This is a genomic window from Rossellomorea vietnamensis (genome assembly GCF_001305855.1).
GTDB classification, from domain to species: Bacteria; Bacillota; Bacilli; order Bacillales; family Bacillaceae_B; genus Rossellomorea; species Rossellomorea vietnamensis_A.
In genome coordinates this window covers 115,343-322,900 of the sequence record NZ_LIXZ01000003.1, presented here as the reverse complement: position 1 = coordinate 322,900, position 207,558 = coordinate 115,343, and the positions used below count along the sequence as shown (strand labels likewise).

193 protein-coding genes, 1 rRNA gene, 2 riboswitches and 1 other annotated feature (1 of these 197 running past the window's edge) are annotated in these 207,558 nt (G+C 45.9%); of the genes, 156 read left to right on the top strand and 38 right to left on the bottom strand.

The genetic code is table 11. The features are described 5' to 3' along the window. The first annotated feature begins 278 nt into the window (after positions 1–278). From rrf to purD, 15 genes are all read left to right on the top strand, one after another. Positions 279–395, top strand: a 5S ribosomal RNA gene (gene rrf / locus AM506_RS06215). Positions 396–1,111: 716 nt separating this feature from the next. Then, complete coding sequence (locus AM506_RS06210; protein ID WP_060671612.1) at positions 1,112–1,663, top strand: DUF2179 domain-containing protein; 552 nt, start codon at positions 1,112–1,114, stop codon at positions 1,661–1,663. Beyond that, positions 1,660–1,860, top strand: a complete 201-nt coding sequence (locus AM506_RS06205; RefSeq protein ID WP_060671611.1) for an NETI motif-containing protein — start codon at positions 1,660–1,662, stop codon at positions 1,858–1,860. Before AM506_RS06210 ends, AM506_RS06205 begins: the two co-directional genes overlap by 4 nt. 86 nt (positions 1,861–1,946) lie before the next feature. Next, positions 1,947–2,048: riboswitch (purine riboswitch) on the top strand. A 159-nt stretch (positions 2,049–2,207) separates the two neighbouring features. Continuing rightward, positions 2,208–2,687, top strand: a complete 480-nt coding sequence (gene purE, locus AM506_RS06200; protein WP_060671610.1) for a 5-(carboxyamino)imidazole ribonucleotide mutase — start codon at positions 2,208–2,210, stop codon at positions 2,685–2,687. Beyond that, positions 2,674–3,834: a 5-(carboxyamino)imidazole ribonucleotide synthase gene (purK, locus tag AM506_RS06195; protein ID WP_200908418.1), complete on the top strand. Its 1,161-nt coding sequence runs from the start codon at positions 2,674–2,676 to the stop codon at positions 3,832–3,834. Before purE ends, purK begins: the two co-directional genes overlap by 14 nt. Continuing rightward, positions 3,831–5,129: an adenylosuccinate lyase gene (purB, locus tag AM506_RS06190; protein WP_060671609.1), complete on the top strand. Its 1,299-nt coding sequence runs from the start codon at positions 3,831–3,833 to the stop codon at positions 5,127–5,129. The genes purK and purB overlap by 4 nt, the downstream gene beginning before the upstream one ends. Positions 5,130–5,237: 108 nt before the next feature. Further along, positions 5,238–5,963, top strand: coding sequence for a phosphoribosylaminoimidazolesuccinocarboxamide synthase (purC, locus tag AM506_RS06185; protein WP_060671608.1), 726 nt, complete (start codon positions 5,238–5,240; stop codon positions 5,961–5,963). Further along, positions 5,951–6,205, top strand: coding sequence for a phosphoribosylformylglycinamidine synthase subunit PurS (gene purS / locus AM506_RS06180; RefSeq protein WP_034760827.1), 255 nt, complete (start codon positions 5,951–5,953; stop codon positions 6,203–6,205). Before purC ends, purS begins: the two co-directional genes overlap by 13 nt. Beyond that, on the top strand, positions 6,202–6,888 hold the full coding sequence (gene purQ / locus AM506_RS06175) for a phosphoribosylformylglycinamidine synthase subunit PurQ (protein ID WP_060671607.1): 687 nt from the start codon (positions 6,202–6,204) through the stop codon (positions 6,886–6,888). The genes purS and purQ overlap by 4 nt, the downstream gene beginning before the upstream one ends. Further along, complete coding sequence (gene purL / locus AM506_RS06170; protein ID WP_060671606.1) at positions 6,872–9,106, top strand: phosphoribosylformylglycinamidine synthase subunit PurL; 2,235 nt, start codon at positions 6,872–6,874, stop codon at positions 9,104–9,106. Before purQ ends, purL begins: the two co-directional genes overlap by 17 nt. After that, positions 9,082–10,503: an amidophosphoribosyltransferase gene (gene purF, locus AM506_RS06165; protein WP_060671605.1), complete on the top strand. Its 1,422-nt coding sequence runs from the start codon at positions 9,082–9,084 to the stop codon at positions 10,501–10,503. The genes purL and purF overlap by 25 nt, the downstream gene beginning before the upstream one ends. 11 nt (positions 10,504–10,514) lie before the next feature. Then, on the top strand, positions 10,515–11,543 hold the full coding sequence (gene purM, locus AM506_RS06160) for a phosphoribosylformylglycinamidine cyclo-ligase (protein ID WP_060671604.1): 1,029 nt from the start codon (positions 10,515–10,517) through the stop codon (positions 11,541–11,543). Positions 11,544–11,579: 36 nt separating this feature from the next. Beyond that, positions 11,580–12,155 carry a phosphoribosylglycinamide formyltransferase gene (purN, locus tag AM506_RS06155; protein ID WP_060671603.1) on the top strand — a complete coding sequence of 192 codons (576 nt, stop codon included), beginning with the start codon at positions 11,580–11,582 and terminating at the stop codon, positions 12,153–12,155. A gap of 120 nt (positions 12,156–12,275) precedes the next feature. Next, positions 12,276–13,811: a bifunctional phosphoribosylaminoimidazolecarboxamide formyltransferase/IMP cyclohydrolase gene (gene purH, locus AM506_RS06150; protein ID WP_060671602.1), complete on the top strand. Its 1,536-nt coding sequence runs from the start codon at positions 12,276–12,278 to the stop codon at positions 13,809–13,811. Positions 13,812–14,034: 223 nt separating this feature from the next. Beyond that, positions 14,035–15,309 carry a phosphoribosylamine--glycine ligase gene (purD, locus tag AM506_RS06145; protein WP_060671601.1) on the top strand — a complete coding sequence of 425 codons (1,275 nt, stop codon included), beginning with the start codon at positions 14,035–14,037 and terminating at the stop codon, positions 15,307–15,309. Here purD and AM506_RS23380 read toward each other — a convergent pair. Together AM506_RS23380 and AM506_RS23375 are read right to left on the bottom strand one after the other, a co-directional pair. Next, positions 15,287–15,400: an EYxxD motif small membrane protein gene (locus AM506_RS23380; protein WP_324295670.1), complete on the bottom strand. Its 114-nt coding sequence runs from the start codon at positions 15,398–15,400 to the stop codon at positions 15,287–15,289. The genes purD and AM506_RS23380 overlap by 23 nt on opposite strands. A gap of 139 nt (positions 15,401–15,539) precedes the next feature. Further along, positions 15,540–15,986 (bottom strand): YgaP family membrane protein, encoded by a 447-nt coding sequence (locus AM506_RS23375; protein ID WP_082386254.1) that lies wholly within the window; start codon positions 15,984–15,986, stop codon positions 15,540–15,542. A gap of 125 nt (positions 15,987–16,111) precedes the next feature. Between AM506_RS23375 and AM506_RS06135 the strand changes: the two genes are divergently transcribed. The 17 genes from AM506_RS06135 to AM506_RS06055 all read left to right on the top strand — a co-directional run bounded on the left by AM506_RS06135 (position 16,112) and on the right by AM506_RS06055 (position 39,318). Next, positions 16,112–17,851 carry an adenine deaminase C-terminal domain-containing protein gene (locus tag AM506_RS06135; RefSeq protein ID WP_060671600.1) on the top strand — a complete coding sequence of 580 codons (1,740 nt, stop codon included), beginning with the start codon at positions 16,112–16,114 and terminating at the stop codon, positions 17,849–17,851. A 29-nt stretch (positions 17,852–17,880) separates the two neighbouring features. After that, the gene (locus tag AM506_RS06130) at positions 17,881–18,918 is read left to right on the top strand and encodes a DUF3048 domain-containing protein (RefSeq protein WP_060671599.1); all 1,038 of its coding nucleotides are present in this window, start codon (positions 17,881–17,883) and stop codon (positions 18,916–18,918) included. 22 nt (positions 18,919–18,940) lie between these two features. Next, positions 18,941–19,240, top strand: coding sequence for a YerC/YecD family TrpR-related protein (locus AM506_RS06125; protein WP_060671598.1), 300 nt, complete (start codon positions 18,941–18,943; stop codon positions 19,238–19,240). 135 nt (positions 19,241–19,375) lie between these two features. Next, positions 19,376–20,062 (top strand): heptaprenylglyceryl phosphate synthase, encoded by a 687-nt coding sequence (locus tag AM506_RS06120; protein WP_060671597.1) that lies wholly within the window; start codon positions 19,376–19,378, stop codon positions 20,060–20,062. An 85-nt stretch (positions 20,063–20,147) separates the two neighbouring features. Then, positions 20,148–22,373: a DNA helicase PcrA gene (gene pcrA / locus AM506_RS06115; RefSeq protein WP_060671596.1), complete on the top strand. Its 2,226-nt coding sequence runs from the start codon at positions 20,148–20,150 to the stop codon at positions 22,371–22,373. A gap of 60 nt (positions 22,374–22,433) precedes the next feature. Next, positions 22,434–24,440: an NAD-dependent DNA ligase LigA gene (gene ligA, locus AM506_RS06110; RefSeq protein WP_060671595.1), complete on the top strand. Its 2,007-nt coding sequence runs from the start codon at positions 22,434–22,436 to the stop codon at positions 24,438–24,440. A gap of 15 nt (positions 24,441–24,455) precedes the next feature. Then, a complete protein-coding gene (locus AM506_RS06105) occupies positions 24,456–25,607 on the top strand; it encodes a CamS family sex pheromone protein (RefSeq protein ID WP_060671594.1) in 1,152 nt (383 codons plus the stop codon). 514 nt (positions 25,608–26,121) lie between these two features. Next, positions 26,122–27,711: a malate synthase A gene (gene aceB / locus AM506_RS06100; protein ID WP_060671593.1), complete on the top strand. Its 1,590-nt coding sequence runs from the start codon at positions 26,122–26,124 to the stop codon at positions 27,709–27,711. A gap of 170 nt (positions 27,712–27,881) precedes the next feature. Then, positions 27,882–29,162, top strand: coding sequence for an isocitrate lyase (gene aceA / locus AM506_RS06095; protein WP_060671592.1), 1,281 nt, complete (start codon positions 27,882–27,884; stop codon positions 29,160–29,162). Positions 29,163–29,356: 194 nt separating this feature from the next. Beyond that, complete coding sequence (gene argC, locus AM506_RS06090) at positions 29,357–30,391, top strand: N-acetyl-gamma-glutamyl-phosphate reductase (protein ID WP_060671591.1); 1,035 nt, start codon at positions 29,357–29,359, stop codon at positions 30,389–30,391. Between the two features lie 14 nt (positions 30,392–30,405). Beyond that, the gene (argJ, locus tag AM506_RS06085) at positions 30,406–31,635 is read left to right on the top strand and encodes a bifunctional ornithine acetyltransferase/N-acetylglutamate synthase (protein ID WP_060671590.1); all 1,230 of its coding nucleotides are present in this window, start codon (positions 30,406–30,408) and stop codon (positions 31,633–31,635) included. Then, positions 31,598–32,407 (top strand): acetylglutamate kinase, encoded by an 810-nt coding sequence (argB, locus tag AM506_RS06080; RefSeq protein WP_235576049.1) that lies wholly within the window; start codon positions 31,598–31,600, stop codon positions 32,405–32,407. Before argJ ends, argB begins: the two co-directional genes overlap by 38 nt. Continuing rightward, positions 32,404–33,564: an acetylornithine transaminase gene (locus tag AM506_RS06075; protein ID WP_060671588.1), complete on the top strand. Its 1,161-nt coding sequence runs from the start codon at positions 32,404–32,406 to the stop codon at positions 33,562–33,564. Before argB ends, AM506_RS06075 begins: the two co-directional genes overlap by 4 nt. A gap of 69 nt (positions 33,565–33,633) precedes the next feature. After that, on the top strand, positions 33,634–34,698 hold the full coding sequence (locus AM506_RS06070) for a carbamoyl phosphate synthase small subunit (protein WP_060671587.1): 1,065 nt from the start codon (positions 33,634–33,636) through the stop codon (positions 34,696–34,698). Further along, on the top strand, positions 34,691–37,768 hold the full coding sequence (locus AM506_RS06065; protein WP_060671586.1) for a carbamoyl phosphate synthase large subunit: 3,078 nt from the start codon (positions 34,691–34,693) through the stop codon (positions 37,766–37,768). Before AM506_RS06070 ends, AM506_RS06065 begins: the two co-directional genes overlap by 8 nt. Next, positions 37,765–38,718, top strand: coding sequence for an ornithine carbamoyltransferase (gene argF / locus AM506_RS06060; protein WP_060671585.1), 954 nt, complete (start codon positions 37,765–37,767; stop codon positions 38,716–38,718). Before AM506_RS06065 ends, argF begins: the two co-directional genes overlap by 4 nt. 144 nt (positions 38,719–38,862) lie before the next feature. Further along, the gene (locus tag AM506_RS06055) at positions 38,863–39,318 is read left to right on the top strand and encodes a YueI family protein (RefSeq protein WP_327205521.1); all 456 of its coding nucleotides are present in this window, start codon (positions 38,863–38,865) and stop codon (positions 39,316–39,318) included. On the opposite strand, the gene AM506_RS06050 is transcribed toward AM506_RS06055, so the two are convergent. Together AM506_RS06050 and AM506_RS06045 are read right to left on the bottom strand one after the other, a co-directional pair. Continuing rightward, on the bottom strand, positions 39,315–40,379 hold the full coding sequence (locus AM506_RS06050) for an AbrB family transcriptional regulator (protein ID WP_060671583.1): 1,065 nt from the start codon (positions 40,377–40,379) through the stop codon (positions 39,315–39,317). The genes AM506_RS06055 and AM506_RS06050 overlap by 4 nt on opposite strands. A gap of 73 nt (positions 40,380–40,452) precedes the next feature. Next, positions 40,453–40,809, bottom strand: coding sequence for a cupin domain-containing protein (locus tag AM506_RS06045; RefSeq protein ID WP_060671582.1), 357 nt, complete (start codon positions 40,807–40,809; stop codon positions 40,453–40,455). Positions 40,810–41,282: 473 nt separating this feature from the next. Between AM506_RS06045 and gatC the strand changes: the two genes are divergently transcribed. From gatC to AM506_RS06025, 4 genes are all read left to right on the top strand, one after another. Further along, complete coding sequence (gene gatC / locus AM506_RS06040) at positions 41,283–41,573, top strand: Asp-tRNA(Asn)/Glu-tRNA(Gln) amidotransferase subunit GatC (protein WP_034760864.1); 291 nt, start codon at positions 41,283–41,285, stop codon at positions 41,571–41,573. A 12-nt stretch (positions 41,574–41,585) separates the two neighbouring features. Next, on the top strand, positions 41,586–43,046 hold the full coding sequence (gene gatA, locus AM506_RS06035; RefSeq protein WP_060671581.1) for an Asp-tRNA(Asn)/Glu-tRNA(Gln) amidotransferase subunit GatA: 1,461 nt from the start codon (positions 41,586–41,588) through the stop codon (positions 43,044–43,046). 12 nt (positions 43,047–43,058) lie between these two features. Beyond that, a complete protein-coding gene (gatB, locus tag AM506_RS06030; RefSeq protein WP_060671580.1) occupies positions 43,059–44,489 on the top strand; it encodes an Asp-tRNA(Asn)/Glu-tRNA(Gln) amidotransferase subunit GatB in 1,431 nt (476 codons plus the stop codon). Between the two features lie 323 nt (positions 44,490–44,812). Next, positions 44,813–46,441, top strand: a complete 1,629-nt coding sequence (locus AM506_RS06025; protein WP_060671634.1) for a M4 family metallopeptidase — start codon at positions 44,813–44,815, stop codon at positions 46,439–46,441. A 75-nt stretch (positions 46,442–46,516) separates the two neighbouring features. On the opposite strand, the gene AM506_RS22680 is transcribed toward AM506_RS06025, so the two are convergent. Next, entirely contained in the window at positions 46,517–46,672 is a 156-nt protein-coding gene (locus AM506_RS22680) for a hypothetical protein (protein WP_156030059.1), read from the bottom strand. 101 nt (positions 46,673–46,773) lie between these two features. On the opposite strand from AM506_RS22680, the gene AM506_RS06020 reads away from it, so the two are divergent. The 7 genes from AM506_RS06020 (at position 46,774) to AM506_RS05995 (ending at position 52,031) form a co-directional block, all read left to right on the top strand. Further along, the gene (locus tag AM506_RS06020) at positions 46,774–47,190 is read left to right on the top strand and encodes a DUF4257 domain-containing protein (RefSeq protein ID WP_060671579.1); all 417 of its coding nucleotides are present in this window, start codon (positions 46,774–46,776) and stop codon (positions 47,188–47,190) included. Further along, positions 47,168–47,332, top strand: coding sequence for a hypothetical protein (locus tag AM506_RS22675; RefSeq protein WP_160316850.1), 165 nt, complete (start codon positions 47,168–47,170; stop codon positions 47,330–47,332). Before AM506_RS06020 ends, AM506_RS22675 begins: the two co-directional genes overlap by 23 nt. 419 nt (positions 47,333–47,751) lie before the next feature. Continuing rightward, positions 47,752–48,318 (top strand): thioredoxin family protein, encoded by a 567-nt coding sequence (locus tag AM506_RS06015; RefSeq protein WP_060671578.1) that lies wholly within the window; start codon positions 47,752–47,754, stop codon positions 48,316–48,318. Positions 48,319–48,502: 184 nt separating this feature from the next. Continuing rightward, entirely contained in the window at positions 48,503–48,883 is a 381-nt protein-coding gene (locus tag AM506_RS06010; protein ID WP_060671577.1) for a helix-turn-helix domain-containing protein, read from the top strand. 342 nt (positions 48,884–49,225) lie between these two features. Further along, on the top strand, positions 49,226–50,002 hold the full coding sequence (locus tag AM506_RS06005; protein ID WP_060671576.1) for a class I SAM-dependent methyltransferase: 777 nt from the start codon (positions 49,226–49,228) through the stop codon (positions 50,000–50,002). A 23-nt stretch (positions 50,003–50,025) separates the two neighbouring features. Further along, the gene (locus AM506_RS06000) at positions 50,026–50,814 is read left to right on the top strand and encodes an arylamine N-acetyltransferase (RefSeq protein ID WP_235576052.1); all 789 of its coding nucleotides are present in this window, start codon (positions 50,026–50,028) and stop codon (positions 50,812–50,814) included. Positions 50,815–51,116: 302 nt separating this feature from the next. Continuing rightward, on the top strand, positions 51,117–52,031 hold the full coding sequence (locus AM506_RS05995; RefSeq protein WP_034760879.1) for a diacylglycerol kinase: 915 nt from the start codon (positions 51,117–51,119) through the stop codon (positions 52,029–52,031). 51 nt (positions 52,032–52,082) lie between these two features. Here the strand turns inward: AM506_RS05995 and AM506_RS05990 are convergent, their stop codons facing one another. Beyond that, the gene (locus AM506_RS05990; protein ID WP_060671575.1) at positions 52,083–52,433 is read right to left on the bottom strand and encodes a hypothetical protein; all 351 of its coding nucleotides are present in this window, start codon (positions 52,431–52,433) and stop codon (positions 52,083–52,085) included. 215 nt (positions 52,434–52,648) lie between these two features. Here AM506_RS05990 and AM506_RS05985 point away from each other — a divergent pair, with 215 nt between their 5' ends. From AM506_RS05985 to AM506_RS05965, 5 genes are all read left to right on the top strand, one after another. Beyond that, positions 52,649–52,954 (top strand): antibiotic biosynthesis monooxygenase family protein, encoded by a 306-nt coding sequence (locus AM506_RS05985; RefSeq protein WP_060671574.1) that lies wholly within the window; start codon positions 52,649–52,651, stop codon positions 52,952–52,954. Next, on the top strand, positions 52,954–53,325 hold the full coding sequence (locus tag AM506_RS05980) for a hypothetical protein (protein ID WP_060671573.1): 372 nt from the start codon (positions 52,954–52,956) through the stop codon (positions 53,323–53,325). The genes AM506_RS05985 and AM506_RS05980 overlap by 1 nt, the downstream gene beginning before the upstream one ends. Before the next feature lie 132 nt (positions 53,326–53,457). Continuing rightward, the gene (gene rlmD / locus AM506_RS05975; protein ID WP_060671572.1) at positions 53,458–54,834 is read left to right on the top strand and encodes a 23S rRNA (uracil(1939)-C(5))-methyltransferase RlmD; all 1,377 of its coding nucleotides are present in this window, start codon (positions 53,458–53,460) and stop codon (positions 54,832–54,834) included. Between the two features lie 20 nt (positions 54,835–54,854). Further along, the gene (locus AM506_RS05970) at positions 54,855–55,085 is read left to right on the top strand and encodes an excisionase family DNA-binding protein (protein WP_060671571.1); all 231 of its coding nucleotides are present in this window, start codon (positions 54,855–54,857) and stop codon (positions 55,083–55,085) included. A gap of 43 nt (positions 55,086–55,128) precedes the next feature. Next, positions 55,129–55,326: a YwbE family protein gene (locus AM506_RS05965; protein WP_060671570.1), complete on the top strand. Its 198-nt coding sequence runs from the start codon at positions 55,129–55,131 to the stop codon at positions 55,324–55,326. A gap of 145 nt (positions 55,327–55,471) precedes the next feature. Here the strand turns inward: AM506_RS05965 and AM506_RS05960 are convergent, their stop codons facing one another. The 3 genes from AM506_RS05960 to pxpB all read right to left on the bottom strand — a co-directional run bounded on the left by AM506_RS05960 (position 55,472) and on the right by pxpB (position 58,411). Next, positions 55,472–56,614: an NRAMP family divalent metal transporter gene (locus AM506_RS05960; protein WP_440480343.1), complete on the bottom strand. Its 1,143-nt coding sequence runs from the start codon at positions 56,612–56,614 to the stop codon at positions 55,472–55,474. A gap of 76 nt (positions 56,615–56,690) precedes the next feature. Next, positions 56,691–57,695 carry a biotin-dependent carboxyltransferase family protein gene (locus AM506_RS05955; protein ID WP_060671568.1) on the bottom strand — a complete coding sequence of 335 codons (1,005 nt, stop codon included), beginning with the start codon at positions 57,693–57,695 and terminating at the stop codon, positions 56,691–56,693. Then, entirely contained in the window at positions 57,692–58,411 is a 720-nt protein-coding gene (gene pxpB / locus AM506_RS05950) for a 5-oxoprolinase subunit PxpB (protein ID WP_327205520.1), read from the bottom strand. The genes AM506_RS05955 and pxpB overlap by 4 nt, the downstream gene beginning before the upstream one ends. 531 nt (positions 58,412–58,942) lie before the next feature. On the opposite strand from pxpB, the gene AM506_RS05945 reads away from it, so the two are divergent. Further along, positions 58,943–60,133, top strand: coding sequence for an MFS transporter (locus AM506_RS05945; RefSeq protein ID WP_060671566.1), 1,191 nt, complete (start codon positions 58,943–58,945; stop codon positions 60,131–60,133). 247 nt (positions 60,134–60,380) lie between these two features. Then, positions 60,381–63,125 carry a hypothetical protein gene (locus AM506_RS05940; protein ID WP_060671565.1) on the top strand — a complete coding sequence of 915 codons (2,745 nt, stop codon included), beginning with the start codon at positions 60,381–60,383 and terminating at the stop codon, positions 63,123–63,125. Positions 63,126–63,193: 68 nt separating this feature from the next. On the opposite strand, the gene AM506_RS23370 is transcribed toward AM506_RS05940, so the two are convergent. The 5 genes from AM506_RS23370 to AM506_RS05915 form a co-directional block, all read right to left on the bottom strand. Continuing rightward, complete coding sequence (locus AM506_RS23370; protein WP_060671564.1) at positions 63,194–64,057, bottom strand: STAS domain-containing protein; 864 nt, start codon at positions 64,055–64,057, stop codon at positions 63,194–63,196. Positions 64,058–64,225: 168 nt separating this feature from the next. Further along, a complete protein-coding gene (locus AM506_RS05930; protein ID WP_152968536.1) occupies positions 64,226–64,759 on the bottom strand; it encodes an RNA polymerase sigma factor in 534 nt (177 codons plus the stop codon). 23 nt (positions 64,760–64,782) lie between these two features. Further along, the gene (locus AM506_RS05925; protein ID WP_060671562.1) at positions 64,783–66,747 is read right to left on the bottom strand and encodes a DUF6449 domain-containing protein; all 1,965 of its coding nucleotides are present in this window, start codon (positions 66,745–66,747) and stop codon (positions 64,783–64,785) included. Next, positions 66,719–67,621 (bottom strand): ABC transporter ATP-binding protein, encoded by a 903-nt coding sequence (locus tag AM506_RS05920; RefSeq protein ID WP_060671561.1) that lies wholly within the window; start codon positions 67,619–67,621, stop codon positions 66,719–66,721. Before AM506_RS05920 ends, AM506_RS05925 begins: the two co-directional genes overlap by 29 nt. After that, positions 67,608–68,003, bottom strand: a complete 396-nt coding sequence (locus tag AM506_RS05915) for a GntR family transcriptional regulator (protein WP_060671560.1) — start codon at positions 68,001–68,003, stop codon at positions 67,608–67,610. Before AM506_RS05915 ends, AM506_RS05920 begins: the two co-directional genes overlap by 14 nt. 197 nt (positions 68,004–68,200) lie before the next feature. Here AM506_RS05915 and AM506_RS05910 point away from each other — a divergent pair, with 197 nt between their 5' ends. The 11 genes from AM506_RS05910 (at position 68,201) to AM506_RS05860 (ending at position 79,160) form a co-directional block, all read left to right on the top strand. After that, entirely contained in the window at positions 68,201–68,986 is a 786-nt protein-coding gene (locus AM506_RS05910; protein ID WP_060671559.1) for an ABC transporter ATP-binding protein, read from the top strand. 2 nt (positions 68,987–68,988) lie between these two features. Then, positions 68,989–70,611, top strand: coding sequence for a hypothetical protein (locus AM506_RS05905; RefSeq protein WP_060671558.1), 1,623 nt, complete (start codon positions 68,989–68,991; stop codon positions 70,609–70,611). Positions 70,612–70,833: 222 nt separating this feature from the next. Beyond that, a complete protein-coding gene (locus tag AM506_RS05900) occupies positions 70,834–71,649 on the top strand; it encodes a ZIP family metal transporter (RefSeq protein WP_060671557.1) in 816 nt (271 codons plus the stop codon). A gap of 79 nt (positions 71,650–71,728) precedes the next feature. Then, positions 71,729–72,271 (top strand): histidine phosphatase family protein, encoded by a 543-nt coding sequence (locus tag AM506_RS05895; RefSeq protein ID WP_060671556.1) that lies wholly within the window; start codon positions 71,729–71,731, stop codon positions 72,269–72,271. 44 nt (positions 72,272–72,315) lie between these two features. After that, on the top strand, positions 72,316–72,642 hold the full coding sequence (locus AM506_RS05890; RefSeq protein WP_060671555.1) for a thioredoxin family protein: 327 nt from the start codon (positions 72,316–72,318) through the stop codon (positions 72,640–72,642). Positions 72,643–72,914: 272 nt separating this feature from the next. After that, positions 72,915–73,214 carry a hypothetical protein gene (locus tag AM506_RS05885; RefSeq protein WP_060671554.1) on the top strand — a complete coding sequence of 100 codons (300 nt, stop codon included), beginning with the start codon at positions 72,915–72,917 and terminating at the stop codon, positions 73,212–73,214. Positions 73,215–73,282: 68 nt separating this feature from the next. Continuing rightward, positions 73,283–73,381: riboswitch (TPP riboswitch) on the top strand. A 71-nt stretch (positions 73,382–73,452) separates the two neighbouring features. After that, the gene (thiT, locus tag AM506_RS05880; RefSeq protein ID WP_060671553.1) at positions 73,453–74,049 is read left to right on the top strand and encodes an energy-coupled thiamine transporter ThiT; all 597 of its coding nucleotides are present in this window, start codon (positions 73,453–73,455) and stop codon (positions 74,047–74,049) included. 156 nt (positions 74,050–74,205) lie between these two features. Then, positions 74,206–74,967 (top strand): threonine/serine exporter family protein, encoded by a 762-nt coding sequence (locus AM506_RS05875; RefSeq protein WP_060671552.1) that lies wholly within the window; start codon positions 74,206–74,208, stop codon positions 74,965–74,967. Positions 74,968–74,991: 24 nt separating this feature from the next. Next, the gene (locus AM506_RS05870) at positions 74,992–75,447 is read left to right on the top strand and encodes a threonine/serine exporter family protein (protein ID WP_034760918.1); all 456 of its coding nucleotides are present in this window, start codon (positions 74,992–74,994) and stop codon (positions 75,445–75,447) included. Between the two features lie 250 nt (positions 75,448–75,697). After that, entirely contained in the window at positions 75,698–77,386 is a 1,689-nt protein-coding gene (locus tag AM506_RS05865; RefSeq protein ID WP_060671632.1) for an ABC transporter ATP-binding protein, read from the top strand. Then, positions 77,379–79,160, top strand: coding sequence for an ABC transporter ATP-binding protein (locus AM506_RS05860; protein WP_060671551.1), 1,782 nt, complete (start codon positions 77,379–77,381; stop codon positions 79,158–79,160). Before AM506_RS05865 ends, AM506_RS05860 begins: the two co-directional genes overlap by 8 nt. Before the next feature lie 562 nt (positions 79,161–79,722). On the opposite strand, the gene AM506_RS05855 is transcribed toward AM506_RS05860, so the two are convergent. Continuing rightward, on the bottom strand, positions 79,723–80,145 hold the full coding sequence (locus tag AM506_RS05855; protein ID WP_060671550.1) for a pyridoxamine 5'-phosphate oxidase family protein: 423 nt from the start codon (positions 80,143–80,145) through the stop codon (positions 79,723–79,725). A gap of 170 nt (positions 80,146–80,315) precedes the next feature. Between AM506_RS05855 and AM506_RS05850 the strand changes: the two genes are divergently transcribed. Further along, on the top strand, positions 80,316–80,921 hold the full coding sequence (locus AM506_RS05850; protein WP_440480342.1) for a uracil-DNA glycosylase: 606 nt from the start codon (positions 80,316–80,318) through the stop codon (positions 80,919–80,921). Between the two features lie 29 nt (positions 80,922–80,950). Here AM506_RS05850 and AM506_RS05845 read toward each other — a convergent pair whose 3' ends face one another. Next, positions 80,951–81,199: an alpha/beta-type small acid-soluble spore protein gene (locus AM506_RS05845; RefSeq protein WP_060671548.1), complete on the bottom strand. Its 249-nt coding sequence runs from the start codon at positions 81,197–81,199 to the stop codon at positions 80,951–80,953. Positions 81,200–81,379: 180 nt separating this feature from the next. On the opposite strand from AM506_RS05845, the gene AM506_RS05840 reads away from it, so the two are divergent. Next, complete coding sequence (locus AM506_RS05840; RefSeq protein WP_060671547.1) at positions 81,380–82,837, top strand: alanine/glycine:cation symporter family protein; 1,458 nt, start codon at positions 81,380–81,382, stop codon at positions 82,835–82,837. Positions 82,838–83,050: 213 nt separating this feature from the next. After that, positions 83,051–84,211: an acyl-CoA dehydrogenase family protein gene (locus AM506_RS05835; RefSeq protein WP_060671546.1), complete on the top strand. Its 1,161-nt coding sequence runs from the start codon at positions 83,051–83,053 to the stop codon at positions 84,209–84,211. Positions 84,212–84,273: 62 nt separating this feature from the next. Here AM506_RS05835 and AM506_RS05830 read toward each other — a convergent pair whose 3' ends face one another. The 3 genes from AM506_RS05830 to AM506_RS05820 all read right to left on the bottom strand — a co-directional run bounded on the left by AM506_RS05830 (position 84,274) and on the right by AM506_RS05820 (position 86,870). Beyond that, the gene (locus AM506_RS05830) at positions 84,274–85,347 is read right to left on the bottom strand and encodes an aromatic acid exporter family protein (protein WP_060671545.1); all 1,074 of its coding nucleotides are present in this window, start codon (positions 85,345–85,347) and stop codon (positions 84,274–84,276) included. Between the two features lie 116 nt (positions 85,348–85,463). Continuing rightward, positions 85,464–85,790 (bottom strand): cyclic-phosphate processing receiver domain-containing protein, encoded by a 327-nt coding sequence (locus AM506_RS05825; protein ID WP_060671544.1) that lies wholly within the window; start codon positions 85,788–85,790, stop codon positions 85,464–85,466. A 144-nt stretch (positions 85,791–85,934) separates the two neighbouring features. Beyond that, positions 85,935–86,870 (bottom strand): glycerophosphodiester phosphodiesterase, encoded by a 936-nt coding sequence (locus tag AM506_RS05820; RefSeq protein ID WP_060671543.1) that lies wholly within the window; start codon positions 86,868–86,870, stop codon positions 85,935–85,937. 222 nt (positions 86,871–87,092) lie between these two features. Between AM506_RS05820 and AM506_RS05815 the strand changes: the two genes are divergently transcribed. Both AM506_RS05815 and AM506_RS05810 read left to right on the top strand, forming a co-directional pair. Then, the gene (locus AM506_RS05815) at positions 87,093–88,142 is read left to right on the top strand and encodes an ATP synthase beta subunit C-terminal domain-containing protein (RefSeq protein ID WP_060671542.1); all 1,050 of its coding nucleotides are present in this window, start codon (positions 87,093–87,095) and stop codon (positions 88,140–88,142) included. A 203-nt stretch (positions 88,143–88,345) separates the two neighbouring features. Beyond that, positions 88,346–89,602: an ATP-binding protein gene (locus AM506_RS05810; RefSeq protein WP_440480341.1), complete on the top strand. Its 1,257-nt coding sequence runs from the start codon at positions 88,346–88,348 to the stop codon at positions 89,600–89,602. A 41-nt stretch (positions 89,603–89,643) separates the two neighbouring features. On the opposite strand, the gene AM506_RS05805 is transcribed toward AM506_RS05810, so the two are convergent. Then, a complete protein-coding gene (locus AM506_RS05805) occupies positions 89,644–90,243 on the bottom strand; it encodes a YczE/YyaS/YitT family protein (protein WP_060671540.1) in 600 nt (199 codons plus the stop codon). A 101-nt stretch (positions 90,244–90,344) separates the two neighbouring features. Between AM506_RS05805 and AM506_RS05800 the strand changes: the two genes are divergently transcribed. Beyond that, positions 90,345–92,615, top strand: a complete 2,271-nt coding sequence (locus AM506_RS05800) for an ATP-dependent DNA helicase (RefSeq protein WP_152968535.1) — start codon at positions 90,345–90,347, stop codon at positions 92,613–92,615. A 33-nt stretch (positions 92,616–92,648) separates the two neighbouring features. Here AM506_RS05800 and AM506_RS05795 read toward each other — a convergent pair whose 3' ends face one another. Continuing rightward, a complete protein-coding gene (locus AM506_RS05795) occupies positions 92,649–93,086 on the bottom strand; it encodes a ferritin-like domain-containing protein (protein ID WP_060671539.1) in 438 nt (145 codons plus the stop codon). Positions 93,087–93,235: 149 nt separating this feature from the next. Here AM506_RS05795 and AM506_RS22955 point away from each other — a divergent pair, with 149 nt between their 5' ends. After that, positions 93,236–93,391: a hypothetical protein gene (locus tag AM506_RS22955; RefSeq protein WP_200908417.1), complete on the top strand. Its 156-nt coding sequence runs from the start codon at positions 93,236–93,238 to the stop codon at positions 93,389–93,391. A gap of 61 nt (positions 93,392–93,452) precedes the next feature. Then, complete coding sequence (locus AM506_RS05790; protein ID WP_060671538.1) at positions 93,453–93,692, top strand: YkuS family protein; 240 nt, start codon at positions 93,453–93,455, stop codon at positions 93,690–93,692. A gap of 64 nt (positions 93,693–93,756) precedes the next feature. On the opposite strand, the gene AM506_RS05785 is transcribed toward AM506_RS05790, so the two are convergent. Continuing rightward, positions 93,757–94,719: a S8 family peptidase gene (locus AM506_RS05785; protein ID WP_060671537.1), complete on the bottom strand. Its 963-nt coding sequence runs from the start codon at positions 94,717–94,719 to the stop codon at positions 93,757–93,759. Between the two features lie 326 nt (positions 94,720–95,045). Between AM506_RS05785 and AM506_RS05780 the strand changes: the two genes are divergently transcribed. Next, on the top strand, positions 95,046–95,567 hold the full coding sequence (locus tag AM506_RS05780; protein WP_060671536.1) for a superoxide dismutase family protein: 522 nt from the start codon (positions 95,046–95,048) through the stop codon (positions 95,565–95,567). A 53-nt stretch (positions 95,568–95,620) separates the two neighbouring features. On the opposite strand, the gene AM506_RS05775 is transcribed toward AM506_RS05780, so the two are convergent. Then, on the bottom strand, positions 95,621–96,964 hold the full coding sequence (locus AM506_RS05775; protein WP_060671535.1) for a sodium-dependent transporter: 1,344 nt from the start codon (positions 96,962–96,964) through the stop codon (positions 95,621–95,623). A gap of 73 nt (positions 96,965–97,037) precedes the next feature. Beyond that, positions 97,038–97,247 (bottom strand) — a binding site (T-box leader). Positions 97,248–97,630: 383 nt separating this feature from the next. On the opposite strand from AM506_RS05775, the gene AM506_RS05770 reads away from it, so the two are divergent. After that, positions 97,631–98,746 carry an NAD(P)/FAD-dependent oxidoreductase gene (locus AM506_RS05770; RefSeq protein WP_060671534.1) on the top strand — a complete coding sequence of 372 codons (1,116 nt, stop codon included), beginning with the start codon at positions 97,631–97,633 and terminating at the stop codon, positions 98,744–98,746. 103 nt (positions 98,747–98,849) lie between these two features. Continuing rightward, positions 98,850–100,406 carry an ABC-F family ATP-binding cassette domain-containing protein gene (locus AM506_RS05765; RefSeq protein WP_060671533.1) on the top strand — a complete coding sequence of 519 codons (1,557 nt, stop codon included), beginning with the start codon at positions 98,850–98,852 and terminating at the stop codon, positions 100,404–100,406. A gap of 55 nt (positions 100,407–100,461) precedes the next feature. Here the strand turns inward: AM506_RS05765 and AM506_RS05760 are convergent, their stop codons facing one another. Both AM506_RS05760 and AM506_RS05755 read right to left on the bottom strand, forming a co-directional pair. Next, a complete protein-coding gene (locus AM506_RS05760) occupies positions 100,462–101,145 on the bottom strand; it encodes a GntR family transcriptional regulator (RefSeq protein ID WP_160316849.1) in 684 nt (227 codons plus the stop codon). Positions 101,146–101,255: 110 nt separating this feature from the next. Next, complete coding sequence (locus tag AM506_RS05755; protein ID WP_060671531.1) at positions 101,256–102,101, bottom strand: YitT family protein; 846 nt, start codon at positions 102,099–102,101, stop codon at positions 101,256–101,258. A 246-nt stretch (positions 102,102–102,347) separates the two neighbouring features. Between AM506_RS05755 and AM506_RS05750 the strand changes: the two genes are divergently transcribed. The 43 genes from AM506_RS05750 (at position 102,348) to thrB (ending at position 147,790) form a co-directional block, all read left to right on the top strand. Then, the gene (locus AM506_RS05750; protein WP_060671530.1) at positions 102,348–102,803 is read left to right on the top strand and encodes a MarR family winged helix-turn-helix transcriptional regulator; all 456 of its coding nucleotides are present in this window, start codon (positions 102,348–102,350) and stop codon (positions 102,801–102,803) included. 12 nt (positions 102,804–102,815) lie between these two features. Beyond that, a complete protein-coding gene (locus AM506_RS05745; protein WP_060671529.1) occupies positions 102,816–104,414 on the top strand; it encodes an MDR family MFS transporter in 1,599 nt (532 codons plus the stop codon). Positions 104,415–104,727: 313 nt separating this feature from the next. Further along, entirely contained in the window at positions 104,728–106,053 is a 1,326-nt protein-coding gene (locus tag AM506_RS05740; RefSeq protein ID WP_060671528.1) for a phenylacetate--CoA ligase family protein, read from the top strand. 73 nt (positions 106,054–106,126) lie between these two features. After that, positions 106,127–107,095: a 1,2-phenylacetyl-CoA epoxidase subunit PaaA gene (gene paaA, locus AM506_RS05735; RefSeq protein WP_060671527.1), complete on the top strand. Its 969-nt coding sequence runs from the start codon at positions 106,127–106,129 to the stop codon at positions 107,093–107,095. Between the two features lie 16 nt (positions 107,096–107,111). Further along, entirely contained in the window at positions 107,112–107,468 is a 357-nt protein-coding gene (paaB, locus tag AM506_RS05730) for a 1,2-phenylacetyl-CoA epoxidase subunit PaaB (protein ID WP_060671526.1), read from the top strand. Beyond that, positions 107,465–108,283, top strand: coding sequence for a 1,2-phenylacetyl-CoA epoxidase subunit PaaC (paaC, locus tag AM506_RS05725; protein ID WP_060671525.1), 819 nt, complete (start codon positions 107,465–107,467; stop codon positions 108,281–108,283). The genes paaB and paaC overlap by 4 nt, the downstream gene beginning before the upstream one ends. A gap of 13 nt (positions 108,284–108,296) precedes the next feature. Next, positions 108,297–108,776, top strand: a complete 480-nt coding sequence (gene paaD, locus AM506_RS05720; protein ID WP_060671524.1) for a 1,2-phenylacetyl-CoA epoxidase subunit PaaD — start codon at positions 108,297–108,299, stop codon at positions 108,774–108,776. 42 nt (positions 108,777–108,818) lie between these two features. Next, positions 108,819–109,127: an EthD family reductase gene (locus AM506_RS05715; RefSeq protein WP_060671523.1), complete on the top strand. Its 309-nt coding sequence runs from the start codon at positions 108,819–108,821 to the stop codon at positions 109,125–109,127. Next, positions 109,120–109,899: an enoyl-CoA hydratase/isomerase family protein gene (locus AM506_RS05710; protein ID WP_060671522.1), complete on the top strand. Its 780-nt coding sequence runs from the start codon at positions 109,120–109,122 to the stop codon at positions 109,897–109,899. The genes AM506_RS05715 and AM506_RS05710 overlap by 8 nt, the downstream gene beginning before the upstream one ends. Before the next feature lie 12 nt (positions 109,900–109,911). Continuing rightward, positions 109,912–110,685 (top strand): enoyl-CoA hydratase-related protein, encoded by a 774-nt coding sequence (locus tag AM506_RS05705; RefSeq protein ID WP_060671521.1) that lies wholly within the window; start codon positions 109,912–109,914, stop codon positions 110,683–110,685. A gap of 24 nt (positions 110,686–110,709) precedes the next feature. Beyond that, positions 110,710–112,227 (top strand): aldehyde dehydrogenase family protein, encoded by a 1,518-nt coding sequence (locus tag AM506_RS05700; protein WP_060671520.1) that lies wholly within the window; start codon positions 110,710–110,712, stop codon positions 112,225–112,227. A 70-nt stretch (positions 112,228–112,297) separates the two neighbouring features. After that, positions 112,298–113,173, top strand: a complete 876-nt coding sequence (locus AM506_RS05695) for a 3-hydroxyacyl-CoA dehydrogenase (protein ID WP_060671519.1) — start codon at positions 112,298–112,300, stop codon at positions 113,171–113,173. Then, positions 113,170–114,375 (top strand): thiolase family protein, encoded by a 1,206-nt coding sequence (locus tag AM506_RS05690; protein ID WP_060671518.1) that lies wholly within the window; start codon positions 113,170–113,172, stop codon positions 114,373–114,375. The genes AM506_RS05695 and AM506_RS05690 overlap by 4 nt, the downstream gene beginning before the upstream one ends. 74 nt (positions 114,376–114,449) lie before the next feature. Then, entirely contained in the window at positions 114,450–114,671 is a 222-nt protein-coding gene (locus tag AM506_RS05685; RefSeq protein WP_060671517.1) for a hypothetical protein, read from the top strand. A gap of 139 nt (positions 114,672–114,810) precedes the next feature. Beyond that, entirely contained in the window at positions 114,811–115,686 is an 876-nt protein-coding gene (paaX, locus tag AM506_RS05680) for a phenylacetic acid degradation operon negative regulatory protein PaaX (RefSeq protein ID WP_060671516.1), read from the top strand. 125 nt (positions 115,687–115,811) lie between these two features. Next, positions 115,812–116,768 (top strand): NAD(P)H-dependent flavin oxidoreductase, encoded by a 957-nt coding sequence (locus AM506_RS05675; RefSeq protein ID WP_060671515.1) that lies wholly within the window; start codon positions 115,812–115,814, stop codon positions 116,766–116,768. Between the two features lie 316 nt (positions 116,769–117,084). Beyond that, positions 117,085–118,056, top strand: coding sequence for an ABC transporter substrate-binding protein (locus AM506_RS05670; RefSeq protein ID WP_060671629.1), 972 nt, complete (start codon positions 117,085–117,087; stop codon positions 118,054–118,056). A gap of 16 nt (positions 118,057–118,072) precedes the next feature. Next, positions 118,073–119,101, top strand: coding sequence for an ABC transporter permease (locus tag AM506_RS05665; protein WP_060671514.1), 1,029 nt, complete (start codon positions 118,073–118,075; stop codon positions 119,099–119,101). Next, positions 119,076–119,870 (top strand): ABC transporter ATP-binding protein, encoded by a 795-nt coding sequence (locus AM506_RS05660; RefSeq protein ID WP_060671630.1) that lies wholly within the window; start codon positions 119,076–119,078, stop codon positions 119,868–119,870. The genes AM506_RS05665 and AM506_RS05660 overlap by 26 nt, the downstream gene beginning before the upstream one ends. Positions 119,871–120,118: 248 nt before the next feature. Next, positions 120,119–120,514 carry a thioesterase family protein gene (locus AM506_RS05655; RefSeq protein WP_060671513.1) on the top strand — a complete coding sequence of 132 codons (396 nt, stop codon included), beginning with the start codon at positions 120,119–120,121 and terminating at the stop codon, positions 120,512–120,514. Between the two features lie 101 nt (positions 120,515–120,615). Beyond that, the gene (locus AM506_RS05650; protein WP_060671628.1) at positions 120,616–121,722 is read left to right on the top strand and encodes a Leu/Phe/Val dehydrogenase; all 1,107 of its coding nucleotides are present in this window, start codon (positions 120,616–120,618) and stop codon (positions 121,720–121,722) included. A gap of 72 nt (positions 121,723–121,794) precedes the next feature. Beyond that, positions 121,795–122,859: a pyruvate dehydrogenase (acetyl-transferring) E1 component subunit alpha gene (gene pdhA, locus AM506_RS05645; protein ID WP_060671512.1), complete on the top strand. Its 1,065-nt coding sequence runs from the start codon at positions 121,795–121,797 to the stop codon at positions 122,857–122,859. 1 nt (position 122,860) lies between these two features. Beyond that, positions 122,861–123,856 carry an alpha-ketoacid dehydrogenase subunit beta gene (locus AM506_RS05640; RefSeq protein WP_060671511.1) on the top strand — a complete coding sequence of 332 codons (996 nt, stop codon included), beginning with the start codon at positions 122,861–122,863 and terminating at the stop codon, positions 123,854–123,856. A 15-nt stretch (positions 123,857–123,871) separates the two neighbouring features. Further along, on the top strand, positions 123,872–125,050 hold the full coding sequence (locus tag AM506_RS05635; protein WP_060671510.1) for a dihydrolipoamide acetyltransferase family protein: 1,179 nt from the start codon (positions 123,872–123,874) through the stop codon (positions 125,048–125,050). After that, positions 125,051–126,478 (top strand): dihydrolipoyl dehydrogenase family protein, encoded by a 1,428-nt coding sequence (locus tag AM506_RS05630; protein WP_060671509.1) that lies wholly within the window; start codon positions 125,051–125,053, stop codon positions 126,476–126,478. It begins immediately after the preceding gene. Between the two features lie 120 nt (positions 126,479–126,598). Beyond that, complete coding sequence (gene hppD / locus AM506_RS05625) at positions 126,599–127,714, top strand: 4-hydroxyphenylpyruvate dioxygenase (RefSeq protein ID WP_060671508.1); 1,116 nt, start codon at positions 126,599–126,601, stop codon at positions 127,712–127,714. Positions 127,715–127,900: 186 nt separating this feature from the next. Beyond that, positions 127,901–129,010: a histidinol-phosphate transaminase gene (gene hisC / locus AM506_RS05620; RefSeq protein WP_060671507.1), complete on the top strand. Its 1,110-nt coding sequence runs from the start codon at positions 127,901–127,903 to the stop codon at positions 129,008–129,010. Further along, on the top strand, positions 129,011–129,622 hold the full coding sequence (locus AM506_RS05615) for a flavin reductase family protein (RefSeq protein ID WP_060671506.1): 612 nt from the start codon (positions 129,011–129,013) through the stop codon (positions 129,620–129,622). A 6-nt stretch (positions 129,623–129,628) separates the two neighbouring features. After that, positions 129,629–130,612: a fumarylacetoacetate hydrolase family protein gene (locus AM506_RS05610; RefSeq protein ID WP_060671505.1), complete on the top strand. Its 984-nt coding sequence runs from the start codon at positions 129,629–129,631 to the stop codon at positions 130,610–130,612. Beyond that, positions 130,560–131,705 carry a homogentisate 1,2-dioxygenase gene (locus tag AM506_RS05605; protein ID WP_060671504.1) on the top strand — a complete coding sequence of 382 codons (1,146 nt, stop codon included), beginning with the start codon at positions 130,560–130,562 and terminating at the stop codon, positions 131,703–131,705. Before AM506_RS05610 ends, AM506_RS05605 begins: the two co-directional genes overlap by 53 nt. A gap of 503 nt (positions 131,706–132,208) precedes the next feature. Then, the gene (gene ilvE, locus AM506_RS05600) at positions 132,209–133,108 is read left to right on the top strand and encodes a branched-chain-amino-acid transaminase (protein WP_060671503.1); all 900 of its coding nucleotides are present in this window, start codon (positions 132,209–132,211) and stop codon (positions 133,106–133,108) included. Positions 133,109–133,123: 15 nt separating this feature from the next. Continuing rightward, positions 133,124–134,791: a dihydroxy-acid dehydratase gene (gene ilvD / locus AM506_RS05595; protein ID WP_060671502.1), complete on the top strand. Its 1,668-nt coding sequence runs from the start codon at positions 133,124–133,126 to the stop codon at positions 134,789–134,791. A gap of 334 nt (positions 134,792–135,125) precedes the next feature. Then, positions 135,126–136,847 (top strand): acetolactate synthase large subunit, encoded by a 1,722-nt coding sequence (gene ilvB, locus AM506_RS05590; protein ID WP_060671501.1) that lies wholly within the window; start codon positions 135,126–135,128, stop codon positions 136,845–136,847. Further along, positions 136,844–137,368 (top strand): acetolactate synthase small subunit, encoded by a 525-nt coding sequence (gene ilvN / locus AM506_RS05585; RefSeq protein WP_034761039.1) that lies wholly within the window; start codon positions 136,844–136,846, stop codon positions 137,366–137,368. The genes ilvB and ilvN overlap by 4 nt, the downstream gene beginning before the upstream one ends. Before the next feature lie 53 nt (positions 137,369–137,421). Next, complete coding sequence (gene ilvC, locus AM506_RS05580; protein ID WP_060671500.1) at positions 137,422–138,453, top strand: ketol-acid reductoisomerase; 1,032 nt, start codon at positions 137,422–137,424, stop codon at positions 138,451–138,453. Beyond that, the gene (locus tag AM506_RS05575) at positions 138,440–139,990 is read left to right on the top strand and encodes a 2-isopropylmalate synthase (protein WP_060671499.1); all 1,551 of its coding nucleotides are present in this window, start codon (positions 138,440–138,442) and stop codon (positions 139,988–139,990) included. Before ilvC ends, AM506_RS05575 begins: the two co-directional genes overlap by 14 nt. Before the next feature lie 61 nt (positions 139,991–140,051). Further along, positions 140,052–141,164, top strand: coding sequence for a 3-isopropylmalate dehydrogenase (gene leuB / locus AM506_RS05570; protein WP_060671498.1), 1,113 nt, complete (start codon positions 140,052–140,054; stop codon positions 141,162–141,164). A 100-nt stretch (positions 141,165–141,264) separates the two neighbouring features. Next, complete coding sequence (gene leuC / locus AM506_RS05565; protein WP_060671497.1) at positions 141,265–142,680, top strand: 3-isopropylmalate dehydratase large subunit; 1,416 nt, start codon at positions 141,265–141,267, stop codon at positions 142,678–142,680. 12 nt (positions 142,681–142,692) lie between these two features. After that, positions 142,693–143,298 carry a 3-isopropylmalate dehydratase small subunit gene (gene leuD, locus AM506_RS05560; RefSeq protein WP_060671496.1) on the top strand — a complete coding sequence of 202 codons (606 nt, stop codon included), beginning with the start codon at positions 142,693–142,695 and terminating at the stop codon, positions 143,296–143,298. Beyond that, a complete protein-coding gene (gene ilvA, locus AM506_RS05555; RefSeq protein ID WP_235576048.1) occupies positions 143,298–144,281 on the top strand; it encodes a threonine ammonia-lyase in 984 nt (327 codons plus the stop codon). Before leuD ends, ilvA begins: the two co-directional genes overlap by 1 nt. Before the next feature lie 220 nt (positions 144,282–144,501). After that, positions 144,502–145,800 carry a homoserine dehydrogenase gene (locus AM506_RS05550; RefSeq protein WP_060671495.1) on the top strand — a complete coding sequence of 433 codons (1,299 nt, stop codon included), beginning with the start codon at positions 144,502–144,504 and terminating at the stop codon, positions 145,798–145,800. Beyond that, positions 145,797–146,858, top strand: a complete 1,062-nt coding sequence (gene thrC, locus AM506_RS05545) for a threonine synthase (RefSeq protein ID WP_060671494.1) — start codon at positions 145,797–145,799, stop codon at positions 146,856–146,858. The genes AM506_RS05550 and thrC overlap by 4 nt, the downstream gene beginning before the upstream one ends. Further along, a complete protein-coding gene (gene thrB / locus AM506_RS05540; protein WP_060671493.1) occupies positions 146,855–147,790 on the top strand; it encodes a homoserine kinase in 936 nt (311 codons plus the stop codon). The genes thrC and thrB overlap by 4 nt, the downstream gene beginning before the upstream one ends. A gap of 102 nt (positions 147,791–147,892) precedes the next feature. Here thrB and AM506_RS05535 read toward each other — a convergent pair whose 3' ends face one another. Beyond that, complete coding sequence (locus tag AM506_RS05535) at positions 147,893–148,198, bottom strand: AbrB/MazE/SpoVT family DNA-binding domain-containing protein (protein WP_152968534.1); 306 nt, start codon at positions 148,196–148,198, stop codon at positions 147,893–147,895. A gap of 180 nt (positions 148,199–148,378) precedes the next feature. Here AM506_RS05535 and AM506_RS05530 point away from each other — a divergent pair, with 180 nt between their 5' ends. From AM506_RS05530 to AM506_RS05520, 3 genes are all read left to right on the top strand, one after another. Further along, positions 148,379–149,551, top strand: a complete 1,173-nt coding sequence (locus tag AM506_RS05530; RefSeq protein ID WP_060671625.1) for a cation:proton antiporter — start codon at positions 148,379–148,381, stop codon at positions 149,549–149,551. A 64-nt stretch (positions 149,552–149,615) separates the two neighbouring features. Next, positions 149,616–150,938: an ATP-binding protein gene (locus AM506_RS05525; RefSeq protein ID WP_200908416.1), complete on the top strand. Its 1,323-nt coding sequence runs from the start codon at positions 149,616–149,618 to the stop codon at positions 150,936–150,938. A gap of 14 nt (positions 150,939–150,952) precedes the next feature. Further along, complete coding sequence (locus tag AM506_RS05520; protein ID WP_060671491.1) at positions 150,953–152,086, top strand: DEAD/DEAH box helicase; 1,134 nt, start codon at positions 150,953–150,955, stop codon at positions 152,084–152,086. Positions 152,087–152,144: 58 nt separating this feature from the next. On the opposite strand, the gene AM506_RS05515 is transcribed toward AM506_RS05520, so the two are convergent. Next, the gene (locus tag AM506_RS05515; protein WP_060671490.1) at positions 152,145–153,764 is read right to left on the bottom strand and encodes an amidohydrolase; all 1,620 of its coding nucleotides are present in this window, start codon (positions 153,762–153,764) and stop codon (positions 152,145–152,147) included. Positions 153,765–153,907: 143 nt separating this feature from the next. On the opposite strand from AM506_RS05515, the gene AM506_RS05510 reads away from it, so the two are divergent. Continuing rightward, entirely contained in the window at positions 153,908–154,453 is a 546-nt protein-coding gene (locus AM506_RS05510) for a GNAT family N-acetyltransferase (RefSeq protein ID WP_060671489.1), read from the top strand. Between the two features lie 843 nt (positions 154,454–155,296). On the opposite strand, the gene AM506_RS05505 is transcribed toward AM506_RS05510, so the two are convergent. Continuing rightward, positions 155,297–155,530, bottom strand: a complete 234-nt coding sequence (locus AM506_RS05505; RefSeq protein WP_060671488.1) for a hypothetical protein — start codon at positions 155,528–155,530, stop codon at positions 155,297–155,299. 258 nt (positions 155,531–155,788) lie between these two features. Here AM506_RS05505 and AM506_RS05500 point away from each other — a divergent pair, with 258 nt between their 5' ends. Continuing rightward, on the top strand, positions 155,789–158,038 hold the full coding sequence (locus tag AM506_RS05500; protein ID WP_060671487.1) for a UvrD-helicase domain-containing protein: 2,250 nt from the start codon (positions 155,789–155,791) through the stop codon (positions 158,036–158,038). A 75-nt stretch (positions 158,039–158,113) separates the two neighbouring features. Here AM506_RS05500 and AM506_RS22950 read toward each other — a convergent pair whose 3' ends face one another. From AM506_RS22950 to kynU, 3 genes are all read right to left on the bottom strand, one after another. Further along, positions 158,114–158,251, bottom strand: a complete 138-nt coding sequence (locus AM506_RS22950; RefSeq protein ID WP_200908415.1) for a hypothetical protein — start codon at positions 158,249–158,251, stop codon at positions 158,114–158,116. Between the two features lie 114 nt (positions 158,252–158,365). Beyond that, positions 158,366–158,989 carry an arylformamidase gene (gene kynB / locus AM506_RS05495; RefSeq protein ID WP_060671486.1) on the bottom strand — a complete coding sequence of 208 codons (624 nt, stop codon included), beginning with the start codon at positions 158,987–158,989 and terminating at the stop codon, positions 158,366–158,368. A gap of 21 nt (positions 158,990–159,010) precedes the next feature. Beyond that, positions 159,011–160,288, bottom strand: a complete 1,278-nt coding sequence (gene kynU, locus AM506_RS05490) for a kynureninase (RefSeq protein ID WP_060671485.1) — start codon at positions 160,286–160,288, stop codon at positions 159,011–159,013. Positions 160,289–160,511: 223 nt separating this feature from the next. On the opposite strand from kynU, the gene AM506_RS05485 reads away from it, so the two are divergent. The 3 genes from AM506_RS05485 to AM506_RS05475 all read left to right on the top strand — a co-directional run bounded on the left by AM506_RS05485 (position 160,512) and on the right by AM506_RS05475 (position 164,715). Then, positions 160,512–161,891, top strand: a complete 1,380-nt coding sequence (locus AM506_RS05485; protein WP_060671484.1) for a sigma-54 interaction domain-containing protein — start codon at positions 160,512–160,514, stop codon at positions 161,889–161,891. A gap of 74 nt (positions 161,892–161,965) precedes the next feature. Next, entirely contained in the window at positions 161,966–163,351 is a 1,386-nt protein-coding gene (locus tag AM506_RS05480) for a YjiH family protein (RefSeq protein ID WP_060671483.1), read from the top strand. A gap of 41 nt (positions 163,352–163,392) precedes the next feature. Then, positions 163,393–164,715, top strand: coding sequence for an aspartate aminotransferase family protein (locus AM506_RS05475; protein WP_060671482.1), 1,323 nt, complete (start codon positions 163,393–163,395; stop codon positions 164,713–164,715). Between the two features lie 42 nt (positions 164,716–164,757). Here AM506_RS05475 and AM506_RS05470 read toward each other — a convergent pair whose 3' ends face one another. Continuing rightward, on the bottom strand, positions 164,758–165,609 hold the full coding sequence (locus AM506_RS05470) for a MurR/RpiR family transcriptional regulator (protein ID WP_060671481.1): 852 nt from the start codon (positions 165,607–165,609) through the stop codon (positions 164,758–164,760). 303 nt (positions 165,610–165,912) lie between these two features. On the opposite strand from AM506_RS05470, the gene AM506_RS05465 reads away from it, so the two are divergent. From AM506_RS05465 to AM506_RS05430, 9 genes are all read left to right on the top strand, one after another. Continuing rightward, positions 165,913–167,256 (top strand): GntP family permease, encoded by a 1,344-nt coding sequence (locus tag AM506_RS05465; RefSeq protein WP_060671480.1) that lies wholly within the window; start codon positions 165,913–165,915, stop codon positions 167,254–167,256. A gap of 90 nt (positions 167,257–167,346) precedes the next feature. Then, positions 167,347–168,858, top strand: a complete 1,512-nt coding sequence (gene gntK, locus AM506_RS05460) for a gluconokinase (RefSeq protein WP_060671624.1) — start codon at positions 167,347–167,349, stop codon at positions 168,856–168,858. 142 nt (positions 168,859–169,000) lie between these two features. Next, positions 169,001–169,720 carry a YebC/PmpR family DNA-binding transcriptional regulator gene (locus AM506_RS05455; protein ID WP_060671479.1) on the top strand — a complete coding sequence of 240 codons (720 nt, stop codon included), beginning with the start codon at positions 169,001–169,003 and terminating at the stop codon, positions 169,718–169,720. A 181-nt stretch (positions 169,721–169,901) separates the two neighbouring features. Beyond that, positions 169,902–171,167: an ATP-grasp domain-containing protein gene (locus AM506_RS05450; protein ID WP_060671478.1), complete on the top strand. Its 1,266-nt coding sequence runs from the start codon at positions 169,902–169,904 to the stop codon at positions 171,165–171,167. A gap of 59 nt (positions 171,168–171,226) precedes the next feature. Continuing rightward, positions 171,227–173,191, top strand: coding sequence for a hypothetical protein (locus tag AM506_RS05445; protein WP_060671477.1), 1,965 nt, complete (start codon positions 171,227–171,229; stop codon positions 173,189–173,191). Between the two features lie 100 nt (positions 173,192–173,291). Next, on the top strand, positions 173,292–173,486 hold the full coding sequence (locus tag AM506_RS05440) for a hypothetical protein (protein ID WP_060671476.1): 195 nt from the start codon (positions 173,292–173,294) through the stop codon (positions 173,484–173,486). Positions 173,487–173,498: 12 nt separating this feature from the next. Beyond that, complete coding sequence (locus AM506_RS22670) at positions 173,499–173,651, top strand: hypothetical protein (RefSeq protein WP_160316848.1); 153 nt, start codon at positions 173,499–173,501, stop codon at positions 173,649–173,651. 1 nt (position 173,652) lies between these two features. Beyond that, entirely contained in the window at positions 173,653–173,853 is a 201-nt protein-coding gene (locus tag AM506_RS05435) for a hypothetical protein (RefSeq protein WP_060671475.1), read from the top strand. Positions 173,854–174,005: 152 nt separating this feature from the next. After that, entirely contained in the window at positions 174,006–174,659 is a 654-nt protein-coding gene (locus tag AM506_RS05430; protein ID WP_235576047.1) for an NAD-dependent epimerase/dehydratase family protein, read from the top strand. A 128-nt stretch (positions 174,660–174,787) separates the two neighbouring features. Here AM506_RS05430 and AM506_RS05425 read toward each other — a convergent pair whose 3' ends face one another. Beyond that, the gene (locus tag AM506_RS05425; RefSeq protein ID WP_060671474.1) at positions 174,788–175,645 is read right to left on the bottom strand and encodes a TetR/AcrR family transcriptional regulator; all 858 of its coding nucleotides are present in this window, start codon (positions 175,643–175,645) and stop codon (positions 174,788–174,790) included. Positions 175,646–175,808: 163 nt separating this feature from the next. Here AM506_RS05425 and AM506_RS05420 point away from each other — a divergent pair, with 163 nt between their 5' ends. The 9 genes from AM506_RS05420 to AM506_RS05380 all read left to right on the top strand — a co-directional run bounded on the left by AM506_RS05420 (position 175,809) and on the right by AM506_RS05380 (position 189,668). Further along, on the top strand, positions 175,809–178,940 hold the full coding sequence (locus tag AM506_RS05420) for an efflux RND transporter permease subunit (protein ID WP_060671473.1): 3,132 nt from the start codon (positions 175,809–175,811) through the stop codon (positions 178,938–178,940). 180 nt (positions 178,941–179,120) lie between these two features. Continuing rightward, positions 179,121–180,146: a LacI family DNA-binding transcriptional regulator gene (locus tag AM506_RS05415; RefSeq protein ID WP_060671472.1), complete on the top strand. Its 1,026-nt coding sequence runs from the start codon at positions 179,121–179,123 to the stop codon at positions 180,144–180,146. A 104-nt stretch (positions 180,147–180,250) separates the two neighbouring features. Further along, positions 180,251–181,564, top strand: coding sequence for an ABC transporter substrate-binding protein (locus tag AM506_RS05410; RefSeq protein ID WP_060671471.1), 1,314 nt, complete (start codon positions 180,251–180,253; stop codon positions 181,562–181,564). 77 nt (positions 181,565–181,641) lie between these two features. Further along, on the top strand, positions 181,642–182,541 hold the full coding sequence (locus AM506_RS05405; RefSeq protein ID WP_060671470.1) for a carbohydrate ABC transporter permease: 900 nt from the start codon (positions 181,642–181,644) through the stop codon (positions 182,539–182,541). Positions 182,542–182,684: 143 nt separating this feature from the next. Beyond that, entirely contained in the window at positions 182,685–183,461 is a 777-nt protein-coding gene (locus AM506_RS05400; protein WP_060671622.1) for a carbohydrate ABC transporter permease, read from the top strand. A 15-nt stretch (positions 183,462–183,476) separates the two neighbouring features. Continuing rightward, positions 183,477–184,844 carry a GH1 family beta-glucosidase gene (locus AM506_RS05395; protein WP_060671469.1) on the top strand — a complete coding sequence of 456 codons (1,368 nt, stop codon included), beginning with the start codon at positions 183,477–183,479 and terminating at the stop codon, positions 184,842–184,844. Further along, positions 184,841–186,169 (top strand): glycoside hydrolase family 30 protein, encoded by a 1,329-nt coding sequence (locus tag AM506_RS05390; protein WP_060671468.1) that lies wholly within the window; start codon positions 184,841–184,843, stop codon positions 186,167–186,169. The genes AM506_RS05395 and AM506_RS05390 overlap by 4 nt, the downstream gene beginning before the upstream one ends. A 146-nt stretch (positions 186,170–186,315) precedes the next feature. Further along, on the top strand, positions 186,316–187,632 hold the full coding sequence (locus AM506_RS05385) for an oligosaccharide flippase family protein (RefSeq protein ID WP_060671467.1): 1,317 nt from the start codon (positions 186,316–186,318) through the stop codon (positions 187,630–187,632). 143 nt (positions 187,633–187,775) lie between these two features. After that, positions 187,776–189,668, top strand: coding sequence for a cation:proton antiporter (locus tag AM506_RS05380; RefSeq protein ID WP_200908414.1), 1,893 nt, complete (start codon positions 187,776–187,778; stop codon positions 189,666–189,668). A 14-nt stretch (positions 189,669–189,682) separates the two neighbouring features. Here the strand turns inward: AM506_RS05380 and AM506_RS23275 are convergent, their stop codons facing one another. Together AM506_RS23275 and AM506_RS05370 are read right to left on the bottom strand one after the other, a co-directional pair. Beyond that, positions 189,683–189,817, bottom strand: coding sequence for a hypothetical protein (locus tag AM506_RS23275; protein WP_060671466.1), 135 nt, complete (start codon positions 189,815–189,817; stop codon positions 189,683–189,685). A gap of 92 nt (positions 189,818–189,909) precedes the next feature. After that, positions 189,910–190,629: a TspO/MBR family protein gene (locus tag AM506_RS05370; protein ID WP_327205518.1), complete on the bottom strand. Its 720-nt coding sequence runs from the start codon at positions 190,627–190,629 to the stop codon at positions 189,910–189,912. 214 nt (positions 190,630–190,843) lie between these two features. On the opposite strand from AM506_RS05370, the gene AM506_RS05365 reads away from it, so the two are divergent. The 11 genes from AM506_RS05365 (at position 190,844) to AM506_RS05315 (ending at position 201,623) form a co-directional block, all read left to right on the top strand. Next, positions 190,844–192,631: a M3 family oligoendopeptidase gene (locus tag AM506_RS05365; RefSeq protein WP_060671464.1), complete on the top strand. Its 1,788-nt coding sequence runs from the start codon at positions 190,844–190,846 to the stop codon at positions 192,629–192,631. A 168-nt stretch (positions 192,632–192,799) separates the two neighbouring features. Further along, on the top strand, positions 192,800–193,144 hold the full coding sequence (locus AM506_RS05360; RefSeq protein ID WP_060671463.1) for a lmo0954 family membrane protein: 345 nt from the start codon (positions 192,800–192,802) through the stop codon (positions 193,142–193,144). Between the two features lie 15 nt (positions 193,145–193,159). Next, entirely contained in the window at positions 193,160–193,813 is a 654-nt protein-coding gene (locus AM506_RS05355) for a PspA/IM30 family protein (protein ID WP_060671462.1), read from the top strand. Positions 193,814–193,870: 57 nt separating this feature from the next. After that, a complete protein-coding gene (liaF, locus tag AM506_RS05350; protein WP_235576046.1) occupies positions 193,871–194,704 on the top strand; it encodes a cell wall-active antibiotics response protein LiaF in 834 nt (277 codons plus the stop codon). Beyond that, a complete protein-coding gene (locus tag AM506_RS05345; RefSeq protein WP_060671461.1) occupies positions 194,701–195,750 on the top strand; it encodes a sensor histidine kinase in 1,050 nt (349 codons plus the stop codon). The genes liaF and AM506_RS05345 overlap by 4 nt, the downstream gene beginning before the upstream one ends. Further along, on the top strand, positions 195,743–196,375 hold the full coding sequence (locus AM506_RS05340) for a response regulator transcription factor (protein ID WP_060671619.1): 633 nt from the start codon (positions 195,743–195,745) through the stop codon (positions 196,373–196,375). Before AM506_RS05345 ends, AM506_RS05340 begins: the two co-directional genes overlap by 8 nt. Positions 196,376–196,601: 226 nt before the next feature. After that, complete coding sequence (locus AM506_RS05335; protein WP_060671460.1) at positions 196,602–197,528, top strand: hypothetical protein; 927 nt, start codon at positions 196,602–196,604, stop codon at positions 197,526–197,528. A 63-nt stretch (positions 197,529–197,591) separates the two neighbouring features. Continuing rightward, positions 197,592–198,221, top strand: a complete 630-nt coding sequence (locus AM506_RS05330) for a DUF4129 domain-containing protein (RefSeq protein WP_060671459.1) — start codon at positions 197,592–197,594, stop codon at positions 198,219–198,221. Positions 198,222–198,257: 36 nt separating this feature from the next. Then, positions 198,258–199,388, top strand: a complete 1,131-nt coding sequence (locus AM506_RS05325) for a DUF4350 domain-containing protein (RefSeq protein WP_060671458.1) — start codon at positions 198,258–198,260, stop codon at positions 199,386–199,388. Then, the gene (locus tag AM506_RS05320; protein WP_060671457.1) at positions 199,385–200,314 is read left to right on the top strand and encodes an AAA family ATPase; all 930 of its coding nucleotides are present in this window, start codon (positions 199,385–199,387) and stop codon (positions 200,312–200,314) included. The genes AM506_RS05325 and AM506_RS05320 overlap by 4 nt, the downstream gene beginning before the upstream one ends. After that, positions 200,265–201,623, top strand: coding sequence for a DUF58 domain-containing protein (locus AM506_RS05315; protein WP_235576045.1), 1,359 nt, complete (start codon positions 200,265–200,267; stop codon positions 201,621–201,623). The genes AM506_RS05320 and AM506_RS05315 overlap by 50 nt, the downstream gene beginning before the upstream one ends. Here AM506_RS05315 and AM506_RS05310 read toward each other — a convergent pair. Beyond that, positions 201,615–202,571 (bottom strand): stage II sporulation protein M, encoded by a 957-nt coding sequence (locus AM506_RS05310; protein WP_060671456.1) that lies wholly within the window; start codon positions 202,569–202,571, stop codon positions 201,615–201,617. The two genes, AM506_RS05315 and AM506_RS05310, sit on opposite strands and share 9 nt — an antisense overlap. A gap of 104 nt (positions 202,572–202,675) precedes the next feature. Here AM506_RS05310 and AM506_RS05305 point away from each other — a divergent pair, with 104 nt between their 5' ends. After that, positions 202,676–203,479: an RDD family protein gene (locus AM506_RS05305; protein WP_060671455.1), complete on the top strand. Its 804-nt coding sequence runs from the start codon at positions 202,676–202,678 to the stop codon at positions 203,477–203,479. Positions 203,480–203,759: 280 nt separating this feature from the next. Next, a complete protein-coding gene (locus AM506_RS05300) occupies positions 203,760–205,718 on the top strand; it encodes a phospholipase D-like domain-containing protein (protein ID WP_060671454.1) in 1,959 nt (652 codons plus the stop codon). 50 nt (positions 205,719–205,768) lie between these two features. Here the strand turns inward: AM506_RS05300 and AM506_RS05295 are convergent, their stop codons facing one another. Both AM506_RS05295 and AM506_RS05290 read right to left on the bottom strand, forming a co-directional pair. Continuing rightward, positions 205,769–206,056 (bottom strand): hypothetical protein, encoded by a 288-nt coding sequence (locus AM506_RS05295; protein ID WP_060671453.1) that lies wholly within the window; start codon positions 206,054–206,056, stop codon positions 205,769–205,771. A gap of 171 nt (positions 206,057–206,227) precedes the next feature. Further along, positions 206,228–207,028 (bottom strand): VLRF1 family aeRF1-type release factor, encoded by an 801-nt coding sequence (locus tag AM506_RS05290; RefSeq protein WP_060671452.1) that lies wholly within the window; start codon positions 207,026–207,028, stop codon positions 206,228–206,230. Positions 207,029–207,245: 217 nt separating this feature from the next. Between AM506_RS05290 and AM506_RS22665 the strand changes: the two genes are divergently transcribed. After that, positions 207,246–207,479 (top strand): hypothetical protein, encoded by a 234-nt coding sequence (locus tag AM506_RS22665; protein ID WP_060671451.1) that lies wholly within the window; start codon positions 207,246–207,248, stop codon positions 207,477–207,479. Further along, on the top strand, positions 207,473–207,558 hold the 5' portion of the coding sequence (locus AM506_RS23270) for a hypothetical protein (RefSeq protein WP_268788377.1). It continues 37 nt past the right edge of the window; only the first 86 of its 123 coding nucleotides appear in the window; the start codon lies at positions 207,473–207,475; its stop codon lies off the right edge, out of view. Before AM506_RS22665 ends, AM506_RS23270 begins: the two co-directional genes overlap by 7 nt.

The following is a 207,558-nucleotide window of genomic DNA, read 5'->3' as shown; positions in this document are numbered from 1 at the left end:
GGCGACATGTGGAGTTGACTGATACTAATCGATCGAGGACTTAACCACATTATAAAGCGGAGGCGGCTTGAACAGAGACGACAAGCATTTCTGGGCAATCAGAAGAGGGTGCCTTTTACCCTCAGCTGATTGAACTGAAATGACCTCGAGTCTCTAGCCGCCGGAGCTGGATTGCTGTCTACTTGTAATAGTAGATACAACATTGGTCGATATTCGGCTTTCTTGACATCAATTCTTTATCTAGTTTTGAAGGAACAATTCCTTCAATTGAATATTCGTCTGGTGATAATGGCGAAGAGGTCACACCCGTTCCCATGCCGAACACGGAAGTTAAGCTCTTCAGCGCCGATGGTAGTTGGGGGATCTCCCCCTGTGAGAGTAGGACGTCGCCAGGCAAATAGGGAAAGAGTAGCTCTTAGGAGTTACTCTTTTTTTRGTTTTGATTGTACAAATAGGTGCGCAGAGAATCTATTAAAGGGATTATTTGGTAAAATACGCAATAAACAAAAAAATGACGCAATTATCCCCGGAAATGACGCAATAAATAAAAAAACGACGCAATATGGCTTGAAAATGACGCAATTATTCCAACTGCCCTTTACTATTCTATAAATACAGCTAACTTTTCTTCTAATATCATAACCCCATAAAAGTATTTCAACCAAAGTGTCCCCTGTAGGAGCAGAAACTAACGAAAAGTAGACTCATTTTTTTAAAATAGAATAGTAATCTATCTTTTATTCATATAATTCCTAGTGAAAATTAATTTGATGAATGATTCACGGCAATAAAAGTCACGGAACGATCGAATATCAGTATACGAATGCCGATTACAAAGATTGTGCAGAGTGTTCTGATGTAATCGAGAAATTAAAAACGCTTTTATATATAAGAAGGCTTAATGGCTGCTTTTACATTCGGCCATTAAGCTTTTTTTGTTTTAACCCCTTCTAAATAGGAAAAACAAGGAGTAAGGTATTGGTTTTCTAGAAATTGTCATTTAATTTTACTCATAATTATTCATGAAGTGGTTCATATTCTCGATTTTTTCTAGTAAAATAGGAACTTAATTTGAGCATACTACAGTAGTAGTGGAGAGAGGAGCATCTTGGTGTTAGACAATAGCTTTGTGATGGTAGCGATCATCTTAATCATCAATGTTGTATATGTGTCCTTTTTTACGATCAGGATGATACTGACGTTAAAGGGTTATCGATATATAGCTGCGTTTGTGAGTACGTTTGAGGTTGTCATATATGTAGTGGGCCTTGGGCTTGTATTGGACAATTTGAATGAGATCCAGAATTTGATTGCATATGCGGTCGGGTATGGTCTTGGTGTGATTGTCGGGATGAAGATCGAGGAGAAGCTGGCTCTTGGGTATATTACGGTGAATGTGATCACGAAGGAGTATGATAAGGCACTTCCGAATGAGCTTCGTGCCCGTGGATACGGGGTGACGAACTGGGAGGCGAATGGTCTTGAGGGGAACCGGATGGCCCTGCAGATCCTGACTCCGAGAAAGTATGAGATGAAGCTGTATGATACAATTAAGGAGCTTGATCCGAAAGCATTCATCATAGCTTATGAACCGAAGGCAATTCACGGAGGATTCTGGGTGAAGACGGTACGAAATATACGTAAAGGAAAATTAAAAGAATGAGTAAAAAGAAATTATTATTCGAAGTGCAGGAGAACGAGAGTATTGCAGACTGTTTGGATCGTATGAAGGAAATGGGTTATATGCCCGTGAGACGGATGGAAAAGCCCGTGTTTGAAGAGCAGAAAGAAGGTAACAAAACAGAATATGTCCCTATTAGACAGACAATTGTCTTTGAAGGGAAGAAGATGGAGGAGTAAACGCTTCAAATCCGAACATTAATTTTCAGACTTTTATTATCGTTCGATTATTCGTTGACAGGTTCTCGATATCACGTTATGATTGAGACAAATAAACCGAATGCCCTCATATAATAATGGGAATATGGCCCATGAGTCTCTACCTGACTACCGTAAATGGTCGGACTATGAGGGAAAGTAGCTGTCTGGATACGAGTGCGTTTGTGGGCCCTATCGGATAAAACGGGACCATTCTCTTTAAAATACCCAGATCAATTGCTTTCTCTCCGAGTGTAGAGAACAATTGATCTGGGTATTTTTCTGTGAAAAGGGACTAAGGTAAACTACGGGAGGTGCCTGTCACCATTATGATTTCAGTGATCATGGGAAGTACATCGGACTGGGAAACAATGAAGCATGCGTGTGAGGTATTGGAGGAGCTGGAGATTCCATTTGAGAAACAGGTTGTATCGGCTCACAGGACACCTGATTTTATGTTTGAATTTGCAGAATGTGCAAGAAACCGTGGAGTGAAGGTCATTATTGCAGGTGCAGGCGGAGCAGCCCACCTGCCGGGAATGGTGGCTGCGAAGACCACATTGCCTGTGATCGGTGTACCGGTTCAGTCTAAGGCACTGAACGGAATGGATTCACTGTTGTCGATCGTGCAGATGCCGGGCGGCGTTCCGGTTGCGACGGTGGCGATCGGGAAGGCGGGGGCCACCAATGCCGGACTCCTTGCCGCACAGATCCTTTCGATTGAAAATGCAGAGTTGGCGGAAACGTTGGAAAATAGAAGAAGTGCACTACGGGAAAGAGTGATGGAAAGTAGTGATGACCTTGAATAAGAAGACGATTTTACCAGGACAGACGATTGGGATCATCGGCGGAGGACAGCTTGGCCGGATGATGGCACTTGATGCGAAAGCTAGAGGCTTCCGGGTGGCGGTATTAGATCCATCCCCTGACTCACCATGTGCACAGGTGGCGGATCGTGTGATCACGGCAGGCTTTGACCAGTATGATGCTCTGTACAGACTGGCTGAAGAGTGCGATGTGATTACATATGAATTTGAAAACATCGATTATGAAGCGCTGAAATGGTTGTCAGAGCGTGCCTATTTACCTCAAGGGGCGGAATTGATCCGTATTACTCAGGATCGCATCATGGAGAAGGAAGCCCTTACGTTTGCAGGGGTGGAAGTGGCTCCGTATGCTGTGATTAAACAACAGAAGGACATATATGATAATATAGAAAAGCTTGGCTATCCAGTGGTTTTAAAAACGACGAGGGGCGGTTACGACGGGAAAGGACAGTATGTGATCCGGGAAGCAGGCGAGATTGATGAAGCCGCTGCTTTATTGGAGAACGGTCCGTGTGTGCTAGAGAAGTGGATACCTTTTGAAAAAGAGTTGTCCGTGATTGTGACACGTAATCCTGATGGACAACAAACGAACTTTCCGGTAGTGGAAAATATTCATGTGGATAACATCTTGCATGAAACGATCGCGCCGGCAAGGGTGAGTGAAGAAACAGCAGATAAAGCAATCGGGATGGCGAAGAGAATCAGTGAGACACTTGATCTTGTAGGGACGCTGGCGATTGAGATGTTCCTGACCGCAGATGGGGACATCTATATCAATGAGCTGGCTCCAAGACCTCATAATTCGGGTCACTATTCGATTGAAGCATGTGATTTCTCTCAATTTGCCCAGCACGTCAAAGCTGTTTGCAACTGGCCGCTTGTTCAACCGACCTTATTAAAGAACGCTGTGATGGTTAATCTATTAGGAGAGCATATCGAGCCTATTATGAAGGCTGTTCCAAAGCACCCTGACTGGTTTATCCATCTTTACGGCAAGGATGTACCGAAGCCGAAGCGGAAGATGGGGCATGTCACTCTATTGACGAACGATATAGAAGGGACATTGTCGAAGATAAGCGAAGCAGGGATTTGGAAGGTGCAAGAAAAGATCGGAGGACGACTGGTATGATAGAACGTTATACACGCCCTGAAATGGGAGCAATCTGGACAGAGGAAAATCGTTTTCAAGCATGGCTTGAAGTGGAAATTTTGGCTTGTGAAGCATGGGCTGAAATCGGAGATATTCCGAAAGAGGATGTTAGGAAGATCCGTGAGAATGCGGGTTTCAATGTTGATCGCATTAAAGAGATCGAAGAAGAAACGCGTCACGATGTAGTAGCCTTCACAAGAGCCGTTTCTGAAACGCTTGGAGAAGAAAGAAAATGGGTTCATTACGGACTGACTTCAACGGACGTCGTGGATACGGCCCTTTCGTATCAACTTAAGCAGGCGAACGACATCATCCTGAAAGACTTGGAACGATTTGTTGAAATTTTAAAGAACAAGGCGATCGAGCATAAGCATACGGTCATGATGGGACGTACGCACGGTGTTCACGCTGAGCCGACTACGTTCGGTCTGAAGCTTGCCCTTTGGTATGAAGAGATGAAGCGTAATGTTGAACGATTCAAAGCGGCTGCAGATGGAGTGGAATTCGGTAAGATTTCCGGTGCCGTTGGAACGTATGCGAATATCGATCCTTTCGTTGAGTCTTATGTGTGTGAAAAGCTTGGCATTACGCCGGCACCGGTTTCCACACAAACATTACAACGTGACCGTCACGCTCATTATATGGGGACACTTGCATTGATTGCGACGTCCATCGAGAAGTTTTCCGTGGAGGTCCGCGGCCTGCAGAAGAGTGAGACGCGTGAAGTGGAAGAATTCTTCGCAAAAGGTCAAAAAGGGTCTTCAGCAATGCCTCATAAGCGTAATCCAATCGGTTCTGAGAACATGACGGGTATGGCCCGCGTAATCAGAGGATACATGCTGACAGCGTATGAGAACGTGCCACTATGGCATGAACGTGATATCTCTCACTCATCAGCAGAGCGTGTGATCCTGCCGGATGCGACGATCGCCCTCAATTACATGCTGAACCGTTTCGGAAATATCATCAAGAACTTGACGGTCTTCCCGGAGAATATGCAGCGCAATATGGATCGTACACTAGGCTTGATCTACTCTCAACGTGTCCTTTTAGCCCTTATCGATAAAGGGATGACTCGTGAAGAAGCCTATGATACGGTTCAGCCGAAAGCAATGGAGGCATGGGAGAAGCAAGTGGCCTTCCGTTCTCTTATCGAGGAAGATGCGACCATCACATCCAAGCTTTCACCTTCTGACATTGATGACTGCTTCGATTACAACTATCACTTAAAACATGTGGATACAATCTTTGAACGATGCGGCTTAGTCGAGTAAGTCCTTCTGACAAAAGAATAAGGCAGGGGTTTTTCGCGGAATCCCTCCCTTTTTTTATGGAAATATAGACTGAAGATTGGCAATTTTCAATGAACAGGGGGATTTCACTTGGAAAAAGGAATGCTTTTATACGAAGGAAAAGCGAAGCAGATTTTCGCCACACAAGATGAAGACGTCGTTTGGATTCAATATAAGAATTCTGCCACTGCTTTTAACGGGGAGAAGAAAGCGGATATCGACGGCAAAGGGGTTTTAAATAATAAGATTTCGAGCCTGCTATTTTCAAAGCTTGCTGAAAAAGGGATTCAGAGTCATTTTATTAAACAGATTTCAGAGGATGAGCAGCTGGTCAAACGTGTAAACATCATTCCACTTGAAGTCGTGGTCCGGAACGTCATTGCAGGAAGTTTGTCAAAACGGCTTGGAAAAGAAGAGGGGACACCTCTACAAAAGCCGATCATCGAATTTTACTATAAAGACGATGCTCTGGGAGATCCACTGATCACCGATGATCACATTGATTTCCTTGAGATTGCTGCCCGGGAAGAACGTGCCGAGATCAGAACGATGGCACTCCGTGTGAATGAAGTCCTTCAAGGGATTTTCAAAGAAGCGGGAGTCACTCTCGTCGATTTCAAATTGGAGTTTGGGAAAGACCGTGATGGAGCGATTCTATTAGGGGATGAAATCTCACCGGACACTTGCCGTCTGTGGGACGCCGAAACGAACCAAAAGCTTGATAAGGATGTTTTCAGAAGAGATATTGGCAGTTTAACAGAAGTATACTCAATCATTTTAGAACGCTTAGGAGGAAACGAACTATGTACAAAGTAAAGGTGTATATCACATTAAGAGAAAGTGTATTAGATCCTCAAGGAAGTGTTGTGAAACAGGCGCTGCATTCAATGGAATTCAAAAGTGTTGAAGATGTGCGCGTCGGGAAGTATATGGAGTTGACTCTTCCATCATCTGTTGAAAACGTGGAAGCGACGGTTGAAGAAATGTGTCATCGTTTGCTTGCAAACCCCGTGATCGAGGATTACCGATATGAAATCGAGGAGAGTGTCGCTCAATGAAATTTGCAGTGATTGTATTCCCAGGCTCTAACTGTGACATCGATATGTACCATGCGATCAAGGATGAGATCGGTGAAGAAGTGGATTACGTTTGGCACGATGCTGATAATCTAGAAGACTATGATGCGATTCTATTACCAGGGGGATTCTCGTACGGTGATTATCTTCGTTCAGGAGCGATTGCCCGCTTCTCGAATGTGATGAAAGAGGTCGTGAAAGCTGCGGAGCAAGGGAAGCCGGTTCTTGGTGTATGCAACGGATTTCAGGTTCTACTCGAAACAGGATTACTGCCAGGGGCCATGCGCCGGAATGACAGCTTAAAGTTCATCTGCAGAACAGTGCCGTTAACCGTTGAGAACAATGAAACGATGTTTACGAACGGGTACGAAAAGAATGACGTGATCCAAATTCCAATCGCTCACGGTGAAGGAAACTACTTCTGTGACGAAGATACGATGAACACTTTACGTGAAAACAATCAAATTGTATTCACCTATAGTGATGAAAATCCGAACGGCAGCGTTGAAAACATTGCAGGGATCACAAATAGAGCAGGAAATGTGCTTGGGATGATGCCTCATCCGGAGCGCGCCATGGATACTTTACTAGGTAGTGAAGACGGGAAGAAACTATTTCAATCGATTGTGAAACACTGGAGGGAAAAACATGTCGTTAATGCTTGAACCAACTTCAACAAAAGTGAAAGAAGAACAGCTTTATCGTGAGATGGGTTTAACAGACGAAGAATTTTCAATGGTGGAAAACATCCTCGGAAGAACACCTAACTACACAGAGACCGGTCTCTTCTCTGTTATGTGGTCAGAGCATTGCAGCTATAAAAATTCAAAGCCTGTATTGATGAAATTCCCAACGACAGGTGAACGGGTTCTTCAAGGACCTGGAGAAGGAGCTGGAATTGTTGATATTGGCGATGATCAAGCAGTGGTGTTCAAAATCGAGAGTCACAATCATCCATCGGCCATCGAGCCTTATCAAGGAGCGGCAACGGGTGTCGGGGGTATTATACGAGACGTATTCTCGATGGGGGCAAGACCTGTCGCACTCCTCAACTCTTTACGCTTTGGAGAGTTGGATTCTCCTCGTGTTCAGTATCTATTTAAAGAAGTCGTAGCGGGTATCGCCGGATACGGGAACTGTATCGGGATCCCGACGGTGGGAGGGGAAGTTCAATTCGACGCTTCGTACGAAGGGAATCCCCTTGTAAACGCAATGTGTGTCGGATTGATCGATCATAAAGATATTAAAAAAGGTCAGGCGCACGGTGTCGACAATACCGTCATGTATGTCGGGGCGAAAACAGGCCGCGACGGCATTCACGGAGCCACCTTCGCCTCCGAGGAATTAAATGAAGGATCAGAAGAGAAGCGCCCGGCGGTTCAAGTGGGAGATCCGTTTATGGAAAAATTACTTCTGGAAGCGTGTCTCGAACTTGTTCAAAACGATGCCCTTGTCGGCATTCAGGATATGGGAGCGGCCGGTCTTACAAGTTCATCCGCTGAAATGGCAAGTAAAGCGGGATCCGGTATCGAAATGGACCTTGATCTTGTCCCGCAGCGTGAAAGAGGCATGACCGCATATGAAATGATGCTGTCAGAATCACAGGAACGTATGCTGATCGTTGTGGAAAAAGGCCGTGAACAAGAAATCGTTGATCTTTTTTCAAAATATGACTTAGAAGCGGTTTCCATCGGTAAGGTAACAGATGATAAACGTCTTCGCCTTCTTCACAAAGGTGAGGTGGTGGCAGATGTACCCGTCGATGCACTTGCTGAGGAAGCACCTGTTTATAACAAACCTTCTCAAGAAGCTGCGTACTATAAGGAGTTTCAAGCAATGGAAACGTCTGCTCCAAAGGTTGAAGATTATAAAGAGACGCTTAAAGCATTGTTACAGCAGCCGACGATTGCAAGTAAGGAATGGGTATACGATCAATATGACCACCAGGTAAGGACGAGTACGGTGGTGAGCCCGGGTTCTGATGCAGCGGTCGTACGTGTGCGCGGCACGAGAAAAGCCCTTGCCATGACAACGGATTGTAATTCCCGTTACCTTTACCTGGATCCAGAGGTAGGAGGAAAGATTGCTGTTGCGGAAGCGGCACGTAATATTGTCTGTTCTGGAGCGATTCCACTTGCGATCACCGACTGCTTGAACTTCGGAAATCCGGAGAAGCCGGAAATTTTCTGGCAGATTGAAAAATCCGTTGACGGGATGAGCGAGGCGTGCCGTGAGCTGTCGACTCCGGTTATCGGTGGAAATGTTTCGTTATACAATGAATCTATGGGGACGGCCGTTTATCCAACACCTGTTGTCGGGATGGTCGGACTGATTGAGGATGTTGATCATATTACGACTCAAAGCTTCAAGGAAGCCGGGGATACTATTTACGTGATCGGTGAAACACGTGAAGAGTTCGGTGGAAGTGAGCTTCAAAAGCTGACGGAAGGAAAGATCTTCGGTCAGGCACCTACGATCGATTTGAAAACGGAGCTTCGCCGGCAAATGCAGCTGTTAGAAGCGATTCAGAAAGGTCTTGTGGCATCTGCCCATGACATCTCTGAAGGTGGTTTCGCCGTTGCTCTTGCAGAATCGACTTTTGGAACAAGTGGATTGGGAGCAAACGTCCAGCTTTCTGGCGAAAACAATGTGGCGGATCTGTTCAGTGAAACACAGTCCCGTTTCATCGTTTCAGTCAAACCTGAAAACAAAGAAGGGTTTGAAAAGCTTGTTCCAGATGCGAAGGCGGTTGGACAAGTAGGAGATAACGGAGCCATCAAGGTGTTATCAGAAAATGGAGACGTCATTTTACAAGCATCTGTAAAAGAATTGGAGTCAGCTTGGAAAGGAGCGATCCCATGCCTGCTGAAATCAAAGGTTTAAACGAAGAGTGTGGCGTATTCGGGATATGGGGACATCCCAATGCAGCGCAAATTACGTATTACGGACTTCATAGTCTGCAGCACAGAGGACAAGAGGGGACAGGGATCGTCGTTTCCGACGGTGACACGTTACGCTGCTTAAAAGGGGAAGGCCTCGTAACGGAAGTGTTCCAGGAAGGCACCATCGAGAAGCTTGAAGGGGATTCAGCCATCGGTCATGTGCGATACGCGACAGCCGGCGGCGGAGGTTATGAAAATGTTCAGCCTCTCCTTTTCAACTCGCAAAATGGCAGCCTTGCTCTTGCTCATAATGGCAACCTCGTCAATGCGAACGCCTTAAAGCATCAGCTTGAAGGGCAGGGGAGTATTTTTCAAACAAGCTCGGATACAGAAGTGCTGGCACATTTGATCAAAAGAAGCGGGTACCGCAACCTGAAAGACCGTGTGAAAAACGCACTGACGATGTTGAAGGGTGCTTATGCCTTTGCAGTCATGACAGAAACGGAGATGATGGTGGCCCTTGATCCACACGGCCTTCGTCCATTATCTCTCGGTAAGCTTGGGGATGCTTACTGCGTGGCATCGGAAACATGTGCCTTCGATATCGTAGGAGCTGAATTCGTACGTGATATCGAACCGGGGGAACTTGTGATCATCAATGATGAGGGATTGACCTCAGAACGGTTTAGTTTTTCAGGCGGAAATGCGATGTGTACGATGGAATATGTATACTTCTCACGACCGGACAGCAATATCCAGGGCATCAACGTCCATTCTGCAAGGAAACGGATGGGGATGGAACTGGCGAGTGAAGCACCGATTGAAGCGGATGTTGTAACAGGGGTGCCGGATTCCAGCATTTCAAGTGCCATCGGTTACGCAGAAGCATCAGGCATCCCATATGAAATGGGACTGATTAAGAATCGTTATGTAGGGCGTACGTTCATTCAGCCTTCTCAATCCCTTCGTGAGCAGGGTGTGAAGATGAAGCTTTCACCTGTAAGAGGAGTGGTTGAAGGCAAGCGTGTCGTCATGGTCGACGATTCCATCGTACGGGGAACGACATCGAAACGGATCGTGACCATGCTGAAGGAAGCGGGAGCGAAGGAAGTGCATGTGTGCATCAGTTCACCGCCGATCAAGAATCCTTGCTTCTACGGCATCGATACTTCTACTCATGAAGAACTGATCGCCTCTTCCAACTCAGTAGAGGAAATGCGCCAGATCATCGGAGCGGACTCACTTACATTCTTGAGCCCGGAAGGTGTGATCAAAGCCATTGGACGTGATGATTCATCAGAGAACCGCGGTCAATGCATGGCTTGCTTTACAGGGAAGTATCCAACGGAAATCTACCCGGATACACTTCATCCACATGAAAAAGAGTTAGTGAAATAGGGGGAATCATGATGGCAAATGCGTATCGTCAGGCCGGAGTGGATATCGAAGCGGGATACGAATCCGTCGACCGGATCAAAAAGCATGTGAAACGGACAGCACGTAAAGGAGTTCTCGGTCAATTGGGCAGCTTTGGAGGGATGTTCGATTTATCTTCCTTGAATTTGAAGGAACCCGTTCTCGTCTCGGGCACAGATGGAGTCGGAACGAAGCTGAAGCTTGCCTTCATGGCAGACAAACACGATACGATCGGGATCGATTGTGTGGCCATGTGTGTGAATGACATCGTCGTTCAAGGAGCGGAACCACTATATTTCTTAGATTATATAGCGACTGGGAAAGCACTCCCGGAGAAGATAGAAGGTATTGTAAAAGGAATCGCGGACGGATGTGAAACAGCTGGCTGCGCGCTGATCGGTGGAGAGACCGCCGAGATGCCCGGTATGTATTCAGAGGAAGAATATGATATCGCCGGCTTTGCTGTAGGAGCCTGTGAAAAAAAAGAGATCATCACAGGCGAAGAAATTTCTGAAGGAAATGTGTTAGTCGGACTGGGGTCCAGTGGTATACACAGTAATGGGTACTCTTTGGTGAGGAAAATATTCTTTGAAGATCAGTCGTTTTCTCTCGAAGAATCACTCCCTGAAATCGGGACCACACTAAAGGAAGCATTGCTTACACCGACTAAGATTTACGTGAAACCGGTACTTGCGGCACTTAAACAATTTTCCATCAAGGGGATGTCACATATCACCGGCGGAGGTTTTATTGAAAATATTCCACGGATGCTGCCGGATCACCTGCAAGCGGACATAACCGAAGGCAGCTGGGATATTCCAGCCATTTTCACCGCCCTTGAGCACTATGGAGACATTCCACGCAGTGAAATGTACAACATTTTCAACATGGGTATCGGATTTGTACTAGCAGTTGAAGAAAGTGAAGCAGAAGAAATTCTTCAATTTTTTAACGAACAGGGTGAAGACGCCTTTATCATCGGACGTGTCACGAAAGGAACAGGGGTGCGCTTCGTTCGTTGAATTGAAGGATGAGCATGTCAATAACGGGGGCGAGTCATGAGACAGATTGCCATTTTTGCATCAGGAAGCGGAAGTAATTTTCAAGCACTAGTAGACGCTGTACAAAGCGGAACTCTGAAAGCGAATATCAGACTTCTTGTATGTGACCAGCCGGGCGCGTTTGTCATTCACCGGGCCCAAACTGCAGGAATCCCGACCTTCGTCTTTCGGGCGAAGGACTATGAGAACAAGCAGGCATTCGAACAGGAAATCCTGAATGAGCTGGCTTATTTTGGTGTTGATTTTATCGTATTAGCAGGGTATATGAGATTGATCGGTCCAACGCTTCTCGAAAGCTTCGGAGGCCGGATCGTGAATATCCATCCGTCACTCCTTCCTTCTTTTCCAGGGAAAGACGCCATCGGACAAGCCATCGACGGCGGGGTGAAAATAACCGGGGTCACGGTTCATTTCGTGGACGCAGGCATGGATACAGGCGAAATCATCGCACAGGAAATCGTCCGTGTCACAACAGGAGAAACCAGGCAGTCACTCCAGGACAAAATCCAGCACGTCGAGCACCACCTATACCCGAACACCCTGAACCACCTCTTCCTCACCACCGGACACTAAAGACGGGGAAGAGATCGGTTGCTTTATTATGGTAGTGTGGTAAAGTGATGAGGGACGGACCTTAGGTTTGAAAATAATGAATGAATATCAGCATTACAGCAGGCAGAGGAGGATCAGACATTGAAAAAGAGAGCATTGATCAGTGTTTCAGATAAAAGCGGTGTCATCGAATTCGCAAAGGAATTGAAGACACTCGGATATGATATCATTTCAACTGGTGGAACGAAGAAGCTTCTTTTAGAAAATGACGTAGACGTCATGGGAGTGGAAGAAGTAACAGGTTTTCCTGAAATTTTAGAAGGACGTGTAAAAACCCTTCACCCCAATATCCATGGTGGACTTCTTGCGAAACGCGGGGAAGAAAGTCACCTCAAACAGATGCAGGAACAGGGAATCGAAGGAATCGACCTCGTATGTGTCAACCTTTATCCGTTCCAGCAAACCATCGCAAAGCCGAATGTCGGTGTAGAAGAAGCGATTGAGAACATCGATATCGGTGGGCCGACGATGCTGCGTGCGGCTGCAAAAAATCATCAATATGTGACGGTCGTAGTCGACGCGTTGGATTATGATGAAGTGATCGCTGAGTTAAAGCTTCATGGTGAACCTTCACTGGAAAAACGTCGTAAGTTGGCCGCCAAGGTATTCCGTCACACGGCAGCTTATGATGCCTTCATCGCTGAATACATGACAGACATTTCAGGTGAAGAGAACCCTGAGCGTTTTACAAGAACGTATGAACTAAAGCAGACGCTGCGTTATGGAGAAAACCCTCATCAACAAGCTTCTTTCTACCGCGCACCACTCGGCTCTGAATTCTCTGTAGCGATGGCAAGACAGCTGCACGGGAAAGAGCTTTCCTATAATAATATCAATGATGCGAATGCTGCCCTTCAAATTGTAAAAGAGTTCACGGAACCGGCGGCTGTTGCGGTGAAGCACATGAATCCGTGTGGAGTCGGGGTCGGTCAGACGATCCACGAAGCTTTTTCGAAAGCATATGAAGCGGATTCTACATCCATCTTCGGAGGGATTGTCGCGTTGAATCGTATCGTCGATGAAGAAACTGCCAAGCAACTTCATGAAATCTTCCTGGAGATCGTCATCGCTCCGGCTTTCAGTGACGAAGCGTTTGAAATCCTCTCAGGCAAGAAGAATATCCGTTTATTGACGGTTCCATTTGAGTCCACAAACCAAATTGAGCATAAGTTGACGACGGTCGAAGGTGGTTTACTGGTTCAAGCGGATGACACGTTCACCCTTGACGATGCAGACCTCCGAGTCGTTACAAAGCGTGAACCGACGGAAGCGGAATGGGAAGCTATGAAGCTCGGATGGAAAGTCGTGAAGCATGTGAAATCAAATGCAATTGTTGTGACAGATGCTCATATGACAGTTGGGGTCGGTGCGGGACAGATGAACCGAGTCGGAGCTGCAAACATTGCACTCGAGCAAGCCGGAGCGAAAGCCAAAGGAGCCGCCATGGCATCTGACGCATTCTTCCCTATGGACGATACCGTAGAAGCTGCCGCAAAAGCAGGCATCACAGCCATCATCCAGCCCGGAGGATCCATCCGTGACGAAGACTCCATCAAAAAAGCAGACCAATACGGCATCACCATGGTCATGACAGGAATCCGCCACTTCAAACATTAATGTGAGGGACGGACCTCACGTTTGACTGACACCCAATGTGATAGACAGTTCCAACTTTTTAGGTAAAGGGTCCTGCATGGAGGGCAGCTTGAGGGACGGACCTCTCGTCTCCCCTTCCAGAGCCCGGACTGAAAAAGAGATCATACAGCTATTCCACATACGAACCTCTCCTCATCTACACCATCGCAGGAGGGGTTTTCTTAAAAAAGGGGGCTTTTTCAAGATGAAAGTATTAGTGATCGGACGTGGCGGCCGCGAGCATGCCATATGCAAGAAGTTAGCGGAAAGTGAAAGTGTGACTGAAGTGTTCTGTGCACCAGGTAATGCAGGGATTGAAAGCGTCGCAACAAATCTCCCGTACAGTGAATCCGACGTGAATGCACTGATTGATTTTGCCAAGAAGGAGGGTATAGCGTATACGTTTGTTGGCCCTGAGAATCCGCTGCTTGATGGAATCGTCAACCGTTTTCAGGAAGAGGGTCTGAACATATTCGGACCGACGAAAGAAGCGGCGATTATCGAAGGAAGCAAATCGTTCTCGAAAGAGTTAATGAAAAAGTACAATATCCCAACGGCAGCGTATGAAGTGTACACAAGTGTGGAGAAAGCGATTGAGTATGTGAAGGAAGTCGGCGCGCCGATTGTGGTGAAGGCAGATGGATTGGCGGCAGGTAAGGGTGTTGTCGTTGCGGAAACAGAGGAAGAGGCTATTAGTGCATTGGAGGAAATGCTTCTGGATGAAAAGTTCGGGGAAGCCTCCTCGAAAGTGGTTGTGGAAGAATGCTTGTTTGGAGAAGAATTTTCACTCATGGCTTTTGTAAATGGTGAATCGGTATATCCCATGGTAATCGCACAGGATCATAAACGTGCGAATGATGGTGATCAAGGTCCGAATACAGGCGGTATGGGTGCATATTCCCCGGTGCCTCATATTTCGGAAGAAGTTGTGCAGGAAGCGATTGCAACTGTCCTTCACCCGACTGCTCAAGCGATGGTGAAAGAGGATCGTTCCTTTACTGGAATTTTATATGCAGGGCTGATGCTGACAAGTGAGGGCCCGAAAGTGATCGAATTCAACGCGCGATTTGGAGATCCGGAAACGCAGGTAGTACTGCCGCGTTTGGCTTCTGATTTCGGACTTGTAGTGAAAAACATCATCGAAGGCAAGCCTGTCGATTTGGAATGGTCGGATGAGGCGGTCCTTGGGGTGGTGCTGGCAGCAGAAGGTTATCCAGGTGCCTATGAGAAAGGGATCCCACTGCCTGATCTTGAAAAGTCGATGGACGATAAGACTCTGGTTTATCATGCAGGAACCGAATTCAATGACCAAAATACCCTTGTTTCAAATGGCGGAAGAGTGTTACTGATCGCTGCCTCTGCTCCCACTGTAGAAAAAGCGCAAACCGCTGTTTACGAAGAATTATCCAAAGCAGACTTCAAAGGCTTGTTCTACAGAAGAGATATCGGCCGGAAAGCTATCGAACACGTCTCTTCCTAGATTTACGAACATACACATAAGCAATGGCGACGATGCCGCCGATCAACGAAAACAAGACATACGACATATCCGTTAAATATTCCCAAAACAATACAAACAACTCCTTTATTTAAAGATGGATGCAGGATTGCCGAGGGACGGACCTCGGCAATCCTGCCATTTATGAGGGACCCGATCAACAGAATCCCCGTTGTTACGGGATTTCACAGCACGACATGTCCTTAAAGACCCTAAGAATGAAGGTCCGTCCCTTTAGAACCATTCAGCGCTTCCTGGACTTCCTGGTTGGTGAGTTCTTCTGGGTTGAAGTTGGATTCTTTTTTGGTGTGTCTCAGCGGGTCTTGGTTGTGTTCGTGAGTTTGTTGGTGCCCGCTATCTGTGTGATCCTTACTGTCGGATTTCAGCATGTCTTTAAAGTTCATCATATCCTTTGCTTTAAATCCTCCAAAACCGCCGTTTTTGCCTTCTCCATCTCCGCCTTTTTCAAACAGGGCAGTGACAGGGCAATAACGCAGGATCCCTTCTCCGACTTTCATGGCGCCGATTACTGCCATGACAAGATAAGAGTCTCTCCATGGACGTCTTGCAAGCTTTGATGTACTCCAGGCCAAAATGGTAAATCCAACTGTGATGCGGATCAGGGCATTGATGATCCCGATGTTTGATGATACTTTCATTTGTAAATTCCTCCTTAATCGAAAATTCACATAATTGTTGTAAACCTTTAATGCGTTAAATAGTAAAATATGTTAACATAAATTGAAACTTAAACTAATACCATTCCACTAGAGGAGTGTTCACATTGGAACAGCGCTACAGATGGAAAAACAAACAACTGCGAGAACATGTGCAAGTACTGAACGGAGAATTGTCTCCCAGTCTTCTTTTAAAGAATGCAACATACCTTCACTCGACGTTAAAGAAATGGGTGCAGGGACATATTTGGATTTACGGGGACAGGATTGTCTATACTGGTGATCAACTCCCGGAAAACCTTGAGCAATGCGAAGTAATGGACTGTCACTCACAGTACCTCGTTCCCGGATATATCGAACCGCATGTACACCCGTTTCAGCTTTATAATCCCCAATCTTTTTCCAAGTATGCATCCCAAACCGGAACAACGACATTCGTAAATGATAACCTGATGATGTTTTTACAATTGGAAAAAAAGAAAGCGTTTACTTTATTGAGGGAGTTCAGCAAAATGCCGGTCACGATGTACTGGTGGACGCGTTTTGACTCTCAAACCGAGATGGTGGATGAAGAGGTTACGTTTTCAAATGGGGAAGTGAAATCGTGGCTCGAACATGATTCGGTGCTGCAGGGCGGAGAACTGACCGCGTGGCCGCGGCTCCTTGAAGGAGATGACCTGATTCTTCACTGGATGCAGGAAACCAAACGGATGGGGAAAATCGTGGAAGGGCATCTTCCGGGCGCTTCCGACAAGACGATCGCCAAGCTTCGCTTATTAGGAATTGATGGTGATCATGAGGCCATGACGGGTGAGGATGTATACAAGCGCCTGATTCAAGGGTTGACGGTTACACTGCGTCATTCATCGATCCGACCGGATTTACCGGCTCTTTTAGACGGGCTGAGAGAAAAAGGCATTGATTCATACGATTCCCTTCTATTTACCACAGATGGATCGACACCGGGATTCTATGAACAAGGTGTGCTGGATTTCATGATCAAAAAGGCCATCGACAAAGGCATACCGCCGATCGAAGCCTATAACATGGCGAGTTACAATGTTGCCAATTATTACAATATCACTCACCTGCACGGGATGATCGCTACAGGCAGAGTCGCTAATATTAACTTTCTTTCTGCAAAGGATGATCCGACTCCCGTTTCTGTGCTTTCCAAAGGCACATGGGTCCGTAAAGACGGCGAACAGATGGAAGACCTCACCGAAATCAATTGGGGACAAAACGGCTTCACGCTGTTATCCCTTGATTGGGAAGTGGGATATGACGACCTCCAATTCTCCATGCCGTTCGGGATTGAAATGGTGAACGATGTCATCACCAAGCCTTACTCCATCTCCATCAATCCATCAGAGGAATTGCTTGACTCGGACCATGATCAATCATTCCTCATGTTATTGGACCGGAATGGAGAGTGGAGGATCAGCACCATGATTAAAGGATTTTCTAATGGTGTGATGGGATTTGCGTCGTCTTACTCCAATACAGGGGACATTATCCTGATTGGAAAAAGCAAGTCCGACATGATTGCAGCCTTCAACAGGATGAAAGAAATCGGAGGCGGGATCGTTCTTGCGGAGAACGGTGAAATCCTGCACGAGATTCCCCTGCCATTAAGCGGACTTCTGTCAGTGAAGGAAATGCCCGAACTGATAGAGGAAGAAAAAACACTTAAAGGCTTGTTGAAAGAGAGGGGTTACCGCTTCACAGATCCGATTTATACATTGCTGTTCCTTCAGTCCACTCATCTGCCCTATATAAGGATGACACAAAAGGGAATCTATGATGTAATGAAGAAAACGGTACTCTTTCCAACAATAATGCGTTAAAATAGTAAAGTAAATAGGGGTGTCAAAACATGCTGAAAAGAGCTTTGATTATTGCGTTAAGCTCGTTCGCACTTGTCGCATGTAGTTCAGATAAAGAGATAAAGAAAGAATCTGATAAAGAAGCCGCAACTCCAGCGGTGAAAGAAGAGACAGGCGTAGAAACTGAAGGAATGAATCAGTACCCTTTAACAGGGATGGCTGAAAAGGAAGAATCCATGAACCGGGCGATCGCCGTGATGGTGAATAACCATCCGAAGGCCCGCCCGCAATCAGGACTGTCAAAAGCGGATATTGTGTATGAAGTGTTGGCCGAGGGGGATATCACCCGTTTCTTAGCCATTTTTCAAAGCAGGATGCCGAAAGAAATCGGCCCTGTCCGAAGTGCCAGAGATTACTATATAGACCTCGCAAAAGGATATGATAGCTTGTATGTCGCTCACGGATACAGTCCTGAGGCGAAAGAAATGCTGACCAATGGTTATATCGATGACCTAAACGGAATCCAATATGACGGGACGCTATTTAAGCGTGCAAGCTTTCGGAAAGCCCCTCATAATTCCTACATCACATGTGAACATATCAAAGAGGGAGCGGAAAAGAACGGCTTTGATATGGAACGGCCGCCTGATGCACTGAAGTTCAGTGATAAGGGGGCAATTAACGGGGAAACCGCCAATTCCGTAATGATTTCATACAATCATAATCCCCTGTTTAATGCTGTGTATGATTTTAACGAAAAAGAAGGCCGATACGAGCGCTTTTCAAATGGAGAGCAGACCATCGAATATGAGTCGAAAGATCCCGTCCTGATCGAAAATCTTTTCATCGTGGAAGCTCCACATAAGATTGTAGATGACAAAGGAAGACGGGATATTGACCTCAAATCGGGTGGAAATGCTTACTTGATACAGGAAGGGAAGCTCCGGAAGCTTCAGTGGAAGAATGTGAATGGCCGGATCCTTCCGTATGAAAAGAATAAACCGGTGAGCCTGCGAAAGGGCTCGACGTGGATCAATGTCATTCCAAGCTCTCCCGGGTTGACGGGTTCAGTATCCTATCAAGAATAGAAGGAAAAAAGGAGTCTTTTTAATGCAAATAAATAAACTAAGAGGCAAGGAGCTGGATCAGTTATTCAACGCTGTTCTTTCCCTGCAAAACCTAGAAGAATGTTATCGTTTCTTTGATGATCTGTGTACGATCAACGAAATTCAATCTCTTGCCCAGCGCCTTGAAGTCGCACGTATGCTGCAGGACGGGAAGACGTATCACAAGATTGAAACCGAAACGGGTGCAAGTACGGCAACGATTTCACGTGTGAAGCGCTGCTTGAATTACGGTAATGATGCTTATCAATTGGTGTTGGATCGTGTACACGAGGAAGAAAAATAAAACAAAGGCCGCTGTCTATGACGAGCGGTCTTTGTTTTTGTGTGAATGTAATTCTTAACATCGGGCGAGTTAGTGCGACACCCATCCACTAATGATATAATACGTTAGATGGATGTATGAATGGAGGAACAGAGCATGTATGATGTCCAAGAGTGGCGCCATGTGTTTAAACTAGATCCGAATAAGACAATAAATGATGACGATTTAGAAGCAGTATGTGAATCGGGAACAGACGCGATTATCGTAGGGGGAACGGACGGTGTAACCCTTGAAAAGGTTCTTGATTTGATGGCACGTGTGAGACGATATACGGTTCCTTGTATTCAGGAGGTATCAAATTTGGAGTCGATTACTCCTGGCTTCGATTTGTATTTCATTCCGATGGTGATGAACAGTCAGAATATGAACTGGGTGACGGGTTTGCATCACCAGGCTGTGAAGGAATATGGAGAAATCATGAATTGGGACGAAATCCTTGTAGAAGGATATTGTATATTGAACCGTGACTGCAAAGCGGCAAAGGTGACGGAAGCGAACACAGACATTTCAAGTGAAGACGCTGCGGCTTATGCTATGATGGCAGAAAGAATGTTCAACCTGCCGATCTTTTATCTTGAGTACAGTGGTACATATGGAGATGTTGAAACGGTAAAAGAGGTAAGGGATTCACTGGAAAACACGACATTATTCTACGGCGGGGGAATTAAAACCCGGGAGCAGGCGAAGGAAATGGCTGCTGTATCGGATGTTGTCGTCGTTGGAAATGCTGTATATGACAATCTGAAAGAAGCTATAAAGACGGTAAAAGCAGTTAAAGGATAAGGGTCGAACTGGAGATCCTTCCCTGATTAATATATAATAGAAATACAAATATAGAACATACGTTCGTTATGGTGGTGTTTAGACTATGCAATTTTTGACTGATCGACTGTTGAATGGAATGAATCCCGAACAGGCAGAAGCTGTGAAAGCTACGGAAGGGCCGTTACTGATCATGGCAGGGGCAGGCTCGGGGAAGACAAGGGTATTGACGCATCGGATTGCGTATCTGATGGTAGAAAAAGGCGTCAATCCTTACAATATCTTAGCGATTACTTTTACCAATAAAGCGTCGAGAGAGATGAGGGATCGTATTGAAAACATCCTGGGCGGGGCCTCTGAGAATATTTGGATCTCGACCTTTCACAGTATGTGTGTGCGAATCCTGAGACGCGATATTGATCGAATCGGGATGAACCGTAATTTTACGATCCTTGACTCTACTGATCAGCAGTCGGTGATCAAATCGATTTTAAAAGAAAAAAATATCGATCCGAAGAAATTTGATCCCCGTTCGCTTTTGGGATCCATCAGCTCTGCAAAAAATGAGCTGACGACTCCGGAAGAATTGTCCAAGCAGATAGGCGGCTATTATGATCAAGTGGTCTCTGATGTGTATACAGAATATCAGAAGCGGTTACGCAAGAATCAGGCTCTCGATTTTGATGATTTGATCATGACGACGATCCAATTATTCCAGCGTGTACCGGAAGTATTGGAATATTATCAGCGGAAGTTCCAATACATCCACGTGGATGAGTATCAGGATACGAACAGGGCACAGTATATGCTCGTGAAGCTGCTTGCCTCCCGTTTTCAAAACCTGTGTGTCGTCGGGGATTCGGACCAATCGATTTATCGCTGGCGCGGCGCGGACATTGCCAATATCCTTTCTTTTGAAAAGGATTATCCGAGGGCGACCGTCATTTTCCTGGAACAGAACTATCGTTCAACGAAACGGATCCTTCAGGCTGCGAATGAAGTCATCCAGAAGAATTCAAATCGTAAACCGAAGAATCTCTGGACAGAAAATCATGACGGTGAAAAGATCTCCTACTTCAGGGCGGATACCGAGCAAACCGAAGCTCAATTCGTCACAGGTAAAATCAAAGAAATGATGGAAACCGGCAAGCGGAAGTATTCTGATTTTGCCATCCTGTACCGTACGAACGCACAGTCCCGTGTCATGGAGGAAGTACTTTTAAAATCAAATATCGAATACTCCATCGTCGGCGGCATCAAGTTCTACGATCGTAAGGAGATCAAGGATATCTTAGCGTACCTCAGGCTCATTTCGAATCCGGATGATGATATCAGCCTTCAGCGTGTCATTAACGTTCCGAAAAGGGGAGTAGGGGCAACGTCGATCGATAAGATTGCCCGTTATGCACAGGATCATGATATTTCCATGTTCAGGGCTCTCGCAGAAGCCGACTTCATCGGACTCAGCCCCAAGATAACCAAAGCCGTGATTGAATTCATGGAAATGGTGAAAGGCTACACAAGTATGCAGGAGTATCTGTCTGTAACCGAACTGGTAGAAGAGATTCTTGAAAAGTCAGGCTACACCGATATGCTGAAAGCGGAAAAGTCCATTGAGTCTCAATCAAGGCTCGAGAACTTGGACGAGTTCCTGTCTGTAACGAAAAGCTTTGAACAATCCAATGACGATAAGAGCCTCGTTGCATTTTTAACGGACCTTGCATTAGTCGCCGACATCGATAAGCTTGATGAGGATGATCAGCCGAAAGACTCCGTGATCCTGATGACCCTGCACGCAGCTAAGGGTCTTGAATTTCCTGTCGTATTCCTAATGGGAATGGAGGAAGGGGTCTTCCCTCACAGCCGTTCCCTTATGGAAGAGGACGAAATGGAAGAAGAACGCCGTTTGGCTTACGTGGGGATCACCCGTGCCGAAGAACAGCTCTTCCTGACCAATGCCCAGATGAGGACGCTCTTCGGACAGACGAAGATGAACCCGGTTTCCCGTTTCATCAATGAAATTCCTGCAGACTTACTGGATGATGTGATGGCAGAGAAGAAAAGTGCCTTCACTCCTTTCGGGAAATCAGCGGCTAAATCACCTTCCCGCCCTGCTCCTCGGAAGCCTGTTGCACGTCCGGTTCAAACCACTACGGGTGGAGAATCCGTTGCATGGCAGGTCGGGGATAAGGCACAGCATAAAAAATGGGGAACAGGAACGGTTGTCAGTGTGAAGGGATCAGGAGACAGTGTCGAGCTCGATATCGCTTTCCCGAGTCCGATGGGAATCAAGCGTCTCCTGGCCAAATTTGCTCCAATTGAAAAAGCATAACATGTCTGAAGGGATTCCCTTCCGGCTATAACCGAATATAAGCAAGAAAGGGTTGTGGAAATGGATCGACAATCAGCCGAAAAGCGTATCAATGAACTCCACGAACGATTGAATCAATATAATTACGAATATCATGTGCTGGACAAACCATCTGTCCCGGATTCAGAGTATGATCAACTCCTCAGGGAACTCATTGAACTCGAGGACCAATTTCCTGAATTGAAATCAGCCGATTCCCCGTCACAGCGTGTTGGTGGAACGATTCTAGACTCTTTCGAAAAAGTCGAACACAGAACGCCGATGCTGAGCCTTGGAAATGCCTTCAATGAAGAAGATCTTCGTGACTTTGACCGCCGGGTCCGCCAAGCGGTCGGGGAGGACTTCTCCTACGTTTGCGAGCTGAAGATCGATGGTTTGGCCGTTTCTCTCCGGTATGAAGACGGGGCGTTCGTCCAAGGGGCTACACGAGGGGATGGATCCATAGGTGAGGACATCACATCGAATCTGAAAACCATTCGTTCCATCCCGTTAAAAATCTCGGAGAATATGTCCTTCGAAGTCCGAGGGGAGGCATTCATGCCGAAAGGATCCTTCGAAGCACTGAATAAGATCAAAGATGAAAAAGGGGAAGAACCCTTTGCCAATCCACGTAATGCGGCGGCAGGTTCACTCCGCCAGCTCGATCCGAAAATCGCGGCATCCCGGAATCTCGACATTTTCCTATATGCCCTGGCCGATATCGGGGATACAGGAATCGACTCACATAGCGAGGGACTGGATACGCTTGATAAGCTGGGGTTTAAAACAAACCCAGAACGCAAACGGTGTGCGACCATTGAAGAAGTTCTTGAATTTGTCGGCAAGTGGACGGAAGAACGTCCGAATCTGTCCTATGACATTGACGGGATCGTCATCAAAGTCGACTCCCTTGATCAGCAGCAGGAACTTGGAACGACAGCGAAAAGCCCCAGATGGGCCATTGCGTTCAAGTTTCCTGCCGAAGAAGTCGTCACGGTGCTGAAGGAGATTGAATTAAGTGTAGGACGTACAGGCGTCGTCACGCCAACGGCAATCCTGGAGCCGGTCCGTGTAGCCGGAACGACCGTCCAGCGTGCATCGCTCCATAATGAAGATCTGATCCGAGAGAAAGATATCAAAATCGGTGACCACGTCGTCATTAAAAAGGCGGGGGACATCATTCCCGAAGTCGTCAATGTACTCGAAGACAAGAGAACCGGTGATGAACAGGAATTCCTGATGCCGACTCACTGTCCGGAATGTGAAAGTGAACTTGTGCGACTGGAAGGGGAGGTGGCCCTCCGCTGCATCAATCCGAAATGTCCTGCACAAATCCGTGAAGGGCTCATTCACTTTGTATCCCGAAATGCCATGAACATCGATGGACTGGGTGAAAAAGTGATCAGTCAGCTGTTCAGGGAAAAATTGATTGAAGACGTAGCCGATTTATACAGACTGGAGCGCGATCAACTTCTTCAGCTGGAACGGATGGGCGAGAAATCCGTTGATAATCTATTAGAAGCCATTCAAACGTCGAAAGGGAATTCCTTAGAGAAGCTGTTATTCGGCCTTGGGATCCGCCATGTCGGAGCCAAAGCGGCGAAGACGCTCGCTCAGGAATTCGGCACAATGGACAGACTGATGGACGCCCGTAAAGAAGAGCTGACGAATGTGAATGAAATCGGGGATAAAATGGCCGACGCCATCGTCGCTTACTTTGAAAACGATGAAGTGAAAGAACTCATTCAGGAGCTGAAAGATGCCGGCGTGAACCTTGAATACAAAGGGCCGAAGCCTGTAGCAGCAAGCGACGTCGACTCGTACTTTGCAGGCAAGACCGTAGTCCTTACAGGGAAAATCGAACGATTGAGCCGGAATGAAGCAAAAGAAAAAATTGAAATGCTCGGTGGGAAAGTAACCGCCAGTGTCAGTAAGAAAACCGATCTTGTCATCGCTGGGGAAGAAGCGGGATCGAAGCTTACGAAAGCAAATGATTTAAATATAGAAGTCTGGGATGAGGATAAGCTGATGGAAGAACTTAACCGATAAGAGGTGTGACGAGGAATGAAAAAAGGGATTTCGGTCGCTCTCTCCGCATTAGTGTTGCTGGGAGGTTGTGCTCCGACATTTGAGAAACAGGATCAGGTCGTTCAGGAAAATCATGATAGCGAAGCCAAGAAGGCGATTATACCAAGCTTCCAAATTTCGAAAGAATATTACAAGACGATGCTTCCGTATGAAACGAGTAATACCCGGGGCGTAGTCGTAAATGATCTGGGATCAAGATACGATATCAATGAAATCGAGACGGGCCTGTTGAGGGTTGCTCAAAATCGATTTTCGACAGATGAATACTTTTTCAAAGAAGGTCAATTTCTGGACAAGAAAACGGTGGATAGCTGGCTGCAAAGGAAGTACACAAGTGATCAGCTGAAGGAAAAGGGTCTGAAGGAGTCTGAAAACGTGGGGCTTAATCCCGTGCAGGCAAAAGGGGACAATGCCCCCATCTATTTGGCCCATGTCGTTGAACATAATTACTTAATGAAAAAAGAAGATAACAAGGTACGTCTTGGTGGAGTGGCCATTGCCCTGTCCCTTAATTCTGTTCAATATGAGACCAATATGTCAAATGGTACAAGAACAGTAAAAAATATTTCCAATGAGGTTTTGAAAGAGCAGGGAGCGAAAATCGCGGGTGAAGTACTCAACCGCCTTCGTCAGAAAAAAGAACTCAAAAATGTGCCGATTATGATCTCCCTTTATAAGCAGGCTCCGAAAGATCAAGTCGTACCTGGTCACTTCTTTGCCTACACAACGGTGGAATCGGGCCAAAACGGCATTCAGGACTGGAAAGGGATCAATGAAGATTATTATTTATTCCCTTCCCCGGAAGCCCAGGAGAACCACCCGAACGATTACAAAGTCTTTAACGAACTGAAAACGGACATTGAAAAGTATTTTCCCGTCTACACAGGACTGACAGGACAAGCGCTCTATCAAGATCAGAAGCTGTCCAAGATGGAATTCGAGGTGGCCCTATCCTTCCAAGGGAAAGCTGAAACCATCGGATTCGCCCAGCATCTGACCAACATGATCGGCAAACAGACCCCGGACAGCTGGGACGTAGAACTCCTCGTCTCCTCTTCCTACGGACCGGAAGCCCTCATCGTGAAGAAGCCGGGCAGTAAAGAAACCTATTTACACATTTACGAATAAGCAGAGAGAGAACTAATCCAGAAAAGGGTTAGTTCTTTTTTTTGAGGGAAGGACCTATTGTATTTCCAAAAAAATGAAACTATCAGGTCGATTCGTGCGTATAAAGATTAGTGAATAAATCGAGTGGAACCGAAGGAAAGACTTTTATATACAAAATTGAAGAATCAGGAGGTAGCGGAGATGATGAGTTTTATCGCTCTTATAGTGGCTGGAACGTCCCTGACATTTGCATCGCTTGTCTATGAACAGAATAAAAAAATGGAAAAAAGAATGAAGGACTTGGAGAACAAACTATAAATATTGAGATGGTTACTGAAGGTCCGTCCCTCACCGCTTTCGTGCGATGAGGGACGGACCTTTTTGTTATTTCAAAACTAATGCGAAAATTGTCGAATGAAAATTTTGAAAAAATGGTTCCAAATTCAATCCATCTGTTATACAATACAAACATGTTAATTAATCTGTATTATAACAATGAAGTTTGTTTAATACCCTTAAGGAGTGAATACGTTCTATGTCGACTCAAATGGTTGGTATCAAGGTAACCGGGGAACTAAAACCGGGCTTTGATGAAATGTTATCCCCGGACGCACTGCAGTTTCTAGAACAACTGGAGCGCCGGTTCGGAGAGAAGCGCAAGGAGCTGTTACACAACAGAGAGAAGAAGCAGGAACGGATCAATGATGGAGAGATCCCTCGCTTTTTACCTGAAACAGAATCGATTCGCCAGAGAAAGTGGAAGGTAGCTCCTATTCCGGAAGCACTGCAGGATCGAAGGGTGGAGATCACGGGACCGGTTGATCGCAAGATGGTCATCAATGCTCTGAACTCCGGAGCGAAATGTTTCATGGCTTGCTTTGAAGATGCCACCTCACCTACATGGACGAACCTCATAGAAGGACAAATCAACCTCCGAGACGCTGTACACCATACAATAGACTTCGAGACAAACGGGAAGCGTTATGAATTAAACAAAGAGCAAGCGGTTTTAATCGTTAGACCGAGAGGACTTCACTTGGAAGAGAAACACATCGAACTGGATGGGAAGTCACTTTCAGGATGCCTTGTCGACTTTGGGTTATTCTTTTTCCATAATGCGACTCATTTAACTTCACTGAATAAAGGCCCTTATTTTTACTTACCTAAATTAGAAAGCCACGAAGAAGCCCGTTTCTGGAATGAAGTATTTGTCTTTGCTCAGGATTATGTGGGGATTCCCCAAGGGACGGTTAAAGCGACGGTGCTGATTGAAACCATTACAGCGGCGTTTGAAATGGATGAAATCCTTTATGAGCTAAAGGAACATTCAGCAGGATTGAATTGTGGAAGATGGGATTATATCTTCAGTTATATCAAAAAGCTTCGGGAGCAGGAGAATGTGATTCTCCCCGATCGTTCATCGGTCACGATGACGGCGCCATTTATGAGAGCATATTCCCTGCTTACGATTAAGACCTGTCACAGAAGGGGAGCACCGGCAATAGGCGGGATGGCGGCACAGATCCCAGTCAAGAATGATCCGGTTAAGAATGAAGAAGCGTTCAATAAGGTGAAAACAGATAAAGAAAGGGAAGCGCGTGATGGTCATGATGGAACGTGGGTCGCGCATCCTGGTCTTGTACCGGTTGCCATGGAGGCATTCAATCAGGAAATGAAAAAAGCGAACCAGATCGAAGAGAAAACATTACTGGAACTGGAAGTATCGGAACAGGAGCTTCTCGAAGTTCCTCACGGAGCGATAACTGAAGAGGGGGTCCGCATGAATATTAATGTTGGCATTCAATACATTTCATCCTGGCTGAGCGGCCAAGGAGCGGCACCGATTCACAATCTGATGGAAGATGTGGCCACGGCTGAAATCTCACGGGCCCAGCTATGGCAATGGATCCGTCATCCGAAAGGGATACTCGATGATGGCCGGAACATCACAAAGGAACTCTACGAACAGCTGAAGCAGGAAGAACTGACCAAACTCAAAAGCCAACTGGGAGAAGATCGATACAAGGAACGCCGGTTCTCCGAAGCTGTCGACCTGTTCGACCAGCTCATCCGGAATGACCAGTTCACAGACTTCCTCACCATCCCAGGCTATCAAATTTTGTAAAGAAATTTGTAAAGGGACGGACCTAATCATATAAACGCTCGTAAACCAGGGATAATCACTTTATTAAGTTACCACTTCACCTGGATGAGGGACGGACCTCATCCAATGACGCAAGTCCATTCATCAAACTTACACCGGTATGTATAAAAACAAATAAGGGGAGATTTAATATGGTAAAAGCAAATAACGAACGTGTAACGGCACTGCAGGAAAATTGGGAAATGGATCAACGATGGAAAGGGATCACCCGTCCTTACTCAGCAGAAGATGTTATTCGACTAAGGGGATCGATTGATATCGAACACACTCTTGCACGCCATGGTTCTGAGAAATTGTGGAATCTTCTTCATGAAGAAGATTATATCAATGCTCTTGGCGCTTTGACAGGAAACCAGGCGGTCCAACAGGTGAGAGCCGGACTCAAAGCCATTTATCTAAGCGGGTGGCAAGTTGCAGCTGATGCTAACCTTTCAGGACATATGTATCCCGATCAAAGTCTGTACCCGGCAAACTCCGTCCCATCCGTTGTAAAGAGGATCAACCAGGCCCTTCAGCGCGCCGATCAGGTCCATTATGTAGAAGGGGATGAATCGATTGATTGGTTCGTGCCGATTGTTGCCGATGCAGAAGCGGGATTCGGTGGACAGTTGAATGTATTCGAATTAATGAAAGGGATGATTGAAGCAGGAGCGTCTGCGGTCCACTTTGAAGACCAGCTTTCCTCGGAGAAAAAGTGCGGTCATCTGGGAGGAAAGGTGCTTCTTCCTACTCAAACTTCTGTAAAGAATCTTATTTCTGCCCGTCTTGCTGCGGACGTAATGGGCGTACCGACTTTAATCGTTGCCCGTACAGACGCCAATGCCGCGGATTTGATCACAAGCGATGTCGATCCGTATGATGCACAGTTCATCACTGGTGAACGTACGCCGGAAGGCTTCTTCCGTACAAATGCCGGACTTGATCAGGCGATTGCGAGAGGTCTTGCGTATGCACCTTATGCAGATCTTGTGTGGTGTGAAACGTCAGAGCCGAGTCTTGAAGAGGCTCGCCGGTTTGCAGAAGCGATCCATGCTGAACATCCAGGAAAATTACTGGCTTATAACTGTTCCCCGTCCTTTAACTGGAAGAAGAAATTGGACGATGAAACAATCGCCAAATTCCAAGTGGAGCTCGGGAAGATGGGCTATAAATTCCAGTTCGTCACACTTGCAGGCTTCCACGCACTGAACCACAGTATGTTCGAACTTGCGAGGGGCTACAAAGATCGCGGTATGGCTGCCTATTCACAGCTTCAGGAAGCAGAATTTGCCAGCGAAAAGCATGGATATTCCGCTACAAGACATCAGCGTGAAGTCGGAACAGGCTATTTTGACGAAGTCTCCATGGTGATTTCAGGTGGAACATCCTCCACAACCGCCCTGAAAGGATCTACGGAAGCGGCACAATTCTAAATTATTATTAATATACTCATAAAGGTCCGTCCCTCAACAGTGAGGGACGGACCTTTATATGTTTCTAGTACTATGGGAGTGAATATGTGAATAAAGTAACTTTATATAAAAATTCATAAATATACTATTGATTTTATTAATATACAATCATATAATTAGACCTAATTTAAATTTATTGTTTGGGGTGAGAGGTATTGGATGTTGGTATTGTTGGTAGTACTGGGTATAGTGGTGTGGAGTTGTATCGTCTGTTGTCGAATCATCCGAATGTGAATGAGTGTATTTTGTATTCATCTTCTCTGGAAGGGAGCTCATATTCGGAACAGTATCCGCATTTATCGGGTCTTTCCCATGAAAGAGTGAAGCCGATCATGATCGAAGAGATGCAACAGCTTGATTTCGTCTTCCTGGCAGTGCCTTCCGGCGTTTCAAAGGAGCTTGCTCAGAAGCTCATAGGAAAAAAGGCGAAAGTGATCGATCTTTCAGGAGACCTGCGTTTAAAGGATCCGGGTGAATATGAAGAATGGTATAAAGAAGAATCTGCTCCGCAGGATGTTCTCGAGAAAGCCGTCTATGGACTGACTGAAATCAATCGATTCGCTATCCGGGAAGCAGAGCTGATTGCGAATCCCGGCTGCTTCCCGACGGCGACCCTGCTGGGGCTGGCTCCTCTCTATCAACAGGATCTAATAGGTCCCCGCTCCTTGATCATCGATGCCAAAACCGGGTTATCCGGGGCGGGAAGAAAAGCGACTCAATCCAGTCACTTCTCCGAGACCCAGGAAAATCTACGAATCTATAAGGTCCATCAGCATCAGCACACTCCAGAAATTGAACAGCAATTGAAGGAGTGGAACAGTGAAGCGGGCCCGATCACACTCACAACCCATCTCATTCCCATGACCAGAGGGATCATGGTGACGATGTACGCCGACTTAAAGGACACCTGCACCACTGAGCAGTTACATACCCGCTATCAAAGCTTTTATGAAAAGCATCCATTCGTCAGGCTTCGTCCGGTCGGAGAGTTCCCGAGCACCAAGGAAGTATTCGGCACGAACTTCTGTGACCTATCCATCAAAGCAGATCCACGGACGAACCGGGTGACGATTGTATCCGTGATCGATAATTTGGTAAAGGGAGCGGCGGGGCAGGCGGTTCAAAATATGAACGTGATGCTGGGGTTGGACGAAGTGACCGGTCTCCATCACTATCCAATTTATCCATAAGAGGGGGAGAATCAATGAAACTGGTAAAAGAAGAAACAGTGAAACCTATCAAGGGAGGAACGATCCTGTCACCTCTTGGATACAAGGCAGGGGGACTCCACACCGGCCTTCGATATGCAAAGAAAGATTTCGGAATCATTTACAGTGAGAAACCTGCACAATGCGGAGCGGTTTATACGCAAAGTCATTTTCAAGCGGCTCCTCTCAAAGTCACCCAGGAAAGCATCTCACAATCTCAGACACTACAAGCAATCGTCGTCAATAGTGCCATCGCTAATGCGTGTACAGGTGAACAGGGGTTGAGGGATGCGTATCAAACGAGGGAATGGACCGCCGAACGGTTCCAGATTCCCGAAGAGTACGTCGCCGTTGCATCCACAGGTGTCATCGGGGAATGGCTTCCAATGGATAAGATGAAAAAAGGCTGCAGTGAAATCCAGGTCGATGCGGGCCCGGAAAGTGCCCAGTCTTTCCAACAGGCCATCCTCACGACGGATACAATCGAGAAATCGTCGTGCTATCAGGTAATGATCGACGGGAAAACCGTCACCCTCGGAGGCTGTGCGAAAGGCTCGGGGATGATTCATCCCAATATGGCGACGATGCTCGGCTTTATTACAACCGACGCCACCATTTCATCGGACGTACTGCAGACTGCCCTTAAAACAGCCATCGATCAATCCTTTAATCAAATCACCGTGGACGGGGAAACATCCACCAACGATATGGTCATCAGTCTGGCAAATGGCATGGTGGAACATGTTGCCCTTCACGAGGATCATCCTGACTGGACTCACTTTCAAAAAGGATTGACGCTTTTATGTGAGGATCTGGCGAAACAAATTGCAAGAGATGGGGAAGGCGCAACGAAACTGGTGGAAGTGAATGTGACGGGAGCCCGCTCCAAGCAGGAGGCCAATGTTTTGGCAAAAAAAATCGTCGGTTCCAATCTGGTGAAGACGGCCCTCTTCGGTGGGGATCCGAACTGGGGAAGGATCGTCGGGGCGATGGGGCACAGTGGGGTCGACATTAGCCCCCATCAATGTGTGATCCACATCGGGGACACCCTCGTTTTTTCAAATGGGACTCCTCAACCGTTCAACGAACAGGAAGTCAGCGGGTACATGCAAGCTGAACTTGTGAGCATCTCAGTATCACTGCAGAGTGGAAAAGAATTCGGAAAAGCCTGGGGGTGCGATCTTACGTATGATTACGTCAAAATCAATGCAAGTTACCGAACATAAGCCTGTCATTGTAGTGAAGCTTGGTGGGAGTATTCTTCCTGAGTTATCAGCCCATTTCTATAAAAGTATGAAAGATCTTCAGCATCACTACCATGTGATCCTTGTTCACGGCGGAGGTCCTGACATTACGGCAACACTCAAGGATCTTGGAATACAGTGCACGTTCATTAACGGTCAGAGAAAGACTACGAAAGATGTTTTCGATATTGCTGAACAGATGTTAAAGGGCAAGGTGAACAGCACATTGGTTCATCAACTCAACCTTGAAGAAATAAGAGCCATTGGGTTAAGCGGGTACGATGCTCATTTACTCAAGGCGAGTTTCATAGATAAAGAGACTCTTGGGTTTGTCGGGAAAATTGAAGAGGTCAATCTCACGCTGCTTCATAATCTACTATCTCTAAATTACTTGCCGGTGATCGCCCCTCTTGCAACGACAGGCGAAGGAGAACGGGTAAATGTGAATGCAGACCTTGTTGCAGCATCCGTCGCCAAGGCAATGAAGGCAGAGAAACTTGTGTTTGTCACCGATGTACCTGGAATCTTGAAGGACGGTGAACTTGTTTCACGTGTAACAATCGAAGTCATTCAGCGTTATATAGAAGTCGGAGTAATCCACGGTGGAATGATTCCTAAGGTGCAGGCGGCCATTTCCGTTTTGAACAAACATATTAATGAAGTGATGATTGTCGGGTGCCGGGACTCCATCATCCAGGATGGGGAAATGATCGGTACACGAATTACAGAAGGAAAAGAGGTTCAGGCGATATGAGTCATGTATTCCCAACGTATAAACGGTTAGACATTGAATTGGTTTCGGGGAAAGGTACGGAGGTACAGGATCATAATGGTACATCCTATTTGGATTTCATTTCAGGAATCGCCGTCTGTAACTTAGGGCATTCCCCATCTGTAGTAAAAGAAGCAGTGGAGAGACAAATGGATACACTTTGGCATGTATCGAACCTGTTCACGATTACCAAACAGGAAGAGGCAGCCACATTCCTTGCTTCTGCAAGCGGCCTTGATGCCGTCTTCTTTTGCAATAGCGGAGCGGAAGCGAATGAAGCGGCGATAAAGCTTGCGAAGAAACACACAGGGAAAACGAAGATCCTGACCTTTGATCAATCCTTTCACGGCCGTACATTCGCAACGATGAGTGCGACAGGGCAGGAAAAGATCCACAGCGGATTCGGTCCCTTGCTTCCGACCTTTGAATACCTACCATATAACGATGAGGAGGCCCTTTCAGAAGTGGAGGATGAGGATGTAGCGGCCATCATGCTTGAAGTGATCCAGGGGGAAGGGGGAGTCAACCCGGGGACCCATTCCTTTTTGCAGGCAGTTGAAGAGAAGTGCCGTGAACTAGATGCACTGCTCATTATCGATGAAGTCCAGACAGGAGTGGGACGGACGGGACTGCCGTTTGCTTACCAGCACTATTCACTGGATCCGGATATCGTCACCGCTGCAAAAGGACTCGGGAGTGGATTCCCGGTGGGGGCCATGATGGGAAAGAAAGAACTCATCCCATCCTTTTCACCAGGCACACACGGATCGACGTTCGGAGGGAATCCGTTAGCGATGGCGGCAGCGAAGGCAACCATGGAAACCATTTTCGAAGAGGGGTTCCTGAAAGATGTTCAACATAAATCGGAGTATTTTATCCAAGAACTGGCCCTTCAGCTCCAGGAATATCACATGGTCCAAGAAGTAAAAGGGATCGGTTTTATGATCGGTATCTCCTTCAATAAGGAAGTGAGTGATATCATTGCCGAGCTCCGCCAGAATGGATTATTGACCCTTCCGGCAGGGCCCCATGTGATCAGGTTATTACCACCATTGACCGTCACCAAAGCGGAACTCGATCAGGCTCTTCGAATTATAATCCGTACAATCAAGGAACATCAATTAGCCGAAGTGTACTAAAATTTTTTAATGGTAAATGTATAAAAATACTTAAATATAATTATTTATTCAAAAATAGGAGGTCATCTCATGACAGGTTACTTATGTTTGGAAAACGGCAGCATCTTTAAAGGGGAAGTCATGATGGATGAAGAGGATCCCGTTCAGGGTGAGATCGTATTTTTCACCGGTATGACAGGGTATCAGGAAGTACTGACGGATCCTTCTTATAAAGATCAGATCGTCGTTTTCACCTACCCCCTCATCGGTCAATACGGTGTAAACGAAGACGATTTCGAAAGCGGGCAGCCCCAGGTGAAAGGGGTCATCATGCTCGGATCTGCGGATTTGTTTTCCCATTATCAAGCCGCTTCGTCCCTTAAGGACTATCTTCAGAAGTGGAAGATTCCTTTCATGACCGGGGTGGACACGAGACAGGTTGTGAAAGAGATCCGTCATGAAGGTAGTCAAAATGCATGCATTTCATATACAGACGTGTTGCCTGAGAAAGAAACACTTACCGGTCAAATCGAAAAAGTCGCTGCTTCGGGGCTTCGTCAGTTGGGAAGCGGCAGCAAACATATAGCAGTCATTGATTTCGGTGTGAAGAAATCGATTGTATCCTGTCTGTTGGAAATGGACTGCCTCGTGACCGTCATTCCATATCATCAACTGGCGCAGTTGAATCAGATGAATGTCGATGGACTGGTATTATCCAACGGCCCTGGGGACCCGAAGGAAATGATGAGGTTCTTGCCACAGCTGAAAGAGAAAATCCTGCAAATGCCGACGCTTGGAATCTGCCTGGGTCACCAATTGATCGCCCTGGCACTGGGAGGGGAAACGAATCGATTATTATTCGGGCACAGAGGGGCGAATCACCCGGTCATGGACAACGAGACGGGTGAGGTGTTCATCACCTCGCAAAACCATAATTATGTCGTGAATGGAGCCAGTTTAATCGGCACAGGACTTGAACCACGATTTATGAACGTCAATGATGGTTCCATTGAAGGCCTTCAGCATAATAGTAAGCCGATCCTTTCCGTTCAATTCCATCCTGAAGCACGTCCTGGACCGGAAGATGCATCGTGGATATTCCAGCAATTCTATCAATCGATTAAACAACCGGGGAGAGAGAAAATGTATGCCTAAAGATTCCACTATTCAAAAAATCCTGATCATTGGATCGGGACCGATCATCATCGGGCAGGCGGCTGAATTTGATTATTCCGGCACGCAAGGGTGTCTAGCCCTGAAAGAAGAGGGTTATGAAGTGGTCCTTGTGAATCACAATCCTGCCACGATCATGACGGATACCGCTTATGCCGACAGAGTGTATTGTGAACCGCTGACCGTGAAGACCCTGACCGCCATCATCGAAAAAGAACGCCCCGATGGACTCGTCGCCAGTCTAGGCGGACAGACCGCCTTGAATCTCGCCGTCGGACTGGATGAGAAAGGGGTCCTCGAGAAGTATGGTGTGAAACTGCTCGGTACGTCCGTCGATTCGATCCAAAAGGGTGAAGATCGAGAAAAGTTCCGTTCCTTAATGGAGACATTGGGTCACCCGACGGCCGAAAGCAGCATCGTCCATGACCTGGAAGCAGCATTGCTTTTTTCTGAAAAGATTGCCCTTCCGATCATTGTCCGCCCTGCTTATACGTTAGGCGGAAGAGGCGGCGGGATTGCTTCTACTAAGGAAGAATATAAGAAACTCGTTCTATCAGGATTGAAAGCAAGTCCGATCCATCAAGTCCTTGTGGAAAAAAGCATCGCCGGTTTCAAAGAAATCGAGTATGAAGTGATGAGAGATTCGAAAGGAAATTGTATATCGGTCTGCAATATGGAGAATTTCGATCCGGTAGGTGTCCATACGGGGGACTCCATCGTCGTTGCCCCGTCCCAGACGTTGACAGACCGGGAGTTTCATATGCTCCGTACGGCCGCCTTTGATATCGTCAGCGCATTAGAAGTGGTGGGAGGATGCAATATACAATTTGCTTTAGACCCTAACAGCAACCAGTACTATGTAATTGAAGTGAACCCGCGTGTGAGCAGATCATCTGCCCTGGCATCCAAGGCAACGGGTTATCCCATCGCCAAAGTCGCGGTGAAGATTGCGGTCGGCTACACATTGGATGAAATCATCAATCCGTTGACAAGGACCACCTACGCAAGCTTTGAACCTGCCCTTGATTACGTGGTGGTGAAATTCCCGAGATGGCCGTTCGATAAATTCCCTGAAGCGAACCGGGTGCTTGGCACGAAAATGAAAGCAACGGGAGAAGTGATGGCAATCGAGCGCTCATTAGAGGCTGCATTTCAAAAGGCGCTTCAATCCCTGGATCTTTCCATTGAGAGTATATACGGTGGAATGTCTGATCTATCCATGGAAGACTTGGAGAAAAAGATTGGGACGCCGACTGATTCCAGGTTTTTTGAACTCATGGAATTATTGAGACGGGGGGATTCGATCGACTCTCTTCATGACGTGACAGGGATCGATAAGCTGTTCCTGTCGGTAATGAATAACCTGATTTTCATGGAAAAAAAGCTCCAGAACAATGCATTCAATGCAAAGCTATTGAAAGAAGCGAAGGAGTTACGGTTTGAGGACAAAACCATTGCCGGACTAACGGGAATGACTGAAGCGTCGATCACCGATATAAGAATGAAAGAAGGAATCGTCCCGGTATTCAAAATGGTCGATACGTGCGCCGGGGAATTTGAAGCCATCACCAATTACGCCTATTCAACTTATTATGGTGTGAATGAAATCCTGCCTTTGCCAGGGAAGAAGAAAGTTCTGATCATCGGGGCGGGACCGATCCGGATCGGTCAGGGAGTCGAATTCGACTACAGCGCGGTCAAGGCGATCCAGCGCTTGAAAGAGCACGGGTACACCACGATCATGGTGAACAATAATCCTGAAACCGTAAGTACTGATTATGAAACCGCAGACAGACTATACTTTGAACCGATTACGAAAGAAGCGGTCCTCGCAATCATCAAGCATGAGAAGGTTGACGAGGTACTGATTCAATTCGGAGGACAAACGGCATTGAATCTTGCCGGTATGTTGGAAGGAGAGGGGGTCACACTGCTCGGGACGTCATCCGATATCATTGATAAGGTTGAAGATCGGGACCGTTTTTATCAACTGCTTGATGGATGTGGAATCCCCCGTGTGAAAGGGGATATCTGCCACAGTAAAGATGAAGCGATGCATGTCGCCGGAAATCTGCCCTTTCCTCTACTATGCCGCCCTTCCTATGTCATCGGCGGCAAAGGGATGGTGAAAGTGAAGAGCCTGGAGGAAATGCAACGCTTCATCCGAACTGCAGATGAAGAATATTTTCCTATTTTAGTAGATGAATTTAAAGAAGGACGGGAAGTGGAAGTTGATCTTGTAGGAGACGGGGAAGACGCCTATGTACCCGGTGTGATGGAGCATATTGAAAGGGCGGGTGTCCACTCAGGGGACAGTATGTCCATCTTCCCGTCCGAATCCCTGTCGGGGGAAATCAAGGAGACGATTGAAGAATATGCCCGTAAAATCGTATCCTCACTCAAATATAAAGGAATCATGAATATTCAATTCCTGTTGCAGGGTCGAAAAGTGTATGTATTAGAAGTCAATCCCCGGGCCAGCCGCACCGTACCGATAGTCAGTAAGGTCCTTGGTTTTCCGTTGATCGATATGGCCACGGATCTGATATGCGGGGACAGTTTGACCATCGATGCTTTTGATCTACCTACCGAGGTGAAGGGAGTCGGAGTGAAGTATCCTGTATTTTCATCCCACGCCCTGCCGGAGATCGATCAGATCCTCGGTGCGAATATGAAGTCGACGGGAGAAGGACTTTGTCTTGGTAGAACCGTTGAAGAAGCTCTATACAAAGTATTTGAAGAGTTGCATGGGGGAATTGAAGGAGGAGGAACCGTTTACGTCGATTGTGAGCGTACAGGGGTTAAGCAATATCAAACTGCAGAAGAAGCATCATTCAGTGATTGGATTGAAACCGATCATGCATGTGTCTACTTCAATGATGAGGAAACGGACTCCATGAAGAAGAGAAGAATCGCTGCATTGGAAGCGGGTGTCACCGTGATAACCGAAGCGGAAACGCTGCATGCCTTCATGCGAAGCAAGAACGCAGAACATGTCCGACCAAAGCCTTTAGTCCATTCAAAATCCATTCAGGGAGTGAGCCGAGTATGAACCATTCAACCGTTGCACCGTCTCCGGAGAAAATGTCGTTAAAAGGAAGAGACCTCGTCACGTGGCTCGATTATACGGCGGAAGAGGTCCATGAACTTTTGTCATTGGCGCAGTACTTGAAGAAAAATCCTTATTCAAAGAGCCTCGAAGGGAAGACTCTTGGAATGATTTTTGAAAAGTCATCCACGAGAACACGGGTGTCATTTGAAGCGGGAATGCTCCAATTGGGGGGGCACGCCATCTATTTGAATTCCCGCGATATCCAGCTTGGGAGAGGAGAATCGATTGCGGATACGGCACGCGTCCTGTCATCTTACGTAGACGGGATCATGATCCGCACGTTCGAGACGGAGAAGGTGACACAGTTGGCAGAGTACGCCAGTGTCCCTGTCATCAACGGTCTATGTGATACGTATCATCCATGCCAGGCGTTGGCCGATGTCCTCACGATCCTGGAAACCAAGGGAACGTTAATAGGGGCGAAGGTAGTGTATATCGGGGATGGCAACAATGTGGCGCACTCCTTCATGATCCTCTGTGCCATGCTTGGGATGGAGGTCGTCGTTTCTTGTCCTGAAGGGTACGAACCGAAGGAAGATATCATAGGGAAAACGGTGGATCTTGCCGTGAAAAGCGGAGGGAGTTTTACGCTGACGCATGACCCGAATAAAGCGGTGCAAGGTGCTGATGTCGTCTATACAGATGTATGGGCCAGTATGGGGCAGGAAGAAGAAGCGTTCAAGCGTCTTCAGGATTTCAAAGGATATCAAGTGAATGAAGAGCTGTTGAGTCATGCTTCACCAGATGTGACATTCCTCCATTGTCTGCCGGCACATCGGGAAGAAGAAGTCACTGCAGCCGTCATTGACGGTCCATGTTCCGCCGTATTTCAACAGGCGGAGAATCGATTGCATGTTCAAAAGGCGATTTTACAATCGTTGTTTATATAAATGGCAAAGGGTTCGCTCTCGTTTCAGAGCGGACCCTTTTAGTTGCCTGAAAGCATTCCCATAAGAGAAAATGGGACAGAACCAAATGAACACATGTAAACATATAGTGTAGGAGAAACTGTAATAAGACGTTTTGGAGGTGCAGTGTTTTTGAGTAAGCCAACCATAGATGATTACTTGGAAAATGGAATATATGGGCAAAAACAAACCAAGCCTGATGAAAGAAGGAAGTTTCTGGGGACCCTGAGAGAGCGGATCGTCATTGCCCTTACCCAAAGTCAGGTGAGGGAAAAGGGGATCTACAAGGAAGTCCAGGATCATTTGAAAAAGCATCCTGATGCAAAACTTTTACTGAATGGTAACATGAGCTACACGTTTTTATCTAAATACATCAAGCTTGCCGATACGTATCATGTGTCGTTTTCCATGGTTACCAATAAGGAGATCGAAACGGATATCGGACTCGTTCTCGCTTATGATCATGCCATTGATCAGGAAGAGATCTATGTGCAGAAAAAAAGTGAGAAAGTGATGGAAGCAAAATCGAAGCCAAAGCAAAAGAAAAGCCTATTCTCATCCATTAAGAATAAGCTTTTCTAATAGTGATTGCCTTTTTGGAAAATAGATAGTTTAAAAAGCCCTCTCAAAATCGCTGGGATGATGAACAGAATAAATAAGATCCGGAATAGATGGTATCCGGTAATGATGGAAAGATCCGCGTTGACGGCTTGTCCGACCAGTGCCATCTCTGCCATTCCACCGGGAGCCATGCTGATGAACGCAGTCAAAAAAGACACATCATGCCAGCGGCTTAATATAAAGCTAAGTCCCACACAACCTAAAAGCAGGCACAGGGAAGTAAACAGCGACCATAGGATAAATTTTCCCATCGATTTGGATGACGAGAAATTCATCATGAAACTAAAATAAATCCCGAGAGATAATTGAGCCAGAATAATGAACAGTCCGGGCATATGCGGGACCGGCAATTCAGCCACCATGAATCCGCCGATCACTAAGATCGGACCAAGTAAGGTCGGGGTTGGCAAATGGATTCTTCTAGCCAGGAAGCCTGCTCCAATGGCAATCAAGAAAAAAACGACAAACCCCAAGTGGAAAGAAGGAATCTCAATTTGACGCGCGGCAGGACCTGAACCCGTTCCTCCTCCAGCTAAAAGGGGACTGAACACCAGGAACGGTACCACAAAGATGACCGACAGCAGCCTTATTACCTGTAAAATCGTCACGACGGTCAAGTCGACATTCTTCATTTCCTCCCCGAGAGCCACCATTTGTGAAAGTCCCCCGGGTATACTGCCTGTAATGGTCGAAGACAGACCGATTCCTGTCATTTTAGACGTGATGTAAGCAAGAACCATACTGAAAGCAATAATCGCAACCGTCATCGTCAGCATGGAAGGAAGCTGAGTGAAGATTTCGATCATCGTTTTCTGACTGAAAGACTGCCCGATGGCATAGCCGACGATGATCAATCCGAGATCACGGAGATAGGATGGCCAGGCTAGCTCAATCTTTGTCCATTTGTTGATTAGGAAGACAGAAACCATGGAACCGAGCAGCCAGGACAGGGGAAGATGCAGGAGCGTGAACACCCCTCCGCCTATAACCCCGGCTATGAAGGCTAATAGAATTGGATGCATGTTGAAAACCCTCTCCATTTAAGTACTCTATTTAAAGGTAATCAAATGGAGGAGAGGAAGCAAATGGAAAGCTTTAATTGGTATGGAGATACTGGTCGGGGTCGAGTCTGCTTCCTTCGGCTACAATGGCAGTCATACCATCATCGGATCCGGATTCGTGCATTTCCCCTTCCTGCCAAAAGACCGCCATGCCCGGTTCCACTACGATCTTTTCTCCTCCCTCGACCCTCACCCATCCACGTCCAGACGTGATCATCAGAAGTTGATCGCACATGGCGGGATGCATGCCCAGCACGCTATTTTCTTCTAAATAAAAATACCCGATTTGGAATGGCTCATCAGGCTTCAGTAAAGGATGAATCGTCACGTTTTTACTAATAAATTGGTGAATGGATTTTCCGGTATTCTGCTTGAAACTGTATATTTTCATAAACTCACCTCCTTTAATAGTTTCGGTTTTGGGGTCGGGGAATCCTTTATTTTTGAAGAGTGAAAAGAGCGGTTTAATCCAATATGTGGTAATTGACGCAAATAAAAGAAAAATGACGCAAGATTAATTACGTAAATGACGCAATTAATAAAAAAACGACGCAATTATCTGGAAAATGACGCAATCAACGGCCAAAACGACGCAATCTACTCCCCCCTTACTTCTTCCCCAGCTAAAACAGACAATCTACCCTTTCAATCCCTGACATTTTTTACAGGGACGGACAACCACAATCAGTGTTCCTCACAAAATCACACCCACCCCTCATTTCGTGATAGAATAGACGGAGGTATGGACAAGAATCAGCCATGCCCATAACAATGGTTATCTCTTATCATAGTTGCTTTAATGAAGCGAATTTTGGTATTATCAATAGTATTGTGAGTGTTCGAACATATACGGAGGTGAAGAAGATGTCTAGAATTTCTGAAGAGCAGGTAAAGCATGTTGCACACCTTGCACGACTAGCCATCACAGAGGATGAAGCGAAGAAGTTTACGACTCAGCTGGATGCGATTATCGGGTTTGCAGAGCAGCTGAATGAATTGGATACTTCAAATGTGGAAGCAACGAGTCATGTACTGGATATGAAGAACGTGATGCGTGAAGATAAGCCTGTTGAAGGATTGCCGCGTGAAGAAGTATTGAAGAACGCACCAGACAAACAAGATGGACAAGTTCGCGTTCCATCGATCTTGGACTAAGGAGGGGACCTCATGTCATTATTTGACCATAAATTATCAGAGCTTCATGAACTTTTACATAAGAAAGAAGTATCTGTCACAGACCTGGTAGACGAGTCGTACAAACGAATCGATGCCGTGGAAGATAAAGTAAAGGCGTTTTTAACATTGGATGAAGAAAATGCCCGCAGTAAAGCGAAGGAAAGGGATTCCAAGCTTGGTACGGATGAAAGTAAAGGCCTTCTTTTCGGAATGCCGATCGGAATCAAGGACAATATCGTTACAAAGGGTCTTCGTACAACCTGTGCGAGTAAAATCCTTGAAAACTTCAATCCGATTTATGATGCGACGGTCATCAATAAATTACATAGTGCCGATACGATCACGATCGGTAAATTGAATATGGATGAGTTTGCGATGGGTTCATCTACTGAGAACTCCGGTTTCCAGAAAACGAGCAACCCATGGAATCTTGAAACGGTTCCAGGCGGATCTTCAGGTGGATCAGCAGCATCCGTTGCAGCTGGTGAAGTTCCTTTCTCACTTGGTTCAGATACAGGTGGATCCATTCGTCAGCCGGCGGCATTCACGGGTACAGTCGGATTAAAACCTACTTATGGACGTGTTTCCCGTTTCGGTCTGGTAGCATTCGCATCTTCACTTGATCAAATCGGACCAATCACTCGTAACGTAGAAGACAACGCGTACTTGCTGCAAGCAATCGCTGGTCTTGATCCGAATGACTCGACTTCCGCGAATGTAGAGGTTCCGAATTATGCAGAAGCCCTTACAGGTGATGTAAAAGGTTTGAAAATTGCTGTACCGAAAGAATATTTAGGAGAAGGTGTCGGGGAAGAAGCCCGTCAAGCCGTTCTTGCTTCACTGAAAGTGTTGGAAGGCATGGGTGCTACATGGGAAGAGGTTTCCCTTCCTCATTCTAAATTCGGTGTTTCAACGTATTACTTATTGGCATCTTCTGAAGCGTCTGCCAATCTTGCACGCTTCGATGGTGTTCGTTACGGATACCGTACACCGAACGCAGAGAACCTTCTTGATCTTTATAAGAAGACACGTGCAGAAGGCTTCGGGGATGAAGTGAAGCGTCGTATCATGCTTGGAACGTTTGCACTCAGCTCTGGTTACTATGAAGCTTATTACAAAAAAGCACAGCAGGCCCGTACGCTGATCAAGAAAGACTTCGAGGATGTATTTGCGAAATATGACGTCATCATCGGACCGACAACACCGACTCCGGCGTTTAAAATCGGGGAAAAAATCGATGATCCATTAACGATGTATGCGAACGATATTTTAACGATTCCAGTAAACCTTGCAGGCGTGCCGGGAATCTCAGTCCCTTGTGGATTCTCTTCAACAGGACTGCCGCTTGGACTGCAGATCATCGGGAAGCATTTTGACGAAAGTACGATTTATCGCGTAGCTCATGCATTCGAGCAGGCTACAGATTTCCATACAAAAAGACCACAACTGTAAGGGGTGAAATCAATGAACTTTGAACCAGTAATCGGACTAGAAGTCCACGTAGAATTAAAAACGGACAGTAAGATGTTTTCTCCTGCACCGAACCATTTCGGAGCAGAGCCGAATACGAATACGAACGTGATCGACCTTGGATACCCTGGTGTTCTTCCAGTCGTTAACAAACGTGCCATTGAGTTCGGTATGAAAGCGGCAATCGCATTGAACTGTGAGATCGCCACGGATACAAAGTTTGACCGTAAAAACTATTTCTATCCTGATAATCCGAAAGCGTACCAAATCTCTCAATTTGATAAGCCGATCGGTGAGAACGGCTGGATTGAAATTGAAGTGAACGGTGAGAAGAAACGCATCGGGATCACTCGTCTTCACCTTGAAGAAGATGCAGGGAAACTGACGCACTCAGGCGACGGGTATTCCCTTGTCGACTATAACCGTCAAGGAACACCTCTGATTGAGATTGTATCCGAGCCGGATATCCGTACTCCTGAAGAAGCGTATGCATATCTTGAGAAGTTGAAATCCATCATTCAATATACAGGGGTTTCCGATTGTAAGATGGAAGAAGGGTCGCTTCGTTGTGACGCCAACATTTCCCTGCGTCCAATCGGTCAGGAAAAGTTTGGAACGAAAGCTGAACTTAAAAACCTGAACTCCTTTAACTTTGTTAAAAAAGGATTGGAATACGAAATCGTCCGTCAGGAGAAAGTGCTTTTATCTGGAGGATTGATTCAGCAGGAAACGCTTCGGTTCGATGAATCAACAGGTAAAACGATCCTCATGCGTGTCAAAGAAGGGTCCGATGATTACCGTTACTTCCCTGAACCGGATTTACTACACCTGCATATCGACCAAGAGTGGATGGACCGCATCCGTGCAGAGATCCCTGAGCTTCCGGATGAGCGTAAAAAGCGCTACGTAGAGGAACTTGGCTTACCTGCATATGATGCCATGGTTCTGACTTTGACGAAGGAAATGTCTGATTTCTTCCAGGATACCGTTGAAGCAGGTGCGGATGCGAAGCTTGCCTCTAACTGGCTGATGGGTGAAGTTTCGGCATACCTGAATGCCCAACAGAAGGAACTGGAGGATGTTAAGCTGACTCCTAAAGGACTCGCAGGCATGATCGAGTTGATCGAAAAAGGAACGATTTCTTCCAAGATTGCGAAGAAAGTGTTCAAGGAATTAGTAGAAAACGGTGGAGATCCTGAGCAAATCGTGAAAGACAAAGGCCTTGTTCAAATTTCTGACGAAGGTGCCTTACTCAAGATCGTGACGGAAACACTGGATGCGAATCCACAATCCATCGAAGATTACAAGAACGGAAAAGACCGTGCCATCGGCTTCCTTGTCGGTCAAATCATGAAAGCGACAAAAGGTCAGGCAAATCCGCCGCTTGTAAACAAATTATTGCTTCAAGAAATTCAAAAACGTTAATCATTATTTTTAATCATATTGCCCCCTCGAAACCAATTGGTTTCGAGGGGGCTTTTCTTTGGAAAGAGGGACGGACCTTGAAATTTTTCAAGGTCCGTCCCTCTTTTTGTTCAAGTTTTCCTGATTGAAGTGGTTTTCGGCCGTTTTGTGTAGGTCATTTAACCCGGGGTTGGAAAATATGAATGTTAGGTCTTTTGGCTCGTTCGTAATGTTGGAGGCTTGTATTATAGTGTATTTAATGTTTTAAATAGTTTGAAAATTCTATCAAAGAGGTGTTGTAATTGAAGAAAAAAGTCGTTGCATTAGGATTGACAGCAGGGTTAATGATGAGTCCGGTCCTGGCCTCGGAGGCATTTGGAGCTTCGAATGTGAGTGAAAAGGTGAATTTTAATTCACAGATGGGAACTCCTCAATTCATTTCGGGTCAATTGACCAAGGCATCTTCAAAAGCTCCTGAAACAGTTGTATTTGATTATTTAACAGAGAAACAAAAGACGTTCAAGTTTAAAGGAGATTCAAAACTATCGTTCAAAGTAGTAGAAAAGCAGAAGGATGACCTGGGATTTACATATCTTCGCGTCCAGCAAGTATATAAGGGAACTCCGGTTTATGGGGCAGTTCTGACAGCACATGTAAACAAAGAAGGCGTTCTGACCGCATTATCAGGAGCGCCCGCAGCAAGCCTTGATGAGAAACAAAACTTGAAACAAACGAAGAAACTATCTAAAAAAGAAGCAGTTTCAACAGCTGAAAAGGATCTGGTTAAGGCGGTGGGCAGTCAGCCTGATTACGAATACGCCCCTAAATCCGAATCAGTGATTTATGTAAAAGATGGAGAAGCGCATTATGCATATCTCGTAAACTATAATTTCCTGGCACCGGAGCCTGGGAACTGGAACTATTTCGTGGATGCTGTCTCAGGTGATATCCTTGCCAAGGTGAACGAAATTCATGAAGCAGGTAAAGGTGCAGGTAAACCTGGCGGCGGTGGAGGAGCTGCTGGAGGGACGGACACTGTCGGATCCGGTAAGGGAGTATTGGGTGACACTAAATCTTTGAATACGTACCTTTCTTCTTCCACTTATTATTTACAAGATCGCACGAGAGGAAATGGTATTTTCACCTATGATGGATCGAACCGTACCCGTCTTCCAGGCTCACTGTGGGCTGATAGCGATAATCTATTTAACGCAAGCTATGACGCAGCAGCGGTAGATGCACACTATTATGCAGGAACGACGTATGATTATTATAAGAATACTCATAACAGAAATAGCTATGACGGAAATGGTGCTGCATTGAAGTCGACTGTCCACTATGGCAGGAACTATAATAACGCATTCTGGAACGGGCAGCAGATGGTATACGGTGATGGGGATGGATCGACGTTCGTCTCTTTATCTGGCGGTCTTGATGTCATTGCCCATGAGCTGACCCACGCCGTGACGGATACAACTGCCGATCTCATCTATCAGAATGAGTCAGGGGCCATCAATGAATCCATGTCCGATATTTTTGGGACATTGGTAGAATACGATGCCAATAATAATCCGGATTGGGAGATCGGGGAAGACATCTATACACCTAATAAGAGTGGGGACGCACTCCGTTCCATGTCTGATCCGGCGAAATACGGTGATCCCGATCACTATTCAGTAAGATACACAGGGACTCAGGATAACGGCGGGGTTCATATCAACAGCGGAATCGGAAATAAGGCGGCTTACTTGTTAAGTCAAGGCGGTACACATTATGGTGTGAAAGTGACGGGAATCGGAACGGATAAGACCGGGAAGATTTATTATCGTACTTTGACTCAATACTTGACGCCATCATCCAATTACAGCCAGCTGCGTTCGGCTGCGGTTCAGGCAGCTACGGATTTATATGGTGCAGGAAGTGCTGAGGTGGCAAGTGTGAAAGCTGCGTATAGTGCGGTAGGAGTCAACTAAACAGGCAGAGAGGAGAGAAGGGCTGTAATGGCTCTTCTTTTTTTGTGTTTTTACAAGGAGTCCAGTGAGGAATCATCACATTTGCTTCCTTTTCGCCTTCTCCAGGATCTGTTTGGCTAAGCGGTAATACGTATCTGCTTCTACTTTTGATTCAGCCCTTTTTAGCTGCATCATATAGTTTTGGAATCGAAGTTTGTCGATTGACGAGACTTTCATCACAATTTTTCTCATAATGGCGCTCCTTTAAAGGACAAAATTGCGTCCAATTATCTATTCTGAATTTTCTGTAAATAATATATAATAATAGTAAATGATTCCAGAGGGTGGATAGAATGTCCTTATTCGAAGTGATCTTGTTGCCAATGTTAATGGGTGGTATTGGGGGCTTAGGACATATTCTGGTTTTCAAAAATGGTCATTTCACTTTTCCAAGAAAATTCATCGATGACCAGGGTGAGAAACATTATCTTTTTGGCTCAACTAAGGATATTATCATAGGCGTTCTTGCAGGGTATCTGTCCGTGTTACCGGTTGTGGACACCGTCCCGATGTGGTATGTCATCTACATCAGTTTATTATCAGGAATCGGTGGAAGTTCCGTCATCACACGAAAAATCGAACAAAATTTAGCAGCGACCAAAGCATCCTATATTCAAGAGCTATCTCATTATCAGCTCGAACCGACCTCTAAGGGAGGATCTTCAAACCATAATGAGGTGAAACCTGTTGGCGAAGTGGAAGAAAAATAGAATCAAGGTTGAACTGCCACCAGAAGACTATGAAAAAGCGAGTCACTACCTAAAGCGGCTGAAGGAGGCAGATAGCCTAGTCGAGCTGAACTACTACTACAATAAAGTGGCAAAAATAATTGAAAAATCACAGGATGTCTAAGATGGTTCAATGGAAAGAGTCGTCCTATATCCATTTAATGTAACCAAAAAATGAGAGGATGAAACTGACAATTGAGTCAGCTTTTTTTCTGTCAAGGAAAGATGTATGAAAGATATATCTCTTTCCATACTTACCTGTTTCCATCCCCCTCTGGAAAAATAGTTGAGGAGTAGCGTTTTCGCTATTCCTTTTTTTGGGTGGAAGAGTTTCACCGGGGAGCAGTTCATTCGAACCTGTTCACGAAGGTGCTTTTCTTATATTATATTCCTACAGACATAATCGTACAATTAAAATTTTGGTTTGATTCTAAATGGATTTCACTTGTGGATTAGGAGAAACATGCATATGCTAGAGAGAGAATTTCAGAGAAAAGAGTGCAGTGATTCCCGATTGGGTGGAACGCTGGAGGAGGAAGAAGAATGAACTTGGAACAATGGTTTGATAAAGGAATGACATCTGAAGATTACATAGAAAATATGAGTGTTCATAAAGAAAATACGGAGACCATCTTGAAGAACTTTAGAGTTCCGGAAGAAGATATAGAGGTGCTGAAACAACTTGGAGAACGTTCTTTACGGGTGATTGCGATCACGGAGGATTGGTGCGGGGACGCCATGTTGAATATTCCGATCCTTCTTAAAGTGGCAGAGGCAGCCAACCTGGACGTACGGATGATTTTGCGGGACGAAAACCTTGAATTGATGGATCAATATTTGAGCAATGGAACGTCGAGAGCGATCCCGATCTTTATTTTTATCGATCAGGAGGGGAATGAAAAGCTTGTATGGGGTCCACGGGCACCCATGGTTAAGAAGATCGTGGATGATGAGAATGCGAAACTTCCTCCGAAAGACCACGAACTTTTCCATGAGAAGCAGAAGGAAATGATCCAGCGTTTGACTTCTCAGTATAGTAAGGACAAAGAGGTTTGGCAGGAAGTGTACGAAAGCTTGAAAACAAGCCTGGTCCAAAGCGTATTGATGTAAGACGATAGATAGGATGGGAGACTCCCGGAAATCTGATTTCGGGGTCTTCTTTTTTGTGATTCAAGATACCTCATCGATGCTCAAAATGAAATGGTCATAAGTACCCGATGTGATGGTATTTATTGCCGGTTCACGAATGCGTTTATTCAAGTTAATATGATATAGGATGAGGAGTTGAAGCATCATGATTCACCAAAAGACAAATACAATTGTAATAGAAGCGCTAAATAAATTTCCCCATAAAATTCACATTAAATTGGGAGAAATCCTGCGTGAACGAGGATTGACTCAAGGCGATCTTCACCGCTTAACGGGATTAAGAGTGGCTACGATCAATGAGCTAGTGAATTTCAAGAAGAAATCTTTAACTGTGGCTCACCTTGTATCCATTATGATCGCCCTCAGAATTACAGACATTCGTGATCTTATTGAAATAGAATTCGACCAGGAAGTCCAAGACTACTTCAACGAAGAGAACAAGCGAATGAAAAACGGTTTCACTCCAGACCTCACCAAAACCGCCGAACAAAACGTAAAGCGGATCGCAGCTGGAGCCAACAACTAAAAAACACCACACAGCAAACGGTCATCTCAGATGACCGTTTTTTTTAGGGACGGACCTCTATTTCTTATTGAAATCCTCCGTTGAAATGTTAGAAATATAATTTCCTATAAGGTTTACCACGAGGTGAAATAGGATAATTTCTTATAGTAACCGAGCAATTAAAAGATTAGAAATTATGACGATATAAAGGTAAGCGAGGTCCGTCCCTCGGCAGGAGTTTCCGCTTGGCATACAGAATGTAGTATGTAGGAAGGCTCTTTGTGCAGGCGGCTGTGATGGAGTTGACATGAAATCGTAACGTTCAGCAGAGTGAAAATCAATTATGATAGGGGAAGAGAGTAAATGGAAGTGAATTTTGGTAATGTGACCTCCCGTTACGCTGCGTCTTGTGATGATATTCCGCATCAATTTTTTGATACGTTGAAGGTAAGGGGAATTGTGTGGGAAGGAAGGAAAGTGGCTGAGATTGGTTCAGGTACCGGAGCCTTGACAAGAAAGCTTCATAAGCGTGGAGCCGAAGTAATCGGTGTCGAACCTTCCATTGACCTGAGGAAAACAGCCAAGGCATTGGAAAGCAGGCAATACCTTGAGATCCCTTATCTGACCGGCTCTGCAGAATCAACGAACCTGCCGGATCACTACTACGATATCACGATGAGTCATAGAAGCTGGCATTTATTCGATCGCCCGAAAGCGATACATGAAATGAAGCGGATACTGAAGGATAAAGGAACGTTCATTGTAAGCGATTCAAACTTCCTTCCGACTCAGGAAGTCGTCAAGGATACGATGACGTTTTTACATGAATATATCGGTGAAACCCCGGAAGCAAAAGCTGATCCCGGCAAACAAGTAAATGGCATTCCCGTGGAATGGTTGTTAGAATGGCAGCAAGCCGACTTTATAATCAAAGACTTTTATACATTTTACTATATGGTCGAATTCACCATACAGTCCTGGTGCGAGCGCGTGGGATCCCTTTCCTTGCTCTCTCATTTAGAGGATACGGAGAAAGAAGGATTACTGCAATCATTACATACTTTCTTGTCCAGACGTCACGATTCTCTCCATGAGTTTACTCTTCAGCACCAGTTTACAGTCTGCCTGATGAAAAAGTAGAAAGAGTGATTGGATTGGAAGCAGTGAAAAAATATGTGTACTATTTAAATATGGACATGGAGCCTCCCACGTTGAACTATTTACAGCGGCTGATACAGCAGCATCTGATACGGATTCCCTATGAGACGTTCAGTAAATTTTATTATTTCTCCCAGGGTGGATCCTTTGTCCCCTCATTAGAGACATTTGCAGAAAATCTCCATCTGAAGGGGTGGGGAGGAACCTGCTTTACATTGAACATCAATTTTGGAAGACTGTTGAAAGAATTAGGTTTCCACTGTCAATTTGTCAGAGTGAACCCGGGTCACCTTGGATTGATGATCTCGATTGATAACCGTAAGCTCTATGTTGATGTGGGATATGGTTCTCCCATCATGAAGCCTGTGGAGCTTGAGGCGAGGCATAAGCATCTTCTTCACGGGTTTGGGGAGGAGATCACCTTTACCCAGAAGGACATCCGGGAGTTCGAAGTCGATCGCCGTTCAAACGGGAAGACGTTTGTGAAAAAGACCATCGAGTGGGTGCCGCTTGAAGAAGAAGATTTGGAGACGGATATACAGGCATCCTACCTGGACTCTGATGACAACATCACCATGAGAAGGATCACGGCCGTCCGTTTCCAGGGCAACCAGTGCTATTTCCTACGTAACCGGACATTGAAGGTCATGACCTACCGGAATATCCGTGAATATCAAATGAAAGATCAAGATAAATGGAAAGACATCATTGGAGAAGTCTATCATTTTGATATGAAGTCCCTGGAAGAATCCATCCGATTTTTGCAAAAGCGGAACATCTATCTATTTCCATAACCGTTCAGAGTATCAGGTTGATATTCTGAACGGTTTTTTGTATTGAATCACTTCTAGTCAAAGTCCCCATTTATGTATTCTTTCTGACAATGCTCAAACAAGCTTACTTAGTGCATGGGAAATTTCATATTTCATTAGATTTTTCTAAAGAAAAGAGTTATGATATTGACCGGTGGACGATTTGAAAAATCCTGCCTTTTGAACATATTTTGCATGAATAATTTAAATTGGTATATGATGTTAAAAGATGGTTTATACATGGACGAGTTGTTTTTGAATTAATACAGATTAGGATGATGGGTATGAAACGAGCACGAATTATATACAATCCGACTTCGGGGCGGGAGCTTTTTAAAAAGCATCTGGCTGAAGTATTAATCAAATTGGAGCAGGCAGGATATGAAACATCTGTTCACGCAACCATTTGTGAAGGAGATGCGACCGAAGCGGCACGAATTGCTGTCGAACGCAAATATGATATCGTCGTGGCTGCAGGTGGGGACGGTACGTTAAATGAAGTCGTCAACGGATTAGCCGAACAGGACTACCGTCCGAAGCTGGGGATCGTTCCGATGGGGACAACGAATGACTTCGCCCGGGCCTTGCACATCCCTAAGGATATCAGCTCCGCCATTGATGTGATTACGAAGGGTGAGACCATTCCAGTCGATATCGGACGCATGAATGAGCGCTATTTCATCAATATCGCTGGTGGGGGAAGAATCACGGAATTGACCTATGAAGTACCGAGTAAGCTTAAAACCATGATGGGACAGCTTGCTTATTATTTGAAGGGCATTGAAATGCTTCCTTCCATTAAACCGACCGATGTATCGATCGAATATGATGGAAAGTTGTTTGAAGGACAAGCGATGCTCTTCCTCATCGGATTGACGAACTCGGTCGGAGGCTTCGAGAAACTGGCTCCCGATGCCTCGATCAATGACGGTTTGTTTTCATTACTGATTCTGAAGAAGACGAACCTGGCAGAATTTATCCGGATTGCATCCCTGGCAGTACGGGGAGAGCACGTGAACGATCCGAACGTCATTTACACGCAAGCCAATCGAATCAAGATCAAGGCGAAAGAAAAAGTGCAGCTGAATGTTGACGGCGAGCTTGGAGGGGTCCTTCCAGCAGAATTCGAGAACCTGTACCGTCATCTGCAAGTATTCGTCCCACTTGATAAGATCCGGCCGGAAGATAAAGCGGAATAATGAAAAAAAGGAATGCGCATTACGGCATTCCTTTTTTGTATGTTTGTTTCTCTAGTTAACGAACAAAAAAACTGAAAACGTCAATGGAAATCCGATCAAAAAGCCCCATCCGATCTGCTGTTTATGGCGAAAAGGAACCTTCCGGACGATCCAGGACAATAAATGGGCGACGATCACAAAGGCAAACACCCATATCAATTGCCCGACGACGAACACAAATAAATAGGCAAGGATCGATTCTTTATTCAGCAAAAGGGATATCCCGAATCCAAAGGTCAAGGTTAAAAAGGTGAGTCCGATCAGTATATAGGGTAGCCACCACCTTCTTGACTTGAGAGCGAATAACACTCCAAGAAAAACATTCCCTACGAGGATAAGGTTTACTAAGAAGTCTGGGTTCATGTATATCTACCTTCTCTTTCTAGAATTGTTGCACATACCATTGTACCCTTTGTAGATCGGATAAAACGCGGTAAGTTTTTACATCCTGACAAGAAAATGTACATTGTGCCCCTTTCCTTTAAACCTGTTAATTTTTGTATTCCCCCTTGCTCATTGACTATGTTACAGTGAATAAAAAGCATGTCTCGCAATGTGCCACTAAGAAGGGTGATTAAATGTATATCGTACATTCAACATTTGCAGTGCCTGACGAGAAGGCAGAGGAAGTCATATCAATCTATCATTCCCGTTCAGGTCTGGTAGACGAAGCAAAAGGATTTCAGAGGTTTCTCCTGCTGCAAAATGAGAAAAAACCGGGAGAGATCACGGTCCATATGGAGTGGGATACAAAAGAATACTTCATGAAATGGGTACAAAGTGAAGACTATAAGCGAATTCATGATTTGGAAAAGAAATACCCGGATCAGGAACTGGCATCCATCATTCCTTCCATTGACAGGTACAAAGTGGTGGCGTACTGATGGAAAATAAGTATAAAAGTGTAATAGATGAAGCCGTTGTGAAATTGTACGATCGTTACCCGGAATTGGATGAAAAGTACGGAGAAGCTGGACGGAAGAAATGCTATGAAGATAACATTCATCATTTCAACTATCTGGAGTCTGCCGCCGATGTAGGCGAATCGAAGGTGTTTTCCGATTATGCCCTCTGGCTGAACAGCGTGCTAGTGAGCAGGGGCATGAAATCTGATCATCTCATCGATAATTTCAACTGTATCATGGAATCCCTCGAAGAAACCGGTGTTGAAAAAGGGGAAGCCTTCAAGCTTTATCTAAAACAGGCCATCGAGGCAATCCAGTCCGCAGACAGGGAAGAACCCACCTCATCCTGAACGTAAAAAGCATCGGCTAAGTCGATGCTTTTTTTCATAGAGAAGGACGGACCTCCAACCATTTCATTCTCCTTATCCATTTATGGTACAATCAGTAGAGTCTTAAAAAGGAATTCGCAAAGGAAGATATACGTGAGTAAAAAAGCACCTGTTCAGAAAAATGATTATATAGATGAAGCCGTATTTGAAGATTTGACCCATGACGGAAATGGGGTCACCAAGGTCGACGGATATCCATTATTCGTCCCCAATGCCCTGCCCGGGGAAGAAGGCAGGGTCAAAGTCGTGAAAACAAGTAAAGGCTACGGGTTCGGCCGATTGTCGGAACGTACGAAAGAAAGCCCGTTTCGTCAGGAACCCCCATGCCCGATCTACAGGGAATGCGGAGGCTGCCAGATCCAGCATATGACGTATGAAGGCCAGCTGGCAGCTAAAGAGAAGAACGTAAGGGACGTGATGCAGCGGATCGGAAAGCTTCATGACGTAAGCGTGCACCCGGTCCTCGGAATGGAAGAACCGTGGCGCTACCGCAATAAAGCCCAGGTTCCCGTTGGGGAGAAGGATGGACGGTTTGTAGCAGGATTCTATCAAAAGCGCAGTCATGAAATCATCGATATGGACAAATGCATCATTCAATACGAAAAAAATGATGAAGTGATCCAGCATGTGAAGGATATATGTGAAAAGTTGGAGGTCCGTCCCTATGATGAGAAGAATCATAAAGGGACTCTCCGCCATATTATGACCCGGACGGCGTATACGACGGGTGAGGTGATGGTGGTATTGGTTACGCGTACGCCTGAGCTGCCACACAAGAAGGCGATAGTCGAAGCGCTTATTCAAAATATTGAAGGGTTGAAGTCAATCGTTCATAACGTGAACCCTAAAAAAACAAACGTGATCATGGGCGATACGACCCGCATTTTATGGGGAGAAGAAGTGATCCATGATTATATCGGCGACGTGAAGTTCGCGATATCAGCAAGATCCTTCTATCAGGTGAACCCAGAGCAGACGAAGGTACTCTATGACAAAGCGTTGGAGTATGCCGATTTGCAGGGAGAAGAAACGGTCATTGATGCGTACTGCGGGATCGGGACGATTTCTCTATTCCTTGCCCAGAAAGCCAAGAAGGTGTACGGAGTTGAAATTGTTCCTCAGGCGATTGAAGACGCAAAGCAGAATGCCCAGTTGAACGGTATGACGAATGTGGAATTCAAAGCGGGACCTGCGGAAGTCGTCATCCCCGATTGGTATAAAGAAGGAATCAAAGCAGATGTCCTTGTCGTGGATCCACCGAGAAAGGGCTGCGATGAAGCACTTCTGAATACAATCCTTTCCATGAAGCCGAAGCGGGTAGTCTATGTATCCTGCAACCCGGCAACCCTTGCCCGTGACCTTAGAATATTGGAAGACGGCGGGTATAAAACAACGGAAGTGCAGCCGGTCGATATGTTTCCACAGACGATGCACTGTGAAGCCGTTGCGAAGATCGAGTTAGTTGAATAAAAAGTGAGGGATGATGGCCAATGTATCTTACCATCAAAGAAACAGCCGAGTATCTGTCCCTGCCTGAATCGTATATTAAAAACCTCGTGCAGCAAAAGAAGATACGGGCAGTCCATGACGGAGAACAATATTTATTATTCAGGGATCAATTCAATCAGCATATCGAGCAAATGGAAAAAATGAAGCGACAGCTCGCAGAATATCTAAGTGAACCGATTCCTGAAGATATCGATGTGAAGGATGAAGACTAGTCCTGGACGAATCCAGAAATTTTCTTAAGAAATGGAGAATACAATGAACGGACAACAGCGTTCCAATATTAAACCGGGTCTTGAAGTGGACATCGTCCTGAAAAAAGACCAGCGAACAGATAAACTGACTCGGGGAATTGTAAAAGACATTTTAACGAATTCCCCGAATCACCCCCACGGCATCAAAGTCCGATTGGCAGATGGACAGGTCGGCCGGGTGAAGAATATTATCCAGAAATAAGAGGCCTGAGCGGTCTCTTTTTTCTATGTCTTGAAAAGTGATGTACCAGGTACAATTTAAAGGGAATGTACCAGGTACAAGATAATCAGCTGACACAAAAAGACCTCAGATCCATGCAAGGGACCTGAGGTCTTTCCATTTTTGCTTAACTAAACAACTGAGGAATGCCTTGGACCAATGAGTATATTCCCATATAAGACATGGCCACGACGATCAGCACACCGAATACGGTCATCCAGATCGGGTGCTTGTAGTCACCGACGATTTTTGCTTTATGTGCGGCAATCAGCATGACACCGAGGGCGATCGGCAGGATCAATCCATTGAGGGACCCGACCAGGATCAAGATGGCAACCGGTTTACCGACAATCACGAAAACAAGTGTTGAAATCGCAATGAAACCGACGATCAGCCACTTATGATATTTCTCGAGGAGCGGACTGAACGTACGGATGAAGGAGACCGACGTATAGGCTGCACCGACAACGGAGGAAACAGCGGCAGACCACATGACGATTCCGAACATTTTGTACCCGATATCACCTGCAGCCAGCTGGAATACGGACGCAGGGGGATTCTTGGGATCTAATGAAAACCCTTGTGCCACGATCCCCAACGCGGCAAGGAATAGAAAGATCCGCATGATGGATGCAATACCGATGGCTGATACGGAGCTTTTCGTGATCTCAGGAAGTGCTTTTTTTCCTGTTATCCCGGCTTCTAACAAGCGATGCCCCCCTGCAAAGGTGATGTATCCACCGACGGTCCCGCCAACCAGGGTGATAATGGCGAGAAAATCAATGGTGTCGGGAGCGAATGTTTTCGTTACGGCTTCGCCGACAGGCGGATTCGCAGTAAACATGACATATACTGTAAGGATGATCATTAATAATCCCAGGATTTGAGCGAATTTGTCCATTAATCTGCCCGCTTCCTTTACCAGGAAGATCCCGACAGCGACAATTCCGCTGAATAAGGCACCCATTTCAGGGGAAATGCCAAACAGGACATTCGTACCGAGTCCCGCACCGGCAATATTTCCGATGTTAAAGGCAAGGCCACCTGCCACGATGAGGATGGCAAGGAAATACCCTAATCCAGGAAGGACATCATTTGCGATGTCCTGAGCCCTTTTTTCAGAAATGGCGATAATGCGCCAAATATTAAGCTGGGCACCAATATCGATAAGGATGGAAATTAAAATGACGAATCCAAAGCTTGCGGCAAGCTTTTCAGTAAAGACTGTTGTTTGAGTCAGGAAGCCCGGTCCGATGGCGGAGGTCGCCATCAGGAACGCTGCTCCCAGTAATAAGCTGAAATTCGATTTTTTCTTCAAGGGGTTCTCTCCTTTGTCGTCGTTTGGATTAAGAGTTGAATTTCAAGGCGATTCCTTGCTTTAAATGGTTTAATTGACGCTCGCGATCTATGTATAGCTCCTGAGCCTTTTCATGGGAGATCCTGGTGAATGTAATGTCTTCTCCCGGTTTCGCTTGAGCAATAAGGGGAAGATCCACGGATGCAATGTACCCCATTCTCGGATAGCCTCCCGTCGTCTGCCGGTCAGCCAACAGAACGATCGGCTGACCATTCGACGGAACCTGAATCGTTCCAAACGCCACCGCTTCTGATATCATATCGAACTCCTCATCCAGCTGGAGGGACGGACCTTCAAGGCGGTATCCCATCCGGTCTGACTGGGAGGATACTTTAAATGGCCGGTTGAAAAATTGCTCACGACTCTCTTCGGAAAATAATTCATACTCCGTTCCAGGGATCACTCGAATGGCTTTCTTTTGATGATAGGACGAAATGAATTCAGATGAAATCGACCAATCAATTTCCGTGAAGTCACTCTTCTCCACATAGGGAAGTAAATAATCGATCATATTGGCAGATTCTTTGTTGAGCTTTCCTGCTTCAAGGGTGTCGCCCGCCTGAAGGGGGCGACCTTCGAATCCTCCGATTCCCGCCCTCACATATGTGGATCTGCTGTTCATGACTTTTTCGACGTTAAAGCCTCCGGCAATCGCCAGGTAACTGCGGCAGCCATTCGTGCATGCCCCGAACTTCAGGACGCTTCCTGCTTTGATCAAAAGGGATCTTCTTAAAGGAACGGGTTTCCCCTCAATGGTTGGAGAAAGGTCTCCCCCGCAAATCGAGATAAGGGTTGTTTCCTTGAATTCAAGGACAGGTCCCATCAGGGTGATTTCAAGGGCTGCCTCGTCCACATCGTTGCCGACGAGCAGGTTCGCGATTTTGTGGGCGAGGGGATCCATGCTCCCGCTCACGATGACGCCATATTTTTGGTAACCGTACCTTCCTAAGTCCTGAATGGTCGTCAGGAGGCCCGGTTTGATTATATTAATCATTGTTCCTCCTCCAATGCTTTATATTCTTCAAGTGAAATCGATGTGAAGCGGATTCGGTCCCCGGCTTTCAGTAAGCTTGGTGACTCGGCGTTATCAGGTTGGAACAGTTTTAAGGGTGTACGGCCGATCAGCTGCCATCCACCTGGTGTTTCGATGGGGTATACCCCTGTTTGTTCCCCGGCTATCCCAACTGAGCCTGCCGGTATTTTCAGGCGAGGGGACTCTCTTCTCGGCGTCGCGATTTCCGGAGACATGCCGCCAATATAAGGGAAGCCGGGTGCGAAGCCGATCATGTATACGAGATAGTCACCGTTCATGTGTTTCGTGATGACTTCTTCAGTGGATAGTTGATGGTGGTTTGCTACTTCTTCAAGGTCAGGTCCGAATTCTCCTCCGTAGCATACGGGGATGTCGATGATTCTTGCTTTTCCTTTTTCTTCAGTTTTCAGTTGGGAGAGCATGTGTTCAATTTCAGAACAGACGACCGTGTAGGGAAGTGTGTTTTGAAAGGGTTTGTGAGATTCGATGATTTTGATTGGATCGTAATAGAGTGTGACGGTTGTAAAGGCCGGGATGAATTCTATCAGCCAGTCGAATGATTGGTTTTCGATTATGTTTGTTACCGCTTTCACCAGGTCGTGCGTTTCTTGCTGGATTGAGCTGCCTAATTGGATGACGACGGCGTGGTCGCCTAATGGGCGTAACGTATAATTCAAGGAATGACCTCCATTCATGGTTGTATGTTTATAGAAAATAAAAAGTAAATATGTATGAGTGGCCGCGCAAATAAGATTATTCAGAAAGTTTGGCCATGTTGTTATTATAGTATAATTCTTTGTGTTTTCAATAAAAGCTTGGGAATTAGGTGTGTGAATAAGGAAGATTAAGACTTTGCGCCTAATGGTACTGGAGTAGTTTATTGGCTTATTCGAGTGAAACGTTCGTTTCACTCGCCTTTCAGCTTATGCTGAAAGGGCGGGTAGAGAAGGGCACCCGATAGGAGCAAATGAATTTGTTCTTTCGGTTGCCCTTCTCTACCCGGAATAAGCCAAAAAACAGTTAAGATTTATTTTCCCTATAATAATGAATGTGGTCCATTTGTTACTATTTGCATTCTGTTAAAAACTTACACATTTCCGTTGTTTTATTTCGTATCGCAATTGTGGTTTATGTGCTATTATTTAGTAATCCGAAATAATATCCTCATCTGCTGGTGGGGTTTGATAGATGGGAAGGGAGGTTTTTTTATGAAGGTGAAGGATCCTTTATGGACGAGGTCTTTTATTATGTTGATGGTGGGGAATTTGTTTGTGTTTATGTCGTTTCAGATGTTGATTCCGACGCTTCCTCCTTATATTAAGTCGATTGGGGCTTCAGGGCTTGAGATTGGACTGGTGACGACGCTGTTTTCAATCGGGGCCGTGTTAAGCCGGCCGTTCATTGGGTTTATGTTGGAATACAGGGACAGGAAGCCCCTTGTCTTGGTAGGGGTGATCTCGTTACTCGCCATAACGGTGATTTATCCATTGTCGAGTGTCGTATTCATCTTTCTTTTATTCCGTTTCGTACATGGACTCGCATGGGGATGGTCCACAACGGTTAATGGGACGGCAGCCGTCGATGTGGTGCCTAAATCCCGTTTAGGAGAAGGGATGGGGTATTACGGATTGTCGATTACGATCGGAATGATCATCGCTCCGAGTCTCGGAATCTATTTATTCCAGGTGACGACCTTCACGAATCTTATCATCACCTCAAGTGTACTGGGTGTCATCGCGATCTTCCTATTGGGAATCGTTCATTATCAGACGCCTAAAGTGGTGAAAGAAACGAAGAAAGAAGACTTGAAGTTTTCCTATCTTGGTTCATTAGTCGAGAAATCCAGCTGGTTCCCTGCTTTCATTACGATCATGGTGACCTTTGGGTATGGATCGATCGTTACATTCATCGTCATTTTTGGGGAAGAACGCGGAATACAGCATATCTTCCTGTTCTACTTATGTAATGCGATCATGGCGTCCCTTTCAAGACCGATTGCAGGAAAGTGGTTTGATGAACGGGGACCAAAGGGACTTGTGCTATTCTGTATCGTCGTGACGTTTATCGGCATGTGGGCACTGTCTTTCGCTCATTCTGATTTGCTGATCGTCGTATCCGGTCTTCTTTTCGGAGTTGGATTCGGCTCCCTGATTCCGACTCTTCAATCCTGGACATTATCCATGACGCCGGATCACAGGCGTGGAGTGGCGAACGGTATGTTCTTCTCTTCCATCGACCTTGGAATCGGGTTGAGCGGCTTAGTATTCGGGGTACTCGCTCAGTATGTCGAGACGGGTGTACTATTCCAAATTTCCAGCCTGTTCTTACTCATTGCCCTTGTAGTGGCGATTCTTGAAGGCAGAAAACAAAAAAAGCTTGTCCATCAGACTTCCGCATAGTTTGATGGGAGAATAATAGTGGTAAGTATAAAGGACTATCTGTTTTGAAAGTGCATCAAAGCCTTTCGTAATGGATAGTCCTTTCTTCTGTAATGGAAGTGATTCCATTGAATCACGGCAGAAAGTATCAATCGGAAATTGAAAAGGAAATGAAATTTTATCCCACTGAAATTCTGTTAGAATGATAGAAATAGACAAGTCTGTGAGGTTTCCGGCGAAGGAAGGCCCACATATAACGGAGGACATTATGACAGAAGAAAAATTACTAATGGAGAAGTCATTTTATCGAACTTTTTTAGTAGATCAGGACACGAACCGTCATCCAATAGAAGTACTTGGAGGAGCATTTGTCGAAGAACAGCAAAATGAACCATATGATTTAACCTACATCCGCTATGCCCAAGGAGAGGTTTATTTTCATAGCAGGGACTATGAAGCGGCCATCTTCAAATGGGAAAGTATCCTGAACGAACTGGAACCATGGGCTAAGAAGAACATTGCGGATTCTTACTACGAGCTTGGGATGCTGTCATCAGCCGAGGATGTATACACTGCCATCCAAACCGAAAGTACGATATTGACCATGGAGGTGTCCCTGCAGCTATTTTCCCTTTACATCGAGAGGAACAAGATCCAATCGGCCTATCAGACAATTGAGAAAGCTTTGTCGATCGAACCGGATTATCCAAATGTGACTGAACTTGCAAGGGCTTTTTATGAGGAGCAGGGGGACTGGAATAAAGCCGTGGAACTGGCGGTGAAGGAATCGATTCGAACGAGGGAACCTGCATGGTTCATGGTTTTGAGAGAGTATGCTGATGAAGGTTACACAAGGTCATTTGCTCCGGATTATTACTATGATCTGTTAATCACCGTGTACGAAAAAGACCGTAAACAATTCAAGAATCTCGTATCTGCACTCTGGACGAGTTACAGAAGCCACTCGGCTGCCCATATCGAATGGATGCTGACAGTGAATACGATCTTTGAATACGTGGAGATCCTTCCGAACGAATCATGGCAGGAAATCCTTTCCCACTTTAAAGAGGCATATATCGGGTTCCTTGAAGGTGACTACCTTGTGAAAGACCTTGAAGGCTTCATGCCGAGTATGCTGACAAATTGGTTGAAGGTGAGCAGGGATCAGCAGCCATTATTTCCGGCAGCAGCCGTTTTGGCATGGAACGATGTCTTTTCCTACAGCATCGAACCAATGGTGACGGAAGAAGCGGAAATGATTCTGTTAGAGGAGAATTCCTATCAGGCGAGATTTGATGACATCATCCTCTTCTTGAATAAAATCATCGAGTGGTCTGAACGGAATGAGGCCCCTGTAGGTTACAAAACTCAGTGGATCGCAGAGCAGTTGATGGACCTGAGTGAACATCATCTATTGATTGCAGGAAGTGCATCAAGCGGTAAGTCTTCCTTCGTTCAATCCGTCTTGGGTGAAAGCGTGGGAGAAGCTGAAGATTCAACGATCATCTACAGCTATCATGATCAGCAGGTGGAAGTGAAGGAGATTCACGATCAAGGCGTTCACGAGGTGGAAAGCATCGCAGACTTCGAAGAGTTGATGCAGCGGGAAGCCTTTGTTGAGTATAAGCTTCCATCAGAGTTCCTTAAGAAAAATGGAACGGCCCTCATCGATGTTCAAACAGGTAAGAGGAAGCTTGATGATCTGACTGCCTTTTATCCTGCAGCCGACGGGTTATTGTACGTCCTGAATGCCGATGCCCCGTTCAATGCAGAAGACCGTCAGACCTTACGGAAATTAGCGGAAATCGGACAGCCTGTGAACGTACATTTCTTATTAAATAAGATGGATAAAGTATCCCACACAGAGAGAACGGAAGAAATCATTGAATCTGCACGGAACAAAGCCCGTGAATGGTTTCCAGATGCAGAAGTGCTGCCTTACTCATCCCTCGAAGCCGTTCATCTTCAGCGTAAAGATGTGGAAACGTTCCTCGGGGATCATTATCAGATGAAGAGCGGTACCCTTAAGGGAGAGCGAGGAAGCAAACTATTTTATTTAGTGAGAAAAACGTTAAGGGACCTCTACTCCAAACGTAAGAATCATGAAAAAGAGTTGAAAGAAAGTATTGAGAAAAATGAAGACATTCTCACACGTCTGAATGGATTTGAGAACTACTTGGGAGACATGCAAAGCGATAAGGTTTCCGTCATCAAGGATTCCTTCCATCAAAAGAAGGAAGCCATGAAGAAGGAAATCTCTGAGAAAATCCCTTCGATACTCAGCGGCTGCTCGGAATTGATCAGCGAAGAAAGTGATTTCAAACAAATCCACACAGAATTAAATGATGCAATGAACACAAGGATCCAGGAGTACATCCAGGACGATCTTATGCCTCGTTACGTCACGTCCCTTGAGGAATGGCTGGCCTTTTCAAAACAGGAACTGCAGGACAGTCAGGACTACTTGAATGAAATGAGTGAAACGTTTAACGGATTATTCGGGAAAGATAAAGTCGTTCTACAATGCGATTTCCAAGTGGTTGATGATTGGCGCAGGGACGTCAGCAGAATGGGAACCCGGGCGCAGATCGACAAAGAGAATATCCTTTTGCGGTTTAAACCTGCTCAGTTCCTCCTGAAAAGCGCAGGAAAGCTACTTGGCGTACTGCCGCAGAATAAGTCTTTATTATATAACCAGTACAAGCGTTATCTGGAGAATGAAGACTATCAGGATATTACGGAATCCGTTGTCCAGAAGTTCTTCCTTCAGTTTGATCTGTTTGAGAAATCCCTGCAGCAGGATGTTCATTCCTTCTTTGCGGAGCCTTTCAGGCAACTGAAGGTAACAATCAAGGATACGGAAGCGGAGATCGCATCCGACCAGGAATCATTGAAGAAAATGAAAGCAAATCCGGAACTATATTTTGATCCGATCACCCTGTTTGAAGTGAAACTTCTTCAGCATGAGTACATGGTGAAGGCCAGTTACAAGGCTTCACATCATTTTTCATAAAAGAAAAAGACTGATGCATTCCATGGGCCTTACCCTGGATTGCATCAGTCTTTTCTTTTGTTCAAAAATTACATGTGCAAAAAGCTGCTGTTTTCCTGAATGACATCGGCAATGATCCGTTCCAGGGAGTTTTCTGTATGGATGGTAGAGAAATCGAGTCCGAGGTGGATCGCTGTCTGGGCGACTTCAGGTCGGATACCCGTGATGACGGATCTCACTCCCAATAGATTCAAGGCATCGATGAGGTGGAAGATTTGCTGGGCCACCATGGTGTCCATCAACACGACACCGGACAAGTCGATGATCAGCATGGACAGATGGGCATCGGCACTCTGCTGAAGGGTTGATTCCATGATCATCCGTGCACGACTTGTATCAATATCCCCAATGATCGGTAGCAGCCCTACTTCCGAGGTTAAAGAAATGACAGGTGTGCTTAGTTCCTGAATCAATGTGGACTGAGCCTGCAGCCTGTTCATTAAGATCGCAAGGAATGTTGACGTGAACGTTTCCAGGACATAATCCAAAGCGAAATTAATCTTACGTTCCCACTCAAATACTTCCTTTAGCTGGATGTTGTATTCTGTTTCTTCCACGAACTTCTCAACATACGTCCAATATACCCTTCTGAAAACACCCGAATTCCGCACGACTTCATCAAGGGTGGTGCTTGATTTGCTGCGATCTCTTGCCGTTTCCTTCGTCCAGTTAGAAATCAATTCTTTTGATTCCTCATTTGAAAGTAATAGGCATCTTGCAATGACCTTTACATAATTGGAGTTTTGTTCTTTGACTTTATTCAGAACTTCAGGTGGAGAATCCAGAGAATAGTGCGATCCGGTTCTAATATTCTGAAATCTCAGCCAGTCTTCTGTGAAATCTAAGGCGTGGTCGGTTAAGTATTCATATAAATAAGACGAATGAGTATCCATAAACTCTCCCTTTGAAATTGGCTTCTTCTTCTATTTTGGAACCTATTGGGAAGGCTGTCAATGATTAAGGGTAAATCCATAATAAAAACTAGTAAATAATATACATCTTTTAGTCTTTGGAATAATCTTAAGCACCAAAAAGGAGCCTTGATGAGAAGGCTCCTTTTCTTAAGCAGATATTTTCGTTTGAACCATCGAATATAAATGCTTCCTTGCACGGTGAGAGCGGGTTTTCACTGTGGAAGGGGACAGGTTCAGCTTTGTGGCGATTTCGCTGTCACTGAGGTCTTCGGTGACTTTCAGTGTCATGACTTCCTGCTGAGTGAGCGGAAGATGCGTAATATGCTCCTGGATGCTGCTTCTGAGGAAGCGGGCATTGATTTCATCTTCGAGTGAGTGGTGATCCTCTATGGGATGCCATTCTTCCTGTTCTTCTATGCAGATTTCATTGCGCTTAGACCGTTGGCGGATGAGGTCGATGGCTGTACATTTTGCAATCGCAGTTAGCCATGTTTTAATTTTTGTCGGATCTTTAAGAGTATCGATTTTGATATAAGCTTTCATGAACGTTTCCTGGACGGCATCTTCTGATAAATGAACGTCCTTCGTTACGTTATAAGCGATGTGATAGATCAACCGATGAAATCGTTCATACATCTCCTCAAAGTTTAGAGGAGATGAGGATGTATTTAGTGTGTCCATAAGGTCACCTCGACTTTCTATAATCAATCTTTCAGTTCTCTTTTGATAAAGGAAGGGGCATCTTCCTTTTGTAACCCCAGAGATTGGATGGATCCGTGTTTTTTGTACTTGATGGTGACGGTATACGCACTATTCATATGATCGTATACGAGCCCATCCATAATGGATTCGATCTGTTCTGCATCTTTCACTTCAATTCCCTTGTTTTCTTTCTTTAACTGGAGGACCGCCTCTTCCACGGGTTGAGAGAAAGGATCGATGTAATCGACCGGCTGCGTCACATACATCCATTCAATATCAGATGCCGTCATCTTAAGGTCTTTTAAGTATCCTTTATCCTGAAGCCATGCAATAAACTTCTTATCGTTCTTCTTAACGCCGGTGTTTGCCCAATGATCCTTGGATAATAGGAATTCCACATTATAAAGATTGATTTTGTCACGGTTCTCAAAGGAATCATCGTACGTTTCTTCTTTTAGGATATCGATGGCTTCCTTGATATCTTCGGGGTCTGCTATGGTGATGGCAGGTTTATTCCCCATCTCGTTATAAATGGTGAGTTTGTCGACTACATCTGAGTCAACACTATAAAGTTGATCGGTTTTCTCCTTATAATTCTTCATTTCATAAAGAGAAGCATATTGAGATCTTACATCTTCTATATTAATCTGGTAGTTCCTGACGACCTTGCTTCCGTCTTTCATCTTGTAATAGAGAAATATCTGCTCATTTTTCTCATCTGCTCTATTCTTAGAATCCTGATGATCCACAATCGCTTCATGAAGATTCCGGACGGCTTCAATCGCTTCCGGGTCTGTCATAAAAGGGTCTTTTATCAGGTTTTCAGGATTGTCCGTCAGGGAGTAATAGCTCTGACTGACATGAACCTTTTCTATATCTGCCAATTCGGGTACCTTCTCTTCATATTGAAACAGATCGAAGTGAATGATAAATCCCAGGATAACAATGAGGGTTGCAAATCCTGCATACCCCTTCCATTGACGGAATACTCGCCAATGCTTCTGTAAGACCATCTCACCGATGTAGTAACCAATCAGGGAACCAAAGAAATAGCCGAATATGGTCCAGCCTGGGGACTGGTAAATTCCATTGAAGTACATTCCACCGAGCAGCATGAAGCAGAATGAGACGCCGTATTTAAATAACGGCCTCAAGAACGGGTACACAATCGCCTGAGAGGCAGCCTCCACTTTTCTCATTTTGTATAACACGTATGAGAAACCATAGAATACGAGAGTGATCAGGATGAATAACAAGACATCTGTACCGGACAGGAGATCGTTCTCAAGGTACACCGTTTTGATAAGCGGGGAGTATTTCTCGATTTGAACATTGAAGAAATAGTCCTCAGGAAATCCGAATAAAAGATTTTTCAAACTGTAGCATACGAGCATAAACATTCCTGCGGGCAATAGGAGCAGGATATACGTCAGTGCACCTTGAACAGCGGTCAGCCCCGTTATCATGGCAACGAAGGTAGAGGCTGTGAACAGGAGAACGCTCATGAGGATCGTAATGCCGCACCAGACAAAAATATCCTGAACCCCTATATATTGCTGAAGATCCGTGAATGAATTAAGGGAAAGTAATATCACGGTATTCAGTACAACCGGAATGATGAGAATCCCAAACCCCGTTCCGGTAAAATGGAAAAATAACTTACGGCGGGTGATCGGGAGGCTGTGCATGAAGTCTCCAGCTTGTTTCACATGTAAATAACGAAATAGGAACAAGGAAAGAATGACCGGAATGATCAGCAACAATCCCATTTGGATCGGGTATTGCATTTTAAATAGATTTTCATAAATCGCAATCGGGTAGGTTTGATTATCCTTGGATAATTGCCCGATGATGTCGACGGGTAAAGAAAAGAGAAGGCCGATAAAGTAGACAATGCCGACCCATCCAACATTCCGCAGGCTTTGAACAATGATTTCTTTATTGATCCATGATGTTTTGGATGGCATATCCGACGTCCTCCATTTCATAAACGAAAATTTCTTCCAGTGTCAGGGGCAATAAGTCAAATATGACCGGATGGTAGGACTGAATCAAGCTCCTCACCCGTTCCTCATCACCGCGGACGATACAGAGGGACACACTTCCCCTCATTTCTTTGTGCAGAATTTCGAGATCACTGAAAAGCTGCCCGGGAACGTTCCCCTTGAATGCCAGCTGTACTTTGTGAATGCCGGACTTTAAATCATCAAGTTCCTTCTCAAGCAAAAATCTCCCTTGATGCAGAATCCCGATATGATCACAAATGTCCTCCACTTCCCGGAGATTGTGAGACGAGATGATGAAGGTCATGTCCCGATTGGCAACTTCTGAAATCAGTACGCTTTTGGCTTTTTTCCTGACAACGGGATCAAGGCCATCCATCGGTTCATCCAGGATCAGCACATCGGGTTGAGTGGCCAGTGCCAGGATGAAAGCCGCCTGCCGCTGAACACCTTTAGAAAATTTATGAAGATTCTTATGAGGGTCGATCCCGAATGATTTGCTCAATGATTGAAACCGATCCTCATCCCAACGGTTATAAGTGTTCTGATAAAAACGGGCCATTTGAGTCAATGAATAATGAGCAAAGAAAAATGGTTGATCAGGGATGAAAAACAACGTTTCTTTCGTTGGGATATTTTCATAGACGGGCTCGGCGTTTACTGACACCTCTCCGCTATCAGGCTTCAATACGCCTGCAATGATCTTTAACAAAGTGGTCTTTCCTGCACCATTCGATCCGAGCAGACCATAGATCGACCCCTTTTGAACAGAGAAAGAGATATCATGTATGATTTCTGTGCCTTCAAATGCTTTGTTAATGGATTTAATCTCTATCATCAGTTTGATTACCCCCAACCGTTGCCTCGATTTCTGCAATCATCTGCTTTAAGTCTTCCGTGGTAATCCCTAAATAAAGGGCCTCAGACAAAAGTTTAGACAACTCTTCTTTTACTTTCATGATTTTCTCCGCGTTTTGAATGTGACTTGAAGGATTAACAAAGCTACCCCGTCCTTTCACAGAATAAATGAACCTTTGAGATTCCAGTTCCCTGTAGGCTTTTTGGATTGTGTTTGGATTTATGGTGAGCTGCTGTGCCAGGGCACGAACGGAAGGCAATTGTTCGTCCGGCTTCAGCACTTCATTGATCATCAACTCTTTTAACTTTTCGACTAATTGTTCATAGATGGGCTTACGACTTCTTAAATCAAGCTCAAACATATCCACCCTCCCGACTGTGTGTAGTGTACTATGTGTCTTAATACAGTTAAAGTATATAACAAGTTCTGCCAGTTTGGGAAGAGGGGAAATGAAATATTTTTTAAAGGACCAAGTTTACTGATATTCCGTATGCATCTGACCATAAAATGGAATTTATGTTAGCATATAGGCATATCTAAAGAAAAAAGGGGATTGTTATGGACGGACGCGAACCAATTTTATCGATAAGGGGTTTGAAGAAGAGGTTTGGCAGTAAGGAAGTGTTGAAAGGTGTACAACTGGATGTATATGAAGGGCAGATCATCGGCTATATCGGTCCGAATGGTGCCGGGAAAAGTACGACGGTCAAGATCATCCTGGGCCTTGAAGAAGGGTATTCGGGGCAGGTGACACTCTTCGGTGAAGATATATCTGATAGTTCCGTAGAATATAAGAAACGGATCGGCTATGTACCTGAGGTGGCGGATCTTTATGATAACCTGACGGCGGAAGAGTACCTCACATTCATGGGGGAACTATACGGAATGGAACCAAAAAAGGCGGAGGAGAAAGCGGAGAGGCTCATCGGATTGTTTGGACTTTCCGACGTGTATGAATCAAGGATCGCATCTTATTCAAAAGGGATGAAGCAGAAGATCCTGATCATCTCGAGTTTATTACATAATCCCGATGTTTTATTTTTGGATGAGCCCATCAATGGCCTGGATGCCAATTCAGTGATGATTTTTAAAGAATTGCTCGCACAACTTGCTGCACAGGGAAAGACAATATTCTATTCGTCTCACATCATGGATGTGGTTGAAAAAATCAGTAACCGCATCGTCCTTTTACATAACGGACAAATCGTGGCGGATGGCAGTTTTGAAGAATTGAAGAATCAGAATATGGAAGGATCCCTGGAGGAAATCTTCAACCAATTAACCGGGTTCAATGAGCATAAAGAAACGGCAGCGGAAATTGTTTCTGTTGTGCAAGAGGTGTAAGAATGAAGGAATTTCGTACACTTTTGTTTCTGGATTGGTTTCAAGGGTTGTTTACAAGACTAGGATTTGACTACCGGTTGTTGAGAAGAATACTTCAAGTCAAGCTGACGATGGATCAAAGACGTGTGCCTACGATATTCCAACAGCAAGGAAGGAAGAAAGGGAAGGATGAAAATCGTTTTATTAAATCCCTCTGGGTGTATGCACTGTTTGGATTATTCGTCATTCCTTTCATTGTGATGGGAGATCAATATATCTTTCAGATGAGCATCACCTTTACTGTGCTCATTTTTATCGTCATGACGTCGATGATTTCTGATTTCTCCGTCGTCATTCTGGACATCCGGGATCATACCATTCTCTTTACCAAGCCTGTTGAAAGGAAGACCATCAGCTTGGCTAAGTCGCTTCACGTGTTTATTTATCTGTTCTTCCTGACGGGTTCACTGACCGCCATTCCATTGGTCGTAGGGTTGATCAACCAAGGTCTTGTCTTCTTCTTTATTTTCCTGGCAGGGATCACCCTGATGAACATCTTCATCGTCGTATTTACGGCTATGCTTTATTATTTTATCCTCCAATATTTTGATGGGGAGAAGTTGAAGGACATCATCAACTACGTGCAGATCGGATTATCCATCGGACTTGCAGTGGGATACCAGGTTGTGGCGCGTTCCTTTGAATTTGTGGATTTGACGGTTTCTTTTACACCGGATTGGTGGAATATCTTTCTGCCTCCCATCTGGTTCGGAGCTCCATTTGAATGGTTCCTGAACGGTAATCATCAGTCAATCATCCTGATTCTTTCATGTACCGCGGTACTGATTCCATTCCTTGCTCTTATTGTTTACGTGAAAGCATTGCCGACCTTTGAGAAGAATCTTCAGAAATTATCTTCCCATGGCGGTAAGAAGAAGAAAGCCCATTTCCACTTCGGGGATGGTCTCATGAAGGTATTGTCCAAGTCGAACGAAGAGCGGGCATTTTACCGGTTCGCCCATTACATGATGAAAAATGAAAGGGAATTTAAGTTGAAGGTGTATCCCGCTCTCGGGTTTGCCATCATCATGCCGTTCATTTTCATCTTCAATGGATTGATGGATGGGACAAGGGAAGATCTCCTGACTTCAAGCATGTACCTATCGATCTATTCGAGCTTCATCGTCATACCGACAGTCGTGATGATGCTCAGTTATTCAGGAAAATACAAGGGATCCTGGGTGTACAGAGTGGCACCCGTCTCGAGCCGGGCGTCCATCTACAAAGGGACATTGAAGGCATTTCTTATGAAATTGTTCCTTCCCCTATATGCCATCATAAGCATTGTCTTTATCTTCCTGTTTGGTTTCCGGGTGATTCCTGAGATCATCATCGTTTTTATCAGCGCCTGTATCTTTACCGTGATCTGTCTGGGATTAATGAGGGGAACGCTGCCTTTTTCCGAAAGCTTTGAAGGTGTTCAGCAAAGTGACAGCTGGAAGGTGTTGCCGTTCTACCTCATTGTAGGTGTGTTCTTTGGCCTGCATTTCCTGGCCCTTCAGATTCCGTTCGGTATACCGGGCTATCTTATCGTTTTATTCCTCCTCAACCTGATTTTATGGAAAACAGCCATTAGGGATGAATAGGAATGACGTCTCTGTCTTATAAGGCAGGGGCGTTTTTTGTATATCCTACAGGTAAGGATGGAAAGTATAAACAATACAAACACCATTTGAAGCGAATGACATATATATAGAAAAATGATGGGCTCTGGTAAATAGGTAGTATGACATTTCCTTTGACAAAGAAAGTTTCCTTGATGCAAGATGGTAGTATTCAAAATGTTTGATCGGAGGAGAGTGGTTCGTATGTTCATAGACTGGTTAAGTGGATTTAATCCAACGATGCAGGCACTGTTCGGCGGTCTGGTGACATGGGGGCTGACGGCCCTTGGAGCAGCCACCGTTTTTTTCTTTACGAAAATTGAAAAACATACGCTGAACATGATGCTCGGGTTTGCTGCAGGAGTCATGATTGCAGCATCGTTCTGGTCGCTGCTTGCCCCTTCAATAGAGTTCAGTGAGCAAAACGGTCAGATTCCCTGGCTTGCCCCTGCGATTGGATTTTTACTTGGCGGCATATTTATTAGACTTTTAGATTTTGTCGTACCGCATTTACACTTGGGGAATGAATCGGAGAAAGCGGAAGGACCCCCAACCAAATTCAAAAAATCGACCTTGTTGTTCCTGGCGATTACCCTCCATAATATTCCTGAAGGCCTCGCCATCGGTGTTGCCTTTGGTGCTGCGTCACTTGGTCTTGGGGATGCAACGTTAGTGGGAGCCATAGGCCTTGCCATCGGAATCGGGATTCAGAATATGCCTGAAGGGGCCGCTCTTTCCATTCCGTTAAGGGGAGATGGGATGTCCCGTTTGAAGTCTTTCCATTACGGTCAGCTATCGGCCATCGTAGAGCCGATAGCCGCTGTGATTGGTGCCGCTGCCGTACTGATGGTGCAGCCTCTTCTGCCATACGCCCTTGCTTTCGCAGCAGGAGCGATGATATTCGTCGTCGTCGAAGAACTGATCCCTGAATCACAATCTTCTGGCAGTACGGACTTGGCTACATTGGGACTGATGCTCGGTTTCGTCGTAATGATGATTCTGGACGTTTCCCTGGGATGATTGAAAAAAGGCATGCGTCCAAAGCGCATGCCTTTTCTCTTCCAAAAAACTAGTATAATGAAATGGGGAGGGGATGTGTATGAGAATCGGCCTCATAAGGCATTTTAAAGTAACAAGGGGTTACCCGGCTTCATATGTAACAAGTAACGAGCTGATGAAGTGGGTGGAAGAGTATGATGCCTCAGATGTAGAAGGAAATGAAGTTGACCTTAAAGATATTGACTGGAAAGGCTGCTATTCCAGTGACTTATCAAGGGCACGGATAACAGCCGAAACGGTTTATGAAGGAGAAATCACATTTTTAAAGGAACTGAGGGAAATCAGGTTATCTCCTATATTCCGTTCGGAGAGGAAGCTTCCGCTCATTCTTCATTTGACATTTATCAGGATGGCCTGGTGGCTCAACCATCGCTCCCAGCCTGAAAGTAAGCGTGAAATTGAAGAGAGGATCCGGGTGGTGGTCGATAGGGTCGTGCAGGAAGGGAAAGATGTCCTCATCGTAGGCCATGGGGGAATCATGATATTTATGAGAAAAGAACTGCGGAAGCGGGGATTTACCGGACCGTCGTTCAGGAGACCCTCCAACGGAAAGGTGTATGTATATCAAGATCGGACAGGGTGATCACTTACCCAAATAATCCGTTAATCCAGAAGGGAGACCGTAAAATGGAAGAAGTCCATTCATTACATGCCATCCATGAAATGCTGGAAGCTGAGAAGGTAGTACTGCTATACATATCAAGGCCCGGTTGTTCTGTTTGTCACGCACTCCTGCCACAGGTGGAAGGGGTGTTGACAGAATTCAAAACTGTAAAATCCATCCATGCTGATGCAGAAGAAATCCCGGAGATAGCCGGTGAATATTCCATCTTCACCGTGCCCGTCATCATCGTATTTGTAGATGGTAAAGAAATGTTCAGAAAAGCACGCTTCGTACCAATCGACGAACTCCATAGCCAAATCTCCCGCCTTACGGAGATGTTAGACAACTAAACAAACGTTTGATTAGTAAGTGGAAACGTTGGTGTGACTGGGCTGGATGGATTAAACAGTTGTTTAGGATGTTAAATATCAGAGCTCAAATAAATGTAAATGGCAGGCTGGATTTTAATTCCATATAACTCTTGAAACTTAGAAAGAGCTGCTAAAATGGGTATTTTGACTCACCTCATTGAAGTAGCTCTTTTGTCATGGTTCAGAGAATAGGTATATAATAGAGAGTATAAGAGTATAGTAGTTATGAGAAATTAAAGGGGGCTTGGTGAATGATCAGATTGTCCAGGACAAAGAAAGTCATGTTACTCTGTTTCGCAATCATCCTCATAATAGTAGCCAACCGGATTTCCTCTGTGCAACATTTAACGGCAAGAGTCGCCACCAACCTGTATGTGAGCCTGAAATATCAGGATCTTGACCTTGAATACCAAAACGTCGAATTCTCACCACAGTTCGGAGATTATTCTGTAGCATATAAGGACAAAGATGGAAAAGTATATGGATTCATGGTCACCCCTAAGTCAATGCCCGTCATCATCCTTCATGATCCTCTGAGTGAGACACCTTAAGAAAAAGTCCCTATGATGCTTTTCAAATATCATTCTTCATGTATAATAATCCTTAACAACTTTATAAACGGTACCACAAGGGGAGCGAAAGCTGAGAGTGAACAATCTGTTCTGACCCTCTGAACCTGTTAGTTAGGACTAGCGTAGGGATGTGGAAAATAGGCATCATCGTGCTTATTTCGATTATTTCATTCTCCCTCCCTATGGTTTCGTTTTATTACATAAGGAGGATTTTTTTATGAAAAACACCCGACTTGTCGTATTGCTCGAGGCTTCATTGATGGCGGCTTTTGCGGTCATCCTTGATATGCTGCCTTCTATTAAGCTATCACCTAGTATTTCAATTTCGATAGCAATGGTTCCAATCTTTCTCTTATCCTATCGAAGGGGCTGGAAAGCAGGGTCTTTAGGGGGCTTTTTGTGGGGAATCCTGCAGATTGCCCTCGGTGACGCCTGGATTGCGACGCCGGTCCAAATGGTGATTGAGTATTTCATCGCCTTTGCCTTTATTGGTTTTGCAGGGGTTTTTGCCGGGAAGATACAGGCTGCGTTGGGAAGCGGACTGCGATCCAAAGCAATCGTGTGGGTCGTAATAGCGACATTCGCAGGAAGCCTGGCCCGCTATTTCTGGCATTTCATCGCCGGTTTCGTGTTTTTTGCCGAGTATGCACCGGATGAAATGTCCCCGCTGCTATTCTCATTCATCATGAACGGGATCACCATGCTGGGTTCGGCACTTTTATGCTCCATAGTACTGGTGTTCATAGCAAATATGGCGCCAAGATTGATCAAAGTGAAGTCCCATCAACAGGAAATAAGCCGAAAGGCCTCTTAAAATCTATCAACCGGTCCTTTAATGGGGTCGGTTTTTTCTATCCAGTAGGGGAGCGAAAATGAAATCATCCTAAAATCACCCCGTTCTTCATTGCTTACACCACTGCTTTCCTATAAACTAGACCTATTCAAAAAATAGTACGTGTGGAGAGATCGTATGGAAGCAAAAATGATAAGAAGATATGACATTATGGAGGTCAGCCTGCTGGCGGGGAAGATCATGCTGCAAAGCGGGGCGGAGACGTATCGCGTCGAGGACACGATGATGCGCATCGCCGCTTCTTATGGGATATCGGAATCGCATAGCTATGTGACCCCCACTGGGATCATCTTCTCGATTGAAACTTCAGAACCGACCAAAACGAAGCTGATCCGAATTAATGAGAGGTCTACGGATCTTGAGAAAGTGACCCTCGTGAACAGTATCTCAAGGCAGATCAGTAAAGGGCATCTGACCCTGGAAGAAGCATACAATGCCCTTGAGAAGCTGGATCAATCCGACTTATCTTATTCCTTCCTGATTCAAGTGGCAGGGGCTTCGATTGCCAGTGGTTGTTTTCTCATCATGTTCCAGGGGATGTGGAGGGACTTCCTTCCTGCCCTGATCACGGGAGGCGTCGGGTTCACGAGTTTGATTTATTTACACCGTCTCGTTCCGATAAAGTTCTTCGCAGAGTTTCTTGCTTCCTTCATCATCGGGATGGTGTCCTACGGATTTGTGCAGTTCGGTATCGGTCAGGAATTGGATAAGATCATCATTGGATCCGTGATGCCCCTTGTTCCCGGGCTCCTGATCACCAATGCGGTCCGGGACTTGATGGCGGGTCATCTGGTGTCCGGTCTGTCAAAGGGAGCGGAAGCCTTTTTAACGGCATTTGCCATTGGGACGGGCATTGCCGTCGTGTTTACATTAACGTAAAGTGAGAGTGGGGGTGAAAAGGGAATGCACATCATCGAACAATTAGTGACCAGTTTCATTTCCGCCGCTGCATTCGGGATAATCTTCAATGCTCCAAAGCAGTCCCTTTTCAAATGCGGCATTGTCGGAATGCTGGGCTGGATCATTTACATACTTATGAGCTTAAATGAAGCCGACACCGTCCTTGCCACGTTACTTGCTTCCTTTGTGGTGGCAGTGGTCAGTCAGGTGTTTGCAAAAATGTATAAAACCCCGGTCATCATCTTCTCTGTTGCCGGGATCATCCCCCTCGTACCCGGGGGACTGGCGTACGATGCCATGAGAAATTTCGTTCAAAACGATTACAATGCCGCCATCAACCTGGCAGCCAAAGCCTTTATGATCTCCGGTTCCATTGCCATCGGCCTCATATTTTCGGAAGTCATCAACCAGGTCATCCGAAATGCGCGCCTGAACGCAAGTGCCCGGCGGATGAGATAGAGGGACGGACCTTACTTCAAAGGTCTTTTGACGATATGAAAATAATGAGATTCATTGAGGTGAGACCGCGAACTTTCGTGGTCTCTTTTTGGTTTCATGAAAAGAAGCGCCCCCATTAGAAACCACCGGTACTTCCAACTACCACCCAGCATGAAAAAACGATATGATGATACATATAATAATGGCAGATATTTGTTAGAGGGGTGTTCGTTTGAAGGTCATACGTTTCTTAAAGCCTTACCGGTCTGCCATGGCTATTGCCTGGAGTTTAATGCTGGTAGAGCTTGCTGTAGAACTATTGAATCCGCTGTTTATGGCGCGGATCATCGATGAAGGAATTCTGAATAAAGACTTGGACATCGTGTTGAAATGGGGATTCATCATGGTCGGGATGTCTCTCGTTGCCTTCATATCAGGGGTGACGAATTCATTTTTTGCTGCCCATACGAGTCAGGGATTTGGGTATGATGTGCGGGAAAGCCTTTATAGGAAAGTTCAGTCGTTTTCGTTTGCCAGTTTTAATAAGCTTCCGGCCTCTTCTCTCATCACGAGAATGACGAATGATGTCAGGCAGCTCCAGAACACAATTTTCATGAGCCTCCGGATCATGCTCAGGGCTCCATTACTTGTAGTGGGTTCCACGATCATGGCCCTGATCGTCAATGCCCGGCTTGCGCTTATTCTAATCGTTGTGATTCCTGTGTTATGGCTGTTCCTGTTCTGGGTGCTGAAACGCGGGTGGAGTCTGTTTGAAAGAGTTCAATCCAGGCTGGATAAAGTAAATGAGGTCATGAAGGAAAACCTTTCCGGGATGAGGTTGATCAAAGCATATACGAGGAGTAAGCATGAAGAAAGCCGATTTCATGAAGCGAATGAAGATTTGAAAGATCGAACGGTACGTGCCCTCAGGTTCATGGAAATCATTATGCCTCTCTTGATGCTTGTCATGAACCTTGCCCTTCTTTCCGTTCTATGGTTCGGAAGTATAGATGTTGCCTCAGGCGGTACCAAGGTGGGGGAAGTAGTGGCGATTGTCACGTATGTCACGAGAATCTCTTCTGTTTTTTCCATATTCTCTTTTATCATTACCAGTTTTTCAAGAGCCAGGGCTTCTGCTGAGAGGGTTGATGAAGTACTTGAAACGGAGATCGACTTGAAGGATGGAGCGGAAGTGGACTTTCACAACAAAGTGGTACGAGGAGAAATATCGTTTAAAGATGTATCATTTCAATATCCATCCACCAGGGGAAAGGTGCTGCGGGATGTTTCCTTTAAGGTGGGAGCGGGACAAACCGTTTCCATATTAGGGGCTACGGGATCAGGTAAAAGCTCCCTGTTTCAGCTCATCCCCCGTCTGTATGATGCAACGGAGGGAACCGTTCAATTGGACGGGCGGGAGATTCGGACCATTCCTTTGGACGAAATAAGAAAAAATATCGGATATGTCCCTCAGGAAGTTATCCTCTTTTCGGGATCGGTTTCAGAAAATCTCCTATGGGGGAAGGAAGATGCCTCAAGGGAAGAAATGATCCAGGCGGCAAAAGATGCCCAAATCCATGAAACCATCCTGAATCTTTCCGACGGATATGATACGGTCCTCGGGCAAAAAGGGGTCAACCTTTCAGGGGGTCAGAAACAAAGGCTTTCCATTGCCAGGGCCCTTATCCGAAAACCGAAGATCCTTTTACTGGATGACAGCACGAGTGCGTTGGATTTAAAAACGGAGTCGAGACTCCTTCAAGCATTGAAGAAATATGAGTGTACCACGATGATCATCACTCAAAAGGTTAGTACGGCGATGGAATCCGACCGTATTCTGCTGTTGGAAGATGGTGTATTGATTGGGAGTGGTATCCACGAGTCACTGGTAGAAGATTCCATACTCTATCAACGCATTTACGAGTCTCAATTCGGAGAGGGGGAAATCCATCATGTCTAGGCATATACGAAAGAAACTGGGGGAGAACGACAAGGCGAAAGATGCAAAAGGGACACTCCGGCGCCTGTGGAACTACCTTTCCAAAATGAAGGTCATTTTGTATCTGGTCATTATAATGGTGTTCATCAGTTCGGCAGCGGCACTTCTCGGACCATTTCTTGTAGGGAAGGCGATTGATGACTATATCGTCACGAAGGAGACATCGGGGCTGGTGGGACTGATCACAGGTTTGATTGCAGTGTACATCCTCCATTCTCTGTCCGTTTGGTTCCAAAATTATTGGATGATCGGTGTTGCTCAGGATACGGTATACAGGTTGCGGAAGGACCTCTTCCATCAATTGCATCAGCTCTCCATCCCTTTCTTTGATAAACGGAAGCATGGCGAGCTGATGAGCAGGGTGACCAACGATATTGATAATGTGAGCGCCACCTTGAATAGTTCGTTCATTCAGATCATCTCCAGTGTCCTTACATTGGTGGGGACCGTCTCGATCATGCTTTGGCTCAGCCCGCTCCTCACTCTCATCACCCTGACCATTGTTCCCCTCATGGTCTTTGGCATGAAGTGGATCACAAAACGGACAGGCCGCTTATTTAAACAATATCAACACAATATCGGTGAGTTGAACGGCTATATCGAAGAAACGATCTCTGGTCACAGCATCATCAAAACGTTTTCCAGGGAAGAAACAGCCATCAAGGAATTCGGTGAAAAGAATCAGCGTTTAAAGACAGCTGCCTACTGGGCAGATACGTATTCCGGTTTCATTCCGAAACTTATGAACGTACTGAACAACCTTAGCTTTGCCGTGATTGCCGGAGTAGGAGGGATCTTTGCCCTGAACGGCATGATCACGATCGGTGTCATTGTCATATTTGCAGAGTATGCAAGGCAGTTCACACGGCCATTGAATGAGCTTGCGAATCAGTATAATACGCTCCTTTCAGCGATTGCAGGTGCTGAGCGTGTATTTCAAATTTTAGATGAAGAGGAAGAAGCGAAGGACGAAGGAGATGCCGTAGAAATCGAATCCGTTGAAGGAAAGGTCGAGTTTCAACATGTTTCATTTTCTTATGAAAAAGGGGAACCGACATTAAAGGATGTATCCTTTAGCATACGCCCTGGTGAAACCGTTGCCCTGGTCGGACCGACAGGGGCAGGTAAGACAACGATCACCAATCTCCTGTCCCGCTTTTATGAGCTGAATGAAGGAAGAATAGAGATAGACGGCCTCGACATTCAGACGGTTAAACGAAAAAGCTTACGTCAGCAGATGGGCTTCGTTCTCCAGGACAGCTTCCTGTTCCAGGGGACGATTGCCGACAATATCCGTTACGGCCGGCTCAATGCGAGGGATGAAGAGGTAAAGGATGCCGCTAAGCTCGCCAATGCCCATACCTTCATCGAAAAGATGCCAGAGGGCTACGATACGATGTTGAGGGCGGATGGAAGTGGAATCAGTCAGGGTCAGAAGCAGCTATTGTCGATTGCGAGGGCCATCCTTTCCAATCCGTCCATCCTGATTCTAGATGAGGCCACGAGCAGTATCGACACGATTACGGAGCTGAAGATCCAGGATGCGCTGAAACGGTTGATGAAGGGCAGGACGAGCGTAGTGGTCGCTCACCGTCTCAATACCATCCGTCAGGCTGATCAAATCCTGGTCCTTGATGGAGGAAAGATCATTGAACAGGGCACTCATGATGAGCTTCTCGAGGTGAAGGGATTTTATCATGGGCTGTATCATAGCCAGTTGAAGGAGAGCGGTTGAGGGGGCAGAGTGGTTTTCAGTTTTGATAATAAATCCTGGGAATTGAAAATAAAACGAGTGAAATTGAAAATAAAATACGAGATTTGAAAATAAAAGTAGTGTTTTTAAAAATAATATGGAGGATGGTCGTGAGAAATACTGAATGGAACGTGGCAAATCCTCCAGAGCATAAAAAAACACCTCAAAAGTGCTGACTTTTGAGGTGTTTTCCTGTTAAAAGGGGCTAATCATCCCGTTAGCGATCCCTTTGATACTGCCTTTAATCGGATAAAGGCAATTCTGTAACTTGCAACATCACAAGTAATATATTTATATCTTGAACGTTGTTTGCAGATAATAAACAGCCGCGGGCAATTCCTTGAGTCGTTTGATATACCTAAACGACGTAAGCCCTACCTCTCTTACATCCTAACGGCTCCGAAGCCGATCCAGTGTGAATAAGTTGTTAAATCAAAACAGAATAGAATTACGAATTATCTTCTCTATCGTTTCAATGTATGTTACAAGATTACAATAACTAAATATATCATCTTTCTTATAACATGTCAAGGAATCATTTTAATTACAATTCAAGCGACTGCGGCGAATCTTCTTCATCATTCATGAGTCGGATGGCAGTAGGTTGGATTTTCAAGACGATGTAATTTGGATCGTCCGGCCCTTCAAACCATCTCTTCATATGGTCATTCCATAGTTTTTCTTTATAGTGGGCAGAATCTTCAACGGAAGCACGTCCTTCGATTTCAACGAAGGTGTCACCGTATCCTTCCCCTTCATAGCCAAGGAGGATGTGGACATTGGGGTTATCTTCGATTTCATCGGTTTTATGCGTTTCTCTGCTCGTTGGCGTATATAAAGTCAGTTCATCATGTGAAAACGTCATATAGCGGGAATGAGGCTTATTCTTCTTCACCGTTGCGAGCGTCCCAACGTTGCTTTCGTCAAGAACCTTTAAGATTTGTTGTTTCAGTTCAGCTTGTGACAATCAATCCATCTCCTTTAATCTTTCTTTTAACCATACTATTCCTTTTCTGAGGGGGAAATAAACATATGAATGTGTAGAGCATATCCACAACGGGAATAACGAAAAATAATAAGAAGTTAAGGATGATGCGCGTGATACCGGAAACGCTGGTGAATTTGTGTAAAGAGCGGATGGAAGGTTATAACTGTGAAGGCTTTGTATATGGAAGGGGGCCGATGAACCCTACCATCATGATTGTAGGGGAGGCACCCGGGGAAACCGAAATCCATAATGGGATGCCCTTCAGCGGAAGAGCGGGAAAGGTGCTCGATGAGTTCTTTCAATACCTGGGTGTAGAAAGGGAGGATATTTACTTCACCTCCACGGTCAGGAGCAGGCCTTACAAAATCGTACATAAGAAAAACCGGGAGAATGAAATGATTGAAAGGAAGTATAACAGGGCACCGACACTTAAAGAACAGTTTGCACATGCCCTGATCTTGGATTATGAGCTCCAACATGTAAAGCCGAAACAGCTTGTGACATTGGGCAATATAGGACTGCAAAGATTGTTGGGGAGAAAATATACGATTTCGGACGTACATGGTCAACTTATCCGGTCCAAGGTCAGGCGGTTGAAAGAACTTGATTCAAATGAATGGACATGGAGCGAGGATACGTATTCCATTTTCCCCACCTTTCATCCAGCTTCGATTTTCTATAATCGATCGTTGGAAAAAGACATCTATCAGGATCTTGACCATTTGAAAGAAATACTGCATAAGAAGAAAAGCTGACATTCATCTGATGTCAGCTTTTTGAATGATCATTTTTTCGACAAATTCTCCTGAGCCATTCTTACAAGTTCCTTCACCATATTACCGCCGATCGATCCTCCGACCTTCCCGGCTTGTTCGGACGTTAATTTCCCATTATATCCTCTTTGAAGAGGGATCCCCTGTTCCTTGGCTATTTCATATTTAGCTTCTTTTGGATCCCGGGTGCCGGTCACTTTTGCTTTCAGCTGATCCATTGCGGCACGTGACTCAGGTACCAGAAGTTTTCTTTTCGACATTTTATCACCTCTTTTATAGAGTGCCCAAAATTTTTTTTGCGAGTATGAGGTATTGTCATATAAGGGTTTTTCTACGTTTGTGGAAAATCCATCACAAAAAAAGATTGTCTATATTGTGTCAAATAAAATATAATTCTTAATAGTTAGAAAATTTTTATAAAAATAAAAGGGGGAAATGCCGTGGAAGAATTCGTTGGCAAGCTCGTAGGGATCCTTTGGTCCCCGGTCATGATTTATTTTTGTTTGGGCGTAGGCTTACTTTTTTCTATTTTAACGAAGTTTTTGCAGGTCCGGTTGATTAAAGATATGGTGGTTCAAATGTTTAAGGGTGGAAGCTCAAGTGCAGGGGTGTCATCATTCCAGGCTTTGGCTCTTTCATTATCCGGACGTGTAGGAACGGGGAACATCGCTGGTACGGCAACTGCCATCGCTTTTGGTGGTCCGGGAGCCGTTTTCTGGATGTGGACGATTGCATTCATCGGTGCAAGCAGTGCCTTCATTGAATCGACATTAGCCCAGATTTACAAAGTGAAACAGGACGGGGAGTACCGCGGGGGACCGGCCTACTATATCGAGAAGGGTATTGGTTGGAAGTGGTATGCCGTACTATTCTCATTTGCAACATTACTTGCTATGAGTATCCTAATGCCGGGTATCCAGTCAAACTCCATTGCATTAGGATTGGAAAACGCATTTGGTCTTAACACGACGGTCACGGGAATCGGTCTAGTCGTGTTAATCGGGGTCATCATCTTTGGTGGAGTCAAACGGATTGCAGGAGTGGCTTCGTACGTTGTGCCATTCATGGCCGTTGCGTATATTCTACTTTCCCTTATAATCGTCGGGATGAATATTGCTGAGATCCCTGCTGTTTTTGCCCTTATTTTCAAAAGTGCATTCGGTGCCGATTCAGTATTCGGCGGAATCATCGGTATGGCTGTATCATGGGGAGTGAAACGCGGAATCTATTCAAACGAAGCAGGTCAAGGTACAGGACCCCATGCGGCTGCGGCGGCAGAGGTTTCACATCCGGCCAAACAAGGATTGGTTCAAGCATTCTCGGTGTATATCGATACCCTTCTTGTTTGTACGGCAACGGCATTCATGATCCTGTTTACAGGCTCCTTCAATACGGAAGGTCCTAACGGGACGATGCTTGCGAACAATCTGGATGGTATTGAAGCAGGACCTGGTTATACACAGGCAGCCATTGAATCAGTGCTTCCGGGATTCGGTGCATCATTCGTCGCGATAGCCTTATTCTTCTTTGCCTTTACGACGATCATGGCATACTATTATATGGCTGAAACGAATGTGGCTTACCTTTTGAGAGGCAAGAACTCAAAGGCCGCCATGGTGATCCTGAAGGTAATCCTTCTTGGTGCCACTTTCTATGGTGCGGTAAGAGAAGCGGCTCTTGCGTGGGCGTTGGGTGATATCGGACTTGGACTTATGGTCTGGCTGAACTTGATTGCGATCCTTATCCTTGCCAAACCGGCCCTCAGAGCACTTAAAGATTACGAGGAGCAGAAGAAGCAGGGACTTGATCCGGTCTTTAACTCGAAAAAACTCGGTATCAAAAATGCAGAGTTCTGGGAGCAGGAATATAAAGTCGAAGATAAAGAAAATGCATCCTAATCTATAAAAAGAAACCTGTTGCCATTGTGGCAGCAGGTTTCTTTTTACTGAAGTGGAGCTTTCATTTTAGAATAAAGCCTTTCCCCGATATATTTTTGAGGGATAATGTATCCCGATAAGATTAGTAAGCTTTATCTTTGAGTCAGGAAGCGAAATTGATTATGATAAACGAAGAAGAGAAACATCATTTTATTATTCGGAGGTGCTGTTTCATTGGATTTATATGAACCGTTTATACAGAATGAACGCCATAGGAAATTGGTTGATTTAGCCGGGGAGCTTGCTGTTGCGTTTTCTAAACGAGGGGAGACATACGATCGGGAGGATGTGTTCCCTTATGAAAATTTTAACGACCTCAAAAAAAGTGGATATGGGATACTGTCTCTTCCTAAAGAATATGGAGGAGAAGAGATCGATTTGTATGAGCTTGTGATGATCCAGGAGAGGCTCGCTACAGGGGACGGGGCAACGGCATTGTCCATTGGCTGGCATTTGGGGGGATTGATGGAGCTTACAGAAACCCGTGCCTGGGAGGAAGAGATGTTCAAGGAGCTGTGTGAGGAGATAGTGGCAAACAAAGCTCTCGTGAACCGTGCGGCCACAGAACCGGCAACTGGCAGTCCGACACGTGGGGGACTGCCTCAGACCAAGGCGATCAAAACCGAAAAAGGCTGGAGTGTAACGGGCAGAAAATCCTTCACGTCAATGGCGAGAGTCCTGGACTATTCCTTAGTATCGGCTGTAATCGGTGATACTGAAGAGAAAGGATTCTTCCTTGTGAATCATGACTTGGAAGGTGTGAGCATCGAGGAGACGTGGGATACGATTTCCATGAAGGGGACAGGGAGTGATGACCTCGTTCTTAAAGACGTCCAGTTACCCGATTCTTCCCTCGTGGAGCGGGACAGCGTCCAAGGGAAGAATGATCTTCCTAAAGCGTGGCTGCTTCATATACCTGCATGCTATATAGGTGTAGCGGTTGCAGCACGTAATTATGCCATTCGGTTTGCGAAAGAATATTCCCCGAACAGCCTACCCGGGCCGATCAAGGATGTTCCTGAAGTCCAGCGGAAAATTGGTGAGATTGAATTAGAGTTGTTTAAAGCCAGGCAGATTCTTTATTCCGTGGCGGATAAGTGGGTAAGAGAGCCTGGGAAGCGGGCAGACATGGCTGCAGAACTCTCTTCTGTCAAGCACATTGTTACAAACAGTGCTTTTCATATCGTTGACACAGCCATGAGGATCGTGGGAGCGAGGAGCCTTTTCCGTAACAATCCCATGCAGCGGTATTACCGTGATGTGAGAGCAGGACTTCATAACCCACCAATGGATGATATGGTCGTTGCGATGTTAGCGAATAATGCATTGAAATAAGTATAAAATCGTAAAAGGGTATAGACAGTGACGTCTATACCCTTTTTGGTCCCGGTGCACCCTCATTCCGGGTACAGTGCTTTTTCCAATACGTTGCGATGCTGCTCTTCCAGGATGTGAATTTCACTCAGCTCTTCAATAAGATCATGAATGGATAACAGTTCATAAAGCATGATGGTTTCGCAGGAGAAGTGATGCTTCATGGATTGGAATGGTTTCATATGAAGCCCCTCCTGATCCTCCCAGAATTCCTCCAATAAATTCTTCATAAGGATGAAATGATGGTCTGGAATTTCAAATGAAGGTTGGTGCATGATTCCTTTTAAACTTAATGTTGCATCCATAATCCGCTCTTTTTCTTCTTCACTGAAAGAATAGTGAACTGGCAGATAGATGATGTTTCCAATATGAAAAAGAATTTGTCTCAAGATGTTCAGCTTCTTATACTCATAATGGAAACAGCGCATTTCCTGACGGTTGGAACGGTGTAGCTTCCATTCTTCTTTCTGGTATTCGCAAAGAGTATCCGTCGATTCAATTTCCCTTAAAATATCATTGAATATCAATTTCGTCTCTCTGTGCAGAGAATGATTCTGAAGGACTTCAGAGCCCCTTCTTTCCAGTAGATTCCCTGTTTTGAAATAAAGATTATGAATGTTGGTTGAAATCGTATTGCTATACTTAGGTGGAAGGATCCACAGATTGACCAAAGTCGATACAATCAGTCCGATGGTAGTAGTTCCAAGACGGATGAAAAACGTCGCCACGTAGTGATCATGGATCGTGGGTATCATGGCGATTCCGGTTAATGTAGCGACCAGAATACCAGCACCCAGGTGAAGCTTATGGCAGGTGATGATCGTCAGGAGCGCGACAAGGGCATAGGTAATGGCATGGTCCCCTAACGTATGAGTGATGATCACGGCAAATAATGCACCGATAGCCGATGCCGGAAAGCGGACGTACGCTTTTTTGATTGAATTGGCAGCCGTCGGTTCAATGGTGACGATGGCGGTTATGACGGCAAAGGTCGCCGGCCAGTTCAACAGTTCACATACGAGAGCAGTAAGGAAAACGGCCAGTCCCGTTTTAGCAATCCTTCCCCCGACAAATTGGAATTTTTTCAGAAAACCCATAATGTATCCCTCTTTAATAAAATTCTCTATTTCTTATTATAAAGTAAGAAAAAACCAAATTAAATAAATTGACAAAAAAAGAACTGTTCAGGGAACAGTTCTTTATATATGATAACTCATCTTAGAGGCAAAGGCCGTAATTGGATTTGGATGGACTGAGGCATCTTCCGGTCGTTCTGTGCCTCTTTTAAATACTTGAACATTCTTTTGCCCGCACCAGAGTTTGCGGAATGAATCGTGATGCGTTCTGCAAATAACTGTTTTTCCACCATGTAGTGGACGAGCATTAAACCATTACGTGTCTTACTCTCTAAGTCGTGATCCAGTGAAAGATGAGCGATAGAATAATTAAGAAGCAGGTCAATACATTCATCGATGTCTTGCGCGAGAATGTACCCTTGGGGACAGTGTCGATAATCGTCTAAAAACACATTTACTGTCATATTTATTCTTCTTTCGTCATTTGACTTAATTTAAGCGTAACAGAGATTGACAAACACTTATATAGGTCAATAGTATGAAAATTACCATTATATTTGTAATTTTCTTGAGGGTCTTTGGTGAGGAAACTTATTGAATCATTATTCCTATTTCCTCCCCAGTATGTTCAATAATAAATCAGGTCGATCGGTAATGATGCCGTCTGCACCGAGTTTGATGAGTCTTTCCATGGTTTCCTGATCGTTGACGGTCCAGTAATGTACCTGGAGGCCGATGCGGTGGGCGCCTGAAGTCAGGATCGGTTGTGTCAGGTCCAGATTTCCTTCTTGAAGGGGAAGTTGAAAGGCATCGACATCCGATTTATAAAGATTTCTCATGAACAGTTTGTGCAGGATGACGAATTTTTTTACTTCTTGTTTACCTCCTTGGGTGGCAACCCTCCCTTCGGAAGATGACTCGACTAGATTAATGATGTTTTGATCGAATGAAGCGATGAGGACTTTATCTTCCATATCGTATTCTTCAATCAGTTTCATTAACTTCTGTACAATTTCTTCTATCCGCTCTTCAGGGTTGTCGTCTTTCACTTCAATATTGATCCTCATATCGGGAAACCGCTGAAATACTTCCTCGAGGGTCGGGACATATATATGTTTTCCCCGAAAGGAGTACTGTCCCTTCAGGTCTTGGAAATAGTATGCCGCATCAAGCCGTTGAAGCTCTTTCAACGTATAATCTTTGACAGATCCGCGTCCGTCCGTTGTGGCATCAACTGTGGGATCATGAATGGTTACCAAATGGCCGTCTTTGGTAATATGTATATCCGTTTCGATGACATCGGCTCCAAGATCCACCGCATTTTGGAACGCTTCAATGGTATTCCCTGGTGCAAGATGTTTTCCTCCTTGATGTGCAATGACAAGAGGGCGCTCATTTTCTTTTTGCAAGAAAGGGGGTGGTGTGGCCTTTTCAACAGGCAGCCAGTAAACGATGATGGAAAACAGGACAAAGAAAGCGATCATCATCTCGATGACAATGAAGTGTTGTTTATTGGACGTTTCAGGTAGCTTCGTATTTTTCATCTGCGTTCATCCTTTTAAATAAAAGATCTTATTTTTCATTATAAGTACGACCTTGTTTATTTAGGACAATAATATAAGAGAAAATAAGATTAATATAAAAGAGGAATAAGCATAATTCATTGATTTTTACTCTTTGGAGTAAAAAATTTACCTTTTAAAATAAAAATAGGTTGCTTTTGAAAGTAAAATATATTACTTTATAAAGTAAGGGGGGTATTTACCATGGAAGATCATTTAAGGTTAAATGTGTCATTACTGCGTAGGCGAGTGCCGAATCTCACGTCAGCGGCTAAAACGGTGGGATTAAGGCCAGCGACTGTGTCGAATTTATGTACAGGGAAAATATCGGTGGGCCGTGCCGAAGTAAAAACGATCGTGACCCTTGCAAACCTGGCGAATTGTACGCTAGATGAATTAATTATTCAAGGAGGGAAATTAAGTATGATTGAAACGGGAATTAAACCACTCGATTTATTTGCACCCATTGTTCAGGGGGGGACCAACGGATTCGTTGCGAGATCTCAGATTGGCCAATTTGTCGTTTTGGCTGAAATGACACAAGTATTGAAAGAGAAGGGGTACCATGCCATTTTATTGACACCGGATCAAACTTATCCTGGTTTGAGTGATCTTGAAGGATTCGTTGATGTGAAATGCCACACCCTTGAGGATGCCTTTGCGGAGGTTACATTGGTGGATGATAAGGAAAGCATTCTCCTGTATGTTGATCGTTCGTTTATCGTATCGGGGGAGCTGTATGAATTGAGGGAGAGGTTCGAAGCAGAGGGCTATCCTGACATTACGACCATTTTATTTGATCCAAGCGGAGAAGCAGTCGATGAAGACGACCCGTTTGGTCCACTTGATTCCCTGTGTTATTTCGATATAGATCTGGCTACCCGTGGTCTGTACCCTGCCATTCATCCCGTTCAGTCCACGTCCGTCCTGCTGGAAGATGAAGCGTTTGAAGCAAGCCATGCGACGACCCACAAAAAGGCAAAGAAACTGTTAAGGCGATATAAAGAAATCCGCGTCCTGATGAATACGATCGGTAAGGATAAAATCCCAGAAGCAGACCTTGAACTATTCACAATTGGAGAGAGACTCGAAGCATACTTGAGCCAGCCTTTCTATGTAGCAGAGGAATTCACTGAAATCAAAGGCCAAAGCGTACCGATCCAACAAACGATCGGGGACATACAGAAAATACTCCAAGGGAACTACAACCACCTCGACCCCAAAGAACTTACCTATAAAGGACAATTGAATTAACCATAGATGGGGGACGGACCTCGGGAAGGAATCCCGAGGTCCGTCCCTTATCTATGACTTTTTTCGTAAATTCATGGTAGAAGAAAGAGGAATTGCGAGAATTTTGTCGTATGTGTAAAGTAATACTTTTTATACTGGGAGACATATCGATGCTGATCGAGAAACTATTATTACATGTTCTGATTATATTGGCTCCTGTTCTCATTCAAACCTCGCTCCTGGAAAATCACAGGCTGGGGAAATCCCCTGTATTCATTGGTGTATTACATGGGGTTGCAGCGTTCATGTGTTTGATTTTCGCGTATGAAAGTTTTGGGTTGTATTGGGATTTCAGGTATATACCATTGGTGCTTTCCATGTTGTACGGGGGGAGGAAGGCCGGGGTCATTGTCTTTCTATTTATTCTGGCAGCACGTATCATCCATGGAGGTGATGCGATTGTCTTCGGATTCATCAGTGCTTTTCTAGCGGGAATCCTGCCATTTTTGATTTCCACTCGTTTCTGGTCATTCTCTTCACGAAAACGCGTGACGTTTGCTGTGTTACTTGGTTTCTGGCCGGCCCTGGTCATGCTCGGCATTCTGCTTTCCTTTGCCTTCGTATCCGGTGTCCCTGTATCGGGTAACCGGGAAATGGGGATCTATGTTCTCATATTCGGTGGGATCCAGGTGTTGGGGGTCGGACTTGCCGCTCAACTGAATGAATGGATGATTGAAAAGAAGTTATTGCGGGAAGAAGTCATGAAGTCGGAGAAGCTAAACACGCTCGGTGAGCTCGCAGCTTCCATCGCTCATGAAGTGCGTAATCCCCTTACCGTTGTGAAAGGGTTCCTTCAATTGATGAAAAAGCAGGTAACCGGTGATCATGATGAATATTTGAAGATTGTACTCAGTGAATTGGGGAGGGCAGAGGAAATCATCAACGATTATTTGAACTTTGCCAAACCTGAGCTCGAGAAGGTCGAGAAGATCAATGTCAAAGAAGTCCTTTCAGATGTCACCGTTCTCCTCAATGCCTACGCATTGAAGGAAGGGGTTTATCTTGAAGCAGACTTGAGGGAAGATGGGTATTTATTGACAGATCGGAATAAATTGAAACAAGCACTCGTCAATATTATCAAGAACGCCATTGAGGCAACTCCTCCCCAAGGCAGTGTCACCATTCATCTGGAAGTCACCCATACACAGGTGATCATCACTGTCACGGATACAGGCAAAGGAATGACGAAAGAACAAATCGCTCGCATCGGTACACTCTTTTTCACGACAAAGGATCAGGGTACCGGTCTTGGGACATCCGTGTCCATGCGGATCATCGGAGCAATGGGCGGGAATGTCCATTATTCAAGCATTCTGAATAAAGGAACAGTGGCAACGATAAACCTGCCGTTAAATAATGAAAAGCTTGCAAAATTTGATTCGAATCCTGCAAATGCTTATATGAATAATCAAAACGCTTAGGGGAATGGCTAAGTGTTTTTTTATTGATTTTAAAAAATTCATCAACTCCATTTTCCGTACATACGTTCCATGATAGGATAGAAGATATGAATGATAAATCCTAACGTGCAGGCGACGATGACCGTTCCGATGCCGACAGCCCCGTGGAAGACCATGGCAAGGGTGATGGCAATCGCTTCATTTAACAAGCGGGAATTGCGCAAGTTTAACCCAAAACGTTGATGGATCGCCACCATAAAAGTATCCATGGGGCTTGAAGGGAGCTTGGCTTGAAGATAGATGGAGATACCAATCCCGAGGAGCAGGATGCCGATCATGACAAAAGATACTTGTTGAACGAATCCAATGGGTTCAATTGTTTTAAGGCCCGTCGTGATCCAGTAATCAACCATCATCCCGATCACAAAGATGGAGAGGGCGGCTAACCATTGAATACCTTCTTTTAATAAAAGTGCGTTTATGAGGATGAGAATGCATCCATTCATGAATATGCATGTGCCGATCGATAGATGAAGCAGGGTGGATTCCCCGACGGCGAGTGCATCCCAGGGAGCCGCTCCCAAATTCCCTTTGATAATCAGTGACACCCCCAATGATAGAGATAGTAATCCAATGCAATAAAAGACCAATCTTGCCTTCATTCTCCCGAATCCTCCGTTCCAAACAGCTTGTCTAATGTATATGTACATCTGAAAACAGTTAGAATCATCATTTTCTTTTGAAAACTGGAGGTGAAACATCCGTGAAGAAAACCATGAAGGTATCCGTCAGGGAGTTAGTAGAATTTGTTTATAAGGAAGGAAGCATTGATCTGAGATTCCAGTCCCGGTCCTCTATGGTCACAGGCACAAGACTTCATCAGAAACTGCAGAAACAATATAAAGAAGGCGATGAGAAGGAGGTCTTCCTGAAAGGGGAGCACGTAGCCGGTGATCTGGTCTATCAACTTGAGGGTCGTTGTGATGGCATTCACTATGATGACTGGGAAGTGACCGTGGAGGAAATCAAATCTACGGTAAAAAACCTCGACTTGATTGAAGAAGGAAGCCGGGTTCACTGGGCTCAGGGTGAATGCTATGCATACCTGCTTGCAAAGGAAAAGCAGCTCACACAAGTAGGGGTTCAATTAACCTATATTGAAATTGAATCGGAAAGAACGAAGTCATTCAGGCAAACCTATTCCATTGAAGAGCTTGAGCGTATCGTGAATGAGACCCTGGTTGCCTATACACCTTTTGCCAACGTGATTCTGACAAATGAAGAAAAGAAAATGAAAAGTGTTCAGGACCTGATATTTCCGTATCCATCCTATCGTAAAGGACAGAAAAAACTCGCAGGTGCGGTATATAAAACAGTATCCGAATCGAAAGCCCTTTATGCCAATGCTCCAACAGGAACAGGGAAAACCATTTCCACCCTTTTCCCTACCATAAAAGCAATGGCAGAAGGAAATAGCAAATGGTTTTATGTGACGGCAAAAACGATCACCCGTACAGTGGCAGAAGAGGCACTTCAACTTTTGGAAAAAGAGGGTCTGTCACACAGGACGGTTACGATTACGGCAAAAGATAAAATCTGCTTTAAAGAAGAAACGATTTGTCAGAAGGAGTATTGTGAATTTGCAAACGGTTATTATGATCGCATTAACGAAGCGCTGATTGATATTTTGACCAGAGAAACCATCATCACGCGTCCGATTCTCGAATCATACGCAAGAAAGCATAAAGTGTGTCCTTTTGAATATTCCATCGACCTTTCCTACCTGGTGGACGGAGTCATCTGCGATTATAACTACATCTTCGACCCAAGGGTTTCCTTGAAAAGGATGAGCGATGAAAGCAAGAAAAAGACGACTCTCCTCATAGACGAGGCCCATAATCTCGTAGGCAGGGGAAGGGAAATGTATTCTGCCTCCCTGAAAAAGTCAGCTTTCTTACAAATTAAAAAGCTATACCCTGACCATGACGGATTGAGGCAGGGAATCACTGCGGTTAATAAACAATTTCTTCGATTGAAAAAAGAAGACGGTGCTGACACCCGGATTGATTTGGACGATCAACTCGTTGAGTCAGTTGTCAGCTTTATTGAAATTGCGGAAAAGTGCCTGGGGGAAACGGGCAGGGAGTGGTCGGAGGAATTTATGCAGTTGTATTTTGACAGCATCAGTTTTGTGAGGATTTCAAACCTCTACTCTCTTGAACATCGTTTTGTAATTGGTCGAAGCTCCCATGAATTAGAAGTGAAACTTTACTGCATCGATCCATCAAAGCTTATTAAGCAGGTTGCACGTCCGTATCAATCATCGGTATTTTTCTCTGCTACACTACACCCGTTTTCGTACTATTTTCAGCAGCTGGGCGGGAGTGAAGAAGATTATCGATTCCTGATTCCTTCCCCATTCCAGCACAACCAGTGGCAAGTAGGAATCCACCCGATCTCCACCCGATTCAGGGAAAGGGAACGGACCCTTCCCATCATTACGCGTTCCATAGAAGAAACGTTCAATGGGTACAAAGGGAATTATCTCGTCTTCTTTTCGTCTTATTCTTATATGCAGGAAGCGTATGACAGGATGAATAAAGAATCATTGGACGCAAGTGTCATCATTCAGGAGCCGAATATGAGCGAGAGAGAAAGAGAGGAATTCCTTCAGGAGTTCCGGAGTGATAGAGAACATCCTGTTATTGGTCTCGCGGTCCTCGGAGGGATATTCTCAGAAGGGATCGATTTGAAAGGAGATCGGTTAAAGGGTGTGATCGTGGTAGGGGTGGGGCTGCCCCAGCCTTCTGTGGAACAGGAGATCATCAAGGATTACTTTAATGGCATGGGAATGAACGGGTATGATTATGCATATGTATATCCCGGGTTGAATAAAGTATTTCAATCAGGAGGAAGACTCATCCGTTCGGAAGATGACCGCGGTGTCCTTAAGCTGATCGACGATCGGTATTTGACCCCTAAATACCGGGCTTTATTGCTGGAAGAATGGAAAGAGTATCGCATTATAACGTAAAAAAAGACCGCTGAAAACAGCGGTCTTTTATCATTAGTTAAAAGAAGGATCCTTTAACAGGCGATCAAATTCTTCAAGGTGATGCGTTTCATCGGCGATCATATCATCAAGCTTGATGCTGAGCTCAACAAGACCCAATTCTTCTGCTTGTTCTTTACGCTTCTTATAGCGCTCAATCGTATCTGCTTCGGCTTTACGGCCTTCTTCAAGCATTTCCTTCACATCATCCGTTTGTTTAACGGCTGCCGGCGTCGTTGTCGGCTGACCACCTAACGTTTTAATCTTTTCGGCAAGGTATAAAGCGTGACCCTGCTCATCAGGAATTTCTTCTTCAAAGAAAGGTTTTAAGATTTGACGATATAAGCCGCTCACTACAGCAGCGTAGTTAGTGTAAAGTATGACTGCCGCATATTCATTGGCTAAATCCTCATTTAATCCATCAATCAATTCATGTAATTTTGCTTCATCCATGTAAAATACCACCCTTTAAATTGTTGTTATAGAGACTATTTACCCGGGCTGATGTAAAAATAAACATTCCGGAGGGAATCGAGTGCCCTTCAAATATTTTGCCTGAAAATGGGGATTCTAATTCTATAAAAGTCAGAGGAGGGATGAGCATGTCTAAACAGGGTAGGAAGAGTATGGACCAAACTTCTGAACAGCTGGCGAAACAAAAGGCCAAAAACGATGTGGAATTTGCATCTGATACCCAAACGGGAAATGCAAAAGGACAAAGTCAGAAGAAAAGCGGCAGACAAGTAAATAAAAAATAATGGACGAATATCTTTTTCGTCCAAAGAAAATCCTATATGTAGAACCAGGAGGTGTAAAGGCATGAGAATTGGTGTTGAACAATCCTTAACAAACGTTGTAGAAGCCTTACGGGCACAGGGGCATGAAGTAGTGGAGCTTAAGCAGGAGTCAGATGCAAACGGGTGTGACTGCTGTGTCGTGACAGGAATGGATACAGATGTAATGGGTATTCAAAATGTAGCGACTCAAGGCCCTGTCATCGAAGCAAGCGGACTGAGTGCCGATCAAATCTGTCAGGAAGTCGAAAGCAGACTGCAATAACCCCGAGACAAAAAAGAACAGCCACTGATGGCTGTTCTTTTTGTGTGTATTAGATCCAAATCCATCACCCAATCTGGGCAAGGGGCTGGTTTCTCAAGTGCTCACGCAGGAGATCGGGAGCGGTTAAAAAGACCAGGCCGTTACCTTCCAGTGTTTTCGGGAAGCCAAGTGGTACTGTCCGCTTAATGAGCTGCGCATATACTTCACATTCAGAAAGTTTCCGGTCAAAGGCTGCCTGTTCAAATTCTTTAATCAGAGCTAATGCTCCAGAGGTGTGGGGAGCTGACATGGAGGTTCCGCTGAGCTTGGCGTATTTTTCTCCGGGAATGGTCGATAGGATTTGTTCGCCCGGGGCCACTAAGTCAACTTCATTGTTGGAATTGGTAAAGTAGGAAGACTTTCTTTGTAGATCGATGGCGCCGACCGAAATGACTTCATTGTAGCAGGCCGGGTAGGAAAATTCATCGGTTCCGCTATTGGAGTCGCCTTCATTCCCAGCAGCGCACACCACCAGAATATTGGCATCCACGGCTTTTTGAATGGCTTCGTGCAGAGGGTCATAATCTGTAGGTCCCCCTAAAGACATGGAAATGATATCGACCTTTTGTTCGATGGCGTAGAGAATTCCGTTCACGATCCAGTCATACTGACCGCTTCCACGGCTGCCGGCAAGAACTTTAATCACCAGTAAGTCAGCCATTGGAGCCACTCCGATGACACCTTCACCATTTTCGTTTGCCGCAATTGTGCCGGCTACATGGGTACCGTGGCCACTGTAATCCGTTACATTATCTTCTGCACCGTCATCATCGTCGGTGAAATTTCGGAATCCTTTCACCCTTCCTGAAAGATCTGGATGGTTGATATCGCATCCCGTATCAAGGATGGCGATGGTTATCCCTTTCCCTTTATACCCATTCTTCCACATGCTGGGGGCTTGAATTAAGTCAACGCCTTTAGGAATTTCATTTGCATCCACAATCATTTCATCCATGAAATAGGGAATTAACCTCATTTCACATTGCATAGCAATCCCTCCTAAAATAGTTTGGAGTATAGAATAAAAATCAGAAGTTTCTGAAAATATAACATTTTTTGGACAAAATGAAAAGGGATAATAGTAATAGGAAAATAAAACCAATCATATTTCCGCCGGCTGTTGCATAGAGGGAAGGAAATGGGACCCTTTTAGGAGTGAAAATTTAAACAAACGTTTGACTAACGGTTCGAGCCCTTGATAGGAAAGGGGGTTTCAGGGTTAAACAAACGTTTGGTTAAAATCAATATTCCGGTTTTTTCATCATGTCACCCAAGTTTCCAACATAAAATAGGGTGAAGAAAGGGGGCACACGGATGAATTATTATCAATATGGCTATCCTGCCTATTCCTATTACCGAAATGCTCCGAATATGGCCTATGCTCACATTCAGGGAGGTCCACTCGCTTCTGGCCTTAGAGGATATGTATTCTTTCGGGAGGTTCAAAATGGAGTGGAAGTATTTGCCGAGATAACAGGTTTACCATCCTATCAAGAAGGAAAGGGTGATCAAAAGCCGATCGGTCCCCACGGATTTCATCTCCATGAAAAAGGGGTTTGTGAGATAGGGAATCCCAATGAACCATTCACGTCTGCAGGAGGGCATTGGAATCCGACCAATCAGCCACATGGGAATCATGCAGGGGATTTTCCTGTTTTGTTTTCAAATGACGGTTACGCAAAGATGTCCTTTTTTACGAATAAATTTAAAGTGAATGAGGTGATAGGGAAGGGTGTCATCATCCATCAGAACCCGGACGACTTCAGGTCGCAGCCTTCAGGAGATGCAGGGAAACGATTGGCGTGCGGAGTGATCATGGGGTATGGAACAACATAAAGAAAAGGGTTGACCCGCGCTAGGGTCAACCCTTTTGTATGAAACAGATGGGATTAAAACACTCCCAGAACATCAAGCATGACGAATAGTATTAACACCGGCGCCACAAAGCGGATCAAGAAGAACCACGTTTCAAATAATCCCCGCTTCAATCCGCTTCCCTGCTTTAATTCTTCATATAAAGCGGTTTTCTTCATTTTGAGCGGTACAAACAGAGCGATAAGCAATGATCCGATCGGAAGCAATACATTACTTACAGTGAAGTCGGCTAAGTCAAATATCGTTTTGCCAAACAATGTGATATCACCAAGTACCCCGAAAGATAAAGCCGATGGGATACCGCACACGAAGATGGCGAGACCGATGATCCAAGACCATTTCGTACGCTTACCGGGGTCTCCCTTCGAAATGACCGAAACGATTATTTCGAGCATTGAAAACGCAGAAGTCAATGCTGCGAATAAGAATAGCACCAGGAATGCAATGAAGAAGAGCATCCCGAATGGAAGCTGGCTGAACACGGTAGGCAGCACATTAAATAGCAGCACCGGACCCGCTCCAGGCTCTAAATCAAACGCAAAGACTGCCGGGAAAATCGCAAGCCCTGCCAGTAATACGATGAAAATATTCATCGCCACAATCGAGATCGCCGAACGGGGCAGACTCTGAGTTTTCGGAAGGTACGAGCTGTATGTCACCATCACCGATACCCCGACACTTAACGTAAAGAATGATTGTCCCATCGCTTCTAAAATCGTCTGTGACGTCACTTTGGAAAAGTCGGGCTGGAGCAGAAATGAAACTCCTTCACCTGCCCCATCAAGGGTAACGGCGCGGATCACTAACAAAATGAAAAGAATGAATAATGCCGGCATCATAATTTTACTTGCGAATTCAATCCCTTTTTCAATCCCCTTGGCCACCACGAGGATGGTCATCAAGATGAAGAGAAGCTGAACGAATACACTTATCCCGGGGTTTGATATCGTTGCCCCGAACACTTCTGCGTATTGATCCGAAGAAAGGCCGTTTAACTGCCCTGTAACAGCTTTGAATAAATAAACGACGATCCAACCCCCGATGACACTGTAGAAGGAAAGCAGGATGAAGGATGTGATCATCCCAAGGATACCGACCCAGTGCCATTTGGTCCCGGGAGCGATCTTTCGGTACGAATCCACTGCATTGCTTCCGGCCGTACGTCCGATTGAGAATTCTGCCAGTAATAATGGAAGCCCGAGTAATAAAGTAAATAAAATAAAGATCAGGAAGAATGCTCCGCCGCCATTTTCACCGGCGATATAAGGGAATTTCCAGATGGCCCCCAATCCGATGGCAGACCCGGCTGCCGCTAAAATAAAGCCGATTTTCGATGACCATTGTTCACGCTGACTCATTCTCATTCTCCTTTCGGTATTTATTGACGTGTGCGGGCATTTTTGACCAAATAAAAAAATCGCCCCTACATATCGTAGGGACGATTTGGATATCGCGGTACCACCCTAGTTATGAGAAAATCTTTCTCATCACTCTTCACACATAACGGTCTTACCCGTCTTTTGATCTCGTCAAAAGAAGCTCCGGAATCGAAATTCGCTTCATCTTTGTACCGGTTCACACCAACCACCGGCTCTCTTAAACAGGGAAATGTTCGCTACTGGTTTCCTTCAAAGCTTATTCAATATTAGGTTATACAATTTTTATCATGAATCAAAACGACTTGTCAATCTATTTCGGGAAAAGTAGTGAGAATTGTCTGGAATTGATGGTGGTTTTTGGTTCGATACGAATGAGTGGGAAGGTGGCAGGTACGGAAAGTAGGGATAGTGCCTGGCACGGAATGCTGATTTGGTGCCAGGCACCAACCCCCACAAGTGTACCAGGCACCAACCCCCACAAGTGTACCAGGCGCCAAACCCCCACAAGTGTACCAGGCGCCAAACCCCGAAAATGTACCAGGCACCAAAAGTCCAATTTGTACCTGGTACCCATGTCCGCCGCCGTTGAGTTCGCCCTCTCACTGAAGTAAAATGAAAGAAAAATAGGATGAAAAGGTGTTTTACATGAAATCATTTATTATCGTAGGTGGCGGGATTCTTGGGGCTTCAACGGCGTATCATCTGGCGAAAGCAGGAGCAGGTGTCACGATTATCGACCGGAAAGATCCCGGACAGGCAACGGATGCAGCGGCAGGTATAGTCTGCCCGTGGCTGTCACAGCGGAGGAATAAAGTGTGGTATCGGCTGGCTAAAGGTGGGGCGAAGTACTATCCGAGCATCATAGAACAACTCGAAGCAGACGGTGAGACTGAAACAGGTTATAAACGTGTGGGGGCCATCAGTCTCCACACGGAGGTGCATAAGCTCCATAAAATGATGGAGAGGGCGGAGAAACGCAGGGAGGATGCTCCGGAAATCGGTGAGCTGACGCTTCTCACTTCAGAAGAAACACGTCAGCGCTTTCCACTCTTGTCAGAAGAGTTCCAGGCTGTGCACGTAAGCGGCGCAGCCCGGGTAGATGGCAGGGCACTTCGTAATGCGCTTTTGAACGGGGCTAAAAAGTACGGGGCATCATTTCGACATGGGGATGCCGGATTGTTACACGAACATGATCGGGTCACCGGTGTCAAAATAGGAGACAAGGTCCTTAAGGCCGATGGGGTGATCGTAACAGCCGGCTCATGGGCGAAGGAACTCTTTCAGCCTCTCGGAATAGACTTTCTTGTAACCTCCCAGAAAGCACAGATCCTCCACCTGGAAATAAGAGGGGGAGAGACGGGTGAATGGCCCGTCGTCATGCCCCCGAATGATCAATATCTGCTTGCCTTCCCCGAGGGAAAAGTCGTGGCAGGAGCCACCCATGAAAATGATGTCGGCTTTGATCACCGGGTAACAGCGGGCGGACTCTACGAAATCCTTCAGAAGGCAACGGCTGTCGCGCCTGGAATTGGTGATGGTGAGGTAGTCGAAACAAGAGTCGGATTCCGACCGTTCACTCCTGGATTCCTTCCGGTTTTCGGGGCAGTGCCGGGGCTTGATGATGTATGGGTGGCTAATGGTCTTGGGGCTTCAGGTTTGACGGTTGGTCCATATCTTGGATCGGAGCTTGCCAAACTGGTGATGGGTGAAGCGACCGATCTCGATCCAGCTGACTATGACGTAGCGGGGGCCATCGGGTAAGGGTAGAAAAAAGCACCAGCTCATTTCCCCCTATCTTCTAAGCAAAAGGACCCTTATAATAGAGAGAGCGAATTTTAGTATAGAAAGAAAAGGTGTTTACGACATGAGTTTATTAACAGTCAAAAATTTAACACACGGTTTCGGTGATCGTGCGATTTTTAATGACGTTTCCTTCCGTTTGTTGAAGGGTGAGCATATCGGCTTGATCGGTGCCAACGGAGAAGGAAAGTCTACATTTATGAATATCATTACAGGTAAGCTTGAGCCCGATGAAGGAAAAGTGGAATGGGCGAAGCGGATCCGTATCGGTTACCTGGATCAGCATGCGAAGCTTAAGCAGGGGATGACGATCCGGGACGTGTTGAAGACGGCGTTTCAATACCTGTTTGATATGGAAACGGAAATGAATGAGCTGTTTGCCAGGATGGGGGATGCCACCCCTGAAGAATTGGAAGAATTGCTTGAGGAAACAGGGACCCTTCAGGATGCCCTGACGAATAATGATTTCTATATCATTGATGCCAAGGTGGAAGAAATCGGCCGTGGTCTTGGTTTGGACGATATCGGTTTGGATAAGGATGTGCACGATTTAAGCGGTGGACAGCGGACGAAGGTATTGTTGGCTAAACTATTACTTGAAAAGCCTGACATCCTGTTACTGGATGAGCCAACCAACTATCTTGATGAACAGCATATCAACTGGTTGAGACGCTATCTTCAGGAATATGAAAATGCCTTTATCCTGATCTCTCATGATATACCATTCTTAAATAGTGTCATCAATCTGATCTATCATATGGAAAATCAGGAATTGAATCGCTATGCAGGGGACTATCACGAATTTAAACGGGTCCACGAAATGAAGAAGCAGCAGCTTGAGTCAGCTTTCAAGAGACAACAGCAGGAAATCTCGGAGTTGAAGGATTTCGTTGCCCGCAATAAGGCCCGGGTATCCACCCGCAACATGGCCATGTCCCGTCAGAAAAAGCTTGATAAGATGGATATGATCGAACTGGCTGCTGAAAAGCCGAAGCCTGAGTTTCATTTTAAACAAGCGAGAACCGCAGGCAGGGTCATCTTTGAAACGAAAGATCTTGTGATCGGGTACGGTGAACCGTTATCAAAACCGCTCAACCTGAAGATGGAGCGTGGTCAGAAGATTGCCCTGTCAGGAGCCAACGGAATCGGGAAGACGACTCTATTACGAAGTATCCTAGGCGAAATCAAACCGATATCAGGTACGGTGGAACTTGGGGACTATCTCCATATCGGTTATTTTGAACAGGAAATAAAGACAAAAAATAGTAACACATGCATTGAAGAAGTGTGGAACGAGTTCCCATCCCTTAATCAGGCGGAAGTCCGCTCGGCCCTGGCTAAATGCGGATTGACGACAAAGCATATTGAAAGCAAGGTAGAAGTGCTGAGCGGTGGGGAAAAGGCAAAGGTGCGACTATGTAAACTGATGAACAAAGAATCGAATGTCCTGGTCTTTGATGAACCGACCAACCATCTGGACGTCGAGGCAAAAGAAGAGTTAAAACGGGCCCTTAAAGAATACAAGGGGACCGTTCTCCTGATCAGTCACGAACCTGACTTCTATCTGGATGTAGCGACGGAAGTATGGAACTGTGAAGACTGGACGACGAAATTATTCTAACTCAAAAAAGGCCGATCTCTGTGCAATGAAAGGGATCGGCTTTTCTTGTTTCTGACTACTCTGCCAAAATAGATTCGAGGGACGAATATCCGTGATCCTCCATCCGCAAATCGTCAAAACTGTGTTTCATATGAAGGTCGATCAGTTCAAGGAGAGTCTGCTGGTCTTTACTTTCAATGGCCTTCACCATTTCCTCATGTTCCCTGAAACGGACGTTTTCCCCCGGCTCTACATGATAGAACACATCGAATAAAAACAGATATACATTGGATTGAGTCAGCATTTCTTCCATGTAGCGAATCAGGAATTTATTTCCGCTTATTTCTGCAAGGAACAAATGAAATTGCTTATTAAGCTCGACGTATTTTAACAGGTCCTTTTGTCTATAGGTTTCCTGTTCCTCTTCAAGAAACGAATAAAGCTTAGACATATCGGATTTTCTAACTTTAGGGAGGCCGTACTTTACAGTGAGAAATTCGATTTCTTTCCTCATTTCAAAAAAAGAAATGATCTCTTCCCTGGTGGGATGGACGACGAATGCGCCGCGGTTCGGTATGATCTGAACCAGCCCCTCTGCTTCCAGGCGCTTCAACGCATGGCGGATAGGAGTCCTGCTTACAGCCATCTTCTGAGAGATGACTTGCTCGACCAGCTGGGTACCGGGTGCGATCTTCCGAGCAAGTAAGGCGTCCTTTAGATGGCTATATACTTTTAGTTCTGTGGTCTGTCTTTTCTTCACGGTCATCATCCATTCAATCGAATATTTCCTTTTCCTATCATATATGAAAAAGAGGCCGAACCAAAATCAGGTGTCTTCTATCCGAAGCCACCTGATGACGATTCAGCCTTTTAAGCGAATGATTTAAAATTATTGCCCCAAATTTCGTTCATGCTGTGTACGGTAATGAATGCTTTCTCATCGGTCGATTGAATGTATGTTTTCAATTTAGAGAAGTCCTTGCGGCCGACAATGGTGGTGATGACTTCTTTTTGATCATCGGAAAATGCGCCTTTGGCTGAATGCACTGTAGCTCCTCTTTCAAGATCTCCAACGATAAACTCCTTGATATCATCGCTATGTTCGCTGATGATGACCACTTCTTTGTTTTCGTTGAAGAATTGAAGGGTGCGGTCAATCATCATCCCTTTCAACAGTAAGCCGAAGAATGCATATAATCCGACTTGAAGGCCAAAGAACCACGCAGATGCAAGGACAATGAGAACATCCGAAGCAAGAACGGCACGTCCCAGTTCAAGTCCGGTAAATTTGTGGATGACTTTCGCCAAGACCCCTGTCCCTCCGGCGGAAGCACCCTGATTAAATATCATGGCGACGCCTATGGCTCCGATCAGCGTCCCGATGACTATTTGAATCAGGACATCATGTCCGATTGGGTTCTGAAGAGGATGGAACACTTCTAATCCCCAAACCATTCCGCTGAGGGAAAGACTGGCGAAAACGGATTTTAGGCCGAAACTTGGACCGATCAATAGCAGGCCAAGAATGAATAATAACATGTCCAGTGTAAACATAATGACGCCTACAGGTAAGTCCATAAATTGAGAAAGCACGATACCGGCTCCGCTCGTCCCGCCTGTGCCCACCTTATTGGGTGAAAGGAAAAAATGTATATTCAATGCGATTAAAAATGCACCAAGAGATATGTTTAATAAGGATTGAACTTGTTTCAACATGGAGCACGCTCCTTTTGAGTAACGGTAGTTTGAAAAACAATCAACCCGATTATAAAGAGTGTATAACCCTATGTAAATGATAAATCCTTATGAAAGCATTTACGTATAAAAGTTTTTATAATGCATGTTTTCTGACATTTTTGCTGCCGAAAAAAGGGGAGAAAAATCTGTTGACATTTTTACATTAGGTGATTAATATTTAAACAGGTTAAATATTAAATGAATGAATAGAAATGGAGGAGGAAATTGGATATAGAACAAATCCAACACTCTTATATAGATCGTTTGTTTACAGCCTTTCACGTAACAAATCGCCATATTCAGCAGGAAATGGCGGTCGCATTGAAAGATATGAATTTAACGGGTCCTCAGTTTTTCATCCTGTATCTCTTGTCGACTTCGGAAGATATGAAATCGACGGAACTGGCTGAGAAGCTGGATGTTAAGCCCAGCGCGATTACAGTTATGATCGATCGACTGCTTAAGAACGATTTGGTCGCGAGGCAGAGAGATGAGAGGGATCGCCGGATTGTAAAGCTGGAACTTACTTCATTCGGTCGGGAGGTTTTCGGAAAGGCGAAAATGAAGAGGAGAGAAATCTTCTCACGTTACCTTGCCTATCTGGATGAGACCGATATTGATCAGCTTGTAACGATTTACGAAAAGCTCGCTGCAGCCGTTGAGAACAATACAGAAGAATAAGGAGAGAAACATATGTCAGTACAACCAGGAATAAATAAACGTTTAGTTCTGACCGGTCTGATCATCGGGATGTTCTTTAGTGCCCTTGAACAAACGGTAGTTGGGACCGCGATGCCGACAATCATCGCAGAATTGAACGGTTTTTCCATTTTTGCGTGGGTAACCACGGCTTATTTGATTACTTCTACAACCGTTACACCGATCGTCGGGAAACTATCGGATTTATATGGCAGACGATTATTATATTTAATCGGTGTCATCATCTTTATTATCGGTTCAGGTCTGTGTGCCACGGCCTCTTCCATGGAGCAGCTCGTTCTTTACCGCGGCCTTCAGGGGATCGGCGGAGGTATGATCATGCCTTTATCCCAAACCATCATCGGCGATATCTTCACCGCTGAGCAGCGTGCAAAGTGGCAGGGTGTGTTCGGGGCTTTATTCGGATTGAGCTCTGTTATCGGACCGTTCATTGGCGGGTTCATCGTCGATACGATCAGCTGGCACTGGATTTTCTTAATTAACGTACCATTCGGCTTATTATCAGCTCTTCTATTATTCATCGGATTGAAATATGAGAATGTCGGGCGTCCGACGGATAAGGTAAGCATAGATTATCTTGGAATCATCACCCTGATCCCGGCACTGGTCCTCCTTTTGCTGGGACTGAATTTCGGTGGGGATAAGTTCGAATGGCTCTCGGGAACGAGCTTCATGCTCTTTGGCGGGTCAATCGTTTTACTTCTTGTGTTTGGATTTATTGAAAACAAAGCGAAGGAACCGATCCTTGATTTGACCCTGTTTAAAAACCGGGTATTCGCCACCACAAATGCCCTTGGATTTCTCCTCGGATTAGGAATGTTCGGAGCGATCATGTTCGTTCCGATGTTCATGCAGGGTATCCTTGGGGTGACACCGACACAAGCAGGATCAACCATGACACCGATGATGATCGCCCTGATCACGGCAAGTATCATCGGAGGAAGGTTATTATTAAGGTTACGATACCGTACAGTGTTGACGGCTGGTATGCTGATCACCGTGGTAGGATTCTTCCTGATGAGTACGATGGGTCCCGCTTCAAAGGAGTATACGGCGTATATGTATATGATCGTCATGGGATTCGGAATGGGTCTGGTCATGCCGACTCTGATGATCGCAGTTCAGAATGAATTCCCTAAATCGAGACTGGGGGCTGTCACATCTTCCGCAACGTTCTTCCGTTCCATCGGTGGGACGATCGGGATCACCGTATTAAACGCTGTGATGAATCAATCTCTTCAAGATAATATGAAAGATGTAGCGGCACAGCAGGATAATCCTGCTGCCGGTCAGATCCTAAGCGGGTTAAGTGAAAAGACAGATGCACTATTCGGACTTCTGGTAACCCCGGGATTACTGGAAGTTCCGAAAGAAATCGGCAGCATCGTGATCGCTTCGATCGAAACCGCATGGTCAGATGCGTTTACAACCGTCTTCCTGACCGGCCTGATTTTCATTGCCATCGGCGTGGGAGTGGCCCTGTCGGTTGGAAACGGGAAGATTAAGCGAGATAAAGAATTACAGGAAGAAGCTGAAAAGGAAGAGACAATCCTTAAACCGGCTACTGAATAATACGTGAAGAGCCTGCTTTGGAGGAATTCGAGGCAGGCTTTTTTTATTTTCACCTGAGCATCCTGAAGTTTCGAGGTGGATAAAAACCAAATTTTTATTTTATCGGCGATATTCCAAATATATCGGCGATCGCCCCCAAATATTTACCACACCAACCCCGCCCTCGAGTAATTATTAAATTTTCTGAAAATATATTGACAACTCCCAGCAAACACGTTATCTTTTGAGTAGTTACATATAACACATATTTTTATAAACGAATTAATAACGTTATATAAATATATTTTTATATCATGACAGGGAGGCCGATACATTGATTTTGCATGAGATTGAAACTGCCGGTCGATCGCAAATGGAGCGCCTTCAACTAGAGAGACTGCAACATGTTGCTTCAGTCGTTTATGAGAAAGTTCCCTTTTACCGGGAGCAGTTTGAGAGAAGGGGCATCAAGCCGGAAGATATAAATTCTTTGTCAGACTTAAAAATGTTACCGCTTACAATTAAGAAAGACCTTCGTGATCATTATCCATTCGGACTGTTTGCCGTAGAGCGTGAGGAAATGGTAAGGGTTCATGCTTCAAGCGGTACGAGTGGAAAGCCCACAGTCGTAGGCTATACCCAGAATGATATTGAGATGTGGGGCGGAATCGTTGCGCGGGCGATCGCCATGGCAGGCGGGAAACCGGGGGATGTCCTGCATAACGCATATGGATATGGTTTATTTACCGGTGGACTTGGCCTTCATTATGGAAGTGAGAAGCTCGGGATGATCACGGTTCCGGTGTCAGGAGGGAACATGTCCAGGCAGATCACATTATTGGAAGACTTCAAGCCGTCCATCATATGCGGTACGCCTTCTTACGTTCTCAATTTAGCCGAATCAATGGAGGCGCAGGGAAAGGATCCGGCTTCCCTTTCTGTGAAGTACGGAATCTTCGGAGCCGAGCCATGGTCGGATTCAATGAGAAAGACACTGGAGCGGAAGATGGATATTAAAGCATGCGACATCTACGGTTTAAGTGAAGTCATCGGACCCGGGGTTGCCATGGAATGTCATGAAGCACGGGACGGCCTCCATATTGCAGAGGATCATTTCCTCGTTGAAGTCATTAACCCTGATACGTTTGAGACCCTTCCGGAAGGGGAAGTCGGGGAGCTTGTGTTTACGAGCTTAACGAAGGAAGCCTTTCCGATCATCCGGTACAGGACCGGCGATATTGCTTCGATTCAGTACGGAACATGCTCATGTGGACGAACAACGGTGAAGATGTCCAGGGTGAAAGGAAGAGTCGATGACATGCTCATCATCAGGGGGGTGAACGTGTTCCCATCCGAAATGGAGCATTTTCTGCTTCAGATAAATGAGCTTGCACCACATTATCAAGTCCACTTAAAGAAAAAAGGGGCATTGGATTTGGTGGAGCTGCAGGTGGAGGTTACGGAAGAATGTTTTAATGGGGTGTCAAACGACTTACATCATGACCGCCTGAATGAACTGGAAAGAAAAGTGAAGAGCCTGATGAAAGATCGTTGCTATGTTTCCATGGATATCAAAGTGAGAGCACCTAGGGAAATACCCCGCTCAGAAGGAAAAGCCATCCGGATAGTCGATCTTAGAGGGGAAGCCATGCTTCAATAAATTTTTTTGAGAAAAGTACCTATCACACAATTTCACCATAACGTTGAATTGGTGTGATAAAGGAGGGGCTGTAATGAGTGACGTTTTGACAAATCAACCATTGACGGAAGATGAGCGTATGGCTCGTTTTATGAAAAAGATCGAGAATGACGAAAAAATAGAAGCCGATGATTGGATGCCGGATGAATACCGGAATGCGCTGATCAAGCTGATATCCATGCACGGCATCAGTGAAATCATGGGGGCACTCCCTGAGAAGGAGTGGGTCCCGAAAGCACCTACCCTCAGAAGAAAACTGGGGATCATGGCAAAGGTTCAGGATGAGATGGGACACGGACAGCTATTGCTTCGTGTAGCGGAAGATTTGATGAAACCTTATGGGAAAACGAGAGAGCATATCATGAGAGATTTGTTTTCCGGAGATTTGAAGTTTCATAACGTCTTTCATATGGAGGCACCGACCTGGGGAGATGCAGGATTGATCGGCTGGCTCGTGGACGGGGCGGCGATCATCACGCAAACGAATATGCTTCATGCTTCCTACGGACCGTACGCCAGGGCGCTGAAGAGAATTTGTGCCGAGGAGGTATTCCATGCCCAGCATGGTGAGGCAATCATCATGGCTCTCGCAGAAGGTACACCGGATCAGAAGGCATTGGTACAGGATGCGGTGGACCGTTGGTGGGAATCGCTTCTGATGTTCTTCGGGCCGGGGGACGCGAAGACCACGGGCTCTTCCAAGCAGGATATTACCATCAAGTACAACATCCGCACCAAAACCAATGAACAGCTTCGTCAGGACTTTTTCACGAAATATGTTCCAAGAATGCTGTCATTGGGACTGACGCTTCCGGATGAAACGATGTACTTTGATGAAGAGCAGGATTTATGGATCTATAAGCAGCCCGACTGGAGCCGCTTTAAGGAAATCATTCGCAACAACGGGCCGAAATCGAAGGACCGCCTCCGTTTAAGGGAATTATCCTACGATAACAATGCATGGGTCCGGGAAGCGTTAAGCCCTGGTGACCGAGTAAGTTAGAAGGGAATGAGAAGATATGTCAGACAAGGGTCAGAACTTTTATCAGGAATTTGAAGTGTTCAGTAAACGGTCGGACGGGGCGCAGATGCAGCATCAGTTCAGTCTGCTGGCTCCCAACCATGAGCTTGCCATGGTGATGGCTCAAGAGAATTTCATGAGAAGGGAACCTGTTGCGGATATATGGGTCGTGAAACGGTCGGATGTACGGATGATGACGCCTGAAGAAAGAGAGAGTGTCTCCCGTCTTGATAATAAAGATTACCGCAATGCCAAGGGCTACGGCTATTTGAAAAAGAAGTGGAGACAGTACGAACAGGAAATGCTGGATGAGAAAGAAATCATGTCATGGGGAGAGTTGGTGAAGAAGAAATGAACGTGAAACGTCCACAGGACATTCCGAATGCAGATTACAAGGATGCCCTCTTGAGCCTCTTATATCAGCTGGCCGATGACGATTTCATCCTTGCTTACCGGGGATCTGAATGGCTGGGGCTCGCTCCCCATATTGAAGAAGATGTCGCGTTTTCTTCCATCAATCAGGATACGATGGGGCATGCGACCATGTATTATCAGCTTCTTGAAGAGTTGGGGGAAGGCGATCAGGATCATCTCGCCCACGGCCGGAAAGCGGCAGAAAGAAGAAATGCCATTCTCCTTGAAGAAGTGAATGGTCCCGGTAACTATATGGAAGAACCACGCTATGATTGGGCTTTTGCTGTGGTGCGCCATTATTTTTATAGTGTGGCAAAAAAAGTGCGGATCGATGCGCTAAAGAATTCTTCCTATGAACCACTTGCCGAGATGGCCGTCAAGATCAACACAGAATTGTACTATCACCTGCTTCACTGGAAAACCTGGTTCATACAGTTAATGAACGCAGGCGGGGAAGCAAGGGAGCGTATGAATAAGGCAATGGAAAGAGTACTGGAAGAATTCGGGGGAGTCCTGACCTTGGGGCCAAGGGGGAAAGAAATGTCCCTTATGGCTTTGATCGAAGGGGAAGAAAGTTTAACAAAACGTTGGGAGCTCGCGCTTGAACCCGTCTTCCAAACATGTCAACTATCCTTCCCGCCGATTGTAAACATGAAAAAGGGGAATGGGCGCTTAGGTGAACACACCCCTGAACTGGATACGGCACTTGCGACCTTAAGCGAAGTCTATCAAACAAATCCGGCAGCAAGCTGGTAAAGGATGAAGGAAAATGACTGCAACCGTTTTAGATGTTCTTCAAACTGTGAAAGATCCTGAAATCGATTCCATCAGCATTGTGGATCTCGGAATGGTCAATCGCGTCGATCATCAGGAAGGAACTCTTGTAATCGAGCTTCTTCCCACTTTTGTAGGCTGTCCTGCACTGGATATCATTAAAGGCAATGTGGAGAAAGCATGCAGGGAACAGCTTGGAATTCAATCTGTACAGGTGAAATTTGTTTACTCCCCGCCTTGGACCTCGGAGCGGTTGACCGGGAATGGCCGGGAGAGGCTGAAGGAATTCGGCATTGCGCCTCCTCCGGAACATTTCACAGGGGAAGAAGATTGGGAGATTCACTGCCCGTACTGTGATTCCCCCTATACCTCCATGGAGAACCTGTTCGGGCCGACCGCCTGTAGAAGCATCCTCTACTGTAAACAGTGCCGAAACCCGTTCGAATCCATGAAACCTATATCCACAATGATGTAAAAAATCTAGTAAACTATTGAAAATCAAAGGAGAGATTCCATTATGGTAAAACTGATCGCGTTATATAAGCACCCTGAAAACAAAGAGAAATTCGATGAGCACTACTTCAATACCCACGGTCCGATCACAGCGAAGATCCCTGGCTTGAAGAAGATGGACGTTACAAGGATCGTCGGATCTCCGATGGGCGGAGAAGGCAAATATTATTTAATGTGCGAAATGTACTATGACAGTCATGAAGCACTGAAGGCAGCCATGAAATCAGATGAAGGAAAAGCTTCAGGGAAGGACCTTATGGGCTTTGCAGCAGATCTCGTCACTCTTATGATCGGCGAAGAAGTGAATGAATAAAGAGTACGAATATATCGTAGTGAGCGAGAGGGACGGACTTGGTTTCATCGAATTGAACAGACCGAAAGTCCTGAACGCCATCAATCGTCACATGGTATCGGAATTGGTCCATGCTTTCGAAGCATTTGACCGGAACGACAATGTGAAAGTGATGGTGTTATCCGGCAGGGGGAGAGCGTTCGCTGCAGGAGCCGATATCGATGAAATGGCAGAGGACGGTGCGATTGATCTGGAGCTCTTGAATCAATTTACCGAATGGGACCGCCTGGCCTGGATCAAGAAGCCGATCATCGGAGCGGTCCAGGGGTTTGCGTTAGGAGGGGGATTTGAGCTTGCCCTTTGCTGTGACCTTTTATTCGCAGCGGAGGAAGCAAGCTTCGGTTTTCCCGAAGTGAATCTCGGGGTCATGCCGGGAGCAGGCGGGACGCAAAGGCTCACGAAGCTGATCGGGAAATCCCGCGCCATGGAATGGCTATTGTCGGGGGACATGTTTACAGCCTCCCAAGCACTCGAATGGGGAGTCATCATCCGGACGATCCCGAGAGAATTATTAATAGAAGAAACAGAGAAATTTGCGAGGAAACTGGCTGCCAAGCCTCCCCTTTCCCTTCGCTTGATCAAGGAGTCTGTACATAAAGCCGTCGATTCCTCGATTTATGAAGGAATGCAGTATGAGCGTAAGAACTTCTATCTGCTTTTTGCCTCTGAAGATCAGAAAGAAGGCATGAAAGCTTTTGTGGAAAAACGCAAACCTGATTTCAAAGGAAAATAAGGAGGCTGCAGTATGTTTGAAACGATTAACTTTGAAGTGAAAAATAACGTAGCCTGGATCACCCTGAACCGACCGGATAAACTGAATGCCTTTATCCGCCAACTAAATATGGAAATCCAGAAGGCTGTGAAGGACTCTTCGCGAAATGTAGACGTGAGGGCCATCGTCATCACGGGGAAAGGCAGGGCGTTTTGTTCCGGTCAGGATCTGAGTGAAGTCGATGAAAGCATGGATCACGGAGAAGTGCTGCGGCATAACTATGGACCGATGGTGAAGGAAATCGAGCAGTGTGAAAAACCTGTCATCGCCGCTGTCAATGGTGTGGCTGCAGGGGCGGGGTTCAGTTTGGCACTTGCATGTGATTTCAGGCTCGTGTCAGAGAAAGCGAGCTTTGTTCAAGCATTTGTCCACGTTGGATTGGTCCCTGATTCAGGGAATCTGTATTACTTATCGAAGATTGTTGGATATGCGAAAGCACTGGAACTTGCCGTGTTTGGAGAAAAGATAAAAGCGGATGAGGCAGAAAGACTCGGCCTCGTCACGAAAATCGTCCCGGTTGATGAGTGGCAGGAAGAGACGGCTGCGTTCGCAGAAAGAATCGCCTCCATGCCGACAAAGGCAATCGGCTTGATGAAGCGCTTATTAAAGGGAAGCGGAGATCTCTCCTTCAACGAATACTTAGAAAAAGAAGCCTGTGCCCAGCGGATCGCAGGACAGACAGAAGATCATCGCGAAGGTGTGACAGCCTTCATGGAAAAAAGAAGACCAGCCTTTCACGGAAAATAAACCAACCTAAAAGGAGATGGAACGATGTCTACAGTAAAAGAGCAGAGCTTTGAAGTCCTTGAAATGAAAAGAGAACATTATTCATTGGTGATTAACGGTCAGCGTATGGAAAGCACATCGGGAGAAACCTTTACGACGTACAACCCGGCAACTGGTGAAGCGATCGCTACCGTTTCATTGGCATCAACAGAAGATGCGGAAAAAGCGGTGGAGGCAGCAAGGAATGCATTTGATTTCGGTAAGTGGAAGAAGTTCCCGATCAATAAACGTTCCCGTGTCCTCAATAAAATTGCAGGCATTATGAGATCCCGTTTCAATGAACTTGTATCCCTTGAAATCATGGACAGCGGGAAATCGTTATCCGCGGCACAAGGTCAAGTGATGCAGGCAATCGAAGACTTTGAATTTTATGCAGGTGCGATCGTGGGTCACCGCGGAACGGTCAATAACGTACCAGGTCAATTCACAAACGTCGCCGAGAAAGAACCGGTCGGTGTCTGTGCCCAGATCATCCCGTGGAATTATCCATTAATGATGGCTGCATGGAAAATTGCCCCGGCCATCGCCGCAGGCTGTTCGGTCGTCGTGAAACCGGCGACGCTCACACCACTCACGGCCATCGTCCTTGGGGAAATCTGCATTGAAGCAGGAGTTCCGGAAGGGGTCGTCAACATCATCCCGGGAGCGGGTTCTTCTGTCGGGAACTACTTAGTGGAGCATGAAAAAGTAGATAAAGTGGCCTTCACCGGTTCCACTCCGATCGGTAAAAATATCATGGGAAAAGCATCCCAAACATTGAAAAGGGTCACTCTTGAATTAGGCGGGAAATCCCCTAATATCGTATTTGATGATGCCGATGTGGATGCAGCCGTCGACGGATCCCTGTTCGGAATCTTCTATAATACAGGGCAGTCCTGTGAAGCGCGTTCCAGATTATATGTCCATGAAGACATCTATGATGAGTTCATGGAGAAATTCGTTGAGAAGACGAAGAAGCTGAAACTTGCAGATCCTCATGATAAAGGAACGCATATCGGGGCAATCATCAACCAGGATCAGCTGGATACGATCGATGGTTATGTTCAGTCTGCCAAAGAAGAAGGAGCAACGATTTTAGCTGGAGGAAGTACAGCCAAGGTGGAAGGCTTCGAAAATGGCTACTGGTATGAGCCGACCATCATCACGGATGTAAACCACGAGATGAAGGTTGTAAAAGAAGAGATCTTCGGACCTGTCGTGGTTGTGATGAAGTTCAAGGATGAAAAAGAAGCGATCAAACTGGCGAATGACAGCGAATATGGGCTAGGTTCAGCGGTTTGGACCCAGAATCATGGGCGTGCGACAAGAGTATCGAAAGCGATCCAGGCAGGAATCGTCATGGTGAACTGTCCGTTCTCTGCATTCCCGGGGACTCCGTTCGGAGGCTACAAGCAGTCCGGATTCGGCCGTGAGCTCTGCGTTGAAACACTGGATCTGTATACTGAAACGAAGAGTATCATTTCTTACTTCGGAAACCGTCCGTTAAATCCATTTGGCGTATAAAAAACCAACATCAAGCAGGGGGTTGTCCTATCAGGGTCAACCCCTTATTGCAAGAAAGGGGAAATAAAGTATGTCACAGCATATCGTGGTAGTGGGTTCCGGTGTGATGGGTAGAGGGATTGCCTATGTAAGTGCAACAGGTGGATTCAGGACTACACTGGTTGATATTAAACAAGAGCAGTTGGATCATGCGAGAGAAGAGATCCAGCTCATATTCCAGAGGGGGATCGAAAGAAACAAGCTCACTCAGCAGGAGTATATAGAAGCAAAAGAACTGATGAGCTATTCAACGAATCTGTCCATTGCTGTCAGGGATGCCGATGTGGTCATCGAAGCCGTTCCGGAAAAAGCAGACATCAAGCGTGGCGTATTCGAGGTACTGGATGCCCATGCACCGGAATATTGCTATCTGGCGACCAATACGTCCACCATGAGTCCTACTGAAATCGGCTCCTTTACAAAACGGCCGGATAAAGTGATTGCCATGCACTTTTTCAATCCTGTACATAAAATGCCACTCGTCGAAATCGTGAGGGGATTGGAAACAAGTGATGAAACAGCGGAGGTCATCGGGCAGGTTGCCCGCCTGATGGGGAAAGAAACGGTGGTCATCAATGAGTTCCCCGGTTTTGTCACAAGCAGGATCTCGGCACTGGTCGGGAATGAAGCCTTCTACATGCTCCAGGAAGGACTTGGGTCCCCTGAGGAAATTGATAAAGCGATCAAGCTCGGTCTCAACTACCCTATGGGTCCCTTTGAGCTGGGGGATTTAGTCGGCTTGGATACACGCTTGAATAATCTAAAGTACCTTCATGAAAAGCTTGGCGAGAAGTATCGTCCTGCGCCATTGTTGGAGAAGTACGTAAAGGCAGGCCGCCTTGGCAGAAAATCAGGCAAAGGGGTTTATGATTATTCAGAAACAAAAGAAAAGGAGCATCAGTCATGAGGGAAGTTGTCATTGTCGATGCCGTCCGCACCCCGATAGGAAGATATAAAGGAGCATTAAAAGAAGTGCGTCCTGATGACCTGGGAGCTCACGTAATAAAAGCCCTTGTGGAACGGAATCCTCTCGTGCCCGTCGATACGATTGAAGAAGTGATACTAGGAAACGCCAACGGTGCCGGAGAGGATAACAGGAATGTCGCACGGATGTCGACTCTCCTTGCCGGTCTTCCTGTCGAAGTCGGTGCAACGACCATCAACCGTCTGTGCGGTTCTGGACTGGATGCTGTCAACTATGCGGCAAGGGCCATTTTAGCAGGAGAAGGGGAGGTCTTCATTGCAGGTGGCACAGAAAGCATGACACGTGCCCCATATGTCATGGCAAAGCCTTCAAAAGAATTCCCGAGAGGAAATATGGAAATGTTCGATACGACGATTGGCTGGCGCTTCGTCAACTCCCGTCTGAAAGAGAAAATCGGGACCGACTCAATGCCGGAAACGGCTGAAAACGTGGCGAAACAATTCGGGATTTCACGTGAAGAACAGGATCACTTTGCCTATTGGAGTCAGGTGAAGGCGAAGCGTGCCATGGATGAAGAACGTTTTAAAGAAGAAATTGTACCGGTGGAGCTTCGTGATCGCAAAGGAAATGTCTCTACCTTTATGATGGATGAACACCCAAGACCCGACACCAATAGTGAGAAGCTGCAGAAACTTAAGCCCCTGTTCCAGGGAGGGACCGTTACAGCCGGGAATGCTTCCGGTGTGAATGATGGTGCTTCTGCCCTTCTTCTCATGAGCAGAGAAAAGGCGGAAGAATTAGGCGTTATGCCACTTGCCCGCTACGTGACGTCAGCCACGGCGGGCCTGGAGCCTTCAGTCATGGGACTGGGGCCGATCTATGCCACACAGAAGGTCCTGAAACGTTCAGGTCTCGCCCTGGATCAGATTGGACTAGTGGAGCTGAATGAAGCCTTCGCGGCCCAGTCCCTCGCCTGCATCCGTGAACTTGGACTGAACGAAGAAATCGTCAACGTCAACGGGGGAGCCATCGCCTTCGGTCATCCACTTGGAGCAAGTGGAGCCCGTATCCTCACCACCCTTTTATATGAAATGAAGAAAAGGAAGGTACGCTATGGCCTGTCCACCATGTGCATAGGAGTAGGACAGGGAATCGCGACCCTCGTTGAAAATATAGAATCGTAAGTGCCCTGTTTTTGCAGGGCTTTTTGTGATTAAGAGGTTTCTTTTTTAGAAAGGATAGAAGTGAGGTGATAAAGATGGAATTTGAAATCATGACAGTCGAGAGCGAGATTCCTTGTCTCGTAGTCGCAGATGAAGATAACGGCAGATTTATGATCAGGAAGGCGGATACGAGCGGGGAAGTCTTCAACAGCCAGGAGGAACTGGTAAAGTGGATCGAGGCAAACTGGTCCAAGGAGAAAGTCGTAAACACGTATGACTTTGTGAAGATGTTGGAGATGTTGAAGGTGTATCATTGAAGGACAGGCTCCCCCAAGAGCCTGGTTTTTTATTTTAAAGAATATTCATTTATTTTCACGGAATGTTTGTGATATTATATTAACTAAACGTAAAATTAACGTCATAAATGAATGTGATAGGATAAAAGGAGAGGCAGCGATGAATACAAGATCAATGATCTTTACACTATATGGGGACTATATACGCCATTACGGAAATAAAATTTGGATTGGCAGTTTGATTCGCCTGCTGAATGAATTTGGTCATAATGATCAGGCCGTCCGTGCCGCGATTTCCCGGATGAACAAGCAGGGATGGGTCCAGGCGGAGAAACAAGGGAACAAAAGCTATTACTCACTGACTGAACGAGGCGAGGTCCGTATGGAAGAAGCGGCAAACAGGATCTTTAAGCTGAAGCCTGAGCAGTGGGACGGTAAATGGAGGATCCTTATGTACTCCATTCCTGAAGAGATCAGGAGTATCCGTGATGAACTGAGAAAAGAGCTGGTTTGGAGCGGGTTTGGAACCCTGTCGACGAGTACGTGGATTTCTCCCAACAACCTGGAGAAACAAGTGCAATCCCTTATCGATAAGTACGAGATTAAAGAGTACGTCGATTTTTTCATCGCAGAACATAAAGGTCCGAATGACAATCAACGGTTAATAGAAAAGAGCTGGGATCTGAACGAAATCAATGACCGCTACCAGGAATTCATTTCCCGGTACAGCCAACAATATATGATTGATAAGAGTAAAATCAGTAAAGGGCAAATGAGCGATGCCGAATGTTTCGTGGAAAGAACGAAGCTCGTCCATGAATACCGGAAATTCCTCTTCGTCGATCCAGGCCTCCCGGAAGAACTGCTACCTGAAAAATGGCTCGGGGCCCACGCAGCCACTCTGTTCGGAGAATACTACAAAGAACTCGCAGAACCGGCATCCCGTTTCTTTGAAAGTGTATTCGAAGACGGAAACGAACTGAAAAACAAAGACCTTAGCTATAATGTGATGACACATCCTTTATTGCTCGATTGAAGTAACCACCTGCCGCTTTGAAACGGCAGGTGGTTTTTTAGAGGGACGGACCTCGAGAATCCTGCGGAGGGACTTGTCGAACAATTCCAAAAAGTATAACATGAATTTAACGAAGGGGGATTATTATGAATAACCTAACGAACGTCTTACATATAAAGTATCCAATCATTCAAGGAGGCATGGGGAACATCAGCAATGCCCCGTTGACGGCGGCTATCTCTGAAGCAGGAGCCCTCGGTACAATCGGAGTCGGGACCATGGGGGTGGAGGAAGTGGAAGAGATCATCATCGAAACAAAAAAGAAGACCAGTAAGCCTTTCGCTTTGAACATTCCGATTTCCATCACACCATATCTGAAAGAAATGGTTCGCTTAGTGGTGACGCATGGAATACCGGTCGTTTCCTTATCAGCGGGAAATCCATCCCCGCTCATTCCCTATTTTCATGAACACAACGTAAAGGTGATCTGCGTCGTCGCTTCGAAAAAGCAGGGGAAGAAGGCAGAAGATGCTGGCGCAGATGTGATCGTGGCGGAAGGATATGAAGCTGCCGGGATCAACTCCAACCTGGAAACGACCACTCTGGCTCTAATCCCACAGCTTGTTGATACTGTAAAGATTCCCGTAGTGGCTGCAGGAGGGATTGGTGATGGACGGGGACTTGCGTCCATGCTTGCCCTTGGTGCGAGCGGGGTGCAGATGGGAACACGTTTCATCGCGACCAAGGAAGCTCCTTTTCATGAAAACTATAAATCTACTTTGGTAGATGCAAAAGACGATAGCACGGTCATCGTGGGCCGTTCTGTCGGCAGGGTGAGACGGGTGATGAAGACACATTATGCGGATGGGTTGCTTCAAAAAGAGCGGGAGGGGGTCGCTCCTGATGAGTTCAACCATATGACGTCCGAGGATTATCACCGGATTGGGGCACTTGAAGGAAAGCTGGATCAGGGCTTTATAAACGGTGGTCAGGTGTCGGGACTTGTAGCGGATATTCCTCGGGTAGAAGAGCTTCTGGAGAAAATGATGAGCGATGCACACAGGATTTTTAGAGAGCTTTCCAGTTATGGAATGCGATCTTAATAGATTGAGGTTTTCCTAAGCGCTTTCCCTTGCAGGGTGAGCGCTTTTTTGGTGGGGTTCACCATTCGACACAAATTTTCCGTCATTTCCTATAGATATTCATTCCAAGACCGACTATACTAGTATTAATTTTTAAATTTTCCGAATATTATTGACTATTTTGTGACAGGAGTGATACTATAACGTTGTATTTACGTTCGCTCATATTTTTATCATACATGGATTTGCTAGTCTAGTAGACTACTGATCATATATCAGGAAGAGAAAAAGGGGGATTTCTGTGAAGAAGAAGAGTTTATTACTTGTTGTGATCTCTATGTTATTTGGAATGCTGATCCTATCAGGATGTGGTAGTGATAAGAGTTCCGGCGATGGAGATGGTGAGAAACAATATGTCATCGGGGTAACCCAGATTGTGGAACATCCATCCTTGGATGCGGCGTTTGAAGGTTTCAAGAAGGCTCTGGATGAAAACGGTTTCAAAGAAGGCGAAAACGTTAAGTATGATGTTCAAATCGCTCAAGGAGATCAAAGTAACTCTCAAAGCATTGCGAAGAACTTTGTCGGGGACGGTGTAGACCTCATCTTTGCAAACTCAACCCCAAGTGCACAAACTGCCCTGAATGCAACGAAAGATATTCCAATCGTATTCACCTCTGTCACTGATCCTGTAGGTGCTGAACTGGTCAAGTCATTTGACGAGCCAGGTGAGAATATAACAGGGACGACAGACACTCACCCAGAAGCGATTTCAAAGACACTCCACTTTATTACAGATGAAATGAAAGCGAAGAAAATCGGGGTTGTGTATAATTCCGGAGAGCAAAATGCTGTTGTTCAAGTAGCTGAAGTGAATAAGCTTGCTAAAGAAGCCGGTGTTGAAGTGGTTGAGGCTACGGTTTCAACGTCCGCAGATGTGAAGCAGGCGACTGAATCCATGGTAGGAAGGGTCGATGCCCTTTACATCCCTAAAGATAACACAGTCGTTTCAGCCCTTGAGTCCGTCATCACGGTAGCGAATGAAAAGGATATTCCTCTTTTTGTAGGAGAACTTGATTCATTGAAAAAAGGAGCCATTGCAGCGAGTGGATTCAACTATGAAGATCTTGGTTACCAAACCGGGTTGATGGCGGTGAAGATTTTAAAAGGAGAGAAAAAGCCTTCTGAACTCCCTGTACAGGCTCCGGAAAACTTTGAGTTGATGTTCAATAAAGCGGCAGCTGAAGAACAAGGTGTGGAAGTACAGGAAGCCTGGTCAGACCTTGGGAAGTTTATCGAAGAAAAATAGGAAGGGATGATGATTCGTGCCAACAGCAATATTCGCATCCTTTGAATCTGGAATCATTTACGCTATTATGGCCCTCGGAGTCTATCTGTCCTTTCGGATATTGGATTTTCCTGATTTAACAGTCGATGGCAGCTTCGTAACAGGGGCCGCTGTCGCTGCAACCATGATCGTCAGTGGCGTAAACCCCGTCATCGCAACGATTACGGCGATAGTGATCGGATTTATAGCAGGATGTATAACAGGTTTACTTCATACGTTTGGTAAAATTAATGCCTTATTATCAGGGATTTTAATGATGATCGCCCTTTATTCCATCAATCTCAGGATCATGGGGAGATCGAATGTACCCCTGCTCAGTCAGGATACTGCCTTTACAGGGATTGAAGGATTCTGGTCCCCTCTTGGAATCGATGCCGCCCTTAATAAAGTATGGACGGCCATCGGGCTGGGGGAACCTGTTCCGGGAACGTGGAGCATTCTATTCATCATGACGATCATTACGCTTGTGATCAAATTTCTGACAGATGCATTTCTGAAGACGGAAATCGGGTTGGCATTGAGAGCGACAGGGGATAATCAACGGATGATCCGCAGCTTCTCTGCCAATACGAATCTGATGATCATTCTCGGTTTAGGCATCTCAAATGGGATGGTGGCCCTATCCGGTGCCCTGATCGCCCAGTACAGCCGTTTTGCAGACGTAGGAATGGGGATCGGGATGATCATCATCGGGCTCGCTTCTGTCATCATCGGTGAAGCATTATTCGGAACGAAGACAATTGCCCGTACGACCCTAGCCGTAATCGGTGGGGCGATTATCTACCGATTGGTCGTTTCCATGGCTCTTCGAGTCGATTTCCTTGAAACAGGAGATATGAAACTGATCACGGCGACCATCGTTATTCTGGCACTTGTCATGCCTAAGGTGATGGATCGTTACAAGGATAAGAAACGGAAGGCACAACGAATGGCGGAACGAATAAACCAGACGCCGATTTCAGAGAGAAAGGGTGATGGCGGTGTTACAATTAAATCGAATTCATAAAGTATTCAATGAAGGGACGCCGGATGAGAAAATCGCCCTAGATGATATTCAGCTCTCTCTGAAACCAGGTGATTTCGTCACGGTCATCGGGAGTAACGGTGCCGGGAAATCGACACTGATGAATATCGTATCAGGGGTCCTGCTTCCCGATGTCGGAAATGTGTTGATTGATGATCACGAAGTATCGAAGGTATCTGAGTATAAACGTTCAAAGCTGATCGGCCGAGTATTCCAGGACCCCATGGCAGGGACGGCGCCATCAATGACCATAGAAGAGAACCTGGCCATGGCGTATTCACGGAACCGGACGAGGACCTTTAAAATGGGGGTCACGAAAAAACGGAAAGTGTTCTTTAAAGAAGTACTTGAAACCCTTCATCTCGGACTTGAAAACCGCCTGAATGCCAAGGTAGGATTATTGTCGGGTGGAGAACGGCAGGCCCTTTCCCTCCTGATGGCGACCTTCACAGAGCCATCGATCCTACTGCTGGATGAACATACGGCTGCCCTTGATCCGGCACGTGCGGATCTGATTACGAACCTGACAAAAGAGATTGTGGAGAAGTACAAGCTCACTACCTTGATGGTCACCCATAATATGCAGCAGGCGCTGGATCTCGGGAATCGTCTGATCATGATGGATAAGGGACAGATCATCCTTGAAGTGAATGAAGAACAGAAGAAGCATCTCACCGTCGAAGGACTGCTCCATGAATTCCAGAGGATCCGAGGCAGTCAACTGGCAAGTGACCGTGCCCTTCTTTCATAGGCTGATAAAAAATGAACAACCTTCTGTAAAAAGCAACGGGACTTTGGTTCCGTTGCTTTTTTGCGTTAATAGAGTGAGGGACGGACCTTCCGCGATGCGGAAGTCCGTCCCTATGCATAACCTATATTAATATAATATTTTAAATATTTTAACAATTTATTGACTATTTATAAAACAAAATGTTATTATATCGTTGAATTAACGTTATATAAAAATGTATTATTCGTTGGTTTAAAGGGGGGAAAGCAATGAAGTCTGGATTAGCAGTAGGACATACAGCCGTCATTACGACTGAAGTCACCCCCGGCATGTATGCCCAGTTCGAAGGAAGTGTGGTTCATCCCGCGTATTCAACGGTGTCGATGGTGTATCACATGGAGTGGGCATCCAGGAAAGTCATTCTACCCTATTTGGAAGATCACGAAGAAGGAATGGGGGCAAAGGTGAACGCCCAACATGTGGCGCCGGCGAAAACAGGTTCCCATCTTGAAATCAGAGCGAACGTTATTGAATATGAACGAAATGTCATCGTAACCGAAGTGACTGTCAGAGATCGAGAGAATGACAGACTCATTGGAATAGGTGAAGTGAAGCAAGTGGTATTACCCAAAGAGAAAATTAAAGAGAGAATACAAGAGAGCTAGATCCATTTAGTAAGCTAGTAGTAAAAGGAGGAAGCACAGTGTCTAAAGTATCGACTGAATTGAAAGCGGTTACAAACAGAGAGCTTGTAGGGGGAAATGAAATGGATATGTTCCAGAGAATACAAAACCATGAACAAGTCGTATTTTGCAACGATGAAGAAACAGGGCTTAAAGCCATCATCGCCATACATAATACCACTCTTGGACCAGCTCTTGGCGGATGCCGCATGAGACCGTATGCATCAGTGGACGAAGCGCTTGAGGACGTCCTGCGCCTATCCAAAGGCATGACGTATAAATGTGCCGCAGCCGACGTGGACTTCGGTGGCGGGAAGGCGGTCATAATCGGAGATCCGGAAACAGATAAACATCCGGAACTGTTCCGTGCCTTCGGTCAATTCGTTGAATCCCTAAACGGAAGATTCTATACAGGGACGGACATGGGGACCACGCCTGAAGATTTCGTGTATGCCCTGAAAGAGACCAATTGTATCGTCGGCGTCAATGAAGAGTACGGAGGGAGCGGTGATTCATCCATCCCGACTGCCATGGGCGTGATTAATGGCTTGCAGGCGACAAACCAAAACGTATGGGGCTCGAAAGACCTTCACGGGAAAAGCTACGCCATTCAGGGACTCGGGAAGGTCGGGTTCAAAGTAGCCGAACGACTGCTGGAAGAGGGAGCAGACCTGTATGTAACTGATATCAGCCAAAGGTCAATCGATCAGCTGGTTGCGAAAGCGAAAAGCATGGGAGCGGCCATAAAGGTCGTATCGGGAGAAGAAATTTATTCTGTCGATGCGGATGTCTTCGTTCCGTGTGCCATCGGGGGAGTCATTAACGATCACACGGTGGATCAGCTGAAAGTAAAAGCGGTCGTGGGTTCTGCCAACAACCAATTATTAGATCTATCACATGGTTTGAAGCTGCACGAAAAAGGGATCCTGTACGCACCTGACTACATCGTCAATGCCGGCGGACTGATCCAGGTGGCGGACGAATTATATGAACCGAACAAAGAACGGGTCCTTCAAAAAACGAGTGCCATCTACAACAGCCTTCAAAACATCTATCTGCAGTCAGAAAATCAGCATATGACCACGGTGGAAGCGGCCAACCGTTTCTGCGAGGACCGGATTCACGCACGCACGAGAAGAAACAGCTTCTTCTCTCATGCGAAGCGTCCGAAATGGGCGGTGAGAACGTAAATACAGGTATTCTTCCATAAAAACATGAATATCTCAAATCTTTACCAATAATGTACCACAAGAGGTGATGAAATGATCGAGGAATTTCAACTGGTCCGAGTCATGGACCAACAAGGACAACTGGTTCAAAATCAATATGAAAAGCTGATTACAGAGGACTTAGCCCGCACCTTTTACCGGCATCTCATCAGGATCCGCACCTTCGACCGTAAAGCCGTTAGCCTGCAGCGTCAGGGGCGGATCGGGACGTATGCACCATATGAAGGACAGGAAGCATCCCAGGTCGGGAGTGCCCTGGCCCTGGAAGATAAAGACTGGTTATTCCCGTCCTATCGGGACCATGGTGCGACCATGACGTTCGGCCATTCGCTCCTCCACATCCTGCTTTTCTGGAAAGGGAGGAATGAAGGCTGTGTGCCTCCTGAAGGTAAGAACATCTTCACCCCGGGCATCCCGATTGCGACTCAGCTTCCCCACGCGGTAGGGGCAGCTTTTGCCGAAAAGAGAAAAGGGACACGTAATGCATCCATTGTCTACTTTGGCGACGGTGCCACTTCTGAAGGGGACTTTCATGAAGGCTTGAATCTGGCAAGCGTGTGGGGGGCTCCGGTCGTCTTCTTCAATCAAAATAATCAGTATGCCATATCTGTTCCCATGCACAAACAAATGAAAACGAAAACCATTGCCCAGAAAGCACTCGCCTACGATATCCCAAGCGTCCGAATCGACGGCAATGATATTTTTGCGGTTTATTTTGAAACACTGAACGCATTGGAGAGGGCACGAAACGGGGACGGACCTACCTTGATCGAGTCCGTGACGTGGAGATACGGTGCCCATACGACAGCCGATGACCCGACGAAGTACCGTGATCAGCAGGAAAGCGATTCGCGGCGTAAGGAGAATGACCCTGTCGATCGCTTAACAAAATACATGGAGCTAAGGGGCTGGCTTGACGCGGAATGGAAGGCTTCTGTTCAAAAGGAATGTACAAAGGAAGTGGACCTTGCCGTCGACGAACTGGAAGCTTACCCAGCCGCAGATCCGAGCTTGATCTTCGATTATGTGTTTGCCACTCCGACGTGGACCATCCAGGAACAAAAAGAAAAGCTCCTTGAGCAATTGAGAGGTGAGTAGAATGAACACCTTAACGAAAATGAAGACGTTGACGATGGTTCAGGCCATCACGGATGCGATGAGAGTGATGCTTGCGGAAAATGACGATGTCCTGTTAATGGGTGAGGATATCGGTACCAATGGCGGTGTGTTCAGGGCGACGGATGGCCTGCAACAGGAATTTGGGGAAGACCGGGTTCTTGACACACCTTTAAGTGAAGCAGGATTTATCGGTGCCGCAATCGGGATGGGGTTGAACGGGTTTCGTCCTGTGACCGAGGTCCAGTTTTTAGGATTCATATATCCTGCCTACGAGCAGATCATGACTCATGCATCAAGGATACGTGCACGGACACTCGGACATTTCAGCTGTCCAATGGTCATCAGGGCTCCCTATGGGGCGGGGGTACGCGCACCTGAAATCCACTCCGATAGTACAGAGGCACTCTTCACTCATATGCCGGGAATCAAAGTGGTTTGTCCGGCAACGCCGTACGATGCCAAAGGTCTTCTGATTGCGGCGATCGAAGACCCCGATCCCGTCCTGTTCCTTGAGCCTATGCGATGTTACCGGTCCTCCAAAGAGGAAGTGCCGGAAGAGAAATACACCGTGGAAATCGGGAAGGGCAAGGTAGTGACAGAGGGTGAGGATGTCACGATCATTGCGTGGGGAGCGATGGTGAAGGTTGCCGAGGATGCAGCGAAAGAAGCGAGTGAAAAAGGGATCTCCTGCGAGGTACTCGATCTTAGAACTCTCTATCCTCTTGATAAAGATCTGATCTCAAACTCTGTCCAGAAGACAGGGAGAACGGTCATCGTCCATGAAGCCCATGCAACGGGTGGGGTTGGAAATGATGTACTGGCGATCATCAATGACAAATCCTTTTTATATCAAAAAGCGCCTACAGAACGCGTGACAGGATTTGATACGCCTGTTCCGTATTTCGGATTTGAAGATTTCTATTTGCCTGACAGTAAACGAGTGCTTGCTGCAGTGGAGAGAGTGGCACGCTATTAGACAAGGAGGGAGTCCATGGAAGTTAAGCTTCATGATATAGGGGAAGGGATGACAGAAGCCAACATCAATCACTTTCTTGTGAAAGTGGGGGATGTCGTGAGAGCGGATCAACCACTTGTAGAGGTACAAACAGATAAAATGACGGCGGAGATCCCGGCACCTTTTTCAGGTGTGATCAAGGAATTCACCGTAAATGAAGGTGAGACGATTCCCGTTGGATCGACGGTCCTGTTGATGGAAAAGGAACATAGTGAGGCAACCCGCCGTACTGTTCCCCAAACGACCCAGGTCTCGAAGAAGAAAAGGATCCTTGCTTCCCCGTATACGAGAAAAATCGCAAGGGAAAATGGGATCAACATAGAAGAAGTGGTCGGTTCCGGAGCAGGGGGGAGAATTGTCGATGAAGATGTTCTCCTCTATATGAAAGGGGAAGTCGGGCCGCCTCCTAAACCCGAGGAAGAACGTGTGGCCACTGTTCAAGTGACTACTGAAGAGCACACCGGTCACACCATCCCTTTCCGGGGCAGAAGAAAACAGATCGCTTCCAAAATGTCACAGTCGCTCAGAACGATTCCGCATTGTACTCATTTTGAAGAAATCGACGTAACGAATCTATTAGTCTGGAAAGATACGATGAAACGGTGCGGCCAGTCCATTTCCATGGGGGCGTATTTTGTCAAAGCCCTTTCTGTTTGTTTAAAAGAGTTCCCGATCTTCAATGCACGCCTCAATGAAGAAGAAGAGTGCGTCAAGCTTCAATCCCAGCATAATATCGGTATCGCAGTCGATACAGATGAAGGTCTGATCGTCCCTGTCATCAAAGGGGTGGAAGGGAAAACGATGAAAGAAATCCAGGCTGAAATGAAGGCGCTCACCGTTAAGGCGCAGGAAGGCAAGCTTGCGATGAAAGAGATCAAAGGAGGTACCTTCACGGTCAGCAATGTCGGCCCGTTGAACGGTTCGATCGGAGCCACTCCGATCATTAACGAACCGGAAGTGGCCCTCGTCGCCTTTCATAAAACGAAGAAGCGTCCGATGGTGAATGATAAGGACGAAATTGTCGTCCGCTCCATGATGAATGTATCCATGTCATTTGATCACAGAGTGGCGGATGGCGGTACGGCCGTGACGTTCACGAATCGTTTAAGAGATTTGATTGAAGAGCCTCAATCCATGCTTTTGGAGTTGATGTAAATGGTAGTGGGAGAAATTACAGAAGAAAAAGACGTTGTTGTCATCGGAGGAGGTCCAGGCGGCTATCACGCAGCGATCAGAGCAGCCGGCCTCGGTAGACACGTCACGCTGATCGAACGGGAGGCTCTTGGGGGGACCTGTTTAAATAAGGGATGCATCCCGTCAAAGGTATTCACCCATTTTGCCCAGGAATTCAAAAAGACGAAACACCTGAAGGAAATGGGAATGGAGTTTGGGGAAGTAGAAGCAAACCTTGCGACTCTTCAACACTATAAACATAAAAAAATCACCCAGCTCAGAAGCGGTGTGGAATCCCTCTGTAAAGCGAATATGGTGGAAATCGTAAAAGGGACGGCATCCTTTCTGTCAGAATCCCGTATAGGGGTCGAAAATGGTCATGAGTTCAGTCTTCTTAATTTTAAAGAGGCGATCGTGGCGACAGGTGGAGAATTTCACTACCCGGATGAAATCATCTTCGATGGGGGTACTGTCCTGAAGGAAAGACAGGTTTTTGAGCTGGAGGAGATTCCCCGGGAACTGATCGTATATGGTGCAGATTATATTTCATTGGAGATTGCGTCCGTTTTCACAACATTGGGAAGTCGTGTCACGTTAATCTTGAGTGAAGAATTAGCACTCGATACCTCCCTGGCTAAAGAATTGTCCAGGCAGTTCAAAAAACAAAAAATCAGTGTCATCAAAAATTGCGTGCTGAAAAAAGCCTGCAAAAGGGACGGACATGTCATCGCTGAGATCGAAAAAGAAAACGGAGAAACGGTCTCCGTCGAAGGCTCTCACTTTGTCGTGACCGGACAAGTGAAACCGAACCTATCAGAACTTGGTCTCGACCGTCTCCGGATGGAAATAACCGACGAGGGCTATATCCAGACAGATCGGGAGGGACGGACCTCCATTCCCCATATTTGGGCGATCGGGGATGTGACGGAAGGTCCGTCCCTCGCAGTGAAGGCGATCAAGCAGGGGAAGGCGGTTGCAGAGGCCATGGCGGGACTTCCGGTAGAGGTGGATCTGCGGTTTGTGCCTACGGTGGTACAGATGAGTCCTCCGATGGCGTACGTGGGCCTTACAGAAGAGGAAGCAGAGAGGCAGGGCTATTCGGTCACAGTGAGTGAGAACCCCGTCAGAGGAAATGGGTACGCCCAGCTTACAGAGGAGAAGGACGGATTCGTCAAAGTCGTGTCAGACAGTGAAACGGATATCATCCTAGGTGTCCATATGATGGGAATGGGCGCGGGCGAGCTGATCACTGCAGGTGTAATGGGACTAGAAATGGCAGCGAGGGATGAGGACTTTCGCTTTCCCCTCTATCCCCACCCAAGCATGAATGAGACCATGCTCGAAGCAGTAGAAGGATTAAAGGGGGATGCTGTACATATGCCTCCCCGAAAAAAGGAACCAGCGAGATAAAAAGAGGGACGGACTTCATCACAGAGAAGCGTCTAAGCTTTACTAGCCGCTCTTGAGAAGTCCTGTGAAACTATTTAATATAATATTCAGAATATACTAACGTTTAATGGAGGGGTTAATATGCAAGAGAACGTGGCAAAAAAGCAGGCTAAGGTAGAAGAGGTCTTCCCGGTAAGGGATGTAGACTATTTAGAGTACTATACAGGGAATGCAAAGCAGGCAGCCCACTTCTTCTGTACAGCATTCGGCTTTAAGACCGTTGCCTATTCAGGACTAGAAACGGGCAATCGCGACACGGTATCCTATGTACTGCAACAAAACAAAGTAAGATTGCTCATTACAGGAAGTCTGCACGAAGGAAGCCGGGTATCCCAATTCGTGAAGAAACACGGAGACGGCATCAAAGACATCGCCCTTGTCGTGGATGATGTTGAAAAGGCTTACAATGGAGCCGTGGAACAGGGTGCGATTGAAATCATGCCTCCTTCAACACTCGAAGATGATCAGGGAAAAGTGAAGAAAGCCGTGATCGGTACATATGGGGATACGATCCATACACTAGTGGAACGTAAGGATTACAGAGGGATTTTCATGCCTGGCTTTGAAAAATATGATACTGCTCTCAAAAATGAAGATGCGGGCATCATCGCTGTCGACCACGTCGTCGGAAACGTGGAGCGCATGGAAGAGTGGGTGGAATACTACGAAAAAGTGATGGGCTTCAAGGAAATGCGTCACTTCACGAATGAAGACATTACAACCGAATATTCTGCCCTGATGTCCAAGGTCATGCATAACGGCGGCCGCATCAAGTTCCCGATCAATGAACCTGCTGAAGGAAAACGCAAATCACAAATCCAGGAGTATCTTGAGTTCTATGGTGGTCCAGGAGTGCAACATATTGCCATCCTGACAGAGGATATTGTGAAGACAGTCGGGATCCTTAAGGAAAATGGAGTGGAGTTCTTAAACACTCCGGATTCCTACTACGAAATGCTCTCAGAGCGTGTAGGTGAAATCGATGAAGAGATTTCGCAAATTAAAGAGTTGAATATTTTAGTAGACCGGGATGACGAAGGGTATCTGCTTCAAATTTTCACGAAGCCAATCGTTGATCGTCCTACACTATTCATCGAAGTGATCCAGCGTAAAGGGGCAAGAGGATTCGGCGAAGGAAACTTTAAAGCACTATTCGAATCCATCGAGCGTGAACAGGAACGCAGAGGAAACCTATAAATAAAAAAATAGACAGATAGAACATATATAACGGGGGTCAAAGGACCGGTCAGGGGGTTAACTCATGAAGAGATTAGCTGCTTCTACGCTTAATATCGTACAGATTGCAGGTACATATTTGAACGGGGAGATAAGCTAACACATGGGTCGACCCCCTTCATCCATGAGGAAGGCGAGGGTATATGTATGACATTGAAGTTCAAAACAAGAGAAGCGGTCACACATATCGCTCCATATGTGCTGGGGAAGACACTTCTGGACTTAAAGAAGGAGCACGGGCTCAGTTCCATCAGAAAGTTATCGGAAAATGAAAATATATATGGCTGCTCTCCGAAAGTAAAAGAGTGGTTTAAAGAGAACGGAAGCGACCTGTTTTTGTATCCGGACGGGGCTGCGGTTGATCTGAGTCAAAAAGTTTCAGCATTCTTAGGGGTTCCGATAGAACAACTCGTATTCGGGAACGGATCGGATGAAGTGATCCGACTGTTGACGAGGGCCTACTTGAATAGCGGCGACGAAGCGATCATGGCCGACGTGACGTTTCCCAGGTACCAGACCAATGTGTTGATAGAAGGAGGCACTCCGGTCATTGTCCCTCTGGTAGAAGGTACACATGACTTACAAGGGATGCTTGACCATATCACGCAAAAAACAAAGATCATCTTTGTGTGCAATCCGAATAATCCGACGGGTACCATCGTCGGGAAAAAAGAGCTTCTGCATTTTATCGAGAACGTACCGCCAGACATCCTGGTGGTGGTCGATGAAGCCTATATGGAGTACGTGACAACCGATGATTATTTAGAAACCCTGCCGCTTCTGCCTGCTTTCGAAAATCTGATCGTCCTCAGGACATTTTCGAAAATATATGGCCTTGCCGGACTAAGGGTCGGATTCGGGGTCATGAATGAAGAAATAGCTGGACAGCTCCGTAAAGTGAAGGATGTCTTCAATGTGAATACCGTTGCTCAGAAATCGGCGATCATTGCCCTGGAAGATCAGGCGTTTATAAGGGAGTGCACCCATAAGAACGAACAGGGTCGTCATGATTTGGAGAGGGAATTCGACCGATTGGGCTTATCCTATTTCCCTTCTCAATCGAACTTTATCATGGTGGATACAGGGTTGAATGGGGACATGGTTTCTTATGAACTTGTCAAAAGGGGTCTCGTCGTCCGTTCAGGAACGCTTCTCGGATATCCGACCACGGTCAGGGTCACGATTGGAACCGAAGAGGATAATAAACGATTTGTTGGAGCTCTGGAAGCCATTTTAAATAATGAAGGGGTGAACTAAATGGATATCAAACCCCAGTCGCTTGAGTGGCAGGCAGCTTATAAATTGATGATCGGCTCGATCCTGCCAAGGCCGATTGCCTTCGTATCATCCCTTGATGAAAAAGGGATTGCAAATCTGGCACCTTACAGCTTCTTTACGGCGATTTCTGCAGAGCCTATGCTTGTCTGTTTCTCCCCGATGAGAAGAGGGAAAGATGGCAGCAAAAAGGATACCCTCCAGAACATTGAGAAAACGAAGGAATTTGTCATCAATATCGTAAGTGAAGAGTTCGTGGAGGAGATGAACAACTGTGCCATTGAATTTGAATCCGTCGTTGATGAATTTGAACAGGTCGGGCTTACGAAGAAAGACTCGATCACGGTAAAACCGCCGGGAGTAACGGAAAGCAAGGTTCAGTTGGAATGCGTTCTTCATGACGTTCTTCACTTCGGCGATCATCCAGGTGCAGGGAGCCTGGTCATCGGGAAGGTAGAATGTGTGAGAATCAATGATGAACTCTATTATGACGGGAAAATAGATTCAGGGAAACTCAAACCGGTGGGAAGGCTTGCCGGTCAGATGTACACCAAACCATTATCCGATTCATTTGAATTGATTCGAAAAAGGTGATATGACGTGAAGCTTGTTAGTTTTATAAAAGAAGGAGAAGTGAGGGCCGGAATCGTTCAGGATGATCTTGTCGTAGACATCCATGCTGTAAGCGGCGGGTCACTCCCTGAAGATATGGTATCCATCATCGATCTTGGTGATGAAGGGCTGAAACGGATGAAGGAGCTGGGTGCTTTTTCAGAGGGAGACGAGGGAGTGTATCCATTACGGGACGTCACACTGAAGGCACCGATTCCAAGACCTGTCAGCATCAGGGATTTCTATGCGTTTGAAGAGCATGTGAAAACGGCCCGTAAACGGAGGGGGCTCGACGTGGTGCCGGAATGGTATGACTTCCCCGTCTTCTATTTTACCAATCATTTGGCCGTCAAGGGTCCCCTCGATCATATTGAAAGGCCGGCTGGCTGTGAGTGGCTGGATTATGAACTGGAAATTGCCTGCGTCATCGGTAAAGAAGGCCGGAATATTTCCAGCGACCATGCGGAAGACTTCATTTACGGATATATGATCATGAACGACTGGAGTGCAAGGGACATTCAGAAGCATGAAATGAAAGTCGGACTCGGTCCTGCGAAAGGAAAAGATTTTGCCACATCTTTCGGTCCCTGTTTAGTGACGAAGGATGAGATGGATACTTATCGCAGTGGTGACCGTCTTGACCTGCCCATGACGGCTAAAGTGAATGGGAAGCTTTTATCACAGGGGAATTATCAGGATATTCATTATACATTTGGAGACATGATTGAACGCGCATCGAAAGACGTCACCCTGTATCCCGGTGAGGTGATCGGATCCGGTACGGTTGGAACCGGCTGTATTTTAGAGCTTGGTCCCGAGAAGCATCCGTGGTTGAAGCCCGGGGATGTGGTGGAATTAGAGATTAAGGGATTAGGAGTTTTAAAGAATACGATTGCAGAGAGAAGAGAGGAGGAAGACCATGTACTATCGACAAATGGGGAGCATACCTCACAAACGTCACACCATGTTTAAAAAGGACGACGGCACCCTCTACAGGGAGCAGGTGATGGGGACGAAGGGGTTCTCGGGAACACAGTCGATTCTGTATCATCATCATTTGCCGACGGCAGTGGCGAAAACAGAGTATTTAGGCAGTTATATGCCGGAATTTGAGGAAGAAGGTGCTCTTCGCCATCGACATTTCATTACAGATAAGGTAGAAAAGAAAGGCTGTGCCTTAAAGAGCCGTGAGTATTTACTTGGTAATTCCGATCTTTTGATTGGGACTGCCTATGTCACAGAAGAGATGACAAGCTTTTACCGGAATGGTGATGGAGATGAGATGCTTTATATCCATTTTGGTAAAGGAAAGGTAGAGACGATGTTCGGAACGATCACGTATGGAAAAGGTGATTATGTGGTGATTCCGATCGGCACCATCTACCGTGTACTTCCTGAAGAAGAGACGAAGATGCTGATCGTCGAGTCATTCAGTCAGATCACGACTCCTCGTCGCTACCGCAACGAGTACGGGCAACTACTGGAACACAGTCCGTTCTGTGAACGGGATCTGCGCGGCCCGGAAAAGCTTGAAACCAAGGATGAAAAGGGCGAGTTTGAGGTGATCACCAAGTCAAGGGGTGCGCTCCATTCCCACGTATTGAATCACCATCCACTTGACGTCGTGGGATGGGATGGATATTTGTATCCGTGGGTATTCAACATAGAAGATTTCGAGCCAATCACCGGTCGTGTCCATCAGCCGCCTCCTGTTCATCAAACGTTTGAAGGGCATAACTTTGTGGTCTGCTCATTCGTGCCGCGGTTATATGATTACCATCCAGAATCGATTCCGGCTCCGTATAATCACAGCAACGTGAATAGTGATGAGCTGCTGTATTATGTTGAAGGAAACTTCATGAGCAGAAAAGGAATCAAGAAAGGATCAATCACCCTTCATCCGAGCGGAATCCCACACGGTCCTCATCCAGGAACGACGGAAGCCAGTATCGGAAAAAAAGAAACGTTGGAGCTCGCTGTCATGATCGATACCTTCAAGCCGTTGAAAATTGTCAAAAAAGCAAACGATGTCGAAGATGAGAATTATATGTATACATGGGTATAGAAGAATCAATCCAGAGGCCTTGCTGTCTGGATTGATTCTTTTTTTTTGAATGGAAAGGCATGTTGCTTAAAAAGTAAAATGGTGAAAAGGATGCACCTGTCCCGATCCATCCTGGGTACAAACTCCCCGAACCCCCATTCCTGTAGCATTTTGTCGAAAAATTTTGGATCGGGATATTCGCCACTTCTGAATGACCATTCACCCCCCTGATGAAAAAAATCTCAAAAAAATTTTTCTAACCATAAACTCTATTAGGACAAAGATGTAAGCGTTTACTTATAATCAGATTAATCTAAATAGTCAAATAATTCACAAAAACCCTGTTGACCTTCCTGTGAAACGGGAGTAATATTGTCCTCAATATAAAAACCTGAGCCGGCGGGAAGCGGCAGTCATAAACCGATTCAGCCCCCTCTCCACAGGCTTACAGTCAACGTACTTTCGTTGCAAAAATAAATTTCAGAATAATCAAATAAATTTCAACCGGGAAAGGAATGATTAACATGAACGAACAGTGGATCTACTTAGACGGGCAGTACGTAAAAAAGGAAGACGCAGTTGTATCTGTGTACGACCATGGTTTTCTATATGGAGATGGAGTGTTCGAAGGGATTCGAATGTACGATGGGAACGTGTTCCGTCTGGAAGAACATGTTGATCGCCTTTATGACTCTGCAAAATCAATCATGTTGCACATTGAGCTCTCTAAAGAAGAGATGAGCGACATTATCGTTGATACATTGAAAAAAAATCAGTTGGAGAATGCCTACATACGGGTGGTCATTTCCAGGGGTGTTGGAAACTTGGGATTGGATCCATTCACTTGTAAAAAGCCACAAATCATCGTCATCGCAGAACAGCTGGCCCTTTTCCCTAAAAGCTTATATGAAACGGGCATCGATATCGTTACCGTCGCTAGCCGGAGAAATCGTGCGGATGTTCTGTCACCCAAAGTTAAATCATTAAACTACTTAAATAACATTCTCGTTAAAATCGAAGCAAATCTTGCAGGCGTAAGCGAAGCATTGATGTTGAATGATCAGGGATATGTAGCAGAAGGATCTGCGGATAACATCTTCATCGTGAAAAAAGGAAAAATCCTCACGCCGCCAGGATATGTAGGGGCGCTGGAAGGGATTACCCGGAATGCCATCATCGAAATCGCCGAAAAATCAGGTTTCGTAATGAAAGAAGAAGTTTTCACCCGGCATGATGTATACACGGCAGATGAAGTGTTCTTAACAGGGACAGCCGCTGAAGTCATTGCCGTTGTAAAAGTTGACGGACGCGTCATCGGAGACGGAAAACCTGGAAAGTATACGAAACAATTATTGCAGGAATTCAGAAACACTGTCACGCAAGATGGAAGAAAAGTTTACAAACAAAATGCTCAAGTCGGCTAAGTTGGAGGTGATGACGTGCGAAGTGACATGATCAAGAAAGGGATCGACCGGGCTCCCCACCGCAGTTTACTATATGCGACGGGAGTCAAGCTCGAAGACATGGAAAAACCATTTATCGGGGTGTGTAACTCTTACATCGACATCATACCCGGTCATATGCATTTAAACGGATTCGCCCAGGTGGTGAAAGAAGCGATCCGGGAAGCAGGGGGAATCCCCTTCGAATTCAATACGATCGGTGTCGACGACGGGATCGCCATGGGTCATATCGGAATGAGGTACTCACTCCCGAGTCGGGAACTGATTGCCGACTCAGCAGAAACCGTCATCAACGCTCACTGGTTCGACGGGGTGTTCTACATTCCGAACTGTGACAAGATCACACCGGGAATGCTAATGGCATCAGTCAGAACCAATGTCCCTTCCGTTTTTGTATCGGGTGGCCCGATGGAAGCGGGTGTTTCGAGCGATGGAAAACCGTTGTCCCTCGTATCTGTTTTCGAGGGAGTCGGAGCTCATCAGTCAGGAAGGATGACGGCGGAACAGCTTCTCGACATTGAAGCCAATGCGTGTCCGACTTGCGGATCATGTTCCGGGATGTTCACGGCGAACTCCATGAATTCCTTGATGGAAATGCTGGGAATGGCTCCACCGGGGAACGGGACGATCGTAGCCACCTCAGAAGAACGGCACAAATTGATCAAGGACGCAGCGAAACATCTTGTAGAAATGGTGAAAAAAGATATCAAGCCACGAGATATCATAACGGAGGACACGATCGATGACGCGTTCGCTTTGGATATGGCAATGGGAGGTTCAACGAATACTGTCCTTCACACCCTGGCGATTGCCAATGAGGCAGAAATCGATTACGACATCAACCGGATCAATAAAGTCGCTGAACGGGTTCCCTATTTATCCAAAATAAGCCCGGCATCCGATTACTCCATGCAGGATGTTCACAATGCTGGAGGCGTCAGCGCCATCATTAAAGAGCTGTGTGAAATGGAAGCTGTACACAAAGACCGCATCACCGTTACGGGAAAATCCCTTTATGAAAATGTGAAGGATGCTCATATTCAAAATGATGATGTCATCCGCCGCAGGGAAAATGCCCACAGTCCAGTCGGGGGATTATCCGTCCTCTTCGGGAATATCGCTCCAAATGGCGGTGTCATCAAGGTAGGGGCAGTCGACCCATCCATTAAAACATTCATGGGTGAAGCGATCGTATATGAATCCCAGGATGAAGCCCTTGCCGGAATTGAAAGCGGAGAAGTAAAAGAAGGTCATGTGGTCGTCATCAGATATGAAGGTCCTAAAGGCGGACCGGGGATGCCGGAGATGCTGGCACCGACGGCAGCCATTGCAGGACGTGGGCTTGAGAAGCAAGTCGCACTCATGACAGACGGCAGATTTTCAGGAGCATCCCGGGGCATTTCAATCGGGCATGTTTCCCCTGAAGCAGCTGAAGGAGGGCCGATCGGGGTGGTGGAAAATGGAGATCCCATCTTCATTGACCTCACGAACCGGACGATTTCCCTTATGGTTTCTGAAGAAGAGTTGAAGTTCAGACAACAGGAGTGGGTACAGCCTCCTCCGAAAATCAAAAAAGGGTATCTTGCAAGATATGCCAAACTTGTTACATCAGCTAGTACAGGTGGAATCTTGAAAACGGAATAAGTGAAAGCGTTGAAGAGGTAAAAGGATTGGGAACCGTATTTTCAGAGAGCTGGTGGTGCTGCAAACCAGTAATACAACCAATACCGACATCCCCTCTGAGTATCGTTCTGAACCGTGTAAGTAGGAACGATCGAGTAGATGATACTCGTTACAAAAACAAAGGCCGGTGAAACCGATCGGCCTGCAAAGGGAGATGCTTCGGTGTCTCTGAACTAGGGTGGTACCGTGGAAAGGAAGTAAGGCCTTTTCGCCCCTGCGAAAGATGAACTCTGTCGTAGTGGGTGGAAAGGTCTTTTTTGTTTGAAAGAAAAAGTAATAAAGGAGGAGATAGGCAATGAGAGCGAAGGTAGAGGCAGAACTGGCTTCACAGAAACTGGCGGAATATGTCAACGGTGCTGATATGCTCATGAAGTCGTTGAAGGAGGAAAAGGTTGAGATTCTGTTTGGGTATCCTGGAGGAGCGGTCTTGCCGATTTACGATGCTCTTTACAAAGCCCCGATCAAGCACGTACTCGCCCGTCATGAGCAGGGGGCCATCCACGCGGCGGAAGGATACGCCAGGGTATCGGGAAAACCGGGTGTGGTCATCGCCACTTCAGGACCCGGTGCAACGAATCTCGTGACAGGGATCGCTGATGCCATGATGGACTCACTGCCTCTGGTCGTCTTCACCGGGCAGGTGGCTTCAGGGGTGATCGGAACCGACGCATTCCAGGAAGCGGACGTTGTAGGCATTACGATGCCGATCACAAAGCATAATTACCAGGTACGGGATCTCAAAGATTTACCGAGGATTGTGAAGGAAGCTTTTCACATTGCGTCAACGGGCAGGCCGGGACCGGTACTCGTAGATATTCCGAAAGACTTGACTCTGCAGCAAGCGTATCCCGTTCATGAAGTGGAGATGGATCTCCCTGGGTATCAGCCTAATTTCCAACCTAATCCCCTCCAAATCAAAAAACTGGTGGATGCGATCAAGGTTTCGAAACAGCCCGTCATCTTAGCGGGTGCGGGAGTCCTCCATGGAAAGGCGACCGAGGAATTGAGGACGTTCGCTGAACAATATGACATCCCGGTGGTTCACACCTTATTGGGATTAGGGGGATTCCCTGCAGACCATTCCCTTTTTCTTGGCATGGCAGGGATGCACGGGTGTTATGCAAGTAATATGGCCCTCCATGAATGCGACTTGCTCATTAATATCGGTGCCCGTTTTGATGACAGGTTAACAGGGAATCTTGCTACCTTTGCACCAAGGGCCAAAGTGGTGCATATCGACATCGACCCTGCTGAGATCGGGAAGAACGTTGAAACACAGATCCCGATCGTAGCCGATGCGAAACAGGCGCTTGCCAGACTCCTTCAGCATGAGACCGAGAAGCCTGATTTTGATGCCTGGCATCAGCACCTTCAGTCATATAAAAAGGAATATCCTTTCTGGTATAACCAGGCTCATGATGTGTTATCCCCTCAGCGGTTGATCGAGCAGGTGTACGAAATGACGAATGGCGAAGCCGTCGTCACAACGGATGTGGGACAGCATCAAATGTGGGCGGCACAATACTATTCTTTTAAAAAGCCGAATAACTGGGTCACATCCGGAGGACTCGGCACGATGGGATTCGGATTCCCCGCAGCCATCGGAGCACAGCTCGCCAATCCCGACAATACGGTGGTTGCGTTTGTAGGAGATGGGGGATTCCAGATGACTCTCCAGGAGCTTGTTCTCCTGAAAGAGCTGAACCTTCCTGTTAAAGTGGTCCTTCTCAATAACGGGACACTTGGAATGGTGAGACAGTGGCAGGAAACCTTCTTCGAAAAGAGGTATTCGCAATCGGTGTTCTCCACCCAGCCTGATTTTGTGAAGCTGGCCGAATCATATGGGATCAAGGGGTACAAAGTGAAGACCCAGGAGGAAGTGGATACTGTGTTAAAAGAAGCCTTAACAAGTGATGAACCCGTGCTCATCGATTGCTGGGTGAATCCGAAGGAAAATGTCTACCCGATGGTGGCTCCAGGAAAAGGATTACACGAAATGTTAGGGGTGAAACCATGAGGAAACGGATTGTAACCGCCCTTGTTCATAACCGGAGCGGTGTCTTGAACCGGGTGACCGGATTGTTTACAAAGCGTCAGTTCAACATCGAAAGTATTTCGGTCGGATATACAGAAACGGAAGGAATTTCAAGGATGACCTTCGTCGTCAATGTAGAGGACGATCGCAAAATCGAACAGCTGTTAAAGCAGCTCCATAAACAGATCGATGTCCTCAAGGTTTCCGACATCACAGATCAAGGAGTCGTCGCCAGGGAGCTCGCACTCATCAAGGTGCTGAGCACAGGACAGACCAGGTCGGAAATCAATGGAATCGTGGAACCCTTTAGAGCTGCCATCATTGATGTGGCCAGGGACAGCGTGACGGTGCAGGTAACGGGGGAGACATCCAAGATAGAAGCCATCATCGATCTATTAAGACCTTATGGCATCAAGGAAATCGCCCGTACAGGCATCACGGCTTTTGCCAGGGGAAATGGAAAATCGGTCACGGATCTGAAGCAGTATTCAATCGTGAATTAGAAGCTCCACATTTATAAAAACTAATTATTCAAAAAATGGAGAGGATGAGGGAAATGGTAAAGGTATATTATAACGGAGATGTGAATGAAGAGGTTTTAAAAGGGAAGAAAGTAGCGGTCGTCGGTTATGGCTCACAAGGTCACGCACATGCTCAAAATCTGAAGGAAAGCGGATTTGATGTTGTAGTGGGATTGAGAAAAGGAAAGTCGTGGGACCAGGCGGAAAAAGACGGATTTGAAGTCTACTCCGTGCGGGAAGCATGTGAACAGGCGGACGTCATCATGGTTCTCCTTCCGGATGAGTATCAGCCGAAAGTGTATGAGGCAGAAATCAAGCCGGCCCTGTCATCAGGCAAAGCACTCGCATTTGCACACGGATTCAATATCCATTTCCATCAAGTCGTCCCTCCGGAAGATGTGGATGTATTCCTGGTAGCACCTAAAGGACCGGGACACCTGGTAAGAAGGACATTTGAAGAAGGAGCCGGAGTGCCTGCACTCTTTGGGGTTTATCAAGACGCTTCAGGGCAAGCCGCAGAACTGGCGCTGGCGTATGCAAAAGGGGTAGGCGCAGGACGTGCAGGAATTCTTGAGACATCCTTCCAGGAAGAAACGGAAACCGATCTATTCGGGGAACAGGCAGTCCTGTGTGGAGGGGTGACATCCCTGGTGAAAGCAGGATTTGAAACGCTGGTCGAAGCCGGTTATCAGAAAGAAGTCGCCTATTTCGAGTGCTTACACGAATTGAAACTGATTGTCGACCTGATGTATGAACAAGGGTTGGAAGGCATGCGCTATTCAATCTCAGACACAGCTCAATGGGGAGATTTCGTGTCAGGTCCACGGGTCGTGAACGAAGAAACGAAAGCCCGCATGAAGGAAGTATTGACGGATATCCAAACAGGAAAATTTGCGAAGGGATGGATCCTCGAGAATCAGGCGAACCGTCCGGAATTCAACGCCATCAATCATCGTGAAAGTCAGCACCCGATTGAAGTCGTTGGAAGAGAACTTCGTAAAATGATGCCATTTGTACAAAAACCTTCAACTAAAGAAAAGGAAGTGGTAGCGAGTGCGAACCATTGAGATCTTTGACACAACTCTACGGGACGGAGAACAGTCAGCGGGCGTAAATCTTAATACAATTGAAAAGATCGAGGTGGCGAAACAACTTGAGAGACTGGGAGTGGACGTCATTGAAGCTGGATTTCCTGCAGCTTCAAAAGGGGATTTCGATGCCGTGCAACGGATCGGTTCCACCATCAAGAACAGCTCGGTAACGGGGCTTGCACGGGCGCAGCAGCGGGACATCGATGCCGTTTGGGAATCCCTTAAAGGAACGGCCGAACCAAGGCTGCATGTCTTCCTTGCAACGTCGCCCATCCACATGACCCATAAGCTGAAGATGTCACCGGATCAGGTCATCGATACAGCCGTCCAGGCCGTTCAGTACGCGAAGAAATTTTTCCCGGTGGTTCAGTGGTCGGCGGAAGACGCGTGCAGATCGGATCTCAACTTTTTAGTAAAGATCATGGAAAGGGTCATTGATGCAGGAGCTTCCGTCATCAATCTTCCTGACACGGTGGGGTATATCACCCCTCATAAATACGGTGAATTGTTTCGATACGTAAGAGAGAATGTCCCGAATATCGACGGGGTGAAGCTATCGGCACACTGCCATGATGACCTTGGCATGGCGACGGCCAATTCCCTTGCAGCCATTGAAAACGGAGCCGATCAAATTGAGGGAACCATCAATGGAATCGGTGAACGTGCCGGGAATGCTGCATTGGAAGAAGTGGCGGTGGCCCTTCGGATCCGTGAAGATTTTTACGGAGCGACGACCAGACTGAAGCTTGATGAAATCAAGAAAACAAGCTCTCTTGTCAGCAAGCTGACCGGGATGAGGGTACCTGCCAACAAAGCGGTCGTAGGGGATAATGCCTTCGCACATGAATCGGGGATCCATCAGGATGGCGTATTGAAAGAGAAAACAACTTACGAAATTATCACACCGGAACTGATTGGAGTAAACTCCAACCGTCTCGTCCTTGGAAAACATTCAGGACGTCACGCTTTCAAGAATAAAGCCGTCGAGCTGGGCTTTGACTTAACGGATGAGAAGTTGAATGAAGCATTTCACACATTTAAAGATCTTGCGGATAAGAAGAAGGAAATCGTAGATGAAGATCTCTTCAGCATCCTGACGAATAAGCAGACGGAAATGACTGAAGGTGTCGGGTTTACACTGGAAAGAATGCAGGTTCAATACGGCATGGACAATATCCCGACGGCCACGATCGAATTGAAGTTTGAAGACGGAAACGTAACCCGCCTTGCTTCAACGGGTTCCGGTAGCGTGGAAGCGATCTACAATACCATTGAAAAAATCCTACCGGGCAAGTCCAGGCTGTTGGATTACAAAATCAACTCAGTGGGCGGCGGTCGTGACGCCCTCGCCGAAGTGTATGTCCGACTGGAGTATGACGGTGAAAATACAAGCGGACGCGGAACCGCTCAAGATGTATTGGAAGCATCAGCCCGGGCGTATTTAAATGCTGTGAACCGCTCGGCACAGCGATCACACATGAAAGAGAAAGAAGCAGTGGAAGCGAGCTTATAACCAACGGGGGGCCTTGAACTTCAAGACTCCTCCTAAACCCATAAAACAGGAGGTAATTCTAATGAAGAAAAAAATCGTTGTACTACCAGGAGACGGTATCGGTCAAGAGATTATGGACGGGGCATTAGAAGTACTGAAGGCAGTGGGTGATTGGTTCGGTCATGAATTCGAAGTGGAGAAAGGTTTCATCGGCGGAGCGGCCGTTGATCGCTTCGGTACACCGTTACCTCCTGAAACAATCAAGCTTTGTAAAGCGAGCGATGCCGTTCTATTAGGGGCAGTCGGAGGACCGAAGTGGGAGCACCTTCCGAAAGAAATCCGTCCTGAAAAAGGACTCCTGGCCATCAGAAAAGAGTTCGACCTTTTCGCAAATCTGCGCCCGGTGAAGGCTTTTGAAAGTTTACTGGGGGCATCCCCCCTCAAACGGGAGATTGTTGAAGAAGTAGATTTGGTGATTGTCAGAGAACTGACGGGAGGATTGTACTTCGGTCAGCCGTCCGGTCGCCAGGGAAAACGGGATGAAGTAGCCGTCGACACCCTTGTATATGAAAAAAGTGAAATCGAACGGATCGTTCACAAGGCATTCAAGCTGGCTCAAAAGCGCAAGAAAAAACTAACGTCCGTCGACAAGGCAAACGTTCTGGAAACGAGTCGAATGTGGAGGGAAGTCGTAAATGAAGTGGCGGCTGAATACCCGGATGTAGAAGTCGAACACATGCTTGTGGATGTCGCAGCCATGAAGCTGATGTATCAGCCGAAACAATTCGATGTGCTCGTGACCGAGAACATGTTCGGGGATATCCTGAGCGACGAAGCCTCCATGATCACAGGCTCACTTGGAATGCTTCCTTCCGCCAGTTTAAGAGGGGACTCATTCGGACTTTACGAACCCGTTCACGGATCAGCCCCTGATATCGCCGGAAAAGGAAAAGCCAATCCACTCGCTATGATCCTATCGGTTGCCATGATGCTGCGTCATTCCTTCGGCTTGAAAGAAGAAGCGGAAATGATCGAAATGGGGGTCCAGGAAGTGCTGAATGCAGGCTACCGGACAGGAGACCTGTGGACGATGGGACGCGGAACCGTCGTCGGAACGGGTGCCATGAGTCAACTGGTCGTAGAGCGTCTGGAAGCGGATCATGCCCTGTCTTCCATCCTGGCAGCGTACTTGTAATAGAGAATTTCACCGTATTAAAACGAAGGTGACCGGAGCAGGAATCAACGACGACTCGCTCTTCATCGAAATAAAATCTTACCAAATCAGGAGGGAGTTCATGGCAGGGAAAAATATCATCGAAAAGATATGGGAAAAACACATCGTACACAGGGAAAAGGGCAAGCCGGATTTATTATATATCGATCTTCACCTTGTACATGAAGTAACGTCCCCCCAGGCATTCGAGGGGCTGCGCTTGAAAGAACGCAAGCTGCGGAGACCGGACCTGACTTACGCGACCATGGACCACAACGTTCCGACAAGAGAGCGTCACATTGTCAGAGATGAGATCGCCAGACTGCAAATGGAGACGTTGAAGAAAAACTGTGAAGAATTCGGCGTCGCCCTTGCCGACATCCATCATCCCGATCAAGGTATCGTCCACGTCATCGGTCCTGAACTGGGTCTGACCCAACCGGGGAAAACGATTGTGTGCGGAGACAGCCATACTTCAACCCATGGTGCGTTCGGGGCACTCGCCTTTGGAATCGGGACGAGTGAAGTGGAGCATGTACTGGCGACCCAGACCCTCTGGCAATCAAAGCCCCGGACACTTCAAGTGGAGGTGTCCGGGGAACTCGGATTCGGTGTCACGGCAAAAGACGTCATCCTGAACATCATTTCCACCTATGGAGTGGGATTCGGGACCGGATATGTCATCGAATTCACGGGAGACGTGATTCGCAATCTGTCCATGGAAGAAAGAATGACCGTCTGTAATATGAGCATTGAAGCAGGTGCGAAAGCCGGATTGATCAGTCCCGACGAAACGACCTTTGACTATTTAGAGGGAAGGGAATACCTTCCTAAGAACAAATCGTTCCAACAGTGCAAGGAAGAGTGGAAATCCCTGACAAGCGATCGTGACGCCACCTATGATCATAGAATCGAGGTGAGGGGTGAAGAAATCGAACCTCATGTGACATGGGGGACGAATCCGGGGATGGGAGCAGGAATTTCAAGGTCCGTCCCTCACCCGGATGAGTACGTGGACCCTTCTGAAAGGGAAGGGGTGGAGCGGGCGCTTCACTATATGGGGCTTGAATCCGGAATGAGAATCGAGGACATCGAGGTTGATTATGTATTTATCGGTTCTTGTACGAATTCACGCTTGAGTGACTTGAGGGCGGCCGCTGAAGTGGTGAAAGGATACAGTGTAAAGCAGGGCGTCACCGCTTTGGTTGTTCCCGGCTCGTTTAAAGTGAAGAAAAAGGCAGAAGAGGAAGGCTTGGATACGATCTTTAAAGAAGCTGGTTTTGAGTGGAGGGAAGCGGGCTGCAGCATGTGCCTGGCCATGAATGACGACATCGTTCCACCCGGCAAACGCTGTGCATCGACTTCCAACCGGAACTTTGAAGGCAGGCAGGGAAATGGATCAAGAACCCATTTACTGAGTCCTTCCATGGCAGCAGCGGCTGCCGTGACCGGAAAATTGACTGACGTACGTAAGCTTGAAAAAATGCCAATTTCATAGGAGGTGAAAAGGGTGGCAATCAATCATGTGGAAGCCAGTGTATTTCCTCTCAGGAGAGACAATGTAGACACGGATCAAATCATACCGAAACAATTCTTGAAAAGGATCGAGCGTAAAGGATTCGGTCAGTACCTATTTTACCATTGGCGGTTTGAAGACGACGGGAAGTCCCTCAGACATGACTTCTTATTGGATACCCAAAAATACCGGGATTCTGAGATTCTCCTCGGCGGAAAGAATTTCGGGTGCGGGTCTTCCCGGGAACATGCACCCTGGGCCCTTCAGGACTATGGATTTCAGGTAATCATCGCGAAGAGCTTCGCGGACATTTTTTATAACAATTGTTTAAAGAATGGAATCCTGCCGATTCAACTGGATGAAAAAACAGTCGATGCTCTTATGAAGAATGAGAGTCAAGTAGATTTATATAAAATCGAAGTATCCCTTGAGCACCAGACTATCTGCGATTCCGAGGGACTGCGTGTCTCCTTTGACATTGATCCTTATTGGAAAACGATGCTTCTGAAGGGTCTGGATGAAATCGATTTAACTTTGCATTACGGTACACATATCGAAGACTACGAAAAAAAATATGAGGTGAGTGACTTGGGAATTTAATGGATAACACTGAAGTGGTAGAAGCAATGGAAAGAATCAGTCATCAGGTGCATCGAACACCGTTAAAGCAATCGTCAACGCTGAATGCGTTTACTGGTGGAGAGATCTATTTGAAAATGGAGAACCTGCAGCGGACAGGTTCCTTCAAAGTAAGGGGCGCCATGAATAAAATCATGTCATTGTCTGAAGAAGAAGCAGGGAGGGGCATCATTGCTGCGTCTGCAGGAAATCATGCCCAAGGAGTAGCGCTGGCTGCTTCTAAGCGCGGGGTCCCTTCAAAAATCTTCATGCCGAAACGGACGCCTTCTACTAAAGTTGCGGCAACGAAACATTACGGAGCTGAAATCGTTTTGACTGGAGACACCTATCAGGAAGCCTACGGGGCAGCACTTGAGGAGAAAATCAAAAAAGGCTCGACGTATGTTCATGCATTTGATGATCATAAAGTGATGGCTGGACAAGGGACAGTCGCACTGGAAATGCTTCAACAGCTCAGTGATTTAGACATGATTCTCGTCCCCGTCGGTGGAGGCGGTCTGCTGGCAGGGATGGCACTGGCCGTGAAAGCCTTTAATCCCCGCGTGCAAATTGTCGGCGTGCAGGCACTGGGAGCGCCGGCTACGTATAACTTTTTTACAGGAAGCAATAAAGGTTCACTTGAGCATGTTCATACCATTGCAGACGGGATACTCGTCAAGAAGCCGGGAGAGCTTACGTTTCCGATCATCCGGAAGTATGTGGACGACATGGTCACCGTGACCGATGAAGAAATCTCCTATAGCATCATGTTCATGCTTCAACGGGAGAAAACCCTCGTCGAAGGAGCGGGAGCCGCATCCTTAGCGGCAGCCATGTGTCAAAAAGTCAAGGTACAGGGTAAGAGGGTGGGCTGCGTCATCAGTGGCGGGAACGCCGATCCGAGTAAAATCCCTGTTTACCGCGATTTGTCCAAGATGGCCAGACAGCTGCATCATATTGTGTAAAGATGGGACGGCTCTTAACTGCGTGAGTAGTTGGGAGCGGTCCTCTGTTTATAAGCGGTGGATTTAATTAAAAGCAATTCTCCTCATCTATGAAGATTGTAAGCTCTTACATTCTGAAAATACGCAAAAACCTATTGTAATAGGTAATTTTTTCAACTATAATGTCCACTATACAAATACAAATGTACATCAGAAATAAACAAATGGAGGTTTTCGGCTTATGGAATCAATTTCAATCGGACTTTTAGGACTCGGAACGGTGGGAGCCGGAGTGGTGAAGATAGTAGAGAATCATCAGGATAAATTGTCTCACCAGATCGGCTGCCCGGTGACGGTGAAAAAAGCCCTCGTTCAGGATTTAGAGAAAGACAGGGGACTGGATATCGGAAACAGCATATTGACCTTAAATCCTGAGGAAGTCCTGTTTGACCCTGAAATTGATATTGTGGTCGAGGTCATGGGTGGGATCGAAGCAACGAAGGAGCATCTCCTGCATGCTTTAAACGAAGGTAAGCATGTCGTAACGGCAAACAAGGATCTCATGGCCCTCCATGGCCCTGAATTACTGAGGGCTGCCTCAGAAAATGGCTGTGACTTATTCTACGAAGCAAGCGTTGCAGGAGGCATCCCGATTTTAAGAAGTTTAGTAGACGGCCTTGCGTCAGATCGCATCACGAAAATGATGGGGATCGTCAACGGGACAACGAACTTCATTTTGACAAAGATGACGAAAGAGGGACGGACCTTCGATGATGTCCTGAAGGAAGCCCAGGACCTCGGCTATGCAGAAGCGGATCCGACGGCAGATGTCGGTGGATTGGATGCGGCGAGGAAGATGGCGATCCTGTCCACATTGGGATTCTCCATGAATGTGGACCTTGCTGATGTGAAGGTGAAAGGCATCACGGAAGTAACGGGTGATGACATTGAATATGCCGGGCAGTTCGGCTACACGATGAAACTCATCGGGTACGCCCACCGGGAAGGGGAGAAGGTCGAGGTAAGCGTCGAGCCTACACTTCTACAAAATGAACACCCTCTCGCCTCTGTACATGATGAATATAACGCAGTGTACGTTTACGGCGAAGCAGTGGGAGAAACGATGTTTTACGGTCCGGGGGCAGGGAGTCTTCCTACAGCGACTGCTGTTGTATCGGATATGGTGGGAATCATGAAGAATATGAGACTGGGTGTAAACGGGAAGAGTGCCGTGAACCCCCAGTTCCCGAAGAAACTGAAAGAACCTGATGAAATTCATTCGAAATATTTCCTCCGCCTGCATGTTCAGGACGAAGTGGGCGTTCTAGCCAAACTGACGTCCATCTTCTCGGATCACGGAGTCGGTTTCGAGAAAATACTTCAGAATCCACTGGACAGTGATGAGTTTGCTGAAATCGTCCTGGTGACTCATAAGGCATCCCTGGAACATTACGAAGATATCCTGATGGAACTGAAGGATTATGAAGCGGTTCATTCGATTGAAAGCTCATACCGCGTAGAAGGAGGAGAAAAAGGATGAGGTGGAAAGGACTACTGGAGCAGTACGGAGAACATCTTCCATTAAATGCAGATACTCCTCTATTAAGCTTAAACGAAGGAAACACTCCATTGATCGAGCTGAAGTCGTTGTCCGAGGAATGGGGCATCGAGCTTTATGCAAAGGTGGAGGGGGCGAATCCGACAGGTTCCTTTAAGGACCGGGGGATGGTCCTTGCCGTTGCGAAAGCGGTGGAGTCCGGCAGCTCTACGGTCATTTGCGCTTCGACAGGCAATACTTCTGCATCAGCTGCAGCTTATGCAGCAAGGGCGGGAATCCATTGCATCGTCGTCATTCCGGAAGGGAAAATCGCTCAAGGGAAATTGGCTCAAGCCGTCATGTACGGTGCCGAGATCATTTCGATCGAAGGGAATTTCGATGAAGCCCTCGAGATTGTTCGGGAATTGAGTAAAACGGAATCCGTCACCCTTGTGAATTCCGTGAATCCATATCGATTGGAAGGACAGAAAACGGCGGCATTCGAGGTTATAGAAGGTTTAGGGGAAGCCCCGGATGTGCTTGCGATACCTGTTGGGAATGCAGGGAATATTTCAGCATACTGGAAAGGATTCAAGGAATATTCAGACCGCAGATTTTCATCGCTTCCCCGGATGTTCGGCTTTGAAGCATCAGGGGCAGCCGCTCTCGTCCATGACCGCGTATTTCCCCAGCCCGAGACGATCGCCACTGCCATCCGCATCGGAAACCCGGCAAGCTGGACATTGGCCGTCGACGCGCTGAAGGAATCAAACGGACATATAGATGAAGTGACGGATGAAGAAATCCTTGAAGCCTATCAGCTTATGGCAAGGAAAGAAGGGATCTTCGCGGAGCCGGCTTCATGCGCTTCCATCGCAGGGATTAAGAAGTCATTGGAAAAAGGGCTGCTTGAACAAGGGTCGAAGGTAGTCGCCGTATTGACGGGGAATGGCTTGAAAGATCCGGTTACAGCCATGGAGTGCAGCCCGGTCACACCTGTTAAGCTGCCAAACGATCGTGAAATGGTGAAGGATTATATTAAGGGAACGATCGGGGTATGAAGGGCCGACAACCGCGCTCGTGGAAAATCATCGTCCCAGGAAGCACAGCTAATTTAGGAGCCGGATTTGACTCACTCGGTTTGGCTTTGAATGTGTTCTTAACCGTTGAGGCACAAGAAGCAGACGACTGGCAGGTGATTCCACTGTCATCTGCCCTTGAAGTATTTCCGGATGATGAGTCCCATTTCATAGTAGAAGTGGTAAAGGAAGTGGCGGCTGAATATGGAAAGAAGCCTGCTCCGTGTCATTTGTACGTATCAAGTGATATCCCTTTGACGAGGGGACTCGGTTCCAGTGCAGCGGCCGTCGTGGCAGGGGTCGAGCTCGCCAATGCATTATGCAGTCTCAACTTGACCCAGGAAACGAAACTGGTGCTGGCCAATCGTTTTGAAGGTCATCCCGATAACGTAGGTGCGTCGCTCTACGGAGGGTTTGTCGTCAGCTGTCAGCATGAAAAGGGTGTTAACCTGATAACGGTACCTGATCTTCCGATTGATGTGGTATGTGTCATCCCGAAAGCAGAGCTGAAAACATCGGATTCAAGAAATGTCCTTCCGTCCACTCTATCGTTTTCAGAATCTGTGGGGGCCGGAGCTATATCGAATGTATTAGTGGCAGCGTTCCTGACCGGTGATTGGGAAATGGTCGGGAAAATGATGAAGCGGGATCGTTATCATCAGCCTCACCGGAGAAAGCTTCTTCCCCATTACGATGCTGTTGAAAAAGTGGCGGATCGATTCGGTGCCTTCGGCGTCGCTTTAAGCGGGGCGGGCCCGACGATTGCCTGCTTTGTGGAACGGGAAGCAAGTGAATGGCTCCACCGCCAGCTCGAACAATCCTTCCCATCCATGGATGTCCGTAAACTATCCATTGCCCAATCTGGCAGCAGCATCACCCTCCAACAACCAAAGGTCCGTCCCTCATCGCTTTAACGTAGTGAGGGACGGACCTTGTTTTTTATTGCTATCGAGTTTACATCATCTTGAAACAAAGGCACTTCGGGAAGGCTCGAGCTCATGACATACTTTGTATCGTTATTTCTCTCTTGTGATCATAAAACAGTTGTCTTTTTCGTTGATGTGCAGGCAGTAGGAGGATGGATACGTCATGCCCATTTCTTCCCGGAGTTCTTTCGGGATGTGAACCGTTCCTTTTTCTGAGATGTAGCGTTTGTTATGGGTGGAGTCCCGCGTGGCCTGCTTAATATAGAGGCAATTGTTTTGATAGACGAGCTCTGCAAGTTTTCCCGGCAGCAGTCCAAACTTCTCCCTCCATTTATGGGGGAGAGTGATTGTACCGCTTTTACTGAAAGGTTTGCTCCCATACATCATACTTAACATTCGCATCACCTGCCTTCACTATCATATTGTTCTCTTTTTACCTTCTCTTAGAAAAATAAACACTAATTTGAAAAATTAGGAAAAAGGTTGGATGTGAAGTTTAGTAAAATATAATGAGTGGAAATAATCTTGTAACTGGAGGTGTGAATCATCGAACCTATACATATTTTAATCTTGCTTATGATTGGTTATAGCGTCTTTACATTTGATAAAAAGAAGAAGAACATTCCTGTTCCCGTTGTTTTGCTCCTCATTGGAATAGGTCTCTCGTTTATTCCAGCGTTTTCTGATGTCACCCTGACAAAGGATATTATATTCCAGTGGTTTCTGCCTGCACTTTTATTTATATCCGCTTATCAATTTCCTGCAAAGGCTTTAAAGAAACATGCTGGAATCATCACTCTCCTAAGTACGGTCGGTATCGTCATCACTACGTTATTGATGAGTCTCCTTACGTACTACGGTTTACATCCCTGGATCCCTATGACCTATGGAGAAGCTTTACTGATTTCTGCAATCTTAACACCGACGGATCCGATTTCAGTCGTATCGGTTTTGAAGGAATCTTCAAACAGAGACGACATAGCCGATGTAGTGGAGGGGGAATCGATGATCAATGACGGCACAAGTATCGTTCTCTTTACAGTTGTGGCCGGAATCTACTTTGGAGGGGAGACGTTTTCCATTTCTTCTTTCATGGGAGAATTCCTGTTGGTTTCTCTGGGAGGGATCGTGTTGGGTGTGACGCTTGGATGGATGGCGAGTAAAGCGATCCACTTCACGACAGATTCGCGATATCAGATCATGCTGAGTATCATCCTTGCATACGGAACCTTTTACGTGGGGGAGGAGTTGGGTGTCTCAGGCGTCCTTGCAACAGTATCCTCAGGAATCATGCTTTCCTATGAATATGGAAAAACAATAAAGGAAAATCACTTCAGGAAGGACCTGGATGGTTTCTGGACCGTTATTGAACCGACCATTCTGACTTTTTTATTCTTATTGATCGGAATCCAGACAACACGATATTTATCTTTTTCTTTAACCGGATGGATCTTCTTCCTTTTTGTTCTCTCATTATTTGTTCGCTATGTTATTATTATTGGTGTTGTAAAAATGAAAGAAACATGGAGGATGCAGTATGGATGGAAGGAAGTATCCATCTTAACCTGGGCTGGAATTAAAGGAACGATGTCTGTTGCTTTATTATTGGGTCTAGATGATCAAGGCCCATTTCTTCTGCACTCCTTAACATTCGGAGTCATCATGCTCTCACTCCTGATACAAAGCGTGGGAATCTATCCTTTATCTACATTGTTCCTTAAAGGGGAGAAAAAGGGGAAAGATTATTGATAAATTGGTAAGAATTGTGAAACCATAGGGGAAAGACTATTGGAATTTAGGTGAACTTCACATCATGAAACAAGCTAAAGATATTGCCTTGAAAATATCCGTCACCTATGTATTGTTAGGCGCATTATGGATTGTGTTGTCAGATTATGTTTTTATGATTATCGCACATGAAAAGCTTAGTATGTATATATATTTTCAGCGCTATAAGGGCTGGTTATTTACGTTTGTAACAGGTATCATCATTTTTTTTCTCATATACCGCAGGACAAATGAGCTGATTCTTTCCAACGAGAAACTGTCGAAAAAAGAGAAGCAGCTCCAAATAAGGAATCAGCATTATCATTCCCTGTTCGAACAAAATCCCGATGCTGTCTTAGAGCTTAGCCTGGATGGGCATGTCGTATCTGTGAACGCAGAAGCTGAGGGGTTGCTTGAATTCACCCATGATGAGTTAAAGGAAGTGAAATTTAGTGAATTCTTGGATGAAGAAGAAATGAAGCGGGTGACAGACTACTTTTTCGCTACGTTCAAAGGTCTCGCATCTACCTTTGAAACGAAAATTCATATCGGCGATAATAAAGGAAAGATCCTGCGGTGCTCCCTCGTTCCGATTATCATTAATCGAGAGGTGACGGGAATGTTTGCAATCGCAAGGGATATCACATTGAATCGGGAAAACGAAGAAATGGTGGTCGCATCTGAGAAACTTTCCGTCATTGGCCAGTTAGCAGCGGCCGTTGCCCATGAAATTCGCAACCCGCTCACATCTCTCAAGGGATTTATCCAACTTATGCAAACGACCAATACCATCAACCACAATCATTTGGACATTATGCTCTCTGAAGTGGATCGAATCGATTTGATTTCAGGTGAGATGCTGATTCTTGGAAAACAACAAGAAACCCATTTTCGTCATGAAAGAATTGACGATATCCTCCAGCAGGTCCTCGTCCTTATGGAAGCACAGGCCAATCTTGATAACGTGTCCATTATATATGAGAACCTGTCTGAAAAACCTTTGTGTGTATTATGCGAGTCAAATCAGCTGAAACAGGTTTTCATCAATATCATTAAAAATGCCGTGGAAGCGATCCCCCCATCCAGGGATGGAAGGGTCTCAATCACATTGGTCCAGCATGGAACGGACGCTCATGTCATCGTAAAGGACAATGGGGTGGGAATGGACCCGGAACGAATCGAGCATCTCGGAGAGCCGTTTTACTCGACCAAAGAAAAAGGGACGGGTCTTGGCCTCGCTGTTTGTCAAAAAATCATCGAACGACACAAAGGACATATACACTTTCAAAGTGAAAAACAAAAAGGAACGGCAGTGGAGATCAGCTTACCCGTAAAGGAAAGTGAGACTACCTCCGACTTTGCCGATTAGAAAGGACGAATTCAATGAATTCAATTTCAGAAATTATACATTCCCCGTCTCTCCAGAAAAACTGGGAAGAATCAGGATTTACCGCCTTCACCCCTGTACAGGAAAAAGTCGTGCCCCTCATCTTGGAGGGGAAGGATGTCGTATGTGAATCACCGACGGGGACCGGGAAAACCCTCGCATATTTACTGCCGATCATCCAGGCCATCGATCCATCAAGAAAACAGGCACAGGCTGTAATCCTCGCACCATCAAGAGAGCTGGTCATGCAGATCCATCAGGAAATCCAGAAATGGGCGAAGGGAACAGACATCACGAGCGCTGCCTTCATCGGAGGGGCGAACATTAAAAAACAGGTCGAGAAGCTGAAGAAAAAGCCGCATATCGTAGTCGGAACAACAGGTCGCCTGATCGAACTGATGAAAATGAAAAAGCTGAAGATGCATGAAGTGAAAACCATCGTCGTCGATGAATTTGATTTAATGATTTCATCAGAACATATCCGCGAAGTGAAGGATATCATCAAATCGACTTTGAAAGAGCGTCAGGTGCTTTTCTTCTCTGCAACTTTATCAGATGAAACGGAACAAGTAGCCGACTCTCTCTTACAGAACCATGAAATTGTCAAAATGGAAGCCAACCTCGATAATCCGAAAGTGGATCATGTCTTTGTGTATAGTGAACTGCGGGATAAGATGGAAGCCCTCAGGAGCATCTCTTACTTCAAAGGAATCAAGGCACTGGTATTTTTCAATCAATTGGAGAAACTCTCTGAAATGGAAGAAAAGCTTAAATTTAAGGGAGTCGAGCTTGAAGTACTCGCAGGAGACTCAAACAAGATGGAACGTAAGCAATCCCTTGACCGTTTCCGCTCAGGTAAGGTATCCATGCTTCTGACAACCGATGTCGCGGCACGCGGCCTCGATATCACGGATGTCACACACGTCATCCATTTCGATTTTCCGAGCGACACGAAGCAGTACATCCACCGTTCAGGAAGAACCGGCCGCATGGGTGCAGAAGGAACCGTCATCTGCCTCGTCTCAAAGCGCGAGCTGAGCTTCCTTGAAAAACTAAGCAAAGAACTCAACCTCCCATTCCAGGAAAAAACCATCCGCGGCGGCGGACTCCAAGAACCGGAAACAAAATAAAAATAGAGGTCCGTCCCCGGATATGAGGGACGGACCTCTATTTATTTTTAAGCTGCCGCTACTTTTCATACACAATCCGGCCGTCCATCAGCGTCATCCATACACTTGTCTCAAGCAGTTCCTCTGCCTCAATTTCGAATGGGTTCCGGTCCAAAACGGCTATATCAGCTTTCTTCCCGACCTCGATCGTTCCTAGATCATGCTCCCTGAAGTTTCCGTAAGCAGGGGATTTCGTGTAGTGGATCAGGGAATGGGCCAAGGAAATTTTCTCCTGGGGATTCCATCCGCCTTGAGGAGAACCGTCTTCATGCTTCCGGGTGACGGCCCTGTATAGACCGAGCATCGGATTCAAGTCCACAATCGGAAAGTCCGTTCCGAATGCAATGGGTGCGTCATGCTTCTGCAATGAACCGATCGGCCACGTATAGCGTGCCCGCTTCATCCCGAGTCGGTCCAGATAAGCATGAGTGTCCATTGAACCGGACGTCAGATGCTCAGGTTGGATGGATGCGATGACTCCGAGCTTCTGAAAGCGCTCAAAGTCATCTGGACTGCAGACCTCAATATGCTCGATTGTATGCCGTGAATCCCGTGTGCCATTCACATCCCGCGCATGCTCATATAGATCCAGTCCGAGTCTCACAGCCGCATCGCCGCAAGCGTGAAGGCGAATCCGGAACCCTTCCCGGTCCGCATCCTCGATCCATTTTTGGTATACATGAGGTTCATATATCGTCCCGCCTTTTTCAGTTGGACGGTCATAGTATGGCTGAAGCAAATAACCGGTATACGTCAGGGGGACCCCATCCAGGAACTGCTTCAAACCTGAAAACTGAAGCTTATCCGACTGATACGTCTCCCTATAATACCTGCCACGCTCGAGATCACCATCCAGCACGTCCAGAAAGTGAATGCGTGTCGTCAGCTCCCCTTTTTCTTCAAATTCCCGATAAAACCCGGGATCTCCCAATGTATAACCGGGAAGAGGCAGCATGTCAGCAACGGAAGTGATTCCGTAGGATGCCGTTTTCTTCAGCATTCCGTTCATCAGTCTGTCCTTTGCTTTCTTTTCAAATGTAAAAGCTTCCGCCACATACTGTACTGCCGTCTCATATAAAAATCCCGTCGGTTCACCGTTCTCATCTTTTTCAATCTTTCCGAAGGGAGGTTCGGGAGTATCCCGGTGGATTCCCAATTTCTCGAGGGCAGCCGTATTCAGCCATGCGCTATGAGCTTCTTCATTGAGCAGCACAACGGGGCGGTGGGGCAGGTATCGATCCAATGAATGGCGAGTGGGAAGAGTCTGGCCAGGCCAGCGAACATGATGCCATCCGAATCCGAGCACCCATTCTTCATCGGGATGTTCCCGGGCGTATTCAGCCACCATTCTCACCGTCATTTCCTCGGTATATCCGAAAGTCAGTTGACAGAACCCTTCAAACATCGCTCCTAAGAACCAATGAAGATGAAAATCATGGAACCCTGCCGTCACCAGGCGGTTTCCGGCATCCCTGATTTCCGTAGAGGGTCCTATGAAACTCTCCATCTCCGAACGGGGGCCAACCCCAATGATCACATCATCTTTTACTGCAACAAAGCCGTCGATTGGAGAAGTCGCATTCCCGGTGAATAGGGCAGTACTTACCAGTAGTTTATCCGCTTTCAACGCAATCCCCATCCTTTTTCTTCTAATACATCGATTGTAACCAGATGAAGGAAAGAACACAATCGGCGATTTTATAAAAACTTTCTCTTTCAAGAAGGCATTGGAAAATCCAGTGTTGAATACTTAAGGAGAACAAGAAGCAAAGGAGAATGAGAATGTTGACACGAACTTTTCCGGCACTTGAAACAGAAAGATTTCGCTTACGGCAGATGAAAGAAGGGGATGCTCCCCGTGTTTTTGATTATTTCTCAAAAGATGAAGTCACCCGATATTATGATTTGGAAACATTTCAAGAGGAAAAACAGGCAGTAGAGATCATCGAGAAGTGGAACGAAAGGTTTCACATAAATGAAGGGATACGTTGGGGGATTGCCCTGAAAGGAACCGACGAAATCATTGGAAGCTGCGGGTTTCATCAATGGGAGAAAGAACATTTTAAAGCCGAGATAGGATTTGAGGTTCATCCAGTTTACTGGAGACAAGGGGTTATCACAGAAGTATTGCAGCCGATCCTCGCATACGGCTTTGAAGAAATGAATCTTAATCGGATTGAAGCGTATTACGACCCTGAAAATGTGGCGTCGAAGAGTAGTCTTGAAAAAGCCGGCTTTACGTTTGAAGGCATATTGAGAAAAGCGGCATTTGAAAAAGGCGTTTTCTGCGATGCGGCTGTCTGTTCTTTATTAAAAGAAGAATATTGACCACAAATTTAAGACGCTGCTTATGCCTATACCACATAAACAGCGCCTTAACTTAAGTAAATCTTATTCAATTAACTTTACTATCCTTTCTTACTAATACACATACGTAACATTCATTTAACAATTAAATTAATGGTCTTGCATGGTTTATTAGTTTATTTTCACTTTCCGCTGATTTTCCCACACGCCCACATGTTACGAAGATAGTTTTCACGGGCTATCTTCTTGCGTATCATGATGTTAGCATGCTTCGCTTACACTCTTCATTGGAATCATCTCCTGAAATAAGATTGCGCATTCCCGCATGTCCACACATCTTGAAATCAGTTTTCACGGGCCGATCTCAAAAGCGAGATGTGATGCTGACACGCTTTGCTAGCTCACTTCATTGGAATCACGCCTTCCTTTAAAGGTTGTTTTGTAAATCATTTATTAATTATATATTAACAAATTATAAAATTAATGCAAATGTTCAGAATAATCAATATAGTGCGATTTTGGGTGGTTTTTGAATTGAAATGGGCGGTTATCTTGCTTTATCTTAATTTTTCTTGTTTTTTTAAAATTCCTTGTTAAAACCTTGGGGGATGGTCGTTGAATGAGTGATTCATATTTATGTAGACCGTTCCTTTTCGCTGCAGGTGCTCGCTTTCCGCGGGGCTGGCGGTGAGCCTCCTCGGCTTCGCCTGCGGGGTCTCACCTGTCCAGCTTTCCCCGCCGGAGTCGAGCACCTTCCGCTTCAATCCACTCTGTGCTTCTTCATTAAGTAACACTTATAAAGAATTGAAAGGTGTAACACTAAATTCTTTTTAAAAAATTTTGAGCATAACTTCCAAAAATCCCTTAATCCAATCTCCTATTAAGATAATTCTCCTCCAAATCCATTTCCTTATTCACCAAGAGTTCCATTTCTTCGAGATGTTGCGTTTCTACTACGGGGTCGAGGTGGGACCAGTGGATTTTGTTTATGAAGTAGTAGTTTCTGATTTTTCTTAGGATGACAAGGGAGTGGGGGAAGTGGTCGAATTCTGCTTTTATGCTGTTGAAGCGGGTAAAGCCCCATTTTGTTAGTTTCATTGTTTATCACCTAGTGTTCTATTACCTTTTCTTTCAATCTATTAATCCTTGTGGAGCATATTGGATTTAAACAAACGTTTGATTAGTGTTTCAAAACATTTATTCTACTAGGGTTCGGGGGATTAAACAATCGTTTAACAGTATTTTCATATCGGGTGGTCTTTACCTTTCGACCTGAGATTGTCATTGCTATTCACGAAGGGCTCTTGTTATGATGAGAAGGTTATGAATCGTAAAGAAAAGCTAGGAGAATGAGCTTTGAATAAAGTATTATCCAACTATTCCATTTACCCATATGAAGCAGATAAGAAAGAGATCCCCGTGGCCCCGCTCCATAAGGGAGAGACCACGAAGCAGCTGATATCCTCCCGTGATGAGGATGCTTTTTTCTTTCGGACGATGGAGGAAGCGGGCATTCATCTGAATGCGGCTCAGATTGAAGCAGTCCGTCATGTAAAAGGGCCCTGCTTGACCCTTGCAGGAGCGGGAACGGGAAAGACGACGGTACTTGTCTGTCGTGCAGGCTACTTGATGGCCGTGAAAAATATTCAGCCGAGAAATATTTTGCTTGTCACATTCACCAAGAAAGCCTCTGAAGAAATGAAGCAGCGGATTGCAAGGCTTCCGGGAGCAGAGCATGGTGGACAGGTTCATGCCAGCACGTTTCATGCCCTGTTCCTCTATTTACTCAGATCCCGTCATTACACACAGGAAGTGATCGGGAACGAGCGCTATAAACAAATCATTTTAAAACAGATCCAGAGAGAAATGAATATATACGATCCGTATGACTCCGAGACGCTCCTTGCCAAGCTTTCTCATTATAAGCTGAATCAGAAAGATATACGGGAGCTCCCTGAGAAGTCGAAGTCAGAAAAAGAAGTGAGAAGCATCCTCTTAAAATATGAAGAGTGGAAGCGCATGAATCATAAGATGGATTTTGATGATATTTTGACAGAGGCGTATCAACTATTACTGGGGAACCCGAATCTGCTGACTTCCCTTCAGCACCGTTTCCAGTATGTGATGGTCGACGAATTCCAGGATACGAATCTGGTACAATATGAGCTGATCAAATTGATTGCGGCTCATCGGAATTTGTTCGTGGTCGGGGATGATGATCAAACCATTTACACCTTTAACGGCGCCCGGAACGAATTCATTCTGGATTTTGATGAGGAGTTTCCCGATGCCAAAGTCGTGACCCTGAAAGAAAACTACCGGTCAGACGCTTATATCATCGGACTCGGGAATGAAGTCATCGGGCGGAATGACCACCGGCGGAAAAAAGAGCTGATTGCCACAAAAGTGGAGGGACAGAAGCCTCTCTATTCAAGACCCGCGACAGCCGATGAAGAAGCCGTCTGGATCACTGAAGAGATTCAAAGATTACTGGATGAAGGGTATGGTTATGGGGATATGACGATTCTCCACCGTACGATGAGCAGTGGGCGTGCCGTCTTCGAGCAGCTCCTGTTAAAGGAGATTCCCTTCACACCATACAATCAAAAGGATTCCCTATTCTATGATAACTGGACCGTGAAACCCGTGGTGGACTACTTGCGATTATCGATCGTCCCGAGAAATTTCTCGGCCATGGAATCACTGCTGCCCACCCTTTTTATCCGAAGGGACCGGGGAATGGCTCACATCCTGGAAGAAGAACAGAAAGAGCGGAAGAAATATCCCCTCATTCACTTAACGACTTTATCCGGTTTGAAGCCTTTCCAGGTGAAGAATGTGAAAGAACGGATGAAGTTCCTGAAGGAGATCGGTGACCAGTCACCGGAAAGTGCCATCAAACGCATCCGGAAGGAATTCTATCACCAGTACATCGACGCCCAGGAATCTCATGTGGTGACCGAACAGAAGGAGCTCATTAAAGAAATGCTGGACGAGCTTGAAGGCTCGGCAAAGCGCTTTGATACGATTTCAAGCTTCATTACCTTTATTGATGAGATGAAAGCGAAGTATGAGGAAATCTATTCGAATCAAAGAAGGAACAAAGACACAAACAGTGTTTCCCTCATGACGATTCACCGCTCAAAGGGTCTTGAGTTCCCCGTCGTGTTTTTAATCGGAGCCATCGAAGGGAACCTTCCCCACAGTTCAGCCCTTAATGCCAATAAGCTCGAGGATAAGGTGTATAAGGACCCGAACCAGAAGGAGAAGATGACAGGTGCAGTCGAGGAAGAAAGGCGCCTAGCCTATGTAGCCATCACGAGGGCAAAAGAGAAATTATTCATTTCTTCCCCAGCTTATTATCAAGGCGAACAGCGGAAGAGCTCGCGTTTTATTTCGGACTTATTCAAACAGACGCCACACGCTGAACCGAGACCATCTAAAAAGGCGAGAGTTGGAAAGGTGAGTAAGATTCTTGCCTGGGTGTGCACAAGCTCTGAGTGCATTGCCTGGCAGAGGCCGGAAACCCATGAAGATACCGAATCCAAAGTTTGTCCCCTTTGTTCAAGCCCGATGAAACTGGGAGAAAAGGACATTATCGAATAAAAAAAGCCCCGGCGTCCTGAAATTGTCAGGATGCCGGGGCTTTTTTGCGGTTTGTCTCGTCAATAAACCGACCCGTCACTGCGAAAAATGATCATCACGCGAATCAACCTTCTTCGAATCATTCGAATCCAAAGCCTGTCTTAAAAAATAAATAAGTATACCCATGATCATTCCAAGTATCACGATAAAACCGATGGTGATGGTGATTCCCATAAGCCCCACTCCTTTTTTCCGACTCTTTCATGTACATGATGCTATACGTCTACTATCAGTCTATGAAAAAGGAGTGGAGATATATTCGACCAGAAGGACAAAAGGTTCGCGATTTTACGTGCGGTCAATCAAAACGGCACGAACCGGGGAACCATCCCCTTCTTTAAGTGGGAGGGGGAGGGCTATCAGTTCGTATATTCCGGGTGTTACATGGGTAAGGTCGATCCCTTCGAGAATCCCGATGTCATGTTTTCGCAGAGAGTGATGGGCTTCCAATTCCTTGCTGTCCAAAGGATCAACAGAGGGAAGATCCACCCCGATCAGATCAATGCCCTTTTCCTTTAAAAAAGGGGCAAGTTCCTTCGGGATAGGGGGGATCTGCCCGGGGAATCGATTTGGATCACTCCAGGCATTGGTTTTAAACAGAACTTTTTTGACATCCGTAAAGTCGATCTTCCTTAATCGTTCAGGACTGATTTCCGGAGTACCCTCCAACGAAACCACGATGGCCGGTCCCATAAAACGTTCCAGGGGCATATCGAGGATCCGGTTCCCGTCACTGTCAAAATGGAAGGGAGCATCCACATGGGTGCCGGTATGGGAACTCATGGTCAGCTGGCCGACATTGACGGATCCCGTTTCTTCCTTCGTCCAATTCAAGGAGAAGGAAAAAGGCGTGTCTCCCGGCCAAACAGGCGTTTCATTATGCAGGGGTCTTGAAATATCGATCATTTTCATGATTGCCTCTTCCTTTCCGTGTTAAGCGACAACATTCCGCGTATTTTCAAACTGCTTGTATTCTTCTTTTTCCATGATGTTCTTCAAGATGTGGATCGTCTTCCATACATCTTCGTACGACGAGTAAAGAGCCACCGGTGCCAGCCGGATCACATTCGGTGCCCGGAAGTCAGGTGTCACCCTGTTTGCTTTCAAGGCTTTGCAGATTCTTGCCGCTTCTTCATGCTGCAGACTGATATGTCCGCCCCGGCGATCATCTTCAAGGGGATTGCAGATGGTAAACCCATATCCTTTAAGCTCCTGTTGGAATACATCCATCATGAATCTTGTAAGTGACAGGGATTTCTTTCTCAGATTCTCCATCCCGGCTTCTTCAAACATCTGGAGGGAGCCTAGGAGGGGGGCGCTGCTCAAAATATGGGGGGTCCCGATTTGGAATGCTCCGGCAGAATCGGCATGAGAGAGCGTATGATCCATATCAAACTGCGCATCTTTCCGGGAACTGAACCAGCCGGAAAGACCGGGCTTTTTCCCTTTGTGCCGGTTGTGGACGAACAATCCCCCGACCCCACCAGGTCCGCTGTTTAAGTATTTGTAATTGCACCACACCGCAAAGTCCACCCCATCTTCGTGCAGCTGATGAGGGAGGGCCCCGATCGAATGAGCGAGGTCGAATCCGATGACAATATCACGTTTATGGGCTTCCTTCGTCAAGCGTTTGATATCCAGCAGCTGCCCGCTTCGGTAAAGGACGGAAGGTAATAGGATAAGGGCGATCTCATCGGTCATCTGAAGAATGATGTCTTCCTCACTCAGGGTGTACCCATCCCTGCTTTTCACCTGGACCAAATGTTCGTCAGGGGAATACCCCTTTAATTCCAGCTGACTTTGAACCGCGTAAATATCCGACGGGAAAGTCAGTTCATCTGCCAGAATCTTCGTTCGTTTTCCGTGAGGTTGATAGAATGTGGCCAGTAACTGATGAAGATTCGTCGTGATGGAACCAGTCACAATGACTTCTTCCTTCTCAGCACCCACTAAAGGAGCCGTCATTTCTCCAAGCTTCTCAGAATAATAGAACCACGGCTCCTGTCCGTCCATCCAGCCGTCGATGCCGTGCTCCTTCCAATCATTCAATGAAGTCAAAAGCGACTCCTCGGCTCGCTTCGACAACAGGCCCAAGGAGTTCCCGTCCATATAATAATGATCTTCCTTTATGTAGAATTCCTTTCGGAAATGAGAAAGCATATCCAGTTTATCCATCTCTTTGGCATGTTCCAACGTCAATGTATGTGTCATCCCTATCCCACCTTTCACAGTCTTACCAAAATCATAATCGAAATGATTTGAATAGTAAAATAATTGTTCCGTAAGAGGGGGAGTTCTTTTATACATTTTTAAATAAATTATTCAAAAATGTATAAAAAGTCAAAATAGTCTGGTATAAATGGATTAATATAAAAAAATTCAGCGGAATTATTCATAATTGAATAAACCAAGGAAGTGGGAAGGACTGACCGGGATGACTGAGACGAAAAAAAGTTGGAATGAAAACGAAGCCATTCTTCACTCATTGCAGGACGATATTTTAGTAACGAATACAGACGGGATCATTTTGAAAGTCAGTGAGGCGACTGGTGGCATTTATAACGTAAAATCAGAGGATATGGTAGGGAAATCCGTCTATGATCTTGAGAGAGAGGGAATCTTCACCCCCATTTTGACTCCACTCGTTTTAAAGGAAAAAAAGAAAATTACGTTGGTGCAGACAAGTAAAGACGGGAAAAAGCTTCTGGTGACAGGGATCCCTGTTTTCCATGAAAATGGAGAGCTTGTACGGATCGTCAGCTATTCACATGACGTAACGGAATTATTGAATATGAAGAAATACTTAGAGGACATGGAAGATGAGATGGAACGGGTGAAAAGCGAACTTGAAATCCTCAGGAGCCGTCATTATTATTCTGAAGGGATCATTGCCACAAGTGATGAGATGAAGAGGGTTCTCCAGATGGCCCTGCAAGTGGCGGAAGTGGATGTGAATGTCCTGTTGCTGGGGGAATCCGGTGTCGGCAAGTCCCATATTGCGAAATTCATCCATAATAAAAGCCAAAGAAAAGGGGGACCTTTCATTGAGGTCAATTGCGGTGCGATACCGGAATCCTTATTTGAAGCTGAGTTCTTCGGGTATGAACCCGGCTCGTTCACGGGGGCGGATCGCAAGGGGAAGGTAGGATTGGCTGAACTTGCAGAAGGAGGGACTCTGTTTCTCGATGAAATCGGGGAGCTGTCACAACCCAATCAAGTGAAAATCTTAAAATTCATCCAAGAGAAACAATTTTACCGGGTAGGCGGTACGAAGCAAAGGAAGGTGGACTTTCGGGTCCTGGCAGCGACAAACAGGGATTTGGAGATGGCCGTGGAGAACAGGGAATTCAGGCAGGATCTATTCTTTCGTCTGAATGTCGTTCCCATCACCATCCCGCCTTTAAGGGAGCGGACCTCGGATATTATTTCAATGATCGATTATTTTGTAGGGTATTTTTGTGAGAAATATCAGCGCCGAAGGACCTTGGATGAAGGGATCATTCACCAGCTTCTCATTCAGGAGTGGAAAGGGAATGTCAGGGAGTTGATGAATCTGATCGAGAGGCTGATTGTCACATCCTCAAGGCAGATCATTGAGATGGAGAACCTTCCGGGTCGATACATAAAACATAGTGGTGATCTTTCAGCGTTTGACCGTGAAGGACAATCACTAAAAGATATTCTTGAAGCGGTTGAAGAGCAGGTGCTGAAGAAAGCGAGGCATCAGTATAAAACGACGACTCTCATGGCACAAAATCTTGGGATCAGTCAGCCTTCAGTAGTCAGAAAAATGAAAAAATACAGCATTGGATAAAAAATTGGCATGATACTTGCAGGTTCTTAAGTGAATAGAAGGATAAATGAATCATTTCAAAGGGGTGTTTGACAATGGAGGTTGGGAAACAAAATGTCAGTCAGTTACAAACCCGGTCCGGGAGATCAACCAGGGAAGCAATGAAGTTTATCATTCCTTCCTTAATAGGAGTATTGCTGTTTTTGGTCCCTGTGACATACGAAGGGAACATGACGATCGGGGTCGGGATCTTTGCTTCTTATTTTCAGGGGATGTTAGAAGGAGTATTGCCATTATTCATGACGATCATTTTTGGACTATCCGCTCTCATGGCCATTTATACAAAACTTCTTCAACCGAAGTGGATCGTCTCACAACCATTTCTAAAAGGGCTTTTTGATGTAGGTGCGTTCTGGATCACCATCCGTGTCATCGGATCAGTCTTTGCCATCATGACCGTAAACGGAATCGGTCCTGAATGGATCATATCCGACTATACAGGCGGCACGGTTCTGTATTCGTTAGTCCCTGTTTTGACCACATGGTTTTTGTTTGCAGGTTTATTGATGCCCCTTTTATTGGATTTTGGACTGATGGACTTCTTCGGGACACTGCTGCAAAAGATCATGAAGCCTTTGTTCCAGCTGCCGGGACGGTCTTCCATTGATGCTCTGGCTTCCTGGATGGGGAGTGGGACGGTCGGGGTCCTCATTACAACGAAACAATTTGAAGAGGGCTACTACACAAAACGGGAAGCTGCGGTCATTGCCACCAACTTCTCTGTTGCTTCCATCGCTTTCAGTCTCGTGATCGTCAGTTTCATAGGTTTGGAGTCCATGTTTGTGCAATTATACGGAACGGTCGTCATCGCAGGGATCGCAGCAGCGGTGATTTGCCCGCGCATCCCGCCTCTTTCCCGTAAAAAAGACACATACTATGAGCCCGTCGGTATGCAAATCTCTGAAACGGTACCTGAAAATGTTTCCCGTTTTCAATGGGGCTTCGAAAAAGCCGTGGAAAAAGCATCTGAAGTGAAAAGTGTCGGGGAAGTGACCAAAAAAGGATTGCAAAACGTCTTTGATATCTGGTTCGGACTCATTCCACTCGTCATGGCCCTTGGGACGCTTGCTTTAGTCGTGGCAGAATACACACCGGTTTTTGATATACTTGCTTACCCGGTTGTTCCACTCCTTGAGCTATTGCAAATCCCGCAGGCTGCTGATGCTGCCCCTGCGATGATCGTCGGGTTTGCCGATATGTTCCTGCCTGCAGTGGTGGGTAGCGGGATCGAAAGCGAGTTAACGAGATTTGTAATCGCGGCCATGTCTTTGACTCAATTAATCTACATGTCTGAAATCGGGATTCTATTAATCAAATCTAAAATTCCGATTAGCTTCCTGGATCTCTTTATCATCTTCATCCAACGAACCATCATCACATTACCAATCGTCGCGTTACTGGCGCACTTTTTCTTTATGTAAAACCTCAAAGATTTAGACAAAATGAATATGGGGGTACTGAAATGGAACGAACGTTTGAAGAGCTTATCGAGAGGATGCCGGACCGCCTGGCACCGAGTATGGCAAAGGATCATCCGAATTTGCCGGTAGTGAAGGAAGAGGGATGTTACTATTACGGACTGGACGGGAAACAATATCTTGATTTCACGTCTGGCATTGCCGTGACGAATGTGGGTCATCGCCACCCGAAAATCGTACAGGCGATCAAGGATGCAGCGGACGGTCTGATGCACGGTCCTTCAGGCGTCATCATGTATGAATCGATCCTTCGCCTGGCGGATGAACTGGCAGAAATCCTTCCAGGTGACCTGGATAGTTTCTTCTTTGCCAACAGTGGTACGGAAGCCATCGAAGGTGCGATCAAGCTTGCTAAATATGTAACGAAGCGTCCTTATGTCATATCTTTTACGGGGTGCTTTCATGGCCGCTCATTAGGGGCACTCAGTGTAACCACTTCGAAAAGTAAGTATCGAAAGTTCATGCAGCCTTCAGGGTTGACGTATCAGATTCCGTATGCGAATGAACGTGAGTGTCCAGAGGGAGAAGATTCAGCCCGGTATGTTGTCAGCAAGCTTGAAAAGGATTTTGAAACGCTTTTTGATCACCAGGTCACCCCGGAAGAAGTGGCGTGTGTCATTTTAGAACCGGTGTTGGGGGAAGGGGGGTATATCGTCCCTCCGAAAGCCTGGCTCAAGAAGGTGAGGGAGATTTGTGACCGACATGATATACTACTGATTTTCGATGAAGTTCAAACGGGCTTCGGACGTACGGGTAATTGGTTTGCGGCACAAACCTTCGATGTGACACCGGATATTATGGCGATCGCGAAAGGTATTGCTTCGGGTCTTCCCCTGAGCGCGACAGTGGCGTCCAATAAGCTGATGAAACAGTGGCCGCTTGGAAGTCATGGGACGACATTCGGGGGGAACCCGATCGCATGCTCTGTCGGTCTTGCCACCCTTGAGGTCATGAAGGAGGAAAGGCTCCTTGATAATACGAAGACGATGGGGGCATACGCCGTTTCGAGGCTCGAGAAGTTGAAAGAGAAACATCCGGTGATCGGAAGCATCCGGGCGGTGGGCTTGATGATCGGGATTGAAATCGTCCATCCAAAGACGGGTAAACCGAATCAGGAAGGCTTGATGGACATCCTTGACCGGGCGCTTGAAAAAGGGGTTTTATTTTATCTATGCGGAAAACACTCAGAAGTGATCCGCATGATTCCACCCCTTACGGTTACAAAAGAGCAGATTGACGCCGGTCTTCACATGCTGGATGAAGCGGTGACGGAGTATGAGGCGTCACTGATGAGTCACCTGGATTAAAATAAAAAAAGGTTGATCAGTGCTGAACTGATCAACCTTTTTTTATAGCCTTTTAACCGAAATGGCCTTCCTCATCTTCCTGAGGGCATCCTGTCCTTCCATTTCCCTCATCATCATTAAGTTTACATAAAGTGCATCAATCAGTGTTAACTGGGCAATGCGGGACGACAGAGCTTCTGAACGGTAGTCGGTTTCCTCTGAAACGGTGAAGAGGGGTGTGTCGACCCTCTGGCTTAGTGGGGACTTGGCGAAATTGGTGATGCAGATGGTCTTGGCCCCGGTTTCTTTCACAATGTCGAGAAGCTGAAGGATATCCTTTGTCGATCCTGAGTGGGATATGAACACGGCACAATCGTCACTCGTCATCTGGGAAGCGGTCATAAGCTGAATATGACTGTCACTTGCCGCATGCACGCGCAAACCGGTCCTTATGAATTTATGGTAGGCATCAAGGGCGATGACACCGGACCCGCCGCTTCCAAAGAACTCGATGGAACGGGCGGTGCTCATTATGTCCACTGCTTTCATCAGCTTCTTCTCATCCACCACCATCAATGTGTCTTCAATGGTTTTAATGTTGGATCGGAAGACTTTTGTGGCGATCGTCTGTGCCGTGTCCCCTTCGTCGATGCGTTCGTGAATGTCCTTAAGACCAGTCACGATTTCTGAGGCAAGAGCGATTTTCATCGCCTGATAGCCTTTGAAGCCGATTCGTTTACAAAAACGGAAAACGGTAGAGTCGGCCACTCCCAAGTCTTCTGCCAGACCATTGATTGTAGAATGGATGATTTCGTTCGGATTTTCTAATATATAGTCGGCAATTTTTTTCTCGGTCACACTGAATTGGGGATAGTGTGAACGGATACTCGCTAAACAATGTTGATGTTGATTCATTGACACCACTCCTGTAAGGGTTTTCATAGTTTCATTATACAAGATTACAAGAAAAATAAAAATAATTTCTGTAAACGGTTGCAAATAGAAAAATATTTTTTATAATAGAGATAGACAGAAAATAATTTTCCTAATCATTTGTTCGTTCGAAAAGGCTGTTCTCTTATTGAATTAAGAGAGTAATAGTTACATAAAGTGTTTTGCAAACGCTTTACCTGTCCGTGCGGAACAAGGAAGAAGGATCAACTTAATAAAAAATTTGGCAGCAGGGCTGCCGTGAGGGAAGAAAGGTAGGGATACACAATGTCAGATCAAATGCTCATTTTAGTGGCACTGGCCGGAATTTTTCTATTATTATTTTTAGTTATTAAAACAAAGCTTCACGCTTTTGTTGCCCTATTATTAGTAAGTTTAATCGTAGGGATAGCGGCCGGCATGCCGCTTCAGGAAGTCGTGGCTTCGATACAGAGCGGTATGGGCGGGACCCTCGGGTTTGTCGCCGTCGTCGTTGGTTTAGGTGCGATGTTCGGACGCATGCTTGAAGTATCAGGGGGAGCGGAACGACTTGCTCAGACACTGATTAACAAATTTGGGGAAGATAAAGCACAATGGTCTCTTGGGATCACTGGTTTCCTGGTAGCCATTCCCGTTTTCTTTGACGTAGGATTCATCATTCTTGTACCGATTGTATACGGTTTAGCTAGAAAAACAGGCAAGTCACTTCTATATTATGGGATTCCATTACTTGCAGGTCTTGCCGTAACACACAGCTTCATCCCTCCGACTCCGGGACCGATTGCGGTTGCTGACTTGATCGGGGCGGACCTTGGATGGGTCATCCTGTTTGGTGCGATTGCCGGTGTTCCTTCCATGATCATTGCCGGTCCACTTTTTGCAAAATGGATTTCAAAACGAATTCATGCAGTTGTACCTGACTATATGCAGGCAGAAGAAATAGAGTATGATAAAGAGCTTCCGAGTTTCGCTTTGATAGCTTCTCTTATTTCGATCCCATTAGTATTGATTCTATTGAATACGCTTTCGGGTGTTATCCTGGATGAAGGAAACATGATTCGTTCCATCCTGACTTTCTTAGGACATCCATTCGTAGCCTTAACGATTGCGACACTGTTGACGTTCGTTCTATTAGGAACGAAGCGCGGATACTCCCGCCAGGAAGTTCAGGACATTGCAACGAAAGCACTTGAGCCTGCAGGGATCATCATTCTTGTAACGGGTGCCGGTGGAGTATTCAAGCAAGTATTGATCGACTCCGGCGTTGGGGAAGTATTAGGAAATATGATGGCTGGTTCAAGCCTGCCACCGATCGCCCTTGCCTTCTTGATCGCCATGGTCGTCCGTGTTGCTCAAGGATCTGCGACTGTTTCCATGGTAACAGCGGCAGGATTGATGAGCCCGCTTATCGAAACCCTTGGTATGCAAGGTCCCGTTCTTGGTTTGATGGTTATTGCCATCGCTTCAGGAGCGACAGTATTCTCCCATGTGAATGACAGTGGTTTCTGGTTAGTGAACCGTTACTTTGGATTAGATGTAAAAGATACGTTAAAATCTTGGACAGTGATGGAAACCCTCATCGGTTTTGTAGGATTTGCCGTTGTGTTCATTTTAGGGATATTCATTAGTTAAAATAGGTTAGAATAATAGCAGAAGAGGGAAGAGCCATGTCGCTTCTTCCTTTTCTCTATTTATTTAGGAGGAACGAAGATGTCAGAATTCATGATTGGTGTCGATATCGGGACCACCAGTACAAAAGCCGTACTATTCAATAAAGAAGGAAAAGCGATCGAGCGTCACGGGATCGAATATCCATTACATACACCATCGCCCGGGACGGCTGAACAGGATCCTGAAGAAATTTTCCAGGCTGTCATTAAGAGCATCAAGGAAGTGACTTCAAGTACGGAAGAAACGATCTCATTTGTGTCTTTCAGTTCTGCCATGCACAGTTTGATCCTTGTGGATGAAAATGACCAGCCCCTGACCCCTTCCATTACATGGGCGGATAACCGGAGTGCTGCGTGGGCAGAGAAGATCAAGAAAGAAATGAACGGGATGGAGATTTATAGAAGGACCGGTACACCGATCCATCCGATGTCACCCCTTGTGAAGCTTGCCTGGCTGAAGGATGAAAAGCCGGAATTGTTCGGAAAAGCAGCAAAGTTCATCTCGATTAAAGAATTTGTTTTCCATCGTTTATTTGGGAAATATGTCGTGGACTATTCCATTGCATCTGCTACAGGGATGTTCCATCTGGAAAACCTGGCTTGGGATGAGGAAGCCATGAAAGTGGCCGGCGTCTCGAAGGATCAGTTGTCGACTCCGGTATCCACAACGGATAGCCTCGTCGGGTTGAAGTCTGAATATACCGAAATGCTGGGCTTACCTGCCGATACGCCATTTGTCGTAGGCGCAAGCGACGGAGTTCTATCGAATCTTGGCGTCAATGCCATCGAGCCCGGAGTGGTCGCTGTGACGATCGGCACGAGTGGCGCGATCCGTGCTGTGACGGACCGGCCGGTGACCGATCCGAAAGGCCGGATTTTCTGCTACGCCCTAACGGAAAAGCACTGGGTGATCGGCGGACCCGTGAACAATGGTGGAATGATCTTCAGATGGGTCCGGGACGAACTTGCTTCCGGAGAGGTGGAAGTGGCGAAACGATTAGGGAAGGATCCCTATGAAATACTCACGGATATTGCAGCCAAAGTGGAGCCGGGATCTGACGGACTTCTATTCCATCCTTATATGGCGGGAGAACGTGCTCCCCTTTGGAATGCAAAAGCCCGCGGATCTTTCTTCGGTCTCGGGATGCATCACAAAAAAGAGCATATGATCCGTGCCGTCCTGGAAGGAGTCGTCATGAACTTGTACAGTGTATTACTGGCCCTCGAGGAATTGATCGGTACGCCGAAACGGGTGCAGGCAACCGGTGGATTTGCCCGCTCTGAACTGTGGCGCCAGATGCTTGCCGACGTGTTCGATCAAGAAGTGGAAGTGCCTGAAAGCTTTGAAAGCTCATGCCTTGGTGCAGTGGTGCTTGGAATGTACGGAAGCGGAATGATCGACTCACTTGAAGAAGTGAAGGAAATGGTCGGCTCCGTCCATTCCCATCAGCCCGACCCGAAAGCAACGGAAGCTTATACGAGACTGATGCCGATCTTCATCCGTGTACCCCGATTGCTGGAAGAAGAATACGAAGCCATCAGTGCTTACCAGGAAGGAAGCTGACTCACCTGAGTCGGCTTTTTTTTCGAGAAGGGATGGAAGGGAATCACTTAGCCAAAAGTTGTCCTTTTCATGTATAATAGAAACGAATATACCTTTTATTATCAGAAACTATCCATAGATAAATGAAAGAGAGTGAAACGATATGGGACGTAAGTGGAATAATATCAAAGAAAAGAAAGCGTCTAAAGATGCCAATACGAGTCGTATATATGCGAAATTCGGCCGTGAAATTTATGTGGCGGCGAAGCAGGGTGAGCCGGATCCTGAGCTTAACCAAACGTTGAAATTCGTTCTGGAACGTGCGAAAACGTATAGCGTACCGAAACACATCGTGGACCGTGCCATCGAAAAGGCAAAGGGCGGTTCAGAAGAAAATTATGACGAACTGCGCTATGAAGGCTTCGGACCGAATGGATCAATGGTGATCGTGGATGCCTTGACGAACAATGTGAACCGTACAGCATCAGAAGTGCGTGCCGCTTTCGGTAAGAATGGCGGGAATATGGGTGTGAGTGGATCAGTAGCGTACATGTTCGATGCGACAGCAGTCATCGGCATCGAAGGGAAATCTGAAGAAGATGTAATGGAAATCCTGATGGAAGCGGACGTGGACGCACGTGATATCATCGAAGAAGACGATGCTGTGATCGTCTATGCCGAGCCGGATCAATTCCATGCTGTTCAAGAAGCATTCAAGGGTGCCGGTATCACCGATTTTACAGTGGCAGAGCTTACGATGCTTGCTCAGAACGATGTGGAACTTTCAGAAGACGATCAAGCTCAATTTGAAAAAATGATTGATGCGATTGAAGACCTGGAAGATGTACAGCAGGTATATCATAATGTCGATTTAGGTGAATAATAGAGTGTAGATGAACCCCCGGTGCTTGCTGCATCGGGGTTTTATTTTTCGTTAATTTTGTCAGTTTATCACTTTATTTGTCGAATAGATTGAAAATTCAGCATAATACTTCATTATCTCAAAGTGCTTTGTTATGCTAAAGATGAATCTGAATAAATACGTGAAAAAGGGAGAGGAAACTATGGGATTAGATCAACTTGAATTGCAACAGGCAGAACAGAGCGTGAAGGATAAAACCAAACCCTATTTAACGGCACTCATCGGCTGGAGCCTGCCGGCAATCGAGGCGTGCACCAAACTGAACAGGCCATTCGTAGTCGTAGGGCCTCCGGATTTCGAAGCATACGCAGAAAAGCATGATATCGCTTTTATCGGCTGGGACTTCGATCGCTTGAACGAAGGTTCTGATCATCTATATAAACAGCTGAAGTCCCTCGGTGCTGAAGTGGCCATCCCCTTATATGAAGAATGTGTGGAGTGGGCCGGGGCTTTGAATTCCCGTTTCCGCAGTGAACCACGCGTCTTCAATCGCTCTCTCCTATTAAGGGATAAAGGGATGATGAAGCGAAAAGCCCAAATCGCGGGAATCAAAGTGGGTGTATTTGAAGAGGCGCGGGATAAAGAGGATGTAAGACGCTTCTTGAAGAGGGTGAATGAAGCCCTTTTGAAAGTGGAAGGAGATAAGAACGATCCCATTCATGTCAAACCTCTTGATAAAGCAGGCTCCGTGGGCCACCGCGCCATCGAGAACCCTGAAGATATCGATGCGCTCACCGATTCTGAATTCCCGTTGTTGATGGAGAGTCATTTAGACGGTCAGGAATTCTCGTGCGAAGCGTTCATTCATAAAGGGAAAATCCAATTTTTAAATATAACGGAATATGTGCGATTGGGATATTCCAATTTCGTACCGGCTTCTCCCACTCTTGAAGAAAAACGCCCGATCATCCGTGAGGCGATTCAAAAGCTCATTGATGCGTTTGAAATTGAATATGGCGTGATCCATCCTGAATATTTCATAACATCCGATGGGACCCTTCATTTCGGTGAAGTCGCAGCAAGGGTGCCAGGTGGGCATATCTTTGATCTGATTGAACGGGCGTATGGATTTAACGCTTATCAGGCTCAGATTTTATGCGGTGACCCAAATACAACCGAAGAGGAGTTAAGAGAATTCTTCCCTTCTACAGGTGAGAAAGCGAAAGCTCATGCGGGTTGTCTAATGGTGCATCCCCATGTGAATTATGTCGAGAAGCTTGAGGTACCTGACGAACTGGAAAACCATCCTTATTTCGAGAAGCATGATATGTTCAGTCCTGCCCAGGGAAAAGTGGCTCAGCGAATCGGATTCGGGAACCATTACGGGACGATCTTCTTTTATGGGGAAGACAGCGAAGTCATGAGGGACCTTTTAAAGGAATACGAACAATTTAATTTTTATATTTAGATCGTTCATCTTTGTGTAAACAACCTATCCGATATTCTGATCGATAAAGGAGTTTTGAAATGGCTTTTGAATTAACTTCTAAGCTGGAAGAACGATTTTTGCTGGCACTGAATGAATTGGAGAGTGCAGCTTCATTTGCGAAATCTATGTATCAAACGGACGTCTATCAGGAAGCACAGAGGTTACTGGATACGGACGAAGGGCTCGGGATTTTATACCAAAGTGCAAGCCGATTTGAAAAAGCGGGGGTATTCCAGGACGGTCCATGGGAAAAAGCATCCAAGCTTCAACCGCCTCTTGTGGCGGGATCCCTGCAGGCGAAGGGACTGCCTTCGATTATCGAAATACTGAGCGAACTCAGGATGCTTTCGATTGCGGAAGCCCAATATGTACATCCCGATGTCACGGCAGAGATGGCACAGGATTTCCTGAACGAAGTAATGGTGCTTAACCTGAACCTGCTTTTCCCGGAAGCGACGGAAGCGGCGCGGATTGAAGGAGGGGAGCAGAGTGAAAGGGCTACAGAGTTGTTTCACTTTCTTTCGGATAAATTGTCTTACCAAGCCCTTACGACTACGCTGATCAAAGAAATCGAACGGTTGACTGCACAGAGACCCATCATGGTGAAGCGAACCGTTTCCATGATTGAGACCGCTAAGAAAATGCTTCATTCCGACCTTAGTGCAGCGGAACGACTGGTATTGGAGAAATACGTATCCGCCATTGAAGGTCCGTCCCCTTTGAGTAAAAATATTGTCCAGCCGGGTGAATATCGTAAGAAGTTAATGGAGGTTTCCCATGAAGAACTGGAGAAGGAGGCCGTTACGTTCGCCGGATCCATGCGCGAAACAGGGTTGGTCGCTCCTCAGCACGCCATTCTTCTGAGATATTTATGCAGAAAATTGCCTGAGCTTGTACCCGCCGCACTTCAGTTGAATGATAAAGGAAAAGCAAACCTGGATGAAAATAGCGAGCTTGTTTTTCAACTAGTGAAAGTGGCGATCTTCCCGGCCACAAAGCAGTCTGTATACGGGCTTGCTCTCATGCTTGAACGTGGGGTTCTTTCTTATTCCCCCGTTTCACCGGGACTCAAAAGACTAATCGAACTTGATATCAGGGCAGAAGTGAGAAAGACGCTTATGAATTCGTGTAAAACGGGAGACGGCATCACCGCAAATTCCGTTCTCCTTGCAGGGGTGATCAATGTCCTCGGACAGCCTATCGGTATTGGACAGGGATTGAACCCTACCTGTCAAACAGCACGGGGAATCAGCCTTTGGGCGCAGCATGCTCCCGGGTATCTGCTTGAACTGATCCCTAGGGCGGCAAGAGACGGCGACATCGATATTATGTTTGAAGGGACACCTGTTCATTCTAAGGACTTGAGCGGAGGATTGGCACCTGAACTTCATCAGGAACTTGATCCCGTTTCACTGGTTCTCGTCCCTCACCTTGACCGGATTTATAGTGAAATGATGAGAAGGGTTTCCCTTAGAGGCGAAGATGGACATCGCTGGGTGAATCCGGAGTTTTATGGTGACTGGGTCCAAAAGGGGTTCAGCACGGTGATCGATCCATTGACAGGGCTCATATCTGATTATCCTGGTTTTGTCAGACTTTTTTATGCCACCCATCATCCGGAATACAATGATGACTATGGTTTGATCTATCCGAATCCAGTTGGAATTTTCATAACGAATGTCCACGGTAAGCTCCTTGGATTCCACGCCGTATCCATTCTCCGTATCACTCAAGATCCAAAGGGTGAGTATCGGATCTATTTCTATAATCCGAACAATGACGGTTCGCAGAATTGGGGCCAGGGGATCGAACCTTCCGTCATGGATAACGGGGAATTGGAAGGAGAATGCTCCCTTCCTTTCCATGAGTTTGTTTCCCGGCTCTATGCCTTCCACTACAATCCGTATGAGCAGGGTGATGCATTTGCGGTGGAGAATGAGGTAGTCGACGAAATCAAGGTCCTTGCCAGGGAAAGCTGGGGAAAGGATTATACATGGGTTTAACATGATGAATGGCGCCTGAGCGACGGTGGTTGCTCAGGCGCCTTTTATATTGGAATGATTCTCCTGTTACTAGCCATACTAAATAGTGGAGGTGGTACGAATGGACAGAGATAAGAAATCTGAAAAAATGCGTATGGACACCCCTTTGAATCCTGAATTCACCATGAATGACCGGCTGCGCAACCCGAGCCAGGTGTATGTTCCGGGAGAGTCCCTGGAGGAACATCATGCGGTGGAAGAAGGGAACGGTGTCATCGCAGAGAAAGTGATCGGACAAGCGAACGAGAATGGATAGGAGGGGTCAGCGTTGAATATGAAAGAATTTCCCGTAGCGGATTTGTCTGAAGATGCCTTGAATAAAGTGAAAAGTATGGAAAGTGAACTTTGTCAGCAATCTGCCGAGGACATCGTTTTGATTGCTTATAAAAATACGGAAAAAAGCCGGGAAGGAGCCAGATAAGATGGATAAAGGAAACAAGGAAATGCCGGACTTCAAAGAGTTGAATGACCGTGTCATAGCGGAGGAACCAAAAGGTCCATTTTTCGCAATCAAAACAAATATGGATACGCAAGGAGTAAAAGATAACCCTTATTCGACAGAAAGAGCGAGTCCTGAACAAGAGGAAAAGTTACAGCAGTTTTTTGAAGATGAAGAGCTATAGGGGTAACCGAAAGGCGTTAATCACCAAACGTTGATTAACGCCTTTGCAGGTGGAAGGCTATAGGGGAAAGGCTAATAGTGGTTACATAAGGATTTTATATGAATATGCATTATACTAAAGAAAAATCATTCATAGAGAGAGGGGGGGATTCTGTGTCCAGAGTAGCCTTAATCGCAGGAGCGACGGGCCTTGTCGGTTCCCATCTGATTGATATACTCCTGAAGAGTCCTGAATACATAAGAGTGATTTCCTTTGTTAGAAGGGACAGCGGGGTGAAACATGAGAAACTGGATGAACGGATCATTTCCTTTGATGGAATGAAGCTTCTGCCCCATGAGGAAATTGATGATGTGTTTTGCTGCCTCGGAACCACGATCAAGAAAGCCAAGACGAAACATGCCTTTAAGAAAGTGGACTACGAGTATCCCATTCAACTTGGGAAGCTCGGGAAATCACATGGAGCAAAGCAGTATCTCGTGATCTCATCGATTGGTGCAAATCCGGAATCACTGTTCTTTTATAGTAAGGTCAAAGGGAATTTGGAGAAGGAATTGAAGGAGCTTCATTTTCCATCACTCCATATATTCAGGCCATCCCTTTTAATCGGGGAAAGGCAAGAATTCCGGTTTGGTGAGAAAGCGGGGGAAATCTTCTCAAGAGCCGTCCGCCCTGTCATGGTGGGCAGATTGAAACGATACAGAAGCATTCCGGGCCAACAGGTTGCCTATGGCATGTACCGGGCGGCAATAGGGACATTCAACCAAGAAGTGACCATACATGAATCCGAGCAGATCCAGGAGCTTTAGGACATATGGGGAAAAGTGGATGGGATAAAAGAAAATCCGAACGACTATTCGAAATTCTTATGGAAATCGAATTCGTTCGGATTTATTTATGGCTTTACACAAGCATATTTAGTGTTGTCCAAACCTCATCATTGAATTTGATAAAAATGTCTCAAAGCATTCATTAGATGCTTCATTGAAGCATCTTCCGCTAGATTCACAAGCATTCCTTTAATGACGACGGGCCGGGTTTTGTCTTTCTGGATTTCTTCTTTAATGACCTCCAGGGAAATCCGGATATTCTCTTCCTCTGTCATCTCGAGTGCATCCTGAATCATATGAACAAGGGTCGACTCAGTGATTCTGGTAGAAGAGGTAAAGTCCTTTACCAGATCATCCAATTTTTCAAAGGAAAGCACCGGCGCATCTCCACTCCTTAGCAAACCTTCGACTAAATCATCCGTCCGTTTTAATATGAAATGGGACAAGTAAGAAAAGTCCAGATCGATCTTATCCAGCATGACGAGTTCTAAATAAGAATGGAAAAAACCTTGAATCATCATGGTAATGTCCCAGAAATAGGGCTCTATCTTTTTTCCGTATATCCCGAATAATCTTCTTCTGTAATACCGGTGGGTGTTCATCTTCATCTCGCTTAGGAGATCATGAATTTCATCATTGAACGGCATGGCGTTCTCTCTGATCTGCATGATGATGAACTCTTTATGCTTGCAAATTTCAATGAGCTGACACTCTAATTGCTTTTGGAATTTCTCATAAGGAGGAAGATCCTCGTTTTCAATTTCGTTTACTTTGTCAGTGATCATTTTAAAATAGTAGGTCATGATGGCAAACAGAAGAGCTTCCTTTGATTTGAAATACAAATAAAAGGCACCTTTTGATATATCACATTCGTTCACGATTTCTTGAACGGAGGTAGCGTTAAATCCTTTCGTGGCAAACAGCTTAATCGATGTTTCTATGATTAATTTTTCTTTTTCTTTCATACTTTCCTCTCCTTGATAAACTCCTTACACATATTATGACCGATTGGTCACAAAAAATAAACCTTTTCTTTGATAAGTATATTGACTTATGACTAATTGGTCAGTTATATTAGATGTTGTTATGACTAGTCGGTCAGAAATAGAGAGAAGGGATGAATACGACGTGAACAGGATTATCAATTTCGTACTTAAGAATAAGTTTGCTGTGTGGCTGATGACGATCATCGTCATTATTGCAGGCTTATATTCAGGATTTAATATGAAGCTCGAAACCCTGCCTAACATCAATACCCCGATTGTCAGTGTGACAACGGTGTATCCCGGGGCTACTCCTGAAGATGTAGCAGACAAGGTGTCCGAACCAATTGAGAAACGGTTGCAGAATCTAAATGGGGTGAATGTTGTCAGCTCAACATCATACCAGAATGCTTCAGCCGTTCAAATAGAATACAAGTTTTCGAAAGATATGGATGAAGCAAAGACCGAAGTGGAAGAGGCTCTTTCGGATCTTTCTTTTCCTGACGGAGTGAACGAGCCGGAAGTATCACGATTGAGCTTTAACGCTTTCCCGGTCATCGCTCTCAGTGTGGCGAATGAAGACCAATCTTTAGCTCAATTAACATCAACAGTAGAAGATACCATTATTCCTCAGCTCGAGGGAGTGGACGGGGTTGCTTCGGTCCAGGCATCCGGCCAGCAAGTGCAAGAGGCACAGGTCGTTTTTGACCAGGATAAGCTTGCACAATATGGACTGACGGAAGAAACCGTTCAAAATATCATCAAAGGCTCTGATGTGACTGCCCCATTGGGATTATACACGTTTAAAGACAGTCAGAAATCCGTGATGGTCGATGGGAATATTACAACGATTGAAGATTTGAAAGAAATGAAGATCCCTGTGACGCCGGGTGGGGCAACAGCACAAGGGCAGCAGGGACAAGGGCAGACTCCTCAGGCTCCTGCTACTGGACAAGCACCTGCCGGCATGAAGGTCCCGACGGTTCAACTATCAGATCTTGCTGATATCAAACTGACCGGGAAAGCAGAATCTATTTCCAGAACGAACGGAAAAGAATCCATCGGACTTCAAGTGGTAAAAACAGCAGACGCCAATACGGTCGATGTTGTCAATGCTGTCAAAGAAGAAGTCAAAACGTTTGAGAAAGATATCGATGGAGTAGAAATCATTTCTACATTTGACCAGGGTGAACCGATCGAGGAATCTGTCAGCACGATGCTGAATAAGGCATTATTCGGTGCTGTGTTCGCGGTCATCATCATTCTCCTGTTCTTACGGGATATCAAATCGACGCTTATTTCCGTCGTATCGATTCCGTTATCGCTATTAATCGCGATTTTACTTCTAAAACAGATGGATATCACGTTGAATATCATGACCCTTGGAGCGATGACCGTTGCCATTGGACGTGTTATCGATGATTCCATTGTCGTAGTAGAGAATATCTACCGAAGGATGTCACTGAAAGGTGAATTGCTGAAAGGGAAAGACCTGATCCGGGAAGCGACGAAAGAAATGTTCGTTCCGATCGCGTCATCAACCATCGTCACGATTGCCGTGTTCCTTCCATTAGGCTTGGTTCAAGGCATGATCGGTGAGCTATTCCTACCGTTCGCCTTAACGATCGTATTCGCTTTATTGGCGTCACTTCTTGTTGCGGTTACAATCGTACCGATGCTTGCTCACTCCATGTTTAAAAAGGGTGTAGGAAAGAAACACGTAGAAAAGAAAAGCCGTTTAGCGATTTGGTATAAAGGTGTATTGAATTGGACGTTGAACCATAAGATCATTACGTCGATCCTTGCCATCGCCATGTTGGTGGGAAGCTTGTTCCTTGTTCCGCTTATTGGGGTAAGTTTCCTTCCATCCGATGAAGAGAAGATGGTCATGGCGACCTATAAACCAGATCCCGGTCAAACCGAAGAAGATGTGGAGAAAATCGCACAGGATGCAGAGGAATACTTCCAGGGACGTAAAGACGCTGATACGATTCAATACTCTGTCGGCGGGGAAAATCCGATGAGTCCGGGAAGTTCAAACAATGCGATCTTCTACGTTCAGTATAATGACGATACAGAAAATTTCTCTGAAGAAAAAGAAAAGGTCATCAAAGACCTGCAGAAATCAACTGACAAAGGCGAATGGGCATCACAGGACTTCTCCGCAAGTGCCGGCAGCAATGAAATCGTCGTGTACGTATACGGGGAAACCCTTAAAGACATCGAACCTGTTGTCAACGATATTCAAGACATGATGAAAGACAAGAAAGATTTCAAAAAGGTCGGATCAAGCATTTCCGAATCCTATGACGAATACTCCTTCGTCGCGGATCAGGATAAATTGAGCGAGCTTGGCCTGACGGCAGGTCAAATCGCCATGGAACTTGGTCAGACACGCCAGCGTCCGGTCCTCACGACCATTGAAAAAGATGGAGAAGAAGTGAATGTCTATCTGGATGTTGAAAAAGAAAAGTATGAAAGCATCAGCGACTTAACGGATAAAACCATCCAGTCACCATTGGGCATGGAAGTTCCGATTAAAGACGTCGTTGAGGTTCAGGAAGGTAAAACGTCCGATACCGTATCACGACGGGACGGAAAAGTGTTTGCTCAAGTGAGTGGAGAACTGAAGACCGATGATGTGTCGAAAGCATCTCAGGATATCCAGAAAGAAATCGATAAACTTGATGTACCATCAAGTGTGGACGTGAATATGGGTGGAGTGACAGAAGATATCAAGGAGTCCTTCACTCAACTTGGATTAGCGATGCTTGCAGCGATTGCGATTGTCTACCTGATCCTTGTCATTACATTCGGTGGCGGCCTTGCACCATTTGCCATCCTGTTTTCACTGCCATTCACGATTATCGGAGCATTGGTAGGGTTATTGATCGCAGGGGAAACAATCAGTATCTCTTCTATGATCGGGGCACTGATGCTGATCGGTATCGTTGTAACGAATGCCATCGTCCTTGTCGATCGTGTGATTCATAAGGAAAAAGAAGGTCTATCCACACGGGAAGCATTACTCGAAGCCGGTTCTACCCGACTCCGCCCGATCCTCATGACAGCCATTGCCACAATCGGGGCTCTGTTCCCATTGGCACTCGGCCTTGAAGGAAGTGGACTGATTTCGAAAGGTCTCGGTGTCACGGTTATTGGAGGATTGACCAGTTCGACACTCTTAACGCTTGTCATCGTACCGATCGTGTATGAAATCCTGATGAAAATCAAAGGGAAGATCGGTGGACGTAAGCGCAAGGTAGTGAAAGAATAGAAAGAGGGAAAGCAGTCCTGTAGCGGGGCTGCTTTTTTTATGGGAGGACCTGCAATCAACTATATACCAAAATAAACCAACCAATTTTTTAAAGTTTTCTAAAAATTAGTATTGATTCCCTTAATAGTCTGGACTATAATAACAATTAACGAAAGCGCTTTCGATGAAGAGGAGACAGTAATGGTTACAATCTATGACTTAGCAAAACGCACTGGGTTTTCCAGTACGACCGTTTCAAAGGCTCTTAACAATTACACAGATGTGAGTCAAAAAACGAAGCAAAAAATCCTCGATGCAGCGGCTGAAATGGGTTATTTACCCAATGCCCATGCCCAGTCCTTATCAACGAAGAAATCCTGGACGATCGGGGTCATGTTTGCAGAGGACAATGAGGTCGGATTGAAGCATCCTTTCTTCAGTGCCCTTATTGAAAGTTTCCGCAAGTATGTGGAACGGGAAGGTTATGATTTGATCTTTGCTTCACGGAACCTCCGGAATCGGGACACGAGTTATCTTGAGCATTTTTTGTATCGTGCCGTGGATGGAATCGTTGTGATCTGCTCAGACCCAAATGATCCACAGGTTCAGGATATGATCAATAATCACGTCCCGATTGTCGTGATCGACATGAGCAATCAGAACTGCAGTGTTGTTTATTCCGATAATATTGAAGGTGGAAGATTGGCTGTGAATTATCTGCATTCTTTGGGCCACACCCGAATCGCCCATATTTCAGGGGATCCGTCGATCGATGCCGGAGCACAGCGGATCAAGGGATTCACTAAGGGAATGGACGAGCAGAATCTCCCAATTCTTGATGGGTATCTTGTTAACGGCGGGATGTTCTCGATTGCAGAAGGAAGAGTTGCAATGGAAACACTCCTGGAACTTGAAACAGTCCCAACAGCAGTCTTCGTTGCAGGTGATCACATGGCCATCGGTGCCATGGAAGCCATCAAAGCGAAGGGACTAAGAATTCCTGAGGATATTTCCATCATCGGGTATGATGATATTGAAATGTCTTCCTACCTCACACCGAAGCTGACCACGGTCAGACAGGATACGGACCTGATCGGTGCACGTGCGGGACAGTTACTGATGAAGCAGATCATCCAGAAGAAGAAGCTGATAACGACAGAAGTCGTTCCGGTGGACCTCATCATCAGGGAATCTTGTACGCTGGTAAAAAAAGAAAAAAAGAAATAATCTATATTTTTTTATGAATTTCGAAACCGGTTTCGATATTTTTAATTGAAAGTAAACGAAACCGCTTTCGTTTCAATACTTACAAATGAAAAAGGGGGATTAAGATGAAGAAGATTTTGGCAATATTCATGACGGTGGTACTGGTTGCAGGGGTACTTTCGGCCTGTTCGGGAGATTCCAAGTCATCGGGTAGCTCAAAAGATAAAGACGTAGATTTAAAGGTATGGTCCTTCACGGATGAACTGAAGAAGCCAATCACGAAGTTTGAAGAGAAAAATGGTGTGAAGGTAGAATTGACGATCGTTCCGATTGCCGATTATCCGACGAAATTAAAGCCTGTTCTTGAAAGTGGCGTTGGTGCACCTGATGTATTCACAGGAGAAATCGCGTTCCTTAAACAATGGGTGGACGCGGGTTACTGGGAAAACCTATCAGAAAAACCATACAATGTTGATGAAATTAAAGATAAATATGTACCTTATGTATTCGACTTAGGTAAAGATAAAGACGGAAATGTAAGAGCTTTATCATGGCAAACGACCCCTGGTGGAATTTTCTACCGAAGAAGCATCGCGAAAGAAGTGCTTGGTACAGATGATCCAACAGAAGTAGGAAACATGATGAATTCAATGGAAAATGTATTCAAAGTGGCTGAAAAGATGAAGGAAAAAGGCTACAGCATGTTCCCGGATGAGGGCTCAATCCGCTGGTTCTCACAAGGAGATAATCCTCAACCTTGGGTGAATGATAAAAATGAGCTGCAGCTGACAGATGAAAAGATCGAATATATGGAATCTGCAAAGAAACTACGTGAAAACAACTATACAGCTCTTGCTGCTGAATGGTCTCCGTCTTGGTTCGAAGCGATGGATAAGCCGATCAAAATGAAAGAAAACGGTAAAGAGAAAGAAACACAAGTATTCTCATATGTTCTTCCGACTTGGGGACTTCACAGTGTTCTGAAAACGAATGTAAAGGAAACTACCGGTGACTGGGCTGTGACAAGTGGACCAAGCCCGTACTTCTGGGGTGGAACATGGTTAGGGGTTTACAACAAATCAGAAAACAAAGAACTTGCTTATGACTTTGTGAAAATGATGACTCAGGATGACGAATTCCTGACAGATTGGGCGAAAGAAACGGGCGATGTCCTTGCCTACAATCCGGTAACAAATGCGATCAAGGATGATTTCAGCAGTGAATTCCTTGGCGGACAGAACAACTATCAATTCTTCCTTGAGCAGGCGAAAGAAATCGAGCCTGGTATTGTAACTAAGTATGATCAACAGCTTGACACGTTCTATGGAAACGCTGTCCAACAGTATGTGGACGGAAAGAAATCCAAAGACGATGCCATTAAAGAATTCTATAAAAAAGCTCAAAACGCTTATCCGGATATAAAAGTACCGAAAAACTAAGAAGTAAAAGTCAATGGCAGGTGATGTGATTCCATGTCACCTGCCGATAATCTATTAACAACTAGGGGGGCTGGGGAATGAAGAAAGTAGATCGATATGGTTATCTATTTATTGCCCCGTTTTGGATCATCTTTTTAATATTTAGCATTTATCCTGTTGCTCTTACATTCTACTATAGCTTTACGAACTATTCAGGAAGCGGGACAGCGGAAGTAATCGGTCTTGCCAACTATACCCGTTTACTCACGGACAGCTATTTTGTGGAAGCATTTTTTAACACGTGGAAAATATGGGGAATCAACTTTGCCCTGCAAATTGGTCTTGCCCTTGTACTCGCATTAATCTTCTCTGATATGAGAATGAAGTTGAGAGGTTTGGCATTTTTCAGATCGATCTTTTATTTACCTAATTTAATCACGATCAGTTCTGTCGCTTTGTTGTTTGGTATCCTGCTGGACTGGCAGCACGGATCATTAAATATGATTCTATTAAATATAGGTCTTATATCAGAACCGATTAATTGGCTGAACGAGCCTGCGACTGCACAGCTTTCCGTTTCCCTGATCCTTACCTGGATGTGGTTCGGCCATTCGTTCATTGTCGTCATGGCGGGTGTTTCGGGAATCTCGAAGGACTACTACGAGGCTGCCTTGATCGATGGTGCAAACAGATGGCAGACTTTTACGAAGATCACCATTCCTTTATTGAAACCGATCTTACTTTATATCATGATCACATCCCTGATCGGCGGCCTTCAGCTGTTTGATCTGCCGATGCTTCTGACAGACGGAATCGGTTCTCCGGATGGGTCACTGAATACCATGGTGCTGTATCTGTACAATCAGGCATTCAAGTTTAATAACTATGGATATGCATCAGCTGTCGCATATGGATTGTTCGTCATTACCTTGATCTTCTCGGCGATTGTCTTCAAAGGGATGTATGGAAATGAACGCAAACAAGCAAGGAAGGTGTAAGCATGTTGGGAAAAACAGCTGTAGAAAAAAATGTACCGACTCAAAAGGTTGAAAAGCCAAAGGCTGAACTTCTGCCACATGAGTCCAAACTGAAGACCAGAAATACGATTGTGAAGAGCATCATCTACATCGTACTTGTGTTGATGGCGATTGTCTGCTTCATCCCATTCCTTATGATGCTTGTAAATGCGACAAGATCAAATGAAGCGATCCTGTCAGGATTCACCTTGATACCGGGGAGCTCTTTAGTTGAAAACTACACCACGATGATGGAGTACGTAAACATCTGGTCGGGGTTCAAGAATAGTCTGATCATCTCTGTCCTTACGACTTTATTATCAGGATATTTCTCAGCTTTGACTGCCTATGGATTCGCCTTTTACACATTCAGGGGGAAGAATTTCCTGTTCGTCTTCATGCTTGTGATGATGATGGTTCCAGGACAATTGGGGCTGATCGGCTTTTACGAACTGAGTAAGAATCTGGGAATCCTGGATTCCTTCATTCCACTGATCGTTCCGGCAATAGCAAGTCCGTTTGTCGTATTTTTCTTAAGACAATACATCCAGACGACGCTTCATCCAAGTTTAATCGAAGCAGCCCGAATCGATGGGGCAAGTGAGTTCAAGATTTTCCATACGGTGGCCATTCCGATCATGATGCCGGCCGTTGCGACGATGTCGATCTTCACGTTCATCGGATCATGGAATAACTACATCATGCCACTCGTGATCCTATTCTCACCTGAGAAGTATACGCTGCCAGTATTGATGGGATTCTTGAAGGGATCTCAAGTAGCGCAAAATTTAGGATCGATGTACTTAGGGATTGCGATTTCAGTCGTACCAATCATGATTGCCTTCCTATTCCTGTCTAAATATATCGTCAACAGCATTTCAGCAGGATCAATCAAAGAATAGAGGAGAGAATGACCTATGAAATTTGATAAAACATTTACCTTTGGAACCGCCACATCATCGTATCAAATCGAAGGTGCACATAATGAAGGGGGGAGAACTCCTTCCATCTGGGATATGTTCTGTGACATTCCAGGGAAAGTATACAAGCAGCATAATGGTGATCTCGCATGTGACCATTATCACCGATTCGAAGAAGACATCCAGCATATCAAGCGTCTTGGTGTAGACACATATCGTTTTTCCATTGCCTGGCCACGCATCTTTCCTGAAAAGGGTAAGTACAACCAGGAAGGGATGGACTTTTATAAAAAATTAGCGGCAAGACTTCAAGAAGAAGGAATCAAGCCTGCCGTGACATTGTATCACTGGGACTTACCGATGTGGGCCCATGAAGAAGGCGGATGGGTCAACCGTGAATCTGTAGAATGGTTCAAGGACTATGCAAGAGCGTGCTTCACGGAACTTGATGCTGTGGTCGATTCGTGGATCACTCATAATGAACCTTGGTGTGCAGGGTTTCTCGGTTACCATCAAGGGGTCCATGCTCCAGGTCATACCAATCTGGATGAAGCAGTAAAAGCGGTCCATCACATGTTGCTATCACACGGAAAAGCGGTTGAGATGCTGAAGAAGGAATTCAAGTCCGTGACAGATATCGGAATCACGCTCAACCTATCACCAGTCTATCCAAATACCGATTCAGTGAACGATCTTCTTGCTGCCAACAATGCGGACGGATATTCCAACCGCTGGTTCCTGGATCCTGTATTCAAAGGTGAATACCCGAAAGACATGATGAACCTGTTTTCGAAATACGTTCATACTTATGATTTCATCAAGGAAGGGGATATGGACCTGATTTCAACGGAATGTGATTTCTTCGGGATCAATTATTACAGCCGGGGGATTGTTGAGTTCAGTGCCGCCAATGATTTTATGCATAAAGGAGCTTATTCCGATTATGAAAAAACAGGCATGGGCTGGGACATCGCGCCGAATGAATTCAAAGATCTTATTCGCCGCCTGAGAGAGGAATACACGGATCTGCCAATCTATATCACAGAAAACGGAGCGGCGTATGACGATGTTTTGGAGAATGGAAGAGTCCATGATCACGAACGCGTCAACTACTTGAATCTGCATCTTCAAGCGGTTTCTGACCTTAATGAAGAAGGCATGAACATCCAAGGGTATTATCTATGGTCACTGATGGACAACTTTGAGTGGAGCTTCGGTTATGATAAGCGGTTTGGCATCCTTTATATCGACTTCGATACGCAGGAGCGAATCTGGAAAGACAGTGCCTTCCGTTATGCTGAAGTCATCCGGAACCATAAAGAGAAGCATGGTCTTCATACAAATGCCGAGGAAGTAACGCAATGAATATGAAGGTAATTTTGACAGCAAAAGAAACAGGAGATCGGTTCTCTGAAAAAGAACCGGTTTCTTTTTCAGGAAGACGTGCTTCCACGCACATCCAACTCGATCCGGAGAAGAAATTTCAGGAAATGTTGGGGTTTGGCGGTGCTTTCACCGAAGCGGCGGCTCACAGTCTCTCCCTCATCAGCCCCGAAAAAAGGGAAGAAATCATTCACCGGTATTTCGATCCGGCAGAAGGTATTGGTTACCGCTTCGGAAGGACGCATATCAACAGCTGTGATTTTTCATTAGGGAATTATACGTATGTGGAAGATGTTGATACCTCACTGAAGAGCTTTTCCATCGATCGGGAGAAAAAGCTTGTGATCCCGCTTATCCAGGAAGCGATGGAAGTGGCAGGGAAAGAGCTTTCCATACTTGCTTCACCGTGGAGCCCACCTGCTTGGATGAAGACTAACGGTGAAATGAACAACGGCGGGAAACTGTTGCCCGAGTTTCAATCTGTATGGGCAGACTACTACTCGAAGTACATAGAGGCGATGGAGAAAGAGGGGATCGGAATCTGGGGGTTGACGATCCAGAATGAACCGGAAGCGAAACAGGTGTGGGATTCATGCCTGTACACAGGGGAAGAAGAGCGGGACTTTATTAAAAATCATCTAGGTCCGTCCCTCGAGAAACATGGCCATGGGGATGTGAAGGTCATCATCTGGGATCATAATCGTGATGTGATCCATGAACGTGCCAAGGCCGTCCTTTCAGATCCCGAAGCGGCGAAGTATGTCTGGGGGACAGGGGTCCACTGGTACGTTTCAGAGGAGTTTGAAAATCTTTCTAAAGTGCACCATGACTTCCCTGATAAGCATTTGATCTTTACAGAAGGATGCATCGAAGGCGGGGTCAGACCCGGCGCCTGGGATACTGGTGAACGCTATGGCCGTAATATCATCGGTGATTTGAACAATTATCTTGAAGCGTGGATCGACTGGAATATGGTACTGAACGAAGAAGGCGGACCGAATCATGTCGGGAATTACTGCGATGCACCGGTGATCGTCGACACGGTGAATGACGATGTCCGGTACAACAGCTCGTACTATTACATCGGGCATTTCAGCAAATATATCAAAGTCGGAGCAAGACGTATCGGATGTCAGATTTCCAATGACAGTGTATCGGCTACTTCCTTTGAAAATCCAGACGGGGAGATCGTCGTCATTGTGATGAATGCGAATGACCATGAGGAAGAGATTTCGCTTGCATGCGGTGAGGGGAATTTCAATACGACGCTGCCATTGCATTCGATCGCCACTTTTATGATCCGTTAGTTGGAAAGCAGTCCTTTTGGGGGCTGCTTTTTGTTATGTGGAATGAAAATAAAGACGAGAACTATGATCCATCCACACCCCGCCTCATATTCCCCGGACAACCATCATAGAATAGACCATCTTACATAAAGGCAGGGTACAAGCGTATGAGTCTGTTTTTAAGGGGTACATTGGTGTTGGTGGTGACGGCATTCTTAGGGGAATGCCTGGAGTTTGTAATTAATATGATTCTGGCCCGTGAGCTTGGGGAAGCGGGGCTTGGCACATACATGTCGATTCTGCCGTCGGTGTTTTTGATCGTCATTTTATCGAGCATGGAATTGCCGATCAGCCTTTCCAAATTCTTTGCAGAAAAGGAGGAACGATATCACAGGGGGATGCTGCACTATGCCTTTCGGTTTGCGGTGATCACGACATGCATTTTGTTATTGATCATGGTGATGGTGTATGCCTGGACTCCTTTATTTCAAGGATATCACCCGGGGATTCGCTGGCTGGTCCTGATCGTGATCCCGATTGTGGCCATCACTTCGATCACAAGAGGATATTTCATGGGGATTCAGCAGATGGGGAAAATTGCAGCAGCGAATTTTCTTCGTAAGGGAATTCAATTATTTTTATTAGTGTCAATCTATCAATTTTTATCCTTTGGCATCGATACATCCATCTTCATTGCCCTTGGAACGTTAATTGCCAGTGAAGTGGTGGTATTTGTATATTTGATTCATGCTTACGTTCTTGAAATTAAGGGTAAAAGAAAGAACAGCCATTCTACACTTTCAACAGGTGAGATGAGAAAGTCAGTGCTATCTGTTTCGATCCCGACGACGGTCCTTCGCATCTTTCATGCACTGACCCATGCCATCCAGCCTTTTCTGATTAAATGGGCCCTCGTCCTTTCGGGGATGGGGGCAGTGGATGCGAATGAACATTTCGGGATGCTGGCGGGAATTGCCCTCACCATCGGGTTCTTTCCTTCATTCATTGCTTTTTCAATGCTGATCGTTTTGATCCCGACCGTTTCGGAAAAAGTTTCATCGAAGGATTTTGATGGGATCCTGACCCATCTTAAGCAAGTGATGTGGCTTACATTGGGCTACGGTGTACCAGCAGTGTTTATTTACTATACTCTCGGAGACTACATAACAGGGACGTTTTTTCACTCTGTTTCCTCCGCCTATTATTTAAAGCTGCTCTGGCCATACTTCCTGTTTCATTTTTTGGTATTTCCCCTCCAAGCCTTTTTGATCGGGCTGGGACTGGTGAAGGATGCCCTTCTTCATACCGTATGGTCCAGTGTCTTTTCGTTTTCACTCATTTACCTGCTCGGTTCCCGTTTTGGAATGGAAGGCGTCATCCTGGGTATGAATGCAGGAGCCGTCTTGATTACCATGCTCCACTACGTGACCATCTGCAGGGAACTGGAAACGACTCTTTGGTTAAAATCAGCCATAAAAATGTAAACTATATAAAACAAATGTGCTCACTCGAGGCATTTGTTTTGCAATAGGAGGGACGGACCTTTTATTCTATTTGTAATCTGTAACACCTACATACTATTTTTTTGTTATGATGGCTGATTTCATAACCTCCAAAGGAGAAATCTATGATCGATTCTATTTTATTCAACATCATGTTAGTCGGAGTACTGGGAATCGCTTCCCAATGGGTGGCCTGGAGATTCAGGCTGCCGGCCATCGTCATCATGTCGATAGTCGGGCTGCTCGTAGGTCCGATCTTCGGCCTCATCAATCCTAAAGACGATTTTGGGGAAGTGTTTAAACCCATCATATCGATGGCAGTTGCCATCATCCTATTTGAGGGAAGTTTGAATCTTGATTTCCGCGAAGTGAGGGGACTCGGGAAACCGGTCTTCAGGATCGTGACGTTTGGAGCTCTCCTTGCCTGGATCCTTGGTTCCCTTGGAGCACACTATGTTGCAGGTTTATCATGGGCTGTTGCCTTCGTGATCGGTGGCTTATTCATCGTTACGGGTCCTACGGTCATCCTGCCTCTGCTCAGACAGGCGAAGCTTAAGCCGAGACCCGCAGCAATCCTTAAGTGGGAAGGAATTGTCGTCGATCCATTCGGCGCATTGATTGCTGTGTTTGCCTTTGAGATCATCAACTTCTTGATAAGTGATGATGTAACAGGACTTTCTTTATTGCTATTCTTTGCCGCTTCCCTGTTTGCCGTCGTATTCGGATGGGCCCTCGGGAAGTTCACGGGCTTTATTTTTGAAAATGGACATGTTCCGGAATTCCTTAAGTCACCTGTCGTATTTGCACTTGTCCTTGCCTGTTTCACGATTTCAGATCATATTACACATGAAACCGGCCTCCTTGCTGTAACGGCCATGGGGATGACGCTTGCAAATATGCATATCTCATCCATCGACGATATGCGTCACTTCAAGGAAAATATTTCGGTACTGCTCATTTCGACCATATTCGTGATGTTGACGGCTTCCTTAACCGTCGATACCCTATTCCAAATCTTTAATTGGAACATCATAGCATTCGTCCTGCTCATGCTATTCATCGTACGTCCACTTTCGATTTGGCTTTCTACGATAGGGACGGACCTCTCCGTCAGGGAGAAAATCCTTGTCGGATGGATTGCACCGCGGGGAATCGTCGCTTTGACCGTTTCAAGTTACTTTGCGTCAGTATTGTTGGACAAGGGCTTTAAGGATGCATCCATCCTGACGTCCCTAACCTTTGCCCTTGTCTTCTCAACCGTATGTGCACACGGATTTTCGATTAAATGGCTGGCTAAGAAACTTGACCTGGCCATCAGTGAACAGCCTGGTGTCATGATTGTCGGAGGAAGTAAATTCAGTACCGAATTCGCCAAGACCCTCCAGAATATGAAGATTCCGGTACTGATTGCGGATTCCTCATGGCAGAGATTGTTTTCGGTCAGAAAAGCCGGGATCCCATTTTACCGGGGAGAGATATTATCTGAGCAAACCGAGTACTATCTGGATATGACCCCTTATGAATACATGATCGCGGCAACGGAACTCGATTCCTATAACGCCCTCGTATGTACGACGTTCGTGCCTGAGGTCGGAAGGAATAACCTGTTCCAGCTGAGCCTCAGAAGCAAGCGTGATGATGACCTGGAAGATATGGTCCATACGATTGGAGGACGCATACTCTTTCAAAATCATGTCACGTGGGAAGAACTGAATAAACGTGTCGAGCGTGGAGACGTATTCAGGAAAACCAATATTACGGAAAAATACACCTTTGAAGAGTATTTACAAGAGCGTGATGAGAATACCCTATTGATGTTCGCGCACAAACCGACGGGAAGAATCGAATTCTTCACAGAAGGTTCTTCACCGAAGATAGAGCAGGGAGATGTCATCGTCAGCCTGACTCAGCCATGTAAAGAGCTGAACAAAATTCAGGAAAAGCTGACCGTTCAGCGGGAAACTAAAGCAAAAGAAGACAAAGAGAAAGAAGATAAAGAGAAAGAAAGCGCCGATTGAGTCGGCGCTTTCTTTTACTTTTTACCGGTATACTGCTCTCCAAGCATCTGTTTCACCTGATTGTAGGTAAGACCAGAGTTTGCATTCCGGCGTTTGACCTCATCAATATCCGTTCCTGTCTTCGTTACCTTCCTGTTTGGCTGATTCATGCTAACACCCCCTACCATTAATGTCAGTCAGGTAGTGTCATTCTATGCAAAGATAAAGGTCCGTCCCTCACCTTGAGGGACGGACCTTCTAATCATTTACGTGTACGCTTATATACAAGATCAAAGATCAGGATGATGACAGCAAGGGCATAGGCAGTATATGAATAGGTGGAGTGGTCTGCCATATTCTTCACTCCAATCCCGATGAAGGCCCAAACAAAGACCAATGGATAGAGGAGGTCATGCTGTGTGATCCGGAACCAAAAAGCCAGTGCAGTAGCAAGGATCAATCCTAGATAAGCCCATACAAGCTCAGAAATCCCCAATCCGTTCCAGCCGATGTCCGTTAAATAATAGGTGATATTCACAATCGTCGCAATCGAAATCCACCCTAAATAAATTGAAAAAGGAGCGGAATCCAGGAGGGACGGACCTGTGCTTTTGATCCTCTTATAAAGGGCGATCAAAGTGATGAGTAGTCCGAGCATAATAAAGACGGAAATAAGGAAGTAGTTATAATGCCAAGACAGGATCCATGATGAGTTCAATAGACAGCTCAGGATGAATAATCCGCTTGTTTCCTGATAAAGTGGGAGCTCCCGTCTCGCTTTAGGGAATTGTCGGATGATCCAGATGGCGATCAGCAGATAAATAAGGCTCCAAATGGAAAAAACATAGCCTGCAGGAGTAATCATGATGTCGAGCCTGTTACTGATTTCCTCCGTGGATTGATTGTTCAAAGGCAGTGTGACAGCCAGCGTATTCATGACGATCACCAGTGCGAAGGCTAAAATATTTAAAATCAACTTCATAATATATCCCCCTTGAAAAGTAATGGTGCTGCAAGAAAGGAGCCCTTTCGAGACCTGTTGTTTGCTATATACTATTCCACTTTTATCCGTTTAAAAACCAAATGAAGAGAGTTCAGGTAAAAGGAATTGTAAAAAATCATGAAGGATTTAGAGGTTTTATCGAGAATTAGAAATAAGATAGGGACAATTGACACATTTATATTAGGGGGACATTATGGACCATACAACTCATACATATTCAAATGTTTGGAATTTAGATGTTTTTTTCAAAGGAGGAAGTGAATCACCGGAGTTCAGGGATCATCTCGATACATTGGAAAAGAAGAAAGATGACTTCGCAGAGAATGCCCTTGCCTTTCATCCGCCTCAGTCTGCGAACGATGCGGAGCTTGTGTGGAAGCTTATTGATGAAGCGAAGGACGTGATGTTGTATTTGCGCCAGGCAGGAGCTTTTGTCAGCTGTCTGGAAGCTCAGAACATGCATGATCGGAAGGCAGATTCTCTTCGAAGCGAAGTCACAAGCCTGAGTGCCGATTTTTCTTCTACCTTCACCAAATTCCAGCAGCAACTTTCAGATTGCAAAGAAGAAGTGTGGGAAGACCTGCTGAAGCATGATCGCCTGAGCGAGATCACGTTTGTGCTGAATGAGTGGAGACAAAAAGCGAAGGACAAGCTTTCAAGCAGTGAGGAATCCTTGATCGGGGCGCTCTCCGTCGACGGCTATCACGGCTGGGGGCAGATGTACGACACAATCGTCGGAGCAATGGACATCACACACGACGGAAAAAGCCTCTCGGTGGGACAGGCCAATAATCTACTATCGAGTCCGGATCCGAAGACGCGTAAAGAGGTTTTCGACAAATTGGAGAATGCGTGGAAACAGAATGAGGAGCTATTTGCCCGGACCCTCAATCATCTCGGCGGCTTCCGTTTGAATGTGTATAAAAAGCGGGGCTGGGACGAATTGATGAAAGAGCCTCTTGAGTACAACAGAATGAAGCAGGAAACCCTCGACGCCATGTGGGGGGCCATCAGCAAAAACAAAAAGCCGTTCGTCCAGTATCTGGACCGGAAAGCGAAATTGATCGGCAAGGACAAATTGGACTGGTATGACCTGGATGCACCCGTGGCAGAGTCGACGGGCACGATGTCATACGATGATGGAGCGAAATTTATTCTGCAGCAGTTCTCCCGCTTCGGAAGTGAGATGGCACAGTTTGCAGAAAAAGCCTTTGAGGATGAGTGGATCGAAGCAGAGGACCGTTCAGGAAAACGTCCCGGGGGCTTCTGTACTTCATTCCCGTTAAGTGATCAATCACGGATCTTCATGACGTACTCAGGCTCGATGTCGAATGTTTCGACACTTGCCCATGAATTGGGGCATGCATTCCATTCCCATGCGTTAAAACCGATGCATACCTTGAACCGCAACTACGCCATGAATGTCGCAGAAACGGCCTCCACTTTTGCCGAAATGATTGTGGCAGATGCAGCCGTGAAGGAAGCAGGAACTAAGGAAGAAAAGATTGCCCTCGTCGAAGATAAACTTCAGCGGAGCGTGGCATTCTTCATGAACATCCATGCCCGCTTCTTATTTGAAACCCGTTTCTATGAAGCGCGCAAAAAAGGGATCGTGTCTGTCGATAAGTTGAATGACCTGATGGTGGAAGCTCAGGAGGAAGCATTCGCCGATTCACTGGGAGAGGTCCACCCGCGATTCTGGGCATCGAAGCTCCATTTCTATATTACAGGAGTGCCGTTCTATAACTTCCCGTATACATTCGGCTACTTGTTCTCACTTAGCATTTACGCGAAAGCACTGGAGTCCGGCGAAAGCTACGAAGATAAATACATGGCATTACTCCGTGACACAGCCGTTATGAACGTCGAAGATCTCGCCATGAAGCACCTCGGTGAAGACATCACTAAAGAAGCCTTCTGGCAAAAAGGAATCAACCTTTGCATCGCCGATGTAGAAGAATTCCTCGAACTGACGAACTAAATAAACACGTTAAGGTCCGTCCCTTGTATTGAGGGACGGACCTTTTTAATGTTCAGTCCTACCCTTCCTAAGCCTCAGGTCTGATACGAAAATAAAGCTCCGGCTCGTTATGGGAAGTCGGGAAACCAGGTAGGATAGAGACATGAAGAAGAAAGGAGGCAACAACATATGAAGAAAGTTGGATTGCTTTTAGCAGGAGGAATCGCAGCGATCGTACTGCTGGCAAATTTAGGACCGATTGTGGGGCTTGCGATCTCTTTATTGATCATGTACTACAGCTTTAAAGGTTTCATCAAGACAGACTCCACAGGGAAGAAAATCCTTTGGGCCCTGATCGGCCTTGCCGCATTCAGTGCAACCGTATCGAACTTCCCGGCAATTATCGGGCTGGTTGCTTTGTATGTCCTATATGTGATCTATAAGAATTGGAAGAAAGAAGAAGTCATCATCGAAGACAAAACGTCTGATCCCTTCACGAACTTTGAAAGGGAATGGTCACAATTAAAAAACTAAAGGAGAGAGTTAATTATGGCAAATTTATTTCAACGATTGAAAAATACCGTCATGTCAGACCTTCACGAAGCAATTGATAAAAAGGAAAAGAAAAATCCGATTGCGGTCCTGAATCATTACTTAAGACAATGTGAGCAGGAAGTGGAGAAGGTTAGAAAGCTTGTCGAAAGGCAGTATGTATTAAAAGAAGAGTTCCAAAAAGAGTATCAACAGGCTTCCGTTTTAGCCGACAAACGAAAGTATCAGGCAGAGGTAGCATCCAAAGCGAGTGAAGAAGGCTTGTATGAATTTGCTTTGCAGGAACAAAAATACTATGAAGAACGTGCCGTACGGATCCAGGAATCCAAGCTGCAAGTAACAAAAGAGCTTGAAGAGCTTGAGCGTAAATATGAAGAAATGAAGCACAAACTGAAGGATATGTACATCAAGCGAATGGAATTGATGGGCAGGGAAAATATTGCCCGCGCCCATAACAAAATGAATTCTGTCCTTGAATCATCAACAGGTTACGACAATGGGGCATTCTCTAAGTTTGAGGAGATTGAAACATACTTAGATCAACTGGAGCATGGAGTGAGTTCTTCCTATTACAGGAACACAATCGACGCGAAGATCGCCAAATTGGAAAAAGAAATGAAAAATGAGGAAACAGAAGCCATTCCGTCCTGAAACATGGTATTCTAGGGTAAGAAAAACAAGATAACAATAAAAAAGGGGGAGCCCATTATGGGTTCACCCCGTTTTATCATAGGATATGAGCCGGTTGTCGGAAAATCTTTAAAAGCACTGATCAATGCTGAAATACATAACCGGAAAGGAGGGACCCCCATGTTGAATCGCTTACGTTCTGACGGAATCAGTTGGATCATTTTAATCGGGACATTACTTATACTGCTGGAAGTCTCCTTTTATGATGGGGGGGTTCTCGTCTTTCTATCAATAGCGGCTTTCTGCATTTATATCGGACGAAAGAAACTGCCGAGGACGTCGGGAAAGATTCTGCTGTGGTTCGGGATCATCAGTTTAGCCATCAATATTTTCAACACAGTCGCGTTTAAGTTTTTGTTATTCGGAATTCTTCTATTTATCATTGTACGTTTTGCCGATTCGAAGAAACATCCGAAATACATCACGCCGTCCATTAAGGAAACATTCACCCAGACACAGGAACCGCTCATCATGAAAAGGTCCGCTCTTCAGAATGAATGGTTCGGTCCAAAGCGGACGCCGGATGATGTGTATGAATGGCATGATATCAATATCCAGGGCGTCATCGGGGACTCGGTCATCGATATAGGGAATACCGTTCTCCCAAAGGGTACTTCCGTTGTATCCATCCGGAATATACTGGGGAATATCGAGATTCTGATCCCGTACGACGTGGAAGTGAGTGTGCATCACTCGGTCCTCGCAGGATCGATTGAGATTTTTGATCAAGTGGAGCCGAAAGCGATCAACCAGTCCCTCTATTATCAGACACCGGGATACGATGAAGCGGTCCAGCGTGTGAAGATCTTCACCTCCATGTGGATCGGGGATCTTGAGGTGAAGAGAATATGAGTACGGTCAGTAAGCAGGTCGTTGCAGGTATCCTCTTTTCCCTTGTCATGGTGCTGTTTTTATCCTTTTCCTTCTTTTATTTATACCCGTTACAGGATTGGTCCCTTTTATGGGAAGTAGAAATCATGGATATACCTGGGGCAGGATTCATTCTCGTTTTCAGCATTGTGATCGGGATTGTTTTCGGCATCCGGGGCGGCTTGAAGGATAAGCGGCAGCTGCGGGAAATGGAAGATGCCCTCCATCACGTGGAACAAGGGCGGACAATCACAATCCCTGAAACGGCCACCTCCGAAGTGCAGCAGGTGTGGAAAAAGGTCGATGCCCTAGGGAAGCATCTCACCGATCAAGCCCGGTACTCCCAGAAACTTGCCAGTGAAAAAGCCGAGGAGCAGGAAAAAAGGATACAGGAAATCGTATCTCAGGAGCGGAATCGTTTGGCGAGGGAATTGCATGACTCGGTCAGTCAGCAGCTGTTCGCAGCATCGATGCTCATGTCTGCCATCACGGAGACCCCATCGGCTGGCCGCACTCCCCATGAAGAGAAGCAGCTTGGAATGGTCGAGCAGATGATCCATCAGTCGCAGCTTGAAATGAGGGCGCTCCTTCTCCACCTTCGCCCTGTGGCGTTAAAAGGAAAGAATCTTCAAGAAGGAATGAAGGAGCTGTTGGTCGAATTAGCTCAAAAGGTTCCTCTTGATATCGAATGGAAAATCGAAGACATGAGTCTTGATAAAGGAATTGAGGATCATTTGTTCCGGATTTTGCAGGAGTCGGTTTCAAACACACTCCGGCATGCCAAGGCCACTTCCCTCGACATCCGCCTCATTAAAAGGGAATCCATCATCATCTTACGAGTGGTGGACGATGGCCTTGGATTTGATGTGAATGAATCGAAGGTCACGAGCTCGTATGGCCTTCAAAATATGAGGGAACGGGCCATTGAAATCGGTGGGACGTTTAAAGTCATCAGTGTGCCAAATAAGGGGACGCGCTTGGAAGTGAAAGTTCCCGTTGTGGAGAATGAAGGTGAAAAGAATGATTAAAGTAGTATTTGTCGATGATCATGAAATGGTGAGGATCGGGGTGTCTTCTTATCTGTCGGCCCAGGCGGATATCGATGTCGTAGGGGAAGCGTCAGACGGGAAAGAAGGCGTACAACTGGCCTTTGAACTGAGGCCGGATATCATCCTGATGGACCTTGTGATGAAGGAAATGGATGGCATACAGGCGACGAAAGAAATCATCCAGGAGTGGCCGGATGCGAAAATCATCATTGTGACAAGCTTCCTGGACGATGATAAGGTGTATCCAGCCCTTGAAGCAGGGGCCGTCAGTTATATGCTGAAAACATCCAAAGCAAGTGAAATCGCTGAAGCGGTTCGTAAAACCCATAACGGGCAGTCGATACTCGAACCCGAAGTGACGGGGAAGATGATGACACGGATGAGGCAGAAGACTGTTTCCCACCCCCATGAGGAATTGACGAACCGGGAGCTTGAAATTCTCCTTCTCATGACGCAGGGAAAAACGAATCAGGAAATCGCCGATGAATTATTCATCGCCCTGAAAACAGTGAAAACCCACGTGAGCAACATCCTCTCCAAGCTCGGTGTGCAGGACCGCACCCAGGCTGTCATCTATGCTTTTAAACATGATCTCGTGAAATAATATAAGAAAGTGACTCAAAAAGAAAACTTTTTGGGTCACTTTTTCGTATAGAAAGAAGAAAGCAAAGAGCATTAAATGAAAATGGAACCATATGAATGGAAATACGATGCTGTCAGGAAATATGTGCAGAAAAATGACAAATATTTCATCAACTGAAGGAGGAATAATGTTAAAATAAGCGATATATTGTAAAATTTTGAAAAATAAGCAGTAGGGGGATTAGAACGTGAACGCACAATTTAGTAAGCCGAAAAGATTCGGTGAAATACTGGATCATACATTTAGATTGAGTAAAAACCATTTTAAAGATTTTTTCCTGATTGTTCTTATATTATTGGGACCTGTCTATTTATTGCAGGCTCTCATTGAACTGGCTTCGGGAGTCAGTTTTTTTAGAACGACAGGGTCAGGGGAAACCTGGTTCGATGGAATTGTCAACAGTTTTTCAGGAGAGTTTTCAGCAGAGGAAGGACCGGCAGTGAATGTGGGAGCGGAACTCGGCACGGCACTGATCGGTCTTATCACAATGATTCTGTCACCGATTGCACAAGCGGCGATATTATTCACTTTGAATCATATGAGGAAAAATGAAGACTACTCGGTCAAGTTAGTCATCAAAGAGGGATTCTCCCGTTTTTGGCCGATCATCGGAAGCAGTATCCTGTTTGGATTGATCGTGTTTGGGTTCATCTTTGTCCCTGTTTTCACCATCGGAATCGCAGGGGTATTCAGTGCTGCTTTGTTCGATACGGGGGTTGGGGTGATCATTACCATCATCGTCTTGTTCCTCCTCGTTGCGGCTGTAGTGGCTTACCTCTTAACCCGTTGGAGCTTTTACCTTGGAGCCGCGGCCATTGAGCATGATGCACCGGGACTTGGGAGAAGCTGGAGACTGACGAAAAAGCGTGCATTCACCATCATTGGATTGTATATTGTATTCGGCCTGATCATTGGGATCGTCAGTACAGCATTTGAATTGACGTTCGGACTCGTATTGGGAAATAGTGTTTTATACGGGATGATCCTCAATGTGGTGACATTATTTACGACCATGTTGTTCGCTGTTGGTTTCGGAGTGATGTTCTTTGACTTGAAAACAAGACATGACGCGGATGATTTAAATGAAATGATCGATGACTACCATACGATATAACCAAGGAAGTATCCAGTCTGGCCCGGGATTCCGGGCCCTTGATCTGAAAGCTAGGTGAAGAAAGTGTTGAATGAAAACAGAGCAAGGGATCAACTCGAAGAAATCCTGGAAGGGGAAGAATACAAAGCCTACCTTGGGGATAATCAGGGGTGGCTCTCGGGTATGTGGGAAAAGGCAAAGGAATGGATCCGGGACCTGCTCGGGAATATTAACCCTTCTCTTGAACCGACAGGCGGGGCCGCATCGGGTATCCTGATTACCCTCATTGTCCTCGTTGTGGGCATTCTTCTCGTCATAGCATTTAATGCGGTGCGTAACGGGGTGAGAAGACGCAGGTTCCGCTCGAACAAGCCCCTTCAATCCATGAACGAGATGGAGTGGTCCTATACAAGACATCTCGAGGAAGCCCGTAAGCAGGAAACCCTTGAGGATTATACGAGAGCCACCCGTCACATGTTCCTTGCACTGCTTCTGTACTTTCATGAAAGGGAGTATCTCGAGGCACGAGTGTGGAAGACGAACTGGGAGTATTACGATGAACTGCGTAAAGTGAATCAAAGGTGGGCGGATCGATTCTACCGGCTTGCCCTGCTATTCGACGAGGTTGCGTATGGTGAACGTGAAGTGGAGAAAGAGGAGTATCTCCACTATAAGGAGGAAGCCCGCGGCTGGTTGGAAAACGGAGATTCATAGAAGGACAGAGTAAGTGAAAGGAGGTAGGATCGGGCATTGAAGTTAACGATAAAAAGGTGGATCCCCCTGGTGGGGATTCTAGGTGCATTCATCGTGATCGGAGTCTTTCTTTCTCCGGAAAAGCTGAAGGAGTATCCGGCCTATGTATCAGAATCTCCCTCGCCAACCGGGATAAAGGCCCTTTACACCTATTTGGAAAACGAAGGGGATGCCATTTCTAGCTGGTCCCTTTCACCTGACCGGTTGTCCAAAAAAGAATCCGGCCAGCTTCTGATCATGGCGGAGCCGTTTACAGTCCCGGATCAGGAAGAAATGGAAGAGTATGAGGATTTCATGAGGCGGGGCAATACCATCCTCCTTCTGAAGGATAATCCAAAAGGGATGTTCGATATCAAGACGGAAGTGATCGGGGACGATCCACTGCTACCCCTTGTGCGTGACGGAGAAGGAAATACATATAAAACCGATATTTTATCCGGCGTCCGCCTTGAAGAAGACGCGGGAGATACGATCCTCCTGGATGATGTGGATGGAACAATCGCCTACAGTACTGACGTGGGTCAGGGTCAACTCATTGTTTCCACCACACCTGCCTGGATGACGAATGGGATGATCCTTGAGAAGGATCATCTTTCTCTGATTCTTCTTTTGTTAAGAGAAGGTGGGGCGGACGATGGGACCATCCTGTTTGATGAATACCTCCACGGAGGAGAAAGCGGGGCATCCCTTGCGACACTGTACCCGCAATGGCTATTGCTCCTGCTCCTTCAATTAGCAATCTTCACCTTACTCGGGCTTTGGATGCTGGGGAAACGGTTCGGGGGCATCCTTGTCCCCCGGGAGGAGATGGTCCGGTTCAGCAATGAACGAATCAAGGCCCTTTCAGCGTGGTACTTAAAAGGGAAACAGTACAAAGCTTCCCTTCTGATCCAGTCTGATTATGTCAGACTCCTGTTCCAGGAACGATGGGGGATCCCGACAAGTAAAGAGTGGGAAGACTTGAAAGAACCGTTGGAACGGAGACTCCGCACCGTTTCCGAAAAGGAAATCGCATCCTTTTTAATGGGGATAAAAGGTGTGCTGAATAAAGAGAGAATCAGTAAACAGGAATATGTCATGTGGTCAAAAAGAATAGAATTACTCAGGAAAGAGGTGGAGGATCGTTGAAACCAGAAATCACATCCTTAATGGAGATATTTGAAGAGCGCATCGTAGGACAGGGGACGAATCTTAAACTCTTACTGTCTTCGATTCTTGCAGGAGGACATGTATTGATCGAAGGAGTCCCGGGCACCGGGAAGACTCAAATGGTGAAGACATTGTCCCGTTTGCTTGGAGGAAGCTTTAACCGGATTCAATTCACCCCGGACCTGCTGCCGAGTGACATAACCGGAAGTACGATTTATAACATGAAGGACAGCACTTTCCAGACGATTAAGGGACCGATTTTCACCAACGTCCTATTAGCCGATGAAATTAACAGGACACCGGCGAAGACTCAGGCAGCGCTCCTTGAAGCCATGGAAGAAAAGCAGGTAACGATCCAAGGATCGACATACCCGCTAGAAGAGGTATTCTTTGTGGTGGCAACCCAGAATCCGATTGAATTCGAAGGAACCTACCCACTTCCCGAAGCTCAGCAGGACCGCTTCCTGTTCAAGCTCGATATTGATTTCCCTTCATTTGAAGAAGAGAAGTCCGTTTTAAAACAGGTGATCGAGAATCATGTTGACCGCAGTGAAGTGGGGACAGTCCTCGATATTGAAACCTTTTTATCCATCAGGAAGGAAATCGAGGATGTCACGCTGAGCGACGCGGTTTTGGATTATATCATGCAAATCGTCAGGAAAACCCGGGAAACGGAGACGATCCGCTTCGGAGCAAGTACACGGGCGGCCATTTCGATCGGGAAGGCGGGCAGGTCATGGGCCTATCTTTCAGGGAGGGACTATGTCACCCCTGATGATATCAAGATGGTGGCAAGACCAGCTCTCAGACATCGCATCCAGCTATCCCCGCACGTAGAATTGGAGGGACTGACCATTGACCAAGTCATCCAGGAGCTTATTGGGTCGATTACTGTTCCAAGATAAGGGGATCCTGCCGACTGGGCGGCTGTTGGTCATCTATCTGTGTTTTTCAGCTGTCCTTTTAGCAGGCACGCTCGTTGGGTTGTCATGGACATGGATCTTTATATTGAATGCATTGTTTCTTGGTTTGAGTCTCATTGACTTGACGTTCTCACCTTCTAAAAAGAGGGTTGAAGTGAAGCGGAGCATCCCTGACCAAATGGAAAGAGGTCTTGATTATACGGTTGAATTAACGATCCATAACACATCGGATCGGAATATGTCGTATCGTCTTTTGGACGGGACACCGCAAAATTTCCAAGTGACGTTTCCACTTGAAGGGGAGCTTGCCGGTCATTCAACCGTAAAGCCCTCTTATGATGTGGTAACCCCTGTACGGGGGGATTATCAATTAACCAGGCTCTATTTCCGCTACCGGAGCTCTCTTGGTTTATGGGAGAAACAAAAAACGGTGGAAACGATGGATAAGGTGAAAGTCATCCCCGATCTGACTGAAACGAGAAAGGTACTGGAAGATGCCCAGCGGTTTTTACTGTATGAAGGGGTGAAAATCCGGAAGCTGCAGAGTGGGGCCGGGGAGTTTTCGAAGATCAGGAATTACGTAGTAGGTGATGATCCCAGAAAGATCAACTGGCGTCAGACAGCAAAGCTAAGAGAAGTGATGACGAATGAATATGAGCCCGAGCATGGAAAGTATATTACGATTCTCATTGACTGCGGCCGGATGATGGGGGCGGAGCTGAAGAAAGGGAATCGGCTGGAGAAGTCCCTTGAAGCAGCCCTGACCGTTACGGCGGCTGCCCTTCAGAATGGCGACTATGTATCGGTCCTCGCATTCAGTAAGAATGTGAAGGTGTACATCCCGCCTGCCAAAGGGATGGCCCATCTCCAGACCATCCTCCACCGCATTTATAATCTCGAGGTGGACGCGGCGGAATCCAATTATGCTGCCGTCCTCCATTACGTCCAGACGGTCCAGAAGAAACGGAGTCTGCTGCTATTATTCAGCGATATCCACACATTTCTCCATGAAGATAATGCTCTCTATTATTTGCAGCGCCTGCGCAGGCAGCATCTCTTCTTAATGATCGGGATCGAAGATGAACTGTTGGTGAAGAGGATAAAGTCTGAGCCGGTTGACGAGATACAGGCGATGATGAAGAGTATGGCCCAGAAACAGATGCTCGTCAAAAAGAGGGAGAAGTCAAAGTGGGAAAAACAGGGCCTCCTTATGGTAGAGGCCCGTGAAGAGAAACTGGCAACGACGGCTGTTTCGTACTATATTGATCTGATGAATCGAGGGTTAGTTTAGCCTGCTGAGTCGGAGCTTCCCGATGGCCATATAGAGAATCAGTCCGGCAATCGTCAACAGAGCGACCATGTACTTGGCAGGAAGTGAGATCGCGGCCGGTGTGATGAAGCCTTCGATGAGCCCCGCGATGACAAATAGCGGGATCGTACCAAGGAGGAGCTGGACGGATCGTTTCGCCTGCTCCTTCAATTGATATCCCCGTGTGAAGCGTCCGGGTACGAAAAGCTTATAACCCATCAACAATCCTGCACCACCGGCAATGAAAATGGCCGTAAGCTCAATCATGCCGTGGGGGACGATATATGCCCAGAATTCGTAGCTCATTCCCTGATGCCAGAAGACGGCGGCAAGGGCACCGACAATGATGCCGTTATATACAAGCATATACATTGTCATTAAGCCGAATGTGACTCCGCCTGCAAAAGCAAGGAAGGCAACTTTGATATTATTGGTCATGATGGCGGCCGACATGATGGAAGAATTTACCTCACCGTCACTTTTCCCCAGATTCCCGGGATCCACTCCCTGAGACATTTCAGGGGGGAGGATGGAATAAAGGTGCAGGGGATCATTCAGAACGGAGAGAAAGGCACCCAGAGCACCGACCGTAAACAATGCCATTGCCAGGACAACGAATTTCCATTGATCTAGAAGGAGACCGATAAACGTCGTGGAGAAAAAATGCCGGATTTGCTTTCCACTCGTGATCTGATCTTTATAAAAGAGATTATGAGATTTCGACACGAGTCCGTTTAAATAATCTGTCACTTCTTCTTCGGGGAAATAGGTCTGGCTGTACGATAAATTCTGGGCAGCCTTTTGATAGAGGCGATTGAACTGATCGATGGACGTTCCCGTCATATTCTTTCTTTTTCGCAACGTTCCGATGAGATCCTCAAGAGCCTTCCAATCATCCCGGTGCTGTTTGACAAACTGCTTCACTTTCATCGTGACACCTACTCGTTCATTTGATTTCTTATCTCTTATTATAGTAAGTTTAGAAAAAAATAGAAACCATTAAAGGTAAATTCAACCAAAAGGAGGGAATTGATATGCATGAAGAACAGGTCGATATCAGGACGCCCGAATATGTTTCCCTGAAATTTCAGCCTGCGGGCCTGGGCAGCCGTGCCGCAGCCCTTATGATTGATCAAATCATCTTGACCATCATTAACATTTCGATTGTGGTGTTCCTGTTTTTCGTCCTCGCAGACGATAATCTGAAATTGAATATGTTCGATTTCAACTCAGTTCTCCTTGGGTTCGTCTTGATCACCATCTTCGTCATTAACTGGGGATATTTCTTCGCACTGGAGTACTTCTGGGGAGGGAAAACAGTGGGCAAACGGATGCTGGGGATACGCGTTATGCAGGAGAATGGTCATAGTGTGACACTTTTATCCTGCTTTATCCGTAATCTAATGAGGATCATCGACATGCTCCCCGTCTCCTATTTTCTCGGGATGATCATGATCTTCCTTCACTCCAAGCATAAACGACTGGGTGACATCGTCGCAGGAACCATCGTCGTACACGAACGGCGGGTGAAAGGAAAGAAGAAAGAGAAAGCCATCGAAAAAGAAATCCGGGAACGTGGCCTTAGACAAGAAGATCTGTCAGTTGAAGAGTGGACGTTGAAGCAGCTCGATACAAAAGAATGGAACCTGGTCAGGACGTACGCGAATCGCTTCCGGCAGCTGCCCCTTTCAGAACGAAATCATTTAAGCAAAAAATTGGCCGATATCCTGTTCCCGAAACTTGGAATCGATATGGATGGGAAGACCTATGAAGAGCTTGAAAACACACTTTTCCTTCTTTATTTGGCAATGAGGGAGGATTGGGAAATTGAATTGTAAACAGCAGAGTATGAAGACTCTGCTGTTTTTTTTGTAAGCTTTTATACCTATATAAGATTCCTCCCTATTAACTAAAGGTTTTCCTTCCTATAAACCAAATATAATAGTAAATAAAGTAAAACTAGTAGGAATATAGAAATGGCGGTTTACACTGAATCTACAAAATTTACAAAATGATTAGAAAAATAATGTCCATCCTCCCCTTACATTACAAAATGCGACAAAATATACTTGTACTGTAATCATTTTAATCTATATGCATTCTGAAAGGGGAAAGGGTATGAAGACAAAAAAGGTTTCTTTATCGATTATCAGTATCCTGTTTTTACTGACGGGAGGATGGATTCAGCCACAGGGTGGAAATAAGAAGGTGGAAGCTGCCACACAGACAGCCGTCATTAATGAAGTTGCGTGGATGGGAACGACGGGTTCTTATAATAATGAATGGATGGAATTGCACAATCCCACTTCAACGGATCTTGCCCTTGATGGTTGGAAACTTGAAGCCGAGGACGGTTCACCGAGCATTGCCTTAAGCGGAACAGTTGCAGCACAGGATTATTTTTTGCTGGAAAGAACGAGCGACAGCACGATTTCAGGCGTTACAGCTGATCAAGTATATACAGGAAGCCTTGGGAATTCAGATGAAATTCTGTATTTGAAGGATGCTTCGGGTACCATCATTGATGAAGTAAACGGGTGGTATGCAGGCGACAATTCGACGAAAGCGACGATGTCGAGGATCGATCCATCTGTCAGTGGAACCGTATCAACGAATTGGAGTACGGCAACCACTTCATACGAAGGTGGATTCGGGACACCTAAAGCGGCTAATGCCGCAGCACCGACGGGTAACGGGAGTGAATCCCTTACGAATGTGAGCGAGGAGCTTGGCGCGATCAACGTATATTTCAACAAGAGTGCATCGACTCAATACGCTATGCCGGGGAATGAAGCAAACTACAATGTCAATCTCGAGGATCGATTATTGAAACGGCTGAATGCAGCGGCTGCATCCATTGATTTTGCCACGTATGAAATTAATCTGCCACGGGTGGTAGAGGCGTTAATGGAAAAAGCCTCTCAAGGGGTGGATGTACGAATCCTGGCAGACGCGAAGGACGGGACTGATCCCCACTACGCAGAACGCTATGAAACGATGCGTTTAAACTTGGAGAAGCTTGTCCGCGGTAAGGATGGAGTAGTCGGGACAGGAGACGATGCCCATATTTTATCGGATTCGCCTATGTTTGTCGTAGAAGATGAAACGAAGCGTGCGACGTTTAATTTACCGGCAAGCTATAATGATTTCCCTCAGCGGAACGTGACAGTGGGAAATACGGCGACAACAGGCTATATGTTTGTTGAAGGAGAATACAAAGACACAGACAGCTATTATTCTCCCGGAAATCAGATGCACAATAAATTTGCTGTGATTGACGGTGAGTGGGTCTTCACAGGCAGCTGGAACTATACAGTAACAGGACTTTATGGCTCAGAAGAAAACATGGAACAAGGAATTCTTGACGGAAATCAGCAGCATGTCGTAGAGGTCCATTCACCTGAGCTTGCCTCTATTTATAAAACAGAATTTGAAGAAATGTGGGGAAGCGGGACAACAACCCCTGATAATACCGTTTCAAATTTCAGCACCCGTAAAATCGATAACACGCCTCATTCTCTTACAGTCGGTGGTGATACGGTAGAAATCTATTTCTCATCAGGTGATGACGCTGTCGGGCGCATGACGGAACTGGTGAAAACAGAAGCGGACGAGAATGCGTACTTCACCATATTCGCCTGGAGCGATCAGGCATTGGTGGACGAATTGAAGAACAAATGGGAAGGAAGCTATGTGGATAATCAGGGAATGCCGACAGGTTTTGACGTAAAAGGTGTATTCGATCCAAGCTTCTGGAATCAATGGTGGTCAGCGAGCATTGAAATGACGGGAAGAACGGCCACTCAGACGAGCACGAATAATCCAAACACACGCTGGGCGAATCCTGCACCGGTGTACGCAGCCAATGAGAGTCGCAAGCTTCATGCCAAAACGATGCTTATCGACGCGGACACAGACAGTGATCCAACGGTCATTGTGGGGTCGACCAACTGGAGTGAAAACGGAAATAATGTGAATGATGAAAATATGCTCATCATCCATGACGATCGCATCACGAATCAATTCCTGCAGGAGTTCAATGCGAGATACGAGAACGCCGGCGGAATGCTTCAGTAAAACATAAAAAAAGGATGGTTCTCATTTCGAGAATCATCCTTTTTACGTGGTCATTCCATCCCGGGGGCCTTCTGAATTTCAAAGATAAGGACAATTGCAGTGATTGCATGGGCAATCAATCGGATAATCGGGAAGAAGTTCAGGAAGGAAGCAAGTATTCCAAGGATACTGCCGAGAATCGGCTGATCTTCCGACCTTGAAATATACAATACGCTCGCATGCCACAGAGCTATTAAACAGAGGAGAAAAGGAATGGATTCTCCGGCGATATTCCCAAAGATGGGGACAGCAAGAAATAATTCAATTGAAAACGATAACCATTTTATACGTGAAAGCACGGACACACACCTCCTTATCTCAGTGTATGAAGGAAAGGGGGGTATGTGCCTGTTTTGTGGTAGATTATTGATTTGCCTGGATGTTGGGGGAGGTGCCAGATTCTATAGAACGGCAGAGATTCTCTTCATACAAAATCCACCGTCCAGCTGAAAGGACGGTGGACACTATGGTTATGCCAGGATTTTCTCCACAACTTTATGCTCATTCTCATTCAAGAGGTTTTTTCCGATGGTTTCATGAACTTCTTTATTCATATTTTCTTCCAATACAGCGGCTTCTTCCTTATCGCCAACGAGAACGATTCGTTCCCATTTTTCATCGGCTGCTTTTTTGTCGAGGATGCTGCCGAGACTTTTCCACCAACGCTGCTGATTGGCTTTCAATCGGCTTTCGAATTCCTCCTGCTGGTTGGCTTTTCCGCCGCCGCTTCCCATGCTTACATCTGCATGATGCGGTCCTTCATGCTTACGCCAGTCATCGGTTTCCAAATCGAATTCCATGAACTCGCTGGACTGAATTTCTCTGAATGCAGAAGTAAGAATTTTGATTTGATTTTGTTGAAGAAGCACGAGACCCGTATAAGGATATTCTTTATGCAGAGCCTTCAGTTGGTCAAGATGAGGATTTTCCTCCCAGTAGAAATTCGTTTCCACAGGTACCTGAAGTTCGAACGTTTCCCAGATCCCACTGTCAGCAGATGCGAAAATGATGAAACTCCGAGGCAATTCACGTTCCAGGCTATGCACGTAGTTCTCCACTTTCGGACGGATCGTTTGGAGTCTTTCCTTTTCCTCCGGAGCGCTTTCAAGATATTCTTCGAGTCGGTTGAATCCATTCTTAAGGGCGATTTTCCACTCCCCACCCTGCTGATCAGGGTCGCTGCGGTCGGTATTTAAGTAGATCGTCAATAATTTGTCCGGCTTCTGTAAGTATAAATTTTCCAACACACTTATGGTTTTCTTTAAAGACATGGAACTCCTCCTTATAGAATCATTACTTTTCATATAAACGGTTGAGGAGGTGTTTAAACACTATTTTGTAAAAAAAGGGAATTTGATTTTGCCCTCTGGGTAAAAAGCTACAATGTTCCTCAACATGTATTTTCTGCAAGAAATCAGATAAATCATGTTTTATGTTCTTTACACCGGGTAAATATGTACTAAATAACATTCGACGGGAGAGAAAATGATGAGCTATATTAACCAGGGTAGAGAGCGTATTCAATTTGATCGGAAGGGAAAGACAAAGGATTTACATATACTGAAGTGTACGCGTTGTTCGAATGAGTTCCGTTCGACGATGAATGTAAACCAGATAGAGTGCTCGAATTGCTCTACATCGACCAATCCTAAAATGGACCTGTCCCTGTTTAAAGTCATCGGCTTTATTGAAAATTTTCAAGGGAGTGAAGTACGTTGCTAAATAAAGATAAAATAGCTGATTTAAAAATGGATTTTAACGATATTCTTTGGATGAGTTCAGGTGTTGCTATTATTCTATT

What these genes read in the sequence shown, in the direction of transcription:
- AM506_RS06205 (WP_060671611.1), top strand. Translation starts at nt 1,660, where the DNA reads ATGAGTAAAAAGAAATTATTATTCGAAGTGCAGGAGAACGAGAGTATT.
- purE (WP_060671610.1), top strand. Translation starts at nt 2,208, where the DNA reads ATGATTTCAGTGATCATGGGAAGTACATCGGACTGGGAAACAATGAAG.
- purK (WP_200908418.1), top strand. Translation starts at nt 2,674, where the DNA reads ATGACCTTGAATAAGAAGACGATTTTACCAGGACAGACGATTGGGATC.
- purB (WP_060671609.1), top strand. Translation starts at nt 3,831, where the DNA reads ATGATAGAACGTTATACACGCCCTGAAATGGGAGCAATCTGGACAGAG.
- purS (WP_034760827.1), top strand. Translation starts at nt 5,951, where the DNA reads ATGTACAAAGTAAAGGTGTATATCACATTAAGAGAAAGTGTATTAGAT.
- purQ (WP_060671607.1), top strand. Translation starts at nt 6,202, where the DNA reads ATGAAATTTGCAGTGATTGTATTCCCAGGCTCTAACTGTGACATCGAT.
- purL (WP_060671606.1), top strand. Translation starts at nt 6,872, where the DNA reads ATGTCGTTAATGCTTGAACCAACTTCAACAAAAGTGAAAGAAGAACAG.
- purF (WP_060671605.1), top strand. Translation starts at nt 9,082, where the DNA reads ATGCCTGCTGAAATCAAAGGTTTAAACGAAGAGTGTGGCGTATTCGGG.
- purM (WP_060671604.1), top strand. Translation starts at nt 10,515, where the DNA reads ATGGCAAATGCGTATCGTCAGGCCGGAGTGGATATCGAAGCGGGATAC.
- purN (WP_060671603.1), top strand. Translation starts at nt 11,580, where the DNA reads ATGAGACAGATTGCCATTTTTGCATCAGGAAGCGGAAGTAATTTTCAA.
- purD (WP_060671601.1), top strand. Translation starts at nt 14,035, where the DNA reads ATGAAAGTATTAGTGATCGGACGTGGCGGCCGCGAGCATGCCATATGC.
- AM506_RS23375 (WP_082386254.1), bottom strand. Translation starts at nt 15,986, where the DNA reads ATGAAAGTATCATCAAACATCGGGATCATCAATGCCCTGATCCGCATC.
- AM506_RS06130 (WP_060671599.1), top strand. Translation starts at nt 17,881, where the DNA reads ATGCTGAAAAGAGCTTTGATTATTGCGTTAAGCTCGTTCGCACTTGTC.
- AM506_RS06125 (WP_060671598.1), top strand. Translation starts at nt 18,941, where the DNA reads ATGCAAATAAATAAACTAAGAGGCAAGGAGCTGGATCAGTTATTCAAC.
- AM506_RS06120 (WP_060671597.1), top strand. Translation starts at nt 19,376, where the DNA reads ATGTATGATGTCCAAGAGTGGCGCCATGTGTTTAAACTAGATCCGAAT.
- pcrA (WP_060671596.1), top strand. Translation starts at nt 20,148, where the DNA reads ATGCAATTTTTGACTGATCGACTGTTGAATGGAATGAATCCCGAACAG.
- ligA (WP_060671595.1), top strand. Translation starts at nt 22,434, where the DNA reads ATGGATCGACAATCAGCCGAAAAGCGTATCAATGAACTCCACGAACGA.
- AM506_RS06105 (WP_060671594.1), top strand. Translation starts at nt 24,456, where the DNA reads ATGAAAAAAGGGATTTCGGTCGCTCTCTCCGCATTAGTGTTGCTGGGA.
- aceB (WP_060671593.1), top strand. Translation starts at nt 26,122, where the DNA reads ATGTCGACTCAAATGGTTGGTATCAAGGTAACCGGGGAACTAAAACCG.
- aceA (WP_060671592.1), top strand. Translation starts at nt 27,882, where the DNA reads ATGGTAAAAGCAAATAACGAACGTGTAACGGCACTGCAGGAAAATTGG.
- argJ (WP_060671590.1), top strand. Translation starts at nt 30,406, where the DNA reads ATGAAACTGGTAAAAGAAGAAACAGTGAAACCTATCAAGGGAGGAACG.
- argB (WP_235576049.1), top strand. Translation starts at nt 31,598, where the DNA reads ATGATTACGTCAAAATCAATGCAAGTTACCGAACATAAGCCTGTCATT.
- AM506_RS06075 (WP_060671588.1), top strand. Translation starts at nt 32,404, where the DNA reads ATGAGTCATGTATTCCCAACGTATAAACGGTTAGACATTGAATTGGTT.
- AM506_RS06070 (WP_060671587.1), top strand. Translation starts at nt 33,634, where the DNA reads ATGACAGGTTACTTATGTTTGGAAAACGGCAGCATCTTTAAAGGGGAA.
- AM506_RS06065 (WP_060671586.1), top strand. Translation starts at nt 34,691, where the DNA reads ATGCCTAAAGATTCCACTATTCAAAAAATCCTGATCATTGGATCGGGA.
- argF (WP_060671585.1), top strand. Translation starts at nt 37,765, where the DNA reads ATGAACCATTCAACCGTTGCACCGTCTCCGGAGAAAATGTCGTTAAAA.
- AM506_RS06050 (WP_060671583.1), bottom strand. Translation starts at nt 40,379, where the DNA reads ATGCATCCAATTCTATTAGCCTTCATAGCCGGGGTTATAGGCGGAGGG.
- AM506_RS06045 (WP_060671582.1), bottom strand. Translation starts at nt 40,809, where the DNA reads ATGAAAATATACAGTTTCAAGCAGAATACCGGAAAATCCATTCACCAA.
- gatC (WP_034760864.1), top strand. Translation starts at nt 41,283, where the DNA reads ATGTCTAGAATTTCTGAAGAGCAGGTAAAGCATGTTGCACACCTTGCA.
- gatA (WP_060671581.1), top strand. Translation starts at nt 41,586, where the DNA reads ATGTCATTATTTGACCATAAATTATCAGAGCTTCATGAACTTTTACAT.
- gatB (WP_060671580.1), top strand. Translation starts at nt 43,059, where the DNA reads ATGAACTTTGAACCAGTAATCGGACTAGAAGTCCACGTAGAATTAAAA.
- AM506_RS06025 (WP_060671634.1), top strand. Translation starts at nt 44,813, where the DNA reads ATGATGAGTCCGGTCCTGGCCTCGGAGGCATTTGGAGCTTCGAATGTG.
- AM506_RS22680 (WP_156030059.1), bottom strand. Translation starts at nt 46,672, where the DNA reads ATGAGAAAAATTGTGATGAAAGTCTCGTCAATCGACAAACTTCGATTC.
- AM506_RS06020 (WP_060671579.1), top strand. Translation starts at nt 46,774, where the DNA reads ATGTCCTTATTCGAAGTGATCTTGTTGCCAATGTTAATGGGTGGTATT.
- AM506_RS06015 (WP_060671578.1), top strand. Translation starts at nt 47,752, where the DNA reads ATGAACTTGGAACAATGGTTTGATAAAGGAATGACATCTGAAGATTAC.
- AM506_RS06010 (WP_060671577.1), top strand. Translation starts at nt 48,503, where the DNA reads ATGATTCACCAAAAGACAAATACAATTGTAATAGAAGCGCTAAATAAA.
- AM506_RS06005 (WP_060671576.1), top strand. Translation starts at nt 49,226, where the DNA reads ATGGAAGTGAATTTTGGTAATGTGACCTCCCGTTACGCTGCGTCTTGT.
- AM506_RS05995 (WP_034760879.1), top strand. Translation starts at nt 51,117, where the DNA reads ATGAAACGAGCACGAATTATATACAATCCGACTTCGGGGCGGGAGCTT.
- AM506_RS05990 (WP_060671575.1), bottom strand. Translation starts at nt 52,433, where the DNA reads ATGAACCCAGACTTCTTAGTAAACCTTATCCTCGTAGGGAATGTTTTT.
- AM506_RS05985 (WP_060671574.1), top strand. Translation starts at nt 52,649, where the DNA reads ATGTATATCGTACATTCAACATTTGCAGTGCCTGACGAGAAGGCAGAG.
- AM506_RS05980 (WP_060671573.1), top strand. Translation starts at nt 52,954, where the DNA reads ATGGAAAATAAGTATAAAAGTGTAATAGATGAAGCCGTTGTGAAATTG.
- AM506_RS05970 (WP_060671571.1), top strand. Translation starts at nt 54,855, where the DNA reads ATGTATCTTACCATCAAAGAAACAGCCGAGTATCTGTCCCTGCCTGAA.
- AM506_RS05965 (WP_060671570.1), top strand. Translation starts at nt 55,129, where the DNA reads ATGAACGGACAACAGCGTTCCAATATTAAACCGGGTCTTGAAGTGGAC.
- AM506_RS05960 (WP_440480343.1), bottom strand. Translation starts at nt 56,614, where the DNA reads ATGGCGACCTCCGCCATCGGACCGGGCTTCCTGACTCAAACAACAGTC.
- AM506_RS05955 (WP_060671568.1), bottom strand. Translation starts at nt 57,695, where the DNA reads ATGATTAATATAATCAAACCGGGCCTCCTGACGACCATTCAGGACTTA.
- AM506_RS05945 (WP_060671566.1), top strand. Translation starts at nt 58,943, where the DNA reads ATGAAGGTGAAGGATCCTTTATGGACGAGGTCTTTTATTATGTTGATG.
- AM506_RS05940 (WP_060671565.1), top strand. Translation starts at nt 60,381, where the DNA reads ATGACAGAAGAAAAATTACTAATGGAGAAGTCATTTTATCGAACTTTT.
- AM506_RS23370 (WP_060671564.1), bottom strand. Translation starts at nt 64,057, where the DNA reads ATGGATACTCATTCGTCTTATTTATATGAATACTTAACCGACCACGCC.
- AM506_RS05930 (WP_152968536.1), bottom strand. Translation starts at nt 64,759, where the DNA reads ATGGACACACTAAATACATCCTCATCTCCTCTAAACTTTGAGGAGATG.
- AM506_RS05925 (WP_060671562.1), bottom strand. Translation starts at nt 66,747, where the DNA reads ATGCCATCCAAAACATCATGGATCAATAAAGAAATCATTGTTCAAAGC.
- AM506_RS05920 (WP_060671561.1), bottom strand. Translation starts at nt 67,621, where the DNA reads ATGATAGAGATTAAATCCATTAACAAAGCATTTGAAGGCACAGAAATC.
- AM506_RS05915 (WP_060671560.1), bottom strand. Translation starts at nt 68,003, where the DNA reads ATGTTTGAGCTTGATTTAAGAAGTCGTAAGCCCATCTATGAACAATTA.
- AM506_RS05910 (WP_060671559.1), top strand. Translation starts at nt 68,201, where the DNA reads ATGGACGGACGCGAACCAATTTTATCGATAAGGGGTTTGAAGAAGAGG.
- AM506_RS05905 (WP_060671558.1), top strand. Translation starts at nt 68,989, where the DNA reads ATGAAGGAATTTCGTACACTTTTGTTTCTGGATTGGTTTCAAGGGTTG.
- AM506_RS05900 (WP_060671557.1), top strand. Translation starts at nt 70,834, where the DNA reads ATGTTCATAGACTGGTTAAGTGGATTTAATCCAACGATGCAGGCACTG.
- AM506_RS05895 (WP_060671556.1), top strand. Translation starts at nt 71,729, where the DNA reads ATGAGAATCGGCCTCATAAGGCATTTTAAAGTAACAAGGGGTTACCCG.
- AM506_RS05890 (WP_060671555.1), top strand. Translation starts at nt 72,316, where the DNA reads ATGGAAGAAGTCCATTCATTACATGCCATCCATGAAATGCTGGAAGCT.
- AM506_RS05885 (WP_060671554.1), top strand. Translation starts at nt 72,915, where the DNA reads ATGATCAGATTGTCCAGGACAAAGAAAGTCATGTTACTCTGTTTCGCA.
- thiT (WP_060671553.1), top strand. Translation starts at nt 73,453, where the DNA reads ATGAAAAACACCCGACTTGTCGTATTGCTCGAGGCTTCATTGATGGCG.
- AM506_RS05875 (WP_060671552.1), top strand. Translation starts at nt 74,206, where the DNA reads ATGGAAGCAAAAATGATAAGAAGATATGACATTATGGAGGTCAGCCTG.
- AM506_RS05870 (WP_034760918.1), top strand. Translation starts at nt 74,992, where the DNA reads ATGCACATCATCGAACAATTAGTGACCAGTTTCATTTCCGCCGCTGCA.
- AM506_RS05865 (WP_060671632.1), top strand. Translation starts at nt 75,698, where the DNA reads ATGGCTATTGCCTGGAGTTTAATGCTGGTAGAGCTTGCTGTAGAACTA.
- AM506_RS05860 (WP_060671551.1), top strand. Translation starts at nt 77,379, where the DNA reads ATGTCTAGGCATATACGAAAGAAACTGGGGGAGAACGACAAGGCGAAA.
- AM506_RS05850 (WP_440480342.1), top strand. Translation starts at nt 80,316, where the DNA reads ATGGAAGGTTATAACTGTGAAGGCTTTGTATATGGAAGGGGGCCGATG.
- AM506_RS05845 (WP_060671548.1), bottom strand. Translation starts at nt 81,199, where the DNA reads ATGTCGAAAAGAAAACTTCTGGTACCTGAGTCACGTGCCGCAATGGAT.
- AM506_RS05830 (WP_060671545.1), bottom strand. Translation starts at nt 85,347, where the DNA reads ATGGGTTTTCTGAAAAAATTCCAATTTGTCGGGGGAAGGATTGCTAAA.
- AM506_RS05825 (WP_060671544.1), bottom strand. Translation starts at nt 85,790, where the DNA reads ATGACAGTAAATGTGTTTTTAGACGATTATCGACACTGTCCCCAAGGG.
- AM506_RS05820 (WP_060671543.1), bottom strand. Translation starts at nt 86,870, where the DNA reads ATGAAAAATACGAAGCTACCTGAAACGTCCAATAAACAACACTTCATT.
- AM506_RS05815 (WP_060671542.1), top strand. Translation starts at nt 87,093, where the DNA reads ATGGAAGATCATTTAAGGTTAAATGTGTCATTACTGCGTAGGCGAGTG.
- AM506_RS05805 (WP_060671540.1), bottom strand. Translation starts at nt 90,243, where the DNA reads ATGAAGGCAAGATTGGTCTTTTATTGCATTGGATTACTATCTCTATCA.
- AM506_RS05795 (WP_060671539.1), bottom strand. Translation starts at nt 93,086, where the DNA reads ATGGATGAAGCAAAATTACATGAATTGATTGATGGATTAAATGAGGAT.
- AM506_RS22955 (WP_200908417.1), top strand. Translation starts at nt 93,236, where the DNA reads ATGTCTAAACAGGGTAGGAAGAGTATGGACCAAACTTCTGAACAGCTG.
- AM506_RS05790 (WP_060671538.1), top strand. Translation starts at nt 93,453, where the DNA reads ATGAGAATTGGTGTTGAACAATCCTTAACAAACGTTGTAGAAGCCTTA.
- AM506_RS05785 (WP_060671537.1), bottom strand. Translation starts at nt 94,719, where the DNA reads ATGCAATGTGAAATGAGGTTAATTCCCTATTTCATGGATGAAATGATT.
- AM506_RS05780 (WP_060671536.1), top strand. Translation starts at nt 95,046, where the DNA reads ATGAATTATTATCAATATGGCTATCCTGCCTATTCCTATTACCGAAAT.
- AM506_RS05775 (WP_060671535.1), bottom strand. Translation starts at nt 96,964, where the DNA reads ATGAGTCAGCGTGAACAATGGTCATCGAAAATCGGCTTTATTTTAGCG.
- AM506_RS05770 (WP_060671534.1), top strand. Translation starts at nt 97,631, where the DNA reads ATGAAATCATTTATTATCGTAGGTGGCGGGATTCTTGGGGCTTCAACG.
- AM506_RS05765 (WP_060671533.1), top strand. Translation starts at nt 98,850, where the DNA reads ATGAGTTTATTAACAGTCAAAAATTTAACACACGGTTTCGGTGATCGT.
- AM506_RS05755 (WP_060671531.1), bottom strand. Translation starts at nt 102,101, where the DNA reads ATGTTGAAACAAGTTCAATCCTTATTAAACATATCTCTTGGTGCATTT.
- AM506_RS05745 (WP_060671529.1), top strand. Translation starts at nt 102,816, where the DNA reads ATGTCAGTACAACCAGGAATAAATAAACGTTTAGTTCTGACCGGTCTG.
- paaA (WP_060671527.1), top strand. Translation starts at nt 106,127, where the DNA reads ATGAGTGACGTTTTGACAAATCAACCATTGACGGAAGATGAGCGTATG.
- paaB (WP_060671526.1), top strand. Translation starts at nt 107,112, where the DNA reads ATGTCAGACAAGGGTCAGAACTTTTATCAGGAATTTGAAGTGTTCAGT.
- paaC (WP_060671525.1), top strand. Translation starts at nt 107,465, where the DNA reads ATGAACGTGAAACGTCCACAGGACATTCCGAATGCAGATTACAAGGAT.
- paaD (WP_060671524.1), top strand. Translation starts at nt 108,297, where the DNA reads ATGACTGCAACCGTTTTAGATGTTCTTCAAACTGTGAAAGATCCTGAA.
- AM506_RS05715 (WP_060671523.1), top strand. Translation starts at nt 108,819, where the DNA reads ATGGTAAAACTGATCGCGTTATATAAGCACCCTGAAAACAAAGAGAAA.
- AM506_RS05710 (WP_060671522.1), top strand. Translation starts at nt 109,120, where the DNA reads ATGAATAAAGAGTACGAATATATCGTAGTGAGCGAGAGGGACGGACTT.
- AM506_RS05705 (WP_060671521.1), top strand. Translation starts at nt 109,912, where the DNA reads ATGTTTGAAACGATTAACTTTGAAGTGAAAAATAACGTAGCCTGGATC.
- AM506_RS05700 (WP_060671520.1), top strand. Translation starts at nt 110,710, where the DNA reads ATGTCTACAGTAAAAGAGCAGAGCTTTGAAGTCCTTGAAATGAAAAGA.
- AM506_RS05695 (WP_060671519.1), top strand. Translation starts at nt 112,298, where the DNA reads ATGTCACAGCATATCGTGGTAGTGGGTTCCGGTGTGATGGGTAGAGGG.
- AM506_RS05690 (WP_060671518.1), top strand. Translation starts at nt 113,170, where the DNA reads ATGAGGGAAGTTGTCATTGTCGATGCCGTCCGCACCCCGATAGGAAGA.
- AM506_RS05685 (WP_060671517.1), top strand. Translation starts at nt 114,450, where the DNA reads ATGGAATTTGAAATCATGACAGTCGAGAGCGAGATTCCTTGTCTCGTA.
- paaX (WP_060671516.1), top strand. Translation starts at nt 114,811, where the DNA reads ATGAATACAAGATCAATGATCTTTACACTATATGGGGACTATATACGC.
- AM506_RS05675 (WP_060671515.1), top strand. Translation starts at nt 115,812, where the DNA reads ATGAATAACCTAACGAACGTCTTACATATAAAGTATCCAATCATTCAA.
- AM506_RS05670 (WP_060671629.1), top strand. Translation starts at nt 117,085, where the DNA reads ATGTTATTTGGAATGCTGATCCTATCAGGATGTGGTAGTGATAAGAGT.
- AM506_RS05655 (WP_060671513.1), top strand. Translation starts at nt 120,119, where the DNA reads ATGAAGTCTGGATTAGCAGTAGGACATACAGCCGTCATTACGACTGAA.
- AM506_RS05650 (WP_060671628.1), top strand. Translation starts at nt 120,616, where the DNA reads ATGGATATGTTCCAGAGAATACAAAACCATGAACAAGTCGTATTTTGC.
- pdhA (WP_060671512.1), top strand. Translation starts at nt 121,795, where the DNA reads ATGATCGAGGAATTTCAACTGGTCCGAGTCATGGACCAACAAGGACAA.
- AM506_RS05640 (WP_060671511.1), top strand. Translation starts at nt 122,861, where the DNA reads ATGAACACCTTAACGAAAATGAAGACGTTGACGATGGTTCAGGCCATC.
- AM506_RS05635 (WP_060671510.1), top strand. Translation starts at nt 123,872, where the DNA reads ATGGAAGTTAAGCTTCATGATATAGGGGAAGGGATGACAGAAGCCAAC.
- AM506_RS05630 (WP_060671509.1), top strand. Translation starts at nt 125,051, where the DNA reads ATGGTAGTGGGAGAAATTACAGAAGAAAAAGACGTTGTTGTCATCGGA.
- hppD (WP_060671508.1), top strand. Translation starts at nt 126,599, where the DNA reads ATGCAAGAGAACGTGGCAAAAAAGCAGGCTAAGGTAGAAGAGGTCTTC.
- hisC (WP_060671507.1), top strand. Translation starts at nt 127,901, where the DNA reads ATGACATTGAAGTTCAAAACAAGAGAAGCGGTCACACATATCGCTCCA.
- AM506_RS05615 (WP_060671506.1), top strand. Translation starts at nt 129,011, where the DNA reads ATGGATATCAAACCCCAGTCGCTTGAGTGGCAGGCAGCTTATAAATTG.
- AM506_RS05605 (WP_060671504.1), top strand. Translation starts at nt 130,560, where the DNA reads ATGTACTATCGACAAATGGGGAGCATACCTCACAAACGTCACACCATG.
- ilvE (WP_060671503.1), top strand. Translation starts at nt 132,209, where the DNA reads ATGAACGAACAGTGGATCTACTTAGACGGGCAGTACGTAAAAAAGGAA.
- ilvB (WP_060671501.1), top strand. Translation starts at nt 135,126, where the DNA reads ATGAGAGCGAAGGTAGAGGCAGAACTGGCTTCACAGAAACTGGCGGAA.
- ilvN (WP_034761039.1), top strand. Translation starts at nt 136,844, where the DNA reads ATGAGGAAACGGATTGTAACCGCCCTTGTTCATAACCGGAGCGGTGTC.
- ilvC (WP_060671500.1), top strand. Translation starts at nt 137,422, where the DNA reads ATGGTAAAGGTATATTATAACGGAGATGTGAATGAAGAGGTTTTAAAA.
- leuB (WP_060671498.1), top strand. Translation starts at nt 140,052, where the DNA reads ATGAAGAAAAAAATCGTTGTACTACCAGGAGACGGTATCGGTCAAGAG.
- leuC (WP_060671497.1), top strand. Translation starts at nt 141,265, where the DNA reads ATGGCAGGGAAAAATATCATCGAAAAGATATGGGAAAAACACATCGTA.
- ilvA (WP_235576048.1), top strand. Translation starts at nt 143,298, where the DNA reads ATGGATAACACTGAAGTGGTAGAAGCAATGGAAAGAATCAGTCATCAG.
- AM506_RS05550 (WP_060671495.1), top strand. Translation starts at nt 144,502, where the DNA reads ATGGAATCAATTTCAATCGGACTTTTAGGACTCGGAACGGTGGGAGCC.
- thrC (WP_060671494.1), top strand. Translation starts at nt 145,797, where the DNA reads ATGAGGTGGAAAGGACTACTGGAGCAGTACGGAGAACATCTTCCATTA.
- thrB (WP_060671493.1), top strand. Translation starts at nt 146,855, where the DNA reads ATGAAGGGCCGACAACCGCGCTCGTGGAAAATCATCGTCCCAGGAAGC.
- AM506_RS05535 (WP_152968534.1), bottom strand. Translation starts at nt 148,198, where the DNA reads ATGTTAAGTATGATGTATGGGAGCAAACCTTTCAGTAAAAGCGGTACA.
- AM506_RS05530 (WP_060671625.1), top strand. Translation starts at nt 148,379, where the DNA reads ATGATTGGTTATAGCGTCTTTACATTTGATAAAAAGAAGAAGAACATT.
- AM506_RS05525 (WP_200908416.1), top strand. Translation starts at nt 149,616, where the DNA reads ATGAAACAAGCTAAAGATATTGCCTTGAAAATATCCGTCACCTATGTA.
- AM506_RS05520 (WP_060671491.1), top strand. Translation starts at nt 150,953, where the DNA reads ATGAATTCAATTTCAGAAATTATACATTCCCCGTCTCTCCAGAAAAAC.
- AM506_RS05515 (WP_060671490.1), bottom strand. Translation starts at nt 153,764, where the DNA reads ATGGGGATTGCGTTGAAAGCGGATAAACTACTGGTAAGTACTGCCCTA.
- AM506_RS05510 (WP_060671489.1), top strand. Translation starts at nt 153,908, where the DNA reads ATGTTGACACGAACTTTTCCGGCACTTGAAACAGAAAGATTTCGCTTA.
- AM506_RS05505 (WP_060671488.1), bottom strand. Translation starts at nt 155,530, where the DNA reads ATGAAACTAACAAAATGGGGCTTTACCCGCTTCAACAGCATAAAAGCA.
- AM506_RS22950 (WP_200908415.1), bottom strand. Translation starts at nt 158,251, where the DNA reads ATGGGAATCACCATCACCATCGGTTTTATCGTGATACTTGGAATGATC.
- kynB (WP_060671486.1), bottom strand. Translation starts at nt 158,989, where the DNA reads ATGAAAATGATCGATATTTCAAGACCCCTGCATAATGAAACGCCTGTT.
- kynU (WP_060671485.1), bottom strand. Translation starts at nt 160,288, where the DNA reads ATGACACATACATTGACGTTGGAACATGCCAAAGAGATGGATAAACTG.
- AM506_RS05485 (WP_060671484.1), top strand. Translation starts at nt 160,512, where the DNA reads ATGACTGAGACGAAAAAAAGTTGGAATGAAAACGAAGCCATTCTTCAC.
- AM506_RS05480 (WP_060671483.1), top strand. Translation starts at nt 161,966, where the DNA reads ATGGAGGTTGGGAAACAAAATGTCAGTCAGTTACAAACCCGGTCCGGG.
- AM506_RS05475 (WP_060671482.1), top strand. Translation starts at nt 163,393, where the DNA reads ATGGAACGAACGTTTGAAGAGCTTATCGAGAGGATGCCGGACCGCCTG.
- AM506_RS05470 (WP_060671481.1), bottom strand. Translation starts at nt 165,609, where the DNA reads ATGAATCAACATCAACATTGTTTAGCGAGTATCCGTTCACACTATCCC.
- AM506_RS05465 (WP_060671480.1), top strand. Translation starts at nt 165,913, where the DNA reads ATGTCAGATCAAATGCTCATTTTAGTGGCACTGGCCGGAATTTTTCTA.
- gntK (WP_060671624.1), top strand. Translation starts at nt 167,347, where the DNA reads ATGATTGGTGTCGATATCGGGACCACCAGTACAAAAGCCGTACTATTC.
- AM506_RS05455 (WP_060671479.1), top strand. Translation starts at nt 169,001, where the DNA reads ATGGGACGTAAGTGGAATAATATCAAAGAAAAGAAAGCGTCTAAAGAT.
- AM506_RS05450 (WP_060671478.1), top strand. Translation starts at nt 169,902, where the DNA reads ATGGGATTAGATCAACTTGAATTGCAACAGGCAGAACAGAGCGTGAAG.
- AM506_RS05445 (WP_060671477.1), top strand. Translation starts at nt 171,227, where the DNA reads ATGGCTTTTGAATTAACTTCTAAGCTGGAAGAACGATTTTTGCTGGCA.
- AM506_RS05440 (WP_060671476.1), top strand. Translation starts at nt 173,292, where the DNA reads ATGGACAGAGATAAGAAATCTGAAAAAATGCGTATGGACACCCCTTTG.
- AM506_RS05435 (WP_060671475.1), top strand. Translation starts at nt 173,653, where the DNA reads ATGGATAAAGGAAACAAGGAAATGCCGGACTTCAAAGAGTTGAATGAC.
- AM506_RS05425 (WP_060671474.1), bottom strand. Translation starts at nt 175,645, where the DNA reads ATGAAAGAAAAAGAAAAATTAATCATAGAAACATCGATTAAGCTGTTT.
- AM506_RS05415 (WP_060671472.1), top strand. Translation starts at nt 179,121, where the DNA reads ATGGTTACAATCTATGACTTAGCAAAACGCACTGGGTTTTCCAGTACG.
- AM506_RS05410 (WP_060671471.1), top strand. Translation starts at nt 180,251, where the DNA reads ATGAAGAAGATTTTGGCAATATTCATGACGGTGGTACTGGTTGCAGGG.
- AM506_RS05405 (WP_060671470.1), top strand. Translation starts at nt 181,642, where the DNA reads ATGAAGAAAGTAGATCGATATGGTTATCTATTTATTGCCCCGTTTTGG.
- AM506_RS05400 (WP_060671622.1), top strand. Translation starts at nt 182,685, where the DNA reads ATGGCGATTGTCTGCTTCATCCCATTCCTTATGATGCTTGTAAATGCG.
- AM506_RS05395 (WP_060671469.1), top strand. Translation starts at nt 183,477, where the DNA reads ATGAAATTTGATAAAACATTTACCTTTGGAACCGCCACATCATCGTAT.
- AM506_RS05390 (WP_060671468.1), top strand. Translation starts at nt 184,841, where the DNA reads ATGAATATGAAGGTAATTTTGACAGCAAAAGAAACAGGAGATCGGTTC.
- AM506_RS05385 (WP_060671467.1), top strand. Translation starts at nt 186,316, where the DNA reads ATGAGTCTGTTTTTAAGGGGTACATTGGTGTTGGTGGTGACGGCATTC.
- AM506_RS05380 (WP_200908414.1), top strand. Translation starts at nt 187,776, where the DNA reads ATGATCGATTCTATTTTATTCAACATCATGTTAGTCGGAGTACTGGGA.
- AM506_RS23275 (WP_060671466.1), bottom strand. Translation starts at nt 189,817, where the DNA reads ATGAATCAGCCAAACAGGAAGGTAACGAAGACAGGAACGGATATTGAT.
- AM506_RS05370 (WP_327205518.1), bottom strand. Translation starts at nt 190,629, where the DNA reads ATGAAGTTGATTTTAAATATTTTAGCCTTCGCACTGGTGATCGTCATG.
- AM506_RS05365 (WP_060671464.1), top strand. Translation starts at nt 190,844, where the DNA reads ATGGACCATACAACTCATACATATTCAAATGTTTGGAATTTAGATGTT.
- AM506_RS05360 (WP_060671463.1), top strand. Translation starts at nt 192,800, where the DNA reads ATGAAGAAAGTTGGATTGCTTTTAGCAGGAGGAATCGCAGCGATCGTA.
- AM506_RS05355 (WP_060671462.1), top strand. Translation starts at nt 193,160, where the DNA reads ATGGCAAATTTATTTCAACGATTGAAAAATACCGTCATGTCAGACCTT.
- liaF (WP_235576046.1), top strand. Translation starts at nt 193,871, where the DNA reads ATGGGTTCACCCCGTTTTATCATAGGATATGAGCCGGTTGTCGGAAAA.
- AM506_RS05345 (WP_060671461.1), top strand. Translation starts at nt 194,701, where the DNA reads ATGAGTACGGTCAGTAAGCAGGTCGTTGCAGGTATCCTCTTTTCCCTT.
- AM506_RS05340 (WP_060671619.1), top strand. Translation starts at nt 195,743, where the DNA reads ATGATTAAAGTAGTATTTGTCGATGATCATGAAATGGTGAGGATCGGG.
- AM506_RS05310 (WP_060671456.1), bottom strand. Translation starts at nt 202,571, where the DNA reads ATGAAAGTGAAGCAGTTTGTCAAACAGCACCGGGATGATTGGAAGGCT.
- AM506_RS05305 (WP_060671455.1), top strand. Translation starts at nt 202,676, where the DNA reads ATGCATGAAGAACAGGTCGATATCAGGACGCCCGAATATGTTTCCCTG.
- AM506_RS05300 (WP_060671454.1), top strand. Translation starts at nt 203,760, where the DNA reads ATGAAGACAAAAAAGGTTTCTTTATCGATTATCAGTATCCTGTTTTTA.
- AM506_RS05290 (WP_060671452.1), bottom strand. Translation starts at nt 207,028, where the DNA reads ATGTCTTTAAAGAAAACCATAAGTGTGTTGGAAAATTTATACTTACAG.
- AM506_RS22665 (WP_060671451.1), top strand. Translation starts at nt 207,246, where the DNA reads ATGAGCTATATTAACCAGGGTAGAGAGCGTATTCAATTTGATCGGAAG.